The 230686-nt window shown below is 72.6% G+C and carries 198 protein-coding genes, 5 tRNA genes and 2 riboswitches (1 of these 205 cut by a window edge); of the genes, 64 read left to right on the top strand and 139 right to left on the bottom strand.

All coding sequences use genetic code 11. The features are described from left to right. A protein-coding gene (locus tag AB0H53_RS08615) for a DUF4190 domain-containing protein (RefSeq protein ID WP_362108930.1) crosses the window boundary here: on the bottom strand, positions 1-658 show its 5' portion. Its footprint begins 44 nt before the window's first position; only the first 658 of its 702 coding nucleotides appear in the window; its start codon is at positions 656-658; its stop codon lies off the left edge, out of view. A 109-nt stretch (positions 659-767) separates the two neighbouring features. Here AB0H53_RS08615 and AB0H53_RS08610 point away from each other — a divergent pair, with 109 nt between their 5' ends. Genes AB0H53_RS08610 through AB0H53_RS08600 form a run of 3 tightly spaced genes read left to right on the top strand, consistent with a single transcriptional unit; the run spans position 768 to position 3284 of the window. Then, positions 768-1793: an adenosine deaminase gene (locus tag AB0H53_RS08610; RefSeq protein WP_362108928.1), complete on the top strand. Its 1026-nt coding sequence runs from the start codon at positions 768-770 to the stop codon at positions 1791-1793. 19 nt (positions 1794-1812) lie between these two features. Next, positions 1813-2514: a glycerophosphodiester phosphodiesterase gene (locus tag AB0H53_RS08605; RefSeq protein WP_362108926.1), complete on the top strand. Its 702-nt coding sequence runs from the start codon at positions 1813-1815 to the stop codon at positions 2512-2514. Continuing rightward, entirely contained in the window at positions 2511-3284 is a 774-nt protein-coding gene (locus AB0H53_RS08600) for an SAM-dependent methyltransferase (protein WP_362108924.1), read from the top strand. Before AB0H53_RS08605 ends, AB0H53_RS08600 begins: the two co-directional genes overlap by 4 nt. 59 nt (positions 3285-3343) lie before the next feature. Here the strand turns inward: AB0H53_RS08600 and AB0H53_RS08595 are convergent, their stop codons facing one another. From AB0H53_RS08595 to AB0H53_RS08585, 3 genes are all read right to left on the bottom strand, one after another. Continuing rightward, positions 3344-3883: a hypothetical protein gene (locus AB0H53_RS08595; protein WP_362108922.1), complete on the bottom strand. Its 540-nt coding sequence runs from the start codon at positions 3881-3883 to the stop codon at positions 3344-3346. Between the two features lie 168 nt (positions 3884-4051). Then, complete coding sequence (locus tag AB0H53_RS08590; RefSeq protein ID WP_362108920.1) at positions 4052-4354, bottom strand: hypothetical protein; 303 nt, start codon at positions 4352-4354, stop codon at positions 4052-4054. Positions 4355-4478: 124 nt separating this feature from the next. Next, a complete protein-coding gene (locus tag AB0H53_RS08585) occupies positions 4479-5915 on the bottom strand; it encodes a gamma-aminobutyraldehyde dehydrogenase (RefSeq protein WP_362108918.1) in 1437 nt (478 codons plus the stop codon). A 184-nt stretch (positions 5916-6099) separates the two neighbouring features. Between AB0H53_RS08585 and AB0H53_RS08580 the strand changes: the two genes are divergently transcribed. The 6 genes from AB0H53_RS08580 (at position 6100) to AB0H53_RS08555 (ending at position 12436) form a co-directional block, all read left to right on the top strand. Next, the gene (locus AB0H53_RS08580; protein WP_362108916.1) at positions 6100-6591 is read left to right on the top strand and encodes an Lrp/AsnC family transcriptional regulator; all 492 of its coding nucleotides are present in this window, start codon (positions 6100-6102) and stop codon (positions 6589-6591) included. After that, on the top strand, positions 6576-7955 hold the full coding sequence (locus AB0H53_RS08575; protein ID WP_362108914.1) for an aspartate aminotransferase family protein: 1380 nt from the start codon (positions 6576-6578) through the stop codon (positions 7953-7955). Before AB0H53_RS08580 ends, AB0H53_RS08575 begins: the two co-directional genes overlap by 16 nt. Before the next feature lie 228 nt (positions 7956-8183). After that, positions 8184-8921: an ATP-binding cassette domain-containing protein gene (locus tag AB0H53_RS08570; RefSeq protein ID WP_362108912.1), complete on the top strand. Its 738-nt coding sequence runs from the start codon at positions 8184-8186 to the stop codon at positions 8919-8921. Continuing rightward, on the top strand, positions 8903-10108 hold the full coding sequence (locus tag AB0H53_RS08565) for a hypothetical protein (protein ID WP_362108910.1): 1206 nt from the start codon (positions 8903-8905) through the stop codon (positions 10106-10108). The genes AB0H53_RS08570 and AB0H53_RS08565 overlap by 19 nt, the downstream gene beginning before the upstream one ends. Before the next feature lie 138 nt (positions 10109-10246). Next, positions 10247-11359, top strand: a complete 1113-nt coding sequence (locus tag AB0H53_RS08560; protein WP_362108908.1) for an LOG family protein — start codon at positions 10247-10249, stop codon at positions 11357-11359. 162 nt (positions 11360-11521) lie between these two features. Beyond that, positions 11522-12436 carry a hypothetical protein gene (locus AB0H53_RS08555; RefSeq protein ID WP_362108906.1) on the top strand — a complete coding sequence of 305 codons (915 nt, stop codon included), beginning with the start codon at positions 11522-11524 and terminating at the stop codon, positions 12434-12436. Between the two features lie 117 nt (positions 12437-12553). On the opposite strand, the gene AB0H53_RS08550 is transcribed toward AB0H53_RS08555, so the two are convergent. The 9 genes from AB0H53_RS08550 to rpsB all read right to left on the bottom strand — a co-directional run bounded on the left by AB0H53_RS08550 (position 12554) and on the right by rpsB (position 22527). Continuing rightward, the gene (locus AB0H53_RS08550) at positions 12554-13573 is read right to left on the bottom strand and encodes an ABC transporter ATP-binding protein (RefSeq protein WP_362109063.1); all 1020 of its coding nucleotides are present in this window, start codon (positions 13571-13573) and stop codon (positions 12554-12556) included. A gap of 2 nt (positions 13574-13575) precedes the next feature. Continuing rightward, a complete protein-coding gene (locus AB0H53_RS08545; protein WP_362109061.1) occupies positions 13576-15183 on the bottom strand; it encodes an iron ABC transporter permease in 1608 nt (535 codons plus the stop codon). A gap of 50 nt (positions 15184-15233) precedes the next feature. After that, positions 15234-16328 carry a thiamine ABC transporter substrate-binding protein gene (locus AB0H53_RS08540; protein WP_362108904.1) on the bottom strand — a complete coding sequence of 365 codons (1095 nt, stop codon included), beginning with the start codon at positions 16326-16328 and terminating at the stop codon, positions 15234-15236. Between the two features lie 74 nt (positions 16329-16402). Continuing rightward, positions 16403-16530, bottom strand: a riboswitch (TPP riboswitch). A 29-nt stretch (positions 16531-16559) separates the two neighbouring features. Beyond that, complete coding sequence (gene rlmN / locus AB0H53_RS08535; RefSeq protein ID WP_362108902.1) at positions 16560-17672, bottom strand: 23S rRNA (adenine(2503)-C(2))-methyltransferase RlmN; 1113 nt, start codon at positions 17670-17672, stop codon at positions 16560-16562. 226 nt (positions 17673-17898) lie between these two features. After that, the gene (locus tag AB0H53_RS08530) at positions 17899-19059 is read right to left on the bottom strand and encodes a phosphatidate cytidylyltransferase (RefSeq protein ID WP_362108900.1); all 1161 of its coding nucleotides are present in this window, start codon (positions 19057-19059) and stop codon (positions 17899-17901) included. Then, a complete protein-coding gene (gene frr / locus AB0H53_RS08525) occupies positions 19059-19616 on the bottom strand; it encodes a ribosome recycling factor (protein ID WP_362108898.1) in 558 nt (185 codons plus the stop codon). Before frr ends, AB0H53_RS08530 begins: the two co-directional genes overlap by 1 nt. A gap of 118 nt (positions 19617-19734) precedes the next feature. Then, positions 19735-20499 carry a UMP kinase gene (gene pyrH / locus AB0H53_RS08520; RefSeq protein ID WP_362108896.1) on the bottom strand — a complete coding sequence of 255 codons (765 nt, stop codon included), beginning with the start codon at positions 20497-20499 and terminating at the stop codon, positions 19735-19737. Between the two features lie 160 nt (positions 20500-20659). Next, positions 20660-21496, bottom strand: coding sequence for a translation elongation factor Ts (gene tsf / locus AB0H53_RS08515; protein ID WP_362108894.1), 837 nt, complete (start codon positions 21494-21496; stop codon positions 20660-20662). Positions 21497-21600: 104 nt separating this feature from the next. Next, positions 21601-22527 (bottom strand): 30S ribosomal protein S2, encoded by a 927-nt coding sequence (rpsB, locus tag AB0H53_RS08510; protein ID WP_362108892.1) that lies wholly within the window; start codon positions 22525-22527, stop codon positions 21601-21603. A 652-nt stretch (positions 22528-23179) separates the two neighbouring features. Between rpsB and AB0H53_RS08505 the strand changes: the two genes are divergently transcribed. Then, the gene (locus tag AB0H53_RS08505; RefSeq protein ID WP_362108890.1) at positions 23180-23638 is read left to right on the top strand and encodes a M23 family metallopeptidase; all 459 of its coding nucleotides are present in this window, start codon (positions 23180-23182) and stop codon (positions 23636-23638) included. A gap of 6 nt (positions 23639-23644) precedes the next feature. On the opposite strand, the gene AB0H53_RS08500 is transcribed toward AB0H53_RS08505, so the two are convergent. The 17 genes from AB0H53_RS08500 to AB0H53_RS08420 form a co-directional block, all read right to left on the bottom strand. Further along, positions 23645-24205 carry a helix-turn-helix domain-containing protein gene (locus AB0H53_RS08500; RefSeq protein ID WP_362109059.1) on the bottom strand — a complete coding sequence of 187 codons (561 nt, stop codon included), beginning with the start codon at positions 24203-24205 and terminating at the stop codon, positions 23645-23647. 54 nt (positions 24206-24259) lie between these two features. After that, positions 24260-25096: an RNA polymerase sigma factor WhiG gene (gene whiG, locus AB0H53_RS08495; RefSeq protein WP_362108888.1), complete on the bottom strand. Its 837-nt coding sequence runs from the start codon at positions 25094-25096 to the stop codon at positions 24260-24262. Between the two features lie 246 nt (positions 25097-25342). After that, positions 25343-26500, bottom strand: a complete 1158-nt coding sequence (gene dprA / locus AB0H53_RS08490) for a DNA-processing protein DprA (RefSeq protein WP_362109057.1) — start codon at positions 26498-26500, stop codon at positions 25343-25345. 149 nt (positions 26501-26649) lie between these two features. Next, positions 26650-28263 carry a YifB family Mg chelatase-like AAA ATPase gene (locus AB0H53_RS08485; RefSeq protein WP_362108886.1) on the bottom strand — a complete coding sequence of 538 codons (1614 nt, stop codon included), beginning with the start codon at positions 28261-28263 and terminating at the stop codon, positions 26650-26652. A 1-nt stretch (position 28264) separates the two neighbouring features. Further along, positions 28265-28624 (bottom strand): YraN family protein, encoded by a 360-nt coding sequence (locus tag AB0H53_RS08480; RefSeq protein ID WP_362108884.1) that lies wholly within the window; start codon positions 28622-28624, stop codon positions 28265-28267. Positions 28625-28860: 236 nt separating this feature from the next. After that, on the bottom strand, positions 28861-29169 hold the full coding sequence (locus tag AB0H53_RS08475) for a DUF2469 domain-containing protein (RefSeq protein WP_005311352.1): 309 nt from the start codon (positions 29167-29169) through the stop codon (positions 28861-28863). 49 nt (positions 29170-29218) lie between these two features. Continuing rightward, positions 29219-29716: an NUDIX hydrolase gene (locus AB0H53_RS08470; RefSeq protein ID WP_362108882.1), complete on the bottom strand. Its 498-nt coding sequence runs from the start codon at positions 29714-29716 to the stop codon at positions 29219-29221. Further along, a complete protein-coding gene (gene lepB / locus AB0H53_RS08465) occupies positions 29709-30443 on the bottom strand; it encodes a signal peptidase I (protein ID WP_362108881.1) in 735 nt (244 codons plus the stop codon). The genes AB0H53_RS08470 and lepB (AB0H53_RS08465) overlap by 8 nt, the downstream gene beginning before the upstream one ends. A gap of 182 nt (positions 30444-30625) precedes the next feature. Beyond that, entirely contained in the window at positions 30626-31405 is a 780-nt protein-coding gene (gene lepB, locus AB0H53_RS08460) for a signal peptidase I (protein ID WP_362108879.1), read from the bottom strand. 4 nt (positions 31406-31409) lie between these two features. Next, positions 31410-32591: a signal peptidase I gene (lepB, locus tag AB0H53_RS08455; RefSeq protein WP_362108877.1), complete on the bottom strand. Its 1182-nt coding sequence runs from the start codon at positions 32589-32591 to the stop codon at positions 31410-31412. Then, entirely contained in the window at positions 32584-33372 is a 789-nt protein-coding gene (lepB, locus tag AB0H53_RS08450; protein ID WP_362108875.1) for a signal peptidase I, read from the bottom strand. The genes lepB (AB0H53_RS08455) and lepB (AB0H53_RS08450) overlap by 8 nt, the downstream gene beginning before the upstream one ends. 57 nt (positions 33373-33429) lie before the next feature. After that, on the bottom strand, positions 33430-33780 hold the full coding sequence (rplS, locus tag AB0H53_RS08445; RefSeq protein WP_362108873.1) for a 50S ribosomal protein L19: 351 nt from the start codon (positions 33778-33780) through the stop codon (positions 33430-33432). Between the two features lie 130 nt (positions 33781-33910). Next, the gene (trmD, locus tag AB0H53_RS08440) at positions 33911-34732 is read right to left on the bottom strand and encodes a tRNA (guanosine(37)-N1)-methyltransferase TrmD (protein ID WP_362108871.1); all 822 of its coding nucleotides are present in this window, start codon (positions 34730-34732) and stop codon (positions 33911-33913) included. Further along, entirely contained in the window at positions 34729-35286 is a 558-nt protein-coding gene (rimM, locus tag AB0H53_RS08435) for a ribosome maturation factor RimM (protein ID WP_362108869.1), read from the bottom strand. The genes trmD and rimM overlap by 4 nt, the downstream gene beginning before the upstream one ends. A 124-nt stretch (positions 35287-35410) precedes the next feature. After that, positions 35411-35650, bottom strand: coding sequence for an RNA-binding protein (locus AB0H53_RS08430; protein ID WP_031130168.1), 240 nt, complete (start codon positions 35648-35650; stop codon positions 35411-35413). Between the two features lie 2 nt (positions 35651-35652). Continuing rightward, positions 35653-36096 carry a 30S ribosomal protein S16 gene (gene rpsP / locus AB0H53_RS08425; protein WP_362108867.1) on the bottom strand — a complete coding sequence of 148 codons (444 nt, stop codon included), beginning with the start codon at positions 36094-36096 and terminating at the stop codon, positions 35653-35655. A 155-nt stretch (positions 36097-36251) separates the two neighbouring features. Continuing rightward, the gene (locus AB0H53_RS08420) at positions 36252-36881 is read right to left on the bottom strand and encodes a hypothetical protein (protein WP_362108865.1); all 630 of its coding nucleotides are present in this window, start codon (positions 36879-36881) and stop codon (positions 36252-36254) included. A gap of 567 nt (positions 36882-37448) precedes the next feature. Here AB0H53_RS08420 and AB0H53_RS08415 point away from each other — a divergent pair. Continuing rightward, positions 37449-38303 (top strand): methyltransferase domain-containing protein, encoded by an 855-nt coding sequence (locus AB0H53_RS08415; protein ID WP_362108863.1) that lies wholly within the window; start codon positions 37449-37451, stop codon positions 38301-38303. A 78-nt stretch (positions 38304-38381) separates the two neighbouring features. On the opposite strand, the gene ffh is transcribed toward AB0H53_RS08415, so the two are convergent. The 5 genes from ffh to AB0H53_RS08390 form a co-directional block, all read right to left on the bottom strand. Next, the gene (ffh, locus tag AB0H53_RS08410) at positions 38382-39935 is read right to left on the bottom strand and encodes a signal recognition particle protein (RefSeq protein ID WP_362108861.1); all 1554 of its coding nucleotides are present in this window, start codon (positions 39933-39935) and stop codon (positions 38382-38384) included. A 129-nt stretch (positions 39936-40064) separates the two neighbouring features. After that, positions 40065-42506: a [protein-PII] uridylyltransferase gene (locus tag AB0H53_RS08405; protein ID WP_362108859.1), complete on the bottom strand. Its 2442-nt coding sequence runs from the start codon at positions 42504-42506 to the stop codon at positions 40065-40067. An 11-nt stretch (positions 42507-42517) separates the two neighbouring features. Beyond that, positions 42518-42856, bottom strand: coding sequence for a P-II family nitrogen regulator (locus tag AB0H53_RS08400; protein ID WP_003965965.1), 339 nt, complete (start codon positions 42854-42856; stop codon positions 42518-42520). Next, on the bottom strand, positions 42853-44199 hold the full coding sequence (locus AB0H53_RS08395) for an ammonium transporter (protein ID WP_362108857.1): 1347 nt from the start codon (positions 44197-44199) through the stop codon (positions 42853-42855). The genes AB0H53_RS08400 and AB0H53_RS08395 overlap by 4 nt, the downstream gene beginning before the upstream one ends. Before the next feature lie 308 nt (positions 44200-44507). Then, positions 44508-45983, bottom strand: a complete 1476-nt coding sequence (locus tag AB0H53_RS08390) for a hypothetical protein (RefSeq protein WP_362109055.1) — start codon at positions 45981-45983, stop codon at positions 44508-44510. A gap of 433 nt (positions 45984-46416) precedes the next feature. Between AB0H53_RS08390 and AB0H53_RS08385 the strand changes: the two genes are divergently transcribed. Beyond that, positions 46417-47124: a bifunctional DNA primase/polymerase gene (locus tag AB0H53_RS08385; RefSeq protein ID WP_362108855.1), complete on the top strand. Its 708-nt coding sequence runs from the start codon at positions 46417-46419 to the stop codon at positions 47122-47124. Between the two features lie 148 nt (positions 47125-47272). Here the strand turns inward: AB0H53_RS08385 and ftsY are convergent, their stop codons facing one another. Continuing rightward, positions 47273-48505 (bottom strand): signal recognition particle-docking protein FtsY, encoded by a 1233-nt coding sequence (gene ftsY / locus AB0H53_RS08380; protein ID WP_362108853.1) that lies wholly within the window; start codon positions 48503-48505, stop codon positions 47273-47275. 148 nt (positions 48506-48653) lie between these two features. Here ftsY and AB0H53_RS08375 point away from each other — a divergent pair, with 148 nt between their 5' ends. Beyond that, on the top strand, positions 48654-50138 hold the full coding sequence (locus AB0H53_RS08375; RefSeq protein ID WP_362108851.1) for a cytosine permease: 1485 nt from the start codon (positions 48654-48656) through the stop codon (positions 50136-50138). Positions 50139-50288: 150 nt separating this feature from the next. Here the strand turns inward: AB0H53_RS08375 and AB0H53_RS08370 are convergent, their stop codons facing one another. The 4 genes from AB0H53_RS08370 to AB0H53_RS08355 form a co-directional block, all read right to left on the bottom strand. Next, positions 50289-51707 (bottom strand): sugar porter family MFS transporter, encoded by a 1419-nt coding sequence (locus tag AB0H53_RS08370; RefSeq protein ID WP_362108849.1) that lies wholly within the window; start codon positions 51705-51707, stop codon positions 50289-50291. Positions 51708-51915: 208 nt separating this feature from the next. Next, positions 51916-55482: a chromosome segregation protein SMC gene (gene smc / locus AB0H53_RS08365; protein WP_362108847.1), complete on the bottom strand. Its 3567-nt coding sequence runs from the start codon at positions 55480-55482 to the stop codon at positions 51916-51918. Between the two features lie 296 nt (positions 55483-55778). Further along, positions 55779-55988: a hypothetical protein gene (locus AB0H53_RS08360; protein ID WP_362108845.1), complete on the bottom strand. Its 210-nt coding sequence runs from the start codon at positions 55986-55988 to the stop codon at positions 55779-55781. A 391-nt stretch (positions 55989-56379) separates the two neighbouring features. Next, positions 56380-56661, bottom strand: a complete 282-nt coding sequence (locus tag AB0H53_RS08355; RefSeq protein WP_362108843.1) for an acylphosphatase — start codon at positions 56659-56661, stop codon at positions 56380-56382. Positions 56662-56805: 144 nt separating this feature from the next. On the opposite strand from AB0H53_RS08355, the gene AB0H53_RS08350 reads away from it, so the two are divergent. After that, positions 56806-57708: a CAP domain-containing protein gene (locus AB0H53_RS08350; RefSeq protein WP_362108841.1), complete on the top strand. Its 903-nt coding sequence runs from the start codon at positions 56806-56808 to the stop codon at positions 57706-57708. Between the two features lie 62 nt (positions 57709-57770). After that, positions 57771-58169: a helix-turn-helix domain-containing protein gene (locus AB0H53_RS08345; protein ID WP_362108839.1), complete on the top strand. Its 399-nt coding sequence runs from the start codon at positions 57771-57773 to the stop codon at positions 58167-58169. Here the strand turns inward: AB0H53_RS08345 and mutM are convergent. From mutM to AB0H53_RS08300, 9 genes are all read right to left on the bottom strand, one after another. Then, the gene (gene mutM, locus AB0H53_RS08340) at positions 58145-59002 is read right to left on the bottom strand and encodes a bifunctional DNA-formamidopyrimidine glycosylase/DNA-(apurinic or apyrimidinic site) lyase (RefSeq protein WP_362108837.1); all 858 of its coding nucleotides are present in this window, start codon (positions 59000-59002) and stop codon (positions 58145-58147) included. The genes AB0H53_RS08345 and mutM overlap by 25 nt on opposite strands. A gap of 96 nt (positions 59003-59098) precedes the next feature. Further along, positions 59099-59989 (bottom strand): ribonuclease III, encoded by an 891-nt coding sequence (gene rnc / locus AB0H53_RS08335; RefSeq protein WP_362108835.1) that lies wholly within the window; start codon positions 59987-59989, stop codon positions 59099-59101. 7 nt (positions 59990-59996) lie between these two features. Next, positions 59997-60170 carry a 50S ribosomal protein L32 gene (gene rpmF / locus AB0H53_RS08330; RefSeq protein WP_362108833.1) on the bottom strand — a complete coding sequence of 58 codons (174 nt, stop codon included), beginning with the start codon at positions 60168-60170 and terminating at the stop codon, positions 59997-59999. A 2-nt stretch (positions 60171-60172) separates the two neighbouring features. Next, a complete protein-coding gene (locus tag AB0H53_RS08325) occupies positions 60173-60778 on the bottom strand; it encodes a DUF177 domain-containing protein (RefSeq protein WP_362108831.1) in 606 nt (201 codons plus the stop codon). A 170-nt stretch (positions 60779-60948) separates the two neighbouring features. After that, the gene (locus AB0H53_RS08320) at positions 60949-62004 is read right to left on the bottom strand and encodes a cell division initiation protein (protein ID WP_362108829.1); all 1056 of its coding nucleotides are present in this window, start codon (positions 62002-62004) and stop codon (positions 60949-60951) included. A 99-nt stretch (positions 62005-62103) separates the two neighbouring features. Next, entirely contained in the window at positions 62104-62583 is a 480-nt protein-coding gene (gene coaD / locus AB0H53_RS08315) for a pantetheine-phosphate adenylyltransferase (RefSeq protein ID WP_362109053.1), read from the bottom strand. Between the two features lie 26 nt (positions 62584-62609). Next, positions 62610-63194, bottom strand: a complete 585-nt coding sequence (gene rsmD / locus AB0H53_RS08310) for a 16S rRNA (guanine(966)-N(2))-methyltransferase RsmD (RefSeq protein WP_362108827.1) — start codon at positions 63192-63194, stop codon at positions 62610-62612. A gap of 110 nt (positions 63195-63304) precedes the next feature. After that, positions 63305-65476, bottom strand: a complete 2172-nt coding sequence (recG, locus tag AB0H53_RS08305) for an ATP-dependent DNA helicase RecG (RefSeq protein ID WP_362108825.1) — start codon at positions 65474-65476, stop codon at positions 63305-63307. Between the two features lie 144 nt (positions 65477-65620). Then, positions 65621-67204, bottom strand: coding sequence for a DAK2 domain-containing protein (locus tag AB0H53_RS08300; RefSeq protein WP_362108823.1), 1584 nt, complete (start codon positions 67202-67204; stop codon positions 65621-65623). 265 nt (positions 67205-67469) lie between these two features. Between AB0H53_RS08300 and rpmB the strand changes: the two genes are divergently transcribed. After that, the gene (gene rpmB / locus AB0H53_RS08295; protein ID WP_016642993.1) at positions 67470-67655 is read left to right on the top strand and encodes a 50S ribosomal protein L28; all 186 of its coding nucleotides are present in this window, start codon (positions 67470-67472) and stop codon (positions 67653-67655) included. A gap of 113 nt (positions 67656-67768) precedes the next feature. Here rpmB and thiD read toward each other — a convergent pair whose 3' ends face one another. Together thiD and AB0H53_RS08285 are read right to left on the bottom strand one after the other, a co-directional pair. Beyond that, positions 67769-68551 carry a bifunctional hydroxymethylpyrimidine kinase/phosphomethylpyrimidine kinase gene (gene thiD, locus AB0H53_RS08290; RefSeq protein WP_362108820.1) on the bottom strand — a complete coding sequence of 261 codons (783 nt, stop codon included), beginning with the start codon at positions 68549-68551 and terminating at the stop codon, positions 67769-67771. Continuing rightward, positions 68548-69522: a thiamine-phosphate kinase gene (locus AB0H53_RS08285; RefSeq protein ID WP_362108818.1), complete on the bottom strand. Its 975-nt coding sequence runs from the start codon at positions 69520-69522 to the stop codon at positions 68548-68550. The genes thiD and AB0H53_RS08285 overlap by 4 nt, the downstream gene beginning before the upstream one ends. Positions 69523-69725: 203 nt before the next feature. Between AB0H53_RS08285 and AB0H53_RS08280 the strand changes: the two genes are divergently transcribed. Continuing rightward, the gene (locus AB0H53_RS08280) at positions 69726-69959 is read left to right on the top strand and encodes an Lrp/AsnC ligand binding domain-containing protein (protein ID WP_362108816.1); all 234 of its coding nucleotides are present in this window, start codon (positions 69726-69728) and stop codon (positions 69957-69959) included. Positions 69960-69982: 23 nt separating this feature from the next. Next, positions 69983-70462, top strand: a complete 480-nt coding sequence (locus AB0H53_RS08275; protein ID WP_362109051.1) for a DUF3515 domain-containing protein — start codon at positions 69983-69985, stop codon at positions 70460-70462. 20 nt (positions 70463-70482) lie between these two features. On the opposite strand, the gene AB0H53_RS08270 is transcribed toward AB0H53_RS08275, so the two are convergent. The 3 genes from AB0H53_RS08270 to AB0H53_RS08260 all read right to left on the bottom strand — a co-directional run bounded on the left by AB0H53_RS08270 (position 70483) and on the right by AB0H53_RS08260 (position 73556). Next, entirely contained in the window at positions 70483-71631 is a 1149-nt protein-coding gene (locus AB0H53_RS08270; RefSeq protein WP_362108814.1) for a D-alanine--D-alanine ligase family protein, read from the bottom strand. Between the two features lie 147 nt (positions 71632-71778). Beyond that, positions 71779-72807 carry an NAD(P)H-dependent glycerol-3-phosphate dehydrogenase gene (locus AB0H53_RS08265; RefSeq protein ID WP_362108812.1) on the bottom strand — a complete coding sequence of 343 codons (1029 nt, stop codon included), beginning with the start codon at positions 72805-72807 and terminating at the stop codon, positions 71779-71781. Then, the gene (locus AB0H53_RS08260) at positions 72804-73556 is read right to left on the bottom strand and encodes a lysophospholipid acyltransferase family protein (RefSeq protein ID WP_362108810.1); all 753 of its coding nucleotides are present in this window, start codon (positions 73554-73556) and stop codon (positions 72804-72806) included. Before AB0H53_RS08260 ends, AB0H53_RS08265 begins: the two co-directional genes overlap by 4 nt. A 158-nt stretch (positions 73557-73714) precedes the next feature. Here AB0H53_RS08260 and cofC point away from each other — a divergent pair, with 158 nt between their 5' ends. Together cofC and AB0H53_RS08250 are read left to right on the top strand one after the other, a co-directional pair. Beyond that, positions 73715-74407, top strand: a complete 693-nt coding sequence (cofC, locus tag AB0H53_RS08255) for a 2-phospho-L-lactate guanylyltransferase (RefSeq protein WP_362108808.1) — start codon at positions 73715-73717, stop codon at positions 74405-74407. Positions 74408-74493: 86 nt separating this feature from the next. Continuing rightward, on the top strand, positions 74494-74697 hold the full coding sequence (locus AB0H53_RS08250) for a hypothetical protein (RefSeq protein ID WP_362108806.1): 204 nt from the start codon (positions 74494-74496) through the stop codon (positions 74695-74697). 85 nt (positions 74698-74782) lie between these two features. On the opposite strand, the gene AB0H53_RS08245 is transcribed toward AB0H53_RS08250, so the two are convergent. From AB0H53_RS08245 to leuC, 4 genes are all read right to left on the bottom strand, one after another. Continuing rightward, on the bottom strand, positions 74783-75508 hold the full coding sequence (locus tag AB0H53_RS08245; protein WP_362108804.1) for an HU family DNA-binding protein: 726 nt from the start codon (positions 75506-75508) through the stop codon (positions 74783-74785). 143 nt (positions 75509-75651) lie between these two features. After that, positions 75652-75879 (bottom strand): hypothetical protein, encoded by a 228-nt coding sequence (locus tag AB0H53_RS08240; protein ID WP_362108802.1) that lies wholly within the window; start codon positions 75877-75879, stop codon positions 75652-75654. Positions 75880-76272: 393 nt separating this feature from the next. Further along, positions 76273-76866: a 3-isopropylmalate dehydratase small subunit gene (leuD, locus tag AB0H53_RS08235; protein ID WP_362108800.1), complete on the bottom strand. Its 594-nt coding sequence runs from the start codon at positions 76864-76866 to the stop codon at positions 76273-76275. 5 nt (positions 76867-76871) lie between these two features. After that, a complete protein-coding gene (gene leuC / locus AB0H53_RS08230; protein WP_362108798.1) occupies positions 76872-78296 on the bottom strand; it encodes a 3-isopropylmalate dehydratase large subunit in 1425 nt (474 codons plus the stop codon). 179 nt (positions 78297-78475) lie between these two features. On the opposite strand from leuC, the gene ndgR reads away from it, so the two are divergent. Continuing rightward, a complete protein-coding gene (gene ndgR / locus AB0H53_RS08225; RefSeq protein ID WP_026278050.1) occupies positions 78476-79192 on the top strand; it encodes an IclR family transcriptional regulator NdgR in 717 nt (238 codons plus the stop codon). A 118-nt stretch (positions 79193-79310) separates the two neighbouring features. Here ndgR and AB0H53_RS08220 read toward each other — a convergent pair. From AB0H53_RS08220 to AB0H53_RS08175, 10 genes are all read right to left on the bottom strand, one after another. Next, positions 79311-79386, bottom strand: a tRNA-Glu gene (locus tag AB0H53_RS08220). A gap of 19 nt (positions 79387-79405) precedes the next feature. Further along, a tRNA-Gln gene (locus AB0H53_RS08215) sits at positions 79406-79477 on the bottom strand. 16 nt (positions 79478-79493) lie between these two features. Further along, positions 79494-79566, bottom strand: a tRNA-Glu gene (locus tag AB0H53_RS08210). Between the two features lie 60 nt (positions 79567-79626). Continuing rightward, positions 79627-79699, bottom strand: a tRNA-Glu gene (locus AB0H53_RS08205). 21 nt (positions 79700-79720) lie between these two features. After that, positions 79721-79792: transfer RNA gene (locus AB0H53_RS08200), tRNA-Gln, on the bottom strand. A 93-nt stretch (positions 79793-79885) separates the two neighbouring features. After that, positions 79886-80617 carry an HAD family hydrolase gene (locus AB0H53_RS08195; protein ID WP_362108795.1) on the bottom strand — a complete coding sequence of 244 codons (732 nt, stop codon included), beginning with the start codon at positions 80615-80617 and terminating at the stop codon, positions 79886-79888. Positions 80618-80720: 103 nt separating this feature from the next. Next, positions 80721-81398: a DUF4241 domain-containing protein gene (locus tag AB0H53_RS08190; RefSeq protein ID WP_362108793.1), complete on the bottom strand. Its 678-nt coding sequence runs from the start codon at positions 81396-81398 to the stop codon at positions 80721-80723. Between the two features lie 170 nt (positions 81399-81568). After that, positions 81569-83047: a glutamate--tRNA ligase gene (gene gltX, locus AB0H53_RS08185; RefSeq protein ID WP_362108792.1), complete on the bottom strand. Its 1479-nt coding sequence runs from the start codon at positions 83045-83047 to the stop codon at positions 81569-81571. Then, positions 83040-83846, bottom strand: a complete 807-nt coding sequence (locus AB0H53_RS08180) for a fumarylacetoacetate hydrolase family protein (RefSeq protein WP_362108790.1) — start codon at positions 83844-83846, stop codon at positions 83040-83042. Before AB0H53_RS08180 ends, gltX begins: the two co-directional genes overlap by 8 nt. A gap of 90 nt (positions 83847-83936) precedes the next feature. Continuing rightward, positions 83937-84122 carry a hypothetical protein gene (locus tag AB0H53_RS08175; protein WP_362108788.1) on the bottom strand — a complete coding sequence of 62 codons (186 nt, stop codon included), beginning with the start codon at positions 84120-84122 and terminating at the stop codon, positions 83937-83939. A gap of 604 nt (positions 84123-84726) precedes the next feature. Between AB0H53_RS08175 and AB0H53_RS08170 the strand changes: the two genes are divergently transcribed. The 8 genes from AB0H53_RS08170 (at position 84727) to AB0H53_RS08135 (ending at position 95165) form a co-directional block, all read left to right on the top strand. Continuing rightward, entirely contained in the window at positions 84727-88404 is a 3678-nt protein-coding gene (locus AB0H53_RS08170) for a nitrate- and nitrite sensing domain-containing protein (RefSeq protein WP_362108786.1), read from the top strand. A 9-nt stretch (positions 88405-88413) separates the two neighbouring features. Next, complete coding sequence (locus AB0H53_RS08165; RefSeq protein WP_067164664.1) at positions 88414-88827, top strand: roadblock/LC7 domain-containing protein; 414 nt, start codon at positions 88414-88416, stop codon at positions 88825-88827. 118 nt (positions 88828-88945) lie between these two features. Beyond that, positions 88946-89353 (top strand): DUF742 domain-containing protein, encoded by a 408-nt coding sequence (locus AB0H53_RS08160; protein ID WP_362108784.1) that lies wholly within the window; start codon positions 88946-88948, stop codon positions 89351-89353. Next, on the top strand, positions 89334-89915 hold the full coding sequence (locus AB0H53_RS08155) for an ATP/GTP-binding protein (RefSeq protein WP_362108782.1): 582 nt from the start codon (positions 89334-89336) through the stop codon (positions 89913-89915). Before AB0H53_RS08160 ends, AB0H53_RS08155 begins: the two co-directional genes overlap by 20 nt. 340 nt (positions 89916-90255) lie before the next feature. Continuing rightward, positions 90256-93513: a nitrate- and nitrite sensing domain-containing protein gene (locus AB0H53_RS08150; protein WP_362108780.1), complete on the top strand. Its 3258-nt coding sequence runs from the start codon at positions 90256-90258 to the stop codon at positions 93511-93513. A gap of 10 nt (positions 93514-93523) precedes the next feature. Then, positions 93524-93937 (top strand): roadblock/LC7 domain-containing protein, encoded by a 414-nt coding sequence (locus AB0H53_RS08145; protein WP_006127847.1) that lies wholly within the window; start codon positions 93524-93526, stop codon positions 93935-93937. 96 nt (positions 93938-94033) lie between these two features. Beyond that, positions 94034-94603 carry a DUF742 domain-containing protein gene (locus tag AB0H53_RS08140; protein WP_362108778.1) on the top strand — a complete coding sequence of 190 codons (570 nt, stop codon included), beginning with the start codon at positions 94034-94036 and terminating at the stop codon, positions 94601-94603. After that, on the top strand, positions 94584-95165 hold the full coding sequence (locus tag AB0H53_RS08135) for an ATP/GTP-binding protein (protein WP_344431943.1): 582 nt from the start codon (positions 94584-94586) through the stop codon (positions 95163-95165). The genes AB0H53_RS08140 and AB0H53_RS08135 overlap by 20 nt, the downstream gene beginning before the upstream one ends. Before the next feature lie 130 nt (positions 95166-95295). Here the strand turns inward: AB0H53_RS08135 and AB0H53_RS08130 are convergent, their stop codons facing one another. The 4 genes from AB0H53_RS08130 to recQ form a co-directional block, all read right to left on the bottom strand. Continuing rightward, positions 95296-95502 carry an acyl-CoA carboxylase subunit epsilon gene (locus AB0H53_RS08130; RefSeq protein ID WP_362108776.1) on the bottom strand — a complete coding sequence of 69 codons (207 nt, stop codon included), beginning with the start codon at positions 95500-95502 and terminating at the stop codon, positions 95296-95298. Positions 95503-95514: 12 nt separating this feature from the next. Further along, entirely contained in the window at positions 95515-97098 is a 1584-nt protein-coding gene (locus AB0H53_RS08125; RefSeq protein ID WP_362108774.1) for an acyl-CoA carboxylase subunit beta, read from the bottom strand. 153 nt (positions 97099-97251) lie between these two features. Then, positions 97252-99534, bottom strand: a complete 2283-nt coding sequence (locus AB0H53_RS08120; RefSeq protein WP_362109048.1) for a polysaccharide lyase 8 family protein — start codon at positions 99532-99534, stop codon at positions 97252-97254. A 468-nt stretch (positions 99535-100002) separates the two neighbouring features. Next, on the bottom strand, positions 100003-101856 hold the full coding sequence (gene recQ, locus AB0H53_RS08115) for a DNA helicase RecQ (RefSeq protein ID WP_362108772.1): 1854 nt from the start codon (positions 101854-101856) through the stop codon (positions 100003-100005). A gap of 137 nt (positions 101857-101993) precedes the next feature. On the opposite strand from recQ, the gene AB0H53_RS08110 reads away from it, so the two are divergent. From AB0H53_RS08110 to AB0H53_RS08100, 3 genes are all read left to right on the top strand, one after another. Beyond that, entirely contained in the window at positions 101994-103235 is a 1242-nt protein-coding gene (locus tag AB0H53_RS08110) for a glycoside hydrolase family 64 protein (RefSeq protein ID WP_362108770.1), read from the top strand. 177 nt (positions 103236-103412) lie between these two features. Further along, positions 103413-104015: a YceI family protein gene (locus tag AB0H53_RS08105; protein ID WP_362108768.1), complete on the top strand. Its 603-nt coding sequence runs from the start codon at positions 103413-103415 to the stop codon at positions 104013-104015. A 66-nt stretch (positions 104016-104081) separates the two neighbouring features. Next, positions 104082-105320 carry a 4-hydroxybenzoate 3-monooxygenase gene (locus tag AB0H53_RS08100; RefSeq protein ID WP_362108766.1) on the top strand — a complete coding sequence of 413 codons (1239 nt, stop codon included), beginning with the start codon at positions 104082-104084 and terminating at the stop codon, positions 105318-105320. 46 nt (positions 105321-105366) lie between these two features. Here the strand turns inward: AB0H53_RS08100 and AB0H53_RS08095 are convergent, their stop codons facing one another. From AB0H53_RS08095 to AB0H53_RS08045, 11 genes are all read right to left on the bottom strand, one after another. Then, complete coding sequence (locus AB0H53_RS08095) at positions 105367-106713, bottom strand: hypothetical protein (protein WP_362108764.1); 1347 nt, start codon at positions 106711-106713, stop codon at positions 105367-105369. 49 nt (positions 106714-106762) lie between these two features. After that, positions 106763-108406 (bottom strand): citramalate synthase, encoded by a 1644-nt coding sequence (cimA, locus tag AB0H53_RS08090; protein WP_362108762.1) that lies wholly within the window; start codon positions 108404-108406, stop codon positions 106763-106765. A 281-nt stretch (positions 108407-108687) separates the two neighbouring features. Further along, on the bottom strand, positions 108688-109263 hold the full coding sequence (locus tag AB0H53_RS08085; RefSeq protein ID WP_362109046.1) for a TetR/AcrR family transcriptional regulator: 576 nt from the start codon (positions 109261-109263) through the stop codon (positions 108688-108690). A 90-nt stretch (positions 109264-109353) separates the two neighbouring features. After that, a complete protein-coding gene (locus tag AB0H53_RS08080; protein WP_362108760.1) occupies positions 109354-110424 on the bottom strand; it encodes an agmatine deiminase family protein in 1071 nt (356 codons plus the stop codon). A 13-nt stretch (positions 110425-110437) separates the two neighbouring features. Further along, entirely contained in the window at positions 110438-112120 is a 1683-nt protein-coding gene (locus tag AB0H53_RS08075) for an urease subunit alpha (RefSeq protein ID WP_362108758.1), read from the bottom strand. Next, entirely contained in the window at positions 112120-112833 is a 714-nt protein-coding gene (gene ureA, locus AB0H53_RS08070; protein ID WP_362108756.1) for an urease subunit gamma, read from the bottom strand. The genes AB0H53_RS08075 and ureA overlap by 1 nt, the downstream gene beginning before the upstream one ends. A gap of 561 nt (positions 112834-113394) precedes the next feature. Then, positions 113395-114504: a branched-chain amino acid aminotransferase gene (locus AB0H53_RS08065; RefSeq protein WP_362108754.1), complete on the bottom strand. Its 1110-nt coding sequence runs from the start codon at positions 114502-114504 to the stop codon at positions 113395-113397. Positions 114505-114731: 227 nt separating this feature from the next. Next, entirely contained in the window at positions 114732-115787 is a 1056-nt protein-coding gene (locus tag AB0H53_RS08060) for a 3-isopropylmalate dehydrogenase (RefSeq protein ID WP_362108752.1), read from the bottom strand. Between the two features lie 67 nt (positions 115788-115854). Beyond that, positions 115855-115986: a hypothetical protein gene (locus AB0H53_RS08055; protein ID WP_362108750.1), complete on the bottom strand. Its 132-nt coding sequence runs from the start codon at positions 115984-115986 to the stop codon at positions 115855-115857. Between the two features lie 230 nt (positions 115987-116216). Beyond that, complete coding sequence (locus AB0H53_RS08050) at positions 116217-116762, bottom strand: GNAT family N-acetyltransferase (protein ID WP_362108748.1); 546 nt, start codon at positions 116760-116762, stop codon at positions 116217-116219. Between the two features lie 250 nt (positions 116763-117012). Then, the gene (locus tag AB0H53_RS08045; RefSeq protein WP_362108746.1) at positions 117013-117366 is read right to left on the bottom strand and encodes a hypothetical protein; all 354 of its coding nucleotides are present in this window, start codon (positions 117364-117366) and stop codon (positions 117013-117015) included. Positions 117367-117479: 113 nt separating this feature from the next. Between AB0H53_RS08045 and AB0H53_RS08040 the strand changes: the two genes are divergently transcribed. Next, positions 117480-118283, top strand: coding sequence for a DUF1206 domain-containing protein (locus tag AB0H53_RS08040; RefSeq protein WP_362108744.1), 804 nt, complete (start codon positions 117480-117482; stop codon positions 118281-118283). Positions 118284-118302: 19 nt separating this feature from the next. Here AB0H53_RS08040 and AB0H53_RS08035 read toward each other — a convergent pair whose 3' ends face one another. Together AB0H53_RS08035 and AB0H53_RS08030 are read right to left on the bottom strand one after the other, a co-directional pair. Next, complete coding sequence (locus tag AB0H53_RS08035; protein WP_362108742.1) at positions 118303-118692, bottom strand: STAS domain-containing protein; 390 nt, start codon at positions 118690-118692, stop codon at positions 118303-118305. 125 nt (positions 118693-118817) lie between these two features. Then, positions 118818-119300, bottom strand: coding sequence for a MarR family transcriptional regulator (locus tag AB0H53_RS08030; protein WP_362108740.1), 483 nt, complete (start codon positions 119298-119300; stop codon positions 118818-118820). Positions 119301-119423: 123 nt separating this feature from the next. Here AB0H53_RS08030 and AB0H53_RS08025 point away from each other — a divergent pair, with 123 nt between their 5' ends. Further along, on the top strand, positions 119424-120593 hold the full coding sequence (locus AB0H53_RS08025) for a PP2C family protein-serine/threonine phosphatase (protein WP_362108738.1): 1170 nt from the start codon (positions 119424-119426) through the stop codon (positions 120591-120593). Between the two features lie 14 nt (positions 120594-120607). Here AB0H53_RS08025 and AB0H53_RS08020 read toward each other — a convergent pair whose 3' ends face one another. From AB0H53_RS08020 to AB0H53_RS08010, 3 genes are all read right to left on the bottom strand, one after another. After that, on the bottom strand, positions 120608-121117 hold the full coding sequence (locus AB0H53_RS08020; protein WP_362108736.1) for an ATP-binding protein: 510 nt from the start codon (positions 121115-121117) through the stop codon (positions 120608-120610). 110 nt (positions 121118-121227) lie between these two features. Next, positions 121228-122859: an L-glutamate gamma-semialdehyde dehydrogenase gene (pruA, locus tag AB0H53_RS08015; RefSeq protein ID WP_362108734.1), complete on the bottom strand. Its 1632-nt coding sequence runs from the start codon at positions 122857-122859 to the stop codon at positions 121228-121230. Between the two features lie 16 nt (positions 122860-122875). Further along, a complete protein-coding gene (locus AB0H53_RS08010; protein WP_362108732.1) occupies positions 122876-123832 on the bottom strand; it encodes a proline dehydrogenase family protein in 957 nt (318 codons plus the stop codon). A gap of 182 nt (positions 123833-124014) precedes the next feature. Here AB0H53_RS08010 and AB0H53_RS08005 point away from each other — a divergent pair, with 182 nt between their 5' ends. Further along, complete coding sequence (locus tag AB0H53_RS08005; RefSeq protein WP_362108730.1) at positions 124015-125310, top strand: helix-turn-helix domain-containing protein; 1296 nt, start codon at positions 124015-124017, stop codon at positions 125308-125310. Positions 125311-125431: 121 nt separating this feature from the next. Here AB0H53_RS08005 and serA read toward each other — a convergent pair whose 3' ends face one another. The 6 genes from serA to AB0H53_RS07975 form a co-directional block, all read right to left on the bottom strand. Beyond that, complete coding sequence (serA, locus tag AB0H53_RS08000) at positions 125432-127024, bottom strand: phosphoglycerate dehydrogenase (protein ID WP_362108728.1); 1593 nt, start codon at positions 127022-127024, stop codon at positions 125432-125434. Between the two features lie 237 nt (positions 127025-127261). After that, positions 127262-128263: a ketol-acid reductoisomerase gene (gene ilvC / locus AB0H53_RS07995; protein WP_362108726.1), complete on the bottom strand. Its 1002-nt coding sequence runs from the start codon at positions 128261-128263 to the stop codon at positions 127262-127264. A 115-nt stretch (positions 128264-128378) separates the two neighbouring features. After that, positions 128379-128903 carry an acetolactate synthase small subunit gene (gene ilvN / locus AB0H53_RS07990; RefSeq protein WP_362108724.1) on the bottom strand — a complete coding sequence of 175 codons (525 nt, stop codon included), beginning with the start codon at positions 128901-128903 and terminating at the stop codon, positions 128379-128381. A 35-nt stretch (positions 128904-128938) separates the two neighbouring features. Continuing rightward, complete coding sequence (locus tag AB0H53_RS07985) at positions 128939-130792, bottom strand: acetolactate synthase large subunit (RefSeq protein ID WP_362108722.1); 1854 nt, start codon at positions 130790-130792, stop codon at positions 128939-128941. Positions 130793-131011: 219 nt separating this feature from the next. Then, positions 131012-133912 (bottom strand): EAL domain-containing protein, encoded by a 2901-nt coding sequence (locus AB0H53_RS07980; protein ID WP_362108720.1) that lies wholly within the window; start codon positions 133910-133912, stop codon positions 131012-131014. A gap of 310 nt (positions 133913-134222) precedes the next feature. After that, a complete protein-coding gene (locus AB0H53_RS07975) occupies positions 134223-135173 on the bottom strand; it encodes a 2-hydroxyacid dehydrogenase (RefSeq protein ID WP_362108718.1) in 951 nt (316 codons plus the stop codon). Positions 135174-135247: 74 nt separating this feature from the next. Between AB0H53_RS07975 and AB0H53_RS07970 the strand changes: the two genes are divergently transcribed. Continuing rightward, positions 135248-136267 (top strand): aldo/keto reductase, encoded by a 1020-nt coding sequence (locus AB0H53_RS07970; protein ID WP_362108716.1) that lies wholly within the window; start codon positions 135248-135250, stop codon positions 136265-136267. A 193-nt stretch (positions 136268-136460) separates the two neighbouring features. Then, positions 136461-137621, top strand: coding sequence for a PQQ-dependent sugar dehydrogenase (locus tag AB0H53_RS07965; RefSeq protein ID WP_362108714.1), 1161 nt, complete (start codon positions 136461-136463; stop codon positions 137619-137621). Between the two features lie 286 nt (positions 137622-137907). On the opposite strand, the gene AB0H53_RS07960 is transcribed toward AB0H53_RS07965, so the two are convergent. After that, positions 137908-140193 (bottom strand): MMPL family transporter, encoded by a 2286-nt coding sequence (locus AB0H53_RS07960; protein WP_362108712.1) that lies wholly within the window; start codon positions 140191-140193, stop codon positions 137908-137910. A 288-nt stretch (positions 140194-140481) separates the two neighbouring features. Next, positions 140482-142569, bottom strand: a complete 2088-nt coding sequence (locus AB0H53_RS07955) for a phosphocholine-specific phospholipase C (protein WP_362108710.1) — start codon at positions 142567-142569, stop codon at positions 140482-140484. Positions 142570-143202: 633 nt separating this feature from the next. Here AB0H53_RS07955 and AB0H53_RS07950 point away from each other — a divergent pair. After that, positions 143203-144090 (top strand): hypothetical protein, encoded by an 888-nt coding sequence (locus tag AB0H53_RS07950; protein WP_362108708.1) that lies wholly within the window; start codon positions 143203-143205, stop codon positions 144088-144090. Positions 144091-144161: 71 nt separating this feature from the next. Here the strand turns inward: AB0H53_RS07950 and AB0H53_RS07945 are convergent, their stop codons facing one another. The 10 genes from AB0H53_RS07945 to AB0H53_RS07900 form a co-directional block, all read right to left on the bottom strand. Continuing rightward, positions 144162-144635, bottom strand: a complete 474-nt coding sequence (locus tag AB0H53_RS07945) for an SLATT domain-containing protein (protein WP_362108706.1) — start codon at positions 144633-144635, stop codon at positions 144162-144164. Positions 144636-144752: 117 nt separating this feature from the next. Continuing rightward, positions 144753-146300, bottom strand: a complete 1548-nt coding sequence (gene gatB / locus AB0H53_RS07940) for an Asp-tRNA(Asn)/Glu-tRNA(Gln) amidotransferase subunit GatB (RefSeq protein ID WP_362108704.1) — start codon at positions 146298-146300, stop codon at positions 144753-144755. Continuing rightward, on the bottom strand, positions 146278-146517 hold the full coding sequence (locus AB0H53_RS07935; protein ID WP_362108702.1) for a hypothetical protein: 240 nt from the start codon (positions 146515-146517) through the stop codon (positions 146278-146280). Before AB0H53_RS07935 ends, gatB begins: the two co-directional genes overlap by 23 nt. Continuing rightward, on the bottom strand, positions 146514-148007 hold the full coding sequence (gene gatA / locus AB0H53_RS07930; protein WP_362108700.1) for an Asp-tRNA(Asn)/Glu-tRNA(Gln) amidotransferase subunit GatA: 1494 nt from the start codon (positions 148005-148007) through the stop codon (positions 146514-146516). The genes AB0H53_RS07935 and gatA overlap by 4 nt, the downstream gene beginning before the upstream one ends. 7 nt (positions 148008-148014) lie before the next feature. Next, positions 148015-148311 (bottom strand): Asp-tRNA(Asn)/Glu-tRNA(Gln) amidotransferase subunit GatC, encoded by a 297-nt coding sequence (gene gatC / locus AB0H53_RS07925; RefSeq protein ID WP_016642027.1) that lies wholly within the window; start codon positions 148309-148311, stop codon positions 148015-148017. A 400-nt stretch (positions 148312-148711) separates the two neighbouring features. Then, positions 148712-150829 carry a bifunctional diguanylate cyclase/phosphodiesterase gene (locus AB0H53_RS07920; RefSeq protein ID WP_362108698.1) on the bottom strand — a complete coding sequence of 706 codons (2118 nt, stop codon included), beginning with the start codon at positions 150827-150829 and terminating at the stop codon, positions 148712-148714. A gap of 261 nt (positions 150830-151090) precedes the next feature. Next, entirely contained in the window at positions 151091-153280 is a 2190-nt protein-coding gene (gene ligA / locus AB0H53_RS07915; protein WP_362108696.1) for an NAD-dependent DNA ligase LigA, read from the bottom strand. A gap of 8 nt (positions 153281-153288) precedes the next feature. Further along, a complete protein-coding gene (locus AB0H53_RS07910) occupies positions 153289-154293 on the bottom strand; it encodes a methionine synthase (protein WP_362108694.1) in 1005 nt (334 codons plus the stop codon). A gap of 30 nt (positions 154294-154323) precedes the next feature. Further along, positions 154324-155013 carry an SDR family oxidoreductase gene (locus AB0H53_RS07905; RefSeq protein ID WP_362108692.1) on the bottom strand — a complete coding sequence of 230 codons (690 nt, stop codon included), beginning with the start codon at positions 155011-155013 and terminating at the stop codon, positions 154324-154326. A 29-nt stretch (positions 155014-155042) separates the two neighbouring features. Beyond that, entirely contained in the window at positions 155043-155582 is a 540-nt protein-coding gene (locus AB0H53_RS07900; protein WP_362108690.1) for a TIGR00730 family Rossman fold protein, read from the bottom strand. A 50-nt stretch (positions 155583-155632) separates the two neighbouring features. On the opposite strand from AB0H53_RS07900, the gene AB0H53_RS07895 reads away from it, so the two are divergent. Beyond that, on the top strand, positions 155633-155956 hold the full coding sequence (locus tag AB0H53_RS07895) for a DUF427 domain-containing protein (protein ID WP_362108688.1): 324 nt from the start codon (positions 155633-155635) through the stop codon (positions 155954-155956). Between the two features lie 238 nt (positions 155957-156194). Further along, positions 156195-156503 (top strand): hypothetical protein, encoded by a 309-nt coding sequence (locus tag AB0H53_RS07890; RefSeq protein ID WP_362108686.1) that lies wholly within the window; start codon positions 156195-156197, stop codon positions 156501-156503. Here AB0H53_RS07890 and mnmA read toward each other — a convergent pair. Next, positions 156419-157555, bottom strand: a complete 1137-nt coding sequence (gene mnmA / locus AB0H53_RS07885; RefSeq protein WP_362108684.1) for a tRNA 2-thiouridine(34) synthase MnmA — start codon at positions 157553-157555, stop codon at positions 156419-156421. The genes AB0H53_RS07890 and mnmA overlap by 85 nt on opposite strands. A 60-nt stretch (positions 157556-157615) precedes the next feature. Between mnmA and AB0H53_RS07880 the strand changes: the two genes are divergently transcribed. Next, positions 157616-158293 carry an N-acetylmuramoyl-L-alanine amidase gene (locus tag AB0H53_RS07880; RefSeq protein ID WP_362108682.1) on the top strand — a complete coding sequence of 226 codons (678 nt, stop codon included), beginning with the start codon at positions 157616-157618 and terminating at the stop codon, positions 158291-158293. Here AB0H53_RS07880 and AB0H53_RS07875 read toward each other — a convergent pair. The 3 genes from AB0H53_RS07875 to AB0H53_RS07865 all read right to left on the bottom strand — a co-directional run bounded on the left by AB0H53_RS07875 (position 158286) and on the right by AB0H53_RS07865 (position 160111). Further along, the gene (locus AB0H53_RS07875) at positions 158286-159449 is read right to left on the bottom strand and encodes a cysteine desulfurase family protein (RefSeq protein WP_362108680.1); all 1164 of its coding nucleotides are present in this window, start codon (positions 159447-159449) and stop codon (positions 158286-158288) included. The genes AB0H53_RS07880 and AB0H53_RS07875 overlap by 8 nt on opposite strands. Positions 159450-159559: 110 nt before the next feature. Continuing rightward, positions 159560-159829, bottom strand: a complete 270-nt coding sequence (locus AB0H53_RS07870) for a DUF4190 domain-containing protein (protein WP_362108678.1) — start codon at positions 159827-159829, stop codon at positions 159560-159562. 117 nt (positions 159830-159946) lie between these two features. Next, positions 159947-160111, bottom strand: coding sequence for a hypothetical protein (locus tag AB0H53_RS07865; RefSeq protein ID WP_362108676.1), 165 nt, complete (start codon positions 160109-160111; stop codon positions 159947-159949). Between the two features lie 127 nt (positions 160112-160238). Between AB0H53_RS07865 and AB0H53_RS07860 the strand changes: the two genes are divergently transcribed. After that, the gene (locus AB0H53_RS07860) at positions 160239-160865 is read left to right on the top strand and encodes a TetR family transcriptional regulator (RefSeq protein ID WP_362108674.1); all 627 of its coding nucleotides are present in this window, start codon (positions 160239-160241) and stop codon (positions 160863-160865) included. A 160-nt stretch (positions 160866-161025) separates the two neighbouring features. On the opposite strand, the gene AB0H53_RS07855 is transcribed toward AB0H53_RS07860, so the two are convergent. Further along, positions 161026-161844 carry a thioesterase family protein gene (locus AB0H53_RS07855; protein WP_362108672.1) on the bottom strand — a complete coding sequence of 273 codons (819 nt, stop codon included), beginning with the start codon at positions 161842-161844 and terminating at the stop codon, positions 161026-161028. Positions 161845-161871: 27 nt separating this feature from the next. After that, entirely contained in the window at positions 161872-162549 is a 678-nt protein-coding gene (locus AB0H53_RS07850) for a trimeric intracellular cation channel family protein (protein ID WP_362108670.1), read from the bottom strand. Positions 162550-162646: 97 nt separating this feature from the next. Between AB0H53_RS07850 and AB0H53_RS07845 the strand changes: the two genes are divergently transcribed. Beyond that, positions 162647-162877 (top strand): hypothetical protein, encoded by a 231-nt coding sequence (locus AB0H53_RS07845; RefSeq protein WP_362108668.1) that lies wholly within the window; start codon positions 162647-162649, stop codon positions 162875-162877. 370 nt (positions 162878-163247) lie between these two features. Here AB0H53_RS07845 and AB0H53_RS07840 read toward each other — a convergent pair whose 3' ends face one another. From AB0H53_RS07840 to AB0H53_RS07805, 8 genes are all read right to left on the bottom strand, one after another. Beyond that, complete coding sequence (locus AB0H53_RS07840; protein ID WP_362108666.1) at positions 163248-164609, bottom strand: dipeptide ABC transporter ATP-binding protein; 1362 nt, start codon at positions 164607-164609, stop codon at positions 163248-163250. Further along, a complete protein-coding gene (locus AB0H53_RS07835; RefSeq protein WP_362108664.1) occupies positions 164606-165706 on the bottom strand; it encodes an ABC transporter ATP-binding protein in 1101 nt (366 codons plus the stop codon). The genes AB0H53_RS07840 and AB0H53_RS07835 overlap by 4 nt, the downstream gene beginning before the upstream one ends. Further along, complete coding sequence (locus AB0H53_RS07830) at positions 165703-166701, bottom strand: ABC transporter permease (protein WP_362108662.1); 999 nt, start codon at positions 166699-166701, stop codon at positions 165703-165705. Before AB0H53_RS07830 ends, AB0H53_RS07835 begins: the two co-directional genes overlap by 4 nt. Before the next feature lie 135 nt (positions 166702-166836). Further along, on the bottom strand, positions 166837-168615 hold the full coding sequence (locus AB0H53_RS07825; RefSeq protein ID WP_362108660.1) for an ABC transporter substrate-binding protein: 1779 nt from the start codon (positions 168613-168615) through the stop codon (positions 166837-166839). 61 nt (positions 168616-168676) lie between these two features. Next, positions 168677-169681 (bottom strand): ABC transporter permease, encoded by a 1005-nt coding sequence (locus tag AB0H53_RS07820; RefSeq protein ID WP_362108658.1) that lies wholly within the window; start codon positions 169679-169681, stop codon positions 168677-168679. 314 nt (positions 169682-169995) lie between these two features. After that, the gene (locus AB0H53_RS07815) at positions 169996-170820 is read right to left on the bottom strand and encodes an enhanced serine sensitivity protein SseB C-terminal domain-containing protein (protein WP_362108656.1); all 825 of its coding nucleotides are present in this window, start codon (positions 170818-170820) and stop codon (positions 169996-169998) included. A gap of 32 nt (positions 170821-170852) precedes the next feature. Then, the gene (locus AB0H53_RS07810) at positions 170853-171602 is read right to left on the bottom strand and encodes an enhanced serine sensitivity protein SseB (RefSeq protein WP_362108654.1); all 750 of its coding nucleotides are present in this window, start codon (positions 171600-171602) and stop codon (positions 170853-170855) included. Positions 171603-171673: 71 nt separating this feature from the next. Then, positions 171674-172345, bottom strand: a complete 672-nt coding sequence (locus tag AB0H53_RS07805) for an AAA family ATPase (RefSeq protein WP_362108652.1) — start codon at positions 172343-172345, stop codon at positions 171674-171676. Between the two features lie 168 nt (positions 172346-172513). Then, a riboswitch (glycine riboswitch) is annotated at positions 172514-172607 on the top strand. A gap of 140 nt (positions 172608-172747) precedes the next feature. On the opposite strand from AB0H53_RS07805, the gene gcvT reads away from it, so the two are divergent. The 4 genes from gcvT to AB0H53_RS07785 all read left to right on the top strand — a co-directional run bounded on the left by gcvT (position 172748) and on the right by AB0H53_RS07785 (position 177139). After that, entirely contained in the window at positions 172748-173863 is a 1116-nt protein-coding gene (gcvT, locus tag AB0H53_RS07800; RefSeq protein WP_362108650.1) for a glycine cleavage system aminomethyltransferase GcvT, read from the top strand. Between the two features lie 90 nt (positions 173864-173953). Further along, positions 173954-174328: a glycine cleavage system protein GcvH gene (gcvH, locus tag AB0H53_RS07795; protein ID WP_362108648.1), complete on the top strand. Its 375-nt coding sequence runs from the start codon at positions 173954-173956 to the stop codon at positions 174326-174328. A 25-nt stretch (positions 174329-174353) separates the two neighbouring features. Beyond that, entirely contained in the window at positions 174354-175613 is a 1260-nt protein-coding gene (glyA, locus tag AB0H53_RS07790; protein ID WP_362108646.1) for a serine hydroxymethyltransferase, read from the top strand. Between the two features lie 158 nt (positions 175614-175771). Next, a complete protein-coding gene (locus tag AB0H53_RS07785; protein ID WP_362108644.1) occupies positions 175772-177139 on the top strand; it encodes an L-serine ammonia-lyase in 1368 nt (455 codons plus the stop codon). Between the two features lie 113 nt (positions 177140-177252). Here the strand turns inward: AB0H53_RS07785 and AB0H53_RS07780 are convergent, their stop codons facing one another. Then, positions 177253-177468 carry an EF-hand domain-containing protein gene (locus AB0H53_RS07780; protein WP_031073624.1) on the bottom strand — a complete coding sequence of 72 codons (216 nt, stop codon included), beginning with the start codon at positions 177466-177468 and terminating at the stop codon, positions 177253-177255. Positions 177469-177561: 93 nt separating this feature from the next. Between AB0H53_RS07780 and AB0H53_RS07775 the strand changes: the two genes are divergently transcribed. Next, positions 177562-178203, top strand: a complete 642-nt coding sequence (locus AB0H53_RS07775) for a GNAT family N-acetyltransferase (protein WP_362108642.1) — start codon at positions 177562-177564, stop codon at positions 178201-178203. A 65-nt stretch (positions 178204-178268) separates the two neighbouring features. Here AB0H53_RS07775 and AB0H53_RS07770 read toward each other — a convergent pair whose 3' ends face one another. The 5 genes from AB0H53_RS07770 to AB0H53_RS07750 form a co-directional block, all read right to left on the bottom strand. Then, positions 178269-179435: a YncE family protein gene (locus AB0H53_RS07770; protein ID WP_362108640.1), complete on the bottom strand. Its 1167-nt coding sequence runs from the start codon at positions 179433-179435 to the stop codon at positions 178269-178271. A 350-nt stretch (positions 179436-179785) separates the two neighbouring features. Further along, on the bottom strand, positions 179786-180301 hold the full coding sequence (locus AB0H53_RS07765) for an ATP-binding protein (RefSeq protein ID WP_362108638.1): 516 nt from the start codon (positions 180299-180301) through the stop codon (positions 179786-179788). Between the two features lie 244 nt (positions 180302-180545). Then, positions 180546-181313 (bottom strand): enoyl-CoA hydratase-related protein, encoded by a 768-nt coding sequence (locus tag AB0H53_RS07760; RefSeq protein WP_362108636.1) that lies wholly within the window; start codon positions 181311-181313, stop codon positions 180546-180548. 76 nt (positions 181314-181389) lie between these two features. Beyond that, a complete protein-coding gene (locus AB0H53_RS07755) occupies positions 181390-182628 on the bottom strand; it encodes an Ig-like domain-containing protein (protein ID WP_362108634.1) in 1239 nt (412 codons plus the stop codon). 173 nt (positions 182629-182801) lie between these two features. Beyond that, on the bottom strand, positions 182802-184040 hold the full coding sequence (locus AB0H53_RS07750) for an Ig-like domain-containing protein (RefSeq protein ID WP_362108632.1): 1239 nt from the start codon (positions 184038-184040) through the stop codon (positions 182802-182804). A gap of 219 nt (positions 184041-184259) precedes the next feature. On the opposite strand from AB0H53_RS07750, the gene glgX reads away from it, so the two are divergent. The 3 genes from glgX (at position 184260) to AB0H53_RS07735 (ending at position 190363) form a co-directional block, all read left to right on the top strand. Then, positions 184260-186476, top strand: a complete 2217-nt coding sequence (gene glgX, locus AB0H53_RS07745; protein WP_362109044.1) for a glycogen debranching protein GlgX — start codon at positions 184260-184262, stop codon at positions 186474-186476. A gap of 69 nt (positions 186477-186545) precedes the next feature. Then, complete coding sequence (locus AB0H53_RS07740; RefSeq protein WP_362108630.1) at positions 186546-188441, top strand: ABC transporter ATP-binding protein; 1896 nt, start codon at positions 186546-186548, stop codon at positions 188439-188441. Continuing rightward, a complete protein-coding gene (locus AB0H53_RS07735) occupies positions 188438-190363 on the top strand; it encodes an ABC transporter ATP-binding protein (protein WP_362108628.1) in 1926 nt (641 codons plus the stop codon). The genes AB0H53_RS07740 and AB0H53_RS07735 overlap by 4 nt, the downstream gene beginning before the upstream one ends. Positions 190364-190386: 23 nt before the next feature. On the opposite strand, the gene AB0H53_RS07730 is transcribed toward AB0H53_RS07735, so the two are convergent. After that, on the bottom strand, positions 190387-191553 hold the full coding sequence (locus AB0H53_RS07730) for a kelch repeat-containing protein (protein WP_362108626.1): 1167 nt from the start codon (positions 191551-191553) through the stop codon (positions 190387-190389). A 474-nt stretch (positions 191554-192027) separates the two neighbouring features. Here AB0H53_RS07730 and AB0H53_RS07725 point away from each other — a divergent pair, with 474 nt between their 5' ends. Then, complete coding sequence (locus tag AB0H53_RS07725; RefSeq protein WP_362108624.1) at positions 192028-194058, top strand: M4 family metallopeptidase; 2031 nt, start codon at positions 192028-192030, stop codon at positions 194056-194058. 105 nt (positions 194059-194163) lie between these two features. Here the strand turns inward: AB0H53_RS07725 and glgP are convergent, their stop codons facing one another. The 6 genes from glgP to AB0H53_RS07695 form a co-directional block, all read right to left on the bottom strand. After that, a complete protein-coding gene (glgP, locus tag AB0H53_RS07720; RefSeq protein WP_362108622.1) occupies positions 194164-196791 on the bottom strand; it encodes an alpha-glucan family phosphorylase in 2628 nt (875 codons plus the stop codon). 123 nt (positions 196792-196914) lie between these two features. After that, positions 196915-198237 carry an FAD-dependent monooxygenase gene (locus AB0H53_RS07715; RefSeq protein ID WP_362108620.1) on the bottom strand — a complete coding sequence of 441 codons (1323 nt, stop codon included), beginning with the start codon at positions 198235-198237 and terminating at the stop codon, positions 196915-196917. Between the two features lie 14 nt (positions 198238-198251). Beyond that, on the bottom strand, positions 198252-199373 hold the full coding sequence (locus AB0H53_RS07710; RefSeq protein WP_362108618.1) for a monodechloroaminopyrrolnitrin synthase PrnB family protein: 1122 nt from the start codon (positions 199371-199373) through the stop codon (positions 198252-198254). A gap of 63 nt (positions 199374-199436) precedes the next feature. Next, on the bottom strand, positions 199437-200189 hold the full coding sequence (locus AB0H53_RS07705; RefSeq protein WP_362108616.1) for an MFS transporter: 753 nt from the start codon (positions 200187-200189) through the stop codon (positions 199437-199439). A gap of 121 nt (positions 200190-200310) precedes the next feature. Next, positions 200311-201762, bottom strand: coding sequence for a 4-hydroxyphenylacetate 3-hydroxylase N-terminal domain-containing protein (locus AB0H53_RS07700; protein WP_362108614.1), 1452 nt, complete (start codon positions 201760-201762; stop codon positions 200311-200313). Positions 201763-201886: 124 nt separating this feature from the next. After that, positions 201887-202840 carry an AraC family transcriptional regulator gene (locus tag AB0H53_RS07695; RefSeq protein ID WP_362108612.1) on the bottom strand — a complete coding sequence of 318 codons (954 nt, stop codon included), beginning with the start codon at positions 202838-202840 and terminating at the stop codon, positions 201887-201889. A gap of 153 nt (positions 202841-202993) precedes the next feature. Here AB0H53_RS07695 and AB0H53_RS07690 point away from each other — a divergent pair, with 153 nt between their 5' ends. The 5 genes from AB0H53_RS07690 (at position 202994) to glgB (ending at position 211873) form a co-directional block, all read left to right on the top strand. Continuing rightward, positions 202994-203935, top strand: coding sequence for an NmrA family NAD(P)-binding protein (locus AB0H53_RS07690; protein WP_362109042.1), 942 nt, complete (start codon positions 202994-202996; stop codon positions 203933-203935). A 262-nt stretch (positions 203936-204197) separates the two neighbouring features. Further along, positions 204198-206183 carry an alpha-1,4-glucan--maltose-1-phosphate maltosyltransferase gene (locus tag AB0H53_RS07685; protein WP_362109040.1) on the top strand — a complete coding sequence of 662 codons (1986 nt, stop codon included), beginning with the start codon at positions 204198-204200 and terminating at the stop codon, positions 206181-206183. After that, positions 206180-207922 carry a maltose alpha-D-glucosyltransferase gene (treS, locus tag AB0H53_RS07680; protein ID WP_362108610.1) on the top strand — a complete coding sequence of 581 codons (1743 nt, stop codon included), beginning with the start codon at positions 206180-206182 and terminating at the stop codon, positions 207920-207922. Before AB0H53_RS07685 ends, treS begins: the two co-directional genes overlap by 4 nt. A 209-nt stretch (positions 207923-208131) precedes the next feature. Beyond that, positions 208132-209526, top strand: coding sequence for a maltokinase (locus AB0H53_RS07675; protein ID WP_362108608.1), 1395 nt, complete (start codon positions 208132-208134; stop codon positions 209524-209526). A gap of 124 nt (positions 209527-209650) precedes the next feature. Then, entirely contained in the window at positions 209651-211873 is a 2223-nt protein-coding gene (gene glgB, locus AB0H53_RS07670; protein ID WP_362108606.1) for a 1,4-alpha-glucan branching enzyme, read from the top strand. Between the two features lie 134 nt (positions 211874-212007). On the opposite strand, the gene AB0H53_RS07665 is transcribed toward glgB, so the two are convergent. Beyond that, the gene (locus tag AB0H53_RS07665) at positions 212008-214248 is read right to left on the bottom strand and encodes a UvrD-helicase domain-containing protein (protein WP_362108604.1); all 2241 of its coding nucleotides are present in this window, start codon (positions 214246-214248) and stop codon (positions 212008-212010) included. A gap of 207 nt (positions 214249-214455) precedes the next feature. After that, a complete protein-coding gene (locus AB0H53_RS07660; protein ID WP_362108602.1) occupies positions 214456-216120 on the bottom strand; it encodes an MFS transporter in 1665 nt (554 codons plus the stop codon). Positions 216121-216222: 102 nt separating this feature from the next. Here AB0H53_RS07660 and AB0H53_RS07655 point away from each other — a divergent pair, with 102 nt between their 5' ends. Then, positions 216223-216834 carry a TetR/AcrR family transcriptional regulator gene (locus tag AB0H53_RS07655; RefSeq protein ID WP_362108600.1) on the top strand — a complete coding sequence of 204 codons (612 nt, stop codon included), beginning with the start codon at positions 216223-216225 and terminating at the stop codon, positions 216832-216834. Between the two features lie 74 nt (positions 216835-216908). Here AB0H53_RS07655 and AB0H53_RS07650 read toward each other — a convergent pair whose 3' ends face one another. Both AB0H53_RS07650 and AB0H53_RS07645 read right to left on the bottom strand, forming a co-directional pair. Then, positions 216909-218117, bottom strand: coding sequence for a PQQ-binding-like beta-propeller repeat protein (locus tag AB0H53_RS07650; RefSeq protein ID WP_362108598.1), 1209 nt, complete (start codon positions 218115-218117; stop codon positions 216909-216911). A gap of 143 nt (positions 218118-218260) precedes the next feature. Then, positions 218261-219598: a cation:dicarboxylase symporter family transporter gene (locus AB0H53_RS07645; RefSeq protein WP_362108596.1), complete on the bottom strand. Its 1338-nt coding sequence runs from the start codon at positions 219596-219598 to the stop codon at positions 218261-218263. A 137-nt stretch (positions 219599-219735) separates the two neighbouring features. Here AB0H53_RS07645 and AB0H53_RS07640 point away from each other — a divergent pair, with 137 nt between their 5' ends. From AB0H53_RS07640 to AB0H53_RS07630, 3 genes are all read left to right on the top strand, one after another. After that, complete coding sequence (locus AB0H53_RS07640) at positions 219736-221325, top strand: ATP-binding protein (RefSeq protein WP_362108594.1); 1590 nt, start codon at positions 219736-219738, stop codon at positions 221323-221325. Next, positions 221322-222014, top strand: a complete 693-nt coding sequence (locus AB0H53_RS07635; RefSeq protein WP_362108592.1) for a response regulator — start codon at positions 221322-221324, stop codon at positions 222012-222014. Before AB0H53_RS07640 ends, AB0H53_RS07635 begins: the two co-directional genes overlap by 4 nt. A gap of 97 nt (positions 222015-222111) precedes the next feature. After that, positions 222112-222804, top strand: coding sequence for a helix-turn-helix transcriptional regulator (locus AB0H53_RS07630; RefSeq protein WP_362108590.1), 693 nt, complete (start codon positions 222112-222114; stop codon positions 222802-222804). Between the two features lie 166 nt (positions 222805-222970). On the opposite strand, the gene AB0H53_RS07625 is transcribed toward AB0H53_RS07630, so the two are convergent. Both AB0H53_RS07625 and AB0H53_RS07620 read right to left on the bottom strand, forming a co-directional pair. Beyond that, positions 222971-224206 carry a hypothetical protein gene (locus AB0H53_RS07625; protein WP_362108588.1) on the bottom strand — a complete coding sequence of 412 codons (1236 nt, stop codon included), beginning with the start codon at positions 224204-224206 and terminating at the stop codon, positions 222971-222973. Between the two features lie 188 nt (positions 224207-224394). Continuing rightward, positions 224395-225420 (bottom strand): ATP-dependent 6-phosphofructokinase, encoded by a 1026-nt coding sequence (locus AB0H53_RS07620; protein ID WP_362108586.1) that lies wholly within the window; start codon positions 225418-225420, stop codon positions 224395-224397. Between the two features lie 292 nt (positions 225421-225712). Here AB0H53_RS07620 and pta point away from each other — a divergent pair, with 292 nt between their 5' ends. From pta to pyk, 3 genes are all read left to right on the top strand, one after another. After that, a complete protein-coding gene (gene pta / locus AB0H53_RS07615) occupies positions 225713-227821 on the top strand; it encodes a phosphate acetyltransferase (protein WP_362108584.1) in 2109 nt (702 codons plus the stop codon). Next, the gene (locus AB0H53_RS07610; protein ID WP_362108582.1) at positions 227818-229068 is read left to right on the top strand and encodes an acetate kinase; all 1251 of its coding nucleotides are present in this window, start codon (positions 227818-227820) and stop codon (positions 229066-229068) included. Before pta ends, AB0H53_RS07610 begins: the two co-directional genes overlap by 4 nt. A 74-nt stretch (positions 229069-229142) precedes the next feature. After that, positions 229143-230573: a pyruvate kinase gene (gene pyk / locus AB0H53_RS07605; protein ID WP_362108580.1), complete on the top strand. Its 1431-nt coding sequence runs from the start codon at positions 229143-229145 to the stop codon at positions 230571-230573. Positions 230574-230686: the final 113 nt, after the last annotated feature.

The raw sequence follows: 230686 nt of genomic DNA, 5'->3' as shown, positions 1-230686 counted from the left end.
CGGTGTCGTAGTCGGCACCGTTCTTCCCGCCCTGCACCACCGCCCAGATCAGGAACGCGAGGAACGCGGCACTGATCACCGTGCCGATCGCGCCCAGGACGATACCGGCGACCGCCATGCCCCCGTTGTTGGCCTCGCCCCGCTGCGCCCGCTTGCGGCCGACGACGCCGAAGATCAGCGCCAGGACACCGGGGATGATGCCGATGCCCCACATGCAGAACGCGACCACGGAGATGATGCCGAGCACCATCGCGGTGATGCCCATGCCGTTGGACGGCGTGCTCTGCTGCCAGCCGCCGGCTCCGTACGGGGCCTGCCCGGAGTAGCCCGGGTAACCGGGATACCCGTATCCCCCGCCGGCCGGGACGGGCGCGGGTGCCGGAGTGGGCGCGGGCGCCGGGTAGCCGTAGGGGCCCGGCGCGGGCTGTGCCGGGCCGCCCGGAGCGGTCGGCGGCGGCGGTATCTCCCCGCCGTCCTCGGGCCCGAAGCCCCCGGACGGCATGGACGTCTTCGTGGGCTGGTCGTGCACCCGCGGCGGCTGCGGCCGCGCGGGCGGCTGCTGGCCGTTCCCCGGCTGCTTGCCCAGTTCCACCCGGTCCTGGGGCGCCCTGCTCTCCGGCGGAGCCCAGGGATCGTTCGGCTCGCTCTTCTCTGACATGGGCCTCCCCCATCGTGTTCGGTCATGCTAACGGCCCCCGCCCCGGGCGGGTCCGGCCCCGCCTACGATGATCCCTGACCAGCCCGGCCCACTGCACACGGAGGACCCGATGACCGATCTGCACCCCTTCATCGCGGGGCTGCCCAAGGCCGAGCTGCACGTCCACCACGTCGGTTCCGCCTCGCCCCGTATCGTCGCCGAACTGGCCGCCCGCCACCCCGACTCGAAGGTGCCCACCGACCCCGAGGCGCTGGCCGACTACTTCACCTTCACCGACTTCGCCCACTTCATCGACGTCTACCTGTCCGTCGTCGACCTGATCCGCACCCCGGAGGACGTCCGGCTGCTGACCTACGAGGTCGCCCGCGACATGGCCCGGCAGAACATCCGGTACGCCGAGCTGACCGTCACGCCCTTCAGCTCCACCCGTCGCGGCATCGACGAGAAGGCGTTCATGGCGGCCATCGAGGACGCCCGCGTCGCCGCCGCGGGCGAGCTCGGCGTCATCCTGCGCTGGTGCTTCGACATCCCGGGCGAGGCCGGCCTGGAGGCCGCCGAGGAGACCACCCGGCTGGCGGTGGACCTGCGCCCCGAGGGACTGGTGTCGTTCGGGCTGGGCGGGCCCGAGATCGGTGTGCCGCGCCCGCAGTTCAAGCCGTACTTCGACCGGGCCGTCGCGGCCGGGCTCCACTCCGTACCGCACGCGGGCGAGACCACCGGGCCCGGCACCATCTGGGACGCCCTGACGGAGCTGCGCGCCGAGCGCATCGGCCACGGCACCAGCGCGCCCCAGGACCCCCGGCTGCTGGCGCACCTGGCCGAGCACCGCATCCCGCTGGAGGTGTGCCCGACCTCCAACATCGCCACGCGCGCGGTCACCGACATCGAGGCGCACCCCATCAAGGAGATGGTGGCCGCGGGCGTGCTGGTCACCGTCAACTCGGACGACCCGCCGATGTTCGGCACCGACCTCAACAGCGAGTACGAGGTCGCGGCCCGGCTCCTGGGCCTGGACGAGCGGGGCGTCGCCGACCTGGCCAGGAACGCCGTGGAGGCGTCCTTCCTGGACCCGGCGGGCAAGGCGCGCATCACCGCGGAGATCGACGCCTACACCACCGAGTGGCTGTCCCGGTAGCAGCGGCCACAATGGGCCCATGCGTACCGTGACCGCCGTGGCGCACCGGGGCGACCCGTATCGCGTCCGGGAGAACACCCTGGCCTCGATCCGGTCGGCGATCCGCCGCGGGGCGGACGCGGTGGAGATCGATGTGCGGCTCACCCGCGACGGCGTCCCCGTGCTGCTGCACGACGACTCGCTGAGACGGTTGTGGCGCGTCGACCGGCCGCTGGCCGGCCTCACCCTCGCCGAGGTGCGCGAGCTGACCGGTCCCCAGGGCGTGCCCACCCTGCGCGAGGCGCTGCTCGCGGCCGGGGACCACCGGTTGATGATCGACCTGCCCGGTGCCACCGGGGCCTCGGTGCGCGCCGTCGTGGGCACCGTCCGCGAGTGCGGTGCGGACGAGCGCGTGTACTACTGCTCCAGCGCCGCGGCCATGCTGCTGGTCCGGGCCGCCGACCCGCGCGCCGAGATCGCCCTGACCTGGACCACTCTCGCTCCGCCGCGCCCCGTCCTGCTGGCCGCGGTGGCGCCGCGCTGGCTCAACTACCGCTTCGGGCTGGTCGGTCGGGCACTGGCCGACCGGGTCCACCGGGACGGGCTGCTGGTCTCGGCGTGGACCGCCGACACCCGTAGGACCATGCGTAAGCTGATCTTGAACGGGGTGGATTCGATCACCACCAACCGCGTGGACGCGCTCGCCTCCGTACGGGGCGCCGGGGAGAGGACTCGAAGGTGACCAGCAGGATCCGCACCGACATCGCGCACAACGCGCGCGTCTGGAACTACTGGCTCGGCGGCAAGGACAACTACCCGGTCGACCGCGCGGTGGGGGACCGGATCACCGGGATGTACCCGAGCATCGGCGAAGTGGCCCGCGCCGACCGGGCGTTCCTGGGCCGGGCGGTGTCCCACCTGGCCGGGGAGGTGGGCATCCGGCAGTTCCTCGACATCGGCACCGGCCTGCCGACGGCCGACAACACCCACGAGGTCGCCCAGCGGGTCGCGCCGGACTCGCGGATCGTGTACGTCGACAACGACCCGATCGTGCTGACCCACGCCCGGGCCCTGCTCACCAGCGCCCCGCAGGGGGCCACCGAGTACATCGACGCGGACGCGCACGACCCGCGGCGGATCGTCCGGGCGGCCGGGCACCTCCTCGACCTGGACCGGCCGGTGGCCGTGATGATGCTCGGCATCCTCAACTTCGTCCTGGACACCGAGGAGGCCGGGTCCATCGTCCGCACGCTGATGGCCGCGGTGCCGTCCGGCAGCCACCTGGTGCTGACCCACCCGACCCTGGAGCTGGGCGGCGAGGGCAACGCCGAGGCGATGGAGTTCTGGAACGCGAACGCCACTCCGCCGATCACCGCCCGCAGCCGCGAGGAGGTCGCCTCGTTCCTGGACGGCCTGGAGATTTTGGAGCCCGGCATCGTCTCGTGCGCGAGCTGGCGGTTCGCGGCGGCGACGGAAGTGGCGCAGTTCGGCGCGGTCGCCCGCAAGCCGTAGGCCCCCGGGCGCGGTCACCGGGGTCCGCCCGGTGACCGTCTCCGGCACCGGGCGCCGGGTCACACGGGAAGCGTCCGGACGATCCGGCTGCCCACCGGCGCGGTCAGCGACTCCAGGCGCTTGATCAGGCGGTGCACCACCAGCAGCGGGATCACCCCGAAGACCCCGAAGGACATGTCGATCAGCGACCACCAGAAGGGGATGCCCCGGATCGGGCCGCAGATCAGCGCGAGCGGGACGATCCCGGCGCAGGCGATCATGCCGAACTCGACGACCCAGATGTTGCGTACCGGGTCGCGGTACGGGCCGTAGAACGCGACCGCGATCACCAGGTGGGCGAAGGCCAGCCAGTCCGTCCCGTACAGGAGGAAGGGGTGGCGGGCGTCGGCGGCGTCGAGACCGGCGCGCACCCGCCCGACCCACTCCAGCAGGCCGGGGAACGTCTCCGCGACGGGCGCCGCCCAGGTGGTCAACGCGCCCTCGGCGAAGCGCATTTCGGTGACCAGCGGGAAGGCCGTCGCCCCGCTCAGCACCAGGCACACGATGAAGAAGGCCAACCAGGCACGTATACGCCGCAGAAGGGCGCCGGTCTCGCTCATGTCCGCAGCGTACGCCGGGATTTATCCGGCCTTTACCACCACCCCGGCGCCCGGCGCCGGACGGGCCGCGCCAGGCGGGGCACCCCGCCCCGGTCCGGGTGCCGGGGTGGGCGCCGGAGCGGACGCCGTGCGGCCGGCGGGGCACGGCGCCGCGCCAACGGCCGGCGCCTAGCCCTGGGACGCCTGGTTCCCGCCCTCGGTGCGCGGGTCCCCGGTGGCGTCCGCGCCGTCCGTGCCGTCCGGGGACTCCCGGCCCGCGCCCGCGCCGCCGTCCTCGTCGGCCTCGTCGTCCCGCTCCACCCCGGTGAGCGCCTCGCCGCCCGCTGTTCCCTCGCCCGGGCGGTAGCCCTCGGCGGCGCTCGCCGTGCCGGGGACGGTGCGGCGGTGTGCCGGGTCCTCGGCTCCGGAGTGCGCCCCGGGCTCCTCCTGGCTCCGCCGGCGCGCGCGGTCCTGCGGCGTGCTGTCGTTCATGGCTCTCCTCCCGGGTCGGGGACGGTCCGAGTACCCAGCGGGAGCGTGCTCATACGTGCCGGGGGAACGACGACGGGCGGGCCGGGGACCAGGTCCCGGCCCGCCCGTGCGGCGGCGGTGTGCGTCAGCCCAGGGACGTCATCACGTGCTTGACGCGCGTGTAGTCCTCGAAGCCGTAGGCCGAGAGGTCCTTGCCGTACCCGGACTTCTTGAAGCCGCCGTGCGGCATCTCCGCGACCAGCGGGATGTGGGTGTTGATCCACACACAGCCGAAGTCCAGGGCCTTGGACATCCGCATGGCACGCGCGTGGTCCTTGGTCCAGACGGAGGAGGCGAGCGCGTACTCGACGCCGTTGGCGTACTGGAGCGCCTGCTCCTCGTCGCGGAAGGACTGGACGGTGATGACCGGCCCGAAGACCTCGTTCTGGACGATCTCGTCGTCCTGCTGGAGGCCGGAGACGACGGTGGGGGCGTAGAAGTACCCCTTGTCGCCGACCCGGTGCCCGCCGGCCTCGACCTTGGCGTGCGCGGGGAGGCGCTCGATGAAGCCGCTGACCTGCTTGAGCTGGTTGGCGTTGTTCAGCGGGCCGTACAGCACGTCCTCGTCGTCCGGCTGCCCGGTCTTCGTCTCGGCCGCGGCCTTGGCCAGCGCCGCCACGAAGTCGTCGTGGATCGACTCGTGGACCAGGACGCGGGTGGCGGCGGTGCAGTCCTGCCCGGCGTTGAAGAAGCCCGCGACCGAGATGTCCTCGACGGCCTTGTCGATGTCGGTGTCCTCGAAGACCACGACGGGCGCCTTGCCGCCGAGCTCCAGGTGGACCCGCTTGACGTCCTTGGCGGCGGACTCGGCCACCTGCATGCCGGCGCGTACGGAGCCGGTGATGGAGGCCATCGCCGGGACCGGGTGCTCGACCATGGCGCGGCCGGTGTCGCGGTCGCCGCACAGGACGTTGAAGACGCCCTTGGGCACGATGGAGCCGATGATCTCGGCGATCAGCACGGTGGACGCCGGGGTGGTGTCGGACGGCTTGAGCACCACGGTGTTGCCCGCGGCCAGCGCCGGGGCGAACTTCCACACGGCCATCATCATCGGGTAGTTCCACGGCGCCACCTGGGCGCAGACACCGACCGGCTCACGCCGGACGATCGAGGTCATGCCCTCCATGTACTCGCCCGCCGAGCGGCCCTCCAGCAGGCGCGCGGCGCCCGCGAAGAACCGGATCTGGTCCACCATCGGCGGGACCTCCTCGGTGCGGGTCAGGCCGATCGGCTTGCCGGTGTTCTCCGACTCGGCGGCGATCAGGTCCTCGGCGCGCTCCTCGAAGGCGTCGGCGATCTTCAGCAGGACCTTCTGGCGCTCCGCGGGCGTGGTGTCGCGCCAGGCGGGGAAGGCCGCGGCGGCGGCCTCCATGGCGGCGTCCACGTCGGCCTGTCCGGAGAGCGGGGACGTGGCGTACACCTCGCCGGTCGCCGGGTTGACCACGTCGATGGTCCGTCCGTCGGCGGCGTCCCGGAACTCCCCGTTGATGTAGTTGCGCAGACGACGCAGCTCGGTGGTCACTTGCCACCCCTCCTGTCGATCTCGGTGTCCAAGCGGTGAGACACCCCACCCTAGTCGCTGTACCGACGCATTCGACAGGGCCGACGCCCCACAACTTCGGATTCAGTGAGATCCGATCGCCACAACAACGGATTACATCGGTTTGGGGTTGCCAGACAGACGAGTCCCGGTGCAAAGTGAAGACGTGGCCAGCCGAAGCGCAGACTCCAGGACCGGAAACGGATCGTCCCCGTCGATCGATGCCGTGTCCCTGGCGATCATCGAACAGCTCCAGGAGGACGGGCGCCGTCCGTACGCCGCGATCGGCAAGGCCGTGGGCCTGTCCGAGGCGGCCGTGCGCCAGCGGGTCCAGAAGCTCCTCGACCAGGGCGTCATGCAGATCGTCGCCGTCACCGACCCGCTCACCGTGGGCTTCCGGCGTCAGGCGATGGTCGGCATCAACGTCGAGGGCGACCTGGACCCGGTGGCCGACGCGCTGACGGCCATGGCCGAGTGCGAGTACGTGGTGATGACCGCGGGCTCGTTCGACCTGATGGTGGAGATCGTCTGCGAGGACGACGACCACCTGCTGGATGTGATCAACCGGCGCATCCGCACCCTCCCCGGCGTGCGCTCCACCGAGAGCTTCGTCTACCTCAAGCTCAAGAAGCAGACCTATATGTGGGGAACCCGATAGCCGTGAGCAAGGACCTCTCCAAGACCGCCTACGACCACCTGTGGATGCACTTCACCCGCATGTCGTCGTACGAGAACGCCCCCGTGCCGACCATCGTGCGCGGCGAGGGCACCTACATCTTCGACGACAAGGGCAAGCGCTACCTCGACGGGCTCGCCGGTCTGTTCGTGGTCCAGGCCGGCCACGGTCGCACCGAACTCGCCGAGACGGCGTACAAGCAGGCCCAGGAGCTCGCCTTCTTCCCGGTGTGGTCCTATGCCCACCCGAAGGCCGTCGAGCTGGCCGAGCGCCTCGCCCACCACGCCCCCGGCGACCTGAACAAGGTCTTCTTCACCACCGGCGGCGGCGAGGCGGTCGAGACCGCCTGGAAGCTGGCCAAGCAGTACTTCAAGCTGACCGGCAAGCCGACCAAGTACAAGGTCATCTCGCGCGCGGTGGCCTACCACGGCACCCCGCAGGGTGCCCTGTCCATCACCGGCCTGCCCGGCCTGAAGGCGCCCTTCGAGCCGCTGGTCCCCGGCGCGCACAAGGTGCCGAACACCAACATCTACCGCGCCCCGATATTCGGCGACGACCCCGAGGCCTACGGCCGCTGGTGCGCCGACCAGATCGAGCAGCAGATCCTGATGGAGGGCCCGGACACCGTCGCCGCGGTCTTCCTGGAGCCGGTGCAGAACGCCGGCGGCTGCTTCCCGCCGCCGCCCGGGTACTTCCGCCGGGTCCGCGAGATCTGCGACCAGTACGACGTGCTGCTCGTCTCCGACGAGGTCATCTGCGCCTTCGGCCGCCTCGGCACGATGTTCGCGTGCGACAAGTTCGACTACGTGCCGGACATGATCACCTGCGCCAAGGGCATGACCTCGGGCTACTCCCCGATCGGCGCCTGCATCATCTCCGACCGGCTGGCCGAGCCGTTCTACCGGGGCGACAACACCTTCCTGCACGGCTACACCTTCGGCGGCCACCCGGTCTCGGCGGCCGTGGGCCTGGCCAACCTGGACATCTTCGAGCGCGAGAACCTCAACCAGCACGTGCTGGACAACGAGGGCAACTTCCGCGCCACGCTGGAGAAGCTCCTCGACCTGCCGATCGTCGGCGACGTGCGCGGCAACGGGTTCTTCTACGGCATCGAGCTCGTCAAGGACAAGGCCACCAAGGAGACCTTCACCGACGACGAGACCGAGCGCGTCCTGTACGGCTTCCTGTCCAAGGCGCTGTACGACAACGGCCTGTACTGCCGTGCCGACGACCGCGGCGACCCGGTCGTCCAGCTGGCTCCGCCGCTGATCTCCGACCAGTCCACGTTCGACGAGATCGAGCAGATCCTCCGGGCCACCCTCACCGAGGCCTGGACCAAGCTCTGACCCTGTCGCGACCCGCGTCGCGATAGTCCGATCGTAGGCTGAACGCGGCCCGGTTCCTGCCCCATCCGAGTGAGATGGGCGGGCCCGGGCCGCGTGCTGTGCGGTCACCCGGTCAACCAATACCTACGGTTCCAGTGACCCGTCGACCCCGCCTTCGTTCCCCCGTACGGGGGAAGGGGGCGGCAGCACGGGGGACGACTCATCAGATCTGATACCGAGGTGTACGCCATGGTGGCCCCGCCGGACAACGACGTGCTCTGGGCACGTGCCCTGCACCACTCCCACAACGGCTCGCCCGCGCTCCAGGGTGTGTCCCTCGGCGTACGCGAAGGCGAGATCCTCGCCGTGAACGGGCCCCGCGGCTGTGGGAAGACCACCCTCCTGCGGTGTCTGTCCGGCCAGCTCGTGGCCCAGCGCGGCGAGGTCTGGTTCAACAGCGCCCCGGTCCACACCATGAGCCCGCCCCAGCGCGAGCGGCTGCGCCGGGAGCGGTTCGGCTGGATCGACCCCGAACCCGGCCTCGTGCCCGAGCTGAACACCTGGGAGAACGCCGCGCTCCCCCTGATGCTCCGCGGCACCCCGCGCCGCGTCGCCAAGGCGGCGGCCCTGGAGTGGCTGGAGCGGCTCGACATCGGCGAGTGCGCGCGCAAGCGCCCGCACGCCCTGCTGCAGGCCCAGCGCCAGCGCGTCGCGATCGCCCGCGCCCTGGTGACCATGCCCGCGCTGCTGTTCGCGGACGAGCCGACCGCGCCCCTGCACCGCGCCGACCGGGCCCAGGTACTGCGCACCCTGACGGCCGCCGCCCGCTCGCACCGCATCACCGTCGTCCTCGCCACCCACGACGCCGACGTGGCCGCGCTCGCCGACCGCACGGTCACCCTGCTGGACGGACGGCGCGTCAACTCCGTACAGCTCGACGGACTCGACGAAGCGGAGGGCCGCGACGCGTGCTCGCTCTCCGTCTAGCCCGCGGGGCCCACCCCCTGGTGCTGCTGCGCCGGTTGCTGGTCGCGGCGGCCTCCGCCGGCGTCGGCTTCCTGCTGCTGTGCGCGCTGGGGTACGCGATGGGGCACCCCGGCGAGGCGCCTGCGGCCGTGCGGCGGCTGCTGTGGTGCGTGCTGCCGCTCGCCGCGACCGTGCACTTCGCGGTGGCCGTGGCCCGTACCGACCCCGGCACCAAGCCGCGCTCGGCGTTGTCGGCGGTGGGGCTCGGCCCGGCCAGGCTGACCGTGCTCGCCGCGGTGTCGACCGCCGTGTCCTGCACGCTCGGGTCGACGGCCGCGCTGCTGCTCTTCCTGCACCTGCGCGGCGACCTCACCGGCCTGCCGCTGGACGGGGCGGCGGCCGAGCTGCTCGCCGCCGGCCGGCCGCTGCCGGTGCCGGCCGCGCTGACACTGCTCGCCGTGGTGCCGGTGACCGCCTCGGTGGCCGCCGCGCTGGCCCTGCGCCCGCGCCGGGTACCGCTGCCGGGCAAGGACGGGGCCCGGGGGCCCGAGGGTCCGGCGGACCGGCCGGAGCCGGACGGCGCCGCGCCTCGGCCGGCCGGACTGCCGGCCGGACTGCCCTGGGGCGTGGCGCTGCTCTCGGTGGGCCTGGCCGTGGAGACGTACGCCGCCCGGGGCGCCACCGGCCCCGGGCTCTCCCCGTCGGGCGGCTTCGGCGCCGGCTCGGCCGGCGTCCTGGCCGGCTGGGTGCTCACCGCGCTGGGCCTGGCCTTCGCCGGGCCCGGCGTCACCCATCTGTGCGGGAAGCTGCTCCAGGCGTGGCGGCCGGGTGTGACGCGGCTGCTGGCGGGACGCGCCCTGATGGACGAGGCGCGCCGCATCGGCCGGCCGCTGGGCGTGGCGTGCGCGGTGGCGTCGGCGACGATCACGGCGAGCACCCTGTACGGGACGGACGGGGCCCGCGCGTTCGGCCCGCTGACCGGGCTGGGCGCGGCGCTGGTGCTGACGTGCACCACGGCGACGCTGCTCACGGCCGCCCTGGAGTCCCGGCAGTCCCGCGTGTCGACCAAGGACGCGCTGCTGCGGCTGGGTGCCTCGGCGGCGCTGTTGCGCACGGCTGCCGCCCTGCGGGCGCTGGCCCTGCTGGCCGTTTTCGCCCCCCTGACCTGGACGGTTGCGGTCCTGGCGACCCTGCCGCTGCGGGGCTGAGCCCGCGGCCCGGCACGCCGGCACCGCACGCGTACCGGACCGCGCGGGGCCCGCGCGAGCCGCGTGGGACCCCCCCGTGGCGGGAGCCGACCCGGGGCGCCCGGGGCACGCCGTCCCCCACGGCATATCGTGGCCGGCATGGCGCACTCCCCCCGGCACGGCCACGACCGCGAGATCGAATCGCTCCAGGAGTTCGACGAGGTCGTCGCGCGCGGCAGTCTCGTCGGCCACCGTGTGCAGTCCGTCGACCTCACGGACCGCACGTTCGCGCTGCTCTCCGTCCCGGTGGCCGCCGCCGTCTTCCTCGGGTGCCCGATGCAGCCCGACGCGGCGGCCAAGGTGCGGGCCGACGGGGCGCTGGTCTTCCCGCCCGTACCGGACCTGGCGTTCGATCCGTACCGGGGGGAGCTCTACACCCCCGACGAGCTGTTCGCCGGACTGTCCGAGCACGGATACGCCGGCACCCCCGACGCGCTCGCCTACGCGTGGTTCCGGCGCACCCGGGCCGACGGCGACATCTTCGCCTCGATGCTGCGCGCCGTCCACGACGACTCCGTCTCCGACGCCCTGGACGAGCGCCTCGCGGGGGCCCGGGTGGTCGGCGTGATGGGCGGGCACGCCATGGCCCGGGGCTCCGACGCCTACTCCGGGGCCGCCCGCCTCGGCCGGGCACTGGCCCGCGACGGGCTGACCGTGGCGACGGGCGGCGGGCCCGGAGCCATGGAGGCCGCCAACCTCGGCGCGTACGCCGCCCCGTACGACGACGCGATGCTGGACGACGCGCTGCCGCTGCTCGGCAAGGAGCCCTCGTTCGTCCCCTCGGTGACCCACTGGGCGCGGGCGGCCTTCGAGGTGCGCTCCCGCTGGCCGGACGGCGGCGACTCGATCGGCGTCCCGACCTGGTTCTACGGGCACGAGCCGCCCAACGCCTTCGCCGGGCACATCGCCAAGTACTTCTCCAACGCCACCCGGGAGGACGGCCTGCTGGCCCGCTGCGACGCGGGCGTGGTGTTCCTGCCGGGCGCGGCCGGCACCGTCCAGGAGATCTTCGACAACAGCACCCCCAACTACTACGGTTCGCGCGGCGAGCCGACCCCCATGGTCCTGGTCGACCGCAGGCACTGGACCGAGCACCTGCCGGCCTGGCCGCTGCTGAGGTCGCTGGCCGCCGGGCGGGCGATGGAAAAGCGGATCGCCCTGGTCGACACCGTGGAGGAGGCCCCCGAGGCCCTGTCGCGGCTCACCTCCTGACCGGCGCGCCCGGCGGGGCGGGAACCCTGCCGGGGAGGGGGGCGGCGGGCCCGGACCGGCCGGAAGGGGCGGCCTGCGCGACGGAGTCGGACTCCGAGGCAACTTCCGGGCCGGAAGTCACGTCTGGCAGACGGACACCCACCCCACTGAACGGAGCCCGACGTGCTCATAGGACTGCTGACGGCCGTCGCGGCCTCCATCTGCTACGGCACGGGCTCGGTCCTGCAAGCCGTCGGCTCGCGCAAGTCCGCGCGCCGCGAGGCGGCGGCGGGCAGCACCACCCAGCACGGCGGGCCCTCCCTGTCGTCGACCGCGAAGGCGGCGATGACCTGGGAGTTCATCGTCGGCACCATCCTCGACTTCGTGGGCTTCGGGCTGGGCGCGCTGGCCGCGCGGCTGCTGCCGCTGTTCCTGTCCCAGACGGTGATCAGCGCCAACCTGGTGATCACGGCCGTCCTGAGCGTGAGGCTGCTCGGCATCCGGCTGACCCGGGCCGAGTGGACCTCGATCGGGGTGGTCTGCTCGGCGCTGGTCCTGCTGGCCACGGCGGCGGGCCCGGAGGGCAGCGGCCACACCCCGGTGGCCACCCACTGGTGGCTGCTGGCGATCTCGCTGCTGCTGATGGTGGGTGGCACCGTCGTGGTGCGGCTGCTGGGCGCGCGGGCCGCGATCCTGGCGGGCCTGCTGTCCGGCCTGGGCTTCGGCGCGCTCGGCGTGGGCGTGCGGGTGCTCAACGGCATCGACCCGTTCGACCTGGGCGCGCTGCTGGGCGACCCGGCGCTGTACGCGATCCTGGTCGCCGGGGTGGGCGGGATGTACCTGCACACCATCGCCCTCCAGATCGGTTCGGTGAACGGGGCGACGGCGGCGCTGGTGGTCGGCGAGACCGTGCTGCCCGGCATGATCGGGGTGCTGTGGCTGGGCGACGCCTCCCGGCCGGGGTTCGCCTGGCTCGCGATCACCGGGTTCGTGCTGGCGGTGGCCGGAGCGGTGGCGGTGGCGTGGTTCGGCGCGCCCGAGGGGGAACCGGAGCTCGCCGACCGTCCCGAGGCCAAGGAGCTCTCCCGGGTGGGCTGACCGGGACCGGAGCCGGGGGCCCCGGGCGCCGCCCGGGGCCCGGCCTCGCGCCCGGGGCCGGGCCCGCCCGTGCCGTACCGACCCGGCGGACCGCCCGGCGGGCGGACCCGGCGCGCCTCAGTCCAGGACGACGACCTCGTCGGCGGTGAAGACCGCTCCGACCACCGCGCCCTCCTCGGGCGCGTCCCGCAGCCCGCACTCCGCCTCCAGCGCCGGGGCGTCCCCCTCGGGGCGCAGCCGTACGGCGACGTGGCTGCCCCGGAACGTGCGGCCCTCGACCACGCACCGCAGCCCCTCGGCCGGGTCCCCCAGCCGTACCCCGCCGGCCCGCACCAGTACCCGCCGGGCGCCCTGCGGGGATCCGGCGGGCACCGGGACCTTGCCCCAGACCGTGTCGGCGGCCTCGCCGCCGACCGTCGCGGCCACCACGTTGTCGAAGCCCAGGAAGCGGGCGACGAACTCGTCGGCCGGGCGCTGCCAGACCTCCAGCGGGGTACCGGCCTGGGCGACGCGCCCGTCCCGCATCACCACGACCCGGTCGGCCAGCGCGAACGCCTCGCCCTGGTCGTGGGTGACGGCGAGCACCGTCGTACCGAGCCGCCCGAACAGTTGCCGCAGCTCCACCACGAGCCGCTCGCGCAGCCCCCGGTCGAGCTGGCCCAGCGGCTCGTCCAGCATCAGCAGCCGGGGGCTGGGCGCCAGGGCCCGCGCCAGGGCGACCCGCTGCTGCTCGCCGCCCGACAGCGCGGCCACCGCCCGCCGCCCGGCGCCCGGCAGCCCCACCAGGTCCAGCAGCTCGGCGACCCGCGCGGCCTGTTCCCGCCCGGAAGCGCCGCGCATGCGCAGCCCGAAGGCGACGTTTCCGGCCACGTCCCGCTGCGGGAAGAGCTGGTGGTCCTGGAACATCAGGCCCACACCCCGCCGGTGCACCGGCACCCCGGCCTGGTCGGCGCCGTCCAGCAGCACGCGTCCCGCGTCCGCCCGCTGGAGACCGGCCACCACGCGCAGCAGCGTCGACTTGCCGCTGCCGCTGGGGCCGAGCACGCAGACGATCCGGTGGTCGGCGACCGTGAGGTCCACGGCGTCCAGGGCGGTGCGCCCGCCGAAGCGTACGGTCACGCCGTCGAGAACCAGCACGGTCACCACTCCCCCGAACGGTCGACACGGATGCGTTCCAGGAGCAGCAGCGCCACCGCGCACACCACCATCAGGATCGTGGACAGGGCCATGGCCTGCCCGTAGTTGAGCTCACCGGGCCGCCCGAGCAGGCGTGCCACGGCGACCGGCAGGGTCGGGTTGTCGGGCCGCGCGATGAACACGGTCGCCCCGAACTCCCCCAGGGACACGGCGAACGCGAACCCCGCCGCCACCAGCAGCGCCCGCCGCACCAGCGGCAGGTCCACCTCGCGCCACACCCGCAGCGGTGAGGCGCCGAGCACGGCGGCGGCCTCACGCAGCCGGTCGTCCACCGCGCGCAGCACGGGCAGCATGGTCCGCACGACGAAGGGGACACCGACCAGGGCCTGGGCCAGCGGCACCAGGATCCACGAGGAGCGCAGGTCCAGCGGCGGTTCGTCCAGGGTGATCAGGAAGCCGAAGCCGACGGTCACCGCCGAGACCCCGAGGGGGAGCATCAGCAGCGCGTCGAAGCCCCGCACCAGCCGCCCGGCCCGCCGCCGGGTCACCGCGGCGGCGGCCAGTCCGCCGACCACCAGCGCGATGGCGGTCGCGGCGAGCGCGTACTGGAGCGAGTTGCCGATCGCCTCCAACGGGGGCACCAGGAAGGTGCCGCCACTGGCGTCCACGTCCCGCAGCGCCCGGTAGTGGCCGAGGCCACCGCCGAAGGAGCGCGCGACCAGCACCCCGAGCGGCAGCAGGAGCAGCAGCAGGACGGTCGTCAGCACGCCGGCGAGCAGTGTCCACTGCCCCGCTCCGCGCGGCCGGCGGGCGGTACGCGCCGCGTCCACCAGCCTCAGCGCGGTCTCCCGCCTGCGTACCGTCCAGGCGTGGACCGCGAGGACGGCGCCCACCGCCACGAACTGCACCAGTGTCAGCACCGCCGCCGTGGGCAGGTCGAGCAGCTGCGCGGTCTGCCGGTAGATCTCCGCCTCCAGCGTGGCGTAGGCGGGCCCGCCGAGGATCTGTACGACGCCGAAGGAGGTGTACGTGAAGAGGAAGACCATCAGCGCGGCCGCCGCCACGGCGGGCCCGAGCGCGGGCAGGGTGACGCGCCGCCACGCGCCGAAGCGGGAGGCGCCCAGCACCCGGGCGGCCTCCTCCTGGCGCGGGTCGAGCTGGGACCACAGGCCGCCCACCGTCCGCACGACCACCGCGTAGTTGAAGAAGACGTGCGCGAGGAGGATCGCCCACACCGTGGTGTCGAGCCGCACGCCCCACAGCCCGTCGGTCAGCCCGCCCCGCCCGACCACGGCCAGGAAGGCCGTCCCGACGACCACGGTCGGCAGCACGAACGGCACGGTGACCACGGCCCGCAGCAGCTGCTTGCCGGGGAAGTCGAGGCGGGCGAAGACATAGGCGCCGGGCAGGGCGAGCAGCAGGGTCAGCGCGGTGGAGGCGAGGGCCTGCCAGGTGGTGAACCACAGCACGTCCAGGATGTCCGGGCGGCTCAGCACCTCACCGAGCCGCCCGAACCGCCAGCCGCCGTCCTCGGTCCGAAGCCCGCGTCCGACGATGGCGGTGACGGGGTAGGCGAAGAACAAGGCGAAGAACACGACGGGCAGGGCCAGCAGCCCGCCACGTACCGCTCCGTCCCTGACGGCCGCGCGCGCGCCGGCCCTCACTTGAGCACGAGCGAGGACCACGTCTTGATCCACTGTTCGCGGTTCTCGGCGATCCTGTCGGGAGCGACCGTGTGCGGCTTGTCGATCCTGGCCCCGTGCTCGGTGAACAGCTCGGGCAGCTTCGCGTCCTTGGCGACCGGGTTCACGAACATCTGCAGCGGCAGGTCCTCCTGGAAGGTCCTGCTGATCAGGAAGTCGATCAGCGCCTTGCCTCCGGCCTCGTTCCTCGCGCCGGCCAGCAGCCCCGCGAACTCGGTCTGCCGGAAGCAGGTGCCGGTGGCCACGCCGGTCGGCGCCTGCGCGGGCCGCGGCTCGGCGTACAGCACCTCCACCGGCGGGCTGGAGGCGTAGGACACGACGAGCGGCCGGTCGCCCTTGGCCTGCTTGCCGCCGGCCGAGCCGGAGAACTCCTGGTTGTAGGCGAGCTCCCAGCTGTCGACCACCTTGACGCCGTTGGCCTTGAGCTTCTTCCAGTAGTCCGGCCAGCCCTCGTCCCCGTACTCGGCGGCCGTGCCGAGCAGGAATCCGAGCCCGGGCGAGGACCGCTCGGGGTTCTCCACCACCAGCAGGTCCTTGTAGGCGGGCTCGGCGAGGTCGTCGAAGGTGCTGGGCGGCGCCAGCTTCCTGTCGGCGAAGTACTTCTTGTCGTAGTTGACGCAGATCTCGCCGGTGTCGACGGGCGTGACCCGGTGCTCGTCCTTGTCCAGCTGCACGGCCTCGGGGATCCGGTCCAGGCCCTTGGCCTCGTACGGCTCGAAGAGCCCGTGGTCGAGGGCCCGGGAGAGCAGGGTGTTGTCGACGCCGAAGAAGACGTCGCCCTGCGGGGCGCCCTTGGTGAGGACGGCCTTGTTGACGGCCTCGCCCGCGTCACCGCTCTTGAGGACCTTGACGGTGTACCCGGTCCGCTTCGTGAACTCCTTCAGGACCGCCGGGGAGGCGTTGAAGGAGTCGTGGCTGACGAGCGTGACGGTCTTCGAGCCCGTGCCGCCGTCGCCGGAGGTCTCGCCGGACCCGCCGCCGCAGGCGGTGAGCGCGGTGACGCCCAGCGCGGCCGCCAGCGCGCCGACCGTGATCTTCCTGGTGGTGCTCACTGAGATTCCTCCTGGGTATGCCAGGAGAAGACGCGGCCCTGCCCGCCGGGTCTCCGGCGGGCAGGGCGCAACAGCTCGAGTAACGACCGAACTTCCTACCCAGAATGACCTGGGCGAGGTTCAGAGGGTCTGCGGCCACCCGCGCTGGTTCCCCAGGCGTGTGCCGCACTCTCAGCGCTGTGGCGCTCCCCTGTCGGAATATGAAGATGTTCTCGAGCCAAGACTACAAGCTCACCGCTCGGCGGCGGCCAGCTGTCCACAGGCGCCGTCGATCTCCTGCCCGCGCGTGTCACGCACGGTGACCGGTACGCCGTGGGCGGCGATCGCCTCGACGAACGCCTTCTCGTCCTCCGGCCGCGACGCGGTCCACTTGGAGCCCGGCGTCGGGTTGAGCGGGATCAGGTTGACATGCACCCGCTTGCCCTTGAGCAGCCGGCCCAGCAGGTCACCGCGCCATGCCTGGTCGTTGATGTCCCGGATGAGCGCGTACTCGATGGAGACGCGGCGGCCGGACTTCTCCGCGTACTCCCAGGCGGCGTCCAGCACCTCCCGCACCTTCCAGCGCGTGTTGACCGGGACGAGGGTGTCGCGCAGCTCGTCGTCCGGCGCGTGCAGCGAGACGGCGAGACGGCACTTGAAGCCCTCGTCGGCGAACCGCAGCATGGCCGGGACCAGGCCCACGGTGGAGACGGTGATGCCGCGCTGGGAGAGCCCGAGCCCGTCCGGTTCGGGGTCGGTCAGCCGGCGGATGGCTCCGACGACCCGCTTGTAGTTGGCGAGCGGCTCGCCCATGCCCATGAAGACGATGTTGGACAGCCGGGCCGGGCCCCCGGGGACCTCGCCGTCGCGCAGGGCGCGCATGCCGTCCACGATCTGGTGCACGATCTCGGCGGTCGACAGGTTGCGGTCCAGGCCCGCCTGGCCGGTGGCGCAGAAGGGGCAGTTCATGCCGCAGCCGGCCTGCGACGAGATGCACATCGTCACGCGGTCCGGGTAGCGCATCAGCACGGACTCGACCAGCGTGCCGTCGTGCAGGCGCCACAGGGTCTTGCGGGTGGTGTCGTCGTCACAGGAGATGTGCCGGACGACGGACATGAGGTCGGGCAGCAGCTCGCCGGCGAGCCTCTCGCGCGAGGCGGCCGGAATGTCGGTCCACTGGGCCGGGTCGTGGGCGTACCGCGAGAAGTAGTGCTGCGAGAGCTGCTTGGCGCGGAACGGCTTCTCGCCGATCGCGGCCACCGCCTCCTTGCGCTCGGCGGGCGTCAGGTCGGCGAGGTGCCGGGGCGGCTTCTTGGCTCCGCGCGGCGCGACGAAGGTAAGTTCTCCCGGAGCGGGGGGTGCCATGAGCTGTAACTCCTCAGAAAAGACGAGGCCGGGCTGCCCCCGCTGAGCGCGGAGCCGACGGCAGGGCACTGCCGGAGCCAGGAGACCTCACAGGATCACCCCCGCAGACGCGGGGCCGAAAGGGCCCGCCGCTCATACATGCCTCATATGCGACGAGCCCTTCCAGGGTAACCGCCTCGCGGCTCAGCCTGTTCCGACGACGGACCTCACGGCCGCCGGTCGCGGCTCAGCCCGCCCCCACGAACACCACCAGCAGCAGCCACACCACCGGTGCCGTGGGCAGCAGGGAGTCCAGCCGGTCCATGATGCCGCCGTGGCCGGGCAGCAGCGTGCCCATGTCCTTGATGCCCAGGTCACGCTTGATCATCGACTCGCCGAGGTCGCCGAGCGTCGCGCTGGCCGCGACCGCGAGTCCCAGCAGCAGGCCCTGCCACCACGCACCGCCGTGGATCAGGAACTCCATGCACAGCGCACCGGCGGCCATGGCGAAGGTCACCGCCCCGACCAGGCCCTCACGGGTCTTGCCGGGGCTGATGCGCGGGGCCAGCTTGCGCCTGCCGAACCGCCAGCCGACCGCGTACGCGCCGGTGTCGCTCACCACGGTCAGCAGCAGGAAGGCGAGCACCCGCTGGGGCCCGTCCTCGGCGGCGAGCATCAGCGCCACGAAGGTCGCCAGGAACGGCACGTAGAACGCGGCGAACACACCGGCCGTGACGTCCCTGAGGTAGCCCTCGGGCGGTTCGGCCATCCGCCACACCAGCACCGCGAGCGCGGTGAGCGCCATGGCGACCCAGGCACCCTCGGCACCCCGCACATAGCCGGCCACCACCATCGCCGCGCCGCCGAGCGCGACCGGCACCAGCGGGGCCTTGATGGACGTGCGCTCGGCCAGGCGGGAGGTCAGCTCCCACAGCCCGACCACCACGGCGACGACGACGACGCCGACGAAGGCGGCCTTCCAGATGAAGAGCGAAGCGATGATCACCGCACCGAGCGCGACCCCGACGCCTATGGCGGCCCGCAGATCCCGACCGGCCCGCTTCTTCTGCCGGGCCTGGGAGGAGGAGGGCTCCGGGGACTCCGGAGGCTGCGGTGCCACCGGCGGTGGGCTGGGCATGGGCTCCTGCGGCATCTCGTCAAGGAAGAGGGGACCGCTCAGCCGAGCGGTCCCCGGTTCACGGTCATCCTGGTCCGCGCCGGCGTGGCCGCCGGCACCGCCACCGGCATGGCCGCCGGCGGGAACGCCGGGTACGACGGGCATGGGCCGAGTCCGCTGTGCGTCACGCCCATCGTATGCGGGACCCGCCGGGCCGGCCGGAGCACGGCCCTGGTCGGGCGGGCCCCAGTAACCGCCTCTCGGCGGGGCCCCCCAGGAAGAGTCGTTCATCAGACCTCGAGCAGCTCGGCTTCCTTGTGCTTGAGCAGCTCGTCCACCTGCGCGACGTACTTCGCGGTGGTGTCGTCGAGCTCCTTCTCCGCGCGGCGGCCCTCGTCCTCGCCGACCTCGCCGTCCTTGACGAACTTGTCGATCGTCTCCTTGGCCTTGCGGCGCACGGAACGGATCGAGATCTTGGAGTCCTCGGCCTTGGTCTTGGCGACCTTGATGTACTCCTTGCGGCGGTCCTGCGTGAGCTCCGGGAACACCACCCGGATGATGTTGCCGTCGTTGCTCGGGTTGACGCCCAGGTCCGAGTCGCGGATCGCCTGCTCGATGTTGCGCAGCGCGCTCTTGTCGAACGGGGTCACGACGGCCATCCGCGCCTCGGGCACCGAGAACGAGGCGAGCTGGTTGATCGGGGTCAGGGCACCGTAGTAGTCGGCCACGATCTTGTTGAACATGGCCGGGTGCGCGCGACCGGTACGGATCGCGGCGAAGTCCTCCTTGGCGACCAGGACGGCCTTCTCCATTTTCTCCTCTGCCTCGAGGAGGGTCTCTTCGATCACCACTTGCTCCTGCGTGTCTTGAGTAGGCGCGTCTTCTCCTGCACGGTGTCCGACCGGCAGGGGCTTTGTCCATCCCCTCGCGGGCCCGGGAGGGCCTGGGACCAGGGGGTCCGGAGGGTCAGTTCCGGGTGCCCTGGTCGCTCACGAGAGTGCCGATCTTCTCACCCTTCACCGCACGCGCGATATTGCCCGCCGCGAGCAGTTCGAAGACGAGGATCGGCAGGTTGTTGTCGCGGCAGAGGGTGATGGCGGTGGCGTCGGCGACCTTGAGGTCGCGGGAGAGCACCTCGCCGTACTCCAGCGCGTCGAACTTCACCGCGTCCGGGTTGGCCTTCGGGTCGGAGTCGTAGACCCCGTCGACGCCGTTCTTGCCCATGAGGAGGGCCTCGGCGTCGATCTCCAGCGCGCGCTGGGCCGCGGTCGTGTCGGTGGAGAAGTACGGCATGCCCATGCCGGCGCCGAAGATGACGACGCGGCCCTTCTCCAGGTGGCGCACGGCGCGCAGCGGGATGTAGGGCTCCGCGACCTGGCCCATGGTGATGGCGGTCTGCACCCGGGAGTCGATGCCCTCCTTCTCCAGGAAGTCCTGGAGCGCGAGGCAGTTCATGACGGTGCCGAGCATGCCCATGTAGTCGGAGCGCGCCCGGTCCATACCGCGCACCTGGAGCTCGGCTCCGCGGAAGAAGTTGCCGCCGCCGATCACGACCGCGATCTCCGCGCCGTCGCGGACGACCGCTGCGATCTCACGTGCGATGGCGTGAACGACATCGGGGTCGACGCCGAGGCCACCACCGCCCGCGAACGCCTCACCGGACAGCTTCAGCATGAAGCGGCCGGCCTTTTTGCCCTGGTTGTCGTCGCCCTGTGCGGCGTCCTGATTCATGGGGATCTCCTCGTGCGCATACGAGGAAGGCCATTGCCGGTGGGTGCTGGTGTCCCTACGGCAATGGCCTCCTCGTCAGATCTGCGGCTGTCCGGCGCGTGTGCGCGGGGCGTCCGCTCGGGAAAACCCTAGCGGGCTCCCGCGTTGACCGCGTACCGGCTCAGATGCCGACCTTGATGCGCGTGAAGCGCTTCAGGGTGACACCGGCCTCGTCCAGAATCTGCTGGACGGACTTCTTGTTGTCGAGCGCGTACGGCTGGCCGAGGAGGGTGGCCTCCTTGAAGAAGCCGTTGACGCGACCCTCGACGATCTTCGGAAGGGCGGCCTCGGGCTTGCCCTCGGCGCGCGTGGTCTCCTCGGCGACGCGGCGCTCGGCCTCGACGACCTCGGCCGGGACGTCCTCGCGGGAGAGGTACTTCGGGGCGAAGGCGGCGATGTGCTGCGCGACACCCTTGGCGATCTCGGCGTTCGCCTTGTCCAGCTCGACCAGGACACCGATCTGCGGGGGCAGGTCGGGCATGGTGCGGTGCATGTAGGCGGAGACGTACGCGCCGGAGAACTGCGCGAAGCGGTCCAGGACGATCTTCTCGCCCAGGTTGGCGTTGGCCTCGTCCACGAACGCCTGCACGGTCTTGCCGGACTCGATCTCGGAGGCGAGCAGCGCCTCGAGGTCGGCCGGGGAGGTGGCGGCGACGTGCGCGGCGAGCTGGTTGGCGACGGCCTGGAACTTCTCGCCCTTGGCGACGAAGTCCGTCTCGCACTTCAGCTCGACCAGGACACCGGAGGTGTTGTCGTCGGCGATCAGGGAGACGACGGCGCCGTTCTCGGCGGAGCGGCCCTCGCGCTTGGCGACGCCCTTCTGCCCCTTGATGCGCAGCGCCTCGACGGCCTTGTCGACGTTGCCCTCGGCCTCGTCCAGGGCCTTCTTGCAGTCCATCATGCCGGCGCCGGTGAGCTCGCGGAGCTTCTTGACGTCAGCGGCGGTGTAGTTCGCCATGATCTTTGAATCTCTCTCGAAGTCTGGAAGATCTACGAAGATCTACGGGTGGACGGCGGGGGGCAGTGTGCGCGCCCCCGCCGTCTCCAACCGAAACTGTGAGGTCAGGCCTGCTCGGCCTCGGCGGCCGGAGCCTCGTCGGCAGCCGGGGCGTCCGCGGCCGGAGCCTCGTCGGCCGGGGCCTCGTCGGCGGCCGGAGCCTCGGCAGCGGCCTCGGCCGGCTTCTCGGCGGCCTCGTCGGAATCCGCCTTCTTCTCACCCTCGAGCAGGTCGCGCTCCCACTCGGCGAGGGGCTCGCCGGCGGCCTTCTCGCCCGGCTTGGAGTCGCCGGTGGCGGCGCCGGAACGGGCGATGAGGCCCTCGGCGACGGCGTCGGCGATCACGCGGGTGAGCAGGGTGACGGAGCGGATCGCGTCGTCGTTGCCCGGGATCTTGTAGTCGACCTCGTCGGGGTCGCAGTTGGTGTCGAGGATCGCGACGACCGGGATGTGGAGCTTGCGCGCCTCACCGACGGCGATGTGCTCCTTCTTGGTGTCGACGATCCAGACGGCGCTCGGCACCTTCTGCATCTCGCGGATACCACCGAGGGTCTTCTCCAGCTTGGCCTTCTCGCGGGAGAGGACCAGGAGCTCCTTCTTGGTGAGACCGGAGGCGGCCACGTCGTCGAAGTCGATCTGCTCGAGCTCCTTGAGGCGCTGCAGACGCTTGTAGACGGTGGAGAAGTTGGTGAGCATGCCGCCCAGCCAGCGCTGGTTGACGTACGGCATGCCGACGCGGGTCGCCTGCTCGGCGATGGCCTCCTGCGCCTGCTTCTTCGTGCCGACGAACATGATGGAGCCGCCGTGGGCGACGGTCTCCTTGACGAACTCGTAGGCGCGGTCGATGTACGACAGCGACTGGAGCAGGTCGATGATGTAGATGCCGTTGCGCTCGGTGAAGATGAACCGCTTCATCTTCGGGTTCCAGCGACGGGTCTGGTGACCGAAGTGGACGCCGCTTTCCAGCAGCTCCCGCATCGTGACGACGGCCATGGCCGTATCTCCTTGGGTTTCTCGGTTATGTGCCTGACGCCCCGACGCGCCGTGCCACGAGGGACCGATGGGCGCTGCCACGACTTTTGAGGGCTGTGGCGGGGCGTGCGAAGTCGACCCGGTGACCCGGGTCGCCAGAAGAAGTGTACGGGACCTTGGCAGCGCCGGGTGACGGCGATGTCCACAACCGCCCGGTAGTCCACAGTTCCGTTCCAAGATCAACGCGGCGCGGCGCACCCGCGGGACAGTGCTGGCCATGAACCGCGTCGTGCTCGTCCTGACCGCGCTGATCGCGCCGATCGCGGCCGCTCTGCCGCCCGCCGCCGCGACGGGGCCGTCGCCACCCCTGGCGGCCGCCGTGGCCGCCGCCCCGCCGCCGGGGCGGGCGGGTCCGGCGTCGCCGCACGGTGGGCCGGCGGCGGTGACGGGGCCGGGGCCGGCGGCAGGAACGCGGCCGGGGCCGGCGGCCGGGGCTCCGGAGCTGGACGTGCCTGAGCCCGGAGCGGGAGGGCAGGAAGGCGGGCGGGGGCCGGGTACCGGGGTCGGATCGGGGGCGGGGGCAGGGGCCCCCGCGCCACCGGGATACCGGTGGCCGCGGCCGCCGGCCGGGACCGGCCCGACGTGGCCGCCGCGGCCGGTGGGCGTCTGGCCGGTGGGCGTCTGGCCGGTGGGCGTCTGGCCGCTGGGGCCGCCGCGGCCGGTCGTCGTCCGGGGCTGGGAGCCGCCCGCGTCGCCTTACGGCCCGGGTCACCGAGGGGTCGACCTCGACGCGCCGCCCGGCACCCCGGTGCGCGCGGCGGCGGGCGGCCGGGTCTCCTTCGCCGGTCCGGTGGCCGGCCGGGGCGTCCTCACCATCACCCTCACGGGTTCGGGCTCCCCTCCGCTGCGTACCACCTACGAACCGGTGCGCCCCCTGGTCCCCGTGGGGGCCGAGGTGGCGGCGGGCCAGGTGGTGGCGGCCGTGGTGGACTCCCGCTCGCACTGCGCGCCGGTGTGCCTGCACTGGGGCCTGCGCCGGGGCGAGGCCTACCTCGACCCGCTCTCCCTGCTCCCCCCGCACCTGCTGCGTCGCCCGCCGTCCCGCCTGCTGCCCCTGCTGAGGGGCGCCTGACGCGGCTCAGGCGCCGCGCACGCCGTGGAGGGCCATCGCCACCGCGGTGTCCGCGATGGCGGACGGGTCCTCCGCGGCGCCCAGCTCGATACGCCGTACCGCCGCGTCGACCACGCCCTGCAGAAGCATCGCGGCCAGCCGGGGCTGGTCCTGCCCCAGCTCCCGGAGCGCCTCGACGATCATGGCGACGAGGCCGCCGTGGGCCGCGCGGATCTTCTCGCGGGCACCGTCGTCGAGCTCGCTGGCCGAGATGGCGACGACCGCCCGGTGGCGCCGGTCGCCGACCAGGTCGAGCTGCTTGCGGACATACGCCTCGACCTTGCCCTGGGGCGTCCCGGCCCGTTCCATCGCCGTCTCCACCTCCGCCGCCCACAGAGGGAAGTCGACGGCGCACAGCTCCTCCACGACGGCGGCGCGCGAGCGGAAGTACTCGTAGACGGAGGAGCGCGCCAGGCCCGTGCGCTCGGCGAGGGCCGGGAAGGTCAGCGCTTCCGTTCCGCCTTCGGACAGCAGGGAACGCGCGGCGTCCAGCAGGGCGCCGCGCTGCATGGTCCGGTGCTCGGCCACGGAGGCCGCTCGAATCCTTGGCACGACCACCACTTTACGGCCGCCCGTTCGAGATCAGCGTCCTACATCGGCCAGCTTGGCCCTCAACTGGAGCACGGATTTGGTGTGGATCTGGCTGACCCGGCTCTCGGTGACACCGAGCACGTTGCCGATCTCCGCGAGCGTCAGGCCCTCGTAGTAGTAGAGCGTGACAACGGTCTTCTCCCGCTCGGGCAGGGTGTTGATCGCGCGGGCGAGCAGCCGCCGCAGCTCGCGGTCCTCGGCGATCTCCACCGGGTCGTCCGCGGCGGTGTCCTCCAGCGTGTCCATCAGGCTGAGCCGGTCACCGCCCTCGCCGCCGGCGTGCAGCAGCTCCTCCAGGGCCACCACGTTGGCGAGGGACAACTGGCTGAAAACCGCGTGCAGTTCCTCCAGCGCGATGCCCATCTCGGCCGCGACCTCGCCCTCCGAGGGAGTACGCCGCAGCTGCGCCTCCAGCGTGGCGTACGCGCGCTCGACGGCCCGCGCCTTCTGCCGGACGGAGCGGGGGATCCAGTCCAGGGCCCGCAGTTCGTCGATCATCGCGCCACGGATCCGGGTGATGGCGTACGTCTCGAACTTGATGGAGCGCCCGATGTCGAACTTCTCGATCGCGTCGATCAGTCCGAACACCCCGGACGAGACGAAGTCGGCCTGCTCCACATTGGACGGCAGCCCCACGCTCACCCGACCCGCCACGTACTTCACCAGCGGCGAGTAGTGCAGGATCAGCTGCTCCCGCAACCGCTCGTCGCCCGTCTCCTTGTACGACCGCCACAGTTCCTCGAGGGACGAGGGCGCGGGCGGGCGCACGGTGCCCCGCGCGGCGGGGGGCACGGCCGCGCGGTCGGACCCGGAGGTGTGCTGGGGCATGCGTCGCCTTGAGCCGTTCTGCTGTGAGGGGGAGCGGGGACGAGGACGGTCGGGGGGCGTAATTCTCGTGAGCGTAGCGTGACTGTGCTGTCGCTTTGCGCGAACGGCGCCCGATCGTGGCCCTGTCCGGGCGGGCCGTCGGCCGCATCTTCGAATGGGGCCGACGGCGTGCTCGCCGGCCCCCCGGGCGTCACCGAGAGAGCTACACAGATCATCGAAGTCACCTTTTCACCCGAATGCTCCAGGTCAAGCACCGCCTCGCCGGGTGTTCGGGTCGGGTGGGGCGGCAGGCGCCAACTGCCAGGCGTCGCCCCGGCGTTCCACGAAGCCGAGGGCGTGCAGTTCGTACAGCCTGCCGAGCACGTCGTCAACGGTGGCGCCGGCGCCACGCGCGAGGGAGGGCGCGGTGACGGTTCTCCCCCGGGCGGGCATCGCTTCCAGCACCCGCGCGCCGGCCGGGTCCAGCAGGTCCCTGGGCAGCACCGGTCCGCGCCGGGCCGGGGCGAGGTCGCCGATGCGCCCGACCAGTTCGGCCACTTCCGCGGCCTCGGTGACCAGGACGGCCTCACCCCGCAGCAGTTCGTGCACCCCGGCGGAGAGCCCGCTGGTGGCGGGGCCGGGAACCCCCATGGTGAACCGGCCGAGGCGCTGGGCGCCGCGGGCGGTGACGAGTGAGCCGCTGCGGTACTGCGCCTCCACCACGACGGTGCCCCGGGTGAGCGCCGCGATCACCCGGTTGCGCAGCACGAACCGGCTGGGCGTGGGGTGGGCGCCGGGCGGCAACTCGCTCATGACGAGGCCCTGTTGGGAGATCCTTTCGAGCAGCTCGGCATGGCCGCGCGGATAGACGACGTCGACCCCGCAGGCGAGGACCGCGACGGTGGCCCCACCGACGGCCAGCGTGCCGCGGTGCGCGGCTCCGTCGATGCCGAAGGCGGCGCCCGAGACGACGACCCAGCCGCGCTCGGCGAGCCCGGAGGCCAGTGTCGCCGCCATGTGCGCCCCGTACGGCGTGCAGGCCCGCGCGCCGACCACCGCGACCGAGCGCAACGCCCATCTGCGCAGGTCCGGACGGCCGCGTACCCAGAGTCCGACCGGCCGGGCGTCCCCCAGGTCGTCCAGTTGGCTGGGCCACTCCGGGTCCCCCGGTACGACGAACCGTGCCCCCGCCGCGCGGGCGGCGTCGAGGTCCCGGCCGGGTTCGACCCCCGCCGCCCGTATCCGCAAGCCCTGGACACGCCGCTCACTCGCCCCCGTGAGGGCCCCGTCCCGGTACGGTGAGGAGGTCAGCCGCGCGAGCACCTCCGCCGCGCCCAGTTCGCGCAGCCAGCGTCCGGCGTGCTCGTCCCCCGGCTCGATGACCCTGGTCAGCGCCGCGCGCGCCAGCCGCTCCTCGTCCGGCACCCCACCGCCCGTGGCGCCGTCGCCATCCGCCCCTCGGCCCGTCGTTCCCCGGTGCGCCGCCTCCTGGTCCGTCACCCCCCGGCCCGCCGGCTCCCCGCTCGTCGCCCCCTCCGCCGAGGCGGCCCCCCGCTCCGTCCCGCCGGCCCGGCTCACGGCCCCTCCTCCACCGCCACCGGCACACCCCGGGAGATGCCGGTGCGCAGTTCCAGCGCCAGCCGCACGTCGTGGGACTCCGGCCGGTCACGGCCGGCCAGATCGGCGAGCGTCCAGGCCACCCGCAGGACCCGGTCCACCCCGCGAGCGGTCAGCAGGCCCCGTTCGATGTCCCGCTCGGCGGCGGCCAGGGCCCCGGGGGCCACCTGCCACCGGGTGCGCAGCTCATGACCGGGCACCTCGCGGTTGAGGCGCCACGGCGTGCCGGCCAGGCGGGCCGCCGCGCGCTCCCTCGCGGCCAGCACCCGGGCCGCGACCGACTCGGTGCCCTCCCCCCGCCGGCCCGGGCCCAGCAGGTCCGCGCGGCTGACCGGTTCCACCTCCACCCGCAGGTCCACCCGGTCGAGCAGCGGCCCCGACAGCCGGGCCTGGTACCGGCGGATCACCGAGGCCGGGCACTCGCACCCCGCCCCGTGCAGGGTGTGCCGCCCGCACGGGCACGGGTTCGCGGCGAGCACCATCAGGAAGCTCGCGGGCAACCGCACCACGCCCGCGCTGCGCGCCACCACCACGTGCCCCGACTCCAGCGGCTGGCGCAGCGCGTCCAGGACCTTGCCGGAGAACTCCGGTGCCTCGTCCAGGAAGAGGATCCCCCGGTGTGCCAGGGAGACGGCGCCCGGCCGTGGCAGCCCGTTCCCGCCGCCGACCAGGGACTGCATGGTCGCCGAGTGGTGCGGCGCGCAGTAGGGCGCCCTGCGCACCAGTGGTTCCCCGGGTGGCAGGATGCCCGCCACCGAGTGCACGGCGGTGACCTCCAGGGCCTCGTGCCGGGTCAGCGGCGGCAGGACGCCCGGCAGCCGCTCGGCCAGCATCGTCTTGCCCGCGCCCGGCGGGCCGGACAGCAGGAGGTGGTGCCCGCCGGCCGCCGCTACCTCCAGGGCCACACGGGCGCCTCGCTGCCCCACCACGTCCGCCATGTCCGGCCCGTCCGCCGGGTCGGCGGAGAGCCCGGTGCCCACGCCGGCGCCGGGCACCAGCAGCCCGGCCAGCATGGCGTCGGGCCGTCCCTCGTCGTCGGGGTCGTCCGGCGGCACCGGTTCGTCCGCCAGCACCGCGATGAGCTGCCGCAGCGTTCGGACGCCCAGAACCGACACGCCCGGCACCAGGGCGGCCTCGCCCGCGGTCCGTTCCGGCACCACCACTTGCCGGTAGCCGGCCTCGGCCGCGGCGAGCACCGCGGGCAGCACGCCGCGCACCGGCCGGACCCGCCCGTCCAGGCCCAGCTCCCCGATGAGCACCAGGTCGGCGATGGTCCGGGGATCGACGCGCTCGGCGGCCCCCAGGACTGCCGCGGCAACGGCGAGGTCGAACCCGCTCCCTCCCTTGGGCACGGAGGCCGGGCTCAGCCCGACGGTGAGCTTCTTCTGCGGCCATTCCGCGTCCGAGTTGACGATCGCCGCCCGCACCCGGTCGCGGCTCTCGGACAGGCTCTTGTCCGGCAGCCCGACCAGGGTGAAGGCCGCCACCCCCGGCTCCAGGTCCGCCTGCACCTCGACGACCACGCCTTCGACGCCGACCAGGGCCACCGAGCACGTACGCGCGAAGCCCATGTCAGGCCACCCCCCGCGCGTGCTCGACGACGGGTGCGCCCCGGCGGGGCAGCAGCACCCCGATCACATCGACGCGCGCACCGCCCCACGGGCCGCCGTGCCGCTCCAGCCAGCAGGCGGCGAGCCGTCTGAGCCGGTCGGCCTTGGCGGGAGTGACGGCCGCCATGGGGTGCTGGAAGTCCCCCGCTCTGCGGGTCTTGACCTCGCAGAAGACCACCGTGTCGCCGTCCCGGGCCACGATGTCGATCTCGCCGGCCCGCCCGCACCGCCAATTCCGTGCGAGCACGGTCATCCCGGCCCGGCCCAGCAGCCGGACCGCCAGCCGCTCGCCGTACTGCCCCAGTGCCCCCGTCGCGTTCATCCCGGCACCACCTCCGTCACCGAATGTGACGGATAGGCCGGGGAGCAGTGGATCTTGGTGGACAACCGGCCGGTTGTGGAGAACTCCCTCACCCACACCGGTGAACACGCCGGCCGCCCGGGATCCGGCGGAGACCCGCCGGGCACCTGCCGGACACACCCGCGGATGCCCCCGGCCCGGCGCCCGGCCGTCGCTCAGGTGCCACGTCGCCCAGGTGCCCCGTCGCTCAGCTCCGCTCAGCTGCCGGGCAGCTCCAGGTCGCTCTTGTTCAGCTCCTCGATGTTGACGTCCTTGAACGTCAGCACCCGCACCTGTTTCACGAACCGCGCCGGCCGGTACATGTCCCAGACCCACGCGTCCGCCATGGACACCTCGAAGAAGACCTCGCCCTGGACCGAGTGCACCTGCATCTCGTAGTCGTTGGTGAGGTAGAAGCGGCGCTCGGTCTCGATCACGTATTTGAACAGACCGACGACATCGCGGTACTCCCGGTAGAGCTTCAGCTCCATCTCGGTCTCGTACTTCTCGAGGTCCTCGGCGCTCATGGCATGTTCCCCTTCAGCCGTGCGTCCCCCCATTGTGCGCCAGCCGACCTCACCCCTGGACGATGTCCGGGGGCAGGACCACCGGCGTAAGGGGAGGTCCCTCGTCGAGCAGCGTGCGGAGCAGCCCGGCGAGTCGTGTCGGGTACACCGTCTCACGCGCCGCCGACAGTTCGGCGGAGGTCCACCACCTCAGCCCCGTGACACTGCGCCGCTCCAGCTCGGTCAGCGCGCCGAGGGCCACGGCGGTCCGCTCGGTGCGCGCCAGGTAGTACCACTCGTCCTGATGCCAGCGGCGCCCCGCGAAGGGGAACGAGCAGACCCGCTGCCACAGCACCGGCCCGAGTTCGACCTCGGTGATCCCCGTCTCCTCGGCCAGCTCGCGCAGCGCGGCCTGTTCCCGCGTCTCGTCGCCCTCCACCCCGCCGCCGGGCGTGAACCACCAGGTCACGGACGGGTCGTCCGGCTCGTAGCCGTGCAGCAGGAGGATCCGGTCGTCGGGATCGAGGAGCACCACCCTGGCGACCCGGCGCGGTGCCGCGTCAGGCATGGGCGGCGGCCTTCCCGCGCGGCCGGGACAGCCGCCGCGCGACCGGCCCGTACGCCGCGCCGCCCAGGATCAGCAGGGCCCCGGCGGCCACCGACCCCACGACGAGTCTCACCGGTCCCGGCTTCGATGTCCCGCCGGGCAGCGAGGCGAAGGCGGCGGGGCGGTCCACCATGTCTCCCAGCGGCCAGGCCACGGCGTCCACCCTGGCGCTCACCGCGCCGCGCGGCACCGACCCCTGGCCGGGCTCCTCGAGGTGGACGCGGGAATCCTGGGAGCTCCTCCGCTCGTCACCGAGCAGGAACAGCCGGCCGGCCGGGACGGTGGTCGTGAAGGTCGTCGGCGAGGCGGGCCCCCGGGTGAGCAGATACGGTTCCGCCAGCGCCGTGCCGTTCACGGTGAGCCGGCCGCCCGCGTCGCAGCAGACGACCCGGTCGCCGCCCACCCCGACCACCCGCTTGACCATCGGCAGGTCGCCCCACGACTCGTCCCGGAAGACCACCACGTCCCCGCGCCGCACCTGCGCGCCGTCGATCCGCTGGGCCAGCACCCGGTCCCCCGCCGTCACGGTGGGGGCCATGGAGTCGGTCGGGACGGTGTAGGGCTGGTACTCGACGGCGCCCCAGGCGAAGCCGCCGAGGAAGAGCACACAGCCGACGGCCACGGCCAGCCCCGACAGCGCGCTGCCGAGACGGCCGCGGCCGTCGCCCGTACGTACAGATCCGCTCATCCCAGCGCTCCCCACCCCGGAGTCCGTGCTCCGGAGACCGACGATCAGGGAGGCACCCTACCCGTGGGCCCCCACCTCGCGGTATGCCTCCCGGGAGGAGCCCGCGGGCCGGGGACCGGACGAACCGGAGCGCCGGGAAGCAGGAGGCCCGCCGGACCTTCGGAGAGGCCCGGGAGGGCGGATCAGCGGCTCATGAGCCGCTTCCGGCGCCACAGCACGATCGGCAGCGCGCCCGCGAGCCCCAGCGCGCCCGGACCGCCGGCCGTGACGGCGGCGCTCAGCCCCGGCTGGTCGAAGACGTCCGGCACCGGCAGCGTCGACCAGCGGGTGACCGGCCAGGCCACCACGACGGCCCGCCCGACGACCCGCTCGGTGGCGACCGTGCCGTTGCCGGGCAGTTCCTGGTGGTAGCGGGAGTCCAGCGAGTTCTGGCGGTTGTCGCCCATCACCCAGATCCGGTCCTGGGCGACCTTGATCGGGCCGAACGGCTCGTCGTCGCAGGGCGTGGAGCCGGGTGCGATGTAGGCCGTCTCGTCCAGCGCCTTGCCGTTGACGACGACCTTGCCGCCCTTCTTGCACTCCACGGTGTCCCCGCCGACCGCGATCACCCGCTTGATCAGGTCCTTGTCCTCGGAGGACGGCATGAGACCGATGAAGCTCAGGAAGTTCTGCAGGACGTTCGTCTCGGGGGTGGGCTCACCCTCCAGCCAACCGCCCGGGTCGTGGAAGACGACGACCTCGCCGCGCTCGGGCTCCGAGCCGAACCACGGGGTGAGCTTGTCCACCAGCACCCGGTCGCCCCGCTGGAGCGTGTTCATCATGGAGTCCGACGGGATGGAGAACGCCTGCACCAGGAATGTCTTGATCAGCAGCGCCAGCACCAGCGCGATACCGATCAGCAGAGGCAGTTCCTTCCAGAAGGAACGCGGCTTCTTGGGCCCCTGGTCCGCGCCGTCCGCCACGGTGTCACCGCCGGCCGGACCCGCCGGGCCGGACGCCGACGGGGAGAACTCCCCGGAGGTGCCGGACGAACCGGAGGATCCCGCGGCACCGGAGGAGCCGCTGGAACCGGCGGGGCCGGCAGGACCGACGCCACCGCCGGAGGATGGCTCGGCGGGCTCCCCGTGCCTCTTCTCGGGCTCGTCGTGTCCGGACCGTGCGCCGACCGCCAAATCCCCCACATCCACTCCTCACTCCGTGCGACCGCCCGACCCCTAGCAGGGGCAGGCCCACCACTCCCATAACGAGCGGGAGTTCCGCAGGGCTCGGGAGCCGGATCAATCCGTTCAGATTCCGAGAGGACACACTATGCGACGCGCCGTGCGCGGTGGCCGCGCCGGGCGGTGCGTCCGGGACCGAGGCGAACGTCCCGGGCTCCTCCAGCCTGCGCCAGTGGTCGAAGGGCCAGGCGATGAGGACCGCCTTCCCGACGACCCCCTCCTCCGGGATCGTGCCCTGGAACCGCTCGTCCAGGTGGAAGCGGGAGTCGGCCGAGTCGGACCGGTGGTCCCCCAGCACGAACAGCCGCCCGGCCGGCACCTTCACCTCGAAGTCGATCGTGGAGGGGACGTTCCCCGGGTGCAGATACGGTTCGTCGAGCGGTACGCCGTTGACGGTGACCCGGCCGTCCTTGTCGCAGCACTTGACGGTGTCCCCGCCGACCGCGACCACCCGCTTGATGAGGTCCTGCTCGTCGTCGGACGGCAGCAGGCCGATGAAGGTCAGAACCTGCTTGGCCTGCTTGACCACCACCGGGTCGTCATCGCCGGCCGTCCTCTCCTCGCGCAGCCAGCCGCCGGGGTCCTTGAAGACGACGACATCACCGCGCTGCGGCTTCGAGCCGAACCAGGGGGTCAGCTTGTCCACCAGGACCCGGTCGTCGATCCGGATCGTCTGCTCCATCGAACCCGACGGGATGACGAAGGCCTGCACCAGGAAGGTCTTCAGGACCAGGGCGATGAGCAGCGCGACCGTTATCAGGAGCGGGATCTCCTTGACCGCCGAGCGCTGACGGCGGCGCTTCACCTTGCGGGCGAGCCTGCGCCGCTCCGCGCGTCCCGGCAGGGTCCGGCCGCCGTCGGTGGGCCGTGAGCCGGTGGGCAGCCGGGGGTCGGCCCGGTGGCTGGCCCGCTTGCCGCGGTTACCCATGGCCCCCGCCCGCCGTCCGGGCCCCGGGGGCGTCCGCCACGCCGTGGAAGGCCGTGGTGGCCTCCAGCGCGGACCAGCGCCCGAAGGGCCAGCCGATCCAGTCCGCCCGGCCGATCACCCTGTCCACCGGGACCACCCCACCGCCCGGTTCACCCAGGTGGTCACGCGAGTCGCGGGACTGGCTGCGGTGGTCCCCCATGACCCAGAGGGTGCCCGGCGGCACCACGATGTCGAAGGGCACGCGCGACGGGGCGTCGCCGGGGTGGAGGTACGTCTCGTCGACCGGTACACCGTTCACCTCGACCCTGCCGTCCCTGCCGCAGCACTTCACGCGGTCACCTCCCACGCCGACCACGCGCTTGACGAAGTCGGTGTCGGCGGGTTCGGCCAGGCCGAGTGCCGCGGCGGCACCGTGCAGCAGCCCGGTGACCGGGCCGCGCTCCGGCACCTGCTGGACGAAGGACCCGGTGCCGTCGAAGACGACCACGTCCCCCCGCGCCGGCGTGGCACCGGAGCGGTACGCCAGCTTGTTCACCAGCACCCGGTCCCCGATCGCGAGGGTGGGTTCCATCGAGCCGCTGGGGATCTGGAAGGGCTGCACCACGAAATGGCTGAGCAGGAGCAGGAAGACGGCGCAGACGACGCCGGTCAGCGCCGCGCCGCGCCAGGGGTGTCCGGAACGCACGGAGCGCGACCCCTCCGCGGCGCCGGAGGGCTCCCTTTCGGGAGCCTCCGGGCCGGCGGAGCGGTCGCGCTCGGTGTGCTGTGCTTCGGTGTCCATCGGGGGCAGAGCCTATCCGGCCACCCCGTGGACCCGGTCGCGACGGTGAGCCGGAGCTCAGTTGTCGCGCTTCTCCTTGATCTTGGCGGCCTTGCCGCGCAGCTCACGGAGGTAGTACAGCTTGGCGCGGCGGACGTCACCGCGGGTCACGAGCTCGATCTTCTCGAAGATCGGGCTGTGCACCGGGAAGGTGCGCTCGACGCCGACCGAGAAGGAGACCTTGCGGACCGTGAAGGTCTCGCGGACGCCCGAGCCCTGGCGGCGGATGACGACGCCCTTGAACTGCTGGATACGGGAGCGGTTGCCCTCGATGACGCGGACGTGGACGTTCACGGTGTCACCGGGACGGAACGCGGGGACGTCGGTACGCAGCGATGCGGCGTCGACGGAGTCGAGCAGGTGAGCCATTTTTGTCTGCTTCCTCGCCGATGCCACAGGTCATCGACGGCGATAGTGAGGAGGTGAAGGGTGCTGATCGCGTCGGACGGGCGTCGTGTCCCCCTGTGGCAGGGGCGCACGCCGGACGTACAGCAGCGTCCTATTCTTCCACGGCCGGTGGCCTGCGCCAAAATCGGCCAGCGGGTTCCGGGGCCCAGCCCAGGATGGAGAGCGTCTCGCGGTCCTTCTTGTCGAACGCGGCCGGGTCGCAGCGCTCGATCAGGTCGGGCCGGTTGCGGGCGGTGCGCCGCAGGGCCTCGTCCCGCCGCCACCGCGCGATCCTGCCGTGGTGCCCGCTGAGCAGGACGTCGGGGATCCCGCGACCGCGCCACTGGGGCGGCTTGGTGTAGACCGGGCCCTCCAGGAGGTTGGCCATCGCGCCGGGGGCGAACGAGTCGTCGCGGTGCGACTCGGCGTTGCCCAGCACACCCGGCAGGAGCCGGGCCACGGCCTCGGTGACGACCAGGACGGCGGCCTCGCCGCCCGCCAGGACGTAGTCGCCGATGGACACCTCGTACACCGGCACGCGGGTGGCGTACTCGTCCATGACACGGCGGTCGATGCCCTCGTACCTGGCCGGGGTGAAGATCAGCCACGGGCGCCGGGACAGCTCGACGGCGAGCTCCTGGGTGAACGGGCGGCCGCTGGGGGTGGGCACGACGAGTACGGGACCGGACGTGCCCGCCTCATAGCCGGCGGCCATGACGTCGTCGAGGGCGTCACCCCACGGCTCGGTCTTCATGACCATGCCCGGGCCGCCGCCGTAGGGCGTGTCGTCCACCGTGTTGTGCCGGTCGTGGGTCCACCGCCGCAGGTCGTGGACATGGACGTCGAGCTGCCCGCGCGCGCGGGCCTTGCCGACGAGCGAGACGTTCAGCGGCTCCAGGTACTCGGGGAAGATCGTGACGACGTCGAGCCTCATCGCTCGTCGTCCTCGGCGGCGTCCCGGGAGGAGGCGATCTCGGCCCGGTCGTCGATGAGTCCGGGCGGCGGGTCGATGACCGCCCTCTGCTCGTCGAGGTCGATGTCGGTGACGATCTCCGCCACGAACGGGATCATGACCTCGCTGCCGTCGGGGCGCTCCACCACGAACAGGTCCTGGGAGGCAAGGTGCGAGATCTCGGTGATCCGCCCGACCTCGGTGCCGTCGGCGAGCACCACGTCCAGGTCCATCAGCTGGTGGTCGTAGTACTCGTCGGGCTCCTCCGGCCGCTCGTCCGGGTCCACGTCGGCGATCAGCAGGGTGTTGCGCAGGGCCTCGGCGGCGTTGCGGTCCCGTACGCCCTCGAAGCGCAGCAGCAGGCGGCCGCTGTGCACGCGGCCGGTCTCGATGGTCAGCGGCCCGGCGGAGGCCGGGTCCGTGGCCAGTACGGCACCGGGCGCCAGCCGCAGCTCGGGCTCGTCCGTACGTACCTCGACGGTGACCTCGCCCTTGATGCCGTGGGCGCGGCCGATCCGTGCGACTACCAGCTGCACTGCTCACCTCTTCTTGCAACGACTTGGGGAACGACCACGGGCCGGGGCGGGCCGTAGCCCTCCCCGGCCCGTGCCGGTACTGCCTGGATCCGGGAGGCGACCCCCGGAGCCCGTCTGACGTCGATCAGCGGACCTGGTCCACGTCGACGAGGTCGACGCGGATGCCACGGCCGCCGATGGCGCCCACGACGGTACGCAGAGCGCGAGCGGTGCGGCCGTTGCGGCCGATCACCTTGCCGAGGTCGTCCGGGTGGACCCGGACCTCCAGCACGCGTCCGCGGCGCAGGTCGCGCGAGGCGACCCGCACATCGTCGGGGTTGTCGACAATGCCCTTCACGAGGTGCTCGAGAGCCTCCTCGAGCATGCTCAGGCCTCGGTCGACTCGGTGGACGCGGCCTCGGCCTCGTCCGCCTTCTTGTCGGCCTTCTTCGCCTTCGGGGTGATGGCCTCACCCTTGCTGTCGTCACCCTCGAGAGCCTTGGCGAAGGCGTCGAAGGAGGCGCGCTTGTCTTCCTTCGTCGCCGGGGCCAGCAGCGGCTTCTCCGGGGCCGGCAGGCCCTTGACCTTCTGCCAGTCGCCGGTGAGCTTCAGAATCGCGAGGACCGGCTCGGTCGGCTGGGCGCCGACGGACAGCCAGTACTGCGCACGCTCCGAGTTGACCTCGATGCGCGACGGGTTCTGCACCGGGTGGTACAGACCGATCTCCTCGATGGCCCGGCCGTCACGGCGGGTACGGGAGTCGGCGACGACGATGCGGTAGTGAGGCGAACGGATCTTGCCCAGACGCTTCAGCTTGATCTTGACTGCCACGGGTGTGGTGTCTCCTGGTCTTGACGTGGTTGGGCACGACGAAACGCCGCGTGGGGTTGCGGTACTCGAGTGCCCGATGGACGCGTCAGCCGGAGGAGAGAGGGGTCCTGTTCGACTGTCGAGTACAGCTAGCCATTGTGCCACACCACGCCGGGTCAGCCCGCCGCGCCCACCGCTTCCGGGATCCGGAACGGCTTGCCGCAGCCGCCGCACACGATCGGCGCCTGGGCGAGGACGGAGGGAACGACCCGTACGTTGCGGCCGCACTCGCAGACCGCCTTGACCCGCACGCCGCCGCCCGACGAACCGTGCCTGGCGGCGGGCCCGCGGAAGGAGCGCTTGGTGTCGGAGGCGGTGGCGACCGTGTGCGCCTTCAGCGCGCGATGCAGCCGCTCGATCGTCGGCCGGTACCGGCGTTTGGCCTCGGCGTTGAGCGTGACCAGGGAGAAGCCGCTGCTGGGATGCGGTTCCTCCGGATGGTCCAGGCCCAGCTCCTCGGCGATCGCCAGGAATCTCCGGTTGTGGTAGCGGCCGGCGCGCGAGGTGTCGCGGACCCCTCGCGCGGCGGCGATGCCGTGGACTGCCTCGTGGAGCAGTCGTTCGAAGGAGAGCTCGGCGCCACACGCGGACGACGACTCTCCGATCAGGGACTCGGGCGCGGCAAGATCCGGCAGCTCGGGGTGGTGCCGCTGAATGTCGGCCCACGCCTGTGCCAGCTCTGCGGCGAGAACAGGTGGTGTCGTGCTCACGTCGTGACAACGAGCCGGGAGCTCCCCGGGTTCCATTCCGGGGCATCCCAAATAATTTGCACGTACCCGTCAGTTGCCGTTGATGCGTCCGGACGAGGGCCAGTGCGCTGATCTGCGGAGAAGCCGCACAGCTCACACCAAGGTGGTACGTAACGGCGCGTACGCCCCGGCGCGTGGACCAGTGCACGCGCCGGGTGGCACCGGGTCCCCGGTCCCCGCCGGCGCCCCGCGCGGCAACCGGCCCGGCGACCGCCGGGAGCTGCCGGAAGGCCATCGGCTGCGACAGTACTCCGCCGGGCGGCGCCCTCGGACGCCGACCCGGTCCCTTGGCCGGATGCCGTCGCCCGCGCCCCGCCCGCACCGCCCTACCTGCGCGAACACGCTGGCATGGCGGGAACCGCACACCGGCTCCACTATGGGAGGAGGTTCGTGCCGGCCTCGGGGGCGCACGACCGGGGCACGCAAGCATTGCGACCCCAACCCCTGGACTCGGGGTCGGATGCGGAGTTCCCTTGCATACGGAGTGCGAGCGCACGTACACGGGGGCTGTCAATCACAGCAGAGACGCACAGATGGACCTCTCGGCGGATTGGGGCGCTTTCGATGACACCTATGCTCGTCCAGCACCACCCCCACCCGGCCTCGGCCCCTCCGGCCACGGACGCGCCCGGTCGTGCCCGCGACTGGGCGGAGATCCAGGAGCGGATGCTGGTGCCGCTGTACGAAGCGGTGTACGAACACCTGGAGGTCGGCGCCGGGACCCGGCTGCTCGGTCTCGGTTGCGGTTCGGGACTCGCCCTGCTGATGGCCGCCGCCCGCGGCGCACAGGTGACGGGCGTGGACACCGACCCGGCGCGTCTGGACCTGGCGCGGGAGCGGCTGCGGCCGGAGCCCGGGCGGAGAACCCCGCGCGGTGAGGGCACGCTCGTCTGCGGCGGTCCCGAAGAGGCGGCCGACCCCACCCGTCCGGCCTACAACCTCGTCACCGCCTTCCAGCCCATCGGCAGTGCGGCGGACGACTCCGAGGGCCTGGTGCCCGCCCTGAGCGCGGCCGTCCCGCTCGCCGAGCGCGGCAGCGCCGTGGTCCTGGCCGGCTGGGGACCGCCCGAGCGGTGCGCCACCTCGGCGGTGCTGCGCGTGGCCGGACGGCTGACCGAGCGGCTGCAGAACCGCGCCGGCTGGCGGCCGGCACTCCGGGACGACCTGGAGGAGGTCGCCGCGCGGGCCGGCCTCAACCCGGACGGCTCGGGACGGGTGACGTGCCCCTTCGGGTACGCGGACATGGCCAGCGCCGTGCGCGGCCTGTTCTCCACCGGCCTGTTCGACGCGGCGGTGCGGGCCTGCGACCAGGAGACGGTCGAGAAGGAGGTCACCGAGGCGCTCCACCCGCACCAGCGGCCCGACGGCACGGTGTGGATGCCGAACGTCTTCCGCTACCTGGTCGCCAGGACGCCCTGAGCCCACCGGGCCGCGGCCACGCGTGAGGGGCACCCGCCGCCGGCGGGTGCCGCTCGTCGTCGCGGGACCGGGTCCGCGTCAGCCCATGAACTTCTTGAACTCGTCCGGCAGTTCGAAGTCCTGACCCGGCTGGCCGCCCGGCAGCCCGAACGCGCCGCCCTGCTGCGCCGCCTGCTCCCGGCGTACGGCGGCGGCCTGCTCCTCGGCCTTGCGCTTCATCGGGTTGCCGCTCTTGCGCTTGCCCTTGGCCTGCTTCTGCTGCTTCTTCTGCCGGCCGGGGCCGCCGCCCATGCCCGGGATGCCGGGCATTCCCGGCATCCCGCCGCCCTGCGCCATGCGCGACATCATCTTGCGGGCCTCGAAGAAACGCTCGACCAGGCCCTTGACGGTGCTGACCTCCACACCGGAACCGCGCGCGATGCGCGCCCGGCGCGAGCCGTTGATGATGGTGGGGTCCTGGCGCTCGGCCGGGGTCATCGACTTGATGATCGCGGCCGTGCGGTCCACGTCACGCTCGTCGATGTTGTTGATCTGCTCCTTCATCTGGGCCATGCCGGGCAGCATCCCGAGCAGCTTGCTGATGCTGCCCATCTTGCGGACCTGCTCCATCTGGGCCAGGAAGTCGTCGAGCGTGAAGTCCTTGCCCTTGCTGCTCGCCAGCTTGGAGGCCATCTTGGCGGCCTCTTCCTGGGAGAAGGTCTGCTCGGCCTTCTCGATGAGCGAGAGCACGTCGCCCATGCCGAGGATGCGGGACGCCATGCGGTCCGGGTGGAACGCGTCGAAGTCGTCCAGCTTCTCGCCGTTGGAGGCGAACATGATCTGGCGGCCGGTGACGTGCGCGATCGACAGGGCGGCACCACCACGGGCGTCGCCGTCGAGCTTGGACAGCACCACACCGTCGAACCCGACGCCGTCGCGGAAGGCCTCGGCGGTGTTGACCGCGTCCTGGCCGATCATCGCGTCGACCACGAAGAGGACCTCGTCGGGCTTGACGGCGTCGCGGATGTCCGCGGCCTGCCGCATCAGCTCCTGGTCGATGCCCAGGCGGCCGGCGGTGTCCACGATGACGATGTCGTGGACCTTCGACTTGGCGTACTCGATGGAGTCCTCGGCGACCCGCACCGGGTCCCCGACGCCGTTGCCGGGCTCCGGCGCGTAGACCGCCACGCCGGCGCGCTCGGCGACGACGGAGAGCTGGTTGACGGCGTTGGGGCGCTGGAGGTCGCAGGCGACCAGCAGCGGCGAGTGCCCCTGGCCCTTGAGCCACTTGCCGAGCTTTCCGGCCAGGGTCGTCTTACCCGCGCCCTGGAGACCCGCGAGCATGATGACGGTCGGCGGGTTCTTGGCGAAGCGCAGACGACGGGTCTCGCCGCCGAGGATGCCGACGAGCTCCTCGTTGACGATCTTGATGACCTGCTGGGCGGGGTTGAGCGCCTGGGAGACCTCGGCGCCCAGCGCCCGCTCCTTGACCTGCCGGATGAAGGACCGGACCACAGGCAGGGCGACGTCCGCTTCCAGCAGCGCGATACGGATCTCACGTGCCGTGGCGTCGATGTCCGCCTCGCTGAGGCGGCCCTTGCCCCGGAGGTTCTTGAAAGTCGCTGCAAGGCGGTCGCTGAGGGTATCGAACACGGCGGTCGCGGATCCTCGGGTGTAGGGGTCGGGCGGACAGTCGTCCCCCAGGGTATCCGGCCTCGCCGGGTCCGCGGCCTCGCCCGCCCGGAGCCGCGGGCGAGGGCGGGCGTCCGGTGCGGGGACGGGTCAGGACAGCAGTGCCCGCTCCAGCCCCCGGGCGACCTCGGCGGCGCGTGCGTCCGGGAGCAGGGAGCCGTCCGCCGCGGTGACGTAGAAGGCGTCCACCGCGTTGGCGCCCAGCGTGGAGACGTGCGCGCTCCTGACCCGTACCGCCGCGGTCTCCAGCGCCCGGCCGATGCGGTGCAGCAGGCCCGGGGCGTCCTGGGCCCGCACCTCGATGACGGTCGCCCGGGTCGACCCGGAGGCGGCGACGGTGACCCGGGGAGGCGGGGCCTCCACGCCGCGCCGCCGGGGGTAGGCGGCCTCCCGCTCGGCGAGGCGGGAGGGGATGTCCAGTGAGCCGTCCAGGGCCCGCAGGAGATCGGCGCGCAGCCGGGCGGCCTGGGGCAGCGAGCCGTACTCGGCGGCGACGCGCCAGTTCAGTACCAGCACGGCACCCCGCCCCGGCCCCAGCTCCGTGGGCAGGTCGATGGCCCGCAGGTCGGCGGCCCGGACGGTCAGCCGGTGCAGCGCGAGGACCCCGGCGACGGCGGGCAGCACACCGGGCTGGTCCGGCAGGGCGATCAGCAGCTCGACGCCCACCGGCTCGGGTGCGCCGTCGTCCGAGGGGTGCTCGGCGTGCAGCGTGAGCTCGGGTTCGCCGGTGCGCAGCGCCTCGACGGCCAGCCGCTCCTCCTCGGCGCCGGGGGCGGCGGGCCCGGGCCGCGCCGGCGCCCCGCCCGCCAGGGCGTCCGCGACCCGCTCGACCAGGTCGGCGACGAGCGAGCCACGCCAGGCGGACCAGGCGGCGGGCCCGGTGGCCAGGGCGTCGGCCTCGGTCAGGGCGTGCAGCAGCTCCAGCGTGGCGGCCGACCCGACGGCCGAGGCGACGGACCGGACGGTCGCCGGGTCGTCGAGGTCCCGCCGGGTGGCGGTTTCGACGAGCAGCAGGTGGTGGCGGACCAGGGTGGCGACGACGGCCGCGTCGGCGCGGCCGAAGCCGATCCGGGCGGCGACGTCACGGGCGATGCTCTCGCCCGCCACGGAGTGGTCGCCGGGCCGGCCCTTGCCGATGTCGTGCAGCAGGGCGGCGACCAGGAGCAGGTCGGGGCGGCCCACCCGGCGGGTGAGCGACGAGGCCCGTACCGCCGTCTCGACCAGGTGCCGGTCGACGGTCCAGGTGTGCACGGGGTTGCGCTGCGGCCGGCAGCGGACCCGCTCCCAGTCCGGGATCAGCCGTGTGATCAGCCCCTCGGCCTCCAACGCGTCCCAGACGGCGACGGCCGGGCCGCCCGCGCCGAGGAGGGTGACGAGCTCCTCGCGGGCCTCGGCCGGCCAGGGCACGGGCAGGGGTCCGGCGGTGGCGGCCAGGTGCCGTACGGCGTGCGGTGAGAGCGGCAGAGCGGACTGGGCGGCCGCGGCGGCGGCCCGCAGCGGCAGGACGGGGTCGCGTTCGGGCCGGGCGGTGCGGGCGAGGACCACCTCGCCGTCCATCTCGACCACGCCCTCGGCGAGCGGGGTGCGCTGGACCGGCGGCCTGCCGCCCAGGAGCTTGCGCAGCCGGGGCCGTACGGAGCGGGCCTTGAGCACCCGGTTCACCTCGCGCCAGGTGACGTCCCCGGCGTAGGAGATGGTGCGCGCCGCCTCGTACACCTCGCGCAGCAGCGCGTCTCCGTCCCGCAGTCCGAGGGCGGTGGCGACCTGATCCTGCTCCTGGAGGGCGAGCCGGTCGGTGGCCCGCCCGGTGACCAGGTGGAGCGCGTCGCGGGCGTCGAGCAGCCGGCGCCGCGCCTCGGCGAGCCCGGCGCGCGGGGCGTCGGCGAGCCAGGAGGCGGCGACCGCCCGCAGCGCGGTGGCGTCCCGCAGTCCGCCCCGCGCCTCCTTCAGGTCGGGTTCCAGCAGGAACTGCAGCTCGCCCTGGCGGTCGGCCCGTTCGCGGCCCAGCTCGTACAGCTCGGGCAGCCGCCTGGGGGCCTGGTTGCGCCAGTCGGCGAGGACCGCCGACCGCAGCGCCGAGACCAGTTGGACGTCGCCGGCGACATGGCGGGCGTCGAGCAGGCCGAGCTGCACCTTCAGGTCACCGGCGGCGGTGCCGCGGGCCTCGCCCGGGGTGCGTACGGAGTGGTCGAGGGCCAGGCCCAGGTCCCAGACCGGGTACCAGATCCGGTCGGCGAGGGCGGCGACGGCCGCCGCGTCGGCGCCGCCGTCGTGCAGCAGGAGCAGGTCGAGGTCGCTGCGCGGGGAGAGCTCCCCGCGCCCGTACCCGCCGACGGCGACCAGGGCCACGCCCCGCGCCGGGGCGGCGGCCGCGCCGAACAGGGCCGCCAGCCAGTCGTCGGTCAGCCGGGCCAGGGCGGAACGGCGCGGCGGCCCGGACCGTGCCTCGTCCTGGAGGAGGCGCAGTCGGGCCGCCGCGTAACCGCTGGGTCCCGAGTCCTCCGCGTGCGTGTTCACATCAAGGCTCGTCACCCTGCGGCTCCTCAGAGTGCGTCGGGTCCGCGTTCGCCGGTACGTACCCGTACCGCTGTCTCCACCGGCACGCTCCACACCTTGCCGTCACCGATCTTGCCGGTACGGGCGGCCTTGACGACGACCTCGATGAGCTGTTCGGCGTCCTCGTCCTCGACCAGGACCTCGATACGGATCTTCGGCACCAGGTCGACGGTGTACTCGGCGCCCCGGTAGACCTCGGTGTGGCCGCGCTGGCGCCCGTATCCGCTGGCCTCGGTGACGGTCAGGCCCTGGACCCCGAAGGCCTGGAGGGCTTCCTTGATCTCGTCCAGCCGGTGCGGCTTGACGACCGCCGTGATGAGCTTCATGCGTCCACCTTCTTGTTCTGCGCTGCGGGCATGGCCTCGGTGAGGGGCTTGCGCGAGCCGGCACCGCCACCGGCTCCGCTGAAGTCGTAGGCCGTCTCGGCATGCTCGACCTGGTCGATGCCCAGCACCTCGTCGTCCTCGCCGACCCGCATGCCCATCACCTTGTCGATGACGAGCGCGAGCAGCGCGGAGACCACCAGGGAGTAGGCCAGGACCGCGAGGACCCCGGTGGCCTGCTTGCCGAGCTGCTCCAGGCCGCCGCCGTAGAAGAGCCCCTTGGCCTCGGACTGGACGCCACCGGTGGCGAAGAGGCCGACGAGCAGCGAGCCGACGATGCCGCCGACGAGGTGGACGCCCACGACGTCGAGGGAGTCGTCGTAGCCGAAGCGGTACTTCAGGCCGACGGCCATGGCGCACAGCAGGCCGGCGACGGCGCCGATGGCGATCGCGCCGAGCGGCGAGCAGGAGCCGCCGGCCGGGGTGATGGCGACCAGGCCCGCGACGGCGCCGGAGGCGGCGCCGAGGGTGGTGAAGGCGCCGTGGCGGATCTTCTCGTACGCCAGCCAGGCGCACATGGCGGCGGCGGTGGCGACCTGGGTGTTGAGGAACATCACCGCGCCGACGCCGTCGTCGTTGCCGAGCCACGACCCCGCGTTGAAGCCGAACCAGCCGAACCAGAGCAGTCCGGCGCCGAGCATGACCAGCGGCAGGCTGTGCGGGCGCATCGGGTCCTTCTTGAAGCCGACGCGCTTGCCGATGACCAGGATGACGCCGAGGGCGGCGGCTCCGGCGTTGATGTGGACGGCCGTGCCGCCCGCGAAGTCGATGACGCCCATCTCGAAGAGCCAGCCGCCGGAACCCCAGACCCAGTGGGCGACCGGGAAGTAGACGACGGTCGCCCAGAGGGCGACGAACAGGGCCCAGGCGGTGAACTTGACGCGGTCGGCGAGCGCGCCGCTGATCAGGGCGGGCGTGATGACGGCGAACATCAGCTGGAAGACGGCGAAGACGTACACCGGGATGGTGTAGCCGTCCCACAGTTCGGTCAGGCCGATGCCGCTGAGTCCCACGTAGTCGGAGGACCATCCGACGACGGAGCCGTAGTCGGTGCCGAAGGCGATGCTGAAGCCGTAGAGCACCCACAGGATGGTGACGATCCCGAGGCTGATGAAGCTCATCATCAGCATGTTGAGGGTGGACTTCACCCGGACCATGCCTCCGTAGAAGAAGGCGAGGGCGGGCGTCATCAGCATCACCAGGGCGGTGCAGATGAGCATGAACCCGGTGTTGGCGGCGGACAGCGTGGGCGTGTCTGCGGCAAGCGTCGTGATGCCTGGAGGCATCGGCGTCTCCTCGTCGTCGGGTGCGGCCTGTGCGGGGCTGAGCCGGTACTGCTCGGCTGTGAGGGGTGGCCGGTTATGACGCCCGAGGTTGGCGGAGCGCGGTTTCGGTCGATGCCGCACGATGTTTCGCCGCAGTGACGAAGGAGCGGGACGTGTTACGCCCCGATGAACTGCCGAATCACGGAGAGGTCACGGCGGTATCCCCCGCGCACGGCGCGGACCGGCCGCGACGGTCACCCTGTCGACCTGGCGGCGGGGGAGCCGTGTCGGGCTGTACGGGGTGACGGTCGCGGCCGGAGTGGAGGGGGTCAGACCGCCTCGGCGGTCTCGGGGAGCTTCTCGGTGAGGATGTCGGTGAGCCGGGCGACCTCGGGTACGTCGCCGAAGTCCCTGGCCGCGGTGGAGACGGTCTTGCGCAGCCGGGTGTTCACCCGCTCGGAGCGCACGCTGCCGGCGACGGTCAGACAGCGCTCGGCGAGGGCCGTGGCCTGCTCGGGTTCGCGCTTGAGCAGGTGCACGGTGGCCATGCCGACGAGGTTGAGCGCGTACGAGCGCTGGTGGTCGGGGTCCTGCTCGAAGAGCTCCACCGCGCGCCGCATCACCGGCTCGGCCAGCGAGGCGTAGGTGGGGCTGCGGCCGGCCACATAGGCGAGGTCGCGGTAGGAGTGGGCGTTCTCGCCGTTGAGCTCGGCCTCGGAGAAGAAACGGATCCAGTCGGGCTCGGGCTCGCCGTCCAGACCGACGTCGGCGAAGGTGTCCTCGGCCATCCGCACGGCCCGTTTGCACTTGCTCGGCTGGCCCATGTTGGCGTACGCGCGGGCCTCCATCGCATACAGCATCGCCTGGGTGCGCGGGGTGGCGCAGTCACGGCTGCCGTACTGGGCGAGGTGGATGAGCTCCAGGGCGTCGTCGGGCCGGCCCAGGTGGATCATCTGGCGGCTCATCGAGGAGAGGACGTACGAGCCCAGGGGCTTGTCGCCGGCCTCCTTGGCGGCGTGCAGGGCGAGGACGAAGTACTTCTGGGCGGTGGGCTGGAGGCCCACGTCGTAGCTCATCCAGCCGGCCAGTTCGGCCAGTTCGGCGGCGCAGGTGAACAGCCGGCGGGCGGTGGCGGCCGGCTGCGGCTCCTGCAGCAGGTCGGTGACCTCATGGAGTTGGCCGACGACCGCCTTGCGGCGCAGCCCGCCGCCGCACTGGGCGTCCCATTTGCGGAACATGGCGGTGGTGGCTTCCAGCAGGTCCAGTTCGGGCCTGGAGAGCCGGGAGGTCCTGCGGCCGGCGGCGGCCGGCCCACCGGGGCCCGGCTCGGCGGCCGGGGCGGGCACCAGCCAGCGCTGCATGGGCTCGATCAGGGCGGGGCCGGCGGCCAGGGCGAGCGAGGTGCCGAGGAAGCCCCGCCGGGCCAGCATCAGGTCGCTGCGGGAGAACTCGCTGAGCAGGGCGACGGTCTGGGAACCCGCCCAGGGCAGGTCCACGCCGGACACCGAGGGTGACTGGTGCGCCGCGCGCAGGCCGAGTTCCTCGACGGCGACGACGGTGCCGAACCGTTCGGAGAACAGCTCGGAGAGGATGCGCGGGATCGGCTCGCGCGGCTGCTCGCCGTCGAGCCAGCGCCGGACCCGGGAGGTGTCGGTGCTGATGTGGTGTGCGCCCATCTGGCGGGCCCGCCGGTTCACTTGGCGCGCCAGCTCGCCCTTGGACCAGCCGCTGCGTACGAACCACGAGCCCAGTTGCTCGTTCGGGCGCTTGCCGGCATTCGTACCGTCCACGCCGCTGCCGCCCACTGGAACGCCCCCATCCGCTGAAATCGCCATGTGCTCGAACCCCTGTCGAAATGCCGCCGGTCGTCGCCGTCCGTGCGGGCCGCGCGCCCTTCGCACACGAATACGGCTCGCCTCCGGGCATACCCATCGGAACAGCCACCGCCACCCGGGGATCGCGCACCGAAAGTAATCCTACGATCACCCGTCCGGCGAGGCCGTTCCCGTAAACGCCACCATTCGCCACCCCTTCGAATGAACTGGGCCGCCGCCAGGCGCGATTCACTTGACACCAGGCGATCAGAAGAGGGCGGACGGTGGCACTCGCCGGCGTGCGCGGTGAGCCGCGCGACCCTCCGCGCCTCCGCACGCCGCCCACCAGGGCATGGCGGCGACGCTGCGTCACAGCAAGACTCCGGTTCGTAACCACCGGTGCGTACCACCCGTTGGAGGGGGCATGGGCTTCACGATCAGCGGCACCCGCTTCCGTGAGATGCGGTCGGGCCTGACGGGCTTGTCCGGCCTGCCCGGCCTGCCCGGCCTCTCCGGTACGCGGCGGCGCGGCGTGCGCTCCGTGGAGTGCGCCGTGGTGACCGAGTACACCGGCCTGTGCGGCTGGGACGTCGTCCCCGGCGCCCGGGCGGTGTCCGGCCAGTGCTCGTGCGGGGACACCGCGTGCACGGCGCCGGGCGCTCATCCGCTGGCCTTCGCCCCGGTGGTCCCGGCCGGCGCGACGGCCGGCGCGGTCACCGGGGTGTGGTCGCGGTTCCCGGGCGCGGCGCTGCTGCTGCCCGTCGGCCGGAGGTTCGACGTGCTGGAGGTCTCCGAGACGGCCGGCCGCCGGGCGCTGGTCCGGCTCGAACGGATGGGGCTCCCGGTCGGCCCGGTGTGCGCCACCCCGACGGGCCGGGCACAGTTCCTGGTGGCCCCGGGCGCGGCGGCCGGACTGCCCCGGCTGCTCTACCGGATGGGCTGGGACGACGCGGAGCTGGACCTGCGCTGCCTGGGCCCCGGCGCGCACATCACGGCGCCGCCCTCCGACCACGGCGGCCTGGGCCCGGTCCGCTGGCTGCGCCCCCCGACCCCGCACACCGCCGCCGCGCCCCCCCAGGCCCGCCTGCTGCTGGGCACGCTGGCCTACATCTGCCACCGCTCCGTGTCATGACGCGGAGCGGGGCGTGCCGCCGGGCGCCCCGCCGGCCCGGCCCGGCCGGTACCCGGGCGGGCCCGCGCCCACGGGGCAGGGCACTTCGCTGCGTAGGGGTGCCCCGGTACGAGGGGCGCCCCGCCGTCGGCAGGGCGCCCCGCCGGTGTCAGGAGGGGTCGCCGATCAGGGCGTCGACGAAGGCCTCCGGTTCGAAGGGAGCCAGGTCGTCGGGGCCCTCGCCCAGGCCGACCAGCTTCACGGGGACGCCCAGCTCGCGCTGGACGGCGATGACGATGCCGCCCTTGGCCGTGCCGTCCAGCTTGGTCAGCACGATGCCGGTGATGTCGACGACCTCGGCGAAGACCCGGGCCTGGACCAGTCCGTTCTGGCCGGTCGTGGCGTCCAGGACCAGCAGGATCTCGTCCAGCGGGCCGTGCTTCTCCACGACGCGCTTGACCTTGCCGAGCTCGTCCATCAGACCGGTCTTGGTGTGCAGGCGGCCGGCGGTGTCGATGAGCACCACATCGGCGCCCTCGGCGATGCCCTCCTTGACCGCGTCGTAGGCGACCGACGCCGGGTCGCCGCCCTCCGGGCCGCGCACGGTGCGCGCGCCCACCCGCTCGCCCCAGGTCTGGAGCTGGTCGGCGGCGGCCGCGCGGAAGGTGTCCGCCGCGCCGAGGACGACCGAGCGCCCGTCGGCGACCAGGACCCGGGCCAGCTTGCCGGTCGTGGTGGTCTTGCCGGTGCCGTTGACACCGACGACCATCACGACGCCCGGTGTCTCGGTGCCGCTCTCGGTCCGCACCGAGCGGTCGAAGTCCGTGCCGAGCAGGGCGAGCAGTTCCTCGCGCAGCAGCGTGCGCAGCTCCGCGGGGGTGCGGGTGCCGAGGACCCGCACCCGCTCGCGCAGCCGCTCGACGAGCTCCTGGGTGGGGGCGACGCCGACGTCCGCGGTGAGGAGGGTGTCCTCGATCTCCTCCCAGGTGTCCTCGTCGAGGTGCTCGCGGGACAGCAGCGTGAGCAGTCCCTTGCCGAGCGAGTTCTGCGAGCGGGCCAGCCGGGCGCGCAGCCGCACCAGGCGGCCCGCCGTCGGTTCCGGGACCTCGATCTCGGGCTCGGGGGGCGCCGCGACGACCGGGTCCTCGACGGCGGCCGGGGTCTCGACGGCCTCGTCGGCGGTCGGGAGGCCGACCTCCTCGATGGTCCGGCGTGGCTCTTCCCGTGGGGTCTCCGCCTCCTCGCCGACATGCGGCTCGGCGGGCGGAGCGGTGATGGTCGGCGCGCTCGGCGGTGCCTGGTGCGGCGGCAGTTGCTTCTTCCTGCGGCTGCCGACCACGAGGCCGCTGATGGCGCCGATCGCGACCAGGGCGATGACTACAGCAAGGATGACGATTTCCATAACCCGTCCAGTATCGGCCACGACCCTCCGCCCGGGCGGTCGTGGCGGCTCGATGGATCCGCCGAAGGACCTTAGGCCCCTGTTTGGCCCTTTTGAGGGGAACGTACGATGCTGTCAGTCCCCCCTCTCTCCCGCACGGAGCTGATCCATGCCCAACGCCGCCGAGCCCGAAGGCGCGATAGAGACCCGCGGTCTCGAACCCGTCCCCGACACCGAGCGCACCGGACACGTCCGGGAGCTCTTCCCGACCTGGGTCGCGGCGAACATCAGTGTGCTGCTGCTCACCATGGGCGCCGGGCTGATCGTCTCCAACGGCCTGAACTTCTGGCAGGTGCTGGTCGTCGCGATCACCGCGCCGGTCCTCTCGTACGGCATCGTCGGTCTGATCTCCATCGCGGGCAAGCGCGGGGGCTCACCCGGCATGGCGCTGTCCCGGGCGGTGTTCGGGCAGCGCGGCAACCTCTTCCCCGGCACGCTCATCTGGGTGGCCCGCTGGGGGTGGGAGACGATCAACGCGGTCACGGGCGCGTACGCCGTGCTGACCGTGCTGGACCTGCTCTTCGGGGTGAAGAGCAGCACCGCGCTCATCGTCGTCACCCTGCTGCTCTTCGTGGCGTGCACGTTCCTGGTGTCCGGGTTGGGCATCAACGCCCTGCGGGTGTGCAGCACCTGGTCGACGTACCTCTTCGGTGCCTTCTCCGTCCTCGTCCTGGTGTACCTGGTGGCGAACACCGACTGGGACGCCGTCTTCGCCCGGCCGGCCGGCTCCACCGCGATGATGATCGCCGGCATCGGCACGATCGCGGCGGGCGGTATCAGCTGGGTCCCCTCCGGTCCCGACTTCACCCGCTACCTGCCGCGCACGGCGTCCAGCCGGGCCATGGTCGGCTCCACCGTCGGCGGCGCCGGGATCGTCGTGCTGCCGATGGTGCTGATGGGCGCGGTGATGGCGGTGTCGACGCCGGACCTGGCGTCGGCCCAGGACCCGGTGTCGTTCATCGGTGAGCTGCTGCCGGCCTGGATCTCGGTGCCGTACCTGGTCATCGCGCTGATCGGCATGCTGCTGATCAACTCGATGTCGATGTACTCGGCCGGCTTCACCGCGCAGACGCTGGGCATCAAGGTGCCGCGGGCGTGGGCGGTCAGCGTGAACGCGGTCATCTCGCTGATCTTCGGGTTCCTGCTGATGGTGGTGGCGACCAGCTTCATCGGTTCGTTCATCTCGTTCCTGACGCTGCTGGCGGTGGCCTTCTCCGCGTGGATCGGCGTCTTCGGCGTCGACATGCGGCGCCGGACGTCGTACGACGGTGAGGCGCTGATGGACACCACCCGCACCAGCGCCTACTGGTACCGGGGCGGTTTCGCCTGGCAGGCCATGGTGGCGTGGGGCGCGGCGCTGGTGGTCGGGCTGCTGTTCACCAAGGTCGACTGGTTCGCCGGCCCGCTGGCCGGTTCGTGGATCGGTACGAACGGACTGGGCTGGGCGGTGACGATCCTGGTGGCGGCGGTGCTGTACGCGGTGCTGCCGCGCGGCGCCGCGAGCACGCGGCGGGCCGCCGGGGCCGGGGCCGAAGCCGGGGCCGGGACTGCTGAGGCCGGGGACCACGCGGAGGTCGCGCCGGTCTCCCGCTGACGACGCTGTGCCGAATCCCCCTCCGCCGTGCGTGCCGCACGTGGAGGGGGATTCGCCGTACTGGTCCCGGTGAGGACGCGTACTGCCCCGGCTCGGCCGGGAGGGCCGGGCCGGGGCAGTCCTCGTGGTCGAGGAGAGGGGCAGCGGGGATTAGCCCATCTCCTCCAACGCCTTGCCCTTGGTCTCCTTCACGAACTTGAGCACGAAGGGGATGGAGAGCACGGCGAAGACTGTGTAGATCGTGTACGTCCCGGCCAGGTTCCAGTCCGCCAGGGACGGGAAGCTCGCGGTAATGGCCCAGTTGGCGATCCACTGGGCGCAGGCGGCGACGCCCAGCGCGGCGGCGCGGATGCGGTTGGGGAACATCTCGCCCAGGAAGACCCAGACCACCACGCCCCAGGAGAGGGCGAAGAAGAGCACGAAGACGTGGGCGGCGATCAGGGCGACGATGCCCTGGGTGGTGGGCAGCTTGCCGCCGACGAGGTCGGCGGAGAAGGCCCAGGCCTCCAGCGCCAGGGCGATGGCCATGCCGGCGGAGCCGACGAGGGCCAGCGGCCTGCGGCCCACCCGGTCGACCAGGATCATCGCGATCAGGGTGCCGACGATGTTGATGATCGACGTGGTGAACGAGTAGAAGAACGAGCTCGACGGGTTGACGCCCACCGACTGCCAGAGCGTCGACGAGTAGTAGAACGCCACGTTGATGCCGACGAGCTGCTGGAACACCGACAGGCCGATACCCACCCAGACGATCGGCAGGAAGCCGAAGCGGCTGCCGAGCAGGTCCCGGAAGCTGGACTTGTGCTCGCGGTGCATCGCCGTCTCGATCTCGGCGACCCGCGCGTCGAGGTCCACCCCGTGGCCCTCGACCTCGGCGAGGACCTCCTTGGCCCTGTCGTGGCGGCCGACGGAGATCAGGAAGCGCGGCGACTCGGGGATCGCGAAGGAGAGCAGGCCGTACAGCACGGCCGGGACCACCATGACGCCGAGCATCCACTGCCAGGCCTCCAGGCCGGCGATCTCACCGCGCTGGTCGCCGTCGGCGAGGTTCAGGATGGCCCAGTTGACCAGCTGGGAGACGGCGATACCGACGACGATCGCGGCCTGCTGGAAGGAGCCGAGCCGGCCGCGGTAGGCGGCCGGGGCGACCTCGGCGATGTACGCCGGGCCGATCACCGAGGCCATGCCGATGGCGAAGCCGCCGACCACCCGCCACAGGGCCAGGTCCCACAGCGCGAACGGGAGTGCCGAGCCGACGGCGCTGATGGTGAAGAGGACGGCGGCGATCTGCATGCAGCGGATGCGGCCGATGCGGTCAGCGATCCGGCCGGCGGTCGCGGCGCCGATGGCGCAGCCGATCAGCGCGATGGCGATGACCTGGGCGAGGGTGCCGGAACCGATCTCGTACCGGTGCCTGATCGCCTCGACCGCGCCGTTGATCACGGAGCTGTCGTAGCCGAAGAGGAAACCGCCCATGGCGGCGGCCGCCGTGATGAAGATGACATGCCCGAGGTGGTCGGGGTGGGCCTCTCGGGCTCCCGACGCCGGTGGCTGCGCGGTGCTGGTCACGTGAACTCCTGGTACCCGGCAACGTCGCCGGGCATGGGGGGCGAGCCCTTCCAGTGGCGCACAACATCAGGCCGCCCACCACTTGAAGGTAAAAGCAACGTTGCAGAGACTATGCCTTCAAGTTTCTAAGTCAAGAGTCTTCAGTCCCCCAATCCGAGCGCACGGCGTGGTGCCTTGCATTCAGGACTTGAAGCATTACGGGGTGTGGTCAGCGGAGACGCTGACTGATGACCTTCGAGACGCCGTCCCCCTGCATCGAGACGCCGTACAGGGCGTCGGCGACCTCCATGGTCCGCTTCTGGTGGGTGATCACGATCAGCTGGGAACTCTCCTGGAGCTCCCGCATGATCCGGATCAACCGCTGGAGATTGGTGTCGTCCAGCGCCGCCTCGACCTCGTCCATCACATAGAACGGACTCGGCCGGGCCTTGAAGATCGACACCAGCAGCGCGACCGCCGTCAGCGACCGCTCCCCGCCGGACAGCAGGGACAGGCGCTTCACCCTCTTCCCCGGCGGACGTGCCTCGACGTCCACACCCGTGGTGAGCATGTTGTCCGGGTCGGTCAGCACCAGCCTGCCCTCGCCGCCGGGGAAGAGCCGCGAGAAGACACCCTCGAACTCCCGGGCCGTGTCCCGGTACGCCTCCGTGAAGACCTGCTCGACGCGTTGGTCCACCTCCCTGACGACCTGAAGCAGGTCGGCCCGCGTCTTCTTCAGGTCTTCGAGCTGCTCGGAGAGGAAGTGGTGACGTTCCTCCAGCGCCGCGTACTCCTCCAGCGCCAGCGGGTTCACCTTCCCGAGCCGCTGGTACGCCCGTTCGGCCGACCTCAGCCGTTTTTCCTGTTCCGCGCGGACGAAACGCCGTGGCTGATGGCGGGGGTGCCCGGGGTCCTCGGGCAGTTCCTCGTCCTCGGCCGGCACGGAGGGCGGCACCGGCTGGTCGGGCCCGTACTCGGCGACCAGCGCGGCCGGCTCGACCCCCAGTTCCTCCAGGGCGCGGGTCTGGAGCTGTTCGATCCGCAGGCGCTTCTCGGCGCCCAGGACCTCACCCCGGTGCACCGAGTCGGTCAGCTTGTCGAGCTCGTCCTTCAGCTCCCGGCCCCGCGCGCGGGCGGCGGCCAGCTCCCGCTCGCCGGCCTCCTTGGCGCTCTCGGCGGCGGCCCGTTCCCGTTCCGCGCGGACCAGGGAGACCTCCACGTGCGCCAGGAGCTGGCGGGCGCCGGACGCCACCGCGGTGGCGACCCCGGCCTCGTGACGCAGCCGGGCCCGGCGCCGCTCGGCACGGGCACGGGCCTCTCGCTCGGCCCGGGCGGCCCGGTCCAGGGAGTCGGCCCGGCCCGCGAGTCCCTTGGCGCGCTCCTCGTGGGTGCGCGCCTGGAGGCGGGCCTCCATCTCGGTCTGCCGGGCGTTGGCGCCGTCCGCGGCGAGCCGGTCCCGCACCGAGGTGTCGGGCTCTTCGTCGGCGGGCGCCTCCTCGGCCACCAGCAGCCGCTCGGTCAGCTCCTCGGCCTCCTCGGTGGCCCGTTCCAGCGCCTTCCGGGCGCGGGCCACGGCCGCCGCGGTGCGCTCCGCCTCGCCCGCCGCGCCCCTGGCCTGTCCGGCGAGCCGCCCCAGCGACTGGGCGACGGACGACTTCTCACGGTCGGCCGCCCGGCGCCGCTCGGCCAGCTCCTCGACCCGCTGGGCACAGGCGCGGTGCCGCTCGGCGGCCTCCCGCTGCTCCTCGGCGAGTTCCCCGCACCGCACGGCCAGCGCGGCCAGGTCCGCGGCCGCCTCGTCGACGGACGCCCGCACCTCCAGCAGGCTGGGCGCGCCGGCCGACCCGCCCTGCGCGAAGTGGGCACCGAGCACGTCGCCCTCGGCGGTGACGGCGGTCAGCCCGGGCCGGGCGTACACCAGGTCCTCGGCCGCCTCCAGGGTGGCGACCACCACGACGCCCCGCAGCAGGCGCCGCGCGGCCGGCATCAGCTCGTCGGGCCCCCGCACCAGGTCCACCGCCCAGGTGGCTCCGGCCGGTGCCTCCTCCGCGCGCTCCGGGGCCCGCACCGGCTCCGGGGCACCGCCCAGGAGCAGTGCGGCGCGGCCCGCATCCTGCTTGCGCAGCAGGCGGATCGCCCCGGCGGCGGTGGCCGGGTCCCGCACCGCGACCGCGTCGGCCGCCGCGCCCAGGGCCGCCGCCACCGCCACCTCGTGCCCGGGGGCCACGGTGAGCAGCTCGGCGACCGGACCCAGCAGGCCGGCCAGGTGGTCGGCGGCGCCCAGCAGCGCGCCCGTACCGTCCTTGCGGCGCAGCCCCAGGGCCAGGGCCTCGTGGCGGGCCCGGGTCGCCGCGCGCTCGCGTTCGGCCGCGGTGGCCGCGTCCCGGGCGGCGGCCAGAGCCGCCTCCGCGTCGGCCAGTTCCCGCCTGGCCGCCTCGTGCCGCTCGGCCAGCTCGGTGTCCCCCGCGTCCAGCCCGTCGACCTCCGCCTTGAGCTGTTCGTACTCCTCCTGCGCGCTGACCGCGCGGGCCCGCGCGTCCTCGTGGGCGGCGGCCAGCCGGTCGATCTCGGCCTGCGCGGACGCCGCCCGGCCGCGCGCGGCGGTCACCTGGCCGCTGAGCCGGACCAGCCCCTCGCGCCGGTCGGCGATGGCCCGGGCGGCGTCCTTGAGGCGGCGCTCCTCGGCGACGAGCGCCCGCTCCAGCTCGGCGCGGTGCGCGACGGTGTCCTCCAGCGCCCGTTCGGCAGCCTCCAGGGCGGCCCGGAGCTCCGCCTCCTGCTCCCGGACCCGGGCGGCCTCGCGTTCCAGGTCCTCGGGGTCCCGGCCGAACCGCTCCTCGGGCTGCTGGGCGGTGGCGCTCTTGACCCGCGCGTCGGCGAGCGAGACCGTGCCGCGCACCCGCTCGGCGAGCTGGGACAGCTCGTACCAGGTCTGCTGCGCCCGCGCGAGCCCGGGGGCGAGCCGTCGCACCCGCTCCTCCAGCTCCGCCTCACGTCCGAGCGCCGTGCCGAGCTCCGCCTCGGTGTGCTCCTTGCGCTCCTTGAGGGCGGTCTCGTCGGCGATCTCCGCGCGCAGCGCTTCCTGGAGTCGTACGAGGTCGTCGGCGAGCAGCCGCAGCCGGGCGTCGCGCAGGTCGGCCTGGATGACGGCGGCCCGCCGCGCCACGGCGGCCTGCCGGCCGAGCGGCTTGAGCCGGCGGCGCAGCTCGTCGGTGAGGTCCTGCACCCGCGCCAGGTTGGCCCGCATCGCGTCCAGCTTCCGCAGCGCCTTCTCCTTGCGCCTGCGGTGCTTGAGGACGCCGGCGGCCTCCTCGATGAAGGCCCGGCGGCCCATGGGGTCGGCGTGCAGCACGGAGTCGAGCTGGCCCTGCCCGACGATGACGTGCATCTCGCGGCCGATGCCGGAGTCGCTCAGCAGCTCCTGGATGTCCAGCAGGCGGCAGGCGTCGCCGTTGAGCCGGTACTCGCTGCCACCGTTGCGGAACATCGTCCGCGTGATGGTGACCTCGGCGTACTCGATGGGCAGCGCGCCGTCGGAGTTGTCGATGGTCAGGGAGACCTCGGCGCGGCCGAGCGGCGGCCGGCCGGTCGTCCCGGCGAAGATGACGTCCTCCATCTTGCCGCCGCGCAGCGACTTGGCACCCTGCTCCCCCATGACCCAGGACAGCGCGTCCACCACATTGGACTTGCCCGAGCCGTTCGGCCCCACGACACAGGTGATGCCCGGCTCGAACCGGAGAGTGGTGGCGGAGGCGAACGACTTGAAACCACGCAGGGTCAGGGCCTTGAGGTGCACGGCCCCGGACTCTACCCGTCACCCTTCGTTTGACCCATGAACGCGCAGGGCACACCACTGCGTAACGAGAGATCACGACGGGGCCCCGGGGGAGCCGGGCTGAGCGGCCCGCGAGGGGCGGCGGGAACCGGGCGGCGAATCCCCGGGGGGCAGGAGAAGAGCGGCGAAGCCCCGGGGCGAAGAAGAGGGGCAAAGAAGAAGGGACGCCGAAGCGTCCCTTGCATATCTCGGAGATCGTTTCTCACCCTGCCCGCACGGGCCGGAACCCGGCGCGGGCCTTGACCGGACGGGCTGGGTCAGGTGAGCGCAGGCTCCGCCTTGGGTACGTCGATGTCGATGCCGTCGAGCAGCTCGCTGTGTGCGGCGGCAGCGCTGAGCGCGTCGTTCTCGGACTGGATCCGTACCAGCTCGGACTCCAGATCCTGGACGCGCTGCTGAAGCCGTCGCATCTCGGCGAGAAGCCGCGGGTCGGAACCGCCGACATAACCGAGAAGCGCCTTTGCCATGATGGATGGTCCTCCACAATGAGTGACCGACCGATGCGGTGTGGGTCGTGAGTGTTGGCACCCGCGTGCCTGGCAGTGGGGTGGTGCCGCTGCGGTTCTCCACTGCCAAACAGCCGGGGTGCGCGGGGCTTCCAGAGTCTCACCAAAAAGTTTGACGGTCAACACGATCACGCCCCGTATCAAGGGGCAACCGGGGGCTGCGGCCGCTGAACAGTGCGGCGGCGCCTCGCGCGCGGTGCCCGGAGGGGCGTGGGGATCATCGCTACCTCCGCAGCCTTCCACGACACCCTGCTCTTGGCAACCAGCAGGTCTTTTCTGCCTCCAGCACATGCCAGCGGCATGACCGAGGGCACGTGGCGACGGGTCCGTTCCGGCGCCACGTACAAGATCATCAGCGGATCGCGAAGCCGTCGTAGCCGCCGCGCGGGGTGCCCCAGATCTCCGTGACTCCGTCGACGCGTCCGGGTGTGTCGCCGGAGCGAAGCCACTCCAGCAAACGGTGGCAATTCTCACTCGGGCCTTCGGCCACCACCTGCACCCTGCCGTCGCCAAGATTGAGGGCGAAGCCGGTGAGGCCCCCGATCTCCAAAGCGTTTGCCCTGGTGAACCAGCGGAAGCCCACTCCCTGTACCTGGCCGCGTACCCAGGCGGTCAGCCGTGCGTCGTCGTTCATGGCCGAACGCTAACCGGCCAAAAGCTCATCGAGCACTTCTCCCCCAAACCTCATGGCGTACAGTCCCGACGCAATGAGCCTCACCCGTACGGGTGAGGCAATTGAGCCACATTGACCACAGGGACCATGAGGAAGGCAGAGCAGATGGGACGCCATCGTCGCTCCGGCGGGAAGAACCGGGCCACGGTGCCCGTACGCACCGGACTGCTCGGCGCCTCCGCCGCGATGGCGGTCGGTGCTGTCGCGGTCGCCTCGGGCCTGCTGCCCGGCGGCGACACCTTCAAGCTCGGCGGCGGCACGTCCGAGGAGCGCATACACGCCGGCGGCGGCGCCTCCGAGCTCCGGACCCAGGGCGGGGCGTCGGCCACTCCGACCGTCCGCCCGACGGCGGTCCCCCCGCCGGCGAGCCGCAGCGCCGAGGCGCCGAAGGCCCCCGCGAGACGTGCCTCCCCCACCCCGGCCAAGCCGTCCTCCGCGGCGCCGACGCCGTCCGAGGCACCGGCGCCGGCCAAGTCCCGGAGCGCCGCACCCTCCCGGACCGCGACGGCACCGCCCCCGAAGGCTCCCGAGAAGGCCGCCGACAAGCCCACCGACAGGGCCACCGGCGGCGCCCAGCCGCCGGCCGCGGCCGGGAGCGGGACCGGGACCGGCGCCGCGGGCACCGGCAGGGAGGAGGCGGCCGAGGCCGCGGTCCTCGGCCTGGTGAACGCCGAGCGCGCCAAGGTGGGCTGCAGCCCGGTGCAGGCCTCCCGCTCGCTGGCCGCGCTGGCCGGGGCGTTCAGCGCCGACATGGCCCGGCGCGACTTCTTCTCGCACACCGATCCGGACGGCGACAGCCCCTGGGACCGCGCCGAGCAGGCGGGCGTGAAGGACCTGGGCGGCGAGAACATCGCCCGCGGCCAGGCGGACGCCCGAGCGGTGATGGAGTCGTGGATGAACAGCGACGGCCACCGCGCCAACATCCTGAACTGCGACTACACCCGGCTGGGCGTCGGTGTCCACTTCGGTGACGGCGGCCCGTGGTGGACGCAGAACTTCGGCTTCTGACCCCTCCGGCCGGCCCTCGGTCCGCTTCCGGTCCGCCGGCGGCCCCGCAGTACGCTGACGCCATGGATGACGTTCCGGCGTTCGACGTGTTCTCGCGGGCGTGCCCCTCGCGCGGCACTCTGGAGCATGTGACGGGCCGCTGGGGCGGTCTGACCCTGGGCGCGCTGTACGAGGGCGGCTTCCGGTTCAACGAGCTGCGGCGCCGGGTGGACGGGGTCAGCGAGAAGATGCTCGCCCAGACGCTGCACGCCCTGGAGCGGGACGGCCTGGTGCGCCGGGAGGCCCAGCCGGTCAACCCGCCGCGCGTCGACTACGAACTGACCCCGCTCGGGCGGGACGTCGCCGAGCGGCTGCTCGGGCTGATCGAGCTGCTGGAGGGCCGGATGCCGGAGGTCCTCGCGGCGCGGGAGCGGTACGAGGCGCGCGGGCGCGACGGTCAGGAGGCGCGCGGCGGGCGCTGACAGCGCGGGCAGAAGTAGCTGGACCGGTTCATCCAGGGACGCCGGCGCATCGGGGTGCCGCAGCGGCGGCAGGCCTCGCCCTCGCGGCCGTAGGCGTCCAGGGACCGGTCGAAGTAGCCCGATTCGCCGTTGACGTTGACGTACAGGCTGTCGAAGCTGGTGCCGCCGACCGCCAGAGCGGCCGTCATCACGTCCCGTACGTGGCCGAGCAGCTCGGTGGAGCGGGGGCGGGTGAGGGTGGCGGTGGGCCGGTCGTAGTGCAGCCGGGCCCGCCAGAGCGCCTCGTCCGCGTAGATGTTGCCGACGCCGCTGATCAGGGACTGGTCGAGCAGGGCCCGCTTGATCGTCGTACGGCGAAGACGCAGCGCGGTGTGGAACGCCATGTCGTCGAAGGCCGGGTCGAGCGGGTCGCGGGCGATGTGCGCGATGGCCAGGGGCAGTCCGTCGGCGGTGTTCTCGTGCAGGGACAGCCCGCCGAAGGTCCGCTGGTCCACGAAGCGCAGTTCGGTGCCGAGGGTGTCGTCGAACCTGATCCGGATCCGCAGGTGCTTCTCGTCCGGGGCCTGCTCGGGCTGGACGAGGAGCTGGCCGCTCATGCCGAGGTGACCGAGGACCGAGGCGCCGGTGTCCGCCAGCGGCAGCCACAGGTACTTGCCGCGCCGCTGGGCGACGCCGACGCGGTGCCCCTCCAGGCGGGCCGCGAAGTCGTCACTTCCGGCCAGGTGGCGGCGGACCGCTCGGGGGTGCAGGACCTCGACCGAGGCGACGGTCCGCCCGCTGACCCAGCGTTCCAGGCCGCGCCGTACCACTTCGACCTCGGGCAGCTCGGGCACGGGATTCCTCCGGACGGGGTAAGGGCGACCCGGGCAGCGTACCGCCACGGAAAAGCCCCGCCGCACCGGGATGCGACGGGGCCGGAAGCGCAGCGGTCAGGCCGTGGTGGCCGAGTCCTCCGTGACCTCGGCCGCCTCGGGGGCGACCCCCGCGGCGGCCGTGACGGCCTCCGCGGCCTCCAGGGCCGAAGAGGTGTCGGCGGCCTCTTCGGCTGCGGACTTCGCCGCGGCCTCCCGCTCGTCCGCGGCGGCGCGGATGGCCCGCCAGGCGGACTCCGCGGCCTGCTGCTCCGCTTCCTTCTTGCTGCGGCCGGTGCCGGTGCCGTACGAGACACCACCGACGCGGGCAGCAGCAGTGAAGGTCTTCTCGTGATCCGGTCCGGTCTCGGTGACCAGGTACTCGGGGACACCGAGGCCCTCGGCCGCAGTGAGCTCCTGAAGACTGGTCTTCCAGTCCAGGCCCGCACCGAGGTTCGAGGACTTCTCGATCAGCGGGTCGAAGAGCCGGTGCACCAGCTCGGACGCCGCTTCGAGACCCTGGTCGAGATAGACCGCGCCGATCACCGCTTCAAGGGTGTCGGCGAGGATGGATGCCTTGTCCCGGCCGCCCGTGCCTTCCTCGCCCCGGCCGAGCCGGATGAAGGAGCCCAGGTCGAGGCCGCGCCCCACCTCCGCCAGCGCACGCGAGTTGACCACCGCGGCCCGCAGTTTGGCCAGCTGGCCTTCCGGCAGGTCGGGGTGGGTGCGGTACAGCGTGTCCGTGACCACCAGGCCGAGCACGGAGTCCCCGAGGAACTCCAGACGCTCGTTGGTGGGCAGGCCGCCGTTCTCGTACGCGTAGGAACGGTGGGTCAGCGCACGCACCAGAAGGGCGGTCTCGAGCCGATACCCGAGCCGCCCTTCCAGAAGCGTGTGGGACGAGGCCGTGTTCTCCGCCTGCTTCTTGGCGTCATCCGCCGTTTTGTGGCCAGACACGGTGCCTCTCACCAGCCGCTCAGACCTCGAGGACCTGGCGCTTGTTGTACGTGCCGCAGCTGGGGCACGCGATGTGCTGCTGCTTCGACTCCTGGCAACGCTCGCACGAAACCAGGGTGGGGACCGCAGCCTTCCACTGCGACCGGCGGTGGCGCGTGTTGCTGCGCGACATCTTCCGCTTCGGAACAGCCACGGCTACTTCTCCTGCTTCTCGTCGACGCCCGCTTCGGCGCCGCTCATGTTGTCCTTCTCGTCGGTCCCGAGTGAACCGGCGAGTCCCTGCAGTGCCGCCCAACGGATGTCGACGGCGTCATGGTGGTGGTCCGGGTCGTCGTTCAGGCTGATCCCGCAGTCGGGACACAGGCCGGCACAGTCCTCCCGGCACACCGGCTGCATCGGCAGTGCGAGCACCACCGCATCACGCAGCACGGGCTCGAGGTCGAACATGCCGTCCTCGAGGGGGGTCACGTCCTCGTCCTCGGCGTCGTCGCCGGGCTCCGCCTGCTTGCTGCGGCCCCGGTCGTCGGCGTCAGGGTACGAGAACATCTCCTGGAAGTCCGCCACGACCTCTCGGCGCAGCGGCTCCAGACACCTTACGCACTCCCCCTCGGCCGACGCACGGGCGGTGCCTGTGACAAGCACCCCTTCCATGACCGACTCAAGACGGAGTTCGAGCTCCACGGGCGAGCCTTCTGGCACGCCGATGACCCCGTCGAGGCCGAGGTCCGCGGGGGCCTCGACCGAGCGGGTCAGCCGCTGGAGGGCACCGGGACGCCGACCCAGCTCGTGCGTGTCGAACACGAGGGGGTTGCGGTGGTCGAGGCGCGTACTCAGGGCTCTTCCTGCTTTCGGATCGTGTGGGGGGCCGCCGCGGTCCGCCGGGGTGGCGGCGGGCAGCCGGGATCGCGGACGTACTCGCGACCGAAGAGCCAGGATACTGGACGCTTCGCCCAGGGCCCAATCCGGGCCGGTCAGCGCCCCTGCTCGTAGCGGCGCAGCTGGTCCAGGTCGATCATGCTGGTGTCGAAGAAGCTGGTCTCGTCCAGCGCGGCGGCCGGCTGGGCCTGCTGCTGGTCGTGGGCCTGCCGCTGGTCGTGGGCCTGGGGCTGCTGGTAGGCGTACGGGTCGGGCTGCTGGGGGTAGCCCTGGCTGTCGTAGGCCGGCTGCTGGTAGGCGTAGGGGTCCTGCTGGTAGGCGTAGGCGTCCTGGCCGTGCTGGGGCTGGGCCTGCGGCTCGTAGCCGTACGGGTCCGGCGCCTGGGCCGGGACCTGCGCGGGCTGCTGCACCGGCTCCGGGTCGGCGAGCTCGGCGAGGCCCGCCAGGTAGTCGGCGTCACTGGTGTGCCGCTGCTGCGGTCCGGCCGCGTCCTGGGCCGCCATGTGGGCGCCGAGGTCGTCGGTGGCGATCCGGCCGTGCAGCTTCTGGCGGCCGCGCCCGACCGCGTCCAGCGTCTTGGACAGCACCGCCTCGAAGGCGCCGAGCTTGGCGTCCACGTACTCGTCCGCGCGCCGGACCAGGGTCTGCGGGTCCGCGCTGTACTCGGGGGCGTCCTCGTCGGCGTAGCCGTGCTCGTCCAGACCGGGGCCCCGGCCCAGGAGCTTCTCGCGGCCCCGGTCCACCGAGCCGATGGTCTTGGTGAGGACGACCTCGAAGTTGGCCAGCTTGGAGTCGACGTACTCGTCCGCCTCGGCGCGGATCTCCTCGGCCTCCCGGCGGGCCTCGGCGAGGATGCGGTCGGCCTCCTCCTGGGACCGGCGGGCGACCTGCGTGTCGGAGATCAGCGAGCCCCGCTCGGCGTGGGCGGCCTGGATGATCCGCTCCGCCTCCTGGCGGGCCTGCTCGACCAGCTGCTCCCGGCCGCCGATCAGCTCCTGGGCCTGGGCCAGGGAGCCGGGCAGCGCCCGGCGCACCTCTTCGAGCAGCGCGAGCAGCTCGGCGCGGTTGACCACGCAGGAGGCCGACATGGGCATGGAACGGGCGTTCCTGACCGTCGCGACGATCTCGTCGAGCTTCTTCTGCACGTCCACCGTGTGCTCGCCACTTCCTACAGCCGGGTTGGAGACGGACGGGTCGACTGTACGACCAGTCGGCGCCCGCCCGTTACCTGCTGACGGACCGTCAGTGGCTCACTTCCGGCCGAGCCGCTCGACCAGTGCCGCGTGGACCACCGGCGGCAGGAGGTGGGAGACGTCGCCGCCCCAGGCGGCGACCTCCTTGACCAGGGAGGAGGACAGGAAGCTGTAGGTGGGGTTGGTGGGGACGAAGAGGGTCTCGACACCGGAGAGGCCGTTGTTCATCTGGGCCATCTGCAGCTCGTAGTCGAAGTCGCTGACCGCGCGCAGGCCCTTGACGATGGCCGGGATGTCGCGCTCCTTGCAGAAGTCGACCAGGAGCCCGTGGTGGGACTCCACCTGCACGTTCCCGTACTCACCGGTGACCTGGCGGATCAGCTCCATCCGCTCCTCGACCGTGAACAGCCCCTGCTTGGACTGGTTGATCATCACCGCGACGTGCACCACGTCGTACAGCTTGGAGGCGCGGGCGATGATGTCCAGATGCCCATTGGTGATGGGGTCGAACGACCCCGGACAGACTGCGCGGCGCAACTGAAGTCCCTCGCTCTCCGAACCGGTCATCGTGCGTCTTCGCACGTAGAGGCGGCGCGACCGTACCAAAACGTTCCCTCGCCGTAACGACGGGCCCGCAGTGGTACGAATCCCTCCGGCCAGGCGAACTCCCCGCCCCTGGTGCTGCGCTCCACGGTGACGAGAGCGTCGGCCGTGAGCCACCCCTGAGCCCGGAGTGTGAGGAGTATCTCGCCAAGATCGTCGTCCGGGACGGCGTACGGCGGATCGAGGAACACCAGGTCGTACGGGGTGGCGGGGGCCGGACTCGTCACCACCTGTTCCGCTTTGCCGGTACGGACCTCGGCGCCCGGCAGGCCCAGCGCGCGGACGTTCTCGCGCAGCGTGCGGGCGGCGCGCGCGTCGGCCTCCACGAGCAGCGCGTGGGACGCGCCACGGGACAGCGCTTCCAGTCCGACGGCGCCGGAACCGGCGTACAGGTCGGCGATCCGGGTGCCGTCGAGCGTCCCCAGGAGCGCCTCCCAGGTGGAGAACAGGCCCTCGCGCGCCCGGTCGGAGGTGGGGCGGGTGCCGTTGCCCGGCGGCACGGCCAGGCGGCGTCCGCCGGCCACGCCGGCGATCACGCGGGTCATCTGAGTCCTTGTCCTTCGCGAGAGCACGGAGAGGTCTGTGGGGTCCACGATATGGGCTGGTCCCGGCGCGGCGCCCGTCACCGGCGGCCGTAGCGGGCCCCTCCGCCCGCTCAGCCCTTCTCCAGGTACTGCTCCCGCTCCTCGTCCAGCAGGGCGTCCAGGGCGACGCGCAGCTCCTGGTGGTCCCGCAGGTCCGGGTCGGCCGCGACCACGGCCGTGGCCTCCTCGCGGGCGGCCGCGATGACGTCCTCGTCCTCGATGACGGCGAGCATCCGCAGGCTGGAGCGCACCCCGGACTGGGCCTGGCCGAGCACATCGCCCTCACGGCGCTGCTCCAGGTCGATGCGGGAGAGCTCGAAGCCGTCCAGGGTGGCCGCGACGGCGGCGAGCCGCTGCCGGGCCGGGCTCGCCTCGGGCATCTCGGTGACCAGCAGGCACAGGCCGGGCGCGGAGCCCCGGCCCACCCGGCCGCGCAGCTGGTGGAGCTGGGAGACGCCGAACCGGTCGGCGTCCATGATCACCATGGCGGTGGCGTTGGGGACGTTGACCCCGACCTCGATGACGGTGGTCGCGACGAGCACGTCGGCGTCGCCGGCGGCGAAGCGGCGCATCACGGCGTCCTTGTCGTCGGGCTGCATCCTGCCGTGCAGCGCCTCCACGCGCAGGCCGGCCAGCGGGCCCTCGGCGAGCTGCTCGGCGATGTCGAGCACCGCCAGCGGGGGACGCCTCTCGGCGTCGTCGCCGGCGGCCTTCCTCCGGGGCTCGTCCTCGCCGTCGCCGATGCGGGGGCACACCACGTACGCCTGGTGGCCGTCCTCCACCTCCTCGCGCACCCGCTCCCAGGCGCGGGCGAGGAAGTGCGGCTTGTCCTGGGCCGGGACGACATGGGTGGCGATCGGTGAGCGGCCGGCCGGCAACTGGTCCAGGACGGAGGTCTCCAGGTCGCCGAAGACGGTCATCGCGACCGTGCGCGGAATGGGCGTGGCGGTCATGACCAGCAGGTGCGGCGGCTGCTTGCCCTTGCCGCGCAGGGCGTCGCGCTGCTCGACGCCGAAGCGGTGCTGCTCGTCCACGACGACCAGGCCCAGGTCGTGGAACTTGACCTTGTCCTCGATCAGCGCGTGGGTGCCGATGACGATCCCCGCCTCACCGGTCACCAGGTCGAGCAGGGCCCGGCGGCGGGCGGCGGCGCCCATGGAGCCGGTGAGCAGCACGACCCTGGTGGCGTGCTCGGCGCCCCCCAGCAGGCCGCCCTCGGCGAGTTCGCCCATCATCTCGGTGATGGAGCGGTGGTGCTGCTGGGCGAGCACCTCGGTGGGGGCGAGCATGGCGGCCTGCCCGCCCGCGTCCACGACGGCGAGCATCGCGCGCAGCGCCACCATGGTCTTGCCGGAGCCGACCTCGCCCTGGAGGAGGCGGTGCATCGGGTGAGCGGTGGCGAGGTCGCCGAAGATCTCCTCGGAGACCTTGCGCTGGCCCTCGGTGAGGGTGAAGGGCAGCCGGGCGTCGAAGGTGTCGAGCAGGCCGCCGGGGACGGGGACGCGCGGCACGGCCGGCACCTGGGTGTCGGCGTACCGGCGGCGGGCGAGCGCGACCTGGAGCACGAACGCCTCGTCCCACTTGAGCCGTTCGCGGGCGTGGGCGATGTCGGCCTTGGAGCGCGGCCGGTGGATCTTGTGCAGCGCGTCCGGCAGACCGGTCAGGCCGCGTCCCTCGCGCAGCGCGGGCGGCAGCGGGTCGAGCGCCTCCCGGGCGCCGGGCAGTACCGCGTCCACCGCTTTGGCGATCTTCCAGGACTCCAGCTTGGTGGTGGCCGGGTAGATCGGGATCAGCGCGCCGGCCCAGGAGTCGACGGCCTGGTCGCTGTCGCCGCGCAGCAGTTCGTACGCGGGGTGGGCCAGTTGCGTCCTGCGGTTGAAGACGGAGACCTTGCCGGCGAACATCGCGCGGGTGCCGGGCAGCAGGTCCTTGTGCGGCTTGTGCACGCCCTTGCCGAAGAAGACCAGCTGGAGCCGGCCGCTGCCGTCGGTGATCGTCACCTCCAGCCGCTGGCCTCGCCCCTTGGCCCCGTTGAACGTGACCACCCGGGCGTCGGCGACCTGCGCGACCACCGTGACGTGCTCGTCCAGCGGCAGCTCGGCCAGCGCGGTGAGCTCGCCGCGCTCGGCGTACCGCCGGGGGTAGTGGTGCAGCAGGTCCCCGACCGTGTGCAGGTCCAGGGCCTCGGCCATCACCTTGGCGGTGGCGGCGCCGAGCACCTTCTTGAGCGGGTCACCGAGCATGGCGCCTCCCGGCCGGGTCCGCCGTGGGCGGGGCTGTCTTCAGTGGTTCAGGGAACGCGGGCACGCGATCCATTGCACACCACGGCACCGACAGTCGGGCACATCGTCCGGGGCGGGCCGTCCGGGCCGGTCACGCGACGCCGGTCACTCGACGCCGATGAGCAGGAGCGGGGCCTGACGGCCACCGCGGTAGGTGAGGGTGTCGACCGCGAGGTGGGTCTCGCGCACATGGGTCTCCAGGCGTTCGGCCAGGGCCCCGGGGGCGTCGTCCGCGACGACCAGCGTGACCAGTTCGCCGCCGCCCGACAGCATCCGGTCCAGGACCGTCTCGGCCGTCTTCGCCGGGTCGTCACCGATCACGGCCACGTCGCCGTCGATGAGGCCCAGCACGTCGCCGGCCTGGCAGACGCCGGCGGAGGTGAAGGACCGGTGCTCGGCGACGGCCAGTTCGCCGTAGCGGGTGGCGCCGGCCGCGGCGGTCATCGCGACGACGTCCTCGTCGAAGCGGCGGTCCGGTTCGTGGACGGCCAGCGCGGCGATGCCCTGGACGGCGGCCCGGGTGGGGATGAGCGCGACCCGGACGCCCTCCGCGCGGGCCTGTTCGGCGGCGGCGGCCGCCGTGTGCCGCAGCTCGGCGGCGTTGGGCAGCAGCACGACCTCGCGGGCGTGGGCGCGCCGGATCGCCTCGACCAGTTCACCGCTGGCCGGCGGTTCGCCGGGCCTGGCCAGGACCGTCGTCGCGCCCGCCTCGGCGCACAGGCCGGCGAGGCCCTCGCCCGGCACCACGGCCACCACCGCGCGCCCGGCGGGCTCCGGGGGGCGGACCGCGGCGGCGAAGTGGGTGACGCGGATCCGGTACGGGCGCCCGGCCTCGATGCCCGCCTCGATCGCCGCGCCCGCGTCGTCCACGTGGACGTGGACGTTCCACAGCCCGTCGCCGCCGACGACCACGAGCGAGTCGCCGAGGGAGTCGAGGCGCGCCCGGAGCCGGGCCACCGCGGTGTCGTCCGCCTCCAGGAGGTAGATCACCTCGAAGGCGGGGCCGTCCTGGTCGCAGGTCTCCGACGCGGGCGGGGCCATCGCCCTGGCGGCCCGCACGAGCCGGGCCGGCGCCTCGCCGGAGACGGCCTCGACCAGCGCGCCCAGCACGGTGACCAGCCCGCGTCCGCCCGCGTCCACCACCCCGGCCCGCTCCAGCACGGCCAGTTGGCCCGGGGTGGCGGCCAGCGCGGCCCGGGCGCCCTCGTACGCGGCGCGGGCCACGGCGGCCACATCGCGGTCGGCGGGGCCGTCCGAGGCGGCCTCGGCGGCGGCCGACGCCACGCTGAGGATGGTGCCCTCGACCGGGTGCGCGACGGCCTGCCTGGCCGACACCGCGGCCCGGTGCAGGGCGCCGGCCAGGTGGGCCGCGTCACATCCGCCGGTCATCTCCTCGGTCATACCGCGCAGGAGCTGCGCCAGGATGGTCCCGGAGTTCCCGCGGGCGCCGATGAGCGCGCCGTGCGCCATCGCCCGCACCGCGTCGGGGAACGCGGGCTCGGCGAAGGCGGCGAAGACCGCCTCGACCGCCTGGGACGCCGACTCCACGGTCAGGTACAGATTGGTGCCGGTGTCCCCGTCCGCGACCGGATAGACGTTGATCGCGTCGATCTCCTCGCGCTCGCGGCCCAGCGCCTCCAGCGCCAGGGAGCACCAGGCACGGACCACTGCGGAGTCGAGCTGCGGCACCTGGTGATCCTCCTTGAGCTGCGGGCTGCACCGCAGGGTAGACCCCGTTCGCGGCCGGGGCCCGGGGCGGGGCCGGGCCGGGGAGCCGGGGGCGGGAGGCCGGCGGGTCGTGGTAGTTTCGTTGTACCGAAGCAGTCGTTGTATGCTGCTCCGGTTGCCCGATGAAAGTCGGGACATTCCCCCGGCACTGCCACTTCTCGTCACTGACCTGATTCCGGCACGCCGGATTTCACTGTAAGTGCACCTGAAGTCTTTGGAGTGACCCGTGGCTGCCAACTGCGACGTCTGCGGCAAGGGGCCGGGCTTCGGCAACAACATCTCTCACTCGCACCGCCGTACGCCGCGTCGCTGGAACCCGAACATCCAGCGCGTGCGTGCCGTGGTCAGTGGGACGCCGAAGCGGCTCAACGCTTGCACCTCGTGCATCAAGGCCGGCAAGGTCTCGCGCTAACGCCGACCAGGTTTCGTCGTAGCGCAGCCTCTGCGGTTGCCTTGAAAGCCGGTCCACCTCGGTGGACCGGCTTTTTGCCGTACCCGCTCGGCCGGCGCCGGCCGCCGTCCCCGCTACCGGAAGCGCCAGCCGTGGTCCACCGGGCCGATGCCGCCGCCCAGCGCGAACCCGGCCGCGACGGCCCCGGTGACGTACTCCTTGGCGGCCCGTACGGCCCCGGGGACGTCGAGGCCCTTGGCCAGGCCGGCCGCCACCGCCGAGGCGAGCGTGCAGCCGGTGCCGTGGGTGTGCCGGTTGTCGTGGCGCGGGGCCCGCAGCCAGTGCTCATCGGTGCCGTCGGTGAGCAGGTCCACCGCGTCGCCCGCCAGGTGCCCGCCCTTGATCAGCGCCCAGCGCGGTCCGTACGCCAGCACCGCGTCGGCGGCCCGCCGCAGGTCGGCCTCGCTCTCCACCCGTACGCCGGTGAGCTGGGCCACCTCGTCCAGGTTCGGTGTCGCCACCGTCGCCACCGGCAGCAGCAGGCCGCGCACCGAGTCCAGGGCGGAGGCGGCCAGCAGCGGGTCGCCGTGCTTGGACACCCCGACCGGGTCGACCACCACCGGCGCGCCGGTGGTGGCGAGCAGGTCCGCCACGGCCTCCACCAGCGGCGCCGAGGCCAGCATCCCGGTCTTCACCGCCTGGACGCCGATGTCGTCCACGACGCTGCGGTACTGGGCCCTCACCGCCTCCACCGGCATCTCCCAGGCGCCCTGGACGCCGAGGGAGTTCTGGGCGGTGACGGCGGTGATCACGCTCATGCCGTGGGTGCCGAGCGCCAGCATGGTCTTCAGGTCGGCCTGGATCCCGGCACCCCCGCCGGAGTCGGAACCGGCGACGGTCAGGACTCGGGGTATCACTCGCCCTCCCCGTAGTGGCCGCCGAAGTGGTCCCAGCCGCCCTTGGTGTGCCAGGGGGCGCCGTCCACGGTGACCTGGGGCAGCGCCGAGGGGTTGAGCACCTCGCCGATCACCTTCCAGCGGGCCGGCAGCTTGGTGTCGGGCGGGAAGGTGGCGACGATCGCGTGGTCCTCCCCCCCGGTGAGCACCCACTGGAGCGGGTCGACGCCGACGGCCTGCCCGATGTCGTACATCTGGGTCGGGATGTCGATGAGCCCGGAGCGCAGGTCGATCCGCACCTTGCTGGCCTCGGCGATGTGCCCGAGGTCGGCGATCAGGCCGTCGCTGACGTCGCACATGGCGGTGGCGCCGAGCCCGGCCGCCGCGGGACCCGCGTGGTACGGCGGTTCGGGGCGCCGGTGGGCCTCGACGAAGGCGCGCGGCGAGCGGAAGCCGCGCGAGAGCACCGCGTACCCGGCCGCCGACCAGCCCAGCCAGCCGGTGTAGGCGACCACGTCACCGGGCTGGGCGCCGCCCCGGGTGACCGGTTCGTGGTTGCGCAGGTCGCCCAGCGCGGTGATGGACACCGTGATGGTGTCCCCGCGCACCACGTCACCGCCGACCACCGCGGCGCCCGCGACCTGGCACTCGTCGCGCAGCCCGTCCATGAGCTCGGTGGGCCAGGTGACGGGGAGTTCGGCGGGTACGACCAGGCCGAGGAGCAGCGCGGTGGGGACCGCGCCCATGGCGGCGATGTCGGCGAGGTTCTGCGCGGCGGCCTTGCGCCCGACGTCGTAGGCGGTGGACCAGTCGCGGCGGAAGTGCCGTCCCTCCAGCAGGATGTCCGTACTGGCCACCACCCGCCGGTCGGGAGCGGCCACGACCGCGGCGTCGTCGCCCGGTCCGATCCGTACCGCGGGGGTGGAGGTGAGCCGTGAGGTGAGCTCCCTGATGAGCCCGAACTCCCCCAGCTCGCCGACAGTGCCCTTCATGCCTGTGCCCCTTCTGCCCCAGTGCGGTTGCGGTCGCGAGCCGTCACTGCTGTAGGTACCGTCAAGTAGACCGTCAACTCCGTGCCCCGTGCGCCGACCACGCACGCCCCCGGCCGCGCGGGTCTCCCCGCGGCCCGCGGCGACGCGGTACCGTGGCGTCCCTTCTCCCCACACATGATCCTCGTGGTCGCCCTGGAGGTTCCGTGGTACAGGCGTACATCCTCATTCAGACCGAGGTGGGCAAGGCGTCGACCGTCGCCGACACCATCTCCAAGATCCCGGGAGTGATCCAGGCCGAGGACGTCACGGGTCCCTACGACGTGATCGTGCGCGCGCAGGCCGACACGGTCGACGAGCTCGGCCGCATGGTGGTCGCCAGGATCCAGCAGGTGGACGGCATCACGCGTACCCTGACCTGTCCGGTCGTGCACCTGTAGCCCCCGTCTACCCTAGGCCGGTGATGACTTCCCGGCTCGTTCGCCTGTCCGTCCTGCCCGCCGCCGCCGTCGGCCTCCTGCTGGCGGCGGCGGGCTGTTCCGGCACCGGCGCGCGGTTGTCGGTCGCGGCGCCCAGCCCGTCGAAGGAGGAAGCCGCCTTCTGCCGCGCTCTGCACGAGGAACTGCCCAGGACCGTGGCGGGACTGGACCGGAGCGACCCGGAACCGGACTCCGACCTGACCGCCGCGTGGGGGGACGGGGCGATCGTACTGCGCTGCGGCGTCGCCCGGCCCGCCAGGATGAGCGACCCCAAGGCGCTGGGGATCGAGGTGAACGGCGTGGACTGGCTGCTGGAGGAGCGCGCGGGCGACGGACCCCGCTTCACCTCCACGTACCGCAAGGCGTACGTGGAGGTGTCGCTGGGCGAGCGGTACGCGCACGACTCCGGCCCGCTGGTGGACTTCGCCGACCCGGTACGGAAGACGGTTCCGTCCAGCCTGTAGGGGGCCGGAGTCGCCGGGGGTCAGCGCAGGCCGGTCGGGCGGCGCAGCGCCGCGGCGATGAGCCGGTCGATGAGCTCGGGGTAGCTGACGCCGCTCGCCTCCCACATGCGCGGGTACATCGAGATCGGCGTGAAGCCGGGCATGGTGTTGACCTCGTTGATGACGAACTCGCCGTCGTCGGTGAGGAAGAAGTCCGCGCGGACCAGGCCCTCGCAGGAGACCGCGTCGAACGCGGCGACGGCGAGCCGCTGCACCTCGGCGGTCTGCTCCGGGGTGATCGGGGCGGGCACCACGCCGGAGGCCGAGTCGATGTACTTGGCCTCGAAGTCGTAGAACTCGTGGTCGGTGACCGGGGGGATCCAGGCCGGGGCGCTGGCCCTGGGTCCGTCCTCGAACTCCAGCACGCCGCACTCGATCTCCCGGCCGCTCAGCAGCGACTCCACCAGGATCTTGGGATCGTGGCGGCGGGCCTCCTCGACGGCCTCGTCGAGCCCGGACAGGTCGTCGACCTTGGTGATGCCCATCGAGGAGCCGGCCCGGGCGGGCTTCACGAAGAGCGGCCAGCCGTGCTCACCGGCGAAGTCGACGATCTTCCCGCGGGCGGCGGCGGGGTCCTGCTCCCACTCGCGGGGGCGGATCACCTCGTACGGGCCGACCGGCAGCCCGAAGGAGATGAACACCCGCTTCATGTACTCCTTGTCCTGGCCGACGGCCGAGGCGAGCACCCCCGCGCCGACATAGGGCACGCCGGAGAGCTCCAGCAGGCCCTGCAGGGTGCCGTCCTCGCCGTACGGGCCGTGCAGCACCGGGAAGACGACGTCGACGTCGCCGAGCGCCTTGGGCACGGAGCCGGGCTCGCTGTAGACGACCTCGCGGTTGGCGGGGTCGACGGACAGGACGACGGTGCCCTCGTCGGACTCGGCGAGTTCGGCGACGCTCGGAAGGGCGCGGTCGGCGATGGCCATCCGCTCCGGGTCGTCGGCGGTCAGCGCCCAGCGGCCGTCGGTGGTGATGCCGATGGGCAGCACGTCGTACTTCGTCCGGTCGATGGCGCGCAGGACGGCGCCGGCCGTGACGACGGAAATGGCGTGCTCGGAGCTGCGCCCGCCGAAGACGACGGCCACGCGCGGCTTGCGCCCAGGGGTGGTGGGGAGGTTCTCGCTGCTCATATCGCGTTGAGAGTACCCGCTCGTCCTGGCCACGTCAGCGACCGGGCGCGCCGGTGCCGCCAGCGGCCGGGACCGGGTGCCCGGCCGGGGCCCGGCCATGGCCCCGCGCCGGGGGCCCGGTGCCGGCCCCGGGCCCGGCGGCTCCGGTCAGCGGCGCTCGGGCTTGGCGCTGCGCGACATCAGCTCCTTGAGCGCCACCATCGGCGGCTTGCCCTCGTGGACGATGTCGACGACCGTCTCGGTGATCGGCATGTCGACCCCGTGCCGGCGCGCCAGGTCGAGCACCGACTGGCAGGACTTGACGCCCTCGGCGGTCTGCCTGGTGACCGCGATGGTCTCCGCCAGCGTCATGCCCTTGCCGAGGTTGGTGCCGAAGGTGTGGTTGCGGGAGAGCGGCGAGGAGCAGGTGGCGACCAGGTCACCGAGTCCGGCGAGGCCGGAGAAGGTCAGCGGGTCGGCGCCCATGGCCAGCCCCAGCCGGGTCGTCTCGGCGAGTCCGCGGGTGATGAGGGAGCCCTTGGCGTTGTCGCCGAGCCCCATCCCGTCGGCGATGCCGACCGCCAGCCCGATCACGTTCTTGACCGCGCCGCCCAGTTCGCAGCCGACCACGTCGGTGTTGGTGTAGGGGCGGAAGTAGGGGGTGTGGCAGGCGGCCTGGAGCCGCTGGGCGACCGCCTCGTCGCGGCAGGCGACGACGGCGGCGGCGGGCATCCGGGCCACGATCTCCTTGGCCAGGTTGGGTCCGGTGACCACCGCGACCCGGTCCGCCGCGACCCCGGCGACCTCCTCGACGACCTCGCTCATCCGCTTGGCGGTGCCCAGTTCGATCCCCTTCATCAGGGAGACGAGCACCGTTCCGGGGGCCAGGTGCGGCCGCCACGCGGCGAGGTTGGCGCGCAGTGTCTGGGAGGGGATGGCCAGCACGGTGAAGTCGGCGTCGCGCGCCGCCTCGGCCGGGTCGGTGGTGGCGCGGAGCGACGCGGGCAGCTCGGTGCCGGGGAAGTAGTCGGGGTTGACGCGTGTGGTGTTGATGGCGTCGGCGAGTTCCTGGCGGCGGCCCCAGAGGGTCACCCGGCAGCCCGCGTCGGCGAGCACCATGCCGAAGGCCGTGCCCCAGGATCCGGTGCCGAAGACGGCTGCCGTGACGGGTCGGTCCGCCGTGTCGGGGTGTGTCATCGGGCTTCCTCCCCGGCGGCTCCGCGCCGCTGCTGCAGGCGGGCCTTGCGGTGGTCGTAGGGCTGGTCGGGCGCCTTCTCGCCCCGTACTTCCTCCAGCTGCGCGGTGATCGCGGCCATGATGGCCTCGGTCGCCTCGCGGAGCACGTCGGGGGTGGGTTCGCGGTCGTAGAAACGGGTCAGGTCCACGGGCGGGCCGGCCTGCACGATCAGCGTCTTGCGCGGGAAGAGCCGGATCTTGTTCTCCTTGGCGTACGGCGGCATCGCCAAGTTGGCGCCCCACTGGGCGACCGGGACGACCGGCACCTTGGTGAGCAGGGCGACGCGGGCGGCACCGGTCTTGCCGGCCATCGGCCACATGTCCGGGTCGCGGGTGAGGGTGCCCTCGGGGTAGAAGGCCACGCACTCGCCGCGCTCGATGGCGGCGACGGCGGCGCGGAAGGCGTCCAGCGCGTTGGTGGTCTCGCGGTAGACGGGGATCTGCCCGGTACCGCGCAGCATCGTCCCGACGAACGACCCCTTGAAAAGCGCGGCCTTCGCCAGGAAACGCGGCACTCGTCCGGTGTTGTACTGGAAGTGCGCGTACGACAGCGGATCGAGGTAGGAGTTGTGGTTGATCGCGGTGATGAATCCGCCGTCGGCCGGAATGTGCTCCGTTCCCCGCCAATCCCGCTTGAACAGAACCACCAGCGGTGGTTTTGCGATGACCGCCGCCAGGCGGTACCAGAAGCCGATTCTGCGGCGGGACACTCGGACACCTTCCTCTGGACTGGTTCGCCGGGGGTCAAGTGTCGCCCCGGGTCCCTGGTCTGTCGAGAACACCGTACGCCCCACCCCGCACACCATCCCGCCTGGCTGTGCGGCGGTCGCACGACGGGCCGCCCGGGCCCCGCGCCACAATGGGCGCGATGCGCAAGGACGGAGAGCTCGCCACGAACACCCACCCGACCGGCCCCTGGTCCCTGGTCGTCCCGCTGAAACCCCTTGTACGCGCCAAGAGCAGGCTGGCCCGGGCCGCCGGGCCGGGACTGCGCCCCCGGCTGGCGCTGGCCTTCGCGCAGGACACCGTGGCGGCGGCGCTGGCCTGCCCGGCGGTCCGGGATGTGGCGGTCGTCACGGACGACCCGGTGGCCGCCCTCACCCTGGGCGCCCTGGGGGCCCGCACGGTGCCGGACGGGCCGGCGGCGGGGCTCAACGCCGCGCTGGCCCACGGTGCCGGAGCGGTCCGCGCACGGCGGCCCGACGCGGCGGTCGCGGCACTGAACGCCGACCTCCCGGCACTGCGCCCGGCGGAACTCTCCCGGGTTCTGGAGGCGGCCGGGAAATACCCGCGGGCTTTTCTTCCGGATGCCGCCGGAATCGGTACGACATTGCTGTCGGCGGCGCCCGGCGTGGAATTGCGCCCCGCTTTCGGCGGCGCCTCACGAAGGCGCCATTTGTTGTCGGGCGCGGTGGAAATCCTGGTGGACGGTGTCGCGTCGGTGCGCCGGGACGTGGACACCGGTGAGGACCTTCAGGCGGCGCTGGCGCTGGGCGTGGGGCCGCGCACGGCGGAGCACTGGGCGGCGCCGGGGACACGGCCGGCGGGCGGGCGGGCGTGACCGGCCGGCCGTGTCCCCGGCGCCGGGGTGTGGTGCGCGGGAACGGGGCGGAGCGCCGGGCGGGGGCGCCGGATAGGCTGGCGGCCATGCAGGCGACCGCGTACACGTACGACCCGGACACACGCAGCGGGAGTGTGCTGCTCGACGACGGCACCCCGGTGGACTTCCCCGCGGCGGCCTTCGACGCGGGCGGACTGCGGCTGCTGCGGCCCGGGCAGCGGGTGCGGATCGAGACCGAGGGCGAGGGCGCGGCCCTGCGAATCACACTGGTGACCCTGCAGACGTTCTGAGGCCCGGCCGGCGGCGCACCGCGGGCCGGGCTCCCTCTCGGGGAGCCCGGCCCGGCGTGTGAGTGACCTGGTGGTTCCGCGCCGCCTACTTGCCGCGCGCGGTGGTCTTCTTGGCGGTGGTCTTGCGCGCCGTGGTCTTCTTCGCGGGCGCCTTCTTCGCGGTGGCCTTCTTCGCCGGCGCGGTCTTCTTGGCGGTGCCGGTGGTCTTCTTCGCCGCGGCGCCGGTGGTGGTGGTCTTCTTCGCCGCGGCGGTGCCGGTGGTCTTCTTGGCCGCCGCGCCCGTGGTCTTCTTCGCCGCCCCGCCGGTGGTCTTCTTGGCCGCCGCGGTACCGGTGGTCTTCTTCGCCGCCGCGGTACCGGTGGCCTTCTTCGCCGGGGTGGCCTTCTTGGCGGTGGTGGCCTTCTTGGCCGCCGCGGCGGAGGTCTTCTTGGCGGCGGCCTTCTTGCCCGCGGCCTTGGCAATGGTGGGGGGCGGGCCGGAAAGGCTTCCCTTGGGCGCCTTCTTGACGGCCACCTCGCCGCCCTTGGGCAGCTTCTTGGAGCCGCTGACCAGGTCCTTGAAGCCCTGACCGGCACGGAAGCGCGGCACGGAGGTCTTCTTGACCCGCACCCGCTCACCCGTCTGCGGGTTACGGGCGTACCGGGCCGGGCGGTCGACCTTCTCGAACGAGCCGAATCCGGTGACCGAGACACGGTCACCGGCGACAACGGCACGCACAATCGCGTCGAGTACCGCGTCGACGGCGTCCGCGGCCGGCTGACGGCCGCCGAGCTTGTCGGCAATCGCTTCTACGAGCTGCGCCTTGTTCACGTCTTCCCCTTCGGAGACATTGCCGGAACGAAAGTGTTCAAGCTTTTTCGCACGTTAGGCAGATATATACCGCAAATCAAACACGAAACGGGCTAATCACCCTAGTGCCGCAACGAAGAGGGATCGCTGCGGAGTTCCGGGTGTTAGTCGCCTTCAGGGAATCGGCCCTCGTCGAGGTCCTTCATCAACCGGTCCAGACGCCTTGCCGCGCCTGCGAGATCGTGCTTCGCCGCGGCCGTGATGACCAACAGCTTCCGGGACAGCGCCATCCTTACGCCCTCCGGGACTTGCAGTGCGCGCACTCGGGAGTGCGCTTCTTTCAGTCGGGCTGCGACGGCCTGATAGAGCTCGAGTTGGCTGTCGCGTTCCATGCACCGATTGTGCCATCTGGGGCGAGTTGTCGCCTCCGTAGGGGGTAACTAGCGTGTCCCGGCGGCCTGGTGGGCCCTGCCCGGCACGCCGCCGGCAGCCCCCCGCCGGACCGGTAACTCGCTTTCCACAAAAGCCAGTTGGCCGCCCGTGCCACCCTCCCCCGAGCACCGTCACGGGTGGTGTCGTCATCCGCCGACGGTGTCAGCCGGATGGCCCCCCGCATGACATCGGGCCGGTCGGCAAGAGCACTTTCACGCCATCCTCCCGCCGCTGGTTTTTGCGAGTTGGGCACCGGCTGCCCCGCCGGAGGGGTCCGCACACGGCCGTGCCCCCGGCCGTCTGTCGGCCGGGGGCACCGGGTCGCGCGTGGGGTCGGCGTGCGAGGCGGACCCTCAGAGCTGGAGCGTGCGTGGTTTGTGGCTGGGGCGCCGGGCTTCGTAGGTGGCGATGTCGGGTTCGTCGGCGAGGGTGATGCCGATGTCGTCCAGGCCGTTGAGCAGTCGCCAGCGGGCGTTGGCGTCGAGTTCGAAGTCGGCGGTGACGCCTTCGGCACGGACCTGGCGGGCGACCAGGTCGACGGTGATCTCGGCCTGCGGGTCGGCCTCGGTCAGCTCCCACAGCCGGTCGACGACCGGCTGTGGGAGCACCACGGTGAGCAGGCCGTTCTTCAGCGAGTTGCCCCGGAAGATGTCGGCGAAGCGGGAGGAGACGACGGCCTTGAAGCCGTAGTTCTGCAGCGCCCACACGGCGTGTTCGCGTGAGGAGCCGGTGCCGAAGTCGGGTCCGGCGACCAAGACGGTGGCGCCGTGGCGCTCGGGGCGGTTGAGGACGAAGTCGGGGTCCTTGCGCCAGGCCTCGAACAGACCGTCCTCGAAACCGTCGCGGGTGACCTTCTTCAGCCAGTGCGCGGGGATGATCTGGTCGGTGTCGACGTTGCTGCGGCGCAGCGGGACGGCCCGGCCGGTGTGGGTGGTGAATGCTTCCATGCTGCTCAGACTCCGGCGGTCGCGGGGGCTTCGGACAGGTCGGCGGGCGAGGCCAGGTGGCCCAGCACCGCGGTGGCGGCGGCGACCTGGGGGGAGACCAGGTGGGTACGGCCACCCTTGCCCTGCCGGCCTTCGAAGTTGCGGTTGGAGGTGGAGGCGGAACGCTCGCCGGGCGCGAGTTGGTCGGGGTTCATGCCCAGGCACATCGAGCAACCGGCGTGCCGCCATTCGGCCCCGGCCTGCTTGAAGACCGCGTCCAGGCCCTCCTCGACCGCCTGCAGGGCCACGCGGACCGAACCGGGCACCACCAGCATCCGTACACCGTCGGCGACTTTGCGGCCCCGCAGCAGCCCAGCGGCGGCCCGCAGGTCCTCGATGCGGCCATTGGTGCACGAGCCCACGAAGACGGTGTCGACCTTGATGTCACGCAGCGGCTGCCCGGCGCTCAGCCCCATGTACTTCAGGGCGTTCTCCGCCGCCAGGCGCTCCGAAGCGTCTTCGTACGAAGCCGGGTCGGGGACGGTGGACGAAAGCGGCGCGCCCTGGCCGGGGTTGGTGCCCCAGGTGACGAAGGGCGCCAGCTCGGAGGCGTCGATGACCACCTCGGCGTCGAAGACCGCGTCGTCGTCGGTGCGCAGGGTCTTCCAGTAGGCGACCGCCGCGTCCCAGTCGGCGCCCTCGGGGGCGTGGGCGCGGCCCTCGAGGTAGGCGAAGGTGGTCTCGTCGGGGGCGATCATGCCCGCGCGGGCACCGGCCTCGATCGACATGTTGCAGATGGTCATCCGCGCCTCCATCGAGAGCTTCTCGATGGCCGGGCCCCGGTACTCCAGGACGTATCCCTGACCGCCACCGGTGCCGATCCTGGCGATCACGGCCAGGATCAGGTCCTTGGCGGTCACGTCCTCGGGCAGCTCGCCCTCGACCGTGATCGCCATGGTCCTGGGCCGGGCCATGGGCAGGGTCTGGGTGGCCAGCACGTGCTCGACCTGGGAGGTGCCGATACCGAAGGCCAGCGCGCCGAAAGCGCCGTGGGTGGAGGTGTGGGAGTCACCGCACACCACGGTGGTGCCCGGCTGGGTCAGGCCGAGCTGCGGCCCCACGACGTGGACGACGCCCTGCTCGACGTCGCCCAGCGGGTGCAGGCGGACCCCGAACTCCGCGCAGTTCTTGCGCAGCGTCTCCAACTGCGTACGTGAGACCGGGTCGGCGATCGGCTTGTCGATGTCGAGGGTCGGGGTGTTGTGGTCCTCGGTCGCGATGGTGAGGTCCAGCCGCCGCACCCGCCGGCCGCTCTTGCGGAGACCGTCGAAGGCCTGCGGGCTGGTCACCTCGTGCAGCAGGTGCAGATCGATGTAGAGGAGGTCGGGCTCGCCCTCGACGCGCCGGACGACATGGTCGTCCCAGACCTTCTCCGCGAGTGTCCTACCCATCGCTTTCCCTTCGGCCGGCGTACCGCGCCGGCGCTTCTAGAGATGTGTGGGGCCCACGCCCCGTGTCCCACGTGTCGGGCGTCGCCGGCCGAACCCGTTGCCGGGCCGCATCTACAGGGTGGCAAGTTCCCGGGAAAATTGAACTTGCGTTTCACAGAGTGAGACGCGAGTATCGTTGCATGGACAACTCTAGCGGCGTCGGCGTTCTCGACAAGGCGGCTCTGGTACTGAGCGCCCTGGAGTCCGGTCCGGCCACCCTCGCCGGGCTGGTCGCGGCGACCGGGCTCGCACGGCCCACGGCCCACCGGCTGGCCGTGGCACTGGAACACCACCGGATGGTGGCGAGGGACATGCAGGGCAGGTTCATCCTGGGCCCCCGGCTGGCGGAGCTCGCCGCCGCCGCGGGCGAGGACCGCCTGCTGGCCACGGCCGGACCCGTACTGACTCATCTGCGTGACGTGACCGGCGAGAGCGCCCAGCTCTACCGGCGCCAGGGCGACATGCGCATCTGCGTCGCCGCGGCGGAGCGGCTGTCCGGCCTGCGGGACACCGTGCCGGTCGGCTCCACGCTCACCATGAAGGCCGGCTCGTCCGCCCAGATCCTCATGGCCTGGGAGGAGCCCGAGCGGCTGCACCGGGGCCTGCAGGGCGCTCGCTTCACGGCGACGGCCCTGTCGGGCGTACGGCGCCGCGGCTGGGCCCAGTCGATCGGCGAGCGCGAGCCGGGCGTCGCGTCCGTCTCGGCGCCGGTGCGGGGCCCGTCGAACCGCGTGGTGGCCGCCGTCTCGGTCTCCGGACCGATCGAGCGCCTGACCCGCCACCCGGGCCGTATGCACGCCCAGGCGGTCATCGACGCCGCCGCGCGCCTGTCGGAGGCCCTGCGCCGCTCCGGCTGACCGTCCACTCCCGCGTCCGGCACCGGCCCACCGCTTCAACGCCGCAGCGGTGGGCCGCTCTTGTTCCGTCCGCACACACACGAAGAAGCCCTCCCCTGCTGGGGAGGGCTTCTCTCGTTGGTACCCCCGACCGGATTCGAACCGGCGCTACCGCCTTGAGAGGGCGGCGTGCTAGGCCGCTACACAACGGGGGCATGCATCCTGTGTGACGCGCTGGGCTACCAGGACTCGAACCTAGACTAAATGAACCAGAATCACTCGTGCTGCCAATTACACCATAGCCCATGGTGGTTTAGACCAGTACCCCCGACCGGATTCGAACCGGCGCTACCGCCTTGAGAGGGCGGCGTGCTAGGCCGCTACACAACGGGGGCCCTAGCGATCCTGCATCGAGAACGTGGGTGCGACCCAGGTGTCCTCGCGGGAAGGATCTGTACCCCCGACCGGATTCGAACCGGCGCTACTGCCTTGAGAGGGCAGCGTGCTAGGCCGCTACACAACGGGGGCTTTGCAGATGAGCTCTGCGAGCTGGCCTACCAGGACTCGAACCTAGACTAACTGAACCAGAATCAGTCGTGCTGCCAATTACACCATAGGCCACCAAAACGCAACCCCGTGTGAGCGGGATCTTGTTCGGGTTTGCTCCTCCGGGTTCCGGCCTTTCGGCCCGCTCCCCTTGGCGCAGGAAGAACATTACCCGAAGGACGACGGGGCTCCAAAACGGGTATCGCCGCGCAGCAGGCCCGGGAGCTGGGCCAGGTCGGTGATCCGGGTCAGTTCCGGCCGTCCGCCCAGGCCCGCCCGGTCCAGCCAGATTCCGGTGAGCCCGGCCTCGACGGCGCCCCGCGCGTCGATGTCCGGCTGGTCACCGACGTAGGCGACCTGGCCGGGCGGCAGCCCCAGGGCCCGGCAGGCGGCGTGGAAGGCGGCGGCGTCGGGCTTGGCCACACCCAGCTCGGCCGCGCACAACAGGACCTCGAACCGGTCCCGCACACCGAGCGCGCGCAGCTTGCGCTCCTGGTTGTGGACCGAGGAGTTGGACAGCGCCCCGTGGCGGTAGTCGGCCGCTAGGACGTCCAGGACGGGCAGCGTGTCCGGGAAGAGCGCCCATGCCGCTTCGTAGTGGCTCATGTACCGGCCGAACCAGGCGTCCGCCTCGGCGTCGCTCAGCGCCTGCCCGAGGAAGTCGCGCACCCGGTCACGGCGCTGGTCCTCGAAGCGGATCCCGCCGGCCTCGAAGCGCCGCCAGTGGAGCGCGGTCAGCTCCTTCCAGCGGTCGAGGGCCTGGTCGACGGAGTCGCGTCCGTCGGCCAGGCCCTCGGCCCGCAGGTGGTTCAGCATCCCGGCGCGGTCGGCGCTCGCGTAGTCGAAGATCGTGTCGTCGATGTCCCACAGGACGGCGCGGATCGGCGTGTGGCTCGGCATGGGCCGACGGTACCGCCCGGCGCCTCCGCCGCAGCAGGCCCGGGGCGGTCACCGGGCGACGCGGCCGGGCGGGCGGGGGCCCGGGCGACCCGGCCGGGCGGGGTCACCCGGGGGCGGGCCCGGACTCCGGCGGTACGACGAAGAAGTCGGTGACGAAGCAGGCGATGTCCCCCCGGGCGGTCCGGCCCACCCAGGTCGGATAGGCGCCGTCGCCCCAGCCGGAGGAGAAGGCGACGACATTGTGCCCGGTGTCCGGGTCGGTGATCGTGTACGGCCCGGGCGCCCAGTCGGCCGCCTCGAAGGCGTCCCACAGCGGTCCCTCGTCGTCCTCGCTGGCGGGGAAGGAGTCGTCGCACGCCGCGTCGTAGAAGCAGCCGGTGCCGGCGTCGACGCCGTAGCCGTAGAACTCGCCGTCCGCCAGCTCCGCGGCGTCCTGGCCGGGCACCAGCGCGAGCTCCCAGCTCACCGGGGGTTCGGCCCGGACGGTCAGGCGCGCGGCGGCCACCCGCCGGTGCGGGGTGCCCGTGGGCGGCTCGCCGGGCCGGGTGATCGTGACCACGGAGAGGTCCACCGGGTACCGCCCGGGCGGTACGGCGGCGGTGAAGGGCTCCGCCTCCCCGCTGCCCAGTGCCACGAACGGGTCGCAGGCGACGAGCCGTCCGGTGGGAAGCCACAGCTCCCCGCCGGCCGCGAGGGACACGGTCCCGGTCCCGCCCCACTCGTACGGGAAGGACAGACCCGGGGTGAAGATCCGGGCGAGGTCGGGAGCGGGCATGGGCATGGGACCCCCCAGGGCGCGAGGTGAACGGCTGTGGTGCCCAGCACCGTAGCGAGCGGCACTGACACCGCCCGGGGGCCAGCCCCGCCGCCGGGGGCGCCCGCCCGTGACCGCGCGGGGTGGTCACCGGCACTGCCGGTGACCACCCCGCGGGACGGCGTCGTGCCGCCCGGTTACCCGGCCAGCTTGGCCAGGGCCGCGTCGATGCGGGTCAGGGTGCGCTCCTTGCCCAGGATCTCCAGGGACTCGAAGAGCGGCAGGCCGACCGTGCGGCCGGTGACCGCGACGCGGACCGGGGCCTGGGCCTTGCCGAGCTTGAGGCCGTGTTCCTCACCGGCCGCCAGGACGGCCTCCTTGAGGGACTCCGGGCTGCTCCAGTCCGCCGCCTCCAGCTTGGCGCGCGCCGTGCGCAGCAGTGCGTCGGAGCCCTCCTTCATCGCCTTCTGCCAGGACGCCTCGTCCTCGGCCGGCTCCGGCAGGAAGAGGAAGTCCACGTTGGCGGTGATGTCGGAGAGGACGGTGAGGCGGGTCTGGGCGTGCGGGGCGATGGCCTCCCAGGCCGCCTGGTCGAAGTCCTCGGGCGCCCAGGGCGCGTGCGGGGCGCGCAGCCACGGCTCGCAGGCCTCCGCGAACGCCTTCACGTCCAGCATGCGGATGTGGTCGGCGTTGATCGACTCGGCCTTCTTCAGGTCGAACCGGGCCGGGTTGGCGTTGACGTCCGCGATGTCGAACCGCTGCACCATCTCGGGGATGGTGAAGACGTCCTGGTCGGCGGAGAAGGACCAGCCGAGCAGGGACAGGTAGTTGAGCAGGCCCTCCGGGAGGAAGCCGCGCTCGCGGTAGACGTTCAGGGACGCCTGCGGGTCGCGCTTGGAGAGCTTCTTGTTGCCCTCGCCCATCACGTACGGCAGGTGGCCGAAGGCCGGGATCGCCTTGGCCACGCCCAGCTCGATCAGCGCCTTGTAGAGGGCGATCTGGCGCGGGGTGGAGGACAGCAGGTCCTCGCCGCGCAGCACGTGGGTGATCTCCATCAGCGCGTCGTCGACCGGGTTGACGAGCGTGTAGAGGGGGGCGCCGTTGGCGCGGACGATGCCGTAGTCCGGGACGTTGTCCGGGGTGAAGGTCAGTTCGCCGCGGACCAGGTCGGTGAAGGTGATCGGCTCGTCGGGCATGCGGAAGCGGACGATCGCGGTGCGGCCCTCCGCCTCGTACGCGGCGACCTGCTCGGCGGACAGGTCGCGGCAGTGGCCGTCGTAGCCGGACGGCTTGCCGGCGGCGCGGGCGGCCTCGCGACGGGTGTCCAGCTCCTCGGTGGTGCAGTAGCAGCGGTAGGCGTGGCCGCCGTCGAGGAGCTTGGCCGCGACGTCCTGGTAGATGTCCATGCGCTGCGACTGGCGGTACGGCGCGTGGGGGCCGCCCACCTCGGGGCCCTCGTCCCAGTCCAGGCCGAGCCAGCGCATCGAGTCGAGCAGCTGCCGGTAGGACTCCTCGGAGTCGCGGGCCGCGTCGGTGTCCTCGATGCGGAAGACCATGGCGCCCTGGTGGTGCCGGGCGAACGCCCAGTTGAACAGGGCGGTGCGGACCAGTCCCACGTGGGGGTTGCCGGTCGGCGAGGGACAGAAACGTACGCGGGGGGAATTCGCGTTAGCCACGCTTGATCACCTTGTTGGTGAGAGTGCCGATGCCTTCGATGGTGACGGCGACCTCGTCGCCGACGTTGAGCGGTCCGACCCCCGCCGGGGTGCCGGTGAGGATGACGTCGCCCGGGAGCAGGGTCATGGCCTCGGTGATGTGGACGATGAGGTCCTCGACGGAGCGCAGCATGTCGCTGGTACGGCCGAGCTGGCGCTGCTCGCCGTTGACCGTGCACTGGATGGTCACGTCGGCGGGATCGAGGTCGGTCTCCACCCAGGGGCCCAGCGGGCAGGAGGTGTCGAAGCCCTTGGCGCGGGCCCACTGCTTCTCGCGCCGCTGGACGTCGCGGGCGGTGACGTCGTTGGCGCAGGTGTAGCCGAAGACGACGTCCTTGACACGCTCGCGCGGGACCTCGCGGCACATGCGGCCGATGACGACGGCCAGCTCCGCCTCGTGGTGCAGCTCCTGGGAGAAGGAGGGGTACTCGATGGCGTCACCGGAGCCGATCACCGAGGTGGTGGGCTTGAAGAAGGCGACGGGGGCCTCCAGGCGGCCCCGGTCGTCGAGGACGGTGTTGCCGAGCTCGGCGGCGTGCTCCGCGTAGTTGCGGCCGATGGCCACGACCTTGTTGGGCAGGACGGGGGGCAGGAGCCGGACCTTGCTCAGCGGGACCTTGGTCCCGCTGAGCTCGAAGTCGGTGTACGGAATACCCTTGATGATGTCGAGGACGAGGTCGCCCTCAGCGCCGGGGGCGCTGGAGCCCTCGACCGCGCCGAAGGCGACATTGCCGTCGATGGAGAACCTGGCGATGCGCACGGGATGCCGTGCCCCTTACTTCCGCTGGCTGGAGTCTGACGCCCCAGGCTAACGCGGCCCGGCGCCCGCTCCGGCGAGCGCGGGCGGGCCTCAGGCGGAAGGCACCGCCACGGGCGCGTCGATCAGGGTCGTGCGGCGGGGGTTGGCGGTACGGGCGGGGAGGTCGGCCGAGTGCTCCGGGTTCGCGCCCCGGTCCAGCTCTCCGGCGTCGGCCAGGTTCACCAGGGTCGTGCGGCGGGGGTTGGCGATGCTGCGGATCGTCATCGTCGTCTTCATCGGTGGCTTCAGACCTCGCGGTACGGGCGCCGGACGGGCGCCTGGTGGACGGTTTTCCCATCTCTGTAAAGCGTCAGGCTAAACACTCGATTCCCCGCGAAAACCGGTAACCGGCCCCGATCTACGTGTGAGTTTCCTCACCACTAGGTGGGCAAAACTGGCATTTCGGGCGGGCGGTCCGACCAATGAAAACGGACATTGGGTAGCCGAACCCTGCATTCCGCTCCTGATCATGGCGACTGGGACACCCCACACCCCTGAGCGACTCGTAGGCGAAAGTCCGATTCCTCCCTGATCACCTTCTACGGGAGGTGAGCCGGTACTCACATGGTGTGACAGGGAGGGGGGTGTCCGGCGCCGCCCTTGTTGGAGATCCGGCACTGTGCTGGAATTCCACGCACCGCCGCGGTTTCAGGCCGGCGCGCAGGGCGCAACGCAGCGCCGTCACAGCGGCGGGAGAGGGGAAGCCGCGCCGGTCACTTCACGACCACCCATGGAGCGCGTTCGCGCTCCACGACACCGACACCGTCCTGTCCGTTCACGCGGAGGGACGCCTGGTCCAGAGGTTGCGACGCTAGTGCAGGGACGTTTCAAGAGGGATGGCATGGGGTCTCCCCAGGCCCGCCAGAGCCGCGGGGAAGCTGCGGCGCAGCAGGAGCCGCGCGGCGGGAACGACCGCGGCTCCTCGCCCCAGCACGCCCAGAGCACCGGACCGGCGGCTCCCGCCGACGGTGGTGAGCGCGGCGGGCGCGCCGGCGCGCCGCCCTCCGGCGGCCCGGACGCCGCGGCCGAACCGAAGCCCGCGGGTCCCCCCGACGCCGGCTCGCGAATAGCCCTGCGCAACTGGCGCATCAGCACCCGCCTGGTCGCCCTGCTCGCGCTTCCCGTGGTCGCCGCCACCACGCTGGGCGGACTGCGTATCAACGAGTCCATGAACGACATGGAGCAGCTGGACCACATGCAGCTGCTCACGCAGCTGACCAAGGAGGCCACCGACCTCGCCCACGCGCTCCAGCAGGAGCGCGACCTGACGGCGGGTCCGCTGGCCAACCGCGCGGACACCTCCGACTTCAAGGTCCAGGCGCCCCGCAAGGACGCCGACCGGGCCCAGCGGGCCTTCCTCGCCGCGACCGAGGGCATCGGGGACACCCAGGGCAACGAGGCGCTGCAGAGCATCCGTTCGAACGTCAACCAGATCGCCAGCCAGGTCGTCACCCTCGCGGAGATCCGCAAGGGCGCGTACGCGCCGGGCGTGCAGCGGTCCCAGACGATCGAGCGCTACAACCAGTTGATCGAGTCGCTGCTCAGCCTCTCGCAGGACATGGCGCAGGCGACCAGCAACCCCGACATGATCAAGCGCACCCGCGCGCTGGCGGCGTTCTCGTCCGCCAAGGAGTACGCCTCCATCCAGCGCGCGGTGATCGCCGCCGCCCTGCCCAAGACCGACAAGGAGCAGGGCACGCTCAACCCGAACGACCGCCTCTACGGTCAGTCGGCGCGCACCAACGAGAACTCCTCGCTGTCGGCCTTCCAGACGATCTACGCCTCCACCGGTGGCGACGCCACCGAGCTGCTGGCCCCGCTCAACAGCGACAACCCCTCGATCACGGCTGCCGACAAGTACGCCGACCGGGTGCTCAACGACCCGGACGGCATGAAGGACGAGGAGAAGCGCAGCTACCTGGACTGGACCGACAAGGACGACACCAAGATCCAGGCCATGAAGACCATCGAGCTCACCCTGCTGGGCGAGATGGAGAGCAAGGCCCGTGAGCTGCGCCAGGAGTCGCAGCGCGACGCGATCATCAACGGTGCGCTGATCCTGCTGGTGCTCGGCGTCTCCCTCGTCGGCGCCTTCGTGGTGTCCCGGTCCATGATCCGTTCGCTGCGCCGGCTGCAGGACACCGCGACCAAGGTCGCCCAGGAGCGGCTGCCCGAGCTGGTCCGCCAGCTGTCCGAGTCCGACCCGCAGGACGTCGACACCTCCGTGGTGTCGGTCGGCCTGAACTCCCGGGACGAGATCGGCCAGGTGGCCACGGCCTTCGACGACGTGCACCGCGAGGCGGTCCGCCTCGCCGCCGAGCAGGCCCTGCTGCGGGGCAACGTCAACGCGATGTTCACCAACCTCTCGCGGCGCTCGCAGGGCCTCATCCAGCGTCAGCTCTCGCTGATCTCCGAGCTGGAGTCCCGTGAGGCCGACCCGGACCAGCTCTCCTCGCTGTTCAAGCTCGACCACCTGGCCACCCGTATGCGCCGTAACGGTGAGAACCTGCTCGTTCTCGCCGGTGAGGAGCCGGGGCGCCGGTGGACCCGGCCCGTGCCGCTGGTCGACGTGCTCCGTGCCGCCGCCTCCGAGGTGGAGCAGTACGAGCGCATCGAGCTCTCCTCCGTGCCGACGACCGAGGTCGCCGGCCGGGTCGTCAACGACCTCGTGCACCTGCTCGCCGAGCTGCTGGAGAACGCCACCTCGTTCTCCTCGCCGCAGACCAAGGTGCGGGTCACCGGTCACGCGCTGCCCGACGGGCGGGTGCTCGTCGAGATCCACGACACCGGTATCGGCCTCTCCCCCGAGGACCTGGCCGCGATCAACGAGCGGCTCGCCTCGCCGCCCACCGTGGACGTGTCGGTCTCCCGGCGCATGGGTCTGTTCGTGGTCGGCCGCCTGTCGCTGCGGCACGGCATCCGGATCCAGCTCCGCCCGTCCGACTCGGGCGGCACGACCGCGCTGGTCATGCTCCCGGTGGACGTCGCCCAGGGCGGCAAGAAGGTCCCCGGCAAGCCCGGCCCCGGTGGCCAGGGCGCCATGCCGCAGGGTGCCCAGGCCCCCGGTGGCCTGCTGACCGGCGGTCCCGGCGCGGTCGGTGGCGGCGGCCGCCCCGGTCTGGGCGGTGGCCCCGGCGGCGCGTCCACGGGACGGCACGGTGGCGGCCTGGCCGCCGCTCTCGGTTCCGGTGGTGGCGCCGGCGCGGCCCGCGGCCAGATGGGCGCGGGTACCGGCCCCCGGGCCGCGCTGCCCGGCCGGGACGACGCCGCCGGGCGCCCTGGTGGCCCGCAGGGCGCGCCGCAGGGCGGCCGTCCCGCCCGCCAGGGCCAGCACGCCCAGCAGGGCCAGGGACAGCAGCAGGGTCCGGGCCAGGGCCAGCAGGGTCCGGGCCAGGGCCGGCAGGGCCCCGGCCGGCCCGGGCAGCCGCAGGACCCGCAGCGCCAGGGCGCCGGTCCCGCGGGTGCCTTCGGCGCCCCGGCCGACCGCGCCGAGCAGGGTGCCGGCACCGCCGCGCCCGGCGGTATCCCCACGCGCTCGGACGTCTGGCAGAACTCCCCCGCCCAGCCGGGCACCGACTCCCGGCAGCCGGGCGAGCCCGGCCGGCGGGGCGGACGCGGCCGGCAGCCCGGTCGGCACAAGCAGCAGCTGCCTCCCTCGGGCGCCCCGCGCGCCGAACTTCCCGGCGGTCCCCTCCAGTCGGCGCAGCAGCAGCCGGCCCCGCAGCAGCCCTCGCAGCAGCAGCGCCCCGCGGCCACCGGCTGGGGCGGCGAGCAGGCTCCCGTACCGCCGCAGCAGCACACCCCGCTGGACGCGCCGCGCGGCCACGACGAGCCGGACTCCACCGCCGAGTTCGCCCGGCCGGACTTCGGGGCCCCGCACCCCGACCCGGCCTCCACGGCCCAGTTCCAGCGCCCGGACTTCGGCGCGCCGCAGGCCCCGCCCGAGGCACTGCCTCCGGCGGGCCCCGGAGACGGCCGGACGCCGCTGTACGACACGCTGGAGACCAACTGGTTCCACGGCGAGGGCGGCGGCCCGGACCAGCAGGGCGGACCGGCTCCCCAGGGCCACCAGGCCCAGCAGCAGTCCCAGCGAGGCGGATTCGTCCCGCAGGACCAGACTTCGCAGATCCCTGCCGTGCCCCGGCAGCCGGCTCCGGAGCGTTCCGCTCCGGTGCGGCAGCCGCAGCCCGGACAGGAGGGCACCGACCCGGCCTCGACGACCGGTTCGTGGCGCCCCACCCCCAACGACGAGCTGGTACGCCAGGCCGAGCGGGTCCGCAAGCCCGCCGCGGGCGGCGTCACCACCTCGGGCCTGCCCCGCCGGGTCCCGCGCGCCAATCTGGTGCCGGGCACGGCGCAGGAGTCGACCCCGCAGTCCGGGCCGCAGGTGTCTCGCGCGCCCGACGACGTGCGCGGCCGGCTGACCAACCTGCGCCGGGGTATCCAGCAGGGACGTCAGGCGGGCGGCTCCACCACGGGCAGCTTCAATATCGGCCCCACTCACCAGCAGGAGCGTTAGTTGAGCCCGATGAGCCAGGCCGCACAGAATCTGAACTGGTTGATCACCAACTTCGTGGACAACACCCCCGGGGTGTCCCACACAGTGGTGGTCTCCGCCGACGGACTGCTGCTGGCCATGTCCGAAGGTTTCCCCCGCGACCGCGCCGACCAGCTCGCGGCCGTGGCGTCCGGACTGACCTCGCTGACCGCGGGCGCGTCCCGGATCTTCGAGGGGGGCACGGTCGCCCAGACCGTGGTGGAGATGGAGCGCGGCTTCCTCTTCCTCATGTCGGTCTCGGACGGTTCCTCGCTGGCCGTCCTCGCCCACCCGGAGTGCGACATCGGCCTGGTCGGCTACGAGATGGCCCTGCTGGTCGACCGCGCCGGCAGTGTCCTGACCCCCGACCTCCGCGCCGAGCTCCAGGGCAGTCTGCTCCACTGAGCCGGCACGCCCCTCCGCACCGCCCTTCCGCCCTGTTCACCGTCGGCCGCCCCAACCGGCCCCCCACCGGCCCAGTCAGACGGCAAACCGACCACCTGCTGTCACGCCCGGAGGATTCATGACCCCGCCCCCCGCCTCTCACGATCCGTACGGTGTCTCCATGGACGCCTCGTACGGACTGGAAGGCGATCAGCCGCTGGTCCGGCCGTACGCCATGACCGGCGGCCGGACCCGGCCGCGGTACCAGCTCGCCATCGAGGCGCTGGTGTCCACCACGGCCGACCCGGCGCTCCTGGCCGGGCTGCTGCCGGAGCACCAGCGCATCTGCCACCTGTGCCGTGAGGTGAAGTCGGTGGCGGAGGTCTCCGCGCTGCTGTCGATGCCGCTGGGGGTGGCCCGGATCCTCGTGGCCGACCTGGCGGAGGCGGGCATGGTGGCGATCCACCAGCCGGGCAACGGAGAGGCCGGCGGCACGCCGGACGTGACACTGCTCGAAAGGGTGCTCAGTGGACTTCGCAAGCTCTAGCGGCGGGGCGGCCCGCTCGACCACCAGCGCGAAGATCGTGGTGGCGGGCGGCTTCGGCGTGGGCAAGACCACGTTCGTCGGCGCCGTCTCGGAGATCAACCCGCTGCGTACCGAGGCCGTCATGACGTCCGCGTCGGCCGGCATCGACGACCTCACCCACACCGGGGACAAGACCACCACCACCGTGGCCATGGACTTCGGCCGCATCACCCTGGACCAGGACCTCATCCTCTACCTGTTCGGCACCCCCGGACAGGACCGCTTCTGGTTCATGTGGGACGACCTCGTACGCGGCGCCATCGGCGCCGTCGTCCTCGTCGACACCCGCCGCCTCGCCGACTGCTTCCCCGCGGTCGACTACTTCGAGAACAGCGGCCTGCCCTTCGTCATCGCCCTCAACGGCTTCGACGGACACCAGCCCTACACCCCCGAAGAAGTACGCGAAGCACTCCAGATCGGCCCCGACACCCCCATCATCACCACCGACGCCCGCCACCGCGCCGACGCCAAGAGCGCCCTCATCACCCTCGTCGAACACGCCCTCATGGCCCGGCTCAAGTAAAGGACGGCACTGGGCAGTTGCCATCGCGGCGCGGAGAGGGGGAGTGTGTCCTGTGACACGGTCCCCCGCCGCGGTTCATAACGTTTCGACAGAGAATTGCGCCGGAGCGGACACGACCCGCAGCCGTGTGGTGCCACTGCGCTCACATGAGCCCCGCCATTTGGTGGGGCTCGCTCTTTATGCCCGTTTTATCTGGCGGCTGGGGAGTCGGCGCCGGGCGGATCTCGCTGTTTGGAACGCGACCGCTTTACGTGCTGCAATGCGACGAACTCCCGAGTAGTACGGCCCAGAACAGAAAAACGGCACAATCAGGTGCCGGCGCCGAGAGGTTGTTGGTCGAGTGAGGCGAAGCAAGAACAGCGCCGCGGAGCAGCAGGCGCGGGGCAACTTCACCCCGCCCGCGCGCACAGCGGTGCCGCCTGCCGATACGTCCGGGCCGGAACCGGCCGGACCCGTTGCCGCCGGCAGCCCGGGCCGGCTGTCCCCGCGCAACTGGCGGGTGCCCACCAAGCTGAACGCCATTCTCCTCATACCCGTGCTGGTCGGCCTCGTCATGGGCGGCTTCCAGGTCAAGGCCTCGATCGACACCTGGCGCGAGGCGCAGGACGCCGAGCGGACGGCGCTGATCGTGCGGGCCGCCTCCGAGTACGGCCAGGCGCTGCTCAACGAGCGGGACCTCACCGCCGAGCACAAGCTGAAGGGCGATGACAAGGCCACCGAGGTCACCAACGCGTACGCCGCCACCGACGCCGCCAAGCGGAAGTTCGACGCGGCCGTGGAGGACATGCCGGCCAAGGAGGGTCTGGAGCGCCGCCTGAAGCTCTTCCGGCAGACCGAGCCGGACCTGGAGCAGCTTCGCGAGACGGCCTACTCCAAGGCCAAGGACCCGGTGCAGACCGAAGAGGACTACGTCACCATCCAGCACGTGCTGATGGAGTTCTCCAACGAGCTGGGCCTGGGCACCGGCAACATCACCAGCTACGGCCGTACGGTCTACGCCGTCCAGCTCGCCAAGGCCGCCGGGTCGCTGCAGCGCTCGATCGGTACCCACCTGCTGGTCAGGCCGAGCCGGGACGACGCGGTCTTCGCCCAGCAGTCCGTCGCCTTCAACTCGTACAGCTACCTGGAGCGGATCGCCATCGGCGAGTACATCTCCGGTGGTACCGCCGAGGACGAGGCGCGGCTGAAGGAGGTCATGGGGCGCAAGGCCAAGGAAGGTGCCGAACAGCTCCGGGTGGCCAACCTCAAGGTGCCCACCGACGCGAAGGGCTCCGTCTACAACGGCATGGCGGCCGCGATCGGCAAGAGCAAGGACGCCGACGCCGTCAAGGACCTGGCGAGCCAGAACGTCACTCCCGACACCTGGATGCGCGCGGCGACCGCCAAGTTCGATGGCTACAGCGAGATCGAGGACGAGCTCGTCACCAAGGCGGTGAACGAGGCCGCCGAGATCTCCGCGGACGCCCGGACCGACGCCATCGTCAACGGCGCCATCGTCGTGATCGCCCTGGGCGCCGCGTTCATCCTGGCCGCGATGATGGCCCGCCAGATGAGCCGTTCGATGCGCGAGCTGCGCGCCGCCGCGCTGGGCATCGCCGAGCAGCGCCTGCCGATGCTGGTCGACCAGCTCTCCCGTACCGACCCCGGCCGGGTCGACACCCGGGTGCGGCCGATCCCGATCAACACCCAGGACGAGATCGGCGAGGTCGCCCGGGCCTTCGACCAGGTCCACCGCGAGGCCGTCCGGCTCGCCGCCGAGCAGGCCATGCTCCGGGGCAACGTCAACGCGATCTTCACCAACCTGTCGCAGCGCAACCAGTCGCTGATCGAGGGCCAGTTGACCCTGATCACCGAGCTGGAGAACAACGAGGCGGACCCGGACCAGCTGGAGAACCTCTTCAAGCTCGACCACCTGGCCACCCGTATGCGGCGCAACGGCGAGAACCTGCTGGTCCTGGCCGGTGAGGAGCCGGGCCGCCGCTGGAACCAGCCGGTGCCGCTGGTGGACGTGCTGCGGGCCGCCTCCTCGGAGGTGGAGTCGTACGAGCGCATCGAGCTCACCGGCGTACCCGAGACGGACATCCACGGCCAGGCCGTGACCGACCTCGTGCACCTGCTCGCCGAGCTGCTGGAGAACGCCACCACGTTCTCCTCGCCGCAGACCAAGGTGCGGGTGACCGCGACGCGGCTGCCCGACGGCCGGGTGATGGTCGAGATCCACGACAAGGGCATCGGCCTGACCGCCGAGGACTTCGCCGACATCAACCACAAGCTGGCCAACCCGCCGACGGTGGACGCCGCGATCTCGCAGCGCATGGGCCTGTTCGTGGTCGGCCGGCTCGCCGGACGGCACGGGATCCGGGTCCAGCTGCGCCCCTCGGGCGAGCAGGCCGGTACGACCTCACTGGTCATGCTGCCGGACGCGATCACCCACGGCGGCGGCGGCGACCCGTCCCTGGAGGACGACTTCACCGTCTCCTCGATCATCCCGGAGCAGCAGTCCTACGAGTCCGCCCCGCTGCGTACGGCGGCGGAGCTGGGCTTCGACGACTCCGCGTACGATCAGCCGTCCCCGGACGCGCCGCTGGACTCGGTGAAGCGCTCCCGGCTCCGCGAGGAGCGCCGCGCGGCGCTGGGCGCCCAGATGCAGGGCACGCAGGGGTCCCAGGACACCGAGCGGCCGCTGTTCCGCGACGAGGTCGACCAGTCCCAGCAGCAGCCGCAGGCCGCCTACGGTCAGCAGCAGGGGCAGCAGTACGACCCGCAGACGGCGTACGCCGACGGCGGCTATGAGCAGCAGGCCGGCTACGGCGGTTACCCCGCCGAGCAGTACGGTGGTACGGAGTACGCCGCCGAGCGGTACCCGACCGGCGAGTACGCTGAGCCGACCTATGCGGAATCCGGCTTTCCGTCTCAGGAGCCCCAGCAGCAGTCGTACGACGACCCGTACGCTCACCAGCCCCACCAGGGCGAGTGGGCCGAACAGGGCTCGTACGGCGGCGGTTTCGAGTCGGAGTACCCGGCCGAATCGGAATCTGCCCCGAGCGCTCCCACGAACGCTCAGGACCGCGTAGGCTTCGACCGTCCGGGTCCCACCCCGAACGCCAGCCACCAGCTGACCGACGCCGGTCTGCCGCGCCGCGGCAGCCGCCAGCAGGACCCGCGGCCGGAGCAGCCGCAGGCCCCGCAGGCACGGCAGCCGGCCGTCCAGCAGGACCGGCCGGACCCGTCGGTCCGCCGGGACCGGCCGGCCGGGCAGGACCAGTCGGCCGGGCAGGCCCCGCAGGGCGAGGCGGGCGGCTCCGAGGACCGGCGCTCGACGAACGACGAGCGCTGGCAGCGGGCCGAGAAGCTCCGCGAGCCGAAGGCCGGCGGAGTCACCCCGTCCGGACTGCCGCGGCGGGTGCCCAAGGCCAATTTGGTCGAGGGCACCGCGGAGCAGACCCCGCAGGGCGGCCCCCAGGTCTCCCGCGCCCCGGAGGACGTGCGTGGCAGGTTGAGCAACCTGCGGCGCGGTGTCCAGCAGGGACGCAGCGCGGGAACGGACACGAACGGATCGGGCCTCGGCCCGGGTAGTACCTACAACCAGGAGCGTTAGTGTGAGCCCGATGAGCCAGGCGGCGCAGAATCTGAACTGGTTGATCACCAACTTCGTGGACAACACCCCCGGGGTGTCCCACACGGTGGTGGTCTCCGCCGACGGACTCCTGCTGGCGATGTCCGAGGGTTTCCCCCGTGACCGTGCCGACCAGCTTGCGGCCGTCGCCTCCGGACTGACCTCGCTGACCGCGGGCGCGTCCCGGATCTTCGAGGGCGGCGCGGTCAACCAGACCGTCGTCGAGATGGAGCGGGGGTTCCTCTTCATCATGTCCATCTCGGACGGCTCCTCGCTGGCCGTCCTCGCCCACCCCGACGCCGACATCGGTCTCGTCGGTTACGAGATGGCTCTTCTGGTGGACCGAGCGGGCAGTGTCCTCACCCCGGACCTGCGCGCGGAACTCCAGGGAAGTCTGCTCAACTAACAGACGGACCGTGCGTTTCTCGCCACCGCGCCATAAGGTGCGGTGGCGCGGCTCCACAGGGACATGGACCGGCGACCGGCAGTCGGAGGAGGAAACGTGGCAACACCCCCAGGCGGACACCACCCCTATGACGGTGCTCACCAGTCGCAGGGTGGGACCGCTCAGAACCGCTTCAACTTTCCTTCCGCACCGAGCGGGCAGGGCGGTCAGCCGTCCTACCAGCAGCCGCAGCAGCAGCCCTCGTACCTCCGGTCGCAGGCACCGCGCGTCCAGCCGGCGCAGCAGCGGCGCCGGGCACCGGAGCCCTCGGGGGCGTCCGGCGGCAATTCGCCGCTGGTCCGTCCCTACGCCATGACCGGCGGCCGGACCCGGCCGCGGTACCAGCTCGCCATCGAGGCGCTGGTGTCCACCACGGCCGATCCGTCCCGGCTGCACGGGCAGTTGCCCGAGCACCAGCGGATCTGCCGGTTGTGCATCGAGATCAAGTCGGTCGCCGAGATCTCGGCGCTTCTCTCCATTCCCCTCGGCGTTGCCCGGATCCTCGTCGCCGACCTGGCGGAGGCCGGACTTGTCGCCATCCACCAGCCCGGCGGCGACGAGTCCGCCGGCGGCCAGCCAGACGTGACACTGCTCGAAAGGGTGCTCAGTGGACTTCGCAAGCTCTAGCGGCGGTGCAGCCCGCTCAACCACCAGCGCGAAGATCGTGGTGGCGGGCGGCTTCGGCGTGGGCAAGACCACGTTCGTCGGCGCCGTCTCGGAGATCAACCCGCTGCGTACCGAGGCCGTCATGACGTCCGCGTCGGCCGGCATCGACGACCTCACCCACACCGGGGACAAGACCACCACCACCGTGGCCATGGACTTCGGCCGCATCACCCTGGACCAGGACCTCATCCTCTACCTGTTCGGCACCCCCGGACAGGACCGCTTCTGGTTCATGTGGGACGACCTCGTACGCGGCGCCATCGGCGCCGTCGTCCTCGTCGACACCCGCCGCCTCGCCGACTGCTTCCCCGCGGTCGACTACTTCGAGAACAGCGGCCTGCCCTTCGTCATCGCCCTCAACGGCTTCGACGGACACCAGCCCTACACCCCCGAAGAAGTACGCGAAGCACTCCAGATCGGCCCCGACACCCCCATCATCACCACCGACGCCCGCCACCGCGCCGACGCCAAGAGCGCCCTCATCACCCTCGTCGAACACGCCCTCATGGCCCGGCTCCGGTAGTCACCGTCCCGTACCGCCACGGCCCGCGCACTCCCTGGTGCGCGGGCCGTCGCCGTACCCGGTGCCTGCCGGGCGGGACGCGGAAGGGCCCCGCACTCCGAGGAGTGCGGGGCCCTTCGTGACGGCGCGGTCAGCCCTGCCAGGAGTGGGCGGCCCGGAAGCCGGGGGTGCGCTCCAGGCGGCGCCAGCCGGCGGTGGAGCCGGAACGGCGGGCCGGGGCGTCGGCCGGGCGGGCGTTGGCGCGGGCCAGCAGGATCGCGGTGATGGCCGCGAGCTCCTCGGGCTCGGCGTGGCCCTTCTCGACACGGAGCAGGGATGCGGGGGCGGGGGTGGTCACAGGGCGCTCCTGTTACTGAGGCGGGTTGCCGTGCTTGCGGGAGGGCAGGTCGGCGTGCTTGGTGCGGAGCATCGCGAGGGACCTGATGAGGACCTCGCGGGTCTCGGAGGGGTCGATCACGTCGTCGACCAGACCGCGCTCAGCGGCGTAGTAGGGGTGCATCAGCTCGGCCTTGTACTCCTTGACCATGCGGGCGCGCATGGCCTCGGGGTCCTGGGCGTCGGCGATCTGGCGCCGGAAGATGACGTTGGCCGCGCCCTCGGCGCCCATCACGGCGATCTCGTTGGTGGGCCAGGCGTAAGTGAGGTCGGCGCCGATGGACTGGGAGTCCATGACGATGTACGCGCCGCCGTACGCCTTGCGCAGGATCAGCGAGATCCGCGGGACGGTGGCGTTGCAGTACGCGTACAGCAGCTTGGCGCCGTGGCGGATGATGCCGCCGTGCTCCTGGTCGACGCCGGGCAGGAAGCCGGGGACGTCCAGCAGGGTGATGATCGGGATGTTGAAGGCGTCGCACATCTGGACGAACCGCGCGGCCTTCTCCGACGCCTCGATGTCCAGCACCCCGGCCAGGGTCTGCGGCTGGTTGGCGACGATGCCGACGACCTGGCCGTCCAGCCGGGCCAGGGCACAGATGATGTTGCGGGCCCAGCGCTCGTGGACCTCCAGGCAGTCGCCGTCGTCGACGAGCTCCTCGATGACCTTGTGCATGTCGTAGGGGCGATTGCCGTCGGCCGGGACCAGGTCCAGCAGCACCTCGCCGCGCCGGTCGGCCGGGTCCTCGCACGGGACGGCCGGGGGGTTCTCGCGGTTGTTGGAGGGCAGCATCGACAGCAGGTAGCGCACCTCCGCGATGCAGGTCTCCTCGTCGTCGTAGGCGAAGTGCGCCACGCCGGAGGTCCCGGCGTGGACGTCCGCGCCGCCCAGGCCGTTCTGGGTGATCTCCTCACCGGTGACCGCCTTGACGACGTCGGGGCCGGTGATGAACATCTGCGAGGTCTCGCGGACCATGAACACGAAGTCGGTCAGCGCCGGGGAGTAGGCGGCGCCACCGGCGCACGGGCCCAGCATCACGCTGATCTGCGGGATGACGCCCGAGGCGCGCGTGTTGCGCTGGAAGATGCCGCCGTAACCGGCCAGGGCCGAGACGCCCTCCTGGATCCGGGCGCCGGCGCCGTCGTTCAGCGACACCAGCGGTGCGCCGGCCGCGATGGCCATGTCCATGATCTTGTGGATCTTGGTGGCGTGGGCCTCGCCCAGCGCGCCGCCGAAGATCCGGAAGTCGTGCGCGTAGACGAAGACGGTCCGGCCCTCGACCGTGCCCCAGCCGGTGATGACCCCGTCGGTGTAGGGCTTCTTGCTCTCCAGCCCGAACCCGGTGGCGCGGTGCCGCCGCAACTGCTCGACCTCGTTGAACGAACCCGGGTCGAGCAGCAGCTCGATGCGCTCACGGGCGGTCAGCTTGCCCTTCGCGTGCTGTGCCTCGGTCGCCCGGTCGCTCGGGCCGCGGCGGGCCTCCTCGCGCAGCGCGCGCAGCTCGGCCACCCGCCCGCGGGCATCGGTGGGCTCGCCCTGGATTTCGTCGACAACGGTCATGTACTGACCCTACGAAGTCGACCAAGAAAATCCCGCCGTCGACTCCGTACAGTCTAAGAACCCATCTCCTGTCACCCTTGAACAGAACCATTCGGCGGTACAGGCGAAGTGCCAGCCCAGGGGCGTGCGGGGTTGTGGGACCTCCACAAGCCCTCAGCTGAGAGCTACCTCACAGCGGTGGCTCGCGCCCTCCGTTCCCGGGGTGACGCGCAGCACCAGGGCCCGCCCGGTGGCCAGCACCTCGACCGAGGGACCGGCGCTCAGGACCCGGCGGACCGGGCGGTGCCAGGTGATCTCCAGCGGCTCACCGGTGCGCGGCGGCTCGCTCACGCACACCGTGGCCCCGCGTCCGCGGCGGCGCACCAGGACGCTGGCCGGCGCCGTGGTGGTGAGCGCCCCCACCGTACCGGCCCGCCAGAAGTTCGCCGCGGTCAGGCCGAGCGAGGGGACGGTGACGGCCTGGCGGGCCGCGGTGTTGTCGAGGATCCGCAGCCAGTGCGGGTCGTGCGCGCGGGCGGCCACGGCCCGGCGGGTGGCGCCCGGCATCAGCAGGTAGGCGTAGCGGGCGTCGGCCGGATCGGTCCCGTGGTCCAGCCAGAGCGTCTGGTAGCGGCGGGTACGGCGCTCGGTGACGGCCGTGGCGTTGATGTCGCTCCAGGCGCCGGTGCGGTCCTCGCGCAGGGTGCGCAGGTTCCGCGTGCCGTGCGGGAGCACCCAGCCGCCGTGGCCTTCGAGATGGGCCCAGCGGGCTCCGGTGGTGAGGCGCTGGTCACCCGCGTCGTCCAGGCGGCGGTTGTCCACGACGGTCTCGACCGGCACGCCGTCGGTGGCGCTGATGCCCGCGCCGAGGCAGACGACCGCGTCGGCGGCGCAGAACCAGGACTTGCGGGCCCGGAGGGTGGAGCCGAGACCGCGCAGGTGCTGTCCCACGGCGGCGAACTCGCCGTCGGTGACTCCCCCGACCCAGCGCACGTCCGGCTTCGGCGCGCCCCACTCGCCGCCCTCCCGGTCGGCCAGCCGTCTGGTCGACACGGTCGTGCCGGGCAGCCGGTAGGGGTCGACGGTCGGCCAGAACCAGTCGGTGTACTGGGCGTCGCCGCCGGGCCCCCACCAGGAGAGCATGCCCGCGCCGGTGTGCCAGCCGCGCGGGTTCTCGCCGTTGCCGCACTCGTAGTACGTGATCCGGTCCGAGGCCATGGCGACGGCCGCCGCCCACCCGGGGCGGCGGTGCACGGCCCGGTCCATGGCGGCGTACAGCCGGTGGCCGGCCGGCTCCGGGGCGGCGGGTACCGGCGAGGCGGCCACGGCGTGCAGCCGGGCCAGGTCGGCGACGCCGAACTGGGGAGCGGTGAGGACCGGGCTGACCGTGTCCCGGTCGATCCAGCCCTTGACTCGCGCGTGCCACCGGTCGCGTTCGGCGGGGCTCGCGGCACCGGCCAGCAGCGCGATGGCGGCGATGACGCCCTGGCCGTGGAAATGGTCGCCGCGCAGGACGCGGCGCGGGTCGTTGCGTGAGATGCCCCGGCTGACGGCCCGGCCGTTGACGCAGTCCATCATCAGCCCGTTGTGGACGAGCGGGGCGTAGGCGTGCTCGACGCTGTCCAGGACGATCTGGCGGTTCGGGTCGGTGACGGCCCAGGGCGTCCCGGCCAGTAGGGCGAACAGCCGTCCCAGGCCGTCCAGGAGCACCTGCCCGTACGTACCGGAGTAGGCGACCCAGGTGTGCTGGACGAAGCTGCCGTCGGCGTAGAGCCCGTCGCCCTCGGTCACGTACGGGAAGACCGGTGACAGGGCGTCACGAGCCAGGGCCACTTTGGCCGGCGACCGGCCGGCGACACCGCGCAGGGCGACCACGCGGCACAGGTCGACGCGGTTGGCGCCGGTGGAGGTGCCGCCGTAGTCGCCGAGCATCGCGTCCGGGACGAAGTGGTCGACGGCGGCGCAGGCCGCTCCGACCCGGTCCGGACCGAGGGCTTCGTACAGCGTGACGGCGATGTCCATCAACAGGCGGGGGCTGCCGATCTGCCACTCCCACCAGTTGCCGTACCGGGTGGTGGACGGGTTGTAGACCCGTTCGGAGAGGTGGTCCAGGCCGCGCAGCACGGCGGTGAGCAGGGACGGATCACCGGTGCGGCCGGTGCCGGGCTGGGCGTACGCCTGGGTCATGGTCCACAGCCGGTGGTAGCTCTGGGTGATCCCGGAGGGCGGGTCGAACCGGTGGCCGGGCCACAGGGAGGTGGCGGTGGGGGCCATGGTGGCCAGGTGACGGGCGGCCAGGTCACCGGTCTCGGCGAGGCGCGAGGCGTACGGCTCGGCGGCCGGGTCGTAACCGGTGCCGAGCTGCAGCCCGGTCCAGCGCAGCCGCAGCGCCGCGAACTCGTCGTCGGGCGCGGCCCGGTGGGCGGCACGGGCGGGAGGCGGCACGGTGAGCCCCAGGGCGGTGGCGGCGCCGGCGGCGAGGAAGGCACGGCGGGGCCAGTCGGGCACGATCGGTGGCACGGGGACCTCCCGGAGGACGTGGTGTGGACCGGCCGGGCCGGTGTACCACGGGCACCCGCGGTGCTCAATGGGCCGCACCGGACCGGCCGGAGAGGCCCCGGGCGTCCCGCGCGGGGGGACCCGGCCGTGGGCGGCGCGCCTGGCGTCCGCCCTGGGCGGGCCCCGGGTCGGACGCGGACTCCGCCGCGGTGTCCCGCGCCGCGCGGCTGCCCGGTCCCCGCCTCGGCGGCCGTGTGCTCCTGGGAGATACCGGCGCGGGAGCCCGCGCCGGGGCCCGGAGAGAGCCGGTCGCCGCCGGGTCGCTCCCGCCCGCCGGGACGGGCACCGCCCGCCGGGGACGGCGGCGACGGGCGGGAGGACCGGAAGCGTCGGCCGGACCGGCGCCCCCGGGTCCGGGGGCGAGGCTCAGTCCTCGGCGGCCAGCGCGTCGAGGATGCCCTGGCCGTACTTGGCGAGCTTGTTCTCGCCGACGCCGGTCACCGTCCCCAGCTCGGCCGGCGACGCCGGCGGGGCGATGGCGATCTCCCGGAGGGTGGCGTCGTGGAAGATGACGTACGCGGGTACGCCCTGCTCCTTGGCGGTGGCGGCGCGCCAGGCCCGCAGCCGCTCGAAGACCGGCACGGCCTCTGCCGGCAGGTCCGCCGCCGGGGCGCGGCCCGCCTTGCCGGACCTGCCCGGGGAGGCCGTCCTGGCCGGCCGCTCGGGTTCGCTGCGCATGGGCACCTCCCGCCGGCCGGCCAGCACCTCGGCCGAGGCGTCGGTGAGGACCAGCGTCCCGTGCTCGCCTTCGACCGCCAGGAGCCCCTGGGCGAGGAGCTGGCGTACGACGCCCCGCCACTGGGCCTCGCTCAGTTCGGTGCCGATGCCGAAGACGCTCAGCGCGTCGTGGTCGAACTGGATCACCTTGGCCGTCTTGCGGCCGAGCAGGATGTCGACGAGCTGGCCCGCCCCGAACTTCTGGTTCCGTTCGCGCTTGAGCCGTACCACGGTCGACAGCAGCTTCTGGGCCGCGATGGTGCCGTCCCAGGACTTCGGCGGCGTGAGGCAGGTGTCGCAGTTGCCGCACGGGGCGGACTCCTGACCGAAGTAGGCCAGCAGCCGCACCCGGCGGCACTCGACCGTCTCGCACAGGGCGAGCATGGCGTCGAGGTGGGCGGCGAGGCGGCGGCGGTGCTCGTCGTCGCCCTCCGAACCGTCGATCATCTTGCGCTGCTGGACCACGTCCTGGAGGCCGTAGGCCAGCCACGCCGTGGAGGGCAGCCCGTCGCGCCCGGCCCGGCCGGTCTCCTGGTAGTAGCCCTCCACGGACTTGGGCAGGTCGAGATGGGCGACGAACCGCACGTCGGGCTTGTCGATGCCCATGCCGAAGGCGATGGTGGCCACGACGACCAGGCCGTCCTCGCGCAGGAACCGGGACTGGTTCGCGGCGCGGGTGCGGGCGTCCAGCCCGGCGTGGTACGGCACCGCCTCGATGCCGTTCTCCACCAGGAACGCGGCCGTCTTCTCCACCGACGCCCGGGACAGGCAGTACACGATGCCGGCGTCGCCGGGGTGCTCCTCGCGCAGCAGGCGCAGCAGCTGCCGCTTGGGGTCGGACTTGGGGACGACGCGGTACTGGATGTTGGGCCGGTCGAAGCCGGCCACGAAGTGACGGGCCCCGGTGAGGTTCAGCCGGGCCGCGATCTCCGCGTGGGTGGCGGGCGTCGCGGTGGCGGTGAGCGCGATCCGGGGGATGTCGGGCCAGCGTTCGTGCAGCGCGGAGAGCTGGAGGTAGTCGGGCCGGAAGTCGTGGCCCCACTGGGCCACGCAGTGCGCCTCGTCGATGGCGAAGAGCGAGATCGTGCCGCGCTTGAGGAGCTGGAGCGTGGAGTCGACGCGCAGCCGCTCCGGCGCGAGGTAGAGCAGGTCGAGCTCCCCGGCGGCGAACTCGGCCTCGACGAGCCGCCGTTCGTCCATGTCCTGGGTGGAGTTGAGGAACCCGGCGCGTACGCCGAGCGCGCGCAGGGCGTCGACCTGGTCCTGCATGAGCGCGATCAGCGGCGAGATCACCACGCCGGTGCCCGGGCGCACGAGTGCGGGGATCTGGTAGCAGAGCGACTTGCCGCCGCCGGTCGGCATGAGGACCAGCGCGTCGCCGCCGCCCACCACCTGGTCGATGATCTCCCGCTGCGGACCGCGGAAGGCGTCGTAGCCGAAGACCCGGCGCAGCGTTCCGAGGATCTGGTCGTCGGGCTCGTGGGCGTCGCCGGGGGAAGTCACCCGGCCGAGTCTACGGCTACGAGTGGTGAACGCGGAAAAATTCTGAGAGCGCTCTCAGTCCCAAGTATTGACGGTTGTCATGGCCCCGGCCAGAGTGAGCGGCATCCCCACCACTCCTCTCCCCACAAGGAGTCGTCATGGATTCCCCCACGCCCGCGTCCCGCCCGTCCCGCAGGCTCTTCCTCACCGGCTCGGCCGCCGCCGCCGCGACCGCCGCCACCGCCGCCTTCGGCACCCGCACCGCCTCCGGAGCCCCCGCGACCTGCGAGCTCGCCCTGGAGAACAGGTCGCTGCCGGGCACGGTGCACGCCTACGTCACCGGCCACGAGCAGGCCACCGGCCGGTGGCTGCTGCTGCGCCCGGGCGGTGGCGTCTACCGCCCGGAGTCGCCGTCCACCACGATGACCCCGCTGCCCGTGGACTGCGCCATCCCGCTGCGCCCGGCGGGCGCCGGCCCGGTCGTTCTGACGTTGCCTCAGATGTACGGAGCGCGAGTCTACTTCGTCCGCGACGACAAGCTGAGCTTCTTCCTCAACCCCGGCCCCGCCCTGGTCGAGCCGGCCTTCGCGACACCGGCCGACCCGAACCACAAACGGGTGTGGTCGTTCTGCGAGTTCACCTTCAACTCCCAGCAGCTCTACGCCAACATCAGCTACGTCGACCTGGTGACCGCCCTGCCCATCGGGCTGACGCTCACCGGTGACGCCACCCACACCGTGGCCCCGCTGCCGGCCGGCGCGCTCCAGCGGATCGCCGACGGACTGGCCGCGCAGGCCGCCCGGGACGGCCGGCCCTGGGACAAGCTGGTGGTACGGGCACCCGACGGCTCGGTGCTGCGGGTGATCTCACCGCAGAACCTCATGGCGCCCCACTTCGACCGCCCGGACCAGATGCCCTTCCGCGACGCCTTCACCGGCTACATCGACCGGGTGTGGCAGAAGTACCGCACCACGGACCTGCGCATCGACCTCCAGGGCGGGCGAGGGGTCCGGGTGGGTCGGGTCAACGGCGACGTCCTCACCTTCAGCGGTGGCCACAGCTTCACCAAGCCGACGTCGAAGGACGTCTTCACCTGCAACCACGGACCGTTCGCCAACAACCCGGGCGACTCCGACGACCGCAAGGCACTGCTGGCGCGGCTGGCGGCGGGCTTCAACCGCAGCACCCTGCTCACCCACCCCGACCAGCCGAACGGTCCGGCGCCCTCGGACTACTACCGCGACCCGTCGACCAACCACTGGTCGCGCGTGGTGCACGCCAACACGCCGATCGGTTACGCCTTCCCCTACGACGACGTGCGCCCGGACGGGCGGCCGGACGTCTCGGGCGCGGCCCACGACCCCAACCCCCGCCGCTTCACGGTCTCGGTCGGCTCCTAGCGGCACCGGGACCGGGCCCCGCACCGGAGCGGGCCCCCACCGGACCGGGGCGGAGCCGGGGACGCGCCGGGTCCGGGGTCGGCGGGGGTTCTTCGCGAGAAAAGGTTGAACCTTCAACGGAATAGCGTTACGGTCGTTGTCGTTGAAGGTTCAACCAACCTCGTCAAGGAGCACACCATGGGTCTCTTCAGCCGCAACACCGCCACCGTCGCCGCGCCCGCCGCCGTGGACCCGGCCCTGGCCGCGCTGACCGGCGACTACGCCATCGACCCGGCCCACAGCAGCATCGGCTTCACCGTCCGCCACGCCATGGTCACCAATGTGCGCGGCACCTTCGGGGCCTTCCAGGGCACGCTGCGCCTCGACGGGTCGGACCCGGCCCGCTCCACGGCCGCCATCGAGGTCGACATCACGGGGATCGACACCGGCATCGCCGACCGCGACGCCCACCTGCGCGGCCCGGACTTCTTCGACGCCGAGCGGTTCCCGGCGATGACCTTCCGGTCCACCTCGGCCGAGGCGCTGGGTGGCGACCGCTACCGCATCACCGGGGACCTGACCATCAAGGACGTCACCCGCCCGCTCTCCATCGACCTGGAGTTCAACGGCTCGGCCACCGACGTGTACGGCAATGAGCGCGTCGGGTTCGAGGGCGGCGCCGAGATCCTGCGTTCCGACTGGGGCCTGACGTGGAACGCGGCGCTGGAGGCCGGTGGCGTCATGGTCAGCGACAAGGTCCGCCTCAGCTTCGACATCTCCGCGATCCGGAGCGCCGCCTGACCCGGGCACCCCGGGCCGCTCCCCCGCGCCGTACGGGCGTTGACCGGTCACCGCCATAATGCTCGGATGACCGCCGCCCCCTCCCCGACCGTCCCCACACCGGTGCGGCGGACCCGTGTCGTCATCGTGGGCGCGGGTCCCGCCGGCCTCACCCTCGCCAACGTCCTGCGGGCCGCTTCCGTCGACTGCGTACTCCTGGAGACACGGAGCAGGCAGTACATCGAAGAGCGGCCCCGGGCCGGCTTCCTGGAGGAGTGGGCGGTACGGGCCCTGGACCGGCGGGGCCTGGCCGGCCGGCTGCTGCGAGCGGCGCAGACGCACGGCGAGTTCGAGTTCCGCCGGGCGGGCGGTCGCAGCCGGTTCCGGTACGGGGAACTGTCCGGGCACCGGCACTTCGTGTACCCGCAGCCGCTGCTGGTGACCGATCTCCTGCGGGCGTACGCGGACGGTGCGGGCGGGGACGTCCGCTTCGGGGTGCGGGACGTGGAGCTGCACTCCGTCGACACCGATCGGCCCTCTGTCTCGTACACCGATCCGCGCACCGGCGAGCGCCGGCGCGTCGAGTGCGAGGTGATCGCCGGCTGTGACGGGGCGCGCGGCGTGACGCGCTCGTACCTGCCACCGGAGCACACCACCCTCGCCCGGCACGACTACGGCATCGGCTGGCTCGCGCTCCTGGCCGAGGCGCCACCGTCGTCCGACTGCGTCGTCTTCGGCCTCCACCCCCGCGGCTTCGCCGCCCATATGGCCCGCGGCCCGCGTCTCACCCGCTACTACCTGGAATGCCCGCCGGGGGACGACCCGGAGAACTGGCCGCACGAGCGCGTGTGGTCGGAGCTGCGCCACCGCCTGGCGGCCGACGGGGCACCGCCGCTGGTGGAGGGGCCGCTGGTCGAGAAGCGGGTGCTGGACATGCACAACTACGTGGTGGCACCGATGACGTACGGGCGGTTGTACCTCGCGGGCGACGCCGCCCACCTGGTGGCCCCGATCGCCGCGAAGGGGATGAACCTGGCGCTGCACGACGCGCTGCTGCTGGGCGACGCCCTCGTGCGGCACTTCGGCGCCGACGGGGAGGGCGGCGGTGACGACAGCGGTCTCGCGGGCTACTCGGAGGCCTGCCTGCGCAGGGTCTGGCAGTACCAGGAGTTCTCGCTCTGGCTGTCGGAACTCCTGCACGGCGCCTCGTCGGGCGATCCGTTCCGGGCCGGCTCGGCCGACGCCCGGCTGCGGCGGATCCTGGGGTCGCCGGCCGCGGCGCGGGCGTTCGCCGAGGTGTACATCGGCAAGGACGCCGACCGCTGAAGCCCCCGGCCGGCCGGGGGGGGCGGCCGCGGGGCGGCCGCCGCGCTCAGAATCCGCCGCCGCCGTCGAAGCCGCCGCCGCCCCCGAAGTCACCACCACCGAAGCCGCCGCCACCTCCGAAGTCACCGCCGAAGTCTCCGGAGCTGAAGTCGGCCCCGGAGAAGTCACCGCCCTCGAAGGCCCCGCCGCCGTACTCCGCCGCGTACGCCGGGGTGGCGAGCATCGAGCCCAGCATGGTGCCCATGAGCAGCCCGGGCAGGAGACCGCCGCCGAAGTAGCCGCCGGCCCACGGCCCGTACGCCGGTCCGGCCTCCCAGTAGGGGCGGCGGCCGTAGTCGGTGTCGACGGTGCGGACCATCGGGTCCTGGCCCGCCTTCACCCGCTGGGCGTCCGCCGCGCACACCGGCACCTCGCGCACCGCGCCGCCGGCCGGCGCCCACTCCAGGTCGGTGACGCCCGGCCCGTGGCGCGGGTCGAAGAAGCACGGTGCCCGCCGCTCGGGAAGCGGGCGGCCCTCGCGGCGGGCGGCCAGGACGGCCAGCGCGAAGCGGCCGTCCTCGAGGGCCTCGGTCACGCCCCGTACGTCGTGGGGGTGCCGGGCCTGGCCCATCAGGGTCTTGGCCCTGTCGTACGAGTCGAGGGCCTGTTCGTAGTCGGCGCGCATCGCGTCATCGGCACCGCGCTCGGCCGGGTGGAAGTCGAGCCGGTCCAGTTCCTCGCCGAAGGCGGTGATGTCCTCGTCCACGACGACCCGGAGCCGGTCCAGCGCCGCGCGCTCCTCGGCCTCCTTGCGCAGCCGGTTGCGGCGGGCCACCGCGAACGCGGTCGCGCCACCGGCCGCCGCCACCGCGCCCAGCGTGATCAGCCCGCCGACGGGCACGCCGTCGCCGGGCACGCCCGCCCAGGTGCTGGGGGCGGAGCCGCGGGCCTGGCGCAGGGCCTGGTCCACGAAGTCGTTGAGCTGGGTGGACGCGTCGACACCGGGCCCGTCCACGGCGGCGACCAGGTTCTCCACCGCCCGGTTGGACATCACGGCCCGGTCGGCGCCCGCGTCGAACCGGTCGCCGAGGCGCACCCCGTACACGCCCGTGACACCGGTCTCGGTGCGCAGGTCGCGCAGCAGGGTCCGCGGCGGGAACTCCGCCGTGGCGGGCAGCACGGCCACGAAGACCGGCTTGTCGGCTTCCCTGATCTTGTCGGCGAGGGCGTCGGCCTCGGCCCGCGAGAGCTGGCCGGCCGCGCCGGGGTGGACGTACACCGGGCCCTGTCTCAGGGCCTCGGCCGCGTCCTGCACGCCCGTGGCCCTGGCGCCCGCGCCGGGGGCCAGGGCCAGGAGTATCAGCAGTGCCAGCCCCGCCAGGGCCGACAGAAGGGTGAACGGCCTGGTCCTCATATCATTGACGCTACCCGAACACGGGCAAACAAGACATAGGTTTCGGCAGTCACTCCGCGGGGTCGACACCGGCCCGGAGCAGGCCGTAGGTGTACGCGTCCTCCAGCGCCTGCCAGGAGGCGGCGATGACGTTCTCGCCGACGCCCACGGTGGACCATTCGCCGTTGCCGTCGCTGGTGGTGATCAGTACCCGGGTCGTGGACTGGGTGCCGTGCTTGCCCTCCAGGATGCGGACCTTGTAGTCCACCAGCTCCAGCTTGGCCAGTTGCGGGTAGATCCGCTCCAGACCGACGCGCATCGCCAGGTCCAGGGCGTTGACGGGGCCGTTGCCCTCGGCGGTGGCGACGATCCGCTCCCCCTTGGCCCACAGTTTCACGGTCGCCTCGTTGGCGTGGGTGCCGTCGGGGCGGTCCTCGACGATGGCGCGCCAGGACTCGGTACGGAAGAAGCGGCGGGCGCGGCCCTCGGCCTCCTCGCGCAGCAGCAGTTCGAAGGAGGCATCGGCGGCCTCGTAGGTGTAGCCCCGCAGCTCGCGCTCCTTGACGCGCCCCACGACCCGGCCGACCAGCTCCCGGTCGCCGCCGAGGTCGAAGCCGAGCTCCTTGCCCTTGAGCTCGATGGAGGCGCGGCCGGCCATGTCGGAGACCAGCATCCGCATCGTGTTGCCGACCAGCTCGGGGTCGATGTGCTGGTAGAGGTCGGGGTCGACCTTGATGGCCGAGGCGTGCAGGCCGGCCTTGTGGGCGAAGGCGGAGACGCCGACGTAGGGCTGGTGGGTGGAGGGGGTCAGGTTGACCACCTCGGCGATGGCGTGCGAGATGCGGGTCATCTCGGCCAGCGCGCCCTCGGGCAGTACCCGCTTGCCGTACTTCAGCTCCAGAGCCGCCACGACCGGGAAGAGGTTGGCGTTGCCGACCCGCTCGCCGTAGCCGTTGGCGGTGCACTGGACGTGGGTGGCGCCCGCGTCGACGGCGGCGAGGGTGTTGGCGACGGCGCACCCGGTGTCGTCCTGGGCGTGGATGCCGAGGCGGGCGCCGGTGTCGGCCAGGACGGTGGCGACGACGGCCTGGACCTGGGCGGGGAGCATGCCGCCGTTGGTGTCGCAGAGGATGACCACGTCGGCGCCCGCTTCGTGCGCGGCGCGGACGACCGCCTTGGCGTACTGGGGGTTCGCCCGGTAGCCGTCGAAGAAGTGCTCGCAGTCCACGAAGACCCGCCGCCCCTGGGCGCGCAGGTGCGAGACCGTGTCGCGGACCATGGCCAGGTTCTCGTCCAGGGTGGTGCGCAGGGCCAGCTCGACATGACGGTCGTGCGACTTGGCGACCAGTGTGATCACCGGGGCGCCGGAGTCGAGCAGCGCCTTGACCTGCGGGTCCTCGGCCGCGGTGGCGCCCGGTCGGCGGGTGGCGCCGAAGGCGACGAGCTGGGCGTGCCGGAAGCTGATCTCCTGGCGGGCGCGGGCGAAGAACTCGGTGTCGCGGGGGTTGGCGCCGGGCCAGCCGCCCTCGATGAAGCCCACCCCGAAGTCGTCCAGGTGCCGGGCGATGGTCAGCTTGTCGGCGACCGTGAGGTTGATGCCCTCGCGCTGGGCGCCGTCGCGCAGCGTGGTGTCGAAGACATGGAAGCTGTCGTCGGCGCGGCTGGTGCCGTCACGGCCCCTGCCCTCGCGGCTGTCGTCGGTCTCCGTGGTCATGGCGGTGTTGGCTCCTGTCGGACGTGGCTCCGGAATAGCGGGCTCCACTTGCCCCCATTCTCACGCGCGGGCGCCTTCGGCCGGGGTCGGGCCGAAAAACGAAAAAACCCCTCGCGGGTGCGAGAGGTCTGCGCGCGGGTCTGGGGCACGGTGTCCACGGAACGCGGGGTGCTGCCGCGGTTCAGTGGTCACTGCGGACCGGCGCGCTGCTGTCCATAATCATGGCGGTAGCAAGCACGCGGGCAGTCTGCCACAGACCAGGACACCGGTGGGGCGCGGTCTCACGATGCGGTCGGCGGCCCGTCCGGGGCGAGCGCGTCCTCGACGAACTCCCGCACGTGGACGAGGACCTGGTCCCGCCCGGTGCCCGGCAGTCCCACCGCCACATGGACGCTGAACCCGTCCAGCAGGGCGCGCAGCCGGGCCGCGAACCGGTCGGGGTCGACCGGGCGCAGCTCGCCGCGTGAGATGCCCTCGGCGAGCAGCGCCACCAGGTCGCGGTGCCAGGCCCCCTCGATGGCCGCCTGGCGGGCGCGGGCGTCGTCGTCGGCGTTCTGCGAGCGGTTCCAGACCTCCAGCCAGAGCGTCCAGTGCGGGTCGCGCGGCCCGTCGGGCACGTACAGGTCGACGTACGCGCCCAGGCGCTCGCGCACCGGGGCCGGCCGTGACAGCAGGGCGCCGCGCTCGGCGCCGAGCCGGCCCTCGCTCCACTCCAGGGTCTGGAGCAGGAGCTCGTCCTTGGTGCGGAAGTAGTAGAGGAGGTGTCCGCTGCTCATCCCCACCTCGCGCCCCAGCCCCGCCATGGTGAGCCCCTCCAGCCCGCGTTCGGCGATGGTCGCCATGGCGGTGGCGAGCAGTTCCTCGCGCGGCGGCGCGGCGTTGCGCCGCCGCGCGGCGGCGGGGGTGCTGCGGGGTCCGGGGTGCGGTGCGGCGTTCACCCGTACGTTCTACCCGATCGCCCCGGGCCCCCCCGGGCCCCGGCCCCTCGGGCCGCCGGTGCCCGGGACCTTCGGCTGCTGCTGGGTGATGCAGTGGATGCCGCCGCCGCCCGCGAAGATCGCGCGGGCGTCGACCAGGGTCACCGTGCGGCCGGGGAAGAGGCGGCGGAAGATCCCGGCCGCGATCTCGTCGCGCGGGTCGTCGAAGGCGCAGAGCACGACGCCGCCGTTGCAGAGGTAGTGGTTGATGTAGGAGTAGTCGACCCACTCGCCGTCCGCCCGCAGGACGGTGGGTGCCGGGACCTCGACGACCTCCAGGCGGCGGCCCCTGGCGTCGGTCTGCGCACGCAGCAGGTCCACGGTGGCCGCGCACACCTCGTGGTCGGGGTGGGCGGGGTCGGGCTGGGTGTGGGCGACGACGACGCCCGGGCGGGCGAAGGCGGCGACGATGTCGACATGGCCACGCGTGCCGTACCTGCCGTAGTCACCGGTCAGGCCGCGGGGCAGCCAGATCGCCTTGGTGGTGCCGAGCCTGGCGTGTATCTCGGCCTCGACCTGCTCGCGGGTCCACCCCGGGTTGCGCTCGGGGCCGAGCTGGACGGTGTCGGTGAGCAGGACCGTACCCTCTCCGTCGACGTGGACGGCGCCGCCCTCGTTGACCAGGGGGGAGCTGTGCACCGGGACCCCGGCCAGGTCCGCGACCTGGCGGGCGATCCCGGCGTCGTGTTCCCAGCGGGCCCAGTCGGCCGCGCCCCAGCCGTTGAACACCCAGTCCACGGCGGCCAGCCGGGTGCCGTCGGTGACGAAGGTGGGGCCGATGTCGCGCATCCACGCGTCGTCCAGGTCCCGCTCGACCAGGTCGATGCCCGGGCCGAGCAGTTCGCGCGCGGACGCCTCCTGGCCGGGGCCGTGCACCACGGTGACCGGCTCGAAGCGGCGTACGGCACGGGCGACCGCCGCCCACGCCTCCCGGGCCTCGCGCAGTTCGGCGGCGTCGGCGAAGGTCGGGTTGGGCCCGGGCCAGGCCATCCAGGTGCGTTCGTGCGGAGCCCACTCGGCGGGCATGCGGAAGGTGCTCATGGGGCGGGTGTCCTCAGAGGAAGTAGAGGCGGTTGAGGGAGACGGAGTCGGCGGGTTCCGAGCGCACCGGGTCGCCGTCGAGCGTGACGAGTCCGGTGCGGGCGTCCACGGCGACCTCGCCGATCCGGGAGTTGAGGAGCAGGTCGGCGGGGCCGATGCGGCGCGTGCCGCGCACGGCGACCCGGCGGCGGCGGGTGGGCATCAGGTCGTTGCCCGCCTGCGCGGCGGCCCCGGAGACGAACGCCACCGAGATGTCGGCGGCCGTCGCCCCGAACGCGCCGAACTGCGGCCCGAGGACCAGCGGCTCGCAGGTGTCGGTGGCGGCGTTCGGGTCGCCCACGACGCCGTAGGCCGGGAAGCCCGACTTCAGCACCAGCTGCGGCTTGGCGCCGAAGAACTCCGGGCGCCACAGCACGATGTCGGCGAGCTTGCCCGCCTCGATCGAGCCCACCTCGTGGGCGAGGCCGTGGGCGATGGCCGGATTGATGGTGAGCTTGGCGATGTAGCGCAGGACGCGCGCGTTGTCGTCGCCGTCCCCGTCGCCCTCCAGCGGGCCGAGCTCGGCCTTCATCTTGGCCGCCATGGCGAAGGTCCGGCGCACGGTCTCGCCGGCCCGGCCCATGCCCTGCGCGTCCGACGAGGTGATGCCGATCGCGCCCAGGTCGTGCAGCACGTCCTCGGCGCCCATGGTGCCCGCCCTGATCCGGTCGCGGGCCATGGCGGCGTCGCCGGGCAGGTCGGTCTTCAGGTCGTGTACGGAGACGATCATCCCGTAGTGCTCGGCGACCGCGTCCCGCCCGAAGGGGAGGGTGGGGTTGGTGGACGAGCCGATGACGTTGGGGACGCCCGCCATCCTCAGCACGTTGGGCACGTGGCCGCCGCCGCAGCCCTCGATGTGGAAGGCGTGGATGGTGCGGCCGTCCAGGACCTTGAGGGTGTCCTCGACCGACAGGCACTCGTTCAGGCCGTCGCTGTGCAGGGCGACCTGGACGTCGTACTCCTCGGCGACCCGCAGCGCGGTGTCCAGGGCGCGGGTGTGGGCTCCCATGTCCTCGTGGACCTTGAAGCCGGAGGCGCCGCCCTCGGCGAGCGCCTCGACCAGCGGGGCGGGGTCGGAGGAGGAACCGCGGCCCAGGAAGCCGATGTTGACCGGCCAGGCGTCGAAGGCGTTGAAGGCGTGGCGCAGCGCCCAGGGCGAGTTGACGCCGACCCCCCACACCGGGCCGAACTCCTGGCCGATGATCGTGGTGACGCCGGAGGCGAGCGAGGCCTCCATGATGCGCGGCGACAACAGGTGGACATGGGTGTCGACGGCCCCGGCGGTGGCGATCAGGCCCTCGCCGGGGACGATCGACGTGCCGGTGCCGACCACGACGTCGACACCGTCGAGGGTGTCGGGGTTGCCGGCCCGGCCGATGGCGTGGATACGGCCCTCGCGGATGCCGATGGACACCTTGCGGACGCCCTGGACGGCGTCGACGACCAGGACGTTGCTGATCACGACGTCACAGGTGTCGCGGACGGCGGCGGCCTTCAGGTGCAGTCCGTCGCGGGCCGTCTTGCCGAAGCCGGCCAGGAACTCCTCACCCGGCTTCTGCGCGTCCGACTCGACCCGGACGGTCAGGCCCGAGTCACCGAGGCGGACGCGGTCGCCGGCGCGCGGGCCGTGCACCGACGCGTACTCGTAGGGGTCCATCACCGGTCCTCCGACTCTTCCGCCCCGAGGTAGCCGCAGGCAGCCGCCCGGCGCAGCGCCAGGGCCTTCGCGCCCGGCGCGTCCAGCAGGCCGTCGACCAGCCCGGCGAAGCCGACCGCGATCCGCGCGCCGCCGATCGGGACCAGCCCGACCTCGGCCTCACCGCCGGGGTCGAAGCGCACCGAGGAGCCGGCCGGGACGCACAGCCGCATGCCGTAGGCGGCGGCCCGGTCGAACAGCAGCCGGGGGTTCGCCTCGAAGAAGTGGAAGTGCGAGGTGACGCTGACCGGCACGGTGGCGGTGTTCCGTACGGTCAGCGTGACGGCCGGCTCCGGCTCGGGGTGGGCGGGGGCAGGCAGCAGCGCCCCGGGGGCGTCCCCGCCGCCTCCCCCTGCCGCGCGGGGCGCCCCCCAGCCGATCGGGTCGCTGACCACGGCGAGCCGGGAACCGTCGTCGAAGACGGCCTCCACATGCACCTCGGTCACGACCTCGGCGACGCCGGGCAGCACGTCGTCCGGGCCCAGTACCGAGCGGGCCGCCGCCACGGCCTCCGCGAGCCTGCGCCCGTCGCGGGCGGCCTCGCAGACCGTGTCCGCGATCAGGGCGGTCGCCTCGGGGACATTGAGCCGCAGGCCCCGCGCCCGGCGGGCCCGGGCCAGCTCGGCGGCGCCGAAGAGCAGCAGCCGGTCGCGCTCCGTGGGAGTCAGTCGCACGTCAGCACACCTCCTGTTCGAGCGTCACTCTAACCGCCGGATGGCGGTGCGCAAACCCATGGCGCGCATAAGAGGGTGAATTTTCGAGTGTCACTCTAAATGGATCGGCCGACAGGGATCCGGTACGGAGCGGGCCCTTCCATTGGCGGTGGCGCGGAGCGCACGGGTGCGGCGCGCCGCCCGGTCCCGACGGGTGGGGCGCGGCGGGGCGTGCCCGGTCGCCCATGGGGCCGGCGCCCGGACCGGGCGGCCCCCGCCCAGGCGGCGCCGCCCGGTCCGGGCGCGCCCATGGCGTACGGCCGCCTCGCCACGGTGGCGCGCACCCGGGGCGCCGGCGGGCCGGCACCGACGGGCGCGCATCCGCCGCTCGGTCCGGTACGGCGGGCCGCCCCGCCGCCGCTTCCGGGGCAGGCAGAGCCCCCGGAGCGTCCGGGGCACGGTCTCATCCCCTGGCGGCGGGGGCAGCGGCCCCCGGAAGCGGAACCGGGCGCGGGCCCGGGCCCCGTGAGGAGCCCGGGCCCGCGCCCGGGGAAGTCGGGGCCCGCGCCCAGGGAGAGGGGCTCAGGCCAGTTCGTGCGTCCAGCCGTGGACGTCCGCCGCCTTGCCCGTCTGGATGTCCAGCAGCGCCTTGCGCAGCCGCAACGTGACCTCGCCCGGCTCACCGCCCGACTGGGTCCACTCGCCGCTGTTGGACTTCACCCGGCCGACCGGGGTGATGACCGCCGCCGTGCCGCAGGCGAAGACCTCGGTGAGCGTGCCGTTCTCGGTGTCGCGCTTCCACTGGTCGATGGAGACCCGGCCCTCCTCCGCCTCGTACCCGAGGTCCCGCGCGAGCGTCATGAGCGAGTCACGGGTGATGCCGGCCAGCAGGGAGCCGGTCAGTTCGGGGGTGACGATCCTCGTCCTCCCGCCGCCGGACCCGGCCCCGTACACGAAGTACAGGTTCATGCCGCCGAGCTCCTCGACCCACTTGTGCTCGACCGCGTCCAGGTAGGCGACCTGGTCACAGCCCTTCGCGGCGGCCTCCGCCTGGGCCAGCAGGGACGCCGCGTAGTTGCCGCCCGTCTTGGCGAAGCCGATGCCGCCGGGGACGGCCCGGACGCGGTCCTCGGACAGCCAGATCGAGACGGGCCTCACCCCGCCCGGGAAGTACGCGCCGGCCGGCGACGCGATCACCAGGAAGAGGTACTCGTTGGCCGGACGCACGCCCAGGCCGACCTCGGTGGCGATCATGAACGGGCGCAGGTAGAGCGACTCCTCGCCGCCGTGCGCCGGCACCCACGCCTTGTCCTGCTGGACCAGCGCGTCGCACGCGGCCACGAAGGTCTCGACCGGCAGTTCGGGCATCGCCATCCGGCGGGCGGAGGCCTGGAACCGCTCGGCGTTGGCCTCGGGACGGAAGGTGGCGACCGAGCCGTCGGGGTGGCGGTACGCCTTCAGCCCCTCGAAGATCTCCTGCGCGTAGTGGAGGGTCATGTTCGCCGGGTCGATCGACAGCGGCGCGTACGGCGTGAGCTGTGCGTCGTGCCAGCCCCGGCCCTCCGTCCACTTGATCGTCACCATGTGGTCGGTGAAGTGGCGGCCGAACCCGGGGTTGGCCAGAATCGCCTCGCGCTCCGCGTCGGACAGCGGGTTCGAAGAGGGCTTGAGCTCGATCGTGGGCGTCGTCATGAGTGCTGTGTCCTTCACCGGTTGGTTGTGACGGACCGCGCTCACGCCGCTACTGCTGCAAGGACGTCCGAGCTTTCCCGCATGCCGCGGCCCCGCGTTCGATTATCGCCCGCGTGACTCCGGGAAAGAAACGGCACGAGTGCGGTCCAGGGTTGATGGTGACACCCGCAGCGGCGCACGAGAAGCCGCCGGGTGCGGTCGCGACCCGGCGGCTGTGGTGGGGGACCTCAGTCGGCGGGCCGGCTCGCCACGCGTACCGCGAGCGCGTCGCCGATCTCGTCCGTCGTCCGCGCGGCCGCGCCGTCCCGCTCCACGAGGTCGGCGGCGACCGCCTCCTCGATGCGGACGGCCTCCGCCTCGTGGCCGAGGTGGCGCAGCAGCAGCGCGCCGGACAGGATCGTCGCCGTGGGGTCGGCCTTGCCCTGCCCCGCGATGTCGGGCGCCGAGCCGTGGACGGGCTCGAACATCGACGGGAACTCACCCGTGGGGTTGATGTTGCCGGACGCGGCCAGGCCGATGCCGCCGGTCACGGCGGCGGCCAGGTCGGTGAGGATGTCACCGAAGAGGTTGTCGGTGACGATGACGTCGAAGCGCTCCGGCTGTGTGACGAAGAAGATCGTCGCCGCGTCGACGTGCAGGTAGTCGGTGGTGACCTCGGGGTATTCCTCGCCGACCTTGTCGAAGATGTTCTTCCACATGTGGCCGGCGTGGACGAGGACGTTGTTCTTGTGGACCAGCGTCAGCTTCTTGCGCGGGCGGACCCGGGCACGCTCGTACGCGTCCCGGACGACGCGCTCGACGCCGTACGCGGTGTTGACGCTGACCTCGGTGGCGATCTCGGCGGGGGTGCCGGTGCGCAGGCTCCCCCCGTTGCCGGTGTACGGGCCCTCGGTGCCCTCGCGGACGACCACGAAGTCGATGTCGGGGCGTCCGGCGAGCGGCGTCGCCGTATGGGGGAAGAGCTTCGACGGACGCAGGTTGACGTAGTGGTCGAAGGCGAAGCGGAGCTTCAGCAGCAGCCCGCGCTCCAGCACCCCGGACGGCACGGACGGGTCACCGATCGCACCGAGCAGGATGGCGTCGTGGGCCCTCAGCGCCGCCAGCTCCGCGTCGGGGAGGGTCTCCCCGGTGCGGTGCCAGCGGCGGGCGCCGAGGTCGTACTCCTTGGTCTCCAACTTCACATCGTGCGGGAGGACGGAGCGCAGGACCTTCAGGCCCTGGGCCACCACCTCCGGGCCGATGCCGTCACCCGGGACCACTGCGAGATCGATGCTGCGAGACATGCCCGCACCCTACTCCCGCGTCCCACTGCCTGACACGACATGTCCAGGATGTGGAACGAGCGGCGGCTCAGTGGCCGGTCGCGCCGCCGTTGTCCCGGCGGTCGAGGGCCCGCTGCAGGGCGGCGGCGGCGTTCTTGCGGTCGGCCTCGCCGGGGCGGGCGGACGTGTGACGGACACGGCGGACGGTCTCAGCGGCCATGGTGATCGACTCCTTGGGATCAGGGATGCCACGCGTCGGGGCGTGATGTCTCTGGAAAGGCGCCGGAAGGGGCGGGAGCACTGCCGCAGGGGTTGCCTGCCTGGGGGCAGCGCGTTCACATCCGCCGTTCGCTGGATGGAGCGAGACGTTCGGCTCCCTCCACGCTAAGACCTGGCGGAGCGTCTGTCTCCACGATTACTCGGACTTCCTACTATCTGAGACGGCGGCCCTCAGAGGAGGTCGCCGTCGCGCCAGTCGAAGAGCAGCGCCCCGGCCTCCGGGGCGGGCAGCGCCCGGCCGGCAGCCGGGCGCAGATAGGTGGAGTCCTCCTCGTCCGGCAGGTGCCGGACGCCGTCCGGGCCGTACGCCTCGACCCGGCCGTTCCACAGTTGCCAGCCGCGCGACCGGTACAGTTCGGCACCCTCGTCGGAGGCGGACAGCGCGCCGAAGGCGTACGCGGCGTCGACGACCTCCTCCAGCGCGGCCATCACCCGGCCGCCCAGGCCCTGCCGGCGGCGGTCGGCCCGTACCGCGACCGCCTCGACGTAACCCACCCGGTGGGCGCGGCCCGCGTGCACCACCCGGCGCATGATCACGCTGCCGTGCGCGGCGATCCCGTGCTCGTCGGTGAGGCGGGCGTGGACGCCGCCGAGGCAGTGGTCCCAGTCCTCGTCACCGAAGTCCCCGTCGAAGGCGGCCTCCAGCAGGGCGCGGACGGCGTCCAGTTCGGCGGGCAGCAGTTCACAGGTGTGGGCGATGCGGAGCGAGTCGGTCATACGGCCCACTCTTCCAGGCGGCTCGGCCCGGGGGCGGCGGGCCCGGGCCCCGGCGGGCGGGAATGGCCGGCGGGCGGGCGGAACGCGGCCGGAGCGGCACGGCCCGCCGCGGCCGGCTCCCCGGCCCGGCCCCCGGCAGGAGCGGCCGTCGGGCCCGCGGCCGGGGGCGTGGGCACACGGCTGCCGCCGCCCGGGGCCGGTGGGCCGGCTGGTCCGGGCGGCGGATCGGCGGTGAGGGTTGCCGTGCTGGTCAGAGCCTGCCGCCGGTGAGGCGGGACAGCGGTCCGCGCCGGCGCAGACCGGAACGCAGGCCCAGCGCGTACGAGGACGCCACCACCGTGGCGACGCCGGCGCCCGCGCCGGCCACCACGGCCTTCCTGGCCTTCACCAGGGTCCAGGCGACGCCCACCTTGCCGACGGCCCGGCCGGCCGCCGAACCGACCGTCGCCTGCACGCCCCGCGCCGCCGACCTGGCCTTCTCGGTGGTCGCGCCACCGATGACGGACAGCTTGTCCTTGCCCTCCCGAGCGGTGTCCGCCGTGTTCTGGACCCGCTCCTTGGTCGCCGTACCTGCCTGGGTCGTGGTCTTCTTCGTCTCAGCCATGGGGTGCGTGTTACCGGCGACGCGTCGAGCAAACTGACCGACCGTCATCCGCCGGGCGGCCCGCGCCGTTTCCGCCCCCCGCCCCCGGGCATCCGGCTACCGGAGGTGCCACCATGAGCGTACGAGGAAAGGCCCGGGGCAGGTCCGGCAGAGCGACCGTGGAGGTCGCCGGCCGCTGGGGGTTCGCCGCACGCGGGGTGATCTACCTGCTCGTCGGGGTGCTCGCGCTGCGGATCGCCCTCGGCGAGGGCGGTGGCAGGCAGGCCGACCGGGGCGGCGCGCTGGCCGAGGTGGCCGAGCAGCCCCTGGGCTCCGCGCTCCTGTGGGCGCTGGGCATCGGACTGGCCGGGATGGCGCTGTGGCAGCTGTCCGAGGCGTTGTGGGGCACCAAGCCCGGCAAGCGGCTGCTCTCGGCGGGCCGGACGGTCTTCTACGCCTTCGTGGCGTACTCCGTGCTGGTCTTCGCCGCCGGCGACCGGAGCGAGAGCGGTGGCGGCAGCGACCGCCAGTCGCAGGACATCACCGCCCGGGCCATGGAGCTGCCCGCGGGTCGGTGGCTGGTCGCCGCGGCCGGGGTGGCCATAGCCGTCACCGGGGTGGTGAGCGCGGTGCGGGCCGGGATGCGCACCTATCGCAAGCACTTGAAGCTCGGTGAGATGTCCCGGCGGGTACGGCAGGCCGTGGACGTGACGGGTGTGGCGGGCGGCATCGCCCGGGGGCTGGTGTTCCTCGCGGCGGGCGGGTTCGCCGTCCGGGCCGCGGTGGTGTACCGGCCGAGCGAGGTCAAGGGCGTCGACGACACGCTGCGCTCGTTCGCCGACACCCCGGTAGGGCCGTGGCTGCTCGCCGTGGTGGCGATCGGCCTGGCGCTCTACGGGGCGCACTCGTTCGCGATGGCGCGCTGGCGCCGCGTCTAGCCGCGCCCCGCGCCCGGGGTCACTCCCCCGGCGCCAGGGCGCGCGCCCGGGCGTGTGCCTCGGCGTCGGCCACCGAGTCGTGGACGGCGAGTACGTCGTTCAGGCAGGTCAGGTCGAACAGCCGCCGCACGAAGGCGGACGGCGCGGCGATTCTCAGCCGTTCCTCGATGTCGGTGTGCGCCCGCACCAGTACGTTGACCATCGAGGAGTCCGCGAACCGGACGCCGGACAGGTCCAGCACCAGGACATCGGCAGTGGTGCCCGCGGCCTCCAACAGCGCGCGCAGAGGGGCGACGCTTTCCACGTCCGCCTCTCCGGAGACCGCGACGACACGAACGCCGGCCGCCTCTCGTTCGGTGTCGCGCTCGGTGACCCGCAGGGCTTGACCGGCATCGTGAGGAGAGTGCACGGGCCCACGATAGAGCCGATAGTTGCCGTTTGACAACATTCTCCCGATGGCAACAGTCTGTCCCGTGTCGCGCCGCGTGCGCGCGCCGTGGACGGGTCACCAGGGGAAGTGGGCTGGAAATGAAGCTAGGCGCTGTCCGCCACCGGGTGGCCGTGCGTCCCCGGGCGGCCACCGGACGCGTGACCGCCGCCGACGTCGTCCAGCGCCGCCTCCCGGAAGGCGACGAGCCCTTCGGCCAGCGCGCGTACGGCGGACGGCTCCATGCGCCCCAGCACCGTCGCCACCTCACGGGCCCGTGCCTCCCGCAGCTCGCGGAGGACCGCGCGACCGCGGTGGCTCAGCCGGATCTCCACCTCGCGACGGCTGGTCGGGCTGGGCTCCCGGCGCACCAGTCCCATCGCCTCCAGCCGGTCGCAGAGCCTGCTCACCGAGGAGCTGCGGGACCGCAGCGCGTCGCTCAGCGCACGCAGATTCGCGCCGTCGCGCCGTTCGAGGACGAGCAGGGCCCTTAGCTGGGACGGTGACACCGGTCCCGACGGCACGGCCTCCTGGCCCCGCCCCAGCAGGACCTCGAGAAGCTCCGCGACCGCGCACACGTCGTCAGCCACCTGCTCGTGGTGGTGTGGCGTAGGGGTAAGGCGGGGCACCGATCCACTCTGTCACTCGACGATGCCGTTTGTCAGCCCGAGAACCCCCGACCTACGAGGAAGGCCCGAAGGACCGTGACACACATGCCCGACCTTGAGAGATCCCTGCGCGCGGCACCTCCGCACGCGCTGCTCGACGTGGTGCGGGACGGGTTGACCGAGGGCTACGGCGCCCTGTCGGTGCGGCTGCTCCTGGTGGACTACGGGATGACGGTGCTCCAGCCCGTCGACACGCCCGGCGACGCCACCCTCGCCCTGCCCCTGCACGACAGCGCCGAGGGCCGGACCTACGGCAGCCAGGAACCGCGTGAGAACGCCGTGCCGCACGCCGGCGCCGTGGACCACCACCTGCCGGTCACCGTGCGCGGGGAGCGGCTCGGCGTCCTGTCGGTCCGGCTGCCGCTGGAGCGCTCCTCGGCCGAGGCCGTCACGGCCCTGGCCCACCTCGCGGAGCTGCTGGGCCACGAGATCCTGGTCGCGGAACGCGACACCGATCTCTACCAGCGGGCCCGCCGGGTGACCCGGCTCACGCTGGCCGCCGAGATGCAGTGGCAATTGCTGCCGGGCCGGGCGTTCGCCCAGGCGGAGTTCGAGATCGGGGCGCAGCTCGAGCCCGCGTACTCGATCCACGGCGACAACTTCGACTGGACGTCGGACGCCTCGACGCTCACGCTGGCCGTCAGCAACGGGATGAGTGAGGGCATCGAGGCGTCCCTGCTGACCAACCTCACCGTCAACGCCCTGCGCAACGCCCGGCGGGCCGGCACCTCGATCGCCGACCAGGCGGCGCTGGCCGACCAGGCGGTGTACGCCCAGCACCGGGGGTCGCTGTACGTGTCCAGCCTGCTGCTGAGCATCGACCTCGACACCGGCCGGGCGCAGGCGGTCGACGCGGGTTCGCCGCAGCTGTGGCGGCGGCGCGACAGGACGGTGGAGCGGATCCCGCTGGAGGCGCAGCTTCCGCTGGGCATGTTCGAGGAGTCGGACTACCGGGCGCAGGAGTGGGACCTCCGGCCCGGGGACCGGTTGCTGGTGGTCAGTGACGGCGTCTACGACGCGCCGTCGCCGCTGGGTGAGACCTACGGCACCCGGGCGCTGATGCGGGCGATCCAGGCGACCGGTCTGCTGCCGGCCGCTTCGGTGCCGGGAGCGGTGCTGCGGGAGCTGTCCTCGTACCGGGGGGCGGACACCGTGGACGACGCGCTGGTGCTCTGCCTGGACTGGCACGGCCGGCAGGGCGCCGCCGGGGCGTGACGGCGGTCCGGGCGTCAGCACTCCTCGGCGCCGCTCCGCGCCGGCAGGTCGAACTCGGCCCGTACCCGCTTGCCTCCGCGGACGGCCTCGACGGTCAGCCGGTCGCACAGCATGTGGACGATCTCCATCCCGTGCCCGCCCACCCGGCCGGGGTCCCGGCCGTAGCGGCGGGGGGTGGCGGGGCTGCTGTCGTACACGGTCACCGAGAGCCGGTCGGCGCCGCCCTCCAGTTCCAGCACGTACGGGCCGTGGCTGTGCCGATCGGCGTTGGTCACCAGCTCGCTGACCACGAGGCACACGTCGCCGGCCCGGCGGGCGGGCAGGACGGTGAGCCACTCGGCGGCGAGCTGCCGCAGGAAGGCGTCCGCGAACGCCCGGGCCCGGGCGATGCAGCCCGGCTCGCCCGTGTAGCGGGCGGACCGGCGCAACGGCCCGGCCGGCCCGAGGGGCACCCCCGAGCCCCTCGGCCCGGCCGGCCCGAGGGGCTCGGGGGTGCGGGTGCTCGTACCGCTCTGTGGGGTCATGTGCTCCTGCCCGCCGCCGACACCGACTTTCGCTTTTTCCGGGCGCGCGTACCCGGGATTCCCCGGGACACACCTCCCGGGTCCGTGGGGGCGGCGTTCGGGGACGGACGTCAGCCCATGTGCGGGTACGTGTAGTCCGTCGGCGGGACCAGCGTCTCCTTGATGGCGCGGGTCAGCGTCCAGCGCATCAGGTTCTGCGGCGCGCCGGCCTTGTCGTTGGTGCCGGAGGCGCGGCCACCGCCGAACGGCTGCTGACCGACGACGGCGCCGGTCGACTTGTCGTTGATGTAGAAGTTGCCAGCGGCGTACCGCAGCTTGTCCATGGTGTACGCGGCGGCGGCGCGGTCGTTGGCGATGACCGAACCGGTCAGCGCGTAGGCCGACACCGACTCCATCTGGGTCAGCATCTCGTCGTACTCGTCGTCCTCGTAGACGTGCACCGCGAGGATCGGGCCGAAGTACTCGGTGGTGAAGACCTCGTTGGCCGGGTCGGTGCACTCGATGACGGTCGGGCGGACGAAGTAGCCGACCGAGTCGTCGTAGCTGCCGCCGGCGACGATCGTGCAGGACGGGTCCTGCTCCGCCCGGTCGATCGCGGCCTTGTTCTTGGCGAAGGCGCGGTCGTCGATGACAGCGCCCATGAAGTTGGTCAGGTCGGTGACGTCACCCATCGTGATGCCGTCGACCTCGGCCGCGAACTCCTCCTTGAAGCCGGAGTTCCAGATGGAGGCCGGGATGTACGCGCGGGAGGTCGCCGAGCACTTCTGGCCCTGGTACTCGAAGGAGCCGCGGGTCAGCGCGGTCTTCAGGACGGCACGGTCGGCGCTCGGGTGCGCCACGAGGAAGTCCTTGCCGCCGGTCTCGCCGACGATGCGCGGGTAGCCGCGGTACTTCTCGATGTTGTTGCCGACCGTCTTCCACAGGTGCTGGAAGGTCTTGGTCGAGCCGGTGAAGTGGATGCCGGCCAGCTCGGGGTGGTTCAGGGCCACCTCGGAGACGGCGATGCCGTCGCCGGTCACCAGGTTGATGACGCCCTTGGGCAGGCCCGCCTCCTCCAGCAGCCGCATGAGCAGCACGGCGGCGTGGGTCTGCGTCGGGGACGGCTTCCACACCACCACGTTGCCCATCAGGGCCGGGGCGGTGGGCAGGTTGCCCGCGATGGCGGTGAAGTTGAAGGGCGTGATCGCGTAGACGAAGCCCTCCAGCGGGCGGTGGTCGAGGCGGTTCCACACACCCGGGGCGTTGGCCGGCGGCTGCTCGGCGAGCAGGTCGCGGGCGTAGGAGACGTTGAAGCGCCAGAAGTCGACGAGCTCGCACGGGGTGTCGATCTCGGCCTGCTGGGCGGTCTTGGACTGGCCGAGCATGGTGGAGGCGGCCAGGGTCTCGCGCCAGGGGCCGGCCAGCAGCTCGGCGGCGCGCAGGATGATCGCCGCGCGGTCGTCGAAGGCCATCCGGCGCCAGGCCGGGGCGGCGGCCAGGGCCGCGTCGATGGCGTCCTGCGCGTCGGCCTGGGTGGCGGCGCCGAACGTACCGATGACGGCCTTGTGGTTGTGCGGCTGCACGACGTCGTACCGCTCGCCGCCGCCCATGCGCTTCTCGCCGCCGATGGTCATCGGGAGGTCGATGGGGTTCTCGGCCAGCTCCTTGAGCTTGGCCTCCAGACGGGCGCGCTCCGGCGAACCGGGGGCGTAACCGCGAACCGGCTCGTTGACCGGCGCGGGAACCTTGGTCACTGCGTCCATGAGTTCCGTAACTCCTTCAGTTCTTGGTGATCATCGAGCGGACGAAGAACAGCAGGTTGGCCGGCTTCTCGGCGAGACGGCGCATGAAGTAGCCGTACCAGTCGGTCCCGTACGCGGTGTAGACGCGCATCCGGTGTCCCTCGGCCGCGAGCCGCACGTGCTCGTCGCTGCGGATGCCGTAGAGCATCTGGAACTCGTACTCGTCCAGTTTGCGCCCGGCGCGCCGGGCGAGCTCCTGTGCGACGGCGATCAGACGCGGGTCGTGGGACCCGATCATCGGGTAGCCCTCACCCTCCATCAGGATCTTCAGGATCCGGACGTACGCCTTGTCGATCTCGGCCTTGTCCTGGTACGCGACGGAGGCCGGCTCCTTGTAGGCGCCCTTCACGATCCGGACGCGGCTGCCGTTCGCGGCGAGGCGGCGGGCGTCCTCCTCGGTGCGGAACAGGTACGCCTGGATCACACAGCCGGTCTGCGGGAAGTCCTTCCGCAGCTCCTCGTGGATGGCGAACATCGAGTCCAGGGTGGTGTGGTCCTCGGCGTCGAGGGTGACGGTGGTGCCGATCCGGGCCGCCGCCTCCACGACCGGGCGGACGTTGGCCAGCGCCAGCTCGTGTCCCGTCCGCGGGCCGCCGCCCTCGGCCACGTCGAGGTCCAGCGCCTGGCCGAACATCGACAGCTTGACCGACATCTCGGCCCTGGTGCCGAGGTCCAGGCCCTCCAGGCGCTCGATGAGCTCCAGGTAGGCGTCGCGCGCGGCGGTGGCCTGCTCGGGAGTGGTGATGTCCTCGCCCACCACGTCCAGGGTGACCTCCAGGCCCTTGCCGACGGTCTCCTCGACGATCGGGACGACCTGGTCGACCGTCTCACCGGCGATGAACCGGTCGACGACCTGCTTGGTGCCCGGCGCGGCAGACACAAGACGGCGCATCTTGTCGCTGCGCGACGCGGCGAGGATCACGGGACCCAGCACGGGCACCTCCACGGAACACGGACGGAAGAAGCCGCCACCCGACGCGTCGGGAGCGGCACGGAGAACCACCGTGAAACCTAAGGATCGCTCCGATCGTCGGCCATCGACAGCTGTCACGCATCCGTGCCCTCCATCTCAGACACCTGTCTGAAGAGCCACCCGGCCGGTGCGAGAATGTCCGGGTGAAGGCGGATTACCAAGACCTGGTGGACGAGATCTCGGCCCTGCTGGGCGCCCCCGCGACCCTGGAGAACCGGGACTTCGGACTGATCGCCTTCGGGGCCCACGACAGCGACAGCCTCTTCGACGAGAGCACCCTGGACCCGGTGCGCACGCGGTCCATCCTGAACCGCGGCTCCACCCCGGCGGTGCGCGCCTGGTTCGAGGGGTTCGGCATCGCCCGGGCGACCGGCCCGGTGCGGATCCCGGCCGCCCCGGACGCCGGTGTCCACCGCGACCGGATCTGCCTGCCGGTGCGCCACCGGGGCATCGTGCTTGGCTACGTCTGGCTGCTCGACGCCGGTCCCGGCCCCTCGCCCGAACGGCTGACGGCGGCGATGGAGGTGGCGGCCAGGATCGGGGCGCTGCTGGCGGACGAGGAGCGGGCGGGCGCGGACCTCTCGCGTGAGCTGCGCGCGGTCCTCACGGCCGAGCGGGGCTGGCAGTACGACATGGCGCTGACCGCGCTGCGCACGGCGCTCGGCCCGGACGCGGACGGCCCGCACGCCCTGGTGTGCGTCGCCCCGTGGCCGGCCGGCGAGACCCCCTCGGTCCGTACCGCCCCGGGGGCGGCGGCCCTGAGCACATTGCCGTGGACCGGCGCGGGCACGGGCCCCGGTGGTGGCGCGGACGCGGAGACGGGCGCCGACGGCCTCGGCGCGGGCTCGCACGCGCTGGCCGCGCTGATCCGGCTGCGCGCGGCCGAGACCCCGTCCCCCGCGCTGACCGCCGCCGCGCGCCTGCGGGACGCGGCGGCCGGGGCCTCCCCGGGACCGTCCGGGCCGCCGGCGGCGGGCGGCGTGCGGCCCGGCCGGCCGGGCGCGGTCACCGGCCCCCGCCACGCCCCGGGGCCCGTCGCCGGGATCGCCGGGCCGCGCAGGGGACTGGCCGACCTGGGCACCGCGTGGCGGGAGGCGGTGGCCACCGCGCGCGCCTCGCTGGCCGAGCCCCGGCTGGGCCCGATCGGGCAGTGGTCCTCGATCGGCCCGTACCGTCTCCTGACGGCCCTGCCCGCCACCCCGCCCCACGACCCGGCCGTCCGCCCCCTGCTCGGCCCGGCCCACGGCGAACTGGCCCGTACCGCCGAGGTGTTCCTCGACCACGCGGGCCAGGCCGGCCGCACCGCCGCCGCCCTGGGCATCCACCGCCAGACGCTCTACTACCGGCTCTCCCGCGTGGAGCAGCTGACCGGCCTGGACCTGGACAACGGCGAGGACCGGCTGCTGCTCCACATGGCGCTCAAGGCGGCCCGTCTGTGAGACACCCCGGCACCCGCACCGGAGCCGCCGGGGGCCGCGGGGAACCGCCGGGTGCCGCCGGGTGCTCCGACGCGCCCGGCCCCCGGCCACCTGCGCGGGCAGGCGGCCGGGGGCGTACGGGTCAGTCGGTGAGGTTCACCGAGCGGGCCGACGTGGCGCCGACCTCCTCGGCGACCTCGGCGAGCACCTGGGGCGGGACCGTGTCGTCGACGGTGAGCACGGCGAGCGCCTGGCCGCCCTCCTCCGCGCGGGAGACCTGCATACCGGCGATGTTGAGCCCGGCCTCGCCGAGGATCCGGCCGACCGTGCCGACGACACCGGGACGGTCCTCGTACCGCAGGACGACCATGTGGTCGGCGAGCGTCAGGTCCACGTCGAACTCGCCGACCGCGACCAGCTTCTGCAGGTGCTTGGGGCCCACCAGCGTGCCGGAGACCGCGACCTCCTCGCCGCCCGAGAGCGTGCCGCGCACGGTGACCACGTTGCGGTGGTCGGGCGACTCGCTGCTGGTGGTCAGCCGCACCTCGACGCCGCGCTCCTGCGCGAACAGCGGCGCGTTGACGTAGCTCACCGTCTCGTCGACGACGTCCTCGAAGACGCCCTTGAGCGCGGAGAGCTCCAGCACCTTCACATCGTGCTGGGTGATCTCGCCGTACACCTCGACGTCCAGCCGCACCGCGACCTCGCCGGCCAGCGCGGTGAAGATCCGGCCCAGCCGCTCGGCCAGCGGCAGGCCCGGCTTGACGTCCTCGGCGATGACGCCGCCCTGGACGTTGACCGCGTCGGGGACCAGCTCACCGGCGAGCGCCAGGCGCACCGAGCGGGCGACGGCGATGCCCGCCTTCTCCTGGGCCTCGTCGGTGGAGGCGCCCAGGTGCGGGGTGCAGACGACCTGGTCGAACTGGAACAGCGGGGAGTCGGTGCACGGCTCCTTGGCGTACACGTCCAGGCCCGCGCCCGCCACCCGGCCCTCCTTGAGGGCGGAGGCCAGCGCCTCCTCGTCCACGATCCCGCCGCGCGCGGCGTTGACGATCCGCACGGTGGGCTTGACCTTGTGCAGCGCCTCGTCCCCGATGAGCCCGAGGGTCTCCGGCGTCTTGGGCAGGTGCACGGTGATGAAGTCGGAGACCTCCAGCAGCTCGTCCAGCGAGAGCAGCTTGACGCCCATCTGGGCGGCGCGGGCCGGCTGGACGTAGGGGTCGTAGGCGACGATCTTCATGCCGAAGGCCGACATGCGCTGTGCGACCAGCACGCCGATCCGGCCGAGGCCGACGACGCCGAGGATCTTCTCACTGAGCTCGACACCCGTGTACTTGCTGCGCTTCCACTCGCCGTTCTTCAGGGCGGTGTTGGCCTGCGGGATGTTGCGGGCCGTGGCGACCAGCAGACCGCAGGCCAGCTCGGCGGCGGTGACGATGTTGGAGGTCGGCGCGTTCACGACCATCACGCCGGCCTTGGTGGCGGCGGAGACGTCGACGTTGTCCAGGCCCACGCCGGCGCGGGCGACGACCCTGAGCCGGCCGGCGGCGGCGATGGCCTCGGCGTCGACCTTGGTGGCGGAACGCACCAGGATCGCGTCCACGTCGGCGATGGCCGGCAGCAGCTCCGCCCGGTCCGCGCCGTTGCAGTGGCGGATCTCGAAGTCCGGGCCGAGCGCGTCGACAGTGGCGGGCGACAGCTCTTCAGCGATGAGTACGACAGGTTTCGAGCTCACGTGAGTCCTCACAGGTCCAGTGCGGACGGCCGTCCCGACGGCCGCAGGCGGTGGAGGGTGGCTTGCCGCGTGGAAGACGCACGACGCTGTGGGCCTGACGCGTATGTGTGAAGAAGTGTAGTGGCGGCGCGTGGCGTCGTTTCCGCCGCGGCGGAAGGATCACCCATCCGTGTTGGACTGGTTGTCCAACGGAAGGCGACGGGGCCGGGCGCTGTGCCCGGCCCCGTCGCCGGAGGCCTACGCCTCCTCGTTGTCCACCCAGCTCATGAGCTTGCGCAGCTCCTTGCCGGTGGTCTCCAGCAGGTGCTCGGAGTCCTGCGTCTTGTACTCGTTGTACTTCTTCAGGCCGCCGTGGTACTCGTCCATCCAGTTCTTGGCGAACGTGCCGTCCTGGATCTCGGTGAGGACCTTCTTCATCTCGGCCTTGGTCTGGTCGGTGATCACCCGCGGGCCGGTGATGTAGTCGCCCCACTCGGCGGTCTCGGAGACCGACCAGCGCATCTTCTCCAGGCCGCCCTCGTACATCAGGTCCACGATCAGCTTCAGCTCGTGGAGGCACTCGAAGTACGCGATCTCCGGCTGGTAACCCGCCTCGACCAGGGTCTCGAAGCCCGCCTTGACCAGGGCCGACGCGCCGCCGCACAGCACGGCCTGCTCACCGAACAGGTCGGTCTCGGTCTCCTCGGTGAAGGTCGTCCTGATGACACCCGCCCGGGTGCCGCCGATGGCCTTGGCGTACGAGAGGGCCAGCGCGAAGGCGTTGCCGCTGGCGTCCTGCTCGACGGCGGCGATCGCCGGAACGCCGCGGCCCTCCTCGTACTGGCGGCGGACCAGGTGGCCCGGGCCCTTGGGGGCGACCAGGGCGACGTCGACGCCGGCCGGGGGCTTGATGAAGCCGAAGCGGATGTTGAAGCCGTGGGCGAAGAACAGCGCGTCGCCGTCCTTGAGGTTGTCCTTGACGGACTCCTCGTACACCTGGGCCTGGATCGGGTCCGGGATCAGGATCATGATCACGTCGGCCTCGGCGGCGGCCTCCGCCGGCGTGAGGACGCGCAGGCCCTGCTCCTCGGCCTTCGCCTTGGACTTGGAGCCCTCGTGCAGACCGACGCGGACATCGACACCCGAGTCACGGAGCGACAGCGCGTGGGCGTGGCCCTGGCTGCCGTAACCGATCACCGCGACCTTGCGGCCCTGGATGATGGACAAGTCGGCATCGTCGTCGTAGAACAGCTCGGCCACTGGGTCTTCTCCTTGGTGTGCTGATGTTGCTCCCACCGTACGGTGGGCAGGGGTGAGGAAGCTGAGGGGTCTCGCTCCGCGAGAACGCGTGGGCGCCGCGCGGGGCGGGCGCGCCTTACGCCGACCGGTCCAGGGCGCGCAGGCTGCGGTCCGTGATGGACCGGGAGCCACGCCCTATGGCGATCGTGCCGGACTGGACGAGCTCCTTGACGCCGAACTGCTCCAGCATCTTGAGCATCGCGTTGAGCTTGTCGCTCGAACCGGTGGCCTCGATGGTGACCGCCTCGGGCGAGACGTCCACGGTCTTGGCGCGGAAAAGCTGGACGATCTCGACGATCTGGGAGCGGGTCTCGTTGTCGGCGCGGACCTTCACCAGGACGAGCTCGCGCTGGATGGCGGCGCTGGGCTCGAGTTCGACGATCTTCAGGACGTTGACCAGCTTGTTGAGCTGCTTGGTCACCTGCTCCAGCGGCAGGTCCTCGACATTGACCACGATGGTGATGCGGGAGATGTCGGGGTGCTCGGTGACACCGACGGCCAGTGAGTCGATGTTGAAACCGCGGCGGGAGAACAGGGCGGCGATCCGGGCCAGGATGCCGGGGGTGTTCTCCACCAGGACGGAGAGCGTGTGCTTGGACATGTGCGTCGTTCCTCTTCCTACGGCTCTCTGCGGTCTCAGTCGTCTTCGCTGTCGCCGAAGTCGGGGCGGACCCCGCGCGCGGCCATGACCTCGTCGTTGGAGGTGCCGGCGGCGACCATCGGCCACACCATGGCGTCCTCGTGCACGATGAAGTCGATGACCACGGGGCGGTCGTTGATGGCGTTCGCCTCGGCGATGACCTTGTCCAGGTCCTCCGGCCGCTCACAGCGCATCGCGACACAGCCCATGGCCTCGGACAGTTTCACGAAGTCCGGGACCCTGGTGCCCGCGCCCGGCTGCTTGCCGGCGGCGTCCGGACCCGAGTGCAGCACGGTGTTGGAGTAGCGCTGGTTGTAGAAGAGGGTCTGCCACTGCCGGACCATGCCCAGGGCGCCGTTGTTGATGATGGCGACCTTGATGGGGATGTTGTTGAGGGCGCAGGTGACCAGCTCCTGGTTGGTCATCTGGAAGCAGCCGTCGCCGTCGATGGCCCAGACGGTGCGGTCCGGCATGCCCGCCTTGGCGCCCATGGCGGCCGGGACGGCGTAGCCCATGGTGCCGGCGCCGCCGGAGTTGAGCCAGGTGGCGGGCTGCTCGTAGTCGATGAAGTGGGCCGCCCACATCTGGTGCTGGCCGACGCCCGCCGCGTAGATGGTGCCCTGCGGCGCCAGCCGGCCGATGCGCTGGATGACCTGCTGCGGCGAGAGGCTGCCGTCCTCGGGCTGGTCGTAGCCCAGCGGGTAGGTCTCGCGCCAGCGGTTGAGGTCCTTCCACCAGGCGCTGTAGTCACCGGCGTTGCCCTCGGTGTGCTCGGCCTGGACGGCCTGGACCAGGTCGGCGATGACCTCGCGGGCGTCCCCGACGATGGGCACGTCGGCGGCGCGGTTCTTGCCGATCTCGGCCGGGTCGATGTCCGCGTGGACGATCTTGGCGAACGGGGCGAAGCTGTCCAGCTTGCCGGTGACGCGGTCGTCGAAGCGGGCGCCCAGGGCGACGATCAGGTCGGCCTTCTGCAGCGCGGTGACGGCGGTGACGGCGCCGTGCATGCCGGGCATGCCCACGTGCAGCGGGTGGCTGTCGGGGAACGCGCCCAGCGCCATCAGCGTCGTGGTGACCGGGGCCTGGGTGAGCTCGGCCAGGACCTTCAGCTCGGCGGTCGCGCCCGCCTTGAGGACACCGCCGCCGACGTACAGGACGGGGCGCCTGGCCTGGGTGATCAGCTTGGCGGCCTCGCGGATCTGCTTGGCGTGCGGCTTGGTGACCGGCCGGTAGCCGGGCAGGTCGGTCTGCGGCGGCCAGACGAAGGTGGTGCGGGCCTGGAGGGCGTCCTTGGCGATGTCGACCAGGACCGGGCCCGGGCGGCCGGTGGAGGCGATGTGGAACGCCTCGGCGATGGTGCGCGGGATGTCCTCGGCCCTGGTGACGAGGAAGTTGTGCTTGGTGATCGGCATGGTGATGCCGCAGATGTCCGCCTCCTGGAAGGCGTCCGTGCCGATCGACTTGCTGGAGACCTGACCGGTGATCGCGACCAGCGGGACGGAGTCCATGTGGGCGTCGGCGATCGGGGTGACCAGGTTGGTGGCCCCGGGGCCCGAGGTGGCCATGCACACGCCCACCTTGCCGGTGGCCTGCGCGTAACCGGTGGCCGCGTGGCCGGCGCCCTGCTCGTGCCGGACCAGGATGTGGCGGACCCGGGTGGAGTCCATCATCGGGTCGTAGGCCGGGAGGATGGCGCCGCCGGGGATGCCGAAGACCGTGTCGGCGCCCACTTCCTCGAGAGAGCGGATGAGGGACTGCGCACCCGTGACGTGCTCAACGGTGGCGGTGGACTGTCCGCCGTTACGGGGCCGCGGCTGCGGATGGTGGGCCCCGGTGGCCTGCTCGGTCATCGGCATTCTCTTCTCGAAGCTGAGGGTTTTTGCGAAGGTTTAGCGGGTTTGGCGGGTGCCGGTGCAACAAAAAACCCCTCGTGCCGTGAGGCAAGCGAGGGGAGCGCGCCGGTGGGGGTCTGCAGGGCCGTGAACGGGCCGTGCTCAGCCGACGCGCTTTCCAAGTACGAGAATTCGGGTGCGCATGGCATTGACCCTCCCCCCGGCGCGCTGTCAGTGTCAAGTGGGTGGGACGCGTGTCTCACCATGTGAGCGCATCGCGGGCAGGACGCCGGACCTGGCGCCGGTCCGGACGCCTCCGGTGAGGACCGGCAGGGCGACCCCCCGGGGCACCGGGAACTCGTTGCGCACCAGGGCGCGCCGCAGCCGGTACTCGTCCAGCGGCCCCGAGAAGGCCGTTCCCTGTGCATGGGTGCATCCCATCGCGCGCAGTGCCAGGACCTGCTCGGGCACGTCGACGCCGTCGGCCACCGACTGCATGCCGAGATCGCAGGCGATCCGCAGCAGACCGCTGGTGATCTTGTGCAGTCGGGCGGACTCCACCAGACCCTCGACCAGGCCCCTGTCCAGTTTCAGTATGTCCACCGGGAGGCGGCGCAGGGCGTTGATGGCGGCGTATCCGCTGCCGAAGCCGTCCAGCGCGATGCGTACGCCGAGTCTGCGCAGGCCCACCAGCCGCTGCTCCAGCTCCTCGAAGGAGATCCGCGGGTCGCTGTCCGCCAGCTCGATGACCAGTGAGCCGGAGGGCAGGGAGTGCCTGGCCAGCAGGGCTTCGATGGCGCTCAGTGGCAGGGACCGGTCGAGGAGCCTGCGGGCCGGGAGGCGCACCATGACCGGGGCCCGGTGGCCCAGCCTGCCGCGCTCGGCGGCCTGCTCGACGGCTTCCTCCAGCGTCCAGCGGCCGAGCTCGGCGATCCGCTCGCTGTCCTCGGAGACCCGCAGGAACTCGGCCGGGGTGAACAGGATGCCCTGGGTGGAGCGCCAGCGCGCCTGGGCGGCGACGGCGCTGATCCTGCCGGTCGCGAGGTTGACCACCGGCTGGTGGAGCAGCGCGAACTCGCCGTCCTGGAGGGCTGTGCGCAGCCGTCCCGCGACCTCCGACCGGCGTACCACCTCGGCCTGCATCTGCGGGGCGTACAGCTCGACGCGGTTCTTGCCGCCCGCCTTGGCCCGGTACATGGCCAGGTCGGCGTTGCGCAGCAGGTCCCCGGCGCCGATGCCGGGCTCGGCGAAGGCGACGCCGATGGAGGCGGCGACCCGCACCTCCTGGTTCTCCACGCGGTACGGCTCGGAGAGCATCAGGCGCAGCCGGTCGGCGATCTCGTGGACCTGGAGCTCTCGCGCCGCCTGGTCGTGGCAGCCGTCGCCGAGGATCAGCGCGGCGAACTCGTCGCCGCCGAGCCTGGCCGCGGTGTCCCCGGCCCGTACGGAGTCCTGGAGGCGGCGGGCGGCCTGGATGAGCAGTTCGTCACCGGCCTGGTGGCCGAGCCGGTCGTTGACGCCCTTGAAGCCGTCGAGGTCGATGAAGAGCACGGCGGTGCCCGCGTCGCCGGCCCGCCGGCCGCTGAGCGCCTGGCGGACCCGCTTGGTGAACAGCGCGCGGTTGGGCAGGTCGGTCAGCGGGTCGTGCTCGGCGTTGTGCTGGAGCTGGGCCTGGAGGCGGACGCGCTCGGTGACGTCCCGGCTGTTGAAGATCAGGCCGCCCTGGTGGCGGTTGACGGTGGACTCGACGTTGAGCCAGTCGCCGGTGCCCGACTTGAAGCGGCACTCGATACGCGTGGTGGGCTCGTTCGCCGGGGAGGCGGCCAGGAACCGCCGCAGTTCGTGGACCACGCAGCCGAGGTCGTCGGGGTGGATGAGCGAGGCCAGTTCGGAGCCGATCAGCTCGTCGGCGTCCCGCCCGTACACCCCGGAGGCGGCCGGGCTGACGTAGCGCAGGACGCCGTTGGGCGCGGCGATCATGATGACGTCGCTGGAGCCCTGCACCAGGGACCTGAAGTGGTTCTCCTTTTGGGCCAGTTCATGGGTGAGGGCGATGTTGTCCACGAGCATGATGCCCTGCCGCACCACCAGGGCCAGCACGACGGTGCAGCCGGTGAAGACCACCACCCGGTCCACCCTGCGGCCCTCGGTGACGTTGTACAGGATGCCCAGGGTGCACACCGCGGCGGCCAGGTACGGCGTCAGCGCGGCGAGCGATCCGGCGATGGGCCGGCTGGGGTGGCGCGTGCCGCGGGGCGGCAGAGCGCTCTCGCGGACCCGGCCGGCGCCCCAGGGGGCGTAGGCCAGGAGCAGCGAGCCGGCGAACCAGCCGGCGTCCAGGAGCTGGCCGGAGCTGTAGTTCTCCCGCAGCGGCGGGGAGGCGAACAGCGCGTCGCACAGGACGGTCAGGGCGAGCGCGGCGATGGCCGTGTGGACCGCCGAGCGGTTGAGCTGGGAGCGCCGGAAGTGCAGGGCGAGCACCATGCTCACCAGCACGATGTCCAGCAGCGGATAGGCCAGCAGCAGCGCGGTGCGGGCGACGCTCTCGCCGTTGAAGTGGGCGGTGTGCGTGAGGGCGAGGCTCCACGACAGGGTGAGCAGGGAGCCGCCGATGAGCCAGGAGTCCAGCGCCAGGCAGAACCAGCCGGCCCGGGTGACCGGCCGCTTGGCGAGGACGAGCAGTCCCACGATGGCCGGAGGCGCGAAGAGCAGGAAGAACAGGTCGGCGAGGGACGGGCTGGGCATCTCGCGCTCCAGCACCACCTCGTACCATCCCCAGACGCCGTTGCCGGCCGCGGCCATCGCGGAGGACAGGGCGAACAGCAGCCAGGCGGGGCGGAACCGGGTGCCGCGCCTGCGGCCGTACAGGAAGCACGACACCGCGGCGATCAGGGCGGCGAGGCTGAGGCCGAAGTCGCCCATGATCTGCGCCATTTGCTCGGAGCCCCAACCGAACGCGGCCCCGATGGCATAGCATGCGCAGACGGCGGCGAGGACCAGCTGGCAGAGCAGGCTGTTGCCGACACCGCCGCCCTGCCCGCCGTCGCCGCCGCCGCGGCGCTCTCCGCGGCTCGGCTCGCCGCCCGTGCCGCCGCCGGACACCGCCGGCCGCTCGATGAGGGCCCCCGGGGCGCTCACCGGACCGCTCCCGTCGGCGTGGTGGGGCGGGTGGACAGCCGCGCCGTGCGCCGCGCCCCGCCAGAGGATCGCAGTCGAACGCCCCACCGCTGCGGCTCGCTCATCCATCGACCGTGCATCGCCCGTCGCCCCCCTCGGATTCAGATCGGCAGTCACGTCGTTCCCCCGCGTCGTCCCGTGCTTCGACGCGTCCCCCCGGATTCGGGACGATACACCAGGGTCGTCACTCAGCGACAGGGGTGATCTACTGAGCGTGACGATCAAGGAGATTCCGGGTACTCTGTGCTGCCATACCTATCCGTAGCGTGGTCTACTCGGTCCTGAGTACCACGTTGTGCGGCTCCTCATGCCCGGCGAACCGGGTGAGTTGTCCGGCCAACAGCCGCTTCGCGCGCGGCAGGAAGGCCGAAGTGGAGCCGCCGACATGGGGGCTGATGAGCACCCCCGGGGCGTGCCACAGCGGGTGGCCCGCGGGCAGCGGCTCGGGGTCGGTGACGTCGACAGCGGCCCGGATTCGCCCGCTCTCCACCTCGTTGAGCAGGGCTTTCGTGTCCACGACCGGGCCGCGCGCCACATTCACCAGCAGGGCCCCGTCCCGCATGCGCGCCAGGAACTCCGCGTCGGCGAGGTGGTGGGTGTCCGGGGTCAGCGGAGTGGACAGGACCACCACGTCCGCCTCCGGCAGCAGCCGGGGCAGAGCGGAGAGCGCGTGCACGGGACCGCGCGCCGTGGTGCGGGCGGAGCGCGCGACGCGCACCACCCGCGCGCACTCGAAGGGAACGAGCCGGTCCTCGATGGCGCTGCCGATCGATCCGTACCCGACGATCAGGACGGACTTGTCGGCGAGCGACGGGTAGAAGCCGTCCCGCCACTCCTCGGCGTCCTGGCCGCGCACGAAGCCGGGGACGCCCCGCAGCGAGGCCAGGATCAGGGTGAGGGTCAGCTCGGCGGTACTGGCCTCGTGGACGCCCTTGGCGTTGCAGAGCGTCACACCGGGCGGCAGCGCGCCGAGTCCCGGCGTCACATGGTCTATGCCGGCCGAGAGGGTCTGCACCACACGCACGGAGGTCATGGCGGGTAGCGGCCGTACCGCGATCTCGGAACCCTTCATGTACGGGACGACGTAGAAGACGCAGTCGGCCGGGTCGGCCGGGAAGTCCTGGCCGCCGTCCCAGAAGCGGTAGCGCAGCCCGCTGTCCTGGGGGGCGGGAAGGCCCTCGATCTCGTCGGCCGGAATGGGGAGCCACACATCAGCAGTCATGGTCAGGAGGCTATGCGAAGGACGCCGGTGGCCATTGGCTAGTTTGGGGTGCGGCACAAGGAGGGGTACGGCAGTTGGAGCGCAGGACACTCGGGGCGACGGCGCTCGGCGTAGGTGCGGTCGGCCTCGGCTGCATGCCGATGAGCTGGGCGTACAGCGCTTCCCAGCAGCGCGGCGACCGCTCGGTGCGCACTGTGCACGCCGCGCTCGACGCCGGGGTCACCCTGCTCGACACCGCCGACATGTACGGCCCGTTCACCAATGAGCTGCTTCTGGGCCGGGTGCTCAGGCAGCGCCGGGCCGACGCCTTCGTGTCGACCAAGTGCGGTCTGCTGGTGGGCGACCAGCACATCGTCGCCAACGGGCGGCCGGCTTATGTGCGGCGGGCCTGCGACGCGTCGCTGCGGCGGCTCCAGACGGATGTGATCGACCTGTACCAGCTGCACCGAGCGGACCCGGAAGTCCCCATCGAGGAGACCTGGGGCGCGCTGGCCGACCTGGTCACTGCGGGGAAGGTCCGGTCCCTCGGCCTGTGCGCGATGGGGGTGCGGTCCGCGCGCCGGACCGGCGCCGGCGGGCCGGGCGATCTGTACGACGGAACGATCCGGCAGCTGGAGCGGGTGCAGCAGGTCTTCCCGGTGACCGCGGTGCAGGCGGAGCTGTCCGTGTGGTCGCCGGAGGCGCTGCGGCGGCTGCTGCCCTGGTGCGAGTCACGGGGCGTCGGCTTCCTGGCGGCGATGCCGCTGGGGAACGGTTTCCTCACCGGGACGCTGACGCCCGGGAGCGGTTTCGAGCCGCAGGACCTGCGGGCGCGGCACCCCCGCTTCACGGCCGAGATGATGGCGGCGAACCAGCCGGTGGTGGTGGGCCTGCGCCGGGTCGCCGAGCGTCACGGCGGCGCGGCGGCGGGCGTCACGCCGGCGCAGGTGGCACTGGCGTGGGTCCTGGGGCGGGGGCGGCACGTGGTGCCGGTGCCGGGGACGAAGCACGAGCGGTGGGCGGTGGAGAACGCCCGGGCGGCCGGGCTGACGCTGACGGGGCGCGACCTGGCGGAGATCGCGGCGCTGCCCCCGGCGCGGGGGTCCTGGGACTGACCCGGGGGGGCGGATCCGGCCACACCGGCCGGGCGCGCGGAGCCGCGGCCGGCCGGCGGCGGCGCTGGAGGAGCCCGGCGGATCCCGGGTCCGTCTCCCGTGGTTCCGTGCGGCAGCGGAACGTGACCGGCGCACGCGGTGTATCAAGAGGGTGCGGGGAGCCCACACCGCCGCCGTCGAAGGGATCAGAATCGTGCAACGTCCTGCTGTCACGGCCGTGTTGGCCGCCGCCGCGCTGCTGCTGGGGGCCGGGTGCTCGCCGGGCGCGGGCGGTGAGCCGGCGGGCGGCGAGAGCACCGCGCGCCCCCCGTCGTCCACCGGGGCCTCCGCCACCGCGCCGTCGCCCACCGCGCCTCCCGCCAAGGGCACGGTCCGGGTGGTGTCGACGCTCACCGGCAACCTGAAGTCCCCCTGGGGCCTGGCCGCGCTGCCCGACGGCGACCTGCTGGTCTCCTCGCGCGACGAGGGGACGATCACCCGCGTCGACGGCGAGAGCGGCAAGCAGACCGTGATCGGCTCGGTTCCGGGGGTGGCTCCGGCGGGCGAGGGCGGCCTGCTGGGGCTGGCGGTCTCCCCGTCGTACGCCTCCGACCACCTGGTGTACGCCTACTTCACCACCGAGTCCGACAACCGCGTCGCCCGCATGCTCTACGACGAGAAACGGCCGGCCGGGCAGCAGCTGGGCGCGCCGGACACCATCCTGCGCGGCATCCCGAAGGGCAGCGTCCACAACGGCGGGCGCATCGCCTTCGGCCCGGACAGGATGCTGTACGCGGGCACGGGCGAGACCGGGGACACCGGCCTGGCGCAGGACAAGGGATCGCTGGGCGGGAAGATCCTGCGGATGACCCCCGACGGGCGGCCGGTCCACGGCAACCCCTCAGCGGACTCGGTCGTCTACTCCTACGGGCACCGCAATGTGCAGGGTCTGGCCTGGGACTCCGGCAAGCGGCTGTGGGCGGCCGAGTTCGGGCAGAACACGTGGGACGAGCTGAACCTGATCGAACCCGGTCGGAACCACGGCTGGCCCGAGGTCGAGGGCCGGGGCGGCAGGGCCGGTTACGCCGACCCGGTGGCCCAGTGGCCGACCGCCGACGCCTCCCCGAGCGGCATCGCCTGGGCACAGGGGTCGGTGTGGATCGCGGGTCTGCGCGGCGAGCGGCTGTGGCGCGTGCCGCTGGCCGGGACGAAGGCCTCGGCGGAGCCCCAGCCCTTCCTGACGGGCAAGTACGGCCGGCTGCGCACGGTCCTGGCGGCGGGCGGTAACAAGCTCTGGCTGGTCACGAGCGAGACGGACACCCGGGGCACGCCCGAGCAGGGCGACGACCGGATCCTCCGGCTGGAGGTGACGTGAGCGGACGGCAGCGGCCCCCGGGAGCGCTCGTCGGGCCGCCCGCAGGGACCCCCCGGGGCCGGCCCCGCGTGTCCTCGGGGGGCTGTTCGCGCCATCCGGGAGCGGACGCGGGCCAGAGCTCCGTGGCGTGGCGTACGCCGGCGTGAAGGGGCCTTCGCCCGGTCCTCCGTCCCGGCCGGCCCCGTAGCGTCCCCGGGTCAGGTGACGGCCACGGTCAGGGGCCCGGAGCGCCTCCGGAGCCCGGAGCGGCGCCGGGGCGCCGAGCAGCGTTCGGCACACGGCGCCGCTACGGGACGAGCTCGCCGTCCTCGCTCGCACGCGGTCGAACGATCCGCGCGCGCGTGGCGGGACCGATGTCGGGGGTTTCGACACTGATGCGCGGAAGCAGCCGGTCCAGCCAGCGGGGCAGCCACCAGTTCGCGCCGCCGAGCATGTGCATCAGGGCCGGGACGAGCAGGGTCCGCAGGACGAAGGCGTCGAGGGCCACGGCGGCGGCCAGGCCGATGCCGAACATCGCGATCACCCGGTCACCGGAGAGCACGAAGGCGAGGAAGACAGCGATCATGATGATCGCGGCGGAGTTGATGACCCGGCTGGTCTCGGCGAGGCCCACCCGGACGGCGCGGCGGTTGTCGCGGGTCTCCAGCCACTCCTCGTACATCCGGCTGACCAGGAACACCTGGTAGTCCATCGAGAGTCCGAAGAGCACGGACACCATGATCACCGGCAGGAAGGGTTCGATCGGCCCCGCCCGGCCCAGGCCGAGCAGTTCGCTCCCCCAGCCCCACTGGAAGACCGCGACGACGACTCCGAAGGCGGAGGCGACGGCGGCCACGTTCATGACGGCGGCCTTCAGCGGGATGCCTATCGAGCGGAAGGCCAGCAGGAGCAGCAGGCAGCCCAGCACGATGACCACACCGACGAAGAGCGGTAGCTTGCCCACGATGACCTGGGCGAAGTCGTCGTAGCCCGCGGTCACTCCGCCGACGTGCACCTCCAGCGAGGTGCCCTGCTCGGCGCGCGGCAGGACGTGCTCACGCAGCCGGTCCACCAGGGCGCTGGTGTCCACCGACTGGGGAGCGGAGTCCGGTACGACGGTCAGCACGGCGGTGTCGCCGCTGCCGTTGTGCGTGAGGGGCCCCACCGACTCGACGCCCTCGGTGGCGTCCAGCAGGGGCGGCAGCCCGCTCAGGGCGAGCCGGTCGTCGGCGCCGTCGAGTTCGGCGACCAGGGTGAGGGGACCGTTGACACCGGGGCCGAAACCTTCCGCCAGCAGGTCGTAGGCCTTGCGGGTGGTCGTGGTGGCCGGGTCGTTGCCCTGGTCGGAGGTGCCGAGGCGGAGGCCGGAGGCGGGCAGCGCCAGGACCAGCATGACGGCGGCGGCGACGGCACCGAGAAGCTTGGGGTGGCGTTCCACCAACGCGGACCAGCGGGCGGCGAACCCGGTCCGCGGCTCGGGCCGCGGGCCGTGTTCGGCGAGCCGGCGGCGCTCCCGGCGCGACAGGGCCCGCTCCCCTATGAGGGAGAGCAGGGCGGGCAGCAGGGTCACGGAGGCGGCGACGGTGAGGACGACGGTCAGCGAGGCGGCGACGGCGACCCCGTTGAGGAAACCGAGCCGCAGGATGAGCATGCCGAGCAGTGCTGTGCAGACGGTGGCGCCCGCGAAGACGACGGCCCGGCCGGTGGTGGCGACGGCGTTCTCGGCGGCCTCGGCGACGGTGAGGCCGCGTTTGAGGCCCTTGCGGTGCCGGGTGACGATGAACAGGGCGTAGTCGATACCGACCCCGAGACCGATCAGCATCCCCAGCATGGGCGCGAAGTCGGCGACCGTCATGACATGGCCGAGCAGCACGATGCCCGCGTACGCCGTGCCGACGCCGACGAGGGCGGTGGCGATCGGGAGCATGCTGGCGGCGAGCGAGCCGAAGGCGAGGAAGAGGACGACGGCCGCGACGGCCACGCCGGCGGCTTCGGCGAGGTGGGAGGTCGGCGTCTCGGTGAGCGCGACGGCGTTGCCGCCCACCTCCACCTGGACTCCGTCGCCCGCCGCGGCGCGCGCGGTGTCGACGACGGCCCGGACCTGGTCGGCGGGGACGGCGCCGGCCTGCTGTTCGAAGGTGACCGTGGCGTAGGCGGTGCGGCGGTCCTCGCTCACCCGGTCCTCACCGGCCCCGTTCCGCTCCTCCCCGGCCCGATTCCGGTCCTCACCGGCCCCGTCCCGGTCCTCGCCGGCCCGGCCGGGAGCGGGGCCGTACGGTCCGGTGACGGCCGCGGTGCCGGGCAGCTTCTCGACCTGGTCCAGCATCGCGGTCATGCGCCGTTCCACGCCGGGGGCTCGGACGCTGCCCTTCTCGGTGTGCCAGACGACGGTGCCGCTGTCGCCGCTCCGGCCCCGGAAGCCCTCGTGGAGGAGGGCGGTGGCGCGACCCGATTCGGTACCGGGAACCTCGTAGTCGCCGGAGTAGGCGGAACCGGCGAGTCCGGCGGCCGCCGAGACCCCTGCCAGGGTGAGCAGCCACAGCAGGACGGCGGCGAGGCGGTGTGTGACACACCATCGGGCAAGGGCTGCCAACGGGTTCGCTCCCTGAGTGGTTCGTGGTCTTGTCGGGAACTGCCCGGAAAGAACGCGTGACCTACGTGGGGCAACTGTGACAGCCGAAAGTGATCGTTTGTCCCTTTCGTGGCGATACTCACAGTGGTACCGGGCATGCCGGAGCCGAGCAGCGGCCCGGCCGCTGCTCGGCTCGGCGCCCGGCCCCGGTCACGGAAGGGCGGCCCCCGGACGACCGGACGGGCGGACGGACGGGCGGACGCGCGGACGGGCGGACGGGCGGACGGGCGGGCGCGCGGACGGGCGATATCAGCCGGAGACGCTGGGGCGGCCGTTCTCCACATGGCCCATCAGCCGGCGCCGGAAGCCGTCGTCACCGGTGACCTCCACGTCGTACCAGCCGTGGGCGTCGGCGGCCGAGTGCACCACGGTACGGCTGCGGCCGGCCTTGACGGTGATCGTCCGGGTCCAGTCGGCGAGATCGGCCTCGTCGACGTATCCGTGCGGGCGGACCGTGAAGGTGACCGGCTTGTCCCCGGTGCTGCTCAGGGTGAGGTGCAGGTCGCGGTCGTCGTGGTCGATGCGTGAGGTGACCTCGGCGCCGCCCTGGGCCCGGCCGGCGAACTCGCGCCGGAAGCCGTTGGGCCCGGTGATCGTGAAGCGGTACGCCCCGCCGGTGAGGGGCACCGTCCATCGCGCCGTGCCCTTCACGTCCCGGTGCTGGGGGACGGTGAACTCACCGGCGTACGGATAGAGCGCGAAGTGCGCGCTGGCCGTACCGCTGTTGCTGAGGGTGACGGTGATCGCGCCGCCCTCGACACGGCCGTGCGCGTCCGGCCGGTACGGAAGCGGCCGCGCGGGACGCGTGCCGGGTTCCTGTACCGGCATGTGCTGCGCCGCCGGCGGCTGCGGGCGCCAGCGGCCGGTGAACGGCGGCACGGCACCGGGCCTCGCCACCTCGGGCAGCGGGCGGCCGCGCCGGAAGTCGAAGGCGGAGGTCAGGTCGCCGGTGACCTGGCGGCGCCAGGCGGTGATGTTCGGCTCCCGGACTCCGGTCCACTTCTCCAGGAAGCGGATCACCGAGGTGTGGTCGAAGACCTCCGAGCAGACGTACCCACCTACGGTCCAGGGCGAGACGACGAGCAGCGGGACGCGGATGCCGAGGCCGGTGGGCAGGCCCTTGTACCGCTCCTCGGTGTCACCGGCCGGGGGCACGGGCGGCGGGACATGGTCGAAGAAACCGTCGTTCTCGTCGTAGTTGATCAGCAGAACGGTGTGCCGCCATACCTCCGGGTGGGAGGCCAGGGCGTCCAGCACCTTGTAGACGAGGGTGGCCGAGGCGACCGGGGACGAGGAGCCGGGGTGTTCGGAGTCGATCGCGCTGGGCACCAGGTACGACACCTCGGGCAGCGCCCCCGCGGCCACATCGGCGCGGAAGTGGTCCGCCAGGGTGCCGGTCGCCACCCTCCTCAGCCCCCGCTCGAACAGCGAGCGCTCCGCCCCGGTGAGCGTCGCGACGCCCTCCTCCAGCGCCGCGAGCAGCCGGGCCCGCTCCGCCGCGTCGTCCGTGCCGCGCACCTTGGCGTAGAACGACTCCATGTAGGTGTGGCCGCCGGTCCTGGCGAGGGCCTTGCGCGCGATCCTCTTGAAGGTGGTGAAGAACTCGATGTTGTTGTCGGTGAAGTTCTCCCACTCCGTGTACGTCTTCCAGCTCCGCCCCGCCTTCTCCAGCCGCTCCGCGTAGGTGGGCCACGGGTAACCGGGGTGGGTGCCCTCGGCGTACGCGGCGTTGGTCACCGCACGGCTGCCGTCGGCCTCGAAGCCGGTCCAGCCGGACCACAGGTGGTTGCGGTTGGGACTGGTGGAGGTGTGGATGGAGGAGTGGTAGGCGTCGCAGATGGTGAAGGTGTCGGCGAGTTCGTAGTGCAGTGGGATGTCACGCCGGTCGTAGTACGCCATCGTGGCGGCGGTCTTGGCCGTGACCCAGCCGTCCATCCACCCGTCGCGCCACGCCTTGGCCCCGCCGCCCCAGGAGTGGTCGAGGTCGCCGATGTACTGGAGGTCCTTCTGCTGCGCCGCGGCCGCGTCCCGGACGGGGAAGGGCAGCACGGTGCGCAGCGGTCCGGGCTGCTCGAAGACGGACCTGCCGGAGGGCAGTTCGACGGCATTGCGGTCACCGAAGCCGCGCACGCCGCGCAGGGTGCCGAAGTAGTGGTCGAAGGAACGGTTCTCCTGCATCAGGACCACCACGTGCCTGACCGCGCCCAGCCCGCCCGGCGGCGGAGCGGCGGCCAGCGCGGCCCGCAACGACGGTGGCAGCAGGGAACCGGCGGCGGCGGTGCCGAGGGCACCTCCACCGAGGGCGAGCATCCTCCTGCGCGAAATCTCCGGTGACACGCCCGACCTCCCACTCGACGGCCAATGGTTCGTCCTTGATCCATTGGTGGTACGGGCGGCACGGTAGTGAGCCCATGTGGACCCGGGAAGACTCGCGGACGGACGAAAGGTGAACGTCCGAAAGGCGCGGCGGCGGGTCCTGGCGGGAGCCGACCGGGCTGCCGGTGGGAGCGGTGGGACGTTCCGGGGCCAGCGTGATGCCCGGGGCCGGTGGCGACGGGATGCGGCGGGATGGCGCGAGGCTGCCGACGGGGCGTTCGTCACCGGGCTCGTCGTGGAGGCACCCGCATCGGGTCGTTCCCGGCCGGCCGTCCGGCCCTGTGGCCAGTACCCGCCGGCCGGGCATGATCGTCGCCGCGGCGGGCAGGAGCACCTCACCCCCCACGGGACACAACCGGTCCCGGTCACGGCCCCGTCGCGCTCCCCCCGAGCGGCGGGGCCGTCGCGATACCGCCGTCCGACGGGTGACCGGTACCGACCGGTGGTCGGGCTCCCACCGGTGGCCGTACCGACCGGCAGCCCGGGCCGGCCGGCGGCCGGGGTTCCCCGGCGGACAGCGACCGGGCCGCGGGCGGGGCGGACGGCGGCCCGTGCGGAGCCCCGTTGTCAGTGGGCTCTGCCACGATGGCACACATGAACGAAACGGGGACTTCCACCATCACGCCCACCGAGGCCGCCGACGTGGCGGCGTCGCTCGCCGACACTCCGGAGGAGCACCTGGGCCGGCCGCCGGTCCGGGTCCTGGCGTACGAGCCGGGGGCCACGCTCGTACGGCGGCGGGAGGCGTTCCGGCCGGTGTACGAGGCGATCGTGGCGCGGATCGGCCGGCCGACGCTGCTCGGCGGCTCGGCACACGGGCCCGACATCCGCTGGCGTGACGAGGACCGGCTGGTGGTGCTGTCCGGTGACATCCGGGGGGTGACCCTGTCGGTGCACGTCACGCGGGAGCGGGAGGAGGACGAGTACCGCGCCTTCGAGTGGGGCGGCGCCTGGTCGGCGGACGAGCGGCACGACTTCGATTCCCTGCCCTATCTGTGGCAGTTGTACCGCAACGGTCCCGGCGAGGGTATGACCATGTGGCCGGGTGGCCGGCTCGCCGCTTGCTGGGAGCACTTCGAGAGTGCCCTGGCCCTGATGGCCGGCGCCTGGGCGGAACAGCTTCCGGTGCAGATCCCGGGCGACTGGGCCACGTTCAGCATCCGCGACAGGCGCGGCTCCTCGTACCTCTCCGTCCACTACATCCCCGAGGAGGGCCTGGGCATCCACCTGAACCCCCGGGGTGAACAGGACGCCCCCGAGGACGACATGCGGGCGCGCGGCTGGCAGACCCTCGACAACGGCCGCTGGACGGCGAGCTTCCCGGACACCCGCCCCGACGCCCCGGCGGCCCTCGCCCGGCTGGCCGTCGCGGAGCTCCGCGCCCAAGGCGCCACCGAGCTGGACGAACTGACCGCCGGCGACATCAGCGCCAACGACCACGGCCACTTCTGGCTGCCGGGTCTGGGCATAACCACCCGCTGACCGCCGGGCGCCGAGCCCCGTCGACGCCGGCCCCGGCGGGCGACCGCACCGGCGTGCGCGGGCGGGCCGCCTCAGGGCAGCGGGTGAGCGCCCGGCAGTGGTCCGGGCTGTGTGCCGCGCCGGGCGGCGGCCCAGTTCTGGAGCTCCGTCGTCGCGACGGCCTCCATCTCCTCCAGCAGGCGCCGGCGGGCCTCCTCGTCGCGTTCGGCCTCCGGTACGAGCGTGTAGCGCTGGACCGCCAGCCGCAGCCTCGACCACGCCCCCGCCGCCAGCACATGGCGCTCGGAGTGGTTGAAGACCTGGCGGAAACCGCCGATGAAGACGGTGGCGCCGGCCACGCTCGCCGTGACCGCGGCGGGTGCCTGCAATCCGGCGGCCACCACCGTGCCGGCGCCCGTGAGCAGAGCGGTGAGTTCGACCGTCCAGTGCCAGCGGCGGGCGCGGTCACGGATGCGGGCGTACCAGGCCAGGTCGGCGTGGGCCTGCGCCAGCAGCGGATCGTCGGCGACCGGATGCTCCGGTGGTCTGCGTCGGGACAACAGCACGCGAACATGGTGCCCGATCCGGCGCCGGGCCACCATGCCGTTCGGCACGGCGGCCCGAGCAACGCGCCCGGCCCCCGCGCTCGTTGAGCGCGGGGGCCGGGGACGGGAGGGCCGGGGTCAGCCCTCGACGCCGAGCCGCTCAAGGATGAGCTCGCGCACCCGGGCCGCGTCGGCCTGGCCGCGGGTGGCCTTCATGACCGCGCCCACCAGGGCGCCGGCCGCGGCCACCTTGCCGCCGCGGATCTTGTCCGCGATGGCGGCGTTGGCGGCGATCGCCTCGTCCACGGCCGCGCCCAGCGCGCCTTCGTCGGAGACGACCTTCAGGCCGCGCTTCTCGACGACGGTGTCCGGGTCGCCCTCGCCCGCGAGGACGCCCTCGATGACCTGGCGGGCCAGCTTGTCGTTGAGGTCGCCGGAGGTGACGAGCTCGGTGACGCGCGCGACCTGCGCCGGGGTGATGGGCAGCGCGTCCAGGGACGTGCCGGACTCGTTGGCGTTGCGGGCCAGCTCGCCCATCCACCACTTGCGGGCCTGGTCGGCCGGGGCGCCCGCCTCGGTCGTCGCCACGATCAGGTCGACCGCGCCCGCGTTGAGGATGGACTGCATGTCGTGCTCCGACACGCCCCACTCCTCGCGCAGCCGGTTGCGGCGCACCCGCGGCAGCTCGGGCAGCGTCGCACGCAGCTCCTCGACCCACTCACGGGACGGGGCGACGGGGACGAGGTCGGGCTCGGGGAAGTACCGGTAGTCCTCGGCCTCCTCCTTGACCCGGCCGGACGTCGTGGAGCCGTCGTCCTCGTGGAAGTGGCGGGTCTCCTGGATGATCGTCCCGCCCGCGTTCAGCACGCCGGCGTGGCGGCTGATCTCGAAGCGGACCGCGCGCTCTACCGACCGCAGCGAGTTGACGTTCTTCGTCTCGGAGCGGGTGCCGAACTTCTCCCGGCCGTGCGGGCGCAGCGACAGGTTCACGTCGCAGCGCATCTGGCCCATCTCCATACGGGCCTCGGAGACATCGAGCGCCTTGATGAGTTCGCGCAGCTCGGCGACGTACGCCTTGGCCACCTCGGGGGCCCGCTCACCGGCGCCGGTGATGGGCTTGGTCACGATCTCGATCAGCGGGATGCCGGCGCGGTTGTAGTCCAGCAGGGAGTGGGACGCGCCGTGGATACGGCCGGTGGCACCGCCGACGTGCGTCGACTTGCCGGTGTCCTCCTCCATGTGCGCGCGCTCGATCTCCACGCGGAAGATCTCCCCGTCCTCCAGCTGGACGTCCAGATAGCCGTTGAAGGCGATCGGCTCGTCGTACTGCGAGGTCTGGAAGTTCTTCGGCATGTCCGGATAGAAGTAGTTCTTCCGGGCGAAGCGGCACCATTCGGCGATCTCGCAGTTCAACGCGAGGCCGATCTTGATGGCCGACTCGACGGCGGTCGCGTTGACGACCGGCAGCGAGCCGGGCATGCCCAGACAGGTCGGGCAGGTCTGCGAGTTGGGCTCGGCGCCCAGCTCGGTGGAGCAGCCGCAGAACATCTTGGTCTTGGTGCCGAGCTCGACATGGACCTCCAGGCCCATGACGGGGTCGAAGGCGGCGAGGGCGTCCTCGTACGACACCGGTGCAGTGACGGTCACGGTGAAACTTTCCCTCTCAGCCGAGCAGCACGTCGTCATCGCCGACGCGCTTCAGTTCGCGCAGCAGGATGGCGAGGCCGGTGGCGATGGCGGCGGCCGACACGACCGCGTCGAGCAGCAGGAGCGTGTCGCTCTCGCCGCGCGCCTTGCGGGCCTGCTTGACCACGCTCACCACGCCGATGGCGGTGGTGCCGATGGACAGGTACGTGCCGGCCCGGGACTTCTTGAAGCCCTTGGCCTTGGTCAGTGCGCTCACAGCGACGGAGCCTCCTCAAGCAGCGGGTGGCCCCAGCGTGCCACGAAGGCGGCCTCGACGGCCGCGCCCACCTTGTACAGGCGGTCGTCCTTCATGGCGGGGGCGATGATCTGCAGACCGACCGGCAGGTTGTCCTCCGGTGCCAGGCCGCACGGCAGCGACATGGCGGAGTTGCCGGCCAGGTTGGTCGGGATGGTGCACAGGTCGGCGAGGTACATCGCCATCGGGTCGTCGGCGCGCTCGCCGATCGGGAAGGCGGTGGTCGGGGTCGTCGGGGAGACGATCACGTCGACCTGCTCGAAGGCCTGCTCGAAGTCCCGGGTGATGAGGGTGCGGACCTTCTGCGCCGAGCCGTAGTACGCGTCGTAGTAGCCGGAGCTGAGCGCGTACGTACCGAGCATGACGCGACGCTTGACCTCGTCGCCGAAACCGGCCTCGCGGGTGAGAGCGGTGACCTCCTCGGCCGACTTCGTGCCGTCGTCGCCGACCCGCAGGCCGTAGCGCAGACCGTCGAAGCGGGCCAGGTTGGAGGAGCACTCGGAGGGCGCGATCAGGTAGTACGCGGAGAGGGCGAGGTCGAAGGACGGGCAGTCCAGCTCGACGATCTCGGCGCCCAGTTCCTTGAGCAGCTCGACGGACTCGTCGAACCGCTGGACGACACCGGCCTGGTAGCCCTCGCCCCGGAACTGCTTGACGACGCCGACGCGCATGCCCTGGACGCTGCCGTTGCGGGCGGCCTCGACCACCGGCGGGACGGGCGCGTCGATGGACGTCGAGTCGAGCGGGTCGTGCCCGGCGATGGCCTCGTGGAGCAGGGCGGCGTCCAGGACCGTACGGGCGCAGGGGCCTCCCTGGTCCAGGGAGCTGGAGAAGGCCACCATGCCGTAGCGGGAGACGCCGCCGTACGTCGGCTTGACGCCGACGGTGCCGGTGACGGCGGCGGGCTGGCGGATGGAGCCACCGGTGTCCGTGCCGATGGCGAGCGGGGCCTCGAAGGAGGCGAGGGCGGCGGACGAGCCGCCGCCGGAGCCGCCGGGGATCCTGGTCAGGTCCCAGGGGTTGCCGGTCGGCCCGTACGCGCTGTTCTCGGTGGAGGACCCCATGGCGAACTCGTCCATGTTGGTCTTGCCGAGGATGACGACGTCGGCGGCCTTGAGCTTGCGGGTGACCGTCGCGTCGTACGGCGGGATCCAGCCTTCGAGGATCTTGGAGCCCACGGTGGTCGGCATGGTCCGGGTGGTGAAGATGTCCTTGAGCGCGAGCGGCACGCCCGCGAGCGGGCCCAGCTTCTCGCCCTTGGCGCGCTTCTCGTCGACGGCGCGGGCCTGCGCGAGCGCGCCCTCGCGGTCGACGTGCAGGAAGGCGTGGACCTTCTCGTCCACGGCCTCGATCCGGGCCAGGTGGGCCTCGGTGACCTCGACGGCGGTGAGTTCGCCGGACGCGATCCTCGCCGCGATCTCGGCGGCGGTGAGCTTGACGATGTCCGTCATGACGGTGTTAGTCCTCCCCCAAGATCTGCGGCACCTTGAAACGCTGCTGCTCCTGCGCGGGGGCTCCGGAGAGCGCCTGCTCGGGGGTGAGCGACGGACGGACCTCGTCCGCGCGCATGACGTTGGTCAGCGGCAGCGGGTGGGAGGTCGGGGGTACGTCTTGGTCGGCGACCTCGGAGACGCGGGCGACCGCGCCAATGATGTCGTCGAGCTGTCCGGCGAAGTGGTCGAGCTCTTCGTCCTTCAGCTCCAGACGTGCCAGCCGGGCGAGGTGGGCGACCTCCTCGCGCGTGATGCCAGGCATGCAGCGATCCTCAGGGGTGAGTGTGATGGTTTTGGCCCAATCCTATGGGTCGGCGCCCCATGCCCGTGAAACGGTTTGCCGCGGCCCCGGTCCGGCCGGCCGCGCACCGGACCGCGGCACGGTCCGCGAGCCGAGCCGGGACGGTCCGCGAGCCAGCCCGGACGCCGACGTGGGGACGGCGCCGGGCGGGTGCGCCGGGCTGGTGCGCCGGGCGGGTGCGCTGACCCGAGGCGCTGACCGGAGGCGCTGACCGGAGGCGCAGGGACGGGGGGACCGGACGTGGGGACGCCGCCGGGCGGGTGCGGCGCCGGGCGGGTACGGTGCCGGGCGCGAGGGTCCCGGCGGCGGGGCGGGGCGGTGGCCGGGGCCGGGTGCGGTGCCGGGACGCGCGGGGCGCGGGTCAGGTGATGGCGCCCGAGGGGTGGTCCGCGTCGGTGGCGGCGGGCGGCAGGGCGGCCGACGGGCGGTGCCAGCCGTGCTCGTCGCGCGCCCGCAGCCACGCGGTGGTCTCGCTGGGCGGCATGGCGGCGGCGACCAGCCAGCCCTGGACCGCGTCGCAGCCCAGGTCCCGCAGGCGCTCCCAGGTCTCGTCGTCCTCCACGCCCTCGGCGACGACGAGCAGGCCGAGGGAGTGGGCCAGGTCGACGGTGCAGCGGACGATCTCGGCGTCCTCGTTGTCGACGGCGAGACGGGCCACGAAGGAGCGGTCGATCTTCAGTTCGCTCACCGGCAGGCGGCGCAGGTGGACCAGGGAGGAGTAGCCGGTACCGAAGTCGTCCAGGGACATCTTCACGCCGTGCGCGGTCAGCCCGGCCAGGGTGTCCGCGGCGCGCTGGGGGTCCTCCAGCAGGACGTGCTCGGTTATCTCCAGCTGGAGGGCCCCGGGCGGCACGCCGTGGCGGGCCAGCCGGGCGGCGACGGCGCCGGCGAAACCGGGGCTGTGGACGTCACGGGGCGAGACGTTCACCGCGACGGGGACCTTCAGGCCCTGGGCGCGCCACCGGGCCACCTGGGCGAGGGCGGTCTCCAGGACGTACTCGGTGAGGTGCGGCATCAGGCCGGACGACTCGGCGATGGCGATGAACTCGTCCGGGGGGACCCGGCCGCGCTCCGGGTGCACCCAGCGGACCAGCGCCTCCAGACCGGCCACGTGCCCGTCGAAGCCGACCTTGGGCTGGTAGTGCACCTCGACGTCACCGGCGTCCAGGGCGCGCCGCAGGTCGCCCAGCAGGCCGAGCCGGTCGGGGGTGTTGGAGTCCCGCTTGGACTCGTAGACCTCGACGCCCGTACGGTCCCGTTTGGCCTGGTACATCGCCACGTCGGCCCGCTGGAGCAGGCCCTCGGCGTCCAGCGCGTGGTCGGGGAAGACCGCGACGCCCGCGCTGGCCTCCAGGACGAGGGTGAGCCCGTCGAGGTCGAGGGGCGAGGAGAGGTCGGCCGCGAGCTGCCGGGCCACGCGCTGGGCGCTGGTGGTGGAGTCGGCGGTCGGCAGCAGGACGGCGAACTCGTCACCGCCCAGCCGGGCCGCCTCCGCGCCGCGCGGCAGCGCCAGGCGCAGCCGGTCGGCGATCTGGAGCAGCAGCCGGTCGCCCGCCAGGTGCCCCAGCGTGTCATTGACCGACCGGAAGCGGTCGAGGTCGATCAGGACCAGGGCCGCCCGGACGCCCTCGCCCTCCGCGTCCTCCAGGGCGGCCCAGGTGCGCTCCAGCAGCCACTGACGGTTGGGCAGCCCGGTGAGCGGGTCGCGCAGTTGCTCCTCGGCCCGCGCGCGGGCGATCCACAGCGTGGAGTCCAGGGCGATCAGCGGGACGGCGAACAGCGGCAGCAGCACCGGCAGGGCGACCGCGACCACGCAGACCAGGGGCGCGATGCCGAGCAGCGCGACGGCCACCAGGCCCTGCCGGAGCAGCGCCGTGCGGGCGGCCGTGGGGAGCCGGCCACCCTGCGGGGCCAGCGTGTACCACAGCAGCAGCCGGGTCACCACCAGGTACGCCGCGGCCGCCAGGGCCACTTCCGGTACCGCCTCGATGCCCCATTCGAGGGGCTGCCAGGGCCGTTCGACGGACGGCACCTCGCCGAAGGCGGCGAGGACCAGGGCCGCGCCGCCGATGCCGAGGATGTCGGCGGCGCCGTGCAACAACCCCTGGCGCCAGCGGTGTCGGCGCGCGGCTCCGACCAGGACGACGACGGCGAGGCTGACCAGTCCGGCCGGCACCCAGCCGTACAGCAGCAGGACGGCGAGCGTGAGGGCGGCTCCGGAGCCCGTGCCGCCCCACCAGCGGTCCCGGCCCAGTGCGACGAGGTGGCCGACGATGATGCCGGTGAGCACGGCGAGCGACCAGCCCTCGGTGCCGCCGGGGAAGAGGGCGTGGTTCTCCAGCAGCGCGCGGAGGAACCCGGCCGCGAGGACGACACCGGCGAGGACCACCACCGTGGCGCGGAGCCTGGAAGCGATGCCCGCGAGGGCCGCGCGGGTACGCGGCCGCGAGACCGGGGCGGCACTCTCGGTCGGTTTCATTCCGTCCCTCTCACAGCCGGCGGTGCCGTTGCCACGTGATGGCCCGTTGCCGTGCCACCACGACCGGAATTCCTTCCCCGAGCGCTTCCGGGAAGCGGGGGACGCCCCGACGCAGCCGTGCACGGCAGGCGCACGTCTCAACAGTAGGCCGCACAGGGCTCCGACGGGCAGCGCTCTACTGGTCTTGCCCGAATGCGACCCGGCCACCCGTAACCATCTGGTATGCGCTGAACGGGTGACCTTTTCCGGCCGAAACTCGCCCTACTGGTCGGCCGGAACGGCCGCCTCGCGTGCCGCGTCGGGGCCCTGTCCCAGCAGGACAGCGAAGCCTTTCTCGTCCAGAACCGGAACCTTGAGTTGCATCGCCTTGTCGTACTTGGAACCGGGGTTGTCACCCACGACCACGAAGGCGGTTTTCTTTGAAACGGAACCGGTCACTTTCGCTCCACGGCTTTGGAGCGCCTCTTTTGCGCCATCCCGGGTGTACTCCTGGAGCGTGCCGGTGACCACCACGGTGAGCCCCTCCAGCGGGCGCGGCCCCTCGTCCTCGCCCGAGCCCTCCTCCTCCATACGGACCCCGGCCGCCCGCCACTTGCGCAGGATCTCCCGGTGCCAGTCCTCGGCGAACCACTGCTTGAGCGAGGCCGCGATGGTCGGGCCGACGCCCTCCACGGCCGCCAGCTCCTCCTCGCTCGCCTGCTCCACGCGTTCGATGGAGCGGAACTCCCGGGCCAGCGCCTCCGCGGCGACCGGGCCCACATGACGGATCGACAGGCCGGTGATGATCCTGGCCAGCGGGCGCTGTTTGGCCGCCGCGATGTTCTCCAGCATCGCCAGGGCGTTCTTGCGCGGCTCGCCCTGCTGGTTGGCGAAGACCGTGACGACCTTCTCCTCACCCGTTCTGGGGTCGCGCTTGGGCAGGCCGCTGTCCTGGTCCAGGACGTACGCCTTGATGGGGAGCAACTGCTCGATGGTGAGGTCGAACAGGTCGCCCTCGTCCGTGAGCGGTGGCTCGGCCGGCTCCAGGGGCTTGGTCAGGGCGGCCGCCGCCACGTACCCGAAGTTCTCGATGTCGAGCGCCTTGCGACCACCCAGGTAGAACAGCCGTTCGCGCAATTGGGCGGGGCAGGTGCGTCCGTTGGGGCAACGCAGGTCGATGTCACCCTCCTTCATCGGCCGCAGCGGCGTCCCGCACTCGGGGCACTCGGCGGGCATCACGAACTCCCGTTCGGTGCCGTCCCGGAGGTCCGCCACCGGCCCGAGGATCTCCGGGATGACGTCACCGGCCTTGCGCAGCACCACCGTGTCACCGATGAGCACACCCTTGGCCTTGACGACCTCCTGGTTGTGCAGGGTGGCGAACTCCACCTCGGAACCAGCGACGGTGACCGGCTCGACCTGGGCGTACGGCGTCACCCGGCCGGTGCGGCCGACACCCACGCGGATGTCGACCAGTTTGGTGTTGACCTCCTCGGGCGCGTACTTCCAGGCGATCGCCCAGCGCGGCGCCCGCGAGGTGGAGCCGAGCCGGCCCTGGAGCGGGATCTCGTCCAGCTTGACGACCACGCCGTCGATCTCGTGCTCCACCGAGTGCCGGTTCTCGCCGAAGTACGTGATGAACTCCCGCACCTCCTCGATGCCGCCCACCACCCTGTTGTGCCGGGCCGTCGGCAGGCCCCACTCGCGCAGCAGGTCGTACGCCTGGGAGAGCCGGTCGATCCGCAGGCCGTCGCGGGCGCCGATGCCGTGCACCACCATGTGCAGCGGGCGACTCGCGGTGATCTTCGGGTCCTTCTGCCGCAGCGAACCGGCCGCGGCGTTGCGCGGGTTGGCGAAGGGCTTGTCGCCCGCCTCCACCAGGCGGGCGTTGAGCTCCTCGAACTTCTCCATCGGGAAGTAGACCTCGCCGCGGATCTCCACCAGGTCCGGGACGCGCTCGCCCCTCAGCCGGTCCGGGATGTCGGCGATCGTCCGGACGTTGGGCGTGATGTCCTCACCGGTGCGGCCGTCCCCCCGGGTCGCCGCGCGGGTGAGCCGGCCCCTCTCGTACGTCAGGTTGACCGCGAGGCCGTCGACCTTGAGCTCGCACAGGAAGTGGTACTCGGAGGTGCCGATCTCCTTGGCGACCCGGTCGGCCCAGGCCGCCAGCTCCTCGTCGGCGAAGGCGTTGTCCAGGGAGAGCATCCGCTCGCGGTGCTGGACCGCGGTGAACTCCGTCTCGTACGCACCGGCGACCTTCTGGGTCGGCGAGTCGGGCGTGCGCAGCTCGGGGTACTCCTCCTCCAGCGCCTCCAGCGAGCGCAGCAGCCTGTCGAACTCCGCGTCGCTGATGACCGGCTGGTCCTTCACGTAGTACCGGAAGCGGTGCTCCTCCACCTGCTCGGCCAGCTGTACGTGCTTCTCCCGTGCCTCCGCCGGCACCACGTCATGCTGTTCGACAGCCACCGTCATTCCTCCCGTTACTCAGGGTTGTCCGCGAGCGATCTCGCCGCCCGGACGCAGTGGGCGAGCGCCTGGCGGGCATATGCGGGCGAAGCGCCCGCCAACCCGCACGTCGGGGTGATCACCAGCGACTCGGCGAGAGTCCCCGGATTCAGCCCCAGCCTGCGCCACAGCGTCCTGACACCCATGACGCTACCGGCAGGGTCGGACAATGGACCGTCGGTGGAGGGCACGACGCCCGCGAAGAGCTTCGTGCCGCCCTCAACGGCCTCCCCGATGGCGTCCTCGTCACGCTCGGTGAGCAGGCCGAAATCGAACGAGATGCCCGCCACGCCCGCCCGGCGCAGCAGCCCGAACGGGACGTCCGGCGCGCACGAGTGGACGATCACCGGTCCGTCGTGCACCGCCGTCACCTGCCGCAGCGCGCCCTCCACCACCTGCCGGTCCACCGCCCGGTACGTGCGGTAGCCGCTGGCGGTCCTGACCTGTCCGCGCAGCACCGCGGTGAGGGAGGGCTCGTCCAGCTGGAGCGCCACCCGGGCGCCCGGCACCCGGCGCCGTACCTCCGCCAGGTGCTCGCGCACCCCCTCGGCCAGGGAGGCCGCCAGGTCCCGGCAGGCGCCGGGGTCGCCGAGGGCGGCCTCGCCGCCCCGCAGCTCCAGGGCGGCGGCCAGTGTCCACGGGCCGACGGCCTGGACCTTGAGCACCCCGGCGTACCCCTGGGTGAACTCCTCCAGCGCGTCCAGGTCCTCCCCCAGCCACGACCTGGCCCGGCGGGTGTCGCGGCCCGGCCGGTCGCTGACCCGCCAGCCGCTCGGCTCCACGTGCGCGTACATCTCCACGAGCAGCCCGATGGTCCGCCCGATCATGTCCGCGCCCGGCCCGCGCGCGGGCAGCTCCGCCAGGTGCGGGAAGTCCTCGAAGGACCCGGTGACGGCCTTGGCGGCCTCCCGCGCGTCACCGCCCGGCATCGACCCGACCCCGGTGGCGGGGCCCCAGATGATCTCGCTCTTCTCGCTCACCCGGGAAGGGTACGCGGCGGTGCGCCGCCGCTACCGTCCCGGCCGGACCGACAGGTCGGTGATCTCCGCGTCGCGCGGCAGGTCGACGGCGGTGAGGACCGCCGTCGCCACGGACTCCGGGTCGATCCAGCGGGACGGGTCGTACTCCTTGCCCTCCTGCTGGTGCACCTTGGCCTGCATGGGGCTGGCGGTCCGACCCGGGTAGACGGAGGTGACCCGGACGCCGTTGTCGTGCTCCTCCAGGCGCAGGGCGTCGGCGAGCGCCTTCAGGCCGTGCTTGGAGGCGGCGTAGGCGGCCCACTCGGCGTTGGCCCGCAGGCCGGCACCGGAGTTGACGAACACCACGTGTCCGCGCGAGGCCCGCAGCTGGGGAAGGAGCAGCCGGGTGAGCTCGGCCGGGGCGACGAGGTTCACCTCGAGCTGGCCGCGCCAGGCCTTGGTGGTCAGGTCGCCGATCCGCCCGAGGTCGACCACGCCCGCGATGTGCAGCAGGGAGTCCAACCGGTCGGGGAGGGTCTGGTGGGAGAACGCCCAGGAGAGCCGGTCGGGGTTGGCGAGGTCGCCGACGAGGGTGCGGGCGCCGGGGTGGAGGTCCGCGAGTTCCTTGGCGCGCCCGGCGTCGCGGGCCAGCAGGATGAGCTCGTCGCCGCGCTCGCGCAGCCGGCGGGCCACGGCCGCGCCGATGCCGGAACCGGCGCCAGTGATCATGTGTGTAGCCATACCGGCCATGCTCGCACCTGTGGCCGGGCCTACCGGATACCGGCGTCCCGCTCCAGGTGGGCCAGGGCCTCGGCCCCGTCGTCCGCGAAGAACACCAGGTCGGTGAGGGGCACCGGCAGGAAGCCCTCGGCGTCCATGCGCTGGAACTGCTGCTTGAGCCCGTCGTAGAAGCCCGCCGTGTTGAGCAGCACCACCGGCTTGGCGTGCAGGCCGTGCTTCTTCAGCTCCAGTATCTCGGTGGCCTCGTCCAGGGTGCCGGTACCGCCGACCATGATGACGACGGCGTCCGACCTGGCCAGCATCAGGGCCTTCCGCTCGGCGAGGTCCCTGGCGACGACCATCTCGTCGACGCCGGGGCGGGCCTTCGCGGACAGGAACTCCACGGAGACCCCGACGAGCCTGCCGCCCGCTTCCTGGACCCCGTCCGCGACGACCTTCATCAGGCCGACGTCGCTGCCGCCCCAGACCAGGGTGTGACCGCCCTTGCCGAGCAGCCCGGCGAACTCGCGGGCGGGGCCGGTGTAGCGCTCGTCCAGGTCGGCGGCGGAGAGGAAGACACAGATGTTCATGGGGCAACGGTACGGGGAATCGGCACCGGGCCGGGGTCGTTGAGCCCGGTATGGCCACAGGACACCGCATCACCGTCGAACCCGGCACCCAGCACGTGCGCGTCGTCCACCGGGGGCAGGTGGTCGCCGAGAGCCGGCGCCCGCTGGTCCTGCGCGAGACGGGCTGCCCCGACCGCTACTACCTGCCGCCGGACGACGTACGGACGGAGCTGCTGGCGGCGTCGGACACACGGACGCACTGCCCGTTCAAGGGCACGGCGTCCTACTGGTCCCTCGCGGGCGCCGAGGACGCCGTGTGGGCCTACGAGGATCCCCGTCCCGAGGTCGCCGCGATCAGGAACCACCTCTGTTTCTACGAGACGGAGGTCCTGTGACGCGGCACCGATGAGTTCCGCGCCGTCCGCCGGTCCGCACACGCGTGGCGAACACCGACAGGACGCCGAGCGGGACCGCGGGCCACGTCGCCTCGGCCGACGGCACGGCCATCGCCTACGAGCGGCTCGGGGACGGGCCGCCGGTGGTTCTGGTGAGCGGGGCACTGGACACCGCCGCCAGTGGGGCACCGCTGGCCGAACTGCTGGTGGCGCGGTTCAGCACGTACACCTCGACGGAATGGTCCCGGCCGGGCGGCCGGGCGCCGTCACCACGCCGGCGCTGGTCGTCGACGGCGGGGCGAGCCCGGTGGGCACGCGCGACGCGGCCCGCGCGGTGGCCGGCGCCCTTCCGCGCGGGCGCCACAGCACGCTGACGGGCCAGAGCCACCCGGTGGCGCCGCACGTGCCGGCGCCGGTGCTGGAGGAGTTCTTCGGCGGATGGGACGCGGTGGGGCCGTCGGGTCAGGCGGTGGCCGTCGTGGCGGCCGTCGCGCGGCGCGTGGTGGTGGCGATGGTGGCCGAGCCGACCACGCGGGTGCCGTCGTAGAGGACGATCGCCTGGCCGGGGGCCACGCCCCGGACGGGCTCCTCGAACGTGACCCGCAGCTCGCCGTCCTCCAGGATCGCCGTGACCGGGGTCTCGCCGCCGTGGGCGCGGAGCTGGGCCGTGTAGGTGCCGGGGCCCGAGGGGGCCGTGCCGCACCAGCGGGGCTTGATCGCGGTGAGCGCGGTGACGTCCAGGGCCTCGGCGGGGCCGACCGTGACGGTGTTGTTCACGGGCGAGATGTCCAGGACGTAGCGGGGTTTGCCGTCCGGCGCCGGATGACCGATGCGCAGGCCCTTGCGCTGGCCGATGGTGAAGCCGTACGCGCCCTCGTGGCTGCCGAGCTTCGCGCCGGACTCGTCGACGATGTCGCCCTCCGCCTTGCCCAGGCGGGACGCCAGGAACCCCTGGGTGTCGCCGTCCGCGATGAAGCAGATGTCATGGCTGTCGGGCTTCTTCGCGACCGCGAGGCCCCGGCGCTCCGCCTCGGCGCGGATCTCGTCCTTGGTGGTCAGCGTGTCGCCGAGCGGGAACATCGCGTGGGCGAGCTGCTTCTCGTCCAGTACGCCGAGCACGTACGACTGGTCCTTGGCCATGTCCGAGGCGCGGTGCAGCTCCCGGCTGCCGTCCTCGCGGGTGACGACCGTGGCGTAGTGGCCGGTGCAGACCGCGTCGAAGCCCAGGGCCAGCGCCTTGTCCAGCAGCGCGGCGAACTTGATCTTCTCGTTGCAGCGCAGGCACGGATTGGGCGTGCGCCCCGCCTCGTACTCGGCGACGAAGTCCTCGACCACGTCCTCGCGGAACCGCTCGGCCAGGTCCCACACGTAGAAGGGGATGCCGATGACGTCGGCCGCCCGCCGCGCGTCGCGCGAGTCCTCGATGGTGCAGCAGCCGCGCGCGCCGGTGCGGAAGGACTGCGGGTTCGCGGACAGGGCCAGGTGCACCCCGGTGACGTCGTGCCCGGCTTCGGCGGCACGGGCGGCGGCGACGGCGGAGTCCACGCCGCCGGACATGGCGGCGAGCACACGGAGAGGGCGCTGGGAAGTCTGAGTCATAGCCCTACCAGGGTACGGGCCCCGGGAACCGGATCCGTAGGCGCAGGCGTTGAGGATCACATGGGGAGTGAGCGGAAGCGGGGGGTCGGCCGGCGCGCGGTGCTGGTGGGCGGCGCGGCGACCGTGGCCGGCACGGCGGTCCTGGCGCGCGAGGAGCTGGCCCGGCTGTGGTGGCGGCTGCCGGGCACGGAGCGGGAGCGGGTGGAGGGCGAGCTGGACCACCCCGGCGCGGAGTGGACGGCCGCGGACCGGGCGAACTGGCGGCGGGCGGACCGGCCCGCCGACTTCACCATCGACCGGGTGGTGGTCCATGTCGTCCAGGGCAGCTACCCGACGGCGCTGAAGGTCTTCAAGGACCCGGAGCACGGCGCGGCCACGCACTACGTCGTGCGCAAGGACGGGCACGTCGCCCAGCTGATCCGGGAGCTGGACGTGGCCTTCCACGCGGGCGACCGGGACATGAACGAGCGCAGCATCGGCATCGAGCACGAGGGGTTCGTGGACCGGCCCCAGGACTTCACCGCGGCGATGTACGCCTCGTCGGCCCGGCTGACGGCCGGGATATGCGCGCGGTACGGGATACCGGTGGACCGCGAGCACATCATCGGCCATGTGGAGGTGGCGGGCACCGACCACACCGACCCCGGCCCGCACTGGGACTGGGACCGCTACATGAGGCTGGTGCGGCGCGCGGCGACGGCCGGCGGGGCGGGCCGGGCCCCGACCGCCGCTAGCTGAGGCCGGCCGTCCTGGCCCGCTCCACCGCCGGGCCGATGGCCTCGGCGACGGCTTCGACGTCCGCGCGCGTGGAGGTGTGGCCGAGCGTGAAGCGCAGGGTGCCGCGCGCCAGGTCCGGGTCGGTGCCGGTGGCCAGCAGGACATGGCTGGGCTGGGCGACGCCGGCCGTGCAGGCGGAGCCGGTGGAGCACTCGATGCCCTGGGCGTCCAGGAGCAGCAGCAGCGAGTCGCCCTCGCAGCCGGGGAAGGCGAAGTGGGCGTTGGCGGGCAGGCGGTCCACCGGGTCGCCGCCGAGGACCGCGTCCGGGACGGCGGCCCGGACGGCGCCGATCAGCTCGTCGCGCAGGGCGCCGATCTCACGGGCGAAGTCCTCACGGCGCTCGGCGGCGAGCCGCGCCGCGGTGGCGAACGCGGCGACGGCCGGGACGTCGAGGGTGCCGGAGCGGACGTGACGCTCCTGGCCGCCGCCGTGCTGCACCGGGACGGGGCTCTGGTCGCGGCCCAGGAGCAGGGCACCGATGCCGTACGGGCCGCCGATCTTGTGGCCGGACACGGTCATGGCCGCGAGGGCGGAGTCGGCGAAGCCGACCGGGACCTGCCCGAATGCCTGGACGGCGTCGGAGTGCAGGGGAACGTCGAACTCACGGGCCACCGCGGCCAGTTCCGGCACCGGCATGACCGTGCCGATCTCGTTGTTGGCCCACATCACGGTGGCCAGGGCCACGCTCGCCGGGTCCCGCTCGATGGCTTCGCGCAGCGCCTCGGGGTGCACCCGCCCGTACGCGTCGACGGGCAGGTACTCCACGGTCGCGCCCTCGTGGTCGGCCAGCCAGTGCACCACGTCGAGGACGGCGTGGTGCTCGACCGGGCTGGCGAGCACCCGGACGCGGCGCGGGTCGGCGTTCCTGCGCGCCCAGTAGAGCCCCTTGACGGCGAGGTTGTCGGCCTCGGTGCCGCCTGAGGTGAGCACGACCTCGCTGGGGCGCGCCCCGAGGGCGTCGGCGAGGGTCTCGCGGGCCTCCTCGACGGTTCGGCGGGCCCGGCGGCCGGCGGCGTGCAGCGAGGACGCGTTGCCGGTGACGGCGAGCTGGGCGGTCATCGCCTCGATCGCCTCCGGGAGCATCGGAGTGGTCGCGGCGTGGTCGAGGTATGCCATGGTGCCCCGATTCTACGAGCCCGCCGGGGGCCGCGGACCGTGCGGGCGCCCGGCGACCGCTCCCCGGCCCCGGGGCCGGGGCGGGGCGGGGCGGGGCGGGGCGGGGCGTCTCAGCCGATGCCCCAGGACCAGGTGTGGTCCATGGAGACCAGGACGGCCAGTACGACGAGGTCGGCGACGCCCAGGCCGAGCCCCAGCAGCGCGCGCCCCCTGCGGACGGTGCCCCGGCGCAGGGACAGGGCGGCCAGCCCGATGGCGGCCGGGCCCAGGATGATGTTCATCACCAGCAGGCCCACGAGTCCCAGGACGAACGAGGCGACGGCCATGCCGTCGGCGTCCCGGACACCGGTACGCCTGCGAGCGGGTGCGGTGAGCTCCATGACGAGGACTCCTCCTCCGGGTGGGTCTCCGGGTGGGTCTCCATGCGGATCTCCGTGTCGGATCCCTGGCGGGTGGCTGCCGGACGGCCCCCGGAACGGCCGCGGGCCCCGGCCGGGTCAGTTCTGCTGCCGCTTGCGGGTGGTGTGGCGCTCGCGTACGGCGAAGACGAGCAGCCAGGCGCCGATGGCGGCGGCCGCGACGACGGAGACGGGCACGGGCACATGGGCCACGGCCCCCAGGACAACGCCCAGCACGAGCAGGGCGGCGACAACGAAGAGCATGGTTCTCAGCCCTCCTCTCGTGACTTCTTCCTTGCGTGGTTCTACGGAGTACAACTGTTCACTGACTACCCAGTCCACTTTCGCCCACACACCGCCGGGTCGGGAGAACGGTTGTTAACTGAATGCCATGAGTCACACCGCCGGAATCAGACAGGTGCAGAAGCGGAAGACCCGGCGGGCCCTGCTGGACGCCGCGCTGCGACTGCTGGAGGAGCAGAGTCTCAGCAGCCTGGGCCTGCGCGAGGTGACCCGGGCCGCCGGTATCGCCCCGGCCGCGTTCTACCGGCACTTCAGCGACATCGCGGACCTCGGCGCCGCCCTCGTCGACGAGGCCCTGACCAGCCTCCACGGCACGGTCCGCACGACCCTGGCGACCACCGGTGACAGCGACGAACGCATCGCCGGAGCCGTGGAGTTGATCGCCCGGCTCGTCTCCGAGTACCCCGCGCACGTCCGTTTCATCGCCCGCGAGCAACACGGCGGTGTCCAACGGGTACGGGAGGCGATCGCCGGCCAACTCGGCCGTTTCACCCGGGAGGTGGCGGACGAGCTGGCCGCCCGGCCCGAGGCGGACGGCTGGGAGCGGGAGGACCTGCTCATGCTCGCCGGCCTCTACGTCGACCAGATGATGTCGGCCGCCTCGGCCTTCCTGGCGGCCGGACCGGGCGACGCGGCCGCGCGGGAGCGGGTGGCACTGGCGGCGCGCCGCCGGCTGCGCCTGATCGCCCTCGGCCGGCGCCACTGGCTGGACTGACGCCGGCGGCGCCGGACGGAGCCGTCGCGCCGCGCGCCGGACACTGCCGGCGGCGCCGGACAGCGCCGGGGAGCGCACGCGACGCGCCCGGCGCCGCCTCCTGAGCCGGAGCCCGCCCGGCGGCCCGGGCCGGATCCGCCGGACCGGGGCGGGACGCGGCCTAGCCGCGCGGGGCGCGGTTGAGCTGGCGGGACTGGGCGACCAGGCGGTCGGCGCTGTCCCAGACCTCGGCGTCCTGCTCCAGGAAGCCGCCCGCGAGGTTGCGGGTGGTGACGGCGACCCGCAGCGGGCCGGGCTCGGGGCGCCGGCGTATGTGGGCGGTGAGTTCGACGGTCGGCGTCCAGCCCATCAGGCCGAGCTCGAAGGCGGTCGGGGGCAGCGCGTCCACGGTCAGCAGCAGTGACAGCGGGTCGGGCTCGCGGCCGTCGGCCAGCCCGAACCAGCCGCGCATCTCGCCATTCCCGGAAGGGGCGCCGACGGCCCAGCCGACGGTCGCCGGGTCGAGCCCGATGTCGAGGCGTTCGCTGATCGCCGCCGAGCCCGGGATCGGCGGCTCGCCGTCCGCCGGGCCCAGGCAGTGCTCGCGCGGCGGGATGGCGGGGGGCTTGGCGCTGGTGCGGACGTCGTCGGGCAGGGCGTCGAGGTCCCCGTAGGTGGCGAGGATCCGGATGCGCTCGACCTCGGTGCCGTCCTCGCCGTACTGGAAGAGGGACGCCTGGCCGGTGGAGAGCGTCCGACCGGTGCGGACGGTCTCGGTCCGCACCACGGCGGGGCCGGGGACCGACGGCGTCAGGTAGTGCGCCGAGACCACGAACGGGTCGGGGTGCGGCAGGGCCTCCCCGAGCGCACGGCCGAGCAGGGCGAGCAGGTAGCCGCCGTTGACGGCGTGGATGATCGTCCAGCCCGGGGAGAGCTCCGCGTCGTAGACGCCGGGCGCGCGGAGGGTCACCGCGGTGTCGCGGTCGAACTCGCTGTCCATGGTCCCGAACCGTACAGCAGCTAACTACTAAGCGGTAGCTTTCTCGCTGAGCTCCTCCGTGGTGGTCGACCGGCGGTTCCAGGCGCGCGGCGCCCGCCAGTGGAAGCGCATCGCGAGCAGGCGCAGCACGAACGCCGTCACGGCGGCGAGGGCGCTGGTGAAAGGGTTCAGCATCTCGAACCGGAGGCAGAGCGCGACCATCGTCGCGCCGACCATCGCGGGCACGGCGTACAGGTCGCGGTCCCAGCGCAGCAGCGACGGCACCTCGTTCGCGAGCACGTCGCGCAGGACACCGCCGCCGACGGCGGTGGCCAGCCCGAGCGTCGCCGACGAGGTGAGCCCCAGTCCGTATTCGTACGCCTTGGTGGTGCCGGCCACGCAGAAGAGCCCCAGCCCCGCGGCGTCGAAGACGTTGACCGCCGCCTGGGTGCGTTCCACGACCGGGTGCAGGAAGAAGACCAGGGCGGTCGCGACCAGCGGCATCAGGAAGTACCCGAGGTCCGTGAAGGCCGCGGGCGGTACGGCTCCGATGATCAGGTCCCGGAACAGCCCGCCGCCGAGCGCGGTGACCTCGGCGAGGACGGCCATGCCGAAGACGTCGAAGTTCTTGCGTACGGCGAGCAGCGCGCCGGAGATCGCGAAGACGAAGATGCCGGCGAGGTCCAGCGCGTGCTGGACGGAGGGGGTGAACAGATCCTGGAGCACCGCCCAATCGTGACGCATGACCGGCTCGACTGGTTACTCAGGGCAACCCGGACGACGGGCCCGATGACTCCCCGAGTCGATCAAGAAGGACACAGCCATGATGAAGAGAGCTCTCGCCACCCTGGGCATGGCCGCCGCCGTGCTCGGCGCGTCCGCCCCGGCGGCCACCGCCACGGGTGACCGCGATGTCGCGACGCAGCTGGGCAACGGCTCCGTGCAGGAGTACGGGAACACGGGTCCCGGCCCGGCCTCCGCCACGGGAGGCACCCGGGCCGGGGAGCCGACCTCGGGCGCCGGCCTGGGGAGCCTGGGCCGGCTCCTGGGCTGACCCGCCGGTCGCGACGCGCCGGAGGGCGGACACGGGGCGGCCCCGCCGTCTGGGGGGGGGTGACGGCGGGGCCGCGGCGGCTCGGCGTGGGCCGGGGGGAGGGCTTGCTCCGAGCTCGTCGGGCTTCTGGTGCCCCGCTCCGGACGGTGTACACGCACTCGCGCGAAATGTTTTCCCGGCCGTTCGGCGCTCGTTCGCCGCGCGGCGCCCGGGCCCGGGGGCGCGGACGCGTTCCCGGCGCCCCCGGCGCCGGGCCGCTGCCCCGGGGCGATCCGGCGGGGGCGTGCCCGTGCGCCTTCCGGCGGCCCGCCCGCCGAGGCCGCCGCGCCTCGACGCGGGTGCCGTTGTCCGGGCCCGCCCCGCCCCGGCGTCACGCCTTCCCGGGCGTACCGCCTTCGTCCCGTGCGCCGTCCGTGTCCCGGTCCCCGGCGGCCGGAGCCGCCGGAACGTCGGTGGCCGGCGCCGTACCGGCCGGGTCCGCGGCCGGAGCCGCCGTACCGGTGGCCGCCTCGGCTCCCTCGGGTGCCGGGCCGGCCGGCCGCGCACCGGCCGTCCCGCCGGACGCCGTACCGGCCTCCCCGGCCGCGCCCGCCGTACCGCCGGTGCCGCCCGTGCCCGCCGGGTCCGGCGCCTTCCCACCGGGGACCGCGGCGGTCTGCTGGGACTTGGCCGTGGCGTCCACCACCTCGATCGCCTCCCGGGCCGAGGGCAGGACCTCCTCGCCCGGCGCCTGGTCGGGGGCGTTCTCCGGGTGGTGGCAGGCCACCCGGCTGCCCGGCCGCAGCTCCAGCAGCGGCGGTTCCTCGTTCCGGCAGATCTCCGTCGCCTTCCAGCACCGGGTGTGGAACCGGCAGCCGCTCGGCGGGGAGATCGGCGACGGCACGTCGCCCTTCAGCAGGATCCGCTCGCTCTTGGCGTGACGCCGCCTGGGGTCCGGGATCGGCACCGCCGACATCAGGGCCTTGGTGTAGGGGTGCATGGGCGACTCGTACAGCGCCTTGCGGTCCGCCAGTTCGACGATCTTGCCGAGGTACATCACCGCGATCCGGTCCGAGACGTGCCGGACGACCGACAGGTCATGGGCGATGATCACGTACGTCAGGCCGAGCTCCTGCTGGAGGTCGTCAAGCAGGTTCACCACCTGGGCCTGGATGGACACGTCCAGCGCCGAGACCGGCTCGTCGGCGACGACCAACCTGGGGTTGAGGGCGAGCGCCCGGGCGATGCCGATGCGCTGGCGCTGGCCGCCGGAGAACTCGTGCGGGTAGCGGTTGTAGTGCTCCGGGTTGAGCCCCACCACCTCCAGCAGCCGCTGCACCTCCTTCTTGACGCCGCCGTCGGGCTTGACGCCCTGGAGCCGGAACGGCGCGCCCACGATGGTGCCGATGGTGTGCCGGGGGTTCAGTGAGGAGTACGGGTCCTGGAAGATCATCTGCACATCGCGGCGCAGCGGCCGCATGCCGGCCACACCCAGGTGGGTGATGTCGCGGCCCTGGAACTCCACGGTGCCGCCGGTCGGTTCGAGCAGCCGGGTGATCAGCCGGCCCATGGTCGACTTGCCGCACCCGGACTCACCGACCACGCCCAGGGTCTCCCCCGCGCGGACCTCGAAGTCGATGCCGTCGACGGCCCGTACCGCTCCGGTCTGCCGCTTCAGCAGGCCCTTCCGGATGGGGAAGTGCTTCTGCAGGCCGGTCACCTTCAGCAGGATCTCTGCCTCGTTGTCGCTCACAGCTTCGGCGCAATCTCTTCGGTCCAGATACGGTCCCGCTGCTCCCGGGTCAGATGACAGGCGGCCCAGTGACCGGTGCCCACCTCGCCGAGCTCGGGGCGGACCGTGCGGGTGAGGTCGTCCTTGGGCAGGTCGGCGTACGGGCAGCGCGGGTTGAACGCGCAGCCGGACGGGATGTTGATCAGCGAGGGCGGGGAGCCCTTGACCGGGATGAGACGCTCGGTCTGCTCGCGGTCCAGGCGCGGCATGGAGCCCAGCAGGCCCCAGGTGTAGGGGTGCCGCGGCTCGTAGAAGACCTTCTCGGCCGGGCCGCGCTCCACGCAGCGCCCGCCGTACATCACCAGCAGGTCGTCGGCGAGTTCGGCCACGACGCCCAGGTCGTGGGTGATGACGATGACCGCCGAGCCGAACTCCTTCTGCAGGTCCCGGATCAGGTCGAGGATCTGCGCCTGGACGGTCACGTCCAGGGCGGTGGTCGGCTCGTCGGCTATGAGCAGCTCGGGGTTGTTGACCAGCGCCATCGCGATCATCGCGCGCTGGCGCATACCGCCGGAGAACTCGTGCGGGTAGCTGTCGACCCGCTTGTCGGGCTGCGGGATGCCCACCCGGTCGAGCATCTCGACCGCCCGCCGCCGCGCGGTCTTCCTGTCCACGTCGTGGTGGATGCGGTACGCCTCCACGATCTGCTGGCCGATCGTGTAGTACGGGTGCAGCGCGGACAGCGGGTCCTGGAAGATCATGGACATCTCCCGGCCGCGCAACTCGCGCACCCGGTCGGGATCGGCGGACAGCAGTTCCTGCCCGTCCAGCCAGATCTCGCCGGAGATCCGCGCCCGGCGCTTGCCGTACTGCCCGGCGGTGTGCAGGCCCATGATGCCGAGCGAGGTGACCGACTTGCCGGAGCCCGACTCCCCCACGATGCCGAGCGTCTTGCCCTTCTCCAGCGTGAAGCTGAGTCCGTCGACGGACTTCACCAGGCCGTCGTCGGTCGGGAAGTGGACCCTGAGGTCGCGTACGTCGAGGAAGGCGGCGGGGGCGGGCGGGCCGGCGGGCACCGGCTCGCCGGCCACCGCTCCGGTCCTGCTGAGCTCTGTCATGCGAGCCTCACTCGGGGGTCGATCGCGGCGTACAGGAGGTCCACGACGAGATTGGCGACGATCACCGCGAGGGAGGTGATGAGGGTGACGCCGACGATCACCGGCAGGTCGCGGTCGCCGATCGCCTTGAGGACGGCCTGTCCCAGGCCGGGGAGGTTGAACGCGGTCTCGGTGAGGATCGCCCCGCCGATCAGCGCGCCGAGGTCCATGCCGAGCATGGTGAGGATGGGGGTCATGGTCGAGCGCATGGCGTGCTTGCCGATCACCACGGGCTCCTTGAGGCCCTTGGCGCGGGCGGTACGGATGTAGTCCTCGCCCAGCACCTCCAGCATGGTGGCCCGGGTGATGCGCGCGTACATCGCCGCGTACAGGAAGGCGAGGGTCACCCAGGGCAGCAGCATGCCCTGGAACCAGCCGCCGAGGCCCTGTTCGAGGGGGACGTACTGGCCGTCGATGAGGCCGAGGCCGTAGTCGAAGACCGCCAGCGAGAGCAGCGCGGTGAAGTAGATCGGCAGCGAGACGCCCGAGAGGGCGACCATCATCACCGAGCGGTCCCACAGGCTGCCCCGCTTGAGCGCCGAGAGCACACCGGCGGTCACCCCGGCCAGCAGCCACAGCACCGCCGCGCCCAGCGCGAGCGTCAGCGTCACCGGCAGGCGGTCGGTGAGCACCGGCCAGATGGCCTGCTCGCTGCGGAAGGAGTAGCCGAAGCAGGGCGCCGGGCAGTCGATGGCGTCGCCGCCCGAGGCGTAGGTCCGCCCCACGAACAGGCCCTTGAAGAACTCGAAGGCCTGGACGTAGACCGGCTCGCCCAGCTGGAGCTTCTGCCGGACGGCTTCGACCGCCGCGGCGTCGGACTGCTTGCCCACGTACATGGTGGCCGGGTCGACGCCGGTCCACTGGGGGATGAGGAAGAAGATGCCGAAGACCACCAGGATGATGACCACGAGCATCACTGCGACGGCCATCAGCCGCCTGATGAGGTATGCGAGCACTGCTCTCGGCCCGGCGGCGGGCCGCGGGCCACCGGAGCCGGCCCCGCTGACGCGAGGGGCTCCGGGTGGCCCGCGGTCACACCGCCCCGGCCTTCACCTGCCTTTCGTACCGTGTGGCGGGTGTGCCGGTGGTGATTACTTCAGACCCAGGCTGATGAAGTCGTACTGACCGCTGTACGCGTCCGTGGTGTAGACGTTGGTCAGCTCGGAGGATCGCCAGTTGACGAACTTCTCGAAGACGAAGGGCAGGTAGTAGGCGCCCTCGGTCACCTTGTGGTTGATGTTCTTGGCGATCTGCTCCTTCTTCGCCTCGTCCAGTTCCAGGACGTAGTCGTCGAAGAGCTTGTCGACCGCCGGGTCCTTGATCATCGCGTAGTTGTTGTTGCCGCTGTCCAGGATGTACTTGCTGTCCCACAGCGGCTGCCCGTAGCCCTGCACGGACGGGAAGTCCGGGCCCCAACCCATGATGATGATGCCGTAGTTCTTGCTCTTGACGACCGACGGGTTGCCGATGATGCCGGAGGTCTGCGAGCCGTCGTACTTGTCGATCTCGACCTCGATGCCGACCTTCTTCAGCGAGGCCTGGAGCGACGCGGCGGTGGCGACCTCGACCGGCTTGTTGTTGCGGACGGCGATGGTCGTCTTGAAGCCGTTCGGCTTGCCGCACGCCTTCAGCGCGGCCTTGGCCTTGGCGACGTCCGGCGCGCCGTCGTTCTTCGCCAGGCCCCACGGGTCGTACTTCTGGCCCTCGGAGCCGGGCACCGACGGCGGGAGCATGTTGGTGCCGATGTCACCGCCGGCCACCGGGCCGCCGCGCGCGGTCTGCAGCGACTTGTGGTCGGAGCCGTAGATCACGGCCTTGCGGCACTCGACGTTGTCGAACGGCTTGACCGTCTGCGGGAAGACCGCGTACCGGATGTAACCGGAGACCGGGTTGTCCAGGTTGCCCTTGTGGGCCTTGAGCGCCTTGATGCGGCCCTGCGGGGACATGCCGGTCTGGTTGATGTCGAGGTGGTAGTCGCCGTTGAGCAGGCGGTTGTCCATCTCGTCGGCGTTGGAGAACAGGGTCAGCGTGATCTTGTCCGGGAGCGCCTTGCGGACCGGGTCGGAGGCCTGCTTCCAGTTCTCGTTGCGGACCAGCACCAGGGACTTGTTGGGCGTGTACGACTCGAACTTGTAGGGCCCGGAGGAGAAGGGCCGCAGGCCGTACTTGGACTTGGTGTCCTTGTCCTGCCGCACCGGCGAGGCCGAGGTGAGCGCCAGCATCTCCTCGAAGTCGCTGTTGGGCGAGGGGAGCTTGAAGACGATGGTCTTCGGGTCGGGCGTCTCGATGGCCTTCAGGCCCAGCTTGTCCTTGGCGGTGTCCTTGTACGGGCCGGGGTACTCGCGCTTGGGGTCCAGGACGTCGCGCAGGTAGACCGGGCCGCCGGCGAGCACGTCCTGCGCCCACTGACGCTCGATGCCGTACTTGATGTCCTGCGAGGTGATCGGCTTGCCGTCCTCCCACGTGACGCCGTCGCGCAGGGTGTACTTGTACGTCTTCTTGTCCGGCGATATCTCGGCGCGGGCGGTCGCCAGGTCCGGGACCAGCTCGGTGCCCGCCCGGCCGGGCTCGGTCTTGCCGGTGACGAGCTGCCGGCTGTAGTAGCGCATGAAGTTCCAGGCGAAGCCGTAGTAGCCGCGCGTGGTGTCCCAGGAGTCCGCGTCCTGGGCACCGGCGAACTTCAGGGTGCCGCCCTTCTTCGTGGAGGGGCTGGCGACCTTGTTGTTCGCGGCGTCGAAGCCGGCCGCGCCCTTCTTGTCCTTGCCGTCGCCTCCGCCGCCGTTGCATGCCGCCGTGGTCAGCAGCGCCGCCACCGCGGCGGCCGCCGCCAGGGCCTGCCTGCGCCGCCCTGAAATGCTTTGGGTCGTCACGATCTCGATCCTCCGTATGTCTAACGGCCCGTGGGGACACGGGGCCCTGGGGTACGGCAGTTCAGCGCGAGGCCTTCGGGTCGAGCGCGTCGCGCACGCCGTCGCCGAAGAGGTTGAACGAGAGCACGGTGATGAAGATGGCCAGACCCGGGATCACCATGTACGTGGGGTCGGCGTCGAAGTAGTTCACCGCGGAGGAGAGCATGTCCCCCCAGGAGGCGGTGGGCGGCTTGACGCCCACGCCGAGGAAGCTGAGCGCCGCCTCCGTGAGGATGTTGGTGGGGATCATCATCGTCGTGTAGACGATGATCGGCGCGACCAGGTTGGGCATGAGCTCCTTGACCAGGATGTAGCCCCGCCCGGCGCCGAGGCTGCGGGCGGCCTCCACGTACTCGCGCTCACGCAGCGAGAGGGTCTGGCCGCGCACCACACGTCCGATGTAGGGCCAGCCGAAGAAGCCGATGACCAGGATCATCACCATGACGCGGACGCCGGTGCCCTCCAGGCCGAGCAGCTTGTTGGGCATGACCGACACCAGGGCGATGATGAACAGCAGCTGCGGGAACGACAGCAGCATGTCCATCACCCGGCTGATCGCGGCGTCCACCCAGCCGCCGAAGTAGCCGGCGAGGATGCCCAGGACGGTGCCGAGGACGACGGCGACGACCGCGGACAGGAACCCGACCAGCAGGGATATCTGGGCGCCGTAGACGATGCGGGCGAAGACGTCACGGCCGTTGACCGGTTCGACTCCGAGCCAGTGCTCGCCGCTGATGCCGCCGAAGGAGCCGACGGGGGTCGAGAAGAGCGGGTCGATCAGGTCCTCGTGGTGCTCGTTGGGCGACTGGCCGGCCAGGCCGGTGATCAGTGGCGCGAAGACGGCCACGAGGACCAGGAACAGCACCACGGCACCGCCGCTGAGGGCGAGTCTGTCGCGTTTGAGCCGCTCCCAGGCGATGCGGCCGGGAGAACGGCCCTGCACCTTCTTTCCCCCGGCGACGCCCGCCGCTTCCTCGGCGGCGCTCGGGACGGCTTCCGCCGTCGGCTCGTGCAATGGTGCCGTCATCGTGGTCGGGACCCCTCTCAACCGGCGGTGGCCGGCCCGCACTTGCCGCTGTGGCGGCCTGTTCAGTCCGTCGAACGCGGGCCGCATCGACCCCTGGTGCGGGAGTCTTCAACGCGGTCGTGAGGAGTTACCAGCCTTCACCGGGAAAGGATGCGCAAACGTGATGCTGTCAGGGACGTTCCGTTATCCGAACGCCGCTGAACGCCCGCCGGACAGGGGGCGGTTGGGTCACGCCGCGGCACACCGGACATCGGGCGCGCAACCGCCACGAGGGCGGCCAAGCCGCCCTCGTGGACCGGGAACCGGGTGCCGGGTCAGTACCCGCCGCGCGGCGGGGGGTAGCCGTACCCCGGGGCGGCCGTGCCCGCCGCGCCCGGGCCCGGCACGTGCGGCGCCGTGGCGTGCGCCTCACGGTCGTAGAAGGGCCGGGCGTTGGCCCGCAGCCACATGGTGACCGGGTCGTACTCGTCGGACATCGCCACGGTCGAGACGGGCAGCCCCTCGGGCACGGCCGTGACCGACTGCCGCATCATCTCCCGCACCGCGTCGACGGAGGCCTGGCCCGTGTCGTACAGGTCCAGTCCGATGGCCAGGTACGGGGAACCGAGCGCCGGCTGCACCCAGGCGCGGCGCAGTGAGCGGACCGCCGGGGTGCGGTGGGCGTTCCGGGTCAGCAGGGCGTAGAACTGGGGGATCTGGATGGCCGGTTCGGACAGCCGCAGCGGCCCGGCGGGCATCCGGTCCAGGCCGGTGGCGATCCGGCGCAGGTCGGCCCAGGGAATGCCGACGCCGCCGCCCCGGGCGTGCGGGTTGAGCCAGATGCCCCAGCGGTCGGGGTACAGGGCGCGGGCGACGTCCCGGACGGGGATCACCTCGTGGGCGCGGTTCCAGCCGGAGGCGGCGAGCTCCTGGGCGGAGGTGACGCACGGCGCGTACCCCAGGCCGTCGAGCTCGACGTTGCCGTACTGGGCGTCGGGGGAACCGGCCCGGCCGTGCCAGAGCAGCATCCACACCTGGCCGTCGGCGAGGGCGCGCAGCAGTGCCTCGTAGGTGTCGTACCGCCCGGGCGTCACCTGGCGCAGCAGGTGCTCGACCTGCCCGGCAGCCCGGCCGGCGGCGGCGGTGCCTGACGTGCTCACCTGGGTCCCCCTCTTCCGTCCACCCGATCAGCTTATGCGTGCGCGCGCTGGTAGAAGGGCCGCACCCGTTCCAGCATCCAGTCGCCCACCGGGTCCTGCGCGACGTCGAGCAGGACCAGGTTGACCGGCCAGGGCACGGCCGACTGGCCGACCCGGCCGAGCGCCCGGCCGAGCGCGTCCATCGCGACGCCGCGCTCGGCGCCCTCCCAGGAGGAGAGCTGGACGCCGACGAAGAGGACCGGGTCCTCGCCCTCGATGCTGGCCAGGGCGCGGCGGGCGGTGAGCACGGTGCCGGCGGCGTCGAACTCCTCGGCCGCGGCGGTCAGGAAGTCCACCGGGTCGTCCTGCCAGTCCGGCTGGAACAGCCGCACCCGGCCGCCGCCGGCCGGACCGTCCAGCACGGTGCGGCCGGAGCGGCACAGCTCGGCGACGGCCGGCGGCGGCAGCGGCACGCCGACCGCGCCGCCGGGGTTCACGGCGATGCCCAGCTGCGGCGGCAGGCCGCGGGCGAACTCCACGGCGGGCGCCACGGTGTACGGCATGTGGGCGCCCACGCAGCCGAGGAACTGCTGCTCGGAGCTGAAGACCGGGACGTACGGCAGGCCGTCGAGCTCCAGCGTCGGCAGGTCGAGGTCGGGGCTGTCGGGGCCGCCGCCGTTCGGCAGCGGCACCCAGACGTGGCTGCGGCCCAGGACTTCGACGAGCCGGGCTCCGGCCGAGGGGTTGCCGAGCGAGGCGGCGAGCGCCTCTTCGAGCTCGTTGGCCGGCCATGCAGCGTCCACTGGTGTCCCTTCCCCTGCGCACCACGTCCTTGCCGCAGCACCCTAACGCGGGCGCCGGGCAGGTCGGCCGGTCAGCCGAACGTGATCCGCGCCAGGGTGCCGGCCGCCGGCCGGTCCAGCAGCACCACGGCGGCGCAGCCCCCCGGCGGCACGCCCCGTTCCGCGTCGCGCACCAGCCGGCGCACCGCCCGGCGGTGCCGGGCGAAGGCGTACCCCGACACGCCCCGGCCCCGCTCGCGCTGGCCCTCCCGGGCCACCCCGGGTGCCACGTCCAGCAGCAGCAGGTGGAGGGAGGTGCCCCGGCGGCGGGCCTCCCGGCCCAGCCAGCGGCGCACCCAGTCCTGGGTGCCGCAGTCGTGGACGACGACGCTGCGGCCGGCCCGCAGTGCCCGGCGCAGTCCCCAGTAGTGGGCGGCGCGCACCAGCGGGCGGTAGACCCCGTACGGCAGGCGGCGCGGCATCAGCGCCTCCCACCGCTCCCGGGCGTCCTGGGAATCGATGCCCCGGCCCTGGGCAGCCTTACGGATGAGGGTGGACTTGCCGCTGCCGGGCAGCCCCGAGACGACCACCAGGTCACCGGCGGCGTAGGACAGGACCCGCGGGCCGCGCCCGGCGCGGTCGCGCAGGTCGCGCACGACCGGCGCGGCCGGCGCGGTGGCGGCCGGCCGTTCGCGCGCGGGCAGGTCCGGCGGGGCGGGTGCTCCCGCGGTTGTCGCGTACGCGCCGGTCCGCTGCAACGTCATCGGTTACTCCCCCTGCTCGGTCGGCTTGCCCGACCCATGCCCAAGAAGTGTAAAGAAACAGTAACGAGGCACAAGCGATTTGCCGATCAGATCCCACGTGCAATGATGTGCGCGCCAAGCGCAGCACAGTCGTACGACGAGCGCACCCACAACCGCATACTGGCCGCTTGAATCCGCGCGGGAGAGTTCCGGGGCCGTCCCCGGGCGCCGAAGGAGCAAGTTCCTCCCTTGAATCTCTCAGGCCCCGTACCGCGTGGATGAGGCAGATCTGAAAAGCGGGCCGCCGCGCGCGGCTCCACCCAAGGTGCAAGCCGAGGACCGTCCCAGGTCACGGTGAACCTCTCAGGTTCCGATGACAGATGGGGAGGACCGTCTTCGAGCCATGCCCTGGGAGCCATATCCATGAGCAATGCCCCCCGCCTCACCGCACTCGATGCCGTGCATCGTTCGCTGGGCGCGACCATGACCGACTTCGCGGGCTGGGACATGCCGCTGCGGTACGGCAGCGAGCGCGACGAGCACAACGCCGTGCGCACCAAGGCCGGCCTGTTCGACCTCTCCCACATGGGTGAGATCACCGTCACCGGCCCGCGGGCCGCCGCCCTCCTGGACCACGCGCTGGTCGGCAACATCGGCGGGGTGGCCGTGGGCCGCGCCCGCTACACCATGATCTGCCGGGAGGACGGCGGGATCCTGGACGACCTGATCGTCTACCGGCTGGGCGAGAGCGAGTACCTGGTCGTCGCCAACGCCTCCAACGCGCAGACCGTGCTGGACGCCCTCACCGAGCGGGCGGACGGCTTCGACGCCGAGGTGCGCGACGACCGCGACGCCTACGCGCTGCTGGCGGTCCAGGGCCCCGAGTCGCCCGGCATCCTGGCCTCGCTGACCGACGCGGACCTGGACGGGCTGAGGTACTACGCCGGGCTGCCGGGCACCGTGGCGGGCGTGCCCGCGCTGATCGCCCGTACCGGTTACACCGGTGAGGACGGCTTCGAGCTGTTCGTCGAGCCGCGGCACGCCGAGAAGCTGTGGCGGGCGCTCACCGAGGCCGGCGCGCCGGTGGGGCTGATCCCCTGCGGCCTGTCCTGCCGCGACACCCTGCGCCTGGAGGCCGGCATGCCGCTGTACGGGCACGAGCTGACCACCTCCCTCACCCCCTTCGACGCGGGCCTGGGCCGGGTGGTCAAGTTCGACAAGGAGGGTGACTTCGTGGGGCGCGAGGCCCTCCGGGACGCCGCCGGGCGCGCCGAGGCCGACCCGCCGCGCAAGCTGGTCGGCCTGGTCGCCCAGGGCCGCCGGGTGCCGCGCGCCGGGATGGCCGTGGTGGCGGGCGGCGCGGTGATCGGCGAGGTCACCTCGGGCGCGCCGTCGCCGACGCTGGGCAGGCCGATCGCCATGGCGTACGTGGACGCGGCGCACGCCGCGCCGGGCACCGAAGGTGTCGGCGTGGACATCCGCGGTACGCACGAGCCGTACGAGGTCGTGGCGCTGCCGTTCTACAAGCGCCGGAAGTGACACTTCGTCCACGGCGGTGACACCCGACGTGACGCCCCGCACAACTCCCCCGTTCCCCAGCACTGCCCCGCGTACAGGAGAATTCGAGTCATGAGCAACCCCCAGCAGCTGCGCTACAGCAAGGAGCACGAGTGGCTGTCGGACGCCGTGGACGGCGTTTCGACGGTCGGCATCACGGAGCACGCGGCGAACGCCCTCGGCGACGTCGTGTACGTCCAGCTCCCGGAGGTCGGTGACACGGTGACCGCGGGCGAGACCTGCGGTGAGCTGGAGTCGACCAAGTCCGTCAGCGACCTGTACTCCCCGGTGACCGGTGAGGTCGTCGAGGCCAACCAGGACGTCGTGGACGACCCCTCGCTGGTGAACACCGCCCCGTTCGAGGGCGGCTGGCTGTTCAAGGTGCGCGTCTCGGAGGAGCCGAAGGACCTGCTCTCCGCCGACGAGTACACCGACTTCGCCAGCTGACCAAGAGACCCTTAGGGACCGCCCGATGTCGCTTCTGAACACCCCTCTCCATGAGCTGGACCCGGACGTCGCCGCCGCCGTCGACGCCGAGCTCCACCGTCAGCAGTCCACCCTGGAAATGATCGCCTCGGAGAACTTCGCTCCGGTCGCGGTCATGGAGGCCCAGGGCTCCGTCCTGACCAACAAGTACGCCGAGGGCTACCCGGGCCGCCGTTACTACGGCGGCTGCGAGCACGTCGACGTGGTCGAGCAGATCGCCATCGACCGCATCAAGGCCCTGTTCGGCGCCGAGCACGCCAACGTCCAGCCGCACTCCGGTGCCCAGGCGAACGCGGCGGCGATGTTCGCCCTGCTCAAGCCGGGCGACACGATCATGGGTCTCAACCTCGCCCACGGCGGGCACCTGACCCACGGCATGAAGATCAACTTCTCCGGCAAGCTCTACAACGTGGTCGCCTACCACGTGGACGACGCCACCGGGCAGGTCGACATGGCCGAGGTCGAGCGCCTGGCCAAGGAGTCCAAGCCCAAGCTGATCGTGGCCGGCTGGTCCGCCTACCCGCGCCAGCTGGACTTCGCCGCCTTCCGCCGGATCGCGGACGAGGTCGGCGCGTACCTGATGGTCGACATGGCGCACTTCGCCGGTCTGGTCGCGGCCGGGCTGCACCCCAACCCGGTGCCGCACGCCCACGTGGTCACCACCACGACGCACAAGACGCTGGGCGGCCCGCGCGGTGGCGTGATCCTGTCCACCGCCGAGCTCGCCAAGAAGATCAACTCCGCGGTCTTCCCCGGTCAGCAGGGCGGCCCGCTGGAGCACGTGATCGCCGCCAAGGCGGTGTCCTTCAAGGTCGCCGCGACGGAGGAGTTCAAGGAGCGCCAGCAGCGCACCCTGGACGGTGCCCGCATCCTGGCCGAGCGCCTGATGCGTGCGGACGTCACCGAGCACGGCGTCTCGGTGCTGTCCGGGGGCACCGACGTCCACCTGGTCCTGGTCGACCTGCGCAACAGCGAGCTGGACGGCCAGCAGGCCGAGGACCGTCTCCACGAGGTCGGCATCACGGTCAACCGCAACGCCATCCCGAACGACCCCCGGCCCCCGATGGTCACCTCCGGCCTGCGCATCGGCACCCCGGCTCTGGCCACCCGCGGTTTCACCACGGAGGACTTCACCGAGGTCGCCGACGTCATCGCCGAGGCGCTGAAGCCGTCCTACGACGCCGCGGCCCTCCGGGCGCGGGTCACGGCGCTCGCCGCGAAGCACCCGCTTTACCCTGGTCTGTAGTCCTTACGGCGGGCGTACGCGTTAGGTACGCAACAGACTGATCTGCGGGGCACCGCGCACACTGGACAGTGAGTGCGGTGCCCCGCCTCATGCCCCACCGCGTTGCCCTGCACCACCCCGGCAGACAGCGACGTCTACCAAACCCAAGGAGTCTCCCCGTGGCCATCTCGGTCTTCGACCTGTTCTCGATCGGCATCGGCCCGTCCAGCTCCCACACGGTCGGCCCCATGCGGGCCGCCGGCCTGTTCGCGCGCCGCCTCAAGAACGAGGGCCTGCTCGCCCACACCACCTCGATACGCGCCGAGCTGTACGGCTCGCTGGGCGCCACCGGCCACGGCCACGGCACCCCCAAGGCCGTCCTGCTCGGCCTGGAGGGGAACTCCCCCCGCACGGTCGACGTCGAGACCGCCGACGACCAGGTCGAGCGCATCAAGGCCGACAAGCGCATCAACCTCCTGGGCGCGCACGAGATCGCCTTCGACTTCGACCAGGACCTGGTCCTGCACCGCCGCAAGGCGCTGCCCTACCACGCCAACGGCATGACGCTGTGGGCGTACGACGCCGACGGCGGGACCCTGCTGGAGAAGACGTACTACTCGGTGGGCGGCGGCTTCGTCGTGGACGAGGACGCGGTCGGCGAGGACCGGATCAAGCTCGACGACACCGTGCTGAGGTACCCCTTCCGCACCGGTGACGAGCTGCTGCGGCTGGCCCGGGACACCGGCCTGTCGATCTCGGCGCTGATGCTGGAGAACGAGAAGGCCTGGCGCACCGAGGAGGAGATCCGCGCGGGGCTCCTGGAGATCTGGCAGGTCATGCGGGCCTGCGTGGATCGCGGCATGTCCCGCGAGGGGATCCTGCCGGGCGGTCTGAAGGTCCGCCGCCGCGCGGCGAACACCGCCCGCAAGCTGCGCTCCGAGGGCGACGCGCAGGCGCTCTCCATGGAGTGGATCACCCTGTACGCGATGGCGGTGAACGAGGAGAACGCCGCGGGCGGCCGGGTCGTCACCGCGCCGACCAACGGCGCCGCGGGCATCATCCCGGCGGTCCTGCACTACTACATGAACTTCGTGCCCGGAGCGGACGAGGACGGCGTGGTCCGCTTCCTGCTGGCGGCCGGCGCCATCGGCATGCTCTTCAAGGAGAACGCCTCCATCTCCGGCGCCGAGGTCGGCTGCCAGGGCGAGGTCGGCTCGGCCTGCTCGATGGCGGCGGGCGCACTGGCCGAGGTGCTGGGCGGCAGCCCCGAGCAGGTGGAGAACGCCGCCGAGATCGGCATGGAGCACAACCTGGGCCTGACCTGCGACCCGGTCGGCGGCCTGGTCCAGATCCCGTGCATCGAGCGCAACGGCATGGCGGCCGTCAAGGCGGTCACGGCGGCGCGGATGGCCATGCGCGGCGACGGCAGCCACAAGGTCTCCCTCGACAAGGTGATCAAGACCATGAAGGAGACCGGCGCGGACATGTCGGTGAAGTACAAGGAGACCGCGCGGGGCGGCCTGGCGGTCAACATCATCGAGTGCTGACGGCGGCCCCCGCCGGCCGTTCCCCGCGTGCGGACCGGCCCGGCGCGCGGCAGGCCGGGCGGCGCCGCCCATGGATGTCCGGGCGGCGCCGCTCACGCCGGGCAGGGCACCGCTCAGGCCTTGCTCAGGTGGGCCCAGAACTCGTCGAAGGTGAGCAGGCCGTCGCCGTTGCCGTCCTGGGAGTTGATGACCGCCTGCGCGACGGTCTCGGTGACGTTGAAGTCGCCCAGCTGGGCCATGACGCTCTTGTACTCGGCGGCCGAGATCAGCCCGTCCCCGTTCACGTCGAACCGCTCGAATGCCTTGCGCGCCGACTCGATGTCCGCCACAGGTCCACCCCTTCTTGGTGCATAACTGACGGCGGTCAGATTATCGGCAGGGCCCGGGGGTGAGCCGTGGGGGCCATGGTCCACCATGGGGGCATGAGCGACGAGGTGGCGCGGATCCTGGCGGCGGCGGCGCGCGGCTGCTTCCCGCCGGCCGACGGGGCCGTCACGGTCGTCCCGCAGCCCAGCCCCAGGGACGCCGGGGTGCTGGCCTTCACCGCGCACTCCGTGGTCTTCACCGACGAGGACCCGGCCTGGGTCCTGGCACGGCTGGCGGCCACGGAGAGCGACGCGCTGGCCGCGGCCATGAACCCGGCCTTCCTGGCGGCACTGCTGGCCCGCACGGGACGGCACATGAACACCATCGACCTGCTGACGGTCGCCGGCGCCCTGCCGGGCCCGCCGGAGCTCGCGCTGCGCGAGCTCGCCGACCCGGACCACCCGAGGGTGGCGCGGGCCGTGAAGTTCCGTGACGACGTCCGGGTGTGGGCGGCGGACGAGGGCGGTGTGGTGGTCCTCGGCCGGGGCGTCGCGGGACGGTGGGAGGCGGCCATCGAGGTGGACGGGGCCGCGCGCGGCCGGGGCCTGGGCCGGCGCCTGGCGCTCGCCGCCCGCCATCTGACGCCCGGGCCCGTGGTCTGGGCCCAGCAGTCGCCCGGCAACGCCCGCAGCGTGCGCACCTTCCAGGCCGCGGGGTACCGCCCGGTGGGCTCGGAGGCACTGTTCGTCGCGGGCTGAGCGGCCGGTGGCCGGCGGGGCGGCGCCGGTCGACCGGCCGACCGGCGGGTCAGCGGGTCAGCGGGTCAGCGGAAGACGCCGGTGTGGCCCAGTGAGTAGCGGCCCGGCTGCGGGTAGACCGCCAGGCCGTGCGGGCCGCCGCCGACCGGGACGCGGGCCAGTTGCTTGCCGGTGGTGGTGTCGACGGCGTACACCTCGGAGTCGTAGCGGCCCGACAGCCACAGCACCTTGCCGTCGGCGGAGACCCCGCCCATGTCGGGCGAGCCGCCGTCCGGCAGGTGCCACTTCTTCGTCAGCCGCTTGCGGGTGAAGTCGAACACCGAGATGGAGCCCTCGCCCCGGTTGGACACGTACATCTCCCGGGAGTCCCGCGACACGTACAGGCCGTGGCAGCCCTTGCCGGTCGGCAGCAGACTCGGCGGGGCGAAGGTGTCCCCGTCGAGCACCCACATGCCGTGGGCCATCATGTCGGCGATGTAGAAGGTCTTGCCGTCGGGCGAGAGCTTGACGTCCTGCGGCATGGCCCCCTGGAAGGGGATCTTCTGCTGGGCGACCACCTTCATGCGCTCGGTGTCGACCTTGAGCAGTTCCCCGGAGAACTCGCAGGAGACGATGAAGTACCGCCCGTCGGCGGAGAAGTCCGCGTGGTTCACCCCGTAGCAGGAGACCGGCTCGGTGTGGACGCGCGCCATGGTGTGCGGGTCGCGGAAGACCAGCTCCCGGTCCATGGAGGCCATGACGACGGCGTACTTGCCGTTGGGTGTGAAGTACAGGTTGTACGGGTCGTGCACCTCGACCGGTTTGCCCGCCACGCCCGTCGCGGGGTCGATCGGGGTGAGGGTGTGGCCCCGGTTGTTGTTGACCCAGAGCGTCTTCAGGTCCCAGGACGGCACGACGTGCTGCGGCTGGACGCCGACCTTGATGGTCTCGATGACCTTGTAGGTGGCCGGGTCGATGACCGAGACGGTGTCGGAGGTGGTGTTGGGCACGTACACCCGGGAGGGGAAGCCCTTCACCACCGGGGAGAGCCGGCCCGGTCGGTCGGCCGCGTAGACGTCCTTCGGGTCGAGGACCGGCGGCATGCCGGGGAGCCCGGCCGGGGCGGCCTTCTTCGGCACGGCGGCGGCCCGGGTGCCCCGCGCCTCGGTCCGCTCGCCGGTGGCGCCGCAACCGGCGAGGGCCGCGAGGAGGGCGGCCAGCAGGAGGCACTTCGATCGCTTCGTCAGGGTCACGCGACCATGTATGGCGCGAAAAGGAAGGAGGTTAACGAATCGCCCACATCACCCTGAGGCGCGGCAGCCGATGATTCAACCGACGGATCCCATATTTATTCATCGTTTGACAGGCTCGTGGCCCATCTCACCTGCGATTGACTTCCATGATGACCCGTTTTGCAGATTTTTGACCCAGTAGGTGCTTTTGGTGACAAGGCCCCCCGTCTGCCATAGTCGGGGGACACGACCCCCCATTGACCCGGGCCCAGGTCGTTCCCAGCCGTCGTGGGCACACACCCCGTCCGCCCCGGCGCGCACCAGGGAAGCCCCCACGTCGCCGCACCCGGCACGAAGGGGGCTTTCGTGCGTCAGCGCTCCGTCACCCGCATCTCGAACCAGGTGGTCTTGCCGCGCGGCAGCAGGTCCACGCCCCAGCGGTCGGACAGCTTGTCGACGAGGAAGAGCCCGCGCCCGCTGATGTCCATCTCGCGCACCGGCATCAGACAGGGCAGGCCCCGGGAGGGATCACGGACCTCGATCCGGATCCAGCCGCGCCGCCGCAGCATGCGCAGCCCGAAGACGCGGGCGCCGGTGTGCCGGACGGCGTTGCCCACCAGTTCGGAGACGAGCAGGACGGCGTGCTCGGCGGTCTGCGGGGTGAGCCCCCACTGGCGCAGCACCACGCACTGGGTCAGCCGGCGGGCCGTGGCGGCGGACTCGGGGCGGGAGGGCAGCCGTACCTCCCCCTCCGTGGGGTCGCCGAACAGCTCCAGGGCTCTGAGCCCCTGTTCGTCGTCCGCGCCCGGCACCCACCGCGCGGCGGTGGCACTGCCACACTGCCGCGGTCGCTCCACACCTTCCAGCCCCGACATGCCCCCCATCATGGCCGGGGCGCGCGGGCGGCGCGGGGCGGTTCGGGGAATCGCCGGGCCGGGGCCGACCGCTCCACCAGCGCCTCCGCGCAATCGCCGCGGGCAGCGCCACGGCTCGCGCACCCGGCCCGACCTGCGCGGACGGGCCGCACCCCGGCGTTTGCCCGGCGGGTGCGGCCGCTGGGCGCAAGGCTGCCTTAAGGCAGCCCCAAGGCCGCGTTAAACCACCCGCACGGGTGGAACAACTTGCCGCGGCTCAGCGGAACTTGGCCTTGCCCGGCCCCTCCTCCACGAAGCTGCGCATCCCCCGCTCCCGGTCCTCGGTGGCGAACAGACCGGCGAACCAGTTGCGTTCGACCGCCAGGCCGGTGTCGATGTCCGTCTCCAGGCCGACGTCGACGGACTCCTTGGCGGCGCGCAGCGCCATCGCGGGCCCCTGGGCGAGCTTCGCGGCCCAGGCGTGCGCCTGCTCGTACACCTCGGCCGCCGGTACGACCCGGTCGACCAGGCCCATCACCAGTGCCTCGTCGGCCTTCACATGGCGGCCGGTGAAGATCAGGTCCTTGGCCTTGGAGGGGCCGACGAGACGCGCCAGGCGCTGGGTCCCGCCCGCGCCCGGGATCAGGCCCAGCAGGATCTCGGGCTGGCCCAGCCTGGCGTTGTCGCCGGCCACACGGAAGTCGGCGCACAGCGCCAGCTCGCAACCGCCACCCAGCGCGTACCCGGTGACGGCGGCGACGACCGGCTTGGGGATACGGGCGACGGCGGTGAACGAGTCCTGCAGGGCCTTGGAGCGCAGCACCATCGCCGCGTGGTCCATCGCCTGCATCTCCTTGATGTCCGCGCCGGCCGCGAACACCTTCTCGCCGCCGTACAGCACCACGGCCCGGACGTCGTCGCGCCGGGCCGCCTCCTCGGCGAGCTCACGCAGCCGGTCCTGGGTGGCGACGTCCAGGGCGTTCATGGGCGGCCGGTCCAGACGGAGGGTGCCGACGCCTTCGGAGACTTCGAGAGTGACTGTCATACGGGGCAGGTTAGCCGCCGTTAACGCGGCGGGGCCCATGCCGTTGGTCACAGCACGGGCCCCCGTCCGGCGCTTCCTACTTGATCCACTCCGACCAGGGCATGTTCCAGCCGTTCAGGCCGTTCTCCGGCTGGATGGTCTTGTCCTTGGAGTTCTTCACGACCACCACGTCACCGATGACCGAGTTGTCATAGAACCAGGCCGCGGGCGTACCGCCGTCGCCCGCGCCACGGGCGTCGCGCAGCCCCACGCAGCCGTGGCTGACGTTGGCCGAGCCGAAGGTGTCGCTGGACGCCCAGTAGTTGCCGTGGATGAAGGTGCCCGAGGTGGACAGGCGCATGGCGTGCGGCACGTCCTTGATGTCGTACTCGCCGCCGAAGCCGACGGTGGCGCCGTTCATCCGGGTCACCTTGTACTTCTCGCTGATGACCATCTGGCCGTTGTACGTCGTCGTGGACGGCGCGCCGGCGGTGATCGGGATGGTCTTGATCAGCTTGCCGTCGCGGACCACCTTCATGGTGTGCTCGCTCGCGTCCACGGTGGAGACCTGGCTGCGGCCGACGGTGAACCGCACCGTCTTGGACTGCTTGCCGTACACCCCGGGGCGGCCCTCGACACCGTCGAGGTTGAGCTTCACGGTCACCTTGGTGCCGGGCGCCCAGTACTTCTGCGGGCGGAAGTCGAGCCGGTCGTTGCCGAACCAGTGACCCTCGATCGGCACGGCCGGCTCGGCGGTCACCTTGACGGCCTTCTCCACGGCCTCCGGGTTGGTGATGCCACGGGTGAAGTTGATGGAGACCGGCATGCCGACGCCGACGGTGGAGCCGTCCTCGGGCGTGTAGTGGCCGAGGAAGGTGTTCTTCGGTACGAGGGTGGTGAAGGTGATGTCCTTCGCGGAGTCCCGCCCCTCGCCGTCCTTGGCGACCGCGTGCACCTTGTACTTCGTACCGGAGGCCAGGTGGCCGGCCGGCTCCCAGCGCGCGCCGCCCGCGGCCATCCGTCCCTCGACGGCGTTGCCCTTGGAGTCGGTGACGGTCACCGTGGTGAGCCTGCCCCGGTCGGCGGCTATCTTCAGCGCGCCGCTGGTGGCGACCGACGCGGCACCGTCCTTGGGGGTGATGGTCACCACGGCCTGCGAGGCCGCGTTCGCCACCTTCTCCCCGTCCTTGCCGCCGCCCTTGCCGGCCTCGGCGTCCCCGCCTCCGCACGCCGTCGCCAGCAGCAGCAGTGCCCCCGTCACCAGAGCCGGCAGGCCCTTGCGCACGCGCCTGCCGCCCACCCCGGCCGATGCCCCCGATATCGGCTGCCCGTTCACGATCGTTCTCTCCCCTCGCACGGCCTGGCACCGCCACGGCCCGCACCCCCGCGCGCTGCACTCGCACGCACCGCGTTAGATAATCACACCGCGAGCGGAGTCGAACGCCCACGAATGTCACCGTTCAGTCCCAACTTGTCCGGGACGGGGGGCCGGCCGTGCGAGGGGCGCGCTCAGCGCAGCGCGGAACCGGCCTTCCACTGCCGCCAGTCCATGTTCCAGCCGCCCAGGCCGTTGTCGGGAGCCACCTTCCGGTCGCGGGAGTTGACCACCTCCACCACGTCCCCGACCAGGGTCCGGTCGAAGAACCAGCCCGCCGGGGTGTCCGGGCTGCCGCCCTTCACATCGCGCAGGCCCACACAGCCATGACTGACGTTGGCGGAACCGAACGTGTCACGAGGCGCCCAGTAGTTCCCGTGCAGGAAGGTCCCCGAGGTGGTCAGGCGCATCGCGTGCGGTACGTCCTTGATGTCGTACTCCCCCTTGCCCTCCTTGTCCGTGAAGCCGACCGTGGCCCCGTTCATCCGGGTGACGTCGTACAGCTCGCTCACCACCATCTTCCCGTTGTAGGTGGTGGTTCTGGGCGCGCCGGCCGTGATGGGCAGCCTGGCCAGGAGCCCGCCGTCGCGCCGCACCTCCATGGTGTGCTCCTCGGCGTCCACCAGGGAGACCTGCGAGCGGCCCACGGTGAAGGCGACGCTCTTGTCCTGGATGCCGTACACCCCCGGTGCCGCCTGCACGTCACGCAGCCGCAGGTCGACCGTGACCTCGGTACCGGGTTTCCAGTACTCGCGCGGCCTGAAGTCCAGCCGCTCCTTTCCGAACCAGTGGCCCACCACCTCTACCGGCGGCCGGGCGGTGACGCGGATGGCGCGCTCCACGGCCGCGCGGTCGCGGATCGGCCGGCTGAAGTCGAAGGAGACGATCATGCCGGTGCCGACGGTGGAGCGGTTCTCGGGCTTGAAGTAGCCGATGAAGCGGTGCTCGGGGATCCGGGTGGTGAAGGTGGTGTGCCGGGCCGAGCGGCGGCCGTGCCCGTCCAGGGCCACCACGTCCACGGCGTACTTGGCGGCCAGCGCCAGCCGGGTGCCGGGTCCGGGCCTCCAGCGCCGCCCGTCCGCAGAGAGCACGCCGGGCACCTCGGCGGGCTGGGCGTCCTCGATCTTTCTCACCCTGACCCGCTCCAGCCGGCCGCTGTCCACGCTCACCTCCAGCCGGCCGTCCGGCGCGACGTCCTTCGCCCGGTCGTCCGGGGTCACCCGGATGGTCTCCCCGGACGACTTGCCGCTGATGCCTCCGATCCCCAGGTCCAGGCCGCCCTGGCCGGTGCAGCCCGCCAGCCCGGCCATCAGTCCCGCCCATGCCACGGCCGCGGCCACGCCGAGCCCTGCCCGTTTCAGTACGTGTGTCACGACCCGCCCAACGACTGCCCCCCTCCTGGGGAAACGTCGGCGCCGGGCATGTTGGGAGCAGGTCGGCGCGGGCAGAACAGGTGGGAGGACCATGTGCGGGCAGCCGCGGCCGGGACGCCGCGGCTGCCCGCACGGCACGGTCCGACCGGACGAGCCGCTGGAGGCCGGCAGGTGTCGAGCGCAGCCGAGCAGGAGTCGGCGCGGGACGCGCACAGCGCCCTGCGCGACGCGGTACGGCGGACGAACAAGCCGCGCCGGGACCCGGACACGCCCCGGCCGCCGGTGTGGCCGGGCGCGCCGACGCCGCTCGGCGCCCGCTTCCGGACCGGCCCCGACGGGGTGGCCGGGACGAACTTCGCGCTGTGGGCCGGGGGCGCCGAGGCGGTGCAGCTGTGCCTCTTCGACGAGCGCGGTGCCGAGACACGGGTGCCCCTGGCCGAGCTGACGCACCAGATCTGGCACGGCTTCGTCCCGGGCGTGCGGCCCGGGCAGCGCTACGGCTACCGGGTGCACGGCCGCTGGGACCCGTGGACCGGCGCCCGGTGGAACCCGGCCAAGCTGCTGCTCGACCCGTACGCCCGGGCGGTGGACGCCGGTGAGGGGAACGACTACGGCAGGCTGCCGGCCGAGGTGTACGGCCATGTGCGGGACTGGCCCGAGCAGCAGGTCGCCGACACCGTGCGGGACGACCGCGACTCCGCCCCGCACGTGCCCAAGGGGGTCGTGGTCCACGACGACGACGACTGGGCGGACGACCGGCGGCCCAAGACGCCGTGGGCGGACTCGGTCATCTACGAGCTGCATGTGCGCGGCTTCACCCGGCGCCACCCCGGCATCCCCGAGGAACTGCGCGGCACCTACGCGGGTCTGGCGCACCCGGCGGCGGTCGAGCACCTGGTGGGACTGGGTGTGACGGCGGTGGAACTGCTGCCGGTGCACCAGTTCGCGCACGAGGACCACCTGCTGCGCCGGGGCCTGCGGAACTACTGGGGCTACAACTCCATCGGCTACTTCGCGCCGCACGCCGCGTACAGCGCCTCCGGCACGGCCGGGCAGCAGGTCGGCGAGTTCAAGCGGATGGTCAGGGCCCTGCACACGGCGGGCATCGAGGTCATCCTCGACGTGGTCTACAACCACACGGCCGAGGCGGGCGAGCTGGGTCCGATGCTGTCGCTGCGCGGCATCGACAACCGGGGCTACTACCGGCTCCAGGCCGACGCCCGCCGGTACGCCGACTACACCGGCTGCGGCAACACCCTGCACGTGGTGCAGCCGCACGTGCTGCGCCTGATCACGGACTCGCTGCGCTACTGGGTCACCGAGATGGGCGTCGACGGCTTCCGCTTCGACCTGGCGGCGGCGCTGGCCCGCTCCATGCACGACGTCGACATGCTCTCCCCCTTCCTGGCCGTGATCGCCCAGGACCCGGTGCTGCGGCGGGTGAAGCTGATCGCCGAGCCGTGGGACGTGGGCAGCGGCGGCTACCAGGTGGGCGCCTTCCCCCCGCTGTGGGCCGAGTGGAACGACCGCTACCGGGACGCGGTGCGGGACTTCTGGCGCGGCGCCCTGCCCGACGTACGGGACCTGGGGTACCGGCTGTCGGGCTCCAGCGACCTGTACGCGTGGGGCGGGCGGCGCCCGTACGCGTCGATCAACTTCATCACCTCGCACGACGGCTTCACCCTGCGGGACCTGGTGAGCTACGAGCGCAAGCACAACGAGGCCAACGGCGAGGGCAACCGGGACGGCACCGACGACAACCGCTCCTGGAACTGCGGAGCCGAGGGCGAGACCGGCGATCCGGACGTCGGCGCGCTGCGCCGGCGGCAGATCCGCAACCTGCTCAGCACCCTGCTGCTGTCGACGGGCGTGCCCATGCTGGTCGCGGGCGACGAGATGGGCCGGACGCAGCGCGGCAACAACAACGCGTACTGCCAGGACAACGAGACCGGCTGGGTCGACTGGTCGATGTCCGAGGGCCCGGGGGGCAGGGGCCTGCTGGAGCTGACCTCCCGGCTGCTGGCGCTGCGCCACGCCCACCCGGTGCTCAGGCGCCGGGCGTTCTTCTCCGGACGCCCGCAGGGCGCGGACGGGCTGCGGGACCTGGCCTGGTTCACGGCCGGGGGCGCGGAGATGACGGAGGCGGACTGGTACGCGCCGACGGCGACGATCGGCCTGTACCTGTCGGGGCGGGACATTCCCGGGCGCGACGCACGGGGCGAGAGGATCACCGACGACAGCTTCCTGGCCGTCCTGCACGCCGCCGACGGGCCGCTGGACTTCCGGCTGCCGGGCCCGCCGTGGGCGCGGGCGTACGAACTGGTCGTGGACACCTCCCGGGAGGAGCAGTCGGCGGCGCCGGGGACGGTGCTGCGGGGCGGCGAGGAGGTGACCGTACCGGCCAGGTCGGTGCTGCTGATGAGGGTGCGGGAGTGACGGCGTCCGGCCGGGCGCCGGTGGGAAAACCCTGAGGGATGTCAGTGGCGAATCGTAGGCTCGCTCCTGATGCCAGAAGAAGATGCGTCCGCCGAGGACCGTTCCGTCGTCCGTTCGCTGCTGAGGCTGTGGCCCTATGTGCGTCCGGTGCGCACCCGCCTGTTCGTCGCCGCTTTCGTCGCCGTCGTCGCGTCCTGCCTGAGCCTGGTCATCCCGCTGGTGCTGAAGTGGATCGTGGACGGGCCGGTCAGCGCCCGCGATCCGGGCGGGGTGTGGCGCGGGGCGCTGTTCCTGCTGCTGCTCGGGATCGCCGAGGCACTGCTGTTCGGGCTGCGGCGGTGGCTGGTGGCCCGGCCGCTGGCGGGTGTGGAGGCGGCGATGCGGGGGGACCTCTTCCGCCACCTCCAGCGGCTGCCGGTGTCCTTCCACGACCGCTGGGAGTCCGGGCAGTTGCTGTCGCGGGCGACGACCGACCTGTCGCTGCTGCGGATGTTCCTGGCCTTCCCGCTGACGTTCCTGTTCGTCAACGGGGTGACGGTGCTGGTCGGCTGCGCGGTGCTGCTGGCGCAGGACTGGGCGCTGGGGCTGGTGCTGCTGGTGCCGGTCGTGCCGCTGATCGTGGTCTGCTCCCTCTTCGAGACCCGGTACTCCGTGGTGGCCCGGCGGGCCCAGGACCAGGTGGGCGACCTGACGACGCTGGTGGAGGAGAGCGTCCTGGGCATCAGGGTCATCAAGGGCTTCGGGCGGTACCGCAGCCAGGCGGCGGCCTTCGGCTCACTGGCCCGGCGGGTGCGCCGTACGGAACTGGGCAAGGCCCGGCTGCTGGCCGGGATCTGGTCGGTCATCACCGTCGTGCCGGAGCTGGCCATCGGCTGCGCCCTGGTGCTGGGCACGCTGCGGGTGGCGGACGGTGAGCTGTCGGCGGGCACGCTGGTGGCGTTCCTGTCGACGGCGCTGGCGCTGCGGTGGCCGGTGGAGTCGCTGGGGTTCCTGCTGGCGATGAGCCAGGAGGCGGCCACCGCCACGGAGCGGTTCTTCGAGGTGATGGACGAGAAGGAGGAGGACGAGGGGGGCCCGGCGGCCGGCGCGGCGGGCGGACCCGGTGCGGTGACCGGTGCGGTGACCGGAGCGGGGGAATCCGGGGAGGCCCCCGAGGGGGACGGGCTGCGGTTCGAGGCGGTCTCCTTCCGCTACCCGGACGCCCCGCCCGGCGCGCCGGCGGTGCTCGACCGGATCGACCTGCGCGTCCGGCCCGGCGAGACCATGGCGCTGGTGGGCGCGACCGGGTCGGGCAAGACCACGCTCACCGCGCTGGTGCCCCGGCTGTACGAGGTGAGCGGCGGGCGGATCCTCCTCGACGGCCGGGACATCGCCACCCTGCCCCGGGAGCGGCTGCGCGAACTGGTGTCGGTGGCCTTCGAGGAGCCCACGCTCTTCTCGGCGAGCGTCGGCGAGAACGTCCTGATGGGCGCGGCCGGAGCGGATGAGGCCGAGTTGGGGCGCGCCCTCGGGGTCGCCCAGGCGGCCGGGTTCGTGCGGCGCCTGCCGCAGGGCGCCGCGACCCAGGTGGGCGAGCAGGGCCTGAGCCTGTCCGGCGGCCAGCGCCAGCGGCTGGCGCTGGCCCGGGCGGTGGTGGGGCGCCCGCGCTTCCTGGTGCTGGACGACCCGCTGTCGGCCCTCGACGTGCACACGGAGGCCCTGGTGGAGGCCGCGCTGCGGGAGGTGCTGCGGGGCACGACCGCGCTGGTGGTGGCGCACCGCCCCTCCACGGTGCTGCTCGCCGACCGGGTGGCGCTGCTGTCGCGCGGCCGGATCGCGGCGGTGGGTACGCACCAGGAGCTGCTGCGGCGGAGCCCGGAGTACGCCTGGCTGATGTCGGGCGCCACCGCGCGGGAGCGGGGCGGCCCGGGCGGATCGCACGGTACGGACGGTCCGGGATCCCCGAGGGAGGGCGGCGAGCGATGACGAGCACCACGACGGGCCCCGCCAAGGGCCCGGGGGACGGGCCCCGGGGCCGGCGGGACGACAGCGGACGGGACGTGCCGGCCGGGACGGCGGGCGGCCCGGCGGCGGACGGTGACGGTGACCCCTTCGACCGGGACGCCCTCCCCACGCCGGAGGGGGCGACCGGGGCCCTGCTGCGCTCACTGCTCGCGCCGCTGCGGCGGCGGGTCGCGCTGGCCGCGCTGTGGCTGCTGCTCCAGCAGGCCGCCGTACAGGCCGGCCCGCTGCTCGTCGCGTACGCCATCGACCGCGCGGTGCCCGCCCTGCGGCGCGGTGACCACGGGCCGCTGGTCGCGGTGGCCGCCGGGTACGCGCTGTGCGCGGCGGGCGCGGCCCTGTTCCAGTACACCTTCGTCCGTGCCTCCGCCCGGGTCAGCCAGGACGTCCTGCTCGACCTGCGCGGGCGGATCTTCCGGCACGCGCAGGCGCTGAGCGTGGACTTCCACGAGCGCTACACCTCGGGGCGGCTGATCTCCCGGTCGACCACCGATGTGGAGTCGCTGCGCGAACTGCTCAGTCAGGGGCTCCAGGAGCTGGTGGGGGTGGTGCTCTCCTTCGTCTCCATCTCCGCGCTGCTGCTCTGGCTGGACCTGGGCGTCGGCGCGGTGGCGGTGGCCTCGTTCGTACCGCTGTACCTGCTGGTACGGGTCTACCGGCGCCGCGCGGCGGTCGCCTTCGGGGCGCGGTCGACCGCGATCGCCGCTGTCGTCGTCACGTTCGCGGAGACGATGAACGGGATCCGGCCGGTGCGGGCCTTCCGGCGGGAACGGGCCAACGACGAGCGGTTCGGCGCGCTGAACCACCGGCACGAGCGCCGCAACGGGGACGCGATCCTGGAGATGGCCCGCTATGTCGTGGGCTCCCGGCTGGTGGCGAACACGGCGGTCGCCGGCATGGTCCTGTGGGGTGCCCACCGGGTGGCGCAGGGGACGCTGGCGCTGGGCGTGCTGGCCGCCGCCGTGCTGTACGTACGGCGGTTGTACGACCCGATCGACCGGCTGGGGATGTTCCTCAACTCGTACCAGTCGGCCGCCGCCTCCCTGGAGAAGATCGCGGGGCTGCTCGCCCGCACCCCGGCCGTCCCCGAGCCCGCCGCGCCCCGCGCCCTGCCGGCCCGCACCGGCAGCCCGGGTCGGCAGGTGGTGTTCGACGACGTCCGGTTCGCGTATCGCACGGGCGGTGAGGTACTGCCGCGCTTCGGCCTGACGATCCCGGCCGGCCAGACCGTCGCGGTCGTCGGGGCCACCGGCGCGGGCAAGTCGACGCTCGCCAAGCTGCTGGCCCGGTTCTACGACCCCACCGAGGGCCGGGTCCTGCTCGACGGTGTCGACCTGCGCGACCTGGCCACGCCCGAACTGCGGCGCGGGGTGGTGATGGTGACCCAGGAGGCGTTCCTGTTCTCCGGCACGGTGGCGGACAACATCGCGCTGGGGCGCCCGGACGCCACGCGCGCGCAGATCGAACGGGCCGCCAAGGAGATCGGCGCGCACGACTTCATCACCGGCCTCCCGGACGGCTATGACACCGACGTGCGCAAACGCGGCAGCCGCGTCTCGGCCGGCCAGCGCCAGTTGGTCGGATTCGCCCGGGCCCTGCTGGCCGACCCCGCGGTACTGATCCTGGACGAGGCGACCAGTTCCCTGGACATTCCGGGGGAGCGGGCGGTGCAGCGCGCCATGGGCACGGTGCTCCGCGGGCGTACGGCGGTGGTGATCGCCCACCGCCTGTCCACCGTGGAGATCGCCGACCGCGTCCTGGTGATGGACGCCGGGCGGATCGTGGAGGACGGCCCGCCCGCCGAGCTCATCGCCGGTGACGGCCACTTCGCCGGCCTGCACCGGGCCTGGCGCGACAGTGTGGTCGGTGGGCCCGCGGACCCGTGACCGGCGCCGGCCCGGGGCCCCTGTCACGGACGTGACACGTCGAACGCCGTCACCTCGGTGCCCGGGGTGGTGCCGACCGCGCCGCCGGGTGCGTAGACGCAGGTCCGGGACAGGTCGTCGGAGCACGGCGCGGCCGTGGCGCCGAAGCCGAACCGGGCCCGGGGCAGCGACGGCAGGGACGACCAGCCGCCGGTGCCGGGGGTGAACACCTCGGTCGTGGCGACGGCCAGGGTCTGCGTGGTCGACGAGCCGCCGATGCCGTAGACGCAGGTGCCGGCCGGCACGGTGGTGGCCCCGGGGCACGGGCCGGAGGTCACCCCCATGCCGCGCCGGGCGGTGGGTACCCCGGGCAGCTTCCGCCACGCGCGCGTGCCCGGGTCGAGGACCTCGACGGTGCCCACCGGTTCGGCGGCGTCGACGCCACCGACGGCGTACACACAGGACGGTGCGCGCAGCGCCACCGCGCCCGGGCAGGTCGCGGACGTCGCGCCCAGGCTGCGCCGCGGGGTGGGCAGCTCGGGCAGCGCCGACCAGGTGCCGGTCGCCGGGTCGTAGACCTCCACGGCGCTCAGCGAGGTGGCCGTGCCGGAACCCCTGGTGCTGCCGCCGACGGCGTACACACAGGTCCGGGCCGGAGCAGCCGCGACCGTCGGGCAGGGCGACGCGGTGGCTCCGAGGAATCCCCGGCCGGTCGGCATCGCGGGCAGCGCCGCCCAGGTGTTGGTGGCCGGGCTGTACGCCTCCACGGTGGTCAGGGAGCCGCTGCCGTTGGTGCCGCCGACGGCGTACACACAGGTGCCCTTCAAGGCCTTGTCCCCCTTGGGGCAGGGGGCGGCCGCGGCCGCGAGGCCGGAGCGCCCCACGGACATCGAGGGCAGCTTCGCCCAGGTCCTGGTCCGCGGGCTGTAGGCGTGTGCCGAGAGCGCCGCTTCGAGCGGGTGGCCGCCGACGACGTACACGCACGGTCCCTTCCCGAGGCCGTCGACCGCCTCGGGGCAGGGCGCCGTCGTCGTGCCGTGGCCCGTGCGGGCCTGGAGCATCTCGGGTACCGCTGCCCAGCCGCCTTCGGCGTGCGCGGGAGGGGCCGCCGACGCCAGCACGGACGTCAGCGTGGCGGCGAGGAGCCAGCGCGGGCGGCGCCGTCCTGCTCCGCCGGGGTGACCGCCCTCGCGTGTCGGGAAGATTCGCACCTGGGTTCCCTGCCTTTCCGATGTTCGGGGCATAGCAGACATTCGAGATCATTAACGCACCACGTTCGGCGACACGCGGTGTGGGCGGCGACCGAACGACTGACGCGCCGTGAACCAGCCACCCGCCGGGGCGGCCGCGCGGCCGGCGCTCGGCCTCCTCGGCAACACCCCGTTCACCGGCGGCGGGGGGCTCCGATGGCCGCCCGCCCCGGAAGGCGGGGTGCGCGAACACCCCGGCGGCACCGGGCCGTCGGCCGCCGAAACGTCCGGTTAACGAACATGACTTTTCGGGCAACGGACGATTTCCGGCCAACTTGTTGACACGCTCCTGACAGCGGCCGTCCGCCGGTGCCACGCTTCAGGCGTTCTACGGACACCTGTTCCATCCCGGCTCGTTCCCTGCTCAACCAGCTCTGTTTGCTCTGCCCGCTGGCCCACCCCAGCCATCGGAACCCCCCTCGCAAAGGAGTCTGCGTGAGATCCACGCCCAGCCGTCGCGCCACCGCGACGGGCGCCCTGATCGCCGCCGCCGCCATGCTCGCCGTCGGCGTGCAGACCGGCACCGCCACCGCCGCTCCCGAAGCGGCCGCCGCCCCCAAGGGCCAGGCCGCCGGCAAGGCCGACCCCGGCGCCCTGCCCGCCGACCTCTCCCCCGCCCAGCGCACCGCGCTGATACGCGCGGCCGACGCCGCCAAGGCGGGCACCGCCAAGGAACTGGGCCTCGGCGCCCAGGAGAAGCTGGTCGTCCGCGACGTGGCGCAGGACCGCGACGGCACCACCCACACCCGCTACGAGCGCACCTACGCCGGGCTGCCGGTGCTGGGCGGCGACCTCGTGGTCACCGAGACCAAGGCGGGCACGACCGAGAGCGTCAGCAAGGCCTCGCGGGCGCAGCTGCGCGGTGTCGACACCAGCGCGGAGGTCGCCCCGGCCGCCGCCGAGAAGCAGGCCGTGGCCGCCGCTCGGGCGGAGGGCTCCAAGGCGACGGACGCCGAGCGCGCACCGCGCAAGGTGGTCTGGCTGGCGCAGGGCAAGCCGGTTCTCGCGTACGAGACGGTCGTCGGCGGGCTCCAGCACGACGGCACCCCCAACGAGCTGCACGTGGTGACCGACGCCGCCACCGGCAAGAAGCTGTACGAGTGGCAGGCGGTGCACAACGGCACCGGCAACACCCAGTACAGCGGCCAGGTGACGCTGGGCACCGCGCCGTCGTACACCCTGACCGACACCGCTCGCGGCAACCACAAGACGTACAACCTCAACCGCGGCACCTCCGGCACCGGGACGCTCTTCTCGGGCGCCGACGACATCTGGGGCGACGGCACGCCGTCCAACCTGGAGACCGCGGGCGCCGACGCGCACTACGGCGCCGCCCTCACCTGGGACTACTACAAGAACGTGCACGGCCGCTCGGGCATCAGGGGCGACGGTGTGGCCGCGTACTCCCGGGTGCACTACGGCAACAACTACGTCAACGCCTTCTGGCAGGACAGCTGCTTCTGCATGACGTACGGCGACGGCTCCGCCAACGCCAAGCCGCTGACGTCCATCGACGTCGCCGCGCACGAGATGACCCACGGCGTCACCGCCAACACCGCCAAGCTGGTCTACAGCGGCGAATCCGGCGGCCTGAACGAGGCGACCTCCGACATCTTCGCGGCGGCCGTCGAGTTCTACGCCAACAACGCCAAGGACGCCGGCGACTACCTGGTCGGCGAGAAGATCGACATCCGCGGCGACGGCACCCCGCTGCGCTACATGGACAAGCCCAGCAGGGACGGCTCGTCCAAGGACTACTGGTACTCGGGCATCGGCGGTGTCGACGTTCACTACTCCTCGGGCCCGGCGAACCACTGGTTCTACCTGCTCTCCGAGGGCAGCGGCGCCAAGACCGTCAACGGCGTGAACTACGACTCGCCGACCTCCGACGGCCTGCCGGTCACCGGCATCGGCCGCGACAAGGCCGCGCTGATCTGGTTCAAGGCGCTCACCACCAAGTTCAACTCCACCACCAACTACGCGGGGGCCCGTACCGGCACCGTCGCGGTCGCCACCGAGCTGTACGGCGCGGGCAGCGCCGAGGTGAAGGCCGTCGAGCACGCCTGGGCGGGCATCAACGTCGGCGCCCGTCCCGGTGGCGGCGAGCCGCCGGTGGGCAAGACCTTCGAGAACACCGCCGACGTCGCCATCCCCGACAACGGCGCCGCCGTCACCTCGTCGGTGAACGTCACCGGGATCGCGGGCAACGCCCCCTCGGCCCTCAAGGTCGACGTCGACATCGTCCACACCTGGCGCGGCGACCTGGTCGTCGACCTGGTGGCCCCGGACGGTTCCGCGTACCGGCTGAAGAACGCCAGCAGCAGCGACTCGGCCGACAACGTCAAGGCGGCCTACACGGTCAACGCCTCCAGCGAGGTGGCCAACGGGGCCTGGAAGCTGCGCGTGCAGGACACCGCCGCGCAGGACACCGGCTACATCAGCGGCTTCAAACTGACCTTCCCGTAGTCGGCGGCGGCCGGTCCACGGACGCGGTGCCCGGGACGACACGTCCCGGGCACCGCGTCCGTATGTCCGGGGCCGGTCACGCCCGCGGCCGGACCGGACGCGCGGTCAGCGCAGCAGGACCCCGGCCCCCTCCCCCGTCGTCTGGGTCGGCAGGGCGACCAGCCCCAGGTCCGCGCCCGCCGGCAGCAGCCGGTGCGCCGGCAGTATCCGGACGGTGTAGCCGAACGGTCCGGTCCGGTCCAGCGCCAGCGGGCCCTCGTACATCCAGCGGCCGTGCTGGTCGGGGCCACCGGCCGGTTTGAGCGGGAAGGTCTGGGCGTCGGCGAGCCGGTCGTCGGTGTCCACCCGGCCCGCGACCGCCTGCACCTCCACGTCCTCGGGCCGCAGGTCGCCCAGCGCCACCCTCACCCGCAGCGCCAGGGTGGAGCCCAGTTCGGCGACTCCGGTGTCCTCGTCCGCCTCGACGTGGTCGACCGCGACACCCGGCCAGGCGGCGCGCACCCTGGCCTTCCAGGCGGCGAGGTCCCGGGCCCCGTCGAGGTCCATGGCCCGGTGGGCGAGGGCGGCGGGGGTGTAGAGGCGTTCCACGTACTCACGCACCATCCGCCCCGCCAGCACCTTGGGTCCCAGGTGGGCGAGGGTACGGCGGACCATCTCGATCCACCGCTCGGGCAGCCCGGTGGCGCCCCGGTCGTAGAAGCGGGGCGCCACCCGCTCCTCGATCAGTTCGTACAGCGCCGCCGCCTCCAGCTCGTCGCGCCGGTCCTCGTCGGTGGCCGCTCCGTCGGCGGTGGGGATGGACCAGCCGAAGTCCGGCTCGTACCACTCGTCCCACCAGCCGTCCCGGACGGAGAGGTTGAGGCAACCGTTGAGCGCGGCCTTCATCCCGCTGGTCCCGCACGCCTCCAGCGGGCGCAGCGGGTTGTTCAGCCATACGTCGCAGCCGGGGTAGAGCTTCTGCGCCATGCCCATCCCGTAGTCGGGCAGGAAGACGATGCGGTGGCGCACCCGGGGGTCGTCGGCGAACCGCACCAGCTCCCGCACCAGCCGCTTGCCGCCGTCGTCGGCCGGGTGCGCCTTGCCCGCGACGACGATCTGAACCGGCCTGGTGGGGTGCAGCAGCAGCTCGGTCAGCCGCTCGCGGTCGCGCAGCATCAGGGTGAGGCGCTTGTACGAGGGGACCCGGCGGGCGAAGCCGATGGTCAGGATCCCCGGGTCGAGGACCCCGTCGATCCAGCCGAGCTCGGCGGCCCCGGCGCCGCGCTGCCGCCAGGAGGCGCGCAGCCGGGTGCGCACCTCCGTCACGAGCTGCTCGCGCAGCTCGCGGCGCAGCTCCCAGATGTCGGCGTCGGGGATGTCGGCGGCGGAGTCCCAGCGCTGGACGCCGCCCACGCTGAGCGCGTCCTCGGCCCGCTGGGCGCCGATCTTCCTGGCGCCGAGCCGGAACACCTCGGGCGCCACCCAGGTCGGGGCGTGCACGCCGTTGGTGATGGAGGTGATCGGCACCTCGTCGGCGTCGAAACCCGGCCACAGGCCGGCGAACATGCCCCGGCTGACGGCCCCGTGCAGGGTGGACACGCCGTTGGCGCGCTGGGCCAGGCGCAGCCCCATGACGGCCATGTTGAACAGGTGGGGAGCGCCGCCGGGGTAGGTCTCCATGCCGAGCTGGAGGATTCGTTCGACGTCCACGCCGGGCAGCTCGGCGCCCTCGCCGAAGTGGCGGGCGACCAGTTCGCGGTCGAAGCGGTCGATGCCGGCCGGGACGGGGGTGTGGGTGGTGAACACCGTCCCGGCCCTGACCGCCTCCAGCGCGGCGTCGAAGTCCACGCCCCGCTCGGTGTGTTCGCGGATGCGTTCGAGGCCGAGGAACCCGGCGTGTCCCTCGTTGGTGTGGAACACCTCCGGCTCGGGGTGGCCGGTGAGCTCGCAGTACGCCCGTACCGCCCGGACACCTCCTATTCCCAGCAGCATCTCCTGCAACAGCCGGTGTTCGCTGCCCCCGCCGTAGAGCCTGTCGGTGACGTCCCGCTCGCCGGGGCCGTTGTCCTCGACGTCCGAGTCGAGCATCAGCAGCGGTACGCGGCCGACCCGGGCCACCCAGACGTGGGCGTGCAGCCGGCGGTCGCCGGGCAGCGCCAGGCTGACCCGTACGGGGGCGCCGCCCGGCTGCCGCAGCAGGGCGAGCGGCAGTTCGTTGGGGTCCAGGAGCGGATAGTGCTCCTGCTGCCAGCCGTCCCGGGACAGGGACTGCCGGAAGTACCCGTGCCGGTAGAGCAGGCCGACCCCGATCAGCGGTACGCCGAGGTCGCTGGCGGCCTTGAGGTGGTCGCCGGCGAGGATGCCGAGGCCGCCGGAGTACTGGGGCAGTGCGGCGGTGACGCCGAACTCGGGTGAGAAGTAGGCCACCGCGGCGGGCAGGTCACTGCCCTGGGCGTCCTGGGTCTGGTACCACCTGCGGCCGTGCAGGTAGTCGTCCAGGTCGTCGGCGGCGGCGGACAGCCGGCGCAGGAAGCGCCGGTCCCTGGCGAGCTCGGCGAGCCGGGCGGCGGAGACGCAGCCCAGCAGCCGCACCGGATCGCAGCCGGCCGCCCGCCACCCCTCGGGGTCGACGGCCTGGAACAGCTCACGAGTCTCGGCGTGCCAGGACCAGCGCAGGTTGCGCGCCAGGTCGTGGAGTGGTCGGAGGGGTTCGGGGAGGACGGGGCGCACGGTGAATCGACGGATTGCCTTCACGTGTTCCACCTTCGCAGGGCAGGTACGTATCCGGGCGGGCACACCACGGTGTGGGCCCGCCTTCACCCTCCGACGGTAGTGGCACCCCGCCCTCCGCAACCACGGCGCACTCAGGGAGCGCGCTCAGCGCACCGGGTTCACTCCTGCCCCACCACACGCCCGGGGGACGGTGTACGGGGACCCCGCGTTGACCGTCGCCGGGTCGAACGCGCCGGTCACGGCGTACCGGGCGGCGATCTCGCGCCGCTCGGCGGGCGGGATCACCCGGTCGATGTCGGTGAAACCGCCGGGCGCGCGCCGGTGGGCCAGATTGATGACGGACTCGGGGCCCAGCCGCCGGTTGGCGTGCTGAAGCTCCGTCATGGCGGGGCGCCGGCCGGCCTCGTAGGCGAGCAGCGCGTCGGCCGGGTCGGGGTGCAGGACCAGCGCGTGGGCCAGCGCCCGGGCGTCGACGACGGACTGCGTCGCGCCGTTGGAGCCGATCGGGTACATGGCGTGGGCGGCGTCGCCGATGAGGGTGGTGCGGCCGTGGCTCCAGCGCTCCAGCGGCTCCCGGTCCACCATCGGGTACTCGTACGCGCCGTCGGCCGCGCGCAGCACCTCGGGGACGCTGGTCCCGCCGAACTCCCAGCCCTCGTAGTGGGGCAGGATGCCGGAGAGCGGGACGGGCCGGTTCCAGTCACCCAGCGCGCGGTCGCCCGCGGGGTCACCGGCGTCGCCCGCGGGCATCGCCAGCGCCCAGTTGACCAGCACCCGCCCGTCGTCCGGGGACGGTTCGGTCATCGGGTAGACCACGGCCTTTCGCCGGTCGTCCCCCGCGATGACCATGAACCGGCCGGTCCGGGCCGCGTCCACGCGGGACACCCCCCGCCACACCAGCATCCCGTTCCGGGGCGGTGGGCCCTCCCCGGGGTTGAGGGCGGCGCGGACCGCCGAGCGGATGCCGTCGGCGCCGATCAGTACGTCGGGCACCAGCGAGGCCAGTCCACGCGTGCTGGCGTCGCGGTGCTCCAGCCGGACGCGCGGCCGGCCGTCGGGCAGGACCTCCACACCGCACACCCGTACCCCCGTCACCAGGGCGTTCGGGCCGATCCGGTCCCGTACCGCGCGGGTCAGGACGGCCTGGAGGTGGCCGCGGTGGACGGAGAGCTGGGGCCAGCGGTAACCGGCCCGCAGGCCGCGCGGCTCGCGGGAGATGAGCCCGCCGGTGCGGTGGTAGTAGCGCAGCTCGCGGGTGCGCACGGCACCCGCCTCCAGCGGGCCGAGCAGCCCGAGCGCGTCGAGTTCACGGACCGCGTTGGGCATCAGGTTCAGTCCGGCGCCGGCCGGACGGAGTTCCCGGGCGGCCTCGGCCACGGTGATCCGCTCGAAGCCGGCGGCGTGCAGGGCGAGCGCGGCGGTCAGCCCGGCGACGCCGCCGCCCGCGACGAGGAAGTGCGGGGTCATGTCCACACCCCGTCTCAGGCGGCCGGGGTGCGCGGGCGTTCCGTGCCCCGCCGCACCAGGGTCTCGTTGTCCCGGGTCAGGTCGAGCACCGTGCGCAGCAGGGCCACCGGGGCGCCGCCGCTGCCCTCGTCGTACAGGCGCAGGTCGTCGCTGTAGGCCTTGCGGGCGATGCCGATGTGGCGGGCGCGGAAGGTCTTCAGGACGCGCAGCACCCGGGCCAGGGAGACGGCGGAGGCCACCAGCCGGGGCGGCAGCCGGTGGACGGTCTCCCAGCTCAGCGCGGCCGACAGCTTGCTCACGGCCGAGGTGGTGCCCCGGTGGGCGGCGTGGAAGGCGCGCCAGGACGGCAGGCTGTAGGGGACGGACTCGGCGAGGAAGGCGTCGTACTCGGGGGTGGAGCGGTCGCTCTGCCAGAGCGTCAGGTCCACCAGCCACAGCGGGACCTGCGCGGCGGCCGGGCCGAGGTAACCGCGCCCCGCCACGTCGATCTCCTCGAAGTAGCCGCGCATGGTGCGGGCGAAGAAGACGGGGGAGACCCCGGCGACGGTGAGGTCGATCGAGTCGACCATCGACTGGACGTGCTGTGCGGTGCGGTCCAGCGCGAGGGCGAAGCCCGCGTCGTACGGTTCCAGGCGGGCCAGCCGGCCGCAGGTGTCCAGGGCGGCGACGAGACCGGGGAAGACCATCCGGACGGCGTCCTGGAGGCGGGCCTCCATCGGGTCGCCGGTGTACATGCGCTGCCGGCTGCCGAGCGGGTTCCAGGTGGTGTAGTGGTGCACGGTGTCGCGGGGCACCATGTCGGTGCGGCGGGCCAGTTCCTCCAGCACCGGCAGGACCTCGGGGACCGCGGCCACCGGCTGGACGCCGTGCCGCTTGAGGGAGCCGAGCAGCATGCCCAGGTCGCGCATGGCGGCGAGGGCCTCGATGACGCACCACCCGGCGACCCGGTCGGGGTCGGGGACGAGGGTGCGCAGGGCGACGGTGAGCGCGGGCACGTCGGCGGCCCGGTTCATCGCGGGGAGCGCGGCGAGCAGCGCGTCGGCGCCGAGCGGATCGGCCGCCCGTATCTCGGCTATCCGGTAGCGCGGATCGGCGACGGTGTCGAGACCGGGCGCGACAAGGTCGTACAGGGTCAACGGGATGCCCCCCTCGGGCTGTCGGGTTTCGTGAGTGGCGCGGCGGCCGCCGGGTTCAGGCGGTCACCGCGGGCCGCCCACCCGGTCCTGGCGTGGCGGCGCCGGGGCGGGCGCGGGCAGGCGTGCGGAGAGCGGTGCGGCCACCGCCGCGAACGCGGCGCCCACGAGCAGCGCGGCCCGGAACCCCGCGGTCCGGGCGGCCGGGCCGCCACGGGCGGTGGCCGCGGCCGCCAGGACGGCGAGGCCGGGGTCGGAACCGAACTGCTGGCTGGTAGCGACCAGGCCCGAGGCCAGGCCGGCCTCGCCGGGTACGGCGTCGGCGGTGGCCGCCGCACTGGCGGTGACGACGACCAGCGGCAGGGCGGCGCCCAGCACGCCGCCGAGCCCGCCCGTCGCGGCGAACGCGCCGAGCGCCCGGTGCCGGGCCGGGCCGAGCGGGAACAGCTCCAGCAGCAGTGCGAAGGCGGCCGCGGCGAGCGCCGCCCCGACCCCCTGGACGGCGCGGGCGGCGACCAGCACGGCGGTCGATCCGGCCAGGCCGCCGGCGGCCGAGGCGGCGGCGAGCAGCCCGAGCCCGGCGAGGAGCACCCGCCGGTGGCCGAGCAGGTCGGCGGCGCGACCGCCGGGCAGGAGCAGCCCGCCGAGCGTGATCAGGCAGGCGTCGGCGGCCCAGGACAGCCCGGCGGAACCGGATCCCAGGTCGGCGCCGACGGAGGGCAGCGCGACATTGACGATCGCGGTGTCCATGATCAGCGGCAGTTGGGTGGACGCCAGCAGCGCCGGCGCGGCCCGCGCCGGCCGGGGCGCGGGGTTCACGCGGTCACCCGGACCGCCGGGCGCCGGACCCGGCACGGGGCAGGCGCCCGGCCCGGACCGGGGGCCCGGTGGCCGGTGGTGGCCCCGGAGCGGTGTCCGGCGGCCCCGGCACGGGCACCGGTCACCTTCCGGTCCCCAGCCCGTAGCCGTCCAGGCAGCTCCGCGCCAGGGCCTCGCAGCTCGCGCTGTCGCCCTCCCAGGCCTGCTGCATCAGATAGACGTGCGGGGCGCCGTGGTAGAAGCGTTCGTACTGCTCGTGGCGCCCGGCGAACTCCGAACCGAGCGCGTCCCACGCCAGTTTCAGCAGTTTGACCCGGTCCTCGGCCGGAGTGCCGGGGGAACGGACGTACTTGCGCAGCAGCGGGCCGAGCTCCGGGTGCAGCAGGTCCTGCCCGGAGGCGGGCAGCTGGACCACACCGCCGCCCGCCAGCAGCTTGATGTCCTCCACCGTCCGCGGGTACAGCTCCCCGGCCATGATGCGCTGCGCGAAGGAGATGTCCTTGCCCGGCATCACCCCGCCGCGTCCGCCGTCGACCTGTTCGTACGACGCCTCGGCGGCCAGCACGAAGGCCTTCGCCTGTGCCACCCGGCCGAGCAGCCGCCCGATCACCTGGGTGACCTGCGGCAGTTGGTGGGTGTTGTTGGCCTTGGTGACCAGGATGGCGATGCCGGTGAGGAACTCCAGCTTGGTCCAGAAGCGGGTGGCCGCCTGGTGGACGAAGTTGACGTAGGCGGGGGTGTGCCACCACATGCGGAAGGCGACGTCCACGTCGCGGTAGGCCAGCACGTTCTCCCACGGCACGAAGACGTCGTCGCACACCAGCAGCGCGTCGTTCTCGTCGAACCGCGAGGAGAGCGGGTTGTCGAACACGCTGCGGGCCCCGGCCTCGTACGACGTGCGCGACAGGAGCTTCAGGCCGGGCGTGCCGACGGGGAGCGAGAAGCAGACGGCGTGCTCGGCGTCCTGCGGGGCGAGCGGCTCGATGGTGCCGACGATCACCTCGTTGCCGAAGACGGCGGCGGTGCCGATCATCTTGGCGCCGCGCACCACGATCCCGTCGTCCTTCTCGGCGACGACCCGCACCACCAGGTCGTCCTCCTCCTGTTCGGCCGCGGATCTGGTCCGGTCGATCTGCGGGTTGGCGATGGTGAAGGTCGGGTACAGGTCGCCCTCGGCCAGCCGCCGGTGGTAGGCCAGGGCGTTGGCCGCCCCGTCGTGGGCCCCGGTGGTGAAGACGCCCGGCAGCGCGGCGAAGCCGGCCGCGCCGCCCGCCATGTAGTCGGGTGTGCGGCCCAGGAAGCCGAAACTCGCCTCGGCCCACACCTTGTACGCCTCCCGGCGGGCGACCAGGTCCTCGTAGGAACGGGGAACGGCGTACGCGCGGTGGACGCCGCCCCGGGTGAGGACCGCGCTGTGCTCGGAGTCGTGCGCCAGGTCGTACAGTCCCGCGAGGGACGCGGCGGTGTTGCGGAAGGCGGGGTGCCGGGTGACGTCCGCGACCCGTTCGCCGTCGAGCCATATCTCGCGGCCGTCGCGCAGCGACGCCAGATACTCCTGACCGGACCTCGTCACCTTTTCTCCTTCGGGGAACGGCACTGCCGGTGCCGAGCCTGTCCGCCCGTACCCACCTGCGGCAATGAACGACCGTCCAGCGGTGCTTAAGATCCGGCCAGTCTGCTTCCGGCCATATCACGTCTCATGCCGCATGTGCGGCGCTGCTGCGGTACTCCCCGGGCGTCTTGCCGAACCACTTGCGGAAGGCGAGGTGGAACCCCACCGCGCTCTGGTAGCCGACCCGCTGCGGCACCGCGGACTGCGGCAGCGAGGTCTCGCCGAGCAGCCGGGCCGCCTCCTGCATGCGGCGGCCGGTCAGGTGGCGGGCCGGGGCCTCGCCGACCAGTTCGCGGAAGGCGGCCGTGAACGCCGAGCGGGACATGCCGACCTCCTTCGCCAGCGCCTCGATGGTCCACGGCTCGGCGAACCTGGTCGCGATCATCACCATGGCCCGGCTGATCCCCGGATGGCGCAGTACCGGGAGGGACGCCGGGTTCTCGGCGAACTCCCGCAGCAGTGGCCGCAGCGCGAGCACCAGAGCCATCTCGAAGGCGCGCAGCGTGATGAGCCGGTCGCCGGGGCCGATCGGCCGGTCCGGGGCGGCCAGCAGCCGCAGGGTGTCGCGCAGCAGCGGCTCCCGCTCGACCTGGGAGCCGTCCAGGACCAGGGCCCAGGGCAGCGCCCTGTACAGGCCGGTGGCGGCGCTGGCGTCGTAGTGCAGCCCGGCGCACAGCAGCCGGCTCTCCGGGCCCGTGCCGTCGATGCGGATCTCGCCGGAGGTGCCGGGCTGCCGCTCGGGCAGGACGGCGCGCAGCGGCACGCCCTGCCGGTCGGGACGGTCGGAGAGCCGGTGGGCGGTGCCGGTGGGGAAGACGGCGAGGTCTCCGGTGTGCAGCCGTTGCGGCGTCTGGTCGGCGGCGGTGATCCAGCACTCGCCCTCCACGATGTAGTGGAGGACCGCGCAGCTCTCCTCCGCGTCGCCCTCGATGGCCCACGGCGGACGGACGTGCCAGCGGCTGTCGAACACCCCGGTCAGGCGCAGCGGCTGGAGGAGCTCGCTGAGGAGGTCGTCACTGTCGGTACGCGCAGTGTCCATGGACGATCCTTCAACCCCCGCCCCGGTTTGTTAATTGATCGGCCAAAGCCGCCGCCGCCAGCCTGAGAAGAGCCGTGATGGCAGCGGTCCCACCCTATCGAAGGGGCTTTCAGGCACATGTCCGATCACCTGTCCCAGCACTTTTCCCAGCGGATGTCGGAGCGGATTCCGATGCGCGTGGCGGTCGTGGGGGCGACCGGTTTCCAGGGCGGCGCGGTCGCCCGCCTCCTGGCCGAGCGCGGCCACCGGGTCCGTACGCTGACCCGCCGTCCGGAGGGCGACCGGCCGCCGCTGCCGGGCGTCTCGTGCGCCTCGGGCGACCTGGGCGACCCCGAGGCCGTACGGCAGCTGTTCACCGGGGCGACCCACGCCGCGGTGGTGATGCCGCTGGTGTACGACACCGGCCTGGTGCGCCGGTACGCCCGGAACATCGCGGCGGCGGCCCGCGCGGCCGGGGTGCGCCGGCTGGTCTACAACGCCAACACCCGCATCCCCCGGGCGGCCACCCGGGTGGCCGCCTTCGAGACCCGCCGGGCCGCCGAGGAGGTGCTGCGCGGGAGCGGGGTGCCGCTGGTGGTGCTGCGCCCGCCGGTCTACCTGGACAACCTGTTCAGCCCGTGGAACGGCCCGGCCCTGGTGAACGACGGGGTCCTCGCCTACCCGCTGCCCGCCGCCACGCCGACGGCGTGGCTCTCCCACGAGGACCTCGCCGAGGCGGTCCACGCGGCGCTGACCGCGGACGGGGTGGAGGGCCGGAGCTTCGACATCGGCGGGGCCCGAGCCCTGACGGGTGACCAGCTCGCGGCGGCGTTCGCCCGGGGCCTGGGCCGTGAGGTGCGCTACCGGGCGCTGCCGCCGGACGTCTTCGAACAGGGCCTGGCCCGGGTGCTGGGCCCGGAGGCCGCCGCCGGGGTGGCGGGCATCTACCACCACATGGCGACGGGCACCGACCCGCTGCTGATGGCGGGCGACGGCGGGGTCTCGGCCGCCGCGCTGTCGGTGACGCCCGCGCCGGTGGAGGAGTGGGTCACGCGCCGGCCGTGGCAGGTGTGGGGACACGACCCGGAGGAGCAGGACGCCCGGCCGCTGGCGTGAGGCCGCCGACCATACGGTTCAAGCCACGAACCGGCCCCGGTGTTCGACCGAATGGGGCCGGTTCCCCCGTGTGCGGCTACGCCCAGGTAGTTAACGACGCGCCGGATTGCCTACCCGAAGGGGGTGGGAAGGCTCAACCGGTACCCGCCCACCCGAGTGAACCCGGACAGGAGCGGTGATGGCTGCGCCCAGCCACTCGTCAACGGAGCAGCTACAAAGAGCGATACCCCGTACGCAACCCCCAGGTGATGCCGTGAACTCGCTGATTGGTCGCATTCCCGTGCTGGACGTGAGCCCGCTGGTCGACTGCGGAAGAAGGCCCGCCAAGGCGGTGGTGGGCGAAACCTTCCGGATCACCGCCACCGTGTTCCGCGAAGGCCATGACGCGGTGGCCGCCAATGTCGTCCTGACCGACCCCGCGGGCCGGCCGGGCCCGTTCGTCCCGATGCGCGAGCTGGCGCCCGGCACCGACCGCTGGGGTGCCGACGTCACTCCAACGGCCGAAGGGCGCTGGACGTATTTCGTGGAGGCCTGGAGCGACCCGGTGGCCACCTGGCGCCATCATGCCGGGATCAAGATCCCGGCGGACATCGACACCGGGCTCGTCCTGGCCGAGGGCGCCGCGCTGTACGAACGGGCCGCCGACGGCGTGCCCAAGAGCGAGGGCCGGGAGGCGGTGCTCGCCGCGGTGGACGCGCTGCGCGACGAGCGGCTGCCGGCCGCCGCCCGGCTGGCCGCCGCGCTGGCCCCCGAGGTGGACGAGGCGCTCTCCCGCCACCCGCTGCGCGAACTGGTCACCTCCTCCCGCCCCCTGCCGCTGCTGGTGGAGCGGGAGCGGGCGCTGTTCGGTTCCTGGTACGAGCTCTTCCCGCGCTCCGAGGGCGCGCGGTACGAGGACGGCCGGCTGGTGTCGGGCACCTTCCGCACCGCCGCGGAGCGGCTGCCGGCCATCGCCGCGATGGGTTTCGACGTGGTGTACCTGCCGCCGATCCACCCGATCGGCACGACACACCGCAAGGGCCCCAACAACACCCTTGTGGCGGGCCCCGACGACGTCGGGGTGCCCTGGGCCATCGGTTCGCCCGAGGGCGGCCACGACGCGGTCCACCCGGACCTGGGCACCATCGAGGACTTCGACGCCTTCGTCGAACGCGCGCGCGAGCTGCGTCTGGAGGTGGCCCTGGACTTCGCCCTGCAGTGCTCGCCGGACCACCCCTGGGTGGCCAGGCGCCCGGCGTGGTTCCACCACCGGGCCGACGGCACCATCGCGTACGCGGAGAACCCGCCGAAGAAGTACCAGGACATCTACCCCATCGCCTTCGACCGGGACATGCGCGGCATCGTCCGCGAGACGCTGCGGATCCTGCGGTTCTGGATGGCGCACGGGGTGCGGATCTTCCGGGTCGACAACCCGCACACCAAGCCGGTGGTCTTCTGGGAGAAGGTCATCGCGAGCATCAACCGGACGGATCCGGACGTGATCTTCCTGGCCGAGGCGTTCACCCGGCCGGCCATGATGCACACCCTCGCCGCCGTCGGCTTCCAGCAGTCGTACACCTACTTCACCTGGCGCGAGACCAAGGAGGAGCTCACCGAGTACCTCACCGAGCTGTCCGGGGACGCCGCCGCCTACATGCGGCCGAACTTCTTCGTGAACACCCCCGACATCCTGCCCGGCCACCTCCAGCACGGCGGCCGTCCCGCCTTCGAGGCCCGGGCGGTGCTCGCCGCGACCATGTCCCCCACCTGGGGCGTGTACGCGGGCTACGAGCTGTGCGAGAACACTCCGGTCCGCGCGGGCAGCGAGGAGTACCTGGACTCGGAGAAGTACCAACTGCGCCCGCGCGACTGGGAGTCGGCGGAGCGCGAGGGGCGCACCATCACCCCGCTGATCACCGCTCTCAACCGGATCAGGCGCCGCCACCCGGCGCTGCGGCAGCTCCGCTCGCTGCGCTTCCACCACGCCGACAACGGCGCGGTGATCGTCTACAGCAAGCGGTCCGGTTCGAACGTCGTCCTGGTCGTCGTCAACCTCGACCCGCACCACACCCAGGAGGCCACGGTCTCGTTGGACATGCCGGAGCTCGGCCTGGACTGGCACGAGACCGTACCGGTGCGCGACGAGCTCACCGGCGAGACCTATCACTGGGGCAGGGCCAACTATGTGCGCCTCGAGCCGGGTGTCGCACCCGCGCACATCCTGACCCTGCGACCGTCCCCGCCGATCGGAGGGTCACCCACATCATGATCGTCAACGAGCCCGTCCACGACACGTTCGAGGACACCCCCGCCAAGGACCGTGACCCCGACTGGTTCAAGCGCGCCGTCTTCTACGAGGTGCTGGTCCGCTCCTTCCAGGACAGCAACGGCGACGGCGTGGGCGACCTCAAGGGCATCACCGCGAAACTGGACTATCTCCAGTGGCTGGGAGTCGACTGTCTCTGGCTGCCGCCGTTCTTCAAGTCCCCGCTGCGGGACGGTGGTTACGACGTCTCGGACTACACCGCCGTCCTGCCGGAGTTCGGCGACCTCGCCGACTTCGTGGAGTTCGTCGACGCCGCCCACCAGCGCGGCATGCGGGTGATCATCGACTTCGTGATGAACCACACCAGCGACCAGCATCCGTGGTTCCAGGAGTCGCGGGCCAACCCCGACGGGCCGTACGGCGACTACTACGTCTGGGCCGACGACGACAAGCAGTACCAGGACGCCCGGATCATCTTCGTGGACACCGAGACGTCCAACTGGACCTTCGACCCGGTGCGCAAGCAGTACTTCTGGCACCGGTTCTTCTCCCACCAGCCGGACCTGAACTACGAGAACCCGCGCGTGCAGCAGGAGATCCTGTCCGCGCTGCGCTTCTGGCTGGACCTGGGCATCGACGGCTTCCGCCTCGACGCCGTGCCGTACCTGTACCAGCAGGAGGGCACCAACTGCGAGAACCTCCCGGCCACCCACGCCTTCCTGAAGCGGGTGCGCAAGGAGATCGACGCCGCGTACCCCGACACGGTGCTGCTCGCCGAGGCCAACCAGTGGCCCGAGGACGTCGTGGACTACTTCGGCGACTTCCCCTCCGGCGGCGACGAGTGCCACATGGCGTTCCATTTCCCGGTGATGCCGCGCATCTTCATGGCCGTGCGCCGGGAGTCCCGCTACCCCGTCTCGGAAATCCTGGCCAAGACACCGGCGATCCCGGCGAGCTGCCAGTGGGGCATCTTCCTGCGCAACCACGACGAGCTGACGCTGGAAATGGTCACGGACGAAGAGCGTGACTACATGTACGCGGAATACGCCAAGGATCCGCGCATGCGGGCCAACATCGGCATCCGGCGCCGGCTCGCCCCGCTGCTGGACAACGACCGCAACCAGATCGAGCTGTTCACGGCCCTGCTGCTGTCCCTGCCCGGCTCGCCGATCCTGTACTACGGCGACGAGATCGGCATGGGCGACAACATCTGGCTGGGCGACCGGGACGCCGTACGGACACCGATGCAGTGGACGCCCGACCGCAACGCGGGCTTCTCGTCGTGCGACCCGGGCCGGCTCTACCTGCCGACCATCATGGACCCGGTCTACGGCTACCAGGTCACCAACGTCGAGGCATCGATGGCGTCGCCGTCCTCACTGCTGCACTGGACCCGGCGCATGATCGAGATCCGCAAGCAGAACGTGGCCTTCGGCCTCGGCTCGTACACCGAGCTGCCGTCCTCCAACCCGGCGGTCCTGGCGTTCCTGCGGGAGTACGGCGACGACCTGGTGATGTGCGTGCACAACTTCTCGCGCTTCCCGCAGCCGACGGAACTGGATCTGCGGCAGTTCAACGGGATGCACCCGGTGGAGCTGATCGGCGGGGTGCGCTTTCCGGCCATTGGCGAATGGCCGTATCTGCTCACCCTCGCCGGGCACGGCTTCTACTGGTTCCGGCTGCGCAGGGACGCCGTGCAGACGGCGAAGAAGGCCAGGACCGTGAAGCCCGGGAAAAGCTGAGGCCGAACGAGAAGGACATCGCGGAGTACACCGGGGCGGGGCGTTTCCACCGCGCCGCCCTGGGAACTCTCCCCCTCATACGTCGATTCGGGTCTATCTCGACCATCCCCGCCCGACACGTCCCGCACAGCCGGACAGCACTCGCCGCATTCCGGGACACTGCGCACATTCTGTGCATTCTGTAGTGCCCGGGGAAAGGACGCGCTGCCATGTCGGAGACCGCATCCACCGCCCGGGCACCGGTCGCCCTGCTCCCCTCCCTGGTGCCGCTGCTCCACGAATGGCTGCCCCGCCAGCGCTGGTTCGCCGGCAAGGGCCGGCCCGTCACCGGCTTCACCCTCGTCTCGGCCACCGAACTGCTCCCCGTCGACACCGCGACCGGGCCCGGCCTGGTGCACCTGCTCGTCCGGGTCCAGCAGCCGGGCCTCGCCACCGGCACCACCTCTCCCCCGTCCGCCGCCGACTGCTACCAGCTCCTGCTCGGGGTGCGCGCGGCCCTGCCCCCGCGGCTCGCGCCGGCGCTCATCGGCCGGGTGCCCGACGGCCCGCTGGCCGGGCGGGTGGTGTACGAGGGGCTGAGCGATCCGCGGCTGGCCGCCCTGCTGCTGGAACGATTGCGCACTCCCGGTCCGCTCGGGCCGCTGCGGTTCTGCCGCACGGCGGTGATCCCGGACGGCCTGCCCCCGCGCGTGCTGGACGCCGAGCAGTCCAACTCCTCACTGGTGTACGGCGATTCGTACATCCTCAAGGTCTTCCGCCGGGTCTACCCGGGCGCCAACCCCGACCTGGAACTGCCGCTGGCGCTCGCCCGCGCCGGCTGCGCCCGGGTGCCCGCGCCCGTCGCCTGGTACGAGACCGGCGGCGGCCGGCCGGAAGCCAGCACCCTGGGTGTCCTCCAGCCCTATCTGCGCGACTCCCGGGACGGCTGGCAGCTCGCCCTGGACGCGCTGGCCGCCGGGCGGGACTTCACCGCCGAGGCCCGGGCCCTCGGCCGGGCCACCGCCGAGGTGCACACCGCCCTGGCCGACGCGCTGCCCACGGTGGCGCTGGGCCGCCGGCAGACCGAGCACCTCGGTCTCGCGATGAGCCGGCGCCTGGACGCCGCCGCCCAGGCGGTGCCCGCGCTGGTGCCGTACGTCCCTGGGCTGCGCGCCGCCTTCGACGCGGTCGGCGCTGCGGAGTGCGACGGCGTCCGGCGGGCCCAGCGGGTCCACGGCGACCTGCACCTGGGCCAGACGCTGCGCACCCCGGACGGCGACTGGTCGGTGATCGACTTCGAGGGCGAGCCCGCGAAGCCGCTCGCCGAGCGCCGCCGCCCGCAGCCACCGGTGCGGGACGTGGCCGGCATGCTGCGCTCCTTCGACTACGCGGCCCGCTCCCACCGGCCGTGGAACCCGGACTGGGCGGAGCGCTGCCGGGCGGCGTACTGCGCCGGGTACGCCGAGGCGTCGGGCACCGACCCGCGCGCCGAGGCGGCGCTGCTGCGCGCGTACGAGACCGACAAGGCCGTGTACGAGGTCCTCTACGAGGCCCGGCACCGCCCCGACTGGCTACCGGTCCCGATGGCGGCGATCCGCCGACTGGCCGCACAGACCACCATGTGAACGCCCTTTGAGGAGGCCCTTTCCCGTGTCGCCCCGCCGCCCCACCCGCAATCCAGCCCCTGCGAAGGCATCGCAGAACCCCAGTACCCCGAACGCCCCGGCCGGGAGGACACCGGCACCCCCCGTGCCGGAGGCCACCACCCTGCCCCCGGCGCCCGCCGGTGCCCCGCCCCAGCCGCGCGCGAGCTGGGACGGGGTGCCGGCCGTGCCGCTCGACGCCGCCGACCGGGGACGGCTGCTCGCCGGTGAGCACCACGACCCGCACGGGCTGCTGGGCGCGCACCCGGTGGCCGACGGAGTGGTGTTCCGGGCCCTCCGGCCGTTCGCGCGGAGTGTGGCCGTGCTGGCCGGAGGGGTGCGGACCGAGCTGCACGACGACGGTGACGGGCTCTTCTCCGGCCTGCTGCCGCTGGACGCCGTGCCGGACTACCGGCTCCTGGTCGCCTACGAGTCCTGCCGGATCGAGGTGGACGACCCGTACCGGTTCTGGCCCTCGCTCGGCGAGCTGGACCTGCACCTGATCGGCGAGGGGCGCCACGAGCGGCTCTGGACGGCGCTGGGCGCGCGGCTGGTCACCCACCAGGGCGTGACCGGCACCCGGTTCACCGTGTGGGCGCCCAACGCGCGCGGGGTGCGGCTCGCCGGTGACTTCAACCACTGGGACGGCACCGGCCTGCCCATGCGGTCGCTGGGCGCCACCGGGGTGTGGGAGCTGTTCGTCCCGGACATCGCCGAGGGCGCGCTGTACAAGTTCGAGATCGTCGGCCCCGACGGCCACCGGTCGCTGCGCGCCGACCCGATGGCCCGCCGCACCCAGTGCCCGCCGGAGACCGCCTCGGTCGTCACCGAGTCCCACTACGAGTGGCAGGACCAGCAGTGGCTGGCCCACCGCGCCGACCGGCCGGTCCACGAGGCGCCGTTCTCGGTGTACGAGATCCACCTGCCGTCCTGGCGGCCGGGGCTGACCTACCGCGAGCTGGCCGAGGTGCTGCCGCATTACGTCAAGGAGCTGGGCTTCACGCATGTGGAGCTGATGCCGGTGGCGGAGCACCCCTACAGCCCCTCCTGGGGTTACCAGGTCACCTCCTACTACGCGCCGACCGCGCGCCTGGGCACCCCCGACGACTTCAAGTTCCTGGTGGACGCGCTGCACCGGGCGGGCATCGGGGTGCTCGTGGACTGGGTGCCCGCGCACTTCCCCAAGGACGACTGGGCGCTGGCCCGCTTCGACGGCACCCCGCTGTACGAGCACCCCGACCCCCGGCGGTCCGAGCACCCCGACTGGGGGACGCTGGAGTTCGACTACGGCCGCACGGAGGTGCGCAACTTCCTGGTCGCCAACGCCGTGTACTGGTGCGAGGAGTACCACATCGACGGCCTGCGGGTCGACGCCGTCGCCTCGATGCTGTACCTGGACTACTCCCGCGAGGGCGGGGAGTGGGTGCCGAACGAGTACGGCGGCCGGGAGAACTTCGACGCCGTCGCCTTCCTCCAGGAGATGAACGCCACCGTCTACCGCCGCTGCCCGGGCGTGGTGACCATCGCCGAGGAGTCCACCGCCTGGGAGGGCGTCACCCGCCCCACCGAACACGGCGGGCTGGGATTCGGGCTGAAGTGGAACATGGGCTGGATGCACGACTCGCTGGTGTACGTCTCCAAGGAGCCGGTGCACCGCAAGTACCACCACAACGAGATGACCTTCTCGATGGTGTACGCCTACAGCGAGAACTACGTCCTGCCGATCTCGCACGACGAGGTGGTGCACGGCAAGCAGGCGCTGGTGACCAAGATGCCGGGCGACTGGTGGCAGCGGCGCGCAAACCAGCGTGCCTACCTGGGCTTCATGTGGGCGCACCCGGGCAAGCAGCTCCTCTTCATGGGCCAGGAGTTCGCCCAGGGCGCGGAGTGGTCCGAGGCGCACGGGCCGGAGTGGTGGCTGCTGGAGGACTCGTACCACTCGGCGGGCGACCACCGGGGCATGCGGGACCTGGTGTGCGACCTGAACGCGGTGTACACCGCGACACCCGCGCTGTGGGAGCGGGACACCTCCCCGGAGGGCTTCTCCTGGGTGCTGGGGGACGCCGCCGAGGACAACGTCTTCGCCTTCCTGCGGTACGACGCGCAGGGCTCCCCGCTGCTGGCGGTGAGCAACTTCTCACCGGTGGTGCGGCACGACTACCGGCTGGGCGTCCCGGACGGGATCTCCGCCTGGGCGGAGGCGCTCAACACCGACGAGGCCCGGTACGGCGGCAGCGACGTGCGCAACCCCGACCCGGTGAAGCCGGAGTCGGGGTGGGTACGGCTGACGCTGCCGCCGCTGGCGACGGTGTGGCTCAAGCCGGCCTGAGGCGGACCGGCGGCGGACGGCGGGCACGGCGCGCGGGCACGGCGCGCGGCCGGGCCCGCCCGCCGCGGGTCACGTCCCGGCGCGGGTCACCTTCCGCCGCGGGTCACGTCCCAGCGCGCGCCTTCCGCCGCGGGTCACGTCCCGGCGGGGAGCCCGCCCGCGAGGCGGACGACCCCCAGGCGCTGGGTCGCCCTGGTCAGCGCCACGTACAGGTCGTTGACGCCGTGCGGCACCCCGGCCCGGACGGCGTCCGGGTCGGCGACGATCACCGTGTCGAACTCCAGGCCCTTGGCCTGGCGCGGTTCCAGGAGAACCACCGGCCGGGTCAGGTCGGGGTCCGGGCCGTGCCCGGCCTCCGGAAGCGCGGCGGCCAGGGCCGGGTGGTGGGCGGCCGGGGCGATGACGGCCAGCCGCCCCTCGGCGGGCAGCTCGCGGGCGACCGCGGCGGCGACCTCCCGGGGCAGGTCGTCGGTGGTGGTCTCCCAGGGCGCCGTGCCGGTGGAGCGCACCGAGCGGGGCGGGACGAAGTCCGGGTCGTCGGCGCGCCGTACCGCCGCGGCCACCTCCATGATCTCCGCCGGCGTGCGGTAGTTGACGCCCAGCCGGACGTGCTCGTAGCGGTCGCCCACGTACGGGCCGAGGATGTCCTGCCAGGAGCCGCAGCCGGCCGCGTCGCCGGTCTGGGCCGGGTCGCCGACCAGGGTCATCGACCGGGTGGGGACCCGGCGCATCAGCAGCCGCCACGCCATCGCGGACAGCTCCTGCGCCTCGTCCACGATGACGTGCCCGAACGCCCAGGTGCGGTCGGCGGCGGCGCGTTCGGCCGCGCCGCGGTGGTCGGCCTCCTCGTGGCGCTCGGCGAACCGTTCGGCGTCGATGATGTCGTGGGCGGCCAGCACCTCCGACTCCTCGTCCTCGAACTCGTAGGTGCGGGAGGCGTACGAGACGTCCAGGACGCCCTGCGCGTAGGCGATGCGCCGGCCGCGCTCGCGTTCGGCGGCGGCGCGGGCCGCGGTGTCGTCCTCACCGAGGAGTTCGGCCGCCTCGTCCAGGAGCGGGACGTCGGCGGCGGTCCAGGGGCCGCCCTCCCGGCGTACGAACTCCGCCTCGCCGTCCGGGAGATAGCCGTCGGGGGCGGCCAGGAAGTCCGCGACCAGCCGCTGCGGGGTGAGCGTGGGCCACAGCTCCTCGATCGCGGCGTGCACCTCGGGGCTGGTGGCGATCTCCTTGCCCAGTTGGACGACGTCGGAGCGGTCGAGCAGGTTCGGCCCGCCGAACGGGTCGGCGCCCAGCCGCTCGGTGAGCTGCTCGGTGAGCGCGTCGATGATCCGGAACGCGAAGCGGGGGCGGGCCAGGTTGTGGGGCAGCCCGGTGCCGCGGGCGTCCCAGCGGGCGTCCTCGGCCATGTTCCGGTCCAGCAGCAGCGTTCCGTAGTCGTCGTGGTCGATCTCCAGGGGCGCGTCGGTGGGCGGCACGGTCTGCCGGTCGCGCACCACCCGGGCCAGCACGTCGGCCATGGTGGCCCGGCCCTTGATCTCGGCCGCCTCGGGGGTGTCGGTGGCGGTGGCCCGTACGCCGGGGAAGAGCTCGCCGGGGGTGGCGAGCAGGACGCCGGTCTCACCGAGCGAGGGCAGCACCTCGCCGATGTAGCCAAGGAAGGCGGGGTTGGGGCCGACGACGAGCACCGCGCGGCGGGCGAGTTGCTCGCGGTGCGCGTAGAGCAGGTAGGCGGCCCGGTGCAGCGCCACGGCGGTCTTGCCGGTGCCGGGCCCGCCCTCGACCACCAGGACGCCCTGGTGCGGGGCGCGGATGATGCGGTCCTGCTCGGCCTGGATGGTCCGCACGATGTCGTGCATGCGCCCGGTGCGCGCCGCGTCGAGGGCGGCGAGCAGGACCTCGTCGGCGTCGGAGTTCTCGTGTCCGGTACGGGTGGGGTCGGTGAGGTCGAGGATCTCGTCGTGCAGGGCGGTGACCTCACGTCCCGCGGTGGTGATGTGGCGCCGGCGGCGCAGCCCCATGGGCGCGTATCCGGTGGCGAGGTAGAAAGGCCGGGCGACTTCGGCGCGCCAGTCGACGACGAGCGGAGTGCGCTCGGCGTCGTCCTCACGAATTCCGATGCGGCCGATGTGGTGGTCGCGTCCGTCCTGGAACTCCAGCCGGCCGAAACACAGCCCGCTCTCCCCCGCGTCGAAGGCGGCCAGCAGCCCGGACTGCTCGGCGACCAGCACGTCCCGCTCCAACCGCGCCTGGAATCCGGTCCCGACACCCTTGAGCGCGGCCCGGACGGCACGCTGGGCCTGGTCCCTCAGGACGTCGAGTCGTGCGTAGAGCTCACTGATGAATTGCTGCTCTTTCCGAAATTCCTCGGTTGACAATTCGACTCCTGACGCGCTACAGTGCACTTATTCGACTTCCGCGTGCGCCTTTGCTGTGCACGCACGCGAAATATCAAATATACGCGGAGAATCACCCCGGCCGTCAATTCGGTCCGGGGTTTTTCTGTGTGCGGGCGGCCCCGCGCGGAGGTCCGGGACGTACCGCCCCCCGGCGGTACGTCCCGGACCTCCGAGACCCGGTCCCGTTCAGACCCGGGCGGGCTCACGCTCCTCGTCGCGGCCGGCGGCCGGCTCACCGCTCCGAGCGCGCCCCGGCAGCAGCGCGGCCACCAGGACCGTGCCCGCGCCCAGGATCACCGCGCCGATCAGGCTGGTGTGGGCGACCGCGTCCGAGAAGGCCGAGCCGACCGCGTCGGCCATCTGCCGGGCCCCGGCGCCGAGCTGGGCGGCCTGGGCCTTGAGCTGCGCGGCCTGCTCGGGGTGCTGGGCCGCCCGGGCGAGCAGGCCCTCGGCCTTCTCGCCGATGCCCTGCGCCACGGCGTACCCGGCGCCGACCGAGTCCTGCGCGGTCTCCAGCGCCGGGCCGGGCAGCTTGCTCCCCTCGGTGGCGTCGGCCAGGTGGGAGGAGTACGAGGAGGCCAGCACCGAGCCGAGGATGGCGATGCCCAGGGAGCCGCCCAGCTCCAGCGAGGTGTCGTTGACGGCGCCGCCGACACCCAGCTCCGCCTCGGGGAAGGCACCCATGATGGCGTCGGTGCAGGGCGACAGGGCGAGGCCGATGGCCAGGCCCAGGACGACCAGCGGGGCGACCAGGTCCCCGTACCCGGAGGAGGCGTCGACGCGGGTCAGGAGCGCCAGCGCGACGGTACCGAAGGCCATACCGGTGGAGACGGTGACCCTCATGCCGACCCTCGGCGTCAGCAGGCCGGTCAGCGCCGAGCCGACGAAGACCGCGCCGGCCAGCGGGAGCATCCGCACACCGGTGTCCAGGGGGTCGTAGCCGAGCACGAACTGCAGGTGCTGGGTGAGGTAGTAGAACGCGCCGAAGACGGCGAGGAAGAACAGGGCCACGGCCAGGTTGGCCCCGGCGAAGCCGCGGTTCAGGAAGCGGCGGACGTCCAGGACGGGGCGGGGGTGGCGCAGCTCCCAGGCGACGAAGGCGACGAGCCCGGCGCCCGCGACGACCGCGGCGCCGACGGCCTTGGCGTCCCAGCCGAAGTGCGGGCCCTGAATGATCATGTATACGAGCGCACCGGTCCAGACGACCGAGAGCAGTCCGCCGACGTAGTCGATCCGGCCGTGCCGGGCGGCCTTCGACGGCGGGACGAGGACCAGGGCGCCGATGACGGCGAGCGCGGCGACCGGGACGTTGATGAGGAAGGTGGCGGCCCAGCCGTGCTTCTCCAGCAGCGCGCCGGCGACCAGGGGGCCGGCGGCGATGGCGACACCGGCGGTGGCGGTCCACAGCACGATGGCCTTGGCCCGCTCGGCCCGCGGGAAGGTCGCGGCCAGCAGCGACAGGGTGGCGGGCATGATCATGGCGGCGCCGACGCCCATGACGGCGCGGGCCGCGATGACACCGGCCGAGCTGTCCACGAGCGATCCGGCCACCGAGCCCGCGCCGAAGACGACCAGCCCCAGCACCAGCGCGCCGCGCCGGCTGTACTTGTCGCCTATCGCGCCCAGCAGCAGCATCAGCGCGGCGTACGGGACGGTGTAGCCGTCGATGACCCACTGCAGGTCGGAGCTGGTGAGCCCGAGATCCTGGGTCATGTCGGGCGCGGCGACCGTCAGCGCGGTGTTCGCCATCACGATGATCAGCAGGCTCAGGCAGAGCACGAGCAGTGCCCACCAGCGCCTGGCGTAGGGCCGCTCCATCCCTTCCACCGGCTCGTTCATGACGAGGCGCATGTCCCAGTCCACCCTTCCCACTTCCAGATCTTGCACAGCAGTGTGCAACTACACACCGGTGTGCAATTTACGTGATTGCACATCGGTGTGCAAAATGAGCGCGTGACTTCTGGAAGAGCGGACGCCAACCGGCGTCGCATCGAGCAGGTGGCCCTCGCCGAGCTGTTGCGCGACCCGGACGCCTCCATGGACCAGATCGCCCGCGCCGCGGGCGTGGTGCGCCGGACCGTGTACGGCCATTTCCCCAGCCGCGACGCGCTGATCGCCGCGCTGGTGGACAGCGCGGTCGAGTCGGTCGCCCGGGCGCACGCGAGCGGCCGGGAAGGTGTGACCGACCCGGCCGAGGCGCTGGCCCGCGCGGCCCTGGCGGTCTGGCGGATCGCCGACCGCTACCGGCTGCTGGTGGCGCTGGCCCAGCGCAGCATCACGATGGAGGGCATCCGGGACCGCCTCACCCCGGTGCGCGAGGCGTGTGCCGCGGTGCTGCAACAGGGCCTGGACCAGGGCGTGTTCCACTCCCCCCTGCCGGCCGCGGCCCTCGCCCATGTGCACGAGCAGGTGCTGTTCGGCCTGATGGAGGCGGTGAACACGGGCGCCCTCGCGGCGGACCGCGCCGGGCGCTCGGCGGCGGTCACGGTGCTGATCTCGGCCGGGGTGTCACCGGAGCGGGCCGCGGACCTGGTGGACGCGCTCCCGGCGACGGGCGGCGGCTGAGCGACGGCCGGGGAGCGGCCGGGGCGGCCGGGCCGGAGCCCCGCGGTGCGGCACCGGCCGGCCCCCGGGCGGGCTCACCGGCGCGTGAGTCCGGGCAGGGCGTCCTCGGCCACCCGGCCGGCCCGCTCGCGCTGGGGGTAGTCGCCCACCGCGACCCGGGCGACCTCCTTGGCCGTGCGGTAGTCGACGACCGAGACCTCGTCGCGGTGGGAGAGCGTGACGAAGCAGTGATCGCCGCCGGGCGCGGTCACCGTCCAGTAGGGCAGGGCGCCGGGCGGGTAGTGGACGAAGCCGTCGGTGGTCAGGCCCGGGCGGGCGACCACGGCGGTGTAGTCGTCGATGGTGCCGGCCATGCAGAGCTTGTCCCCGGCGCCGTTCATCGCCATGCCGTGGTGGGCGGAGTTCTGCGGGTAGTCGTCGGGCTTCAGGGCCGCGCCGGCCGCGCTGAACGGCATCTCCACCGTGCGGACCGTGCGGCCGGCGACCAGGTCGTACTCGATGAAGCCGTTCAGATAGGACAGTTGGGCGTATATCGTCCTCTCGTCCGGCGTGATCACGGCGGGCCGCACGCCCCGGTCGAAGGTGTGGGTCCGCAGCACCTTCAGGGTGGCCGCGTCGGCGACGGTGACCTGCTTGCTGCCCTTGAGGCCATTGAGGGCCTTGGGCAGGGAGGTCACGCCGATGGACATGTTGTAGATGCGGCCGCCGTCCGGCGAGTGGACGTTCTCGTGCGGATAGGTGCCGGTGGCGAAGGAACCGGTGATCCGGCCGGTCGCGGTGTCCAGCGTCTGCGCCTTGGCGGCGGTGATCGCCGAGACGACGAAGGTGCGGCCGTCGGGCGAGAGCGCGGCGTGGTCGGCCTTGAGGCCGTCGAGGTGGGTGCGCCACAGTTGGCGGCCGGTGGCGATGTCGTACGCGGCGGCGTCGCCGAGGTTGCCGCGGGAGGCGTACAGGGTGCGGCCGTCCGGCGAGAGGTGGGCGTCGTCGACGAACTTGTCGCCGCCCGCCTGCTGTCTGACCACCTCGTAGGCGGCCCGGCGGATCGGGTCCATGCCGGCCAGGATCTCGTCCAGGTCGGCGGCGACGTCGAGGGCGCCGAGGTTCTCGAACGTACGGGAGTCGAGGAAACTCACCGTCCCGTCCGCGCTGTTGCCGACGACGACCACGTCCCGCAGCCCCGGGGGAGCGCCGGGGGCCGGGGACGGTCCCTCCGCCGCCGAGGCGGTGACCGTGCCGAGGGCGAGGGTGAGGGCGAGGGCGAGCAGTGCCGGAAGTCGCGCCATGGGACCGTCCCTTCGGATGTGCGGCATGCGCATGCCACGACGGTGCCATGGATCTGTTACCGGCGGTAAGGCCCCGGACGGGAAAACCCGGCCGGGACCCCCGCGCGGGGGCCGCGCGGGAGCCACCGCCCCCGCGCGAGGTGTCAGACCTTGACCGGCTCCCGTGCGCCGTCGTCCTCCGGCGCCGGGCCGTGGGCGTCGTCCATCAGCGTCCGCTCGTCGAAGGGCACCCGTCCGGCGAGGACTTCGGCGGCCCGCTCCTTGTCGATCTCCTTGGTCCAGGTGCCGACCAGGACGGTGGCGACCGCGTTGCCCGCGAAGTTGGTCAGCGCGCGCGCCTCGCTCATGAACCGGTCGATACCGACGATCAGGCCGACCCCGTCGACCAGGTCGGGGCGGTGCGACTGGAGCCCGCCCGCGAGCGTGGCGAGGCCCGCGCCGGTCACGCCCGCCGCCCCCTTCGACGCGATGACCATGAAGACGAGCAGTCCGATCTGCTCGCTCACCGAGAGCGGGTCGCCGAGCGCCTCGGCGACGAAGATCGAGGCCATCGTCAGGTAGATGGCGGTGCCGTCCAGGTTGAAGGAGTAGCCGGTCGGCACGGTGATGCCCACCACCGGTTTGCTGACGCCCAGGTGCTCCATCTTCGCGATCAGCCGGGGCAGCGCCGACTCGGAGGAGGACGTGGACAGGATCAGCAGGAACTCCCGGCCAAGGTACCTCAGCAGCGCGAGGATGTTCACGCCCGCCACCAGCCGCAGCAGCGCGCCCAGTACGACGAAGACGAACAGCGCGCAGGTGAGGTAGAAGCCGATCATGATCACCGCGAGGGACTTCAGGGCGTCCACGCCCGTCTCGCCGACCACCGCCGCGATGGCGCCGAAGGCGCCGACCGGCGCCGCCCACATGATCATGGCGAGGATGCGGAAGACCAGTCGCTGGAGGTGCCCGATGCCCCGCAGCACCGGCTCGCCCGCCGCGCCCATGGCCTGGAGCGCGAAGCCCGCCAGCAGCGCGACCAGCAGCGTCTGGAGGACCTCGCCCTCGGTGAAGGCGGAGACCAGGGTCTTGGGGATGATCCCCAGCAGGAAGTCCGCCGTCCCCTCGGCGGCCCCCTCCGCCTGCTTCTCACCGGCCTGGCGCGCGGCGTCCGTCAGGTGCAGGCTCGACCCCGGCTCCAGCAGGTTGCCGACGAGCAGCCCGATGGCGAGGGCGACGGTCGACATGACCATGAAGTAGCCGAGCGCCAGCCCGCCGACCGCGCCGACCTTGGCGGCCTTGCGCACCGAGCCGACGCCCAGCACGATCGTGCAGAAGATGATCGGCGAGATCATCATCTTGATGAGGTTGACGAAGCCGGTGCCCAGCGGCTTCAGCTCGACGGCCACTCCGGGGGCGGCGAACCCCACGGCGATGCCGAGCAGGACCGCCGCGATGACGGCCAGATACAGATAGTGGGTGCGGTCCCGTCGTGCGGCCACGGGGTCCCTCCTCTTCGAGTCGTTCCACGTCCCGGTGGATCCCCGCGACTATCCATCACCCTGTGACGGCGGTCACCTTTGCGTTCCTTTCGTTCACACGATTCCGGCCGGGCGGAGCGCCAGGCAGACTTACCGGCATGCGCGTACCCCGTCCCCACAGCCTGGCGGCCCAGCTCTTCGCGATGCAGGTCGTGCTGGTCGCCGCCGTGGTGGCCGGGTGCGCCGTCTTCGCGTACGTCACCGACCGGGCACAGGCCGAGGAGACCGCGCGCCGCCAGTCGGCGGCCACCGCGACGGCGGTCGCCAGGTCCCCCGCGGTGGCCGCGGCGGTCCGCTCGGCCGACCCGACCGCCGCGCTCCAGCCGTACGCCTCGTCCCTGGTGGGTGACGCCGGGGTCACCTTCGTCGTCGTCATGGCCCCGGACGGGAGGCGCTGGACCCACCCGGACCGGACCCAGATCGGCCGGACGTACCTGGGCAACACCGAGGCCGCCCGGCGCGGCGAGACGTACTCGGAGACCTACCGGGGGGTGCTGGGGCGCTCGGTGCGGACCGTGGTGCCGGTGTACGACGGCGGCCGGATCACCGCCCTGGTCAGCGCGGGCATCACCATCGACCGGATCAGCGAGCAGATACGGCGGCAGGTGACCGCGCTGCTCTGCGTGGCGGGCGCGGCGCTGGCCCTCGGGGGTCTGGGCACGTACGCGATCAACGCGCGGCTGCGGCGGCACACGCACGGGATGAACGCCGCCGAGCTGGGCCGGATGCACGATTACCACCAGGCCGCGCTGCACGCGGTGCGCGAGGGCCTGGTGATGCTGGACGGGCGGCGGCGGATCGCGCTGATCAACGACGCCGCCCGCGAGCTGCTCGGACTGGACGCGGACGCGGTGGGGGTCCACGCCGGCGAGCTCGGCCTGCCGCCCTCCCTGACCGGGGCGCTGCTGTCGGCCGAGCCGCGCGCCGACGAACTGCACCTGACGGCCGACCGGGTGCTGGTCGTCTCCACCCGCCCGGTCGTCGGCGGCGAGCGGCGCGGCACGGTGGTGACCCTGCGGGACCACACCGAACTCCAGGCGCTGGCCGGGGAACTGGACTCCGAGCGCGGCTTCACCCAGGCCCTGCGCTCCCAGGCGCACGAGGCCGCCAACCGGCTGCACACCGTGGTGTCCCTGATCGAGCTGGACCGGGTGTCCGAGGCGGTCGGCTTCGCGACGGCCGAGCTGGAGCTGGCGCAGGCCCTCACGGACCGGGTGGTGGAGGCGGTCGGCGAGCCCGTGCTGGCCGCCCTGCTGCTGGGCAAGGCGGCCCAGGCCAGTGAGCGCGGCCTGGAACTGGTCCTGACCCGGGACAGCCGGATCGACGACGGCGTGCTGCCGCCGACGCTGCCGCCGCGCGACGTGGTGACCATCCTCGGCAACCTGATCGACAACGCCCTGGAGGCGGCCCGGGGAACGGCCGCCTCCCGGGTCACCGTGACCGCCCGCACCGACCGGGACGAACTGCTGCTGCGGGTCGCCGACAGCGGGCCCGGGGTGCCGCCGGACGACTCCGAGGCGGTCTTCGAGCGCGGCTGGTCCACCCGGGGCGACGGCCGGGGTCTGGGGCTGGCCCTGGTGCGGCAGGCGGCCCAGCGGGGACGGGGCGCGGTGGAGCTGGGGCGCGGCCCGGACGGCGGCGCCGAGTTCACCGTACGGCTGCCACTCGGACAGGAGGCCGCGGTATGAGCCGGGCGCCCATCAGAGTGCTGGTCGTGGAGGACGACCCGGTGGCGGCGGACGCCCACGCCCTGTACGCGGGCCGGGTGCCCGGCTTCACCGTGGTCGGCGTCGCGCGTTCGCGGGCCGAGGCGGTACGGACGCTGGAGCGCACCGCCGTCGACCTGATCCTGCTCGACCTGTACCTGCCGGACGGGCACGGGCTGCACCTGCTGCGGTCGCTGCGGGCGGCCGGGCACAGCGCGGACGTCATCGCCGTCACCTCCGCCCGCGACCTGGGCGTGGTCCGCGAGGGGGTGTCCCTCGGCGTCGTGCAGTACGTGCTCAAGCCGTTCGCCTTCGCCACCCTGCGCGACCGGCTGGGCCGGTACGCCGAGTTCCGCTCCCGCTCGGCCGCCGGTGAGGCGTCGGACCAGGAGGAGGTCGACCGGGCGCTCGCCACGCTGCGCGCCCCGCGGCCCGCCGCGCTGCCCAAGGGGCTCAGCGCGCCGACCCTGGCGGCCGTCACCCGGACCCTGCGCGACTCCCCCGACGGCCTGACGGCCGCCGAGGCGGGCGCCGCCGTGGGCGTCTCGCGGATCACCGCGCGCCGCTACCTGGAGCACCTGGTGGATGCGGGGCGCGCGGGGCGAAGCCCCCGGTACGGTCAGGTCGGTCGTCCGGAGCTGCGGTACCGGTGGACCGCCGCGGTACGGTGAAAATTACCCACAGGTAGGGGCGTACCTGGACGTTCCTACGATCCTCTGGCCTTGGGTGAACACACCGTAGCCAGATCTCACCCCCCGCTCCTACCGTGTGCGCGTGCACCCCTCTCCCCCGTCTCCCCCGTTCAACGCCCTCGCCGCGCGCAGGCTGCGCGAGGCCCTGGGCATGGCGCCCGGACACGTCGCGTACGGCCTGCGCGCCCAGTACGGGCTGCCCGTCAGTCCCGAAACGGTGGTCGCCTGGGAACGCGGCCAGGCCGCGCCGGACGCGCGCGAGCTCACCGCGCTCGCCGGCGTGCTGTGGTGCTCGCCGGGCGAGCTGCTGGCCGCCGCCAGCACGCTGCGCGAGCACCGCATCGCCCGCGCCCTCGCGCCCGAGGACCTGGCCCGCCGGATCGGTCTCGACGTCAAGGCGTACCTGAGGATGGAGGAGTCCGGACGCTGGCGCGGCAACGAGCGCCAGACCGCCGCCCTCGCCGATGTGCTCTCCCTCGGGCCGCGCGAGCTGCTGACCGCCACCGGCCGCGACCACGACCTGGCCGAGGTGCTGCGCAGTGCCGCGACGACGCGCTGGCAGGCGTACGTCCGGCCGGTGGCCAAGCTGGTCCCGCTGGACCGCCACCGCCTGGAGGACACGCTCCAGCAGCTCCACGCCGAATACCAGTCGCGGATGGTGGCCACGGGGAGCTGGGGCGCGGACGTGACCGGGGACAGCGGCGGCGAGGCGGGCCGGGTGTACCTGGACCGGATCATCGACCACTTCTGGGACCTGGCGCGGGTCTGAGCCCCCGGCGTCCCGACCGGCCCCGGGCCCGGCCCGGGCCCCGGCCGCCGGTCCGCTCCTCGGGTCCGGCCCGGCCCCGCTCGGACGCCGCTAGGCCTCCGCTCCTCCCGCCCCGCCCGGACCCGCCCGGATCCCGCGCGCCCGGCCCGGGTGCTGCCCGGTGCGGTCAGGCCGGGCGGGGCTCAAAGCCGAAGAGCTGGCCCTCGCCGTCCGTCCGGCAGGCCTCCTGCACGACCTCCGCCCACGGCTCGCGCGCCCCGCCCCGCACCGTCAGGCACAGGCCGGAGCGGTCCGGCCTGATCCGGTGGCCGCCGGCCTCGCCGCCGGCGAACGGCTCGACCCGGAACGCCTCGGCCGGGCCCCGCGTGCCGCACTCCTGGTCCACCAGCGGCGCGCCGCTCCGCTGCGGCGTCCCCGCCGGGACGCCCGCGCAGCCCGGCCCGTGCTCCGGATGGTCGGAGCGGATCCGCCACAGCCCGCCGGGCAGCGGCACCAGCGAGTACCGGGGCAGGTCCCCGGCCGCGCACGGCACCTGGTGGACCTGGCCGCCGCGCTCCCCCGGCCGCTCACCCAGGCAGAGGCCGGAGTGCGTGGCCCGGATCCGGACGGGCCCCGCGGCGGGCACCGGCCCCTCGTCCTTCACCCGCCCCTCGTGCGGGCCCCGCACCAGCGCGACGACGGTCGTCACGGCGATCACCAGGGTGAGGACGGCGACGACCGGCACCAGGAACCGCGCGACTCCGCTGCCCGCGCCGCGGTGTCCTCCGCCGCGGCCGTCCCCGTCGAAGTGCCCGTCCCCGCCGTGGCCGTCCCCGCCGCCCCGGCCCTTCCCGCCCGGATCGGCCGGCCAGGAGAGGCTGCCCCACCCCGGACCGCCGTCCGCGCCACCCGCCCCGTCGGCCGGCGCGCGGGACCCCTCGAAAGCGCCGGAGCCGTGGCGGGCACCGGGGGCGGACCGGCCCGCCCCGGCCGCGCCCCGCGGGGCGCCGTCCGGCCTGCCGGCTCCGGCCCGGCGCGCCCCGGCCGGCGCCCCGCCGTCACCGGCCCGGCCGGCCTCGCCGGTCTCACCGATCTCACCGGCCCGGTGGCCGAACCGGCCGGCCGGGTCGGTCCTGCCGCGCGCCACCAGTTCCTCGCGCACCGCGAGCCAGGTCTCCAGCGCGTCGGGGCCCGCCCCGCAGGCGCGGACGAACGCGGTGAGCAACTCCTCGCGCGGCACGGTCGTACGGCTCAGCGTGTTCGCCACCGCCGAGCGCGGCAGGACGTCCCCGGCCGCCTCCGCCCTGGCCGACAGCTCGCGGCAGGTCAGGCCGGACCAGTCCTTGAGGGCCTGCAACCGGGCGATGAACCCGGCGGGGTCGCGGGCCTCCCGGGGGTCGGGAGCTATGTCCCCGTCGGCCATGCGCCCTCCCTCGCCGCCCCGCCCACGCCGTCCGAACCACCCTGGGACACATTGCGGGACATGTCCCGGACACGGTCAAGCCTTGTTGAGACAACGAACGGGCTCAAGAGTGGAAACCGGCAATTCCGGTCGGTGGCCGGAATCGGCGCGGGGAGCCGAACGGCCCCGATCGGCGCGGGGGGCGCCGGTCAGAAGACCGACTCCGCCTCGTACATCCGGCTCTCGGGCACGGTCTTCAGCCGGGTGACGGCCTCCGCCAGCGGCACCATCACCACGTCCGTACCGCGCAGCGCGGTCATCCGGCCGTAGTCGCCGCGGTGCGCCGCCTCCACCGCGTGCCAGCCGAACCGGGTGGCGAGCACCCTGTCGTAGGCGGTGGGCGTGCCGCCGCGCTGCACATGGCCCAGGATGACCGGCCGGGCCTCCTTGCCCATGCGCTTCTCCAGCTCGGCGGCGAGCCGGTTGCCGATGCCCTCGAAGCGCTCGTGGCCGAACTGGTCGATGGCGCCCTTGGCGTACTCCATGGACCCCTCGGCCGGGTGCGCGCCCTCGGCGACGCAGATGACCGCGAACTTCTTGCCGCGCGCGAACCGCTCCTCGACCATCTTCACCAGGTCGTCGACCTCGAAGGGCCGCTCGGGCAGGCAGATGCCGTGCGCGCCGCCGGCCATGCCGGACTCCAGCGCGATCCAGCCGGCGTGCCGGCCCATGACCTCGACGACCATCACCCGCTGGTGGGACTCGGCGGTGGTCTTCAGGCGGTCGATGGCCTCGGTGGCGACCATCACGGCGGTGTCGAAGCCGAAGGTGCGGTCGGTGGAGGAGATGTCGTTGTCGATGGTCTTGGGGACGCCCACCACGGGCATGCCGGCGTCCGCCAGCATCCGCGCGGCGGTGAGGGTGCCCTCGCCGCCGATCGGGATGAGGACGTCTATCCCGTACCTCTTCTGCAGCTCGCCGCAGTTCTCCGCGGCCTCGCGCAGCCGGGCGCGCTCCAGCCGGGCCGAGCCGAGGATGGTGCCGCCGCGCGCGAGGATGCCGCTCACCGCGTTCAGGTCCAGTGGCCGGTAGTGGCCGTCGAGCAGGCCCTTGAAGCCGTCCTCGAAGCCGATGACCTCGTCGCCGTGTCCGGTGAGGGCCCGGTGCACGACCGACCGGATCACTGCGTTCAGGCCGGGGCAGTCGCCGCCTGCGGTGAGAACTCCGATGCGCATCGTGCTCAGTCTCCTGCTCGGTAGTGGTGCGTGTGAGCCTTACCGAATTGTCCCACGGTCCGCCCGGGCGTCACGCGCGTACCGCACCGGCGGGGGCGTGTGGCGCGAGCCCCCGAAGGCCGCCCGGCAGGCCCCCGGCGGCCACCGGGAGAGGTGCCCGGGGGTGTGGCACCCGGTCCGCGCGGGCAGGAGATCGGACGGGCGCTCTACCCAGTCGCAGAGGTATTGTCAAGAGGGTATTGCCCCTCTCACGGGGTTTTTTGTACGCACTCGCTTGACAGGAGAGCATCGCGTGGCGCGCAGCGTATACGTGACCGGGATCGACCGCGGGGACGGCCGCCAGGTCGTGGAGCTGGGAGTCATGGAGCTCCTGACCCGCCAAGTGGACCGGGTGGGGGTGTTCCGGCCACTGGTGCACGAGGGGCCCGACCGCCTGTTCGAGCTGCTGCGAGTGCGTTACCGCCTCTCCCAGGACCCCGCGACCGTGTACGGCATGGACTACCAGGAGGCCTCGGCGCTCCAGGCCGAGCAGGGCACCGACGAGCTGGTGTCGCGGCTGGTGGAGCGGTTCCACCAGGTGGCCAGGGCGTACGAGGTCGTCCTGGTGCTCGGCACCGACTTCGCCGCCACCCAGTTGCCCGACGAGCTGGCGCTGAACGCGCGGCTCGCCAACGAGTTCGGCGCCTCCGTCATACCGGTGGTGGGCGGCAAGGGCCAGACCGCCGAGTCGGTCCGCGCCGAGACGCGCAACGCCTACCGGGCGTACCAGACCCTCGGCTGCGACGTGCTCGCCATGGTCGCCAACCGGGTGGCGGCCGAGGACCGGGCCGGCATCGCCGAGCGGCTCTCCGCCCGCCTCCCGGTGCCCTGCTACGTCCTGCCCGACGAACCGGCGCTGTCCGCGCCGACCGTCTCGCAGATCAAGCAGGCGCTGGGCGCCGAAGTGGTCCTCGGAGACGACGCGGGCCTGGCGCGTGACGCGCTGGACTTCATCTTCGGCGGCGCGATGCTGCCGAACTTCCTCAACGCGCTGACCCCCGGCTGCCTGGTCGTCACCCCTGGCGACCGCGCCGACCTGGTGGTGGGCGCGCTGGCCGCGCACTCGGCCGGCAACCCGCCCATCGCGGGCGTACTGCTCACCCTGAACGAGCGCCCCAGTCAGGAGGTCCTCAACCTGGCCGCCCGGCTCGCCCCGGGCACCCCCGTCCTCTCGGTGAGCGGCAACAGCTTCCCGACGGCCGCCGAGCTGTTCTCGCTGGAGGGCAAGCTCAACGCGGCCACTCCCCGCAAGGCCGAGACCGCGCTGGGCCTGTTCGAGCGGCACGTGGACACCGCGGACCTGGTCAAGCGGCTGTCGGTGGCGCGCAGCGGACGAGTGACGCCGATGATGTTCGAGCACGAGCTGCTGGAGCAGGCCCGCGCCGACCGCCGCCGCGTCGTGCTGCCGGAGGGCACCGAGGAGCGGGTGCTGCGCGCCGCCGACGTCCTGGTACGCCGTGACGTGTGCGACCTGACGCTGCTGGGCGACGTGGAGGTGATCCGCAAGAAGGCCGCCGACCTGGGCGTGGACCTGGGGGACAGCCAGCTGGTCGACCCGGTCACCTCCGAGCTGCGCCAGCGGTTCGCCGAGCGGTACGCCCAGTTGCGCGCCCACAAGGGCGTGAGCGTGGAGCTGGCGTACGACGTGGTGGCCGACGTCAACTACTTCGGCACCCTGATGGTGGAGCAGGGGCTGGCCGATGGCATGGTCTCCGGATCGGTGCACTCCACCGCCGCGACGATCCGGCCCGCCTTCGAGATCATCAAGACCAAGCCGGACGCCTCGATCGTCTCGTCGGTCTTCTTCATGTGCCTGGCCGACAAGGTGCTCGTGTACGGCGACTGCGCGGTCAACCCCGTCCCGGACGCCGCGCAGCTCGCGGACATCGCCGTCCAGTCGGCCGCGACCGCCGCCCGCTTCGGTGTGGAGCCGCGCATCGCGATGCTGTCGTACTCCACCGGCACCTCCGGCTCCGGCGCGGATGTCGACAAGGTCCGCGAGGCGACCGAGCTGGCGCGCCGGTCCCGCCCGGAGCTGAGGATCGAGGGCCCGATCCAGTACGACGCGGCCGTGGAGCCGTCCGTCGCGGCGACGAAGCTGCCGGAGTCGGAGGTGGCCGGCCGGGCCACCGTGCTGATCTTCCCGGACCTGAACACCGGCAACAACACGTACAAGGCCGTGCAGCGCTCGGCCGGCGCGGTGGCCGTCGGCCCGGTGCTCCAGGGCCTGCGCAAGCCGGTGAACGACCTGTCGCGCGGCGCGCTGGTCAGCGACATCGTCAACACGGTCGCCATCACCGCGATCCAGGCCCAGCCCCAGGCCGCCGCCACCGCGTCCCCCGCCGCATCCGTGTCCGCATGACCGCCCCCGCAGCAGAAAGTCCTTCCCCCGTGAGCAACGCGACCCGCGTCCTCGTCCTGAACTCCGGCTCCTCCTCGGTGAAGTACCAGCTCCTCGACATGCGCGACAACGCGCGCCTGGCCGTCGGGCTGGTCGAGCGGATCGGTGAGGACACGTCCCGGCTGGTGCACACCCCCCTGGCGGGCGGTGGCAGGCGCGAGCGCACGGGACCCGTCGCGGACCACGAGGCGGCGCTGAAGGCGGTCGCCGAGGAGCTGGCCGCCGACGGCCTCGGGCTGGACTCGCCGGAGCTGGCGGCGATCGGCCACCGGGTGGTGCACGGCGGGCTGAGGTTCTCCGCGCCGACGGTCGTCACCGACGAGGTGCTCGCCGAGATCGAGCGGCTGGTGCCGGTGGCGCCGCTGCACAACCCGGCCAACATCACCGGTATCCGCACCGCTCGGGCGCTGCGGCCCGACCTGCCGCAGGTGGCGGTCTTCGACACGGCCTTCCACACCACGATGCCGGAGTCCGCCGCCCGGTACGCGATCGACACCGAGACCGCCGACGCCCACCGGATCCGCCGCTACGGCTTCCACGGCACCTCGCACGCGTACGTCTCGCGCCGCACGGCGCGGCTGCTGGGCAAGGACCCCGCCGAGGCGAACGTCATCGTGCTGCACCTGGGCAACGGCGCGTCGGCCTCGGCGGTGGCGGGCGGCCGGTGCGTGGACACCTCGATGGGGCTGACCCCCTTGGAGGGGCTGGTGATGGGTACGCGCTCCGGAGACATCGACCCGGCGGTCGTCTTCCACCTTGAGCGGGTGGCCGGAATGTCGTCCGATGAGATCGATGTCCTGCTGAACAAGAAGAGCGGTCTGGTGGGGCTCTGTGGTGACAATGACATGCGGGAGATCCGGCGCCGGGTCGGCGAGGGCGACGAGCGGGCCCGGCTGGCGTTCGACATTTACATCCACCGGCTGAAGAAGTACATCGGCGCCTATTACGCGGTCCTCGGCCGGGTGGACGCGGTGGCGTTCACGGCGGGTGTCGGGGAGAACGCGGCCGAGGTGCGGGAAGCCGCCGTCGCCGGCCTGGAGGAGCTCGGGCTCGCGGTGGACGCGGGCCTCAACGCCGTACGGTCCGACGAGGCGCGGCTGATCTCGCCCGCGTACGCCCGGGTCGCGGTGGCCGTGGTCCCCACGGACGAGGAGCTGGAAATCGCGCAGCAGGCCTACTCGCTGGTAAAAGAACAGGCCCACGCCTGAGCGGCACCCCGCCCATTTGTACTTTCCACCAGACGGAATATTCCGCAGTGAAACAAACCGATAGGATCCGCCTTATGCGCCGTTCCAAAATCGTCTGCACACTGGGCCCCGCCGTCGACTCGTACGAGCAGCTGAAAGCGCTCATCGAGGCCGGTATGAACGTGGCCCGTTTCAACATGAGCCACGGATCCCACGCTGAGCACGAGGAGCGGTACCACCGCGTCCGTCAGGCGGCCGAGGACACCGGCCGCGCGGTGGGCGTGCTCGCCGACCTCCAGGGCCCCAAGATCCGTCTGGAGACCTTCGCCGAAGGGCCGGTCGAGCTGGTCCGCGGGGACGAGTTCACCATCACCACCGAGGACGTCCCGGGCGACAAGTCCATCTGCGGCACCACCTACAAGGGCCTGCCGGGCGATGTCGCCAAGGGCGACCAGATCCTGATCAACGACGGCAACGTCGAGCTGAAGGTCACCGAGGTCGAGGGCTCGCGGGTCAAGACCATCGTGATCGAGGGCGGTGTCATCTCCGACCACAAGGGCATCAACCTGCCCGGCGCGGCGGTGAACGTCCCGGCCCTGTCCGAGAAGGACGTCGAGGACCTGCGCTTCGCACTGCGGATGGGCTGCGACATGGTCGCCCTGTCCTTCGTCCGGGACGCCGGTGACGTCAAGGACGTCCACAAGGTGATGGACGAGGTGGGCCGCCGGGTCCCGGTCATCGCCAAGGTGGAGAAGCCGCAGGCGGTCGCCAACATGGCGGAGGTCGTCGCGGCCTTCGACGCCGTGATGGTGGCGCGCGGCGACCTGGCCGTCGAGTACCCGCTCGAAAAGGTCCCGATGGTGCAGAAGCGGCTCATCGAGCTGTGCCGCCGCAACGCCAAGCCGGTGATCGTGGCGACCCAGATGATGGAGTCGATGATCACCAACTCCCGTCCCACCCGCGCCGAGGCGTCCGACGTCGCCAACGCCATCCTGGACGGCGCCGACGCGGTCATGCTCTCCGCCGAGTCCTCGGTCGGCGCCTACCCGATCGAGACGGTGAAGACGATGTCGAAGATCGTCTCGGCGGCCGAGGAGGAACTGCTCTCCAAGGGCCTCCAGCCGCTCGTCCCGGGCAAGAAGCCCCGCACCCAGGGCGGCTCGGTCGCCCGCGCGGCCGCCGAGATCGCGGACTTCCTGGACGGCAAGGCGCTGGTCGCCTTCACCAAGTCCGGTGACACCGCCCGCCGCCTGTCCCGCTACCGCGCCTCCCAGCCGATCCTGGCGTTCACCACGGACGTCGCCACCCGCAACCAGCTCGCCCTGAGCTGGGGCGTGGAGTCGTTCGTGGTCCCGCACGTCGACAACACGGACGCGATGGTGGACCTGGTGGACGCCGAGCTGCTGAAGCTCCAGCGCTACAACGAGGGCGACACCATGGTCATCACCGCCGGCTCACCCCCCGGCGTCCCCGGCACCACGAACATGGTCCGGGTCCACCACCTGGGTGGCCAGACGCGCGCCTGACGCGTCATCCCCATGGCTGGCTGTGGGCCGTGGGGCGGGGGGGGGGCCCCCGGCCCGGCCCCCCGCCGCCCCCCCGCCCAGCGGGGGCCCCAGCCACCCCCCAACCCGCGCGG

The sequence above is a fragment of the Streptomyces sp. NPDC050856 genome, from assembly GCF_040653855.1.
GTDB lineage: Bacteria > Actinomycetota > Actinomycetes > Streptomycetales > Streptomycetaceae > Streptomyces.
The sequence above is the reverse complement of the archived record's forward strand: the minus strand, read 5'-3'. Positions and strand labels throughout refer to the sequence as shown.

Coding starts and splice junctions, on each gene's coding strand:
- AB0H53_RS08610 (WP_362108928.1), top strand. CDS start 768: ATGACCGATCTGCACCCCTTCATCGCGGGGCTGCCCAAGGCCGAGCTG.
- AB0H53_RS08605 (WP_362108926.1), top strand. CDS start 1,813: ATGCGTACCGTGACCGCCGTGGCGCACCGGGGCGACCCGTATCGCGTC.
- AB0H53_RS08595 (WP_362108922.1), bottom strand. CDS start 3,883: ATGAGCGAGACCGGCGCCCTTCTGCGGCGTATACGTGCCTGGTTGGCC.
- AB0H53_RS08590 (WP_362108920.1), bottom strand. CDS start 4,354: ATGAACGACAGCACGCCGCAGGACCGCGCGCGCCGGCGGAGCCAGGAG.
- AB0H53_RS08570 (WP_362108912.1), top strand. CDS start 8,184: ATGGTGGCCCCGCCGGACAACGACGTGCTCTGGGCACGTGCCCTGCAC.
- AB0H53_RS08560 (WP_362108908.1), top strand. CDS start 10,247: ATGGCGCACTCCCCCCGGCACGGCCACGACCGCGAGATCGAATCGCTC.
- rlmN (WP_362108902.1), bottom strand. CDS start 17,672: ATGGCACCCCCCGCTCCGGGAGAACTTACCTTCGTCGCGCCGCGCGGA.
- AB0H53_RS08530 (WP_362108900.1), bottom strand. CDS start 19,059: ATGAACGACTCTTCCTGGGGGGCCCCGCCGAGAGGCGGTTACTGGGGC.
- pyrH (WP_362108896.1), bottom strand. CDS start 20,499: ATGAATCAGGACGCCGCACAGGGCGACGACAACCAGGGCAAAAAGGCC.
- tsf (WP_362108894.1), bottom strand. CDS start 21,496: ATGGCGAACTACACCGCCGCTGACGTCAAGAAGCTCCGCGAGCTCACC.
- rpsB (WP_362108892.1), bottom strand. CDS start 22,527: ATGGCCGTCGTCACGATGCGGGAGCTGCTGGAAAGCGGCGTCCACTTC.
- whiG (WP_362108888.1), bottom strand. CDS start 25,096: ATGCCCCAGCACACCTCCGGGTCCGACCGCGCGGCCGTGCCCCCCGCC.
- AB0H53_RS08485 (WP_362108886.1), bottom strand. CDS start 28,263: ATGGGCTTCGCGCGTACGTGCTCGGTGGCCCTGGTCGGCGTCGAAGGC.
- AB0H53_RS08480 (WP_362108884.1), bottom strand. CDS start 28,624: ATGAACGCGACGGGGGCACTGGGGCAGTACGGCGAGCGGCTGGCGGTC.
- AB0H53_RS08475 (WP_005311352.1), bottom strand. CDS start 29,169: ATGAGCGCCGAGGACCTCGAGAAGTACGAGACCGAGATGGAGCTGAAG.
- AB0H53_RS08470 (WP_362108882.1), bottom strand. CDS start 29,716: ATGCCTGACGCGGCACCGCGCCGGGTCGCCAGGGTGGTGCTCCTCGAT.
- lepB (WP_362108881.1), bottom strand. CDS start 30,443: ATGAGCGGATCTGTACGTACGGGCGACGGCCGCGGCCGTCTCGGCAGC.
- lepB (WP_362108877.1), bottom strand. CDS start 32,591: ATGGGTAACCGCGGCAAGCGGGCCAGCCACCGGGCCGACCCCCGGCTG.
- lepB (WP_362108875.1), bottom strand. CDS start 33,372: ATGGACACCGAAGCACAGCACACCGAGCGCGACCGCTCCGCCGGCCCG.
- rplS (WP_362108873.1), bottom strand. CDS start 33,780: ATGGCTCACCTGCTCGACTCCGTCGACGCCGCATCGCTGCGTACCGAC.
- trmD (WP_362108871.1), bottom strand. CDS start 34,732: ATGAGGCTCGACGTCGTCACGATCTTCCCCGAGTACCTGGAGCCGCTG.
- AB0H53_RS08430 (WP_031130168.1), bottom strand. CDS start 35,650: ATGCTCGAGGAGGCTCTCGAGCACCTCGTGAAGGGCATTGTCGACAAC.
- AB0H53_RS08420 (WP_362108865.1), bottom strand. CDS start 36,881: ATGGAACCCGGGGAGCTCCCGGCTCGTTGTCACGACGTGAGCACGACA.
- AB0H53_RS08415 (WP_362108863.1), top strand. CDS start 37,449: ATGACACCTATGCTCGTCCAGCACCACCCCCACCCGGCCTCGGCCCCT.
- AB0H53_RS08400 (WP_003965965.1), bottom strand. CDS start 42,856: ATGAAGCTCATCACGGCGGTCGTCAAGCCGCACCGGCTGGACGAGATC.
- AB0H53_RS08395 (WP_362108857.1), bottom strand. CDS start 44,199: ATGCCTCCAGGCATCACGACGCTTGCCGCAGACACGCCCACGCTGTCC.
- AB0H53_RS08385 (WP_362108855.1), top strand. CDS start 46,417: ATGGGCTTCACGATCAGCGGCACCCGCTTCCGTGAGATGCGGTCGGGC.
- ftsY (WP_362108853.1), bottom strand. CDS start 48,505: ATGGAAATCGTCATCCTTGCTGTAGTCATCGCCCTGGTCGCGATCGGC.
- AB0H53_RS08375 (WP_362108851.1), top strand. CDS start 48,654: ATGCCCAACGCCGCCGAGCCCGAAGGCGCGATAGAGACCCGCGGTCTC.
- AB0H53_RS08360 (WP_362108845.1), bottom strand. CDS start 55,988: ATGGCAAAGGCGCTTCTCGGTTATGTCGGCGGTTCCGACCCGCGGCTT.
- AB0H53_RS08355 (WP_362108843.1), bottom strand. CDS start 56,661: ATGAACGACGACGCACGGCTGACCGCCTGGGTACGCGGCCAGGTACAG.
- AB0H53_RS08350 (WP_362108841.1), top strand. CDS start 56,806: ATGGGACGCCATCGTCGCTCCGGCGGGAAGAACCGGGCCACGGTGCCC.
- AB0H53_RS08345 (WP_362108839.1), top strand. CDS start 57,771: ATGGATGACGTTCCGGCGTTCGACGTGTTCTCGCGGGCGTGCCCCTCG.
- rsmD (WP_362108827.1), bottom strand. CDS start 63,194: ATGACCCGCGTGATCGCCGGCGTGGCCGGCGGACGCCGCCTGGCCGTG.
- recG (WP_362108825.1), bottom strand. CDS start 65,476: ATGCTCGGTGACCCGCTCAAGAAGGTGCTCGGCGCCGCCACCGCCAAG.
- AB0H53_RS08285 (WP_362108818.1), bottom strand. CDS start 69,522: ATGAAGGGCACTGTCGGCGAGCTGGGGGAGTTCGGGCTCATCAGGGAG.
- AB0H53_RS08275 (WP_362109051.1), top strand. CDS start 69,983: ATGACTTCCCGGCTCGTTCGCCTGTCCGTCCTGCCCGCCGCCGCCGTC.
- AB0H53_RS08270 (WP_362108814.1), bottom strand. CDS start 71,631: ATGAGCAGCGAGAACCTCCCCACCACCCCTGGGCGCAAGCCGCGCGTG.
- AB0H53_RS08265 (WP_362108812.1), bottom strand. CDS start 72,807: ATGACACACCCCGACACGGCGGACCGACCCGTCACGGCAGCCGTCTTC.
- cofC (WP_362108808.1), top strand. CDS start 73,715: ATGCGCAAGGACGGAGAGCTCGCCACGAACACCCACCCGACCGGCCCC.
- AB0H53_RS08250 (WP_362108806.1), top strand. CDS start 74,494: ATGCAGGCGACCGCGTACACGTACGACCCGGACACACGCAGCGGGAGT.
- AB0H53_RS08240 (WP_362108802.1), bottom strand. CDS start 75,879: ATGGAACGCGACAGCCAACTCGAGCTCTATCAGGCCGTCGCAGCCCGA.
- leuD (WP_362108800.1), bottom strand. CDS start 76,866: ATGGAAGCATTCACCACCCACACCGGCCGGGCCGTCCCGCTGCGCCGC.
- leuC (WP_362108798.1), bottom strand. CDS start 78,296: ATGGGTAGGACACTCGCGGAGAAGGTCTGGGACGACCATGTCGTCCGG.
- ndgR (WP_026278050.1), top strand. CDS start 78,476: ATGGACAACTCTAGCGGCGTCGGCGTTCTCGACAAGGCGGCTCTGGTA.
- AB0H53_RS08195 (WP_362108795.1), bottom strand. CDS start 80,617: ATGCCGAGCCACACGCCGATCCGCGCCGTCCTGTGGGACATCGACGAC.
- AB0H53_RS08190 (WP_362108793.1), bottom strand. CDS start 81,398: ATGCCCATGCCCGCTCCCGACCTCGCCCGGATCTTCACCCCGGGTCTG.
- AB0H53_RS08175 (WP_362108788.1), bottom strand. CDS start 84,122: ATGAAGACGACGATGACGATCCGCAGCATCGCCAACCCCCGCCGCACG.
- AB0H53_RS08170 (WP_362108786.1), top strand. CDS start 84,727: ATGGGGTCTCCCCAGGCCCGCCAGAGCCGCGGGGAAGCTGCGGCGCAG.
- AB0H53_RS08165 (WP_067164664.1), top strand. CDS start 88,414: ATGAGCCAGGCCGCACAGAATCTGAACTGGTTGATCACCAACTTCGTG.
- AB0H53_RS08160 (WP_362108784.1), top strand. CDS start 88,946: ATGACCCCGCCCCCCGCCTCTCACGATCCGTACGGTGTCTCCATGGAC.
- AB0H53_RS08145 (WP_006127847.1), top strand. CDS start 93,524: ATGAGCCAGGCGGCGCAGAATCTGAACTGGTTGATCACCAACTTCGTG.
- AB0H53_RS08125 (WP_362108774.1), bottom strand. CDS start 97,098: ATGACCGTTGTCGACGAAATCCAGGGCGAGCCCACCGATGCCCGCGGG.
- AB0H53_RS08110 (WP_362108770.1), top strand. CDS start 101,994: ATGGATTCCCCCACGCCCGCGTCCCGCCCGTCCCGCAGGCTCTTCCTC.
- AB0H53_RS08105 (WP_362108768.1), top strand. CDS start 103,413: ATGGGTCTCTTCAGCCGCAACACCGCCACCGTCGCCGCGCCCGCCGCC.
- AB0H53_RS08100 (WP_362108766.1), top strand. CDS start 104,082: ATGACCGCCGCCCCCTCCCCGACCGTCCCCACACCGGTGCGGCGGACC.
- AB0H53_RS08095 (WP_362108764.1), bottom strand. CDS start 106,713: ATGAGGACCAGGCCGTTCACCCTTCTGTCGGCCCTGGCGGGGCTGGCA.
- cimA (WP_362108762.1), bottom strand. CDS start 108,406: ATGACCACGGAGACCGACGACAGCCGCGAGGGCAGGGGCCGTGACGGC.
- AB0H53_RS08080 (WP_362108760.1), bottom strand. CDS start 110,424: ATGAGCACCTTCCGCATGCCCGCCGAGTGGGCTCCGCACGAACGCACC.
- AB0H53_RS08075 (WP_362108758.1), bottom strand. CDS start 112,120: ATGGACCCCTACGAGTACGCGTCGGTGCACGGCCCGCGCGCCGGCGAC.
- AB0H53_RS08065 (WP_362108754.1), bottom strand. CDS start 114,504: ATGACGACGCCCACGATCGAGCTCAAGCCCTCTTCGAACCCGCTGTCC.
- AB0H53_RS08060 (WP_362108752.1), bottom strand. CDS start 115,787: ATGTCTCGCAGCATCGATCTCGCAGTGGTCCCGGGTGACGGCATCGGC.
- AB0H53_RS08055 (WP_362108750.1), bottom strand. CDS start 115,986: ATGGCCGCTGAGACCGTCCGCCGTGTCCGTCACACGTCCGCCCGCCCC.
- AB0H53_RS08050 (WP_362108748.1), bottom strand. CDS start 116,762: ATGACCGACTCGCTCCGCATCGCCCACACCTGTGAACTGCTGCCCGCC.
- AB0H53_RS08045 (WP_362108746.1), bottom strand. CDS start 117,366: ATGGCTGAGACGAAGAAGACCACGACCCAGGCAGGTACGGCGACCAAG.
- AB0H53_RS08040 (WP_362108744.1), top strand. CDS start 117,480: ATGAGCGTACGAGGAAAGGCCCGGGGCAGGTCCGGCAGAGCGACCGTG.
- AB0H53_RS08025 (WP_362108738.1), top strand. CDS start 119,424: ATGCCCGACCTTGAGAGATCCCTGCGCGCGGCACCTCCGCACGCGCTG.
- AB0H53_RS08020 (WP_362108736.1), bottom strand. CDS start 121,117: ATGACCCCACAGAGCGGTACGAGCACCCGCACCCCCGAGCCCCTCGGG.
- pruA (WP_362108734.1), bottom strand. CDS start 122,859: ATGGACGCAGTGACCAAGGTTCCCGCGCCGGTCAACGAGCCGGTTCGC.
- ilvN (WP_362108724.1), bottom strand. CDS start 128,903: ATGTCCAAGCACACGCTCTCCGTCCTGGTGGAGAACACCCCCGGCATC.
- AB0H53_RS07985 (WP_362108722.1), bottom strand. CDS start 130,792: ATGACCGAGCAGGCCACCGGGGCCCACCATCCGCAGCCGCGGCCCCGT.
- AB0H53_RS07975 (WP_362108718.1), bottom strand. CDS start 135,173: ATGACTGCTGATGTGTGGCTCCCCATTCCGGCCGACGAGATCGAGGGC.
- AB0H53_RS07950 (WP_362108708.1), top strand. CDS start 143,203: ATGAACGAAACGGGGACTTCCACCATCACGCCCACCGAGGCCGCCGAC.
- gatB (WP_362108704.1), bottom strand. CDS start 146,300: ATGACGACGTGCTGCTCGGCTGAGAGGGAAAGTTTCACCGTGACCGTC.
- gatA (WP_362108700.1), bottom strand. CDS start 148,007: ATGACGGACATCGTCAAGCTCACCGCCGCCGAGATCGCGGCGAGGATC.
- gatC (WP_016642027.1), bottom strand. CDS start 148,311: ATGCCTGGCATCACGCGCGAGGAGGTCGCCCACCTCGCCCGGCTGGCA.
- AB0H53_RS07920 (WP_362108698.1), bottom strand. CDS start 150,829: ATGAAACCGACCGAGAGTGCCGCCCCGGTCTCGCGGCCGCGTACCCGC.
- ligA (WP_362108696.1), bottom strand. CDS start 153,280: ATGACGGTGGCTGTCGAACAGCATGACGTGGTGCCGGCGGAGGCACGG.
- AB0H53_RS07905 (WP_362108692.1), bottom strand. CDS start 155,013: ATGGCTACACACATGATCACTGGCGCCGGTTCCGGCATCGGCGCGGCC.
- AB0H53_RS07900 (WP_362108690.1), bottom strand. CDS start 155,582: ATGAACATCTGTGTCTTCCTCTCCGCCGCCGACCTGGACGAGCGCTAC.
- AB0H53_RS07895 (WP_362108688.1), top strand. CDS start 155,633: ATGGCCACAGGACACCGCATCACCGTCGAACCCGGCACCCAGCACGTG.
- AB0H53_RS07890 (WP_362108686.1), top strand. CDS start 156,195: ATGGTCCCGGCCGGGCGGCCGGGCGCCGTCACCACGCCGGCGCTGGTC.
- mnmA (WP_362108684.1), bottom strand. CDS start 157,555: ATGACTCAGACTTCCCAGCGCCCTCTCCGTGTGCTCGCCGCCATGTCC.
- AB0H53_RS07880 (WP_362108682.1), top strand. CDS start 157,616: ATGGGGAGTGAGCGGAAGCGGGGGGTCGGCCGGCGCGCGGTGCTGGTG.
- AB0H53_RS07875 (WP_362108680.1), bottom strand. CDS start 159,449: ATGGCATACCTCGACCACGCCGCGACCACTCCGATGCTCCCGGAGGCG.
- AB0H53_RS07870 (WP_362108678.1), bottom strand. CDS start 159,829: ATGGAGCTCACCGCACCCGCTCGCAGGCGTACCGGTGTCCGGGACGCC.
- AB0H53_RS07865 (WP_362108676.1), bottom strand. CDS start 160,111: ATGCTCTTCGTTGTCGCCGCCCTGCTCGTGCTGGGCGTTGTCCTGGGG.
- AB0H53_RS07860 (WP_362108674.1), top strand. CDS start 160,239: ATGAGTCACACCGCCGGAATCAGACAGGTGCAGAAGCGGAAGACCCGG.
- AB0H53_RS07855 (WP_362108672.1), bottom strand. CDS start 161,844: ATGGACAGCGAGTTCGACCGCGACACCGCGGTGACCCTCCGCGCGCCC.
- AB0H53_RS07845 (WP_362108668.1), top strand. CDS start 162,647: ATGATGAAGAGAGCTCTCGCCACCCTGGGCATGGCCGCCGCCGTGCTC.
- AB0H53_RS07835 (WP_362108664.1), bottom strand. CDS start 165,706: ATGACAGAGCTCAGCAGGACCGGAGCGGTGGCCGGCGAGCCGGTGCCC.
- AB0H53_RS07820 (WP_362108658.1), bottom strand. CDS start 169,681: ATGACGGCACCATTGCACGAGCCGACGGCGGAAGCCGTCCCGAGCGCC.
- AB0H53_RS07805 (WP_362108652.1), bottom strand. CDS start 172,345: ATGACGTTGCAGCGGACCGGCGCGTACGCGACAACCGCGGGAGCACCC.
- gcvT (WP_362108650.1), top strand. CDS start 172,748: ATGAGCAATGCCCCCCGCCTCACCGCACTCGATGCCGTGCATCGTTCG.
- gcvH (WP_362108648.1), top strand. CDS start 173,954: ATGAGCAACCCCCAGCAGCTGCGCTACAGCAAGGAGCACGAGTGGCTG.
- glyA (WP_362108646.1), top strand. CDS start 174,354: ATGTCGCTTCTGAACACCCCTCTCCATGAGCTGGACCCGGACGTCGCC.
- AB0H53_RS07775 (WP_362108642.1), top strand. CDS start 177,562: ATGAGCGACGAGGTGGCGCGGATCCTGGCGGCGGCGGCGCGCGGCTGC.
- AB0H53_RS07765 (WP_362108638.1), bottom strand. CDS start 180,301: ATGATGGGGGGCATGTCGGGGCTGGAAGGTGTGGAGCGACCGCGGCAG.
- AB0H53_RS07760 (WP_362108636.1), bottom strand. CDS start 181,313: ATGACAGTCACTCTCGAAGTCTCCGAAGGCGTCGGCACCCTCCGTCTG.
- AB0H53_RS07740 (WP_362108630.1), top strand. CDS start 186,546: ATGCCAGAAGAAGATGCGTCCGCCGAGGACCGTTCCGTCGTCCGTTCG.
- AB0H53_RS07735 (WP_362108628.1), top strand. CDS start 188,438: ATGACGAGCACCACGACGGGCCCCGCCAAGGGCCCGGGGGACGGGCCC.
- AB0H53_RS07715 (WP_362108620.1), bottom strand. CDS start 198,237: ATGACCCCGCACTTCCTCGTCGCGGGCGGCGGCGTCGCCGGGCTGACC.
- AB0H53_RS07695 (WP_362108612.1), bottom strand. CDS start 202,840: ATGGACACTGCGCGTACCGACAGTGACGACCTCCTCAGCGAGCTCCTC.
- AB0H53_RS07690 (WP_362109042.1), top strand. CDS start 202,994: ATGTCGGAGCGGATTCCGATGCGCGTGGCGGTCGTGGGGGCGACCGGT.
- treS (WP_362108610.1), top strand. CDS start 206,180: ATGATCGTCAACGAGCCCGTCCACGACACGTTCGAGGACACCCCCGCC.
- AB0H53_RS07675 (WP_362108608.1), top strand. CDS start 208,132: ATGTCGGAGACCGCATCCACCGCCCGGGCACCGGTCGCCCTGCTCCCC.
- AB0H53_RS07660 (WP_362108602.1), bottom strand. CDS start 216,120: ATGCGCCTCGTCATGAACGAGCCGGTGGAAGGGATGGAGCGGCCCTAC.
- AB0H53_RS07650 (WP_362108598.1), bottom strand. CDS start 218,117: ATGGCGCGACTTCCGGCACTGCTCGCCCTCGCCCTCACCCTCGCCCTC.
- AB0H53_RS07640 (WP_362108594.1), top strand. CDS start 219,736: ATGCGCGTACCCCGTCCCCACAGCCTGGCGGCCCAGCTCTTCGCGATG.
- AB0H53_RS07635 (WP_362108592.1), top strand. CDS start 221,322: ATGAGCCGGGCGCCCATCAGAGTGCTGGTCGTGGAGGACGACCCGGTG.
- AB0H53_RS07625 (WP_362108588.1), bottom strand. CDS start 224,206: ATGGCCGACGGGGACATAGCTCCCGACCCCCGGGAGGCCCGCGACCCC.
- AB0H53_RS07620 (WP_362108586.1), bottom strand. CDS start 225,420: ATGCGCATCGGAGTTCTCACCGCAGGCGGCGACTGCCCCGGCCTGAAC.
- AB0H53_RS07610 (WP_362108582.1), top strand. CDS start 227,818: ATGACCGCCCCCGCAGCAGAAAGTCCTTCCCCCGTGAGCAACGCGACC.
- pyk (WP_362108580.1), top strand. CDS start 229,143: ATGCGCCGTTCCAAAATCGTCTGCACACTGGGCCCCGCCGTCGACTCG.